This window comes from Streptomyces microflavus, from assembly GCF_014650075.1.
GTDB lineage: Bacteria > Actinomycetota > Actinomycetes > Streptomycetales > Streptomycetaceae > Streptomyces > Streptomyces microflavus.
The window spans coordinates 1-228,322 of sequence record NZ_BMUG01000010.1; the positions used below are offsets into that span (position 1 = coordinate 1).

The window sequence follows — 228,322 nt, forward strand, 5'->3', positions numbered from 1 at the left end:
GCCCGCGAAACCGATCGCGGCGATGACCACCGCACCGGCGACGACGATTCCGATGAGTATCCGGTGCGTGCGTGTCAGCGGTATGGCGGCCACCGGCGCTCCCCTCCCCGACTTCTTCTCTCCCGGACCGGCATCCACGTCCGGCGCTGGCACAGCCTGGCACATGTGTGCGAGTGCCGTTGCGCGGGGAGGGGGGAAGCCCGGCCCTCCGAGGAGGACCGGGCTTCGGAAAAACGGTGCGCGGCCTGGGAGTTCGGCTCTCCGGGCCCGCTCAGGTCACGACTTGGCCGTGGCCTTCGAGGAGGCCTTCTTGTCGTCCTTCTTCCCGTCGTCCTCGGTCTTCCCGGCCGACGGGGTCTTCTTGGCGCCCCCGGCCGGCGGAGTGGCCTCCGCGCTGCCCGAACCGGCGGTGGCGCCGACCGCGGCGACCGCCTCCTTGGCCGCCTTCTGGGCGTCCTTGAGGATGTCCGCCGCGGACGGGGTCTTCGCCCCCGCGTAGCCCGCGCCGTTGTAGGTCAGGGTGACGACGACATTGCCCGTACGGGCCACGATCGTGGCGTTCTCGAAGTCCTCGTCCGTCTTGTTGAGGCTGTACGTGATCGCCGTGGCCTCGTCGCCGATGCCGGGGGCGGCGACCGCGGCGACCTTCTGCGCGCCCTCGCTCGCCTTCTCCTTGGTGATCTGCTTCGTGTAGTCCTCGGTGGCGCGCGCGGCGCCGCTGCCGAGCGACTGGTCCGAGCCGAAGCGGGTGAAGGCGACGTCCAGCCAGCGGTACTGCGAGCCCTTGACGCCCTTGTCGTCCAGGCCGTTCCACGAGCAGCTGCCCCGCACCGAGAGGTCGCTGGAGCGGCCTGCGGTGCCGCCCTTCTTCTTGGCCTCGGGCACCAGTTCCGCGATGGTCTTCTTCGCGATCGAGGTGCACGCGTCGGGCAGGTCGGTGAACTTCGCCGGCTCGACCGCGGGCTTCGTCGGCTTGGTGCTGCCGGTGCCGGACGACGAGGAGCCCGCGTTCTTCTTGCCTTCGGCGCCGGAGCCGGAGCCGGAGTCCGACGAGCAGCCGACGGCTACGAGCATCAGCGGAACGGCGGCGCAGGCGAGTATGCGGGACAGTCGCGGAGCTGATCGGTGCATGGTTCCTTCACTCGGACGGCACGGAGGTCTCGTTCGTGGAGGCTCGGTCGTGCGGTGTGCGGTCGGGCTCGTTGGCGGGCGGGCGGTGCGTCTTCGGACACCGTCCGGCGGATCTCCGGAGGCTTCCGGAGAGCCACGTTACGACGGGTGGCGGCTCCGCGGCGCCCCGGTCACGGACCCGGGCGGCCCGTGGACCGGCCGTCCGGAGGGGCCGGGAGCGGCCCTACTCGCTGATCACCTCGGCCAGCTTCCGGGCCAGTGCCTGGGCCTTGTCCTGCAGTTCCTTGCTGTCGGGCACCTTGGTGACGAGGGCCGGCTGCTCGCCGTACCGGACGGTCACGATCACGTTCGATGTGCGGAATACCACGCTCACCGTGCGGTGCTGTGCGGTGGAACCTGCCCGGGTGAGGAGATCGTCCAGAAATGCGGCATCTCCGAGCCCGTCGAGGACCCGCGGCCGGAGGTCCTCGCTGCCGCCGCCGGGCGCGCCCGGGGTGCCGGACGCGGTGCCGGAGGTGGAGCCGGACGCGGAGGGCGAGGGGCCGGCCGAGCCCTCGCCGCCGCCGGGCTTCCCGGTCCCTGTCTCTTCCCCTGCCGCGCTGCCCGCGGGCTTCTCCGGGGGCCCCGGGGGAGTGGTCACCCCCGACAGATCGGCGGCGGTCTCCTTCTTCGCGTACAGCGTGCGGGCGCGGTCGTCGTCGCTCACGGCGGGGTCGTACGACACGACGCGCTCGAAGTCGATCGAGAGGTTCCGGGTGGAGTCCGGCGCATCGGACTTCCAGCTGCAGCCGACCTTGCGGTCGGTGTCGTACGTGACGGTCGGCGACCCCCGGAACGCCTTCTCCTGCTGCTGCTGGGGAAGCTCCGCGACGCCCGGCAGCAGGTCCTTCAGCGTGGAGCCGGGTACGGCACGGCAGGGCGCGGGCAGGGTCCGGTACTTGCCCGGGGGCGCGGTGGTGACGGTGGGGCCGCCCGGCTTGCTGTCGGCGTCGCTCGCGCTGCCGTCGGAGCCGGCACTGCAGCCCACGGCGAGCGCTGCGAGGAGCGCGACGCCGGGTACGTACGCCATGTGTCGCACCGTCCCAGGCTCCCTTCGGTACGGAAAACATGTTGCCGCTCGGAGGCGGCCGATGGACACAATGTGTATCGCACGCGCCGCTGTGAATGCCGGTCGGCCGACTTGTTTGCCGACCTTGGGCCCGGTTTTGCGCTTTCAGTCTTTTCGGGGGAATCTCGGGGGAATCGAGGAGTTATGTCGTACGTAGAGGTGCCGGGGGCGAAGGTCCCCATCCGGATGTGGACCGATCCGGCGTCGGTCGAGGACGTCGCCATGCAGCAGCTGCGAAACGTGTCCACGCTGCCGTGGATCAAGGGTCTCGCCGTCATGCCGGACGTCCACTTCGGCAAGGGGGCCACGGTCGGTTCGGTGATCGCGATGCAGGGTGCGGTCTGCCCGGCCGCGGTGGGGGTCGACATCGGCTGCGGGATGTCCGCGGTCAGGACGTCCCTGACCGCAAACGATCTTCCCGGCGACCTGTCACGGCTGCGCTCCAAGATCGAACAGGCCATTCCGGTGGGCCGCGGGATGCACGACGGCGCCGTCGACCCGGGGAAGCTGCACGGGTTCCCGACGTCCGGGTGGGACGACTTCTGGGGGCGGTTCGACGGGATCGCGGAAGCGGTCAAGTTCCGTCAGGAACGTGCCACGAAGCAGATGGGAACGCTCGGATCAGGTAATCATTTTATCGAGTTCTGTCTCGATGAGACCGGTTCTGTCTGGTTGATGCTGCACTCCGGCTCGCGGAACATCGGCAAGGAGCTGGCCGACTTCCACATCGGCCAGGCGCAGAAGCTGCCGCACAATCAGGGTCTGATCGACCGGGACCTGGCGGTGTTCGTCGCGGACACCCCGCAGATGGCGGCCTACCGCAACGACCTCTTCTGGGCGCAGGAGTACGCGAAGTTCAACCGCGCGATCATGATGGGGCTCTTCCAGGACGTCGTCCGCAAGGAGTTCAAGAAGGCGCGGGTCACCTTCGAACCGGTCATCTCCTGCCACCACAACTACGTGGCGGAGGAGCGGTACGAGGGCATGGACCTGCTGGTCACCCGCAAGGGGGCGATCCGGGCCGGCTCCGGGGACTACGGGATCATCCCGGGCTCCATGGGCACGGGCTCGTACATCGTCAAGGGTCTCGGCAACGAGAAGTCCTTCAACTCGGCGTCCCACGGAGCGGGCCGGCGGATGAGCCGGAACGCCGCGAAGAAGCGCTTCTCGACCAAGGATCTGGAAGAGCAGACGCAGGGCGTGGAGTGCCGCAAGGACTCCGGGGTGGTGGACGAGATCCCCGGCGCCTACAAGCCGATCGAGCGCGTCATCGACCAGCAGCGGGACCTGGTCGAGGTCGTCGCGAAGCTTAAGCAGGTCGTGTGTGTGAAGGGCTGAGGCCCCATTGCCCCAGCCGCCTCACCACCGCCCGGTCCACCGCATCCGCTACAGGGTGCGGTGGACCTTCGTGTTGGAGGCCTGGGCGCGGGGGCGGACCACCAGGAGGTCGATGTTGACGTGGCTGGGGCGGGAGACGGCCCAGCCGATCGTGTCGGCCACGTCCTCGGCGGTCAGGGGGGCGTCCACGCCCGCGTAGACCTTGGCGGCCTTCTCGGTGTCGCCGCGGAAGCGGGTGGTGGCGAACTCGTCGGTCTTGACCATGCCGGGGGCCACCTCGATGACGCGGACCGGGGTGCCGACGATCTCCAGGCGCAGGGTCTCGGCCAGGACGTGTTCGCCGTGCTTGGCGGCCACGTAGCCGCCGCCGCCCTCGTAGGAGGAGAGAGCGGCGGTGGAGGAGAGGATCACGATCGTGCCGTCGCCGCTCGCGGTGAGGGCGGGGAGCAGGGCCTGGGTGAGGTTGAGGGTGCCGATGACGTTCGTCTCGTACATCTGACGCCAGTCGGCGGGGTCGGCGCTCGCCACCGGGTCGGCGCCCAGGGCGCCGCCCGCGTTGTTGACGAGCAGGGCCAGGGAGCGGAACGCGGTGGCGAACTCGTCCACGGCCGTGCGGTCGGTCACGTCCAGGGCGTAGGCCGTCGCCTCGTGGCCCGCCTCGGTGATCTCGGCGGCGAGCGCCTCGATCCGGTCCTTGCGGCGCGCGGTGAGTACGACCCGGTATCCGGCTGCTGCCAGCGTGCGGGCGGTCGCGGCGCCGATGCCGCTGCTCGCGCCGGTGATGACGGCGATGGGGGTGGCGGTCATGGCGATCTCCTCGGGCAGTTGATCGGTAACGGGGCAAGAATATGCAGCCGTTGCCCGCCCGGTCTGCCCCGCCTCCACGGACCGGACAGGGGGCCTCGGGGAGCCGTTCGGGGTTCCCCGTGGGCTGTGCGGGTGGGTAAGAGCGCGTCGGATCCGTCATTTAATAGGGTTATTCGGTGTGATCGGTATGTTCCAGGCATGGGACTGACGCGTAGAGGACTGCTGATGCCACTGTCCGCCGCCGCGGCGATGGCGGCGGCGATGACCGTACTGGTGGCGGCCGTGGTGCCGGGGGCGGCCGCTTCGGCCGGGACCTCCCCCGAGACGCCGACTTCCGGGGCGCCGACATCCGGCGTGCCGGCGTCCGAGGCGCCTGTGCCCGAGGCGCCTGTTGGTGAGGTGGTCGGGGCTGCTCCCCTGCCCGAGGCTGACCTCTCCCACCACGGGTACGTCTCCTTCTCGGGCGGCCACATCGCGATCCGGATCCGCAGCGAGAACCTGGGGCCCTCCGATGTGACCGCCTCGACCGTACGGCTGCGCTTCTCCGCGCCGCTGGCAGTGACCCAGGAGCTGCCGTACGGCTGCCTCCGGTCCGGAAAGGCCACCGTGCTCTGCGAGACGGGCGGGCTGCGTTCCGGTGGCGGGGCCCGGCAGACCGCGCTCGACCTGGAGCCGGCGGGCGGCCCGGACGAGGTGATCGTGCGGCTCGACACCGTCTGGAACGGCGGGGTGCGGGACACGGACCCCAAGAACAACGTGCATCAGGTGCTCGCACCCGCCACGGGGGATGCGTACGCCTTCTGAACCGGTGATCATGGTGAGGTGATCGTCGAACGCGCGTATGCCCATGTGGACTCCCCCGATCCGGGGGAGTGGCCCTGGTCGGTGCCGTGCGTGCGGCAGTTCCTCGCCGAGGGGCTGCGGTTCCGGGCCCCGGTGACCTTCCTGGTGGGCGAGAACGGGTCGGGGAAGTCCACGCTGGTGGAAGCCCTCGCCGAGGGGTTCGGGCTGGACTCGTACGGCGGGTCGCTCGACTGGAAGTACGCGACCTCGCGGGGCAAGTCCGTGCTCGGTGAGCGCGTCCGCTTCGACGCGGCGCCCCGGGGGCGGCGGATGGTGGGCAGCCGGTCCGCGCGCAAGGGGTTCTTCCTGCGCGCGGAGACCGCCCTGGACGCGTTGGAGCGGGAGAATCTCGGGCCGGACTCCCTCAGCCACGGGGAGGGGTTCCTCGCGGCCTTCCGGGAGAAGTTCGTGGTGCCGGGGCTGTACGTCATGGATGAGCCGGAGGCCGCGCTCTCCTTCGGCTCCTGCCTCGAACTCCTCGGGCACATGGACCAGTTGGTGAAGGCGGGCGGCCAGGTGGTGTGTGCCACGCACTCACCGCTGCTCACCGCGCTGCCGGGCGCCGACATCGTGCAGGTGGGGGAGGACGGCATGGAGCGGGTGCGATGGGCGGACCTGGCCCTCGTCGACCACTGGCGGCGCTACCTCGCCGACCCGCGGGCGTATCTGCGGCACATCACCGGTTGAGGCCGTCGCCCTGCGCCTCCGCTCGATACGCCGCCGCGCCGCCGAACTCCCGTACCGCGTCGGCGACGATCGTCTCCAGATGGCCGTGGTGCGCGCCCCGCCAGTACACCCGGGCGCACGCCGTGCACTGGGCGAACACGTCGTACGCCTGTTGCGTGCCGTGCTCCAGCAGATCGCTCACCGCGTCCTTGTCCGCCTCCGCCAGCGTCCCGTTGCAGGCGGTGCAGCGGGTCCACGGGGCGAGGTGCGGGGCGAAGCGGCCGAGGATGTCGCGGAGCTGCTCCTGGGGGCGGTCGCTGTAGACGTACGCCCCCGCCCAGAGCTCCCGGCGGCGCAGCAGCCCGCGGTCCCGGGAGAGCAGGACGCGCCGCTCCCGCGCGGAGAGGGCGGCGAGCGCGGGGTCGCCGATGTCCTCGCTCTCGTACGCCGCGTCCACGCCCAGGAGCCTCAACCGGCGTGCCAGTGTGCCGAGATGGACGTCGAGGAGGAAGCGCAGGGGCGCGCCGGGGACCTGCTGGGGGCGCTCGATCCCCCGTACGTCGATGTGTTCGCCCGGTCCCGGGACGTGCGAGCGGGCCACCGGTTCGCCGTTCACCAGCAGGGTGCCGGCCTCGGTGAGCGGGACGCCGAGGGACTCGATGACGTGGCCGAGGGTGGAGGCGCCGTCGGTGGTGAGCCGGGTGGGGCCTCCGCGGCGCTCGTGGGGGACGAAGAGTCGCAGCTCAGGGGCTACTTCGAGGGTGATCTCGGGTCCGTTCACCGGGTCAGGATGTCACCGGGGAGGGGCGGGCTGCCAGGGAATTGGCGGGCTTACGGTGGGTCGGGCCGCCAGGAGTTGGCGGGCTTACGGCGGTGGTGGCGTGAAGACCGTCGGTGGCACGCCCACCGTCGCGGTGAAGTCCCGTACGAGGTGGGCCTGGTCGCTGTAGCCGAGGTCGGCCGCCAGCCGTGCCCAGTCCACGGTCGGTTCGGACTCGGCGCGCTCCAGCGCCTCGTGGATGCGGTAGCGGAGGATGACCCACTTGGGCCCGACGCCGACGTACGCGGAGAAGAGCCGCTGCAGCGTACGGGGGGAGAGCCCCGCGCTCCGTGCGAGCTGCCCGACCCGGCGCACCGAGCGGTCCGTGCGTACCCGGTCGACCAGCTCCATCGCCAGCGTGGCCTGCGGGTCGGGCCGGGGTTCCAGGGCGAGCAGGCAGGCGTCGAGTGCGCGGACCCGGGCGTCCTCGTCGGCCGGGTCCAGGACCGCGCCGACGGGCGGGGGCGTACGGAGCACCTCAGCGGCGTCGGTCCGGCGCCCGGTCAGGTCGCTCAGGGCGTGCTCCGGCGCGAACGGGCGGAATCCGCCGGGCCGGAACTGCACCCCGCAGACCCGCCCGCGCCCTGTCAGCTTCTGGGTGAAGAGCCCGAGGCCGATGCCCGCCACCTCGGCGTACCCGGCTCTCTCGCGGGCGCTCTCCCCGGCCTCGTACCGCTGGAGGACGAGGTTGACCGACGGGTGCGGGACGACGTGGGCGGCGTACGGCTGGTCGAGGTCCCAGTCGATGAGCCAGTAGTGCTCCAGGTACGGGCGCAGTGCGGGGGCGGGCTCGCGGCGGCGGAAGCGGACGCGGGTGAACAGGTCCGGGGCGTCCACGATGCCCCGGGTGTCGCGGCGAGGTCCGGCGGCCATGACGTCGATCCTAAGGAGCCCGTGGGGGCCTGTCGCGTTTCTTCAAGACGCGGGCGGTCCGGAAGGGGAGCGTGGGATCCATGACACAGACGATCAGTGCATTGCTGGAAGCCGCCGCGGACCGGGCCCTGCCCGTGGTGCGGGGCATCGACGACGGGCAGCTGGACCGCCGTACGCCGTGCGGGGAGTACGACGTACGGGCGCTGGTGAACCACCTGTTCCAGGTGGTCGTGAACTTCCAGGCCCTCGCGGCCCGTGAGGAGGCGGATTTCGGCCAGGAGCCGGACTTCGTGACGGGTGACTGGCGGGGCAGGTTCGGTGCGGAGACCGCCCGGCTGGTGCAGGCGTGGGGCGTGCCGGGTGCGGAGGAGGGCACGACCGGGCAGATGGGGCTGCCGGCCCGGACGGTGGGTCTGATGGTGCTCGGTGATCTGACCGTGCACGCGTGGGACCTGGCGCGGGCGACGGGCGCGGAGTTCGCTCCGGACCCGGGTGTGGTCGAGGAGGTGGGCCCGGGGCTGGCGGCCCTGGCGCCGCAGGCCCGGGAGATGAAGGTGTTCGGCGAGCCGTTCCCGGTGGGGGCCGGGGCTACGGCTTTCGAGCGGGTGCTGGCCGTGACGGGACGCGATCCGGGGTGGCGTCCGGCCGGGGGCTGAGGGCGGCGGGCCGGCCGGCGGCGGGGGCCTGGGCGGCCGGGCGGTCGTAGAGGGGGCCGAGTGCGGCGTACGCGTCGTCGACGATCTCCTCGGCCAGGAGCAGCATGTCCTGCTCGGCGAGGCGGGCCGCGCGGTGGGTGTACGGGGACGGCGGGGCGGGGTGCCTGCGGCGCCACCAGCAGTCGCAGGCCGCGTAGATACCGCTGGCGAAGACGAGTACGGGGATGGAGAGGGCCAGCAGCACATCGCCCACGGCGGACCTCCTTGAGGGTCGGTGTCCTCTCCATCGGCGTTTCGGGCGGGTGGGCTGAAGACCGGACTTCAGCCATTTATTTGGCGTGAAGGGACCGCGAACGCGAAGGGACCGCCAGCACCTTCGTCAATGCCCGGCGGGCGGAAGCCGCCACAGGTGCGTTGCTGCCCGGGCTCGGTCCGCCGGAGTCTCGCGGACGAGGTGGTACAGGTTCTCGAAGTATTCCTGCCAGCGATTCGGATCCGGCATAGCGTTCTGTGCCCGCTTGTCACGCTCCGCTTGCACCAGCGGTCGCATGCTTTCCCAGACGGAGATCACCGATCCGCCGAGGTATCCGGAGACGGGTTCGATGTCGACCACCCCATGAGCGACCAGAGCCCCGAGATTGTCGTAGAACCAGGCCAGTTCACGGACCAGATCCCGATCCCGTTCCGGCAGCCCGGCCAGCCCGGCTGAAAGATCATGGGCAGGCAGCCGCTCGTGCACGACTTGCCGCGCCTGCGCCAGCCGTTCGCTCCGATGTTCGCGGAAGAGGTCTACAAGGACCGGCAGCGTGTTGGCATGCTCAGTCAGTCGCAATTGCCGAAATGAGACGGCTCCGGTCACAGCCAGTGCTACCAGCGATACCACTAACGCCGCGATCTCCACTGTGCCCCCCAATACCAGCCGTTGCCCTCACAAGCCCTTCCCGTCTCCATGCTGAGGCCGCGCGCAACGGGACGGGACCCTGTCGACAGAGCGGGTGTGGCTGCAGCGCGACAGGTCAACCGGTTGTCGGCGCCCGCCCGTCAGCCGGGCTCCGGTGGGTCAGGGCCAGACCAGGCAGTACGCCTGGTGCCCGGCGTCGTGCAGCCGGTGGGAGAAGTCCTGCCACTCGTGGAGCAGCTGGTAGACGTTGAAGGCGTCGCGCGGGCCGCCGCGGTCGGGGACCGTGGACCAGATGAAGGCCGCCGCGCCGACCGCTTCCTCGCCGACGCCGCGCAGCGGGTCGACGACGGTCATGGGGAGCTTGACCACCGCGTAGTCGGGGTGGAGGACGACCAGTTCCAGCGGGGGGACCTTGTGCAGGGGTATGCCCTGGATGCCGGTCAGGACCATGGCGGCCACCGTCTCCGGCTTGATCTTGGTGAACATGCCGCCCATGCCCAGCTCGTCGCCGCCCAGCTCCTCGGGGCGCATCGAAATGGGCACCCGTGCGGCGGTCGCTCCGTCCGGGGCGCCGAAATACTTGTAGGTCACCCCCATCCCGCCACTGCTCCTGCTCCCGGGGGGCGGTGTGCTCTCCGCGCCCCTGCCCTGTGCGCGCTCGGCCCTTCGCCGGTGCCGCCCTCGCCGGGCAGGCTCGGGCCCCAGGTCGTCGGTCCCTTCGCCCACTCCGCCACCGCGATGCATATCTCATCCACCCGACTACTTCTTAGGAGACACAGCCCCCGCCGCGCAACCCGATCATCGTGTCAGTGACCTCCCCCACGGGCGTGCGGTGAAACACCTGTCCGCAAGACCGTCCGTGCCTCTGACACCATGGCATGTGTGAGCTTTCCCTGTGTCGCCCCAGTTTCGCAGACGTGAGGGGGCCGACGCTCTTCCGTGATACGAGGGGAGCGCGCTCCCTGCTCACCGGTGGCCGGGATTACCTTGGACTTTCCGGCCCGGCCTCCCGATACCCGAATCGCAGATCAGGACCAAAGTGGCGTATTCATACGAAGCCCCAGTTTCGCAGTCGCTGTTCGACCGGGCGTCCGTCGTGACGCCCGGCGGCGTGAACTCACCCGTGCGTGCCTTCCGGGCCGTGGGCGGTACGCCCCGGTTCATGGTGTCCGGCACCGGTCCGTACCTCACCGACGCCGATGGCCGGGAGTATGTCGACCTCGTCTGCTCGTGGGGGCCGATGATTCTCGGACACTCCCACCCCGAGGTCATCGCCGCCGTCCAGGAAGCGGTCTCCCGGGGCACGTCCTTCGGTACGCCGGGTGAGGGCGAGGTCGCGCTGGCCGAGGAGATCGTGGCGCGGATCGAACCGGTGGAGCAGGTCCGCCTGGTCTCCTCCGGCACCGAGGCGACGATGTCCGCGATCCGGCTGGCGCGCGGTTTCACCGGCCGGTCCAAGGTCGTGAAGTTCGCCGGCTGCTACCACGGGCACGTGGACGCCCTGCTGGCCGCCGCGGGCTCCGGCCTCGCCACCTTCGGCCTCCCCGACACGCCCGGTGTCACGGGCGCCACGGCCCGGGACACCGTCGTGCTGCCGTACAACGACCTGGACGCCGTGCGGGCCGCCTTCGCCGCGCACCCCGGCGAGATCGCCTGTGTGATCACCGAGGCCTCGCCCGGCAACATGGGCGTCGTCCCGCCCGCCGACGGCTTCAACGCGGGGCTCAAGGAGCTCTGCGCGGCGGACGGCGCCCTGTACATCTCCGACGAGGTCATGACGGGCTTCCGTACGTCGAAGGCCGGCTGGTACGGCGTCGACGGCGTCAGCCCCGACCTGATGACCTTCGGCAAGGTCATGGGCGGCGGCTTCCCCGCCGCGGCCTTCGGCGGCCGCGCCGACGTGATGGCGCACCTCGCCCCGGTCGGCCCCGTCTACCAGGCGGGCACCCTCTCCGGGAACCCGGTCGCCACCGCCGCCGGCCTCGCCCAGCTGCGGCTGCTCGACGACGCGGCGTACGCGAAGATCGACGCGGTCTCCGCCGAACTGCGCTCCCTTGTAGGTGACGCGTTGACCAAGGAAGGCGTCGCGCACACCGTCTCCTCGGCGAGCAACATGTTCTCGGTCTTCTTCACGGACGAGCCGGTCCGTAACTACGACGACGCCAAGAAGCAGGAGGCCTTCCGCTTCACCGCCTTCTTCCACTCGATGCTGGAGCAGGGCGTCTATCTGCCGCCCTCCGCCTTCGAGTCCTGGTTCGTCTCCACCGCCCACGACGAGCGGGCGGTCGAGCGCATCGCCGCCGCCCTGCCCGCCGCCGCCCGTGCCGCATCGGAGGCCACCGCATGAGCAGCGGGAACGGAAGCCGCAAGGACATCACCGTGGTGCACCTGGTGCGCCACGGCGAGGTGCACAACCCGGACGGTGTGCTGTACGGGCGGCGCACCGGCTACCACCTCTCCGAGCTGGGCCGGCAGATGGCCGACCGGGTCGCCGGCCACCTGGAGAAGCGCGACATCACCCATGTCGTCGCCTCCCCGCTCGAGCGCGCCCAGGAGACGGCCGAGCCCGTCGCCAAGTCGCACGGCCTGGACCTGGCCACCGACGCCCGGCTCATCGAGGCCGCCAACGTCTTCGAGGGCAAGACCTTCGGTGTCGGTGACGGGGCGCTGCGCAAGCCGGACAACTGGAAGCACCTCACCAACCCGTTCCGGCCGTCCTGGGGCGAGCCGTACATCGAGCAGGTCGTCCGCATGATGGGCGCGCTGGACGCGGCCAAGGACGCGGCGCGCGGGCACGAGGCGGTCTGCGTCAGCCACCAGCTGCCGATCTGGATCGTCCGCTCGTTCGTGGAGCGCCGCCGGCTCTGGCACGACCCGCGCAAGCGGCAGTGCACGCTGGCCTCGCTCACCAGCTTCACGTACCAGGGCGACCGCATCGTCTCGGTCGGCTACTCGGAGCCGGCCCGGGACCTGGTGCCCGCGCATCTGCTGGCCGGGGCGAAGCCGGTGAAGGGGAAGTCGAAGGCCTTCGGCGCGTAAGCCCCTCACGCGCCGCGAACATACGGGACCGACCGCCACCGCGCGGCCGGTCCCGTTCTCGTATGCGGTGTGGCGCGGGAGGTGCGGGAAGTGGCGGTGCGGGAGGGGCGGGAAGTGCCGGTGCCGGAGGGGCGGGAAGTGCCGGTGCGTTAGATTAGGTTAGCCTAAGCTAAGTTGGCTCTGACGAGAACGGTGGAGCGATGACGCACCCTGCCCCGACCCCCCTCCCCGACCCGAGACGGGCGCCGCGGTCCAGCCCGGTGAGGCACGCCGATGAGTGACTGTACGGACGTGGACGCCACCCCCCGGCCGGTCACCGGCCCCCGGTTGACCCGGCTCGCCCGGCAGCTCGAAGCCGCCCGGGACCCCGCCGCCCGGGACGCCCTGACCGAGGCCTTCTGGGCCGAGGCCGCCCGCACCGGCACCCCCCTCGTCGAGGAGCTCGACGACGCCCCCGGCCACCGGGCCGTCACCTTCCTGTGGCGCGGCCACCGCGCCACCCGCCGGGTCCTGCTGATGGCCCCGGGCCTCACCGGGCACGACCGGCTCGCCGACTCCCTCCTGCGCCACCTGCCCGGCACCGACATCTGGCACCTCGGCCTCCGGCTGCGCGCCGACCACCGCGGCTCCTACCGGATGGTGGCCGACATCTCCGCCGGGGCCGCCCCCGCCGATCCCGCCCTGCTGCAGCGGCGGCTGCTGGCGCTGCGGGCGCACGGCGGGGCCGACCCGCTCAACCCGGCCCGGATAGCGACCCGTTGGCGTGACGCGCAGGACTCGGTCTTCGCCCTGCCCGAGGCCCCGCCCCAGCCCTGGACCGCCCGGCGGCCCGCTGTCCCGCGCGGCGGCGTCGAGCGCCACGCCGTCGCGGCCGGTGTCCTCGGCGCCGAGCGGGACGTGTGGGTCTACCTGCCGCCCGCCGCCGTCCCGTACCGGCCGGCGCACGGGCCCGGGGAGCAGGGCCGCCTGCCCCTGCTGGTGCTCTGCGACGGCGACATGTGGTTCGACCGGCTCGGCCTCCAGGACACCCTGGACGCGCTGATCGCCGACGGGCTCCTCCCGCCGCTGGCGGTCCTCGCCCCGGACGCCGTCGGCACCGCCACGCGCAGGCTGGAGCTGGGCGGCCGGGAGAGCTATGTCTCCTTCCTCGCCGACGAGGTGGTGCCCTGGGCGAGCGCCCGGTGGCCGCTGACCGCGCGGGCGGACCGGACGGTGGTGGCCGGTCAGGGGCTCGGCGGGATGACCGCGCTGTACGCCGGCCTCACCCGGCCCGAGCGGTTCGGCGGGATCGTCGCGCAGTCCCCGTCGCTGTGGTGGCGGCCGGGCCTGGAGCCCGGGGCCGTGGCGCCGGACGCGATCGGCACCCCCTGGCTGGCCACGCTCGCCGCCGGCCTCCGCGACGGACTCCCGGCCGGACGGGGCCCGGTGCGCGGGGCCGCCGTCCACTTCGATGTCGGCCTGCACGAGGGGGCCATGGCGGAACACACCGAGGCCCTCCAGGCGGTGCTGCGCGCCCGGGGTCACCGGGTCACCCGCAATCTCCACAACGGCGGCCACGACTACGCCTGCTGGCGCGGGTTCCTGGCGGACGCCCTGGTGGAGCTGATGGGGAGCAGCCTTGACGTGGACGCGGCAGAGTCCCAGGGTGGGACGGGCGCTGCCCACCGCTCGGCCGGGCGCCCCTCAGGGCTGCCCGCAGGCCCCGCCACAAGGTAAAGCGTATTGAAAGTCCCCAATTGCACGGAACCGTCGTGTTGTCCAAGGCCTCTCACCCATCAGCAGTTTGTATGGCCTTGAGATAAAACGACCGCAGATGGGGACGACATGCGCGACATCAATCGAAGGGGACTGCTCGGCGCGGGGCTCGGCACCGCCGCCGCGATCGGACTCGCGGGCTGTGGTTTCTCCACTTCCTCCGGCTCGGCGGAGGGCGGCCGGTCCGATGACGGCGGCGGTGGCAAGGGTGACACCGGCAACGCCGGCAAGGGCAGCGGAAACGGTTCGCCGAAGAACAAGGCCCGGCTGATCGGCGACGGCTCCACCGCCGACACCGGAAAGCAGCCCCATCAGCCCGCCGCCCCCGTCCCGCTCGAACCCGGTCAGACGCCGCCGCAGTTCGTGATCTTTTCCTGGGACGGCGCGGGCGAGGTCGGCAACGGGCTGTTCCCGCGCTTTCTCGATCTCGCGAAAGAGCACGACGCCGCGATGACCTTCTTCCTCTCCGGGCTGTATCTGCTGCCCGAGTCGAAGAAATCCCTCTACCGTCCCCCGAACAACCCCCGCGGCGCCTCCGACATCGGCTATCTCACCGACGGCCATGTCAAGGACACGCTGAAGTACGTGCGCCAGGCCTGGCTGGACGGCCATGAGATCGGCACCCACTTCAACGGGCACTTCTGCGGCGGTTCCGGTTCCGTCGAACGCTGGACCTCCGCGCAATGGCGGAGCGAGATCGATCAGGCCATGTCGTTCGTCACGGAATGGCGGACCAACACCGGCTGGGAGAACGAGGACCCGCTGCCGTTCGACTACCGAAAGGAGTTGATCGGCGGGCGCACCCCCTGTCTGCTCGGCCAGGACAATCTTCTGCCGACCGCGAGCAAACTGGGGTGGCGTTACGACGCCAGTTCGCCCGGCGGCCGCCAGATGTGGCCCGTGAAGCGCGGTGGTGTCTGGGATCTGCCGCTGCAGGGGATGCCGTTCCCCGGCCACTCCTTCGAGGTCCTCTCGATGGACTACAACATCCTCGCCAATCAGTCGAAGAATTCGACCAAGGGCATGCCCTCGCGCTATCCCGGCTGGCGCAAGCAGGCCGCAGGCGCGTATCTCGCCGGTTTCGAGCGCGCCTACACGACGAACCGCGCGCCCTTCTTCATCGGCAATCACTTCGAGGAGTGGAACGGCGGCATCTATATGGATGCCGTGGAAGAAGTGATCAAGAAGACGGCCGGCAAGAAGGATGTGCGGCTCGTCTCCTTCCGGCAGTTCGTCGACTGGCTGGACGTGCAGGATCCCGCCGTCCTCGCCAAGCTCCGCACCCTGGAGGTCGGACAGTCGCCCGCAGGCGGCTGGAACTCCTTCTTTAAACAGGCTTGACAAGGGGCTTTACGGGCACCGAGGGGGGTGCGGGAGATCGCCGGAACTGCCATGCGAAACTTTTCACATGAGCTTTGGCCGCGCATCCCGACGCCGCTTCACCCTGCTCGCCGCCACCGCCGTGGCCGGTGCCCTGACGCTGACCGCGTGCGGTGACGGCAACAAGGCCCAGGGCGGCGGCAACACCAACTTCGTCACCGGCAGCGGGGGCATCTCCACCGTCGCGAAGGGGGAGCGCCCCGAGGCTCCGAAGCTCCAGGGCAAGGGCCTGGACGGCAAGCCGCTCGACCTCGCCGACTACAAGGGCAAGGTCGTCGTGCTCAACGTCTGGGGCTCCTGGTGCGGCCCCTGCCGCCTGGAGGCGAAGTACTTCGCGAAGGTCTCCGAGGAGACCGCCGATCAGGGCGTGCAGTTCCTGGGGATAAACACCCGGGACGCGCAGCGGGACCCCGCGGTGAACTTCGAGAAGGACTACGGGATCACCTACCCGAGCTTCTTCGACCCGATCGGCAAGCTCATCCTCCGTTTCCCCAAGGGCACCGTGAACCCGCAGGCCATCCCCTCGACGGTGGTCGTCGACCGGGACGGGAAGATCGCGGCCCGCACGCTCCAGCCGCTGGACGCCGAGCAGCTGCACGAGATGATCGACCCGATCATCGCGGAGAAGTGATCCGGTGATCCCGCTCGCCACCCACCACGGCACCGCCCTGCTCGCCGGGCACGAGTCCACGCTCACGCTCGCCTCGGCCAACGAGACCGTCCTGAGCGGGACCCTGCTGGTCTCCCTGCCCATCGCCCTGCTGGCCGGTCTCATCTCGTTCTTCTCGCCCTGTGTGCTGCCGCTCGTCCCCGGCTATCTGAGTTACGTCACCGGGGTCACCGGCACCGACCTGGCCGAGGCCCGGCGCGGCCGGGTCGTGACGGGCGCGGCGCTCTTCGTCCTCGGCTTCACCGTGGTCTTCGTCTCGGGCGGAGCGCTCTTCGGCTTCTTCGGCCGGGAGCTCCAGATGCACGCCGAGGTGATCAACAAGGTCCTCGGGGTCCTGATGATCCTCATGGGCGTCTTCTTCATGGGGTTCCTGCCGGGCGTCACCCAGCGAGAGTTCCGCATCCACAAGCGGCCGGTGAGCGGCCTGGCCGGGGCACCGCTGCTCGGCGCCCTCTTCGGGATCGGCTGGACGCCGTGCATGGGCCCGACGTTCGCCGCGGTGAGCACGCTCGCGTTCAACGAGGGCACGGCCGGACGCGGCGCGATACTGACGGTCGCGTACTGTCTCGGACTCGGTGTCCCGTTCGTCCTGGCCGCGGTCGCCTTCCGCAGGGCACTCGGAGCGTTCGGCTGGGTCAAGCGCCACTACGCGTGGGTGATGCGGATCGGCGGCGGCATGATGATCGTGACCGGGATCCTGCTGCTGACCGGCGTGTGGGCGACGCTCATGCAGCAGATGCAGACCTGGTCCAACGGCTTCACTGTGGGGATCTGAGTTCATGGGCAAGACGAACACCACGGACACCGGCGCGGGCGCCACCGCGGCCGAGCGCGAGCAGGAGCGCGTCGACAGCGCGGCCGGCGAGCGGCTCTCCACCGCGCCCCGCGAGGAGCGGCCCGAGACCGGGCCCCAGACGGGTACCGGCGTCCCCGCCATGGGGGTGGTCGGCTGGATCCGCTGGTTCTGGCGCCAGCTCACCTCGATGCGGGTCGCGCTGATCCTGCTGTTCCTGCTCTCCCTCGGCGCCATCCCCGGCTCGCTGATCCCGCAGACCAGCGTGGACGACCTGAAGGTCCAGAACTTCAAGGACCAGCACACCACGCTCTCCCCGATCTACGAGAAGTTCCAGCTCTTCGACGTCTACAGCTCGGTGTGGTTCTCCGCGATCTACATCCTGCTGTTCGTCTCCCTCATCGGCTGCATCGTGCCGCGCACCGGCCAGTTCGTCGGCCAGCTCCGCAGCCGCCCGCCGGGCGCCCCGAAGCGGCTGACCCGGCTGCCCGCGTACACCACCTGGCGCACGGAGGCCGGGCCCGAGGAGGTCCGCGAGGCGGCCCTCGGCGTGCTGGGCAAGCGGCGCTTCCGGACCCACACGGTGGGCGACGCGGTCGCCGCCGAGAAGGGCTACCTCCGTGAGGCCGGGAACCTGGTCTTCCACGTCGCACTGATCGTGATGCTGGTGGCCTTCGCCGCCGGGCAGCTCTTCAAGTCCGAGGGCGGCAAGCTGGTCGTGGAGGGCGACGGCTTCGCCAACACGCTGACCCAGTACGACGACTTCAAGTCCGGCTCGCTCTACGACACGGACTCGCTGGCCCCCTTCAGCTTCGTCCTGGACGACTTCGTCGGCACGTACGAGGAGAGCGGCCCGCAGCGCGGCACGCCCCGCACCTTCGAGGCCCGGGTGAAGTACACCGAGGGCGTCGAGGGGCCCGAGCGCAAGGGCGTCATCCGCGTCAACGAGCCGCTCGTCGTGGACGGCACCAAGGTCTATCTCATCGCCCACGGCTACGCCCCGGTCGTCACCGTCCGGGACGGCAAGGGCAAGGTCGTCTCGCGGAACTCCGTACCGCTGCTGCCGATCGACAACAACATCACCTCCACCGGTGCCATCAAGGTGATGGACGGCTACCGGGACAAGAACGGCGTCAAGACGCAGCTCGGCTTCAAGGCCTTCTTCGTGCCCACCTTCGCGGGCGAGGGCAAGGGCCAGATGTTCTCGCAGTTCCCCGGGGCGGAGTACCCGGTGCTGGCGCTGAGCGCCTACAGCGGCTCCCTCGGGGTGGACTCCGGCCTGCCGCAGAACGTCTACCAGCTCGACACGTCCAAGATGAATGAGTTCAAGAACGAGGACGACGAGCTGCTCAAGAAGATGCTGCGCCCCGGTGAGAAGCTGGACCTGCCCGACGGCGGCGGCTCGATCACCTTCGACGGCATCGAGGAGTGGGCGAGCTTCCAGATCTCGCAGCAGCCGGGCAACGGCCTCGCGCTCGGCGGCGCCGTCGCCGCCATCGCCGGACTCGCCGCCTCGCTGTTCATCCAGCGCCGCCGGGTCTGGGTCCGGGCGGTCCGGGGCGCCGACGGGGTGACCGTCGTGGAGATGGCGGGCCTCGGCCGCAGCGAGTCCGCGAAGCTCCCCGAGGAGCTGGGCGACCTCGCGGCCGCCCTGATCACGACGGCGCCGGTCGCGCCGGAGAAACCTGACGCGCCGGAGAATCCTGACACGAACGAGGCCGGGAGCCGGCCCGTACACCCTGCTGAAGCACCTGCCGAAGGGGCTGAGAAGTGAATCTCGCCGCCGCAACCAACGAGAGCCTGGCGCACACCAGCAATGTGCTGATCTATTCGTCGATGGCCGTCTACACCCTGGCCTTCTTCGCGCACATCGCGGAGTGGGTCCTCGGCAGCCGCAGCAAGGTCGGCCGCACGGCCGCCGCGCTGTCCGGCGCGGCAGGCTCCGCCGCCGCCCCGGTGGTCGTCCAGGCCGGCTCCACCGCCGTGCTGGAGCGGCCGAAGGTCGTCACCCGCGCCGCCGCCGGCACCCGTGACGTGCCCGACGGGCCGGGCGCCGCGGGCGGCACGTTCAAGGGTGACCTGTGGGGCCGGATCGCGGTCTCGCTGACCGTGGTGGCCTTCGTCGTGGAGGCGGGCGGTGTCATCACCCGCGCCCTGTCGGTGCAGCGGGCCCCCTGGGCCAACATGTACGAGTTCTCGATCACCTTCTCCACCGTGGCGGTCGGCGCGTACCTGGTGCTGCTCGCGCTGAAGAAGAACGTCCGCTGGATCGGCCTCCCGCTGGTCACCACGGTCCTGCTGGACCTCGGCATCGCGGTCACGACGCTCTACACCGACAGCGACCAGCTGGTGCCCGCACTGCACTCGTACTGGCTGTGGATCCACGTCTCGACCGCGATCATCTGCGGCGCCGTCTTCTACCTCGGTGCGGTCGGCACGGTGCTCTACCTCTTCCGCGACAGCTACGAGAACAAGATCGCCTCCGGGGGTACGCCGGGGAAGTTCGCCGCCTCCGTCATGGAGCGGCTGCCCTCCGCGTCGTCGCTGGACAAGTTCGCGTACCGCATCAACGCGGCCGTCTTCCCGCTCTGGACGTTCACGATCATCGCGGGCGCGATCTGGGCGGGCGACGCCTGGGGCCGGTACTGGGGCTGGGACCCCAAGGAGGTCTGGTCCTTCATCACCTGGGTCGCCTACGCCGCCTACCTGCACGCCCGCGCCACGGCCGGCTGGAAGGGCCGCAAGGCCGCCTACCTTGCGCTCGTCGCCTTCGCCTGCTGGCTGTTCAACTACTACGGCGTGAACATCTTCGTCACCGGTCTGCACTCCTACGCCGGGGTCTGAGACCGCGTACGTGCGAAGGCGCCCCGGACGGCATCCGAAACCGTCCGGGGCGCCTTCGTACGTCGTCAGCGCAGCGGGGTGTCCAGGACCGCCTTGCGGTGGCTGAACGTCTCCAGGGAGTAGCGGCCGTGGTAGCTGCCCATGCCGCTCTCGCCGACCCCGCCGAACGGCAGGTCCGAGACGGTCAGATGGGCCAGCGGCAGCCCGATGCCGACCCCGCCCGACGAGGTCTCGGCCAGCAGCCGCTCCCGTACGGCGGGGGAGTCGGTGAACGCGTACAGCGCCAGCGGCTTGTCCCGGTCGTTGATGAAGCCGATCGCCTCGTCCAGGCCGTCCACCGTGACCAGCGGCAGGATCGGGCCGAAGATCTCCTCGCCCATCACGGGCGCGTCCGGCGCCACATCGGCGAGGACGGTCGGCGCGATGTACTTCGTCTCCCGGTCGTGGGCGCCGCCGGTCACCGCGGTGCCGGAGCCGAGCAGGGCCGTCAGCCGGTCGAAGTGGCGCTCGTTCACGATCCGCCCGTACTCCGGGTGCTCGGCCGGGTCCGCCCCGAACAGCCCCTCCACCGCGGCCGCCAGCGCCTCTGCGAGGGCCGGGGCGGTCTCCGGGTCGGTCAGCACGTAGTCGGGGGCCACACAGGTCTGCCCGGCGTTGAGGAACTTCCCCGAGGCGAGCCGCCCGGCCACGGCCTTCAGGTCCGTACCCCGGTCGACGAAGACCGGGGACTTGCCGCCGAGCTCCAGGGTGACCGGGGTGAGGTGCTTGGCGGCGGCCGTCATGACGATCCGGCCGACCGTGCCGTTGCCGGTGTAGAAGATGTGGTCGAAGTGCTGCTCCAGCAGGGCGGTGGTCTCCTCGACCGCGCCCTCCACGACCCCGACGGCGTCCGTGTCCAGATACCGCGGCAGCAGCCCGGCCACGGCGGCGGAGGTCGCGGGCGCCAGCTCGCTGGGCTTGACCACCACGCAGTTCCCGGACGCCAGGGCGCCCACGACGGGGGCGAGCAGCAGCTGCACCGGGTAGTTCCAGGGCGCGATGACCAGGACGACCCCCAGCGGGTCCAGCACGGTGTGCGCGGTGGCACCGGTGGGGGCGAGGTGCGGCGGTACGGGGGCGGGCTCGGGCCGCAGCCAGTCGGCGAGGTGCTCCAGCGTGTGGTCGATCTCCCGGACCGTGAAGTCGATCTCGGTCCGGTACGCCTCCTTGCGGCTCTTGCCCAGGTCGGCGCGGAGGGCCGCCGCGAGGTCGTCCCCGTGCTCGGTGAGCAGGGCGCGCAGCCGCTCCAGCTGCCCGGTGCGCCAGGCGAGGTCCTTGGTGCGGCCGGTGCGGAAGGTGGCGCGGAGGCGGGCGACGAGCTCGGCAGGGGACTCGGCGGGCGTTTCGGACATGTGGGGGGCTCCTCAGGAGGGTGACGCGTGCGGTGCCTGCGTTACCCCTTCGAGGATGGCCGAAGCCACCCCCGGGACGCGCCCACCGCGCCGGTCGGAAAGATCACCCCTGCCCGGAGGAATAGCCCGTCAGGAAGTGGGCGGGGTCTTGTCGTCGGGGCCCGTACCGCCGTTGCGGCGCTTGAGCTCCTCCTCGGCCTCGGCCTTCCTGGACTCCGCCTCCGCCTCGGCCTTCCTGGCGTCCTTGTCGTCCTTGAGCGACTTCAGGAAGTCGGGGTTGTCGTCCGGGGCCACCCACTGCTGCCGCCTGCCCCGCTGCCACGAGGAGGGGCCGGTGCCGGTGCCGGTGGCCGCGTTGCGGCGGGCCTTGCCGGCGACGAGCCACACAACCGGGCCGACGATCCAGAACAGCAGGATGATGAAGACCCAGGCGATCTTCGGAAGATGCTTGGTGTCCTCCTCCGAGGTGTTCAGGCAGTCGATGAACGCGTAGATCGTCAGAGCCAGCGGGACGATGAACAACAGGGCTCTCATGGTGCGTCCCCCAGTGAGCGGCGGCGGGGCTCGGTGTTTCCCCGGTGTCGCGGCCAGGGTACCGGCTGGCCGCCGCCGATCCGGGGCCCGGCGGCGGGGAGCCCCGGCGGGGCCGGGCGGAGGGGGATGACAAACTGGACCGCATGGCTTACGACGATCTCCGCTCCCTGCTCCGGGCTCTTGAACGCGATGGTGATCTCAAGCGCGTCAAGGCCGAGGTCGATCCCTACCTGGAGGTCGGTGAGATCGTCGACCGGGTGAACAAGGCGGGCGGCCCCGCCCTGCTGTTCGAGAACGTCAAGGGGTCCTCGATGCCCCTGGCCATGAACGTCTTCGGCACCGACCGGCGCCTGCTCAAGGCCCTCGGGCTGAAGTCGTACAGCGACATCAGCGACAAGATCGGCGGGCTGCTCAAGCCGGAACTGCCGCAGGGCTTCGTCGGCGTACGGGAGGCCTTCGGCAAGCTCGGCTCGATGGTCCACGTACCGCCGAAGAAGGTGAAGTCGGACGACGCGCCGGTCCAGGAGGTCGTGCTGACGGGCGACGACGTCGACCTGGACCAGCTGCCCGCGCTCTTCACCTGGCCCGGCGACGGAGGCTCCTTCTTCAACCTGGGCCTCACCCACACCAAGCACCCCGAGACCGGCATCCGGAACCTGGGGCTCTACCGGCTCCAGCGCCACGACAAGCGCACGATCGGGATGCACTGGCAGATCCACAAGGACTCCGCCAACCACTACCAGGTCGCCGCCCGGCGCGGTGAGCGGCTGCCCGTCGCCATCGCCTTCGGGTGCCCGCCCGCCGTGACGTACGCCTCCACCGCGCCGCTGCCCGGGGACATCGACGAGTACCTCTTCGCCGGGTTCGTCCAGGGCAAGCGGATCGAGATGGTCGACTGCAAGACCGTGCCGCTCCAGGTCCCCGCCCAGGCCGAGGTCGTCATCGAGGGGTGGCTGGAGCCGGGCGAGATGCTGCCGGAGGGCCCGTTCGGGGACCACACCGGCTTCTACACCCCGCAGGAACCGTTCCCCGCACTGACCATCGACTGCGTCACCATGCGGAAGCGGCCGCTGCTCCAGTCCATCGTGGTGGGCCGGCCGCCGACCGAGGACGGGCCGCTGGGCCGGGCCACGGAGCGGTTCTTCCTGCCGCTGCTGAAGATCATCGTGCCGGACATCGTGGACTACCACCTCCCCGAGGCGGGCGGTTTCCACAACTGCGCGATCGTCTCGATCGACAAGAAGTACCCGAAGCACGCGCAGAAGGTGATGAGCGCGATCTGGGGCGCGCACATGATGTCGCTGACCAAGCTGATCGTGGTCGTCGACTCCGACTGCGACGTGCACGATCTGCACGAGGTCGCCTGGCGGGCGCTCGGCAACACCGACTACGCCCGGGACCTGACGGTCACCGAGGGCCCGGTCGACCACCTGGACCACGCCTCCTACCAGCAGTTCTGGGGCGGCAAGGCGGGCATCGACGCCACCCGGAAGCTGCCCACGGAGGGCTACACCCGGGACGGGGGCTGGCCGGAGATGGTCGAGTCCGACCCGGAGACGGCGGCGAAGGTCGACCGCCGCTGGAAGGAGTACGGACTGTGAGCAGTGCGGCAGAGGCGGCGGCGTCCGTACCCGGTTCCGCGCCGTCGGACAGCTCGGACAGCTCGAACAGCAAGGTGAAGTCGTTTCTGCGGCTGGTGATGATCGAGCACTCGGTCTTCGCGCTGCCCTTCGCCTACATCGCCGCGCTGACCGCGATGTTCCAGCTCGACGGCACGATCCACTGGGGCGTCCTGCTGCTCGTCACGCTCGCGATGGTGGGGCTGCGGACGTTCGCCATGGCCGCCAACCGGATCATCGACCGGGAGATCGACGCCCGTAACCCGCGCACCGCGGGCCGCGAGCTGGTCACCGGTGCGGTGTCGGTGCGGTCGGCGTGGACGGGGGCGCTCGTCGCGCTCGCGGTCTTCCTGGGAGCCGCCGCCCTGCTCAACCCGCTCTGCCTGGTGCTGGCGCCGCTCGCGGTGGTGCCGATGGTGGTCTATCCGTACGGCAAGCGGTTCACGAACTTCCCGCACGCGATCCTGGGGCTCGCGCAGGCCATCGGGCCGATCGGCGCGTGGCTCGCGGTGACCGGCAGCTGGTCGTGGGACGCGGTGATCCTGGGGCTGGCCGTCGGCATCTGGATCGGTGGCTTCGACCTGATCTTCGCCTGCCAGGACGTCCAGGCGGACCGGGCCCACGGGGTGCTCTCCTTCCCGGCGCGCTTCGGTATCCCGGCGGCGCTCTGGGGCGCGCGGGTCTGTCACGTGATCACGACGGGGCTGCTGGTCTGGTTCGGCCTGGCGACGGACGCCGAGGTCTTCTACTGGATCGGCATGGTGATCGTCGCGGTGGCGTTCGTCTACGAGCACCGGGTGGTGCGGCCGCACGACCTGTCCCGGCTGAACCGCGCCTTCTTCTCCGTCAACGGCTTCATCGGCATGGCGCTCTTCGCCTGCGCCCTGCTCGACCTGCTGCTGCGCGGCCTGACCCCGTAACGGGGCCGCTGCCGGGCGGGTGGCTCAGACGGTGACCAGGTTGTCCGGGCCGCGGCGCGCGGGCGGGCGGCGGAAGAAGAAGGCCGCCGCCACGCCGCCCATCAGCCCGAAGAGGTGGCCCTGCCAGCTGACGCCCGAGTCGGTGGGCAGGACGCCCCAGAGCAGCGAGCCGTAGACCACGGCGACGCCGATGCCTATCAGGACGTCCCAGGGGCGCCGGTCCACGAAGCCGCGGACCAGCAGATAGCCCAGCAGCCCGAAGACCACGCCGGAGGCGCCGAGCGTCACCGTGAACGCGGGGGCGGTCAGCCAGACACCGACGCCGCTGACCAGGATGATCGTCACGACGACGGCGGCGAATCTGCGCAGCCCGCCGAGGGCGGCGATGAAGCCGAGGACCAGCAGCGGGACGCTGTTGGAGGCGACGTGCTCCCAGCCGCTGTGCAGGAACGCGGCGGGCACCACGTCACGCAGCTCCGCCATCTCGCGCGGGCTGATGCCATAGGTGTCGAGTGCGTGTCCGGTCGCCACGTCGATCCCTTCGAGGATCCACAGCAGAGCGACCCAGCCCACCATCAGGATGCCGGCCGTGAGCGCCCGTGCGCCGCCGGTCGTGGTGGAGCCGGTGTTGCGGTCGGTTGTCCAGTAGTCGCCCATGGTCTGCCCCTGCCCCCGGGTTGCCGTCATCTGTGGAACGTCCCGGGCCGCCGCCCGGTTCCGGGTGCGGGGTGCCGGGGTGTGCCGGATAGGCTCGCTGATGTGGAATCCGGGACTTCAGTGACTCATCAGCAGCGGCGGCCTTGGATTGTCGGGGTATCCGGTGCTTCGGGGACCCCGTTCGCGGCGGCCGTCCTGCGCGGGCTGCTGGCGGGCGGTGAGAGTGTGGACCTGGTGGTGAGCCGGGCCTCGCGGCTCACCCTGCTGGACGAGACCGGCATCGCGTTCCGGGACGGGCACTGGCGCGAGGACCTGCGCTGTTGGCTGGAACGTGGCGCCGACGGGAAGCCGGACGCCTTCGCGGTGGGCGATGCGGAGCTGGAGCGCGTACGCCACTGGCCGGCCGGTGATCTGGCCGCCGGGCCGTCCTCCGGGTCGTACCCGGCGAAGGGGATGCTCATCGTGCCGGCCTCGACGGCCTGTGTGGCCGGAGTGGCGCTCGGTCTGTCGAAGGATCTGCTCCAGCGGGCCGCGAGCGTGACGCTCAAGGAGCGCCGCCCGCTCGTCGTCGCGGTGCGTGAGACCCCGCTGAGCGGCCAGACGCTGAAGCAGATGGTGGCCCTGGACGAGGCGGGCGCGGTCGTGCTGCCCGCCTCTCCGGCGTTCTACGCGGGCGCGACGCACATCCAGGACCTGGTGGACTTCGTCGCGGGGCGGGTGCTGGACGCGGCCGGGGTGGAACACCGGCTGTACCGCCGCTGGGAGGGAGAGCTCGGTGGCGGCTCCCGCAGCCCGGGTGTGTGAGCGGACCGAAGGGTCCCGGTCAGCGCTTCTTGGTGGTGCGCGGGGCGCGGGTCCTGTCGACGCGGTGCGCGGCGGCGGGCTGGTGGGCACGCGAGCGGTTGGCCAGGTCCTGCAGCTCGCGCATCCGGGCGTAGGCCATCTCGATCGTGTACACGGTGAAGTTCACTCCTGAAGATTCGAAAGCATTTCTTGGATGTTCTAGAAGATTTGCAGGGTCTGAGCCCTGCATGCCTTAGATTCTACACGTAGACTCGCGGTACTGCTGAACAATGGAAGGTTTCAGTCATATGGACGCGGTGGACAGGCAGCTCATCCAGGCCCTCAGAGAGAACGGCAGGGCCTCGTACGCCGAGCTGGGACGGCTCGTGGGGCTCTCCGGGCCCAGCGTCACCGACCGCATCAACCGGCTGGAAACCGCCGGTGTCATCACCGGCTACCGAGCCACCGTCGACTCGGCCTCGCTCGGCCTCGGCGTCACCGCGCTGATCGGGATCTCGCTCTCGGACGCCGCCGACCACGAGGACGTCGCGCGCCGGCTCAAGGACCTCGCGGAGATCGAGGACTGCTGGTTCATCGCGGGCGACGACTCGTACATGCTCAAGGTCCGGGTCGGTGACGTGGACGGCCTGGAGAAGACGATCCGGCGCCTGAGCGGCACGAAGGGCGTCTCGCGGACCCGCACCACGATCGTGCTCTCCACCAAGTGGGAGAACCGGGTCGGGGAACTGCCCGAGGAGTCCTAGGCGTACGGTTGGTGCGGTCTGTTGTACGGAGGAAATGGGAGGCGGCCAGGTGGACGCGGGACTCAAGCGCGAGCTGGAGCAGAAGGTCCGGGCCGGTGAGCGGCTGACCCGCGAGGACGGGATCGCGCTCTACGCGTCCGACGACCTGGCGTGGCTCGGCGGGCTGGCGCACGAGGTGCGCACCCGTAAGAACGGTGACGTCGTGCACTTCAACGTCAACCGCCACCTCAACATGACCAACGTGTGCACCGCCTCGTGCGCGTACTGCTCGTTCCAGCGCAAGCCGGGCGAGAAGGACGCGTACACGATGCGGATCGAGGAGGCCGTCAGCCTGGCCAAGGCGATGGAGGGCGAGAACCTCACCGAGCTGCACATCGTCAACGGCCTCCACCCCAACCTCCCGTGGCGCTACTACCCGCGCTCGCTCAGCGCGCTGAAGGAAGCGCTGCCGGACGTGGCGCTGAAGGCGTTCACGGCGACGGAGATCCACCACTTCGAGACCATCTCGGGGCTGAGCGCCTCCGAGATCCTCGACGAGCTGATCGACGCCGGTCTGGAGTCGCTGACCGGCGGCGGCGCGGAGATCTTCGACTGGGAGGTCCGCCAGCACATCGTCGACCACCGCACCCACTGGGAGGACTGGTCGCGCATCCACCGCCTGGCGCACGAGAAGGGGCTCAAGACCCCGGCGACGATGCTGTACGGGCACATCGAGGAGCCCCGTCACCGTGTCGACCACGTGCTGCGGCTGCGTGAGATGCAGGACGAGACCGGCGGTTTCCAGGTCTTCATCCCGCTGCGCTACCAGCACGACTTCGTGGACATGAAGGACGGCAAGGTCCGCAACAAGCTCCAGGCGCGCACCACGATGGCGACCGGCGCCGAGGCGCTGAAGACCTTCGCCGTCTCCCGGCTGCTGTTCGACAACGTGCCGCACGTCAAGGTCTTCTGGGTGATGCACGGTGTGCAGACCGCCCAGCTCGCGCTCCAGCACGGCGCGGACGACATGGACGGCTCGGTCGTCGAGTACAAGATCACGCATGACGCCGACGACTTCGGTACGCCGAACAAGCTCGGCCGCGAGGACCTGCTGGACCTGATCCGTGACGCCGGTTTCCGGCCGGTCGAGCGGAACACCCGGTACGAGATCCTGCGCGAGTACCCGGGCCCCGAGGCGGACCGGCGCGAGTCGCCGCAGCCGATGCGGGTCTGACCTCCTGTACGTGTGAAGAAGCCCCGGCCGCCGTCCCCGGCCGGGGCTTTCTCGCGTTCCGGACGGGGTTGAGCCGCCGGTCGGGTAATGGTTAACCTAGCCCTATGCCACTTACCTTCGAGCTGGATCCCGTGTTCTCGCCCGCTTTGCGCGACGGCGTCACCGCCCTGTGGGCCGACGTCAGCAACGCGGGCGGCGCCGTCGGCTTCGTCCCGCCGGTCACGGCCGAGGAGATCCGGCCCGAGCTGCTCAAGCACCTCGTCGCCATCGAGGAGGGCCGCACCCGGCTGCTGGTCGGCCGCGACGAGGGCGGAGAGGTCGCCGCCACCGCCTTCCTCACGCTCAACACCCACCGGCTGATGAAGCACTGGCTCTGGCTCTACACCGTCATGGTCCACCCCCGCCACCAGGGCAAGGGGTACGGCCGCGACCTCATGGCCGCCGCCGCCGACGCGGCCCGCTCCATCGAGGGCATCGAGGCGATCCGCCTCACCTGCCGCGGCGGCACCGGCGCCGACCGCTTCTACGCCGCCTGCGGCTACAAGGAGGTCGGCCGGGTCCCGGGCGGCATCCGGGTCGCCCCGGGCGACGACCGCGACGACATCGTCATGCTGCTCCCGCTGGGCCAGGCGGCCGCCTGAAGCTCCGGCCATCCCCTGAAGCTCCGGTCACCTCCTGAAGCTCCGGTCACCTCCTGAAGGTTCGCCAAGCCTCTTGAAGGTTCGGCCCCGCCTCCTGAACCCTGAGACCCCCGGGAACCCCCTTAACCCTGAGAATTCGGGCCATGCTTCACTGGACGGGCAGGAGTGTGTCGAGAGTTCATGGGAAGAGAGGGCCTGCCGTGTCCGCTGCCAAGCCGAGCGCGATGATCCGGTACACGGCATTGCGCCTGTTGATCTTCTTCGGCTGCTTCTTCGCCGCCGGTGTCGCCGTCCACTTCGGACTGGTGCCCTCCGGACTCGGCGGCTCCAACGTCGTCTGGGTGATCCTCCTCGGCCTCGTCCTCTCCGCCCCGCTCAGCTACGTCCTGCTGCGCAAGCAGCGCGACGAGATGTCCGAGCAGATCATCACCACGGTCGACCGGACCAAGGCCCGCCTCGACGCCAACCGCACCCGCGAGGACGCCGTTCAGTAAGCTTCCTCACACGCACGCCCCCGAGGGTCGTGCCATGTGAACTTCCCGCAGAGCCCCGGACCGGAGCACATCGCTCCCGTACCGGGGCTCTTGGCGTTTCCGGGGCGCCTGGAGGGCCGGCGCCGGGGCCTGTTCCGTGGTCAAAGAAAGGCTTTGAGGTTCCCAAAGTTCAAGTGTTAACGTATTCGACATGAAGACAGCAGTGCGCCTCCGTCATGCCGCGAGCATTCCGCTCGTGGCGCGCCTGCATGTCGATCTCTGCCGCTGTATGTCCGCGGTCTGTTGCCGCGAGGTCTGATTACGGCATCATGCAGCGGCGTCGCCCTTCGACGCGGGCGCCGCGACCCCGTCCCCGTTCCACCGCACGTCCGTACGCCTGTCCTCGTACGTCCCGATGCGTCCCCCACTGGAGTGTGTCCGTGTCCGCGAATTCCGCGTCCGCCGCCCCCGAGGCCGAGCAGCCGTCCACCGGCTCCGGCCCCGGTCCGCGTATACCCAAGGTCCCGTTCTGGGCCCAGATCGTCGCCGGTCTGGTCCTCGGTGTCCTGCTCGGCTGGCTGGCCCGCAGCCAGGACGTCTCCTGGCTCGTCACCACGCTCGACAAGGTCGGCTCGATCTTCGTCCAGCTGCTGAAGCTGGCCGTCGCCCCGCTGGTCTTCTTCGCGATCCTGGTGTCGATCACCAACCTGCGCAAGGTCAACAACGCCGCCCGGCTGGCGACCCGCACCCTGCTCTGGTTCATGATCACGTCGCTGATCGCGGTCGCGATCGGTCTCGCGATCGGCCTGATCACCAACCCGGGCTCCGGCACCGGCCTCACGCCGAAGGACGGCAAGCTCCCCGAGAACCGCGGCAGCTGGATCGACTTCCTGACCGGCATCATCCCGGACAACGTGATCACGCCGTTCACCGAGCTCAACGTGCTCCAGATCGTCTTCATGGCGGCCGTCGCCGGTATCGCGGCCCTCAAGCTCGGCGACAAGGCCCAGCCGATCCTCACGCTCAGCCAGTCGATCCTGGAGCTGCTCCAGAAGGCCCTGTGGTGGGTCATCCGCCTCGCCCCGATCGGCACCGTCGGCCTCATCGGCTACGCCATCGCCGACTACGGCTGGGACCTGATCGGCAAGTACGCGACGTTCACCGCCGACGTCTACATCGGCTGCCTCCTGGTGATGTTCGGCGTCTACCCGCTGCTCCTGGCCACCGTCGCCAAGGTCAGCCCGCTCCAGTTCTTCAAGGGCGCCTGGCCCGCGATCCAGCTGGCCTTCGTCTCCCGCTCCTCGGTCGGCACCATGCCGGTCACCCAGCGGGTCACCGAGCGCCTCGGCGTCCCAAAGGAGTACGCCTCCTTCGCCGTCCCGTTCGGGGCGACCACGAAGATGGACGGCTGCGCCGCGATCTACCCCGCGCTGGCGGCGATCTTCATCGCGCAGATCTTCGACGTCCAGCTGGGCATCGGTGACTACGTGCTCATCGCCTTCGTCTCGGTGATCGGCTCGGCGGCCACCGCAGGTCTCACCGGTGCGACGGTCATGCTGACCCTGACCCTCTCGACGCTGGGCCTCCCGCTGGAGGGCGTCGGCCTGCTGATGGCCATCGACCCGATCCTGGACATGATCCGCACCGCCACCAACGTGGCCGGTCAGGCGCTGGTCCCGGTCATCGTCTCGGCCCGCGAGAAGATCCTCGACCACGACAAGTACGACTCGGCCTCGGCCTCCCCGATCGACGCGTTCGGCCCGTCCGACGACGACGGCCGGGACGAGAACCGCGACCGTACGCCGGAACGGAAGGACGCGGTTCCGGTCACCGCCTAGCGGCAGCCCGGCCCGTACGTCCCGAGCGCCCCTGGTCCACCTCCTGAGGTGGGCCGGGGGCGCTTTCGCGTCGCGGGGGCGGGAGCGGGCGGGCCGCCGGGCGGCTGTGTCGGCGGCCCGCCCCGCCCCGCCGTACCCTTGCCGGGAGCAGGGCTGCGGGCCGGGCTACGGGCTTGGGCTGCGGGGCGGGACCGCGGGGCGGGGAGGAAGTCGGACGTGGGTGCTGTGAAGAGCAAACGGATGCCACGCGCCGTGCGTGAGCGGCAGATGATGGACGCCGCGGTGCAGACCTTCGGGCAGCGCGGGTACCGGGCCGCCTCGATGGACGAGATCGCGGAGCTGGCGGGCGTCTCCAAGCCGTTGGTCTACCTCTACCTGCACTCCAAGGAGGACCTCTTCTCCGCCTGCATCCGGCGCGAGGCGGAAGCCCTGGTGGCGGCGGTGCGGGCCGGGGTGGATCCGGAGCTGCCCGCCGACGGCCAACTCTGGTCGGGGCTGCGGGCGTTCTTCACCCACACCGCCGAGAATCCGGACGGCTGGGCGGTGCTGCACCGCCAGGCGCGGTCGCACGGGGAGCCGTTCATCAGCGAGGTCGTGGTGATGCGCGACGAGATCGTTGCGTTCGTGACGGGCCTGATCGGCGCCGCCGCCCGCGAGGCGCACCGTGACCCCGCCCTCGTGGACCGGGACGTGGCGGGCCTCGCCCAGGCCCTGGTGGGCGCCGCGGAGTCGCTGGCGGGCTGGGCCAACGACACCCCGGGCGTCTCGGCCAAGGAGGCCGCGGCGACCCTGATGAACTTCGCCTGGGCGGGCCTGGAGAACCTGATGCACGCCCGGCCGTGGCAGCCGCCGGCGGACGCGTCGTAGGGGGCCGTACGAGGCCGTCCGGCGTACCGGGCCGTCCAGCGCGTACGGCGCCGGGTCAGAGCGGCTGGAGCCGGGTGCGCAGGAGGCAGAACTCGTTGCCTTCCGGGTCGGCCAGGACGTGCCAGCTCTCGTTGCCGGTCTGGCCGACGTCGGCGGGCCTGGCGCCGAGGGCGAGGAGCCGTTCCAGCTCGGCGTCCTGGTCGCGGTCGGTGGCGTTGACGTCGATGTGCAGCCGGAGCTTCCCGGTCCGGGGCTCGCTGTTGGGGCTCAGGACGATGGTGGGCTGCGGGCCGCCGAAGCCGGCGCCGGGCGGCCCGATCTCGATGGACCCGTCGCTCTCCCGGCCGAGTTCGGCATAGCCGAGCACCTCGCTCCAGAACGCGGCGAGCCGCTCGGCGTCGGCGGCTTCGATGACCAGTTCGCTGATGCGGCATGCCATGGCGGCAGTGTAGGGAGCGGGGGCGCCTCGCGGGGTGCGGTGGCGGGCCTCAGGAGGTTCGTGTCACCGACCCGGTGAGGTGCACCCGCCCACTCCCGGTCCCGCTCCCGCTGCTGCTTTCGCTGCGCAGAGCGAAGGCGTTCCCGGCCGGGTCGGCCGCGTACGTCACGGTGGCGGGCAGCAGGACCGGGGCCCTGAAGTCGGCCCGTACGGAACGGATTTCACCGGGCTGCCCATCGGCCTCGGCCAGGCAGCGGGCCACCGTCCACACGCCGTGCGCGATGGCCCGGGGGAAGCCGAAGAGGCGGGCGGTGAGTGGGTGGAGGTGGATCGGATTACGGTCGCCGGAGACGGCTCCGTACCGCCGCCCGAGATCGCCGGGGAGCTGCCACTCGGCGACGGCGGGGAGCGCGGGGCTTCCGTCGGCCTCGCGGGTACTCCCGGCGGCGTTCGTCGCGTGCCGTGACAGATAGCCGCTGCGGGACTCCCACACCAGCGCCCCGGCCACCCGCGCCTCGGTCACCATCGTGACTTCGGTGCCGCGTCGGTGGGGCGTCAACTTCTCTGCGTACACCGTTAGTTCGAGCGACTCGTCGGACTGCACCGGCCGCCGGGCGACGATCTCGATCCAGGTGTGGACGAGCCCGACGACGGGGAGCGGGAAGCGCCGCGCGGTCATCAGCCGCATGGTGAGAGGAAAGGCCAGGACATGGGGGTACGTGAGCGGGAGCGGCCCGGACGCGGACGCGGACCCGGACCCCGGCCCGGATTCCGGTGCCGGGAAGCCGCAGATCCTGCGGTACGCGGCCAGGGGGCCGGGTGCGGCAGGGGTCGCCGGGAGGGTGAGGCGGTCGGTGGGCAGGGTGGCGCCCGGCCGGCCGGGGTGCTTGAACGGCGAGGTGACGGCCCCGCGGACGAGGGAGGCGCTGAGGGAGGTCACCGCGCTCACGCCCCCAGCAGGCTCTGGCCGCAGACCCGCAGCACCTGGCCGTTGACGGCGGTGGAGTCGGGCTGGGCGAACCAGGCGACGGCTTCGGCCACATCGACCGGAAGGCCGCCCTGGGAGAGGGAGTTCATGCGGCGGCCCGCCTCGCGGATGAAGAGCGGTACGGCGGCCGTCATCTTCGTCTCGATGAAGCCGGGCGCGACCGCGTTGACGGTGACGCCGTGGTCGGCGGCGGCGCGCGGCCCGAGCGAGCGGACGAGCCCGATGATCCCGGCCTTGCTGGCGGCGTAGTTGGTCTGCCCGGTGTTGCCCGCGATGCCCGCGATGGAGGCCGTGGCGACGATCCGGCCGCCGCGCGTGATGACGCCCGCCTTGAGCAGCTCGTCGGTGGTGCGGAGCACGCTGTCCAGGTTGACCTCGATCACCGATGCCCAGCGGTCGGCGGGCATGTTGGCGAGGCGGCGGTCGCGGGTGATGCCCGCGTTGTGGACGAGGACGCCGAGCCCGTCGGGCGCCGCTGCGGCGATGCGGTCGGCGGCGTCGGGTGCGGTGATGTCCAGGGGGAGGGCGGTGGCGCCGAGCCGGTCGGCGGTGCGTTCCAGCTCTTCCCGCGACCCCGGCACGTCCAGGGCGATGACCCGGGCCCCGTCGCGGGCGAGCACCGAGGCGACGGCCGCGCCGATGCCCCGGGCGGCCCCGGTGACCAGGGCGGTGCGGCCGGTGAGCGGGGCGGCCGGGTCGGCGGCGGGGCCGGGGCCGGGGGTGGCGGTGGCGGTGGTGAGCTCGATGACCTGGCCGCTGACGTAGGCGGACCGGGGGGAGAGCAGGAAGCGGAGCGTGGACTCGGCCGCTTGAGCGGCTCCGCCGCCCGGGATCCGTACGAGCTGGACGGTGGAGCCGCGCCCGATCTCCTTGCCCAGCGAGCGGACGAACCCTTCCAACGCCTGCTGGGCGGCGGCCTGATGGTGGTCGTCGGGCGACGGCACCGTACCGAGGACGACGATCCGCCCGCCCGGGGCCAGGGAGCGTACGACGGGGTGCAGGGCGGCGTGGACGTCCCCGAGCCCGGCGGCCGTGGTGACCCCCGTGGCGTCGAGGACGATCGCGGCGGGCCGGTCGGTGTTGCCGACGACCGGGAGCCCGGACCGGGAAAGCGCCTCCGCCACCCCCGTGACCGCCGACGCCCCCGCCGTCAGGTGCAGCAGCGGCCCCTCCAGGTGCGGGGTCTCCAGGGTCCAGCGGCGCAGTGGGGCGGGCTGCGGCAGGCCGAGCCGGCGGGTGAGGAAGCGGCCGGGTGCTGTGCCGGTGAGGTGCAGATAGCGATCGGCCATTGTCCTGGCTCCCTGCTCGGTCGTAGATTTACTCCAGAGTAAGGTTACTGAAGAGTCAGGAGCTGGTCGAGATGAACAATCCCGGACCGACCGAGACGAGATGGTCACCATGACGACGGAGCCTGGGTCCCGGTCGATCCCCCTCGCCCTGCCCCGCCCCCGCCGCGTCGCGGTCATCGGCGGCAGCCGTACTCCCTTTGCCCGCTCGGACGGCCCGTACGCGACCGCCTCCAACCAGGACCTGCTGACGGCCGCGCTCGGCGGACTGGTGGAGCGGTACGGACTGGCCGGGCAGCAGGTGGGGGAGTTCGTGGCGGGCGCGGTCCTCAAGCACAGCCGCGACTTCAACCTGGCCCGCGAGACCGTCCTCGGCTCCGCGCTGGACCCGCGCACGCCGGCGTACGACATCCAACAGGCCTGCGGTACGGGCCTCCAGGCCGTGATCGCCGCCGCCAACAAGATCGCGCTGGGTGCCGTGGACTCGGCCGTCGCGGGCGGCTCCGACACCACGAGCGACGCCCCGCTCGGCGTCAACGACGAGCTGCGCCGCATCCTGCTGGCCGCCCGCCGCGCGAAGTCGACGGGCGCCCGCCTCAAGGCGCTGTCCGCCGTACGCCCCCGTCACCTGGTTCCGGACGTCCCGCGCAACGCCGAACCCCGCACGGGCCTCTCCATGGGCGAGCACGCGGCCCGTACCGCCCGCCGCTGGTCGGTGAGCCGCGAGGACCAGGACCGGCTCGCCGCCACGAGCCACCAGCGCCTGGCGGCGGCGTACGAACGCGGCTTCCTGGACGACCTCGTCGTCCCGTACCAGGGCCTGACCCGCGACCAGAACCTCCGCCCCACCTCCACGCCCGAGCAACTCGCCAAGCTGAAGCCGGTGTTCGGCACATCCGGGGACAACCCCACCATGACAGCCGGCAACTCCACCCCCCTCACGGACGGCGCGGCGACGGTACTGCTGGCGAGCGAGGAGTGGGCGCGGGAGCGCGGCTTCGAGCCCCTGGCCTACCTCACCCTCTACGAGACGGCGGCCGTGGACTACGTGGACGGCGACGACGGCCTCCTCATGGCCCCGGCGTACGCGGTGCCGCGCCTGCTGGAGCGGGCGGGCCTGGGCATCGAGGACTTCGACCTCTACGAGATCCATGAGGCGTTCGCCTCCCAGGTGCTGGCCACCCTCGCCGCCTGGGAGAAGCAGGGCCTGTCCCCGCTGGACCGGACCCGGCTGAACGTGGCCGGCTCCTCGCTGGCCACCGGCCACCCCTTCGCCGCCACGGGCGCGCGGATCGTCGCAACGTTGGCCAAGCTGCTGGCGGAACGGGAGGCCCCGGGACGGGGGCTGATCTCGATCTGCGCGGCGGGCGGCCAGGGCGTGACGGCAATCCTGGAACGCCCCTGACCGCTCTTTCTGCCACCCCTGCCGGACGGACGACCCGGCGACCGGACCCGCCCGACCCCCGCTACCGAGGAGCCGCACGTGTCAACGCCTTCATCCGCCCCCACGCCCGCCCTTGTGGAACCGACGAAGAAGAGAGGCCCGGACGGCCGGGTGCAGGAGGTCTCCGTACCGGCGTTCGCGCCCCCGGTCCTGCGGGGTTCGCTGGCGGAGATCCCGTTCGACAACGCGCGGGAGGCCCCGTCCGATGCGGTGCTGAGCCGGAAGGACGTGGAGGGCGCCTGGTGGGACGTGAGCGCCGAGGAGTTCGCCGCCGAGGTGCTGGCGGTGGCGAAGGGCCTGATGGCGGAGGGGCTGCGGGCGGGCGACCGGGTCGCGATCATGGCCCGTACGACGTACGAGTGGACGCTGCTGGACTTCGCGGCCTGGGCGGCCGGGCTGGTGACGGTCCCCATCTACCCCACCTCCTCCGCCTTCCAGGCCCGCTGGATCCTCCAGGACTCGGGTGCGGTGGCGTGCGCGGTGGAGACGAAGGAGCAGGGCCGCCTGATCAGCCAGGAGCGCAGGCAGCTCGGTGACCTGGCGCACCTGTGGCAGTTCGACACGGGGGCGATCGGCCACCTGAAATCGCTCGGCAAGGACATCCCCGACGCGGCCGTGGCGGCGCGCCGCGCAACGTTGGAACCCGACAGCCCCGCCACCCTCATCTACACCTCGGGCACGACGGGCCGCCCGAAGGGCTGTGTGCTCACCCACGGCAACTTCTTCGCCGAGGTGGACAACGCGATCGAACTCCTCCACCCGGTCTTCAAGTCGGTGTCGAAGGACCCGGCCTCCACGCTCCTCTTCCTCCCCCTCTCGCACGTGTTCGGGCGGATGGTGGCGATCGGCTGCATGCGGGCGAGGGTCCGCCTCGGCCACGCCCCCTCCATCCAGACGGAGGACCTGCTGGCCGACCTGGCGGGCTTCCGCCCCACCTTCCTCCTCGCCATCCCGTACGTACTGGAGAAGGTCTACAACACGGGCCGGGCGACGGCGGAGAAGATGGGCCGGGCGTCGTCGTTCGACCGCGCGGCGCGCATCGCCCAGCGCTACGGCAAGGCCCTTGAGGCCGCCGAACACGGCACGGGCCCGGGGCCGGGCCTGGGCCTGCGTGCGGCCCGAGCCCTCTACGATCCCCTGGTCTACCGCCGTATCCGGGCGGCGCTGGGCGGCAAGGTCCGGTACGTGATCTGCGGCGGCTCCCCGCTGGGCCGCCGGCTCGCCTCGTTCTACGAGGGCGCGGGCATCGGCATCTTCGAGGGGTACGGCCTGACGGAGACGACGGCGGCCCACACGGTGACCCCACCCCTCAAACCCCGCCTGGGCACGGTGGGTTGGCCGCTCCCCGGCACCTCGGTACGCATCGCGGACGACGGCGAGGTGCTGCTGCGGGGCGGCCAGGTGTTCCGGGGCTACTGGGACACGGAACGCGCGGAGCCGGTCCCGTACCTCCTGGACGGCGACTGGTTCCCCACGGGCGACCTGGGCGCGCTGGACGAGGACGGCTACCTGACGATCACGGGCCGCAAGAAGGACATCATCATCACGTCGGGCGGCAAGAACGTCACCCCCGCCCCCCTGGAGGACTGGCTCCGCGCGCACCCCCTGGTCAGCCAGTGCATGGTGGTCGGCGACAACCGCTCGTACATCACGGCCCTGATCACCCTGGAGCCGGACGGCCTGCACCACTGGCGCCAGATGGTGAAGAAGCAGGACGTGCCGCTGAGGGAGCTGGTCCACGACGAGGAGCTGCGCACGTCCTTGCAGAAGGCGGTGGACGAGGCGAACCGCCTGGTCTCGCGGGCGGAGTCGATCCGGAAGTTCGTGGTGCTGCCGGTGGACTTCACGGAGGAGAAGGGGCACCTGACGCCCTCGCTGAAGCTGAAGCGGGACGCGATCGCCCGGGACTTCACGGCGGAGATCGAGGGGCTGTACCGGCGGTGAGCAACGACCTGGGCCGGGCGGATGGAGCACGAGTCCAGTGGCTCCGGTTTCCGAGGCCGGAGCCGTCGCGGATGTAGCGCGTCACCACGCGTCACAGGTCGTCGGGCAGCAGCCTGAACGCCTTGTGCCCTGTCAGGGGCCGGACCGTACGGAAGTGGCGGTCCGAGGTGAAGATGATCTCGGTGCGGTATGCGGCGGCCAGGGCGACGTTCATGGCGTCAGCCATGCCGATGCCTTTGCCTCCGTCCGCGTCCACGTATCCCTCCGCGACGGCGATCGCGGTACTGAGATGCACACCGACGGGCGGGACCTCGAACCGGCGGGTGGCTACGTTGCCTTCGATGAACCGTGCTGCCACCAGGGACTGACGGGCCCCAGCCTTCGTGGTGATCAGGTAGTCCAACTCGGCCAGGACGAAGGGTGAGATGATCAAGTGACTGATCGACGCCAGTCCCTCTTTGTGTGCCTCGTGGCCCGTGAGTCTCGGGTCGAGGAGCCGATAGAGGGCATTGGTGTCGGCAATGGCGACCAGGCTCAGGACCCCATCCCCTTGAGCGCGTCCTCGATCTCGTCGTCGGTGAGGTCGGGCAGGCCGAGATCGGGGAGCGCTATGGCGCCCATGGGATCGGTGGGGTACGGGGGGATGTCGTCGTCGGTGATGGGCACGACACGGGCGACGGCAGTGCCGTTCTTGGTGACGGTGATGGTCTCACCGCGTGCCGCCGCGGCAAGGATCTGTGAGGACTTCTTGTTGAACTCGCGCGCCGTGGTCTCCATGGACTACATGTTGCTACGTGGGGCGGGTCATAGGCGCGCGTAGCGAGGGCGAAGCGAGGAGAGCGCTTCAGAAGAAGGGCCTGGTCGACTCATAGTGCCTGTTCAGGCCCCTTCCGGTGCCGAGGCTGCGCTCGGGCGTCAGATGGCGGGCGCGATGGCAGGATGGGTGGGTGGAGACGAATCGGCCGTGGGCAGGACTGCATGGGGACCTGCAGGCAGCGAAGACCTTGGTGTACGACCCGAAGGGCTTCGTCTGCTCACAGCCGGTGCCCGAACCGGAGAGTGCCGAGTACGCGGCTCACCGGTTCACGATGGACGGGCAGTCGGTCGCGTTCCGTGCGGCCAGGACCACCCCTACCAAGGTGGGCCAGTTCGTCACCGTGTGGCAGCGATCCGCAGAGGGCCCGATCCGGCCCTTCGACGCTGATGACGGGGTCGACCTCTTCGTCATCAGCAGTCGGGACAGCGGCCACTTCGGGCAGTTCGTGTTCCCGCGGGAGGTGCTGTGCGAGCGCGGTGTCGTGTCCCGGGGCGGGGCCGGCGGAAAGCGGGGGTTCCGCGTCTATCCCCCATGGGCGACCACGACCAGTCGTCAGGCCGGCAGCACCCAGGCGTGGCAGGTGAACCACTTCCTGAGCCTCGGGGAGGAAGGGCCGGTCGACCTGGTGCGTGCCCAAGTCCTGTACCACCCGTAGCGCCCCGCAAGGAACGCGGACGACTTCCGTATGGACGACTGCCGCGATGACGTCGGAGAGCTGTCGACTCCCCGTCTGGGTCGGCAACGAGGCTCGGGGCTCAAGCTTCGGCCGCCGAGCTTCGGGGCGGTCGGTTCACTCTTCCGGGGGTACGGGGGTGGGGTCCCGGCCCGAAGCTCGGGTCCCGGGATACGGGGGTCGGGATGCGAGGTTCGGGGTTCGAGCGCCTTCTTTAACCGGTAGGCAGGAGAAGGGGTTTGGGAAAACCTCCCCACCCTCCCTGACCCGTCACGGCTGGGGAAGTATGACTAATCGTGACAGCTTGCGGCGCAGCGTCACGACTGCTTACGGTTCGAGAACCAGACGACCCCGACGCGGTGTGTCACCACCAGGCCGGGGTCTAACCGCAAGATCGATGCCGTGAAAGGCGATCCCTTGGCTACCCAGCACCCTAGCCCTGCCCTGCGTGCCCCCGCACGGTCGACCTCGTACCCGATGGCCAAGCCCGGGTACGGCAAACGCTCCGCGCCCGACCAACGGCCGCGCACACCTCACGACTTCAGCCTTCTCCCTGTGCGTGAGCGGTACGTTGCCGGGTTCGTCGACCATCTCCCCGAGGGTGCGGCGATGAGTGTGAAGCAGCTGGCCAAGCAGCTCCCGCTCTACGGGCAACAGGCCATCAGCAGCGCCCTGACCGCCCTGTCCGTCGCCGGGCACCTGCGGCGCGTCCGCTGCGCCGTCGGCGCGGGCGACGAGACCCGGTGGGTCTTCCGCACCTTCTGGTCCCGCACCGCACACGACAACGAGTGGTGGAACACCCACCTCACCGCCGAGAACACCACCCAGGCCGACAGCTCCGCGCCGGATGCCCCGGCCCCCGACATCGCTCCGCCGCCGCCTTGGGTCCCGGACGAGGAGCCTCCGCCGCCCGTATCCGAGGAACCCGGTACTCAACAGGGCCCCGAGCCCACCCCCGTACCGCATCAACGCACGCCGGACCAGGCGCCGGACACACAACCCGTGCCTCCCGCCCCAGCACCTCACCCTTCCGAAGCCGGCCCTTCCCCCGCCTACCTCGCCCTGGCCCGCCTCGGCCACGAGGACCACCGCCTCCCCCTCTCCGCCGACGACTGCCAAGAACTCGAAGCACAGGCAGCGGAATGGCTCGCAAGGGGCGTCAGCGTCGACTACCTGATCACCGCCCTCACCGCAGGACTCCCCGCCCAGGTCGACACCCCCCTTGGCTTCGTCCGCCGCCGTCTCACCCTCAAAATGCCACCCCACCTCCCCACCACCCCAAGCGCCCCGTCCGACACCCCCGCCCCACCCCACCGCATCCTCATGGAATGCACCGACTGCGGCCGCCCCGGCCAACCAGAAGCCCTCCCCGACGGCCTCTGCCGACCCTGCCGCACCACCCACCGACCCGACACCGATGACGCCCCAATCCACCCCACCGAAGCTGCCGACATCAAGGCGCGCATGACCAACCTCCGCGGCCTCCTCAAATCCGTCTGAGGCCGATGGCTACAGAACGGTCTCCGCGCACGCGGGGGATCATGGCTGCGTACCAGCCGCCGGAGGCACAGTGTTGGGGGAATCTTGGTCGCGTTCCACGCGTCCGCGCTGGACGGAGTCGCTCGCAACCCGGCGCTGCCGACACCGTTGCTGCTGCGCCTGCTTGCCTTCGACGGCGGCGGTGACGGTCCGCCCCGTTACGCCCCGCAGCGGGCTGGACTCCCCGAGTCAGCCGTCGCGGTGATTCTGGCTCACCCGAACCCTGGCGCTCGGGTCGACTTCGCGATGAGCAAGTTGGCCGAGCCTGCGCAGCGGGCCCGGCTCGTGGACGACCCTTCTCCCAAGGTGCGGGCCGCTCTCGCGTACGGATCCGAATGGGGCGACCCGCGTGCGTCGGTCGTGCCGCTGCCGGACGACGTGTGCGCCCGCCTGCTCGACGACCCCGACCCTTCCGTACGGACGGCCCTGCTGGACTCACCCCATCTCGCGCCGTCGTTCGTGGCCTCCTTGGCCACGCACCACGATCCGGCAGCGCGCCAAGTCGCCGCCCGCGTATGGGAGAAGCTGGCGCCGGACGAGCGGTCGGCGCTGCTGGACGACCCCGACCCCGAGGTGCGGCGGGCCGCCGCACTGGGGGAGTGCCGACGGGACGCGCATCTCACCGCCGAACTCCTCCGCGACCCGCAGTCCGTCGCCGAGGCGTTGCGCCGCGGGCTTCTCCACCGCGCCGACGCCGAACGGCATGCCGCCGAGCGGACGCACCTGGCCGCTCTCGCCGAGAACCCGTCGCTGCCCGCCGACCTCGTGGAGCGGCTCGCCGTCGACCCCGACGAGGGCGTACGGCTCGCGGTCTCCCTCAGGCCCGAGCTGGACGAGACGCGGCGCATGGCGATCGACTTCACGGTCGGGGACCTCGACAGGGGCGACGGCGTGCACTGGGTACGGGAGGGGCTCGCCGACCCCGAGGTGCTGCGACGGGCCGCGACCTCCGCCCACCCGCTGCTTCGCCGCAGCGCCGCCCGGAGCCCCCACCTGCCGCCCGACCTGCTGCGCCTGCTCGCACGCGTCGAGGACCCGGTGGTGGAGAACCGCCTCGGCATCCACCACCCCGACACCCCGGAGGAGGTCCTGATGCGTGTGTACGCACGGCTCGGCGGCACCTTCTCCGCCTGGATGGCGGAGACCCACCCCCGCTTTCCCCGCGAGGGCCTCGCCGCGCGCTACGCGGACCACCCGGACGGCAACTACCGACGGCTGGCCGTCCGGGACCCGGCCGCCACCCCCACGCTGATCGAACGGCTCAGCCATGACCCCACGGTCTGGACACGCCAGGCGGCGGCCGGCGACCCGCGCCTCCCCCTCCACCGGCTCCGCGAGGCACTACATGTCCCCGAACTGGCCTCCAGCGCGGGTGCCAACCCGGCGCTCCCCGAGGACGAGATGGCCGCTGTCCTGAACCGGGCCGGCGTTCCCGCCTGAGCGATGTGGCCTTCATGAACGCGGAGCTTCAGCGCGCTCCGTACGATGCGGGCGTGATCTCTCAGATACCCGACGACACCCGTCGCCTTCTCCTCGTCGCCTGCACCGTCACAGCTCTCGCCGCCGGAGCTCTCGGCGCGTTCGCCGCCCAGTCCGTCCGGCCGAGCTGCAGCTACGTCGTGTTCTCCCTGGGGTCGGGGGCGGAGCAGGAGGAGGCCATGGAGCGTGGCTACTGGCAGGCTGTCGGGTCCGGCGAGTGCGCCCCGCCCCACGCCCGCTGGCAGTTCTGGCGCGGCTGACGGGTGAGGGCCGCCGCCGCTCCCTCCCCGTCGGGGGAACGCTCAGCTGGTGAAGTAACCGGCGTCGAGCCCGATCCAGCCGGTGAGGCCGCGCGGGTCGTAGATGTGCAGCGAGCCGTCGGTGAGGACCTCCCAGCGGACGGTGAGGGAGCCGGTGACCCCGGCGCCGGTGGTCTGGCCGACCATGCCCTGGGTGCGGTTGGGGCGGATGTGCGGCGGGAGGGTAAGGATCTTCTCGCCGGTGGTCCACGGGGCCTTGTCGGTACGGGACAGCCGGAGGTGGAGGTCGATGCGGTTGCCGACCTGGCGGTACTGAGGCACGTAGTTGTTGGAGTTGGGGGTGTAGACGGCGGTGTCGTACTCCAGCGTGGTCCACGGGACGTGGTCGCCCGTGCCGTCGGTGGTGCTGGTGATGCCATAGAGGGCCATGCGGCGCGGTCCTGGTTCTTGAGTGGCGAAGCCGAAGACGAGTTGTGGCCCGTCGGGCGTCCGGCGGACGGTGATGGATTCGGTCTCGCGGTGTGACAGGCCGAGAGCCGTGGTGTTGAAGCGTCGCTCGATCATCAGGCCGGTGGTGACGTCGTAGACGTTCCACCAGGAATTGCCGGGTGACGGGTTGGCCGGGCCGTAGGCGCTGCCCTCGTTCTGATGGACGAGATCCCCGTACAGGCACCAGGCCTGGGTGCGGTACAGGGCCGGGAAGCGGTGCAGCGGGGTGAAGTCGCGGCGCTTGAAGGCGGCAAGGTCGTAGACGCGATACTCAGCGGTGCCGCCCGATCCGTGGCGTACCCCGATCCGGCCGTGCTCCATGTCCAGGGACGGGGTGACGCCGGAGGAACCCGGGACGGGGTCGAACACCTCGATCTGCGGGCTCCCCGCGTCCACGATGGCGCTGGGGGTGAACGCGATACGGCCGATGCGCTTGCCGTAGGCGAAGCCGCTGGTGACGGGGGTGGCGTCGGTCTCCAGCCAGAGGTGGGGCCGGCCGTCGGTGTGCTCGACGCCGAGTCCGCCGCCGTGGCCGACGCCCCTCAGGTACATGGCGGCACGGACGGTGCCGTCGGGAGCGACCTCGCTGATGCAGAGATCGCCCCGGCGGTCGCGCTCGGCACCGGGTACGGGGGCGCTCTCGTCGGCGAGTTGGCGGCCGTCACTGATGATCTGGGTGACGTAGGCCAGGCCGGTCACCGGGTCGAAGGCGACCTGCTGATGCACTCTGCTCTGGGTGAGCCGGAGCTCCCTGCCGAACAGATCGACGGGTTCGGCCCGCAGGTCGAACCTGCGCCGCGCGTGCATGCCGCTCGTGAGCCGCTGCCCGGAGACGGGGGCGGTTGGCGGATCGGTCGCCGGAGCGGCAGCGTGGGCGGCTCCCTGGGCGGTTCCGGCGGGGGCGATGACCGGGACGGCGGCTGCGGCGGCTGCTGCGGTCAGGACGGTGCGGCGCGTCAGCGACATGGCCGGAGCACCTCGTTGACCTGCTGCGACGCCGTCACGGAGGCGACTCCTGCCGCCACCGTCACTTCCGACGAGCCGTGGCACGGTATGCGGGCGGAACGAACGGGCATCGGCGTACAAGCCCCCTTCCAAGATCATCTGATGTGCGAAGTCGTAATTTTTGCATACCTAAGGGGAGGGCCCGGGGTGAGTTCCTGGCCTCCGACACACGCCCATGAGGCGGACGGGCGAAAATGAATACCGCACCGGCCGCGTAGGGCGGAGACTCGCCCCATGGCTGACATGGAGGCGTTCCGCGAGGCGGTCACCGCATGGGCGGCCGGCGGGCCTGGCGACCTCGCCCGCGAGCTGGCCGAACAGCTCCCCGTACGGACCGCCGTCCTCCTCGAAGGCCCGAGCGACGCCGCCGCGGTCAACGCGCTGGCCGGGAGCCGCGGCCGGGACCTCGCCGCCGAGGGTGTCTGCGTACTCCCCATGGGCGGTGCGATGAGCGTCGCCCGCTTCGCCGGTCTCCTCGGGCCCTCCGGACTGGGCATCCGCCTCACGGGCCTCTGCGACGAGCGGGAGCGCGGCTTCTACGAGCGGGGGTGGGAGCGGGCCGGTGCGGGGGCGGAGCAGAAGTTCTTCGTCTGCGTGGCGGACCTGGAGGAGGAGCTCATCCGCACCCTGGGCGTGACACGGGTGGAGGCGCTGGTCGAGGCGGAGGGTGACCTGCGCGCGCTCCAGATCTTTCTGCGCCAGCCCGCGCAGCAAGGCCGGTCCCCGCAGCAGCAGTTGCGGCGCTTCCTCGGTACGAAGAAGGGGCGCAAGATCCATTACGGTCGCGCCCTCGTTCAAGCCCTCGGCCCCGACCGGGCCCCCGCCCCGCTCGACGACCTGCTCGCCTGTCTCTGAAGCCGACTCCGAGCCGACTCCGAGCCGACTCCGAAGCTGAGGCATCCAGGGCGCGGGGTCTGTCCGCGCGGCTCGGATTACGGCACTCTGGAGTCCGTTCAACTCGCGTAGATTCCAAGGCACTTCGCGCACCCCGCACCCCACTGCCCGGTTGTCGACCCGGAGGATTCCCCCACCCATGCGCCGCGCTCCCCGAATACGTACCCGCGCTCGTACGCGTACGAGTCTCCTCGCCCTGCTCGCCCTCCTCGGCGGACTGCTCGCCGTCACCGTCACCGCGCCCCCGGCCTCCGCCGCGCCCAACTTCAAGGCGCCCTACGCCTGCGGCCAGCAGTGGACCTACAGCCACCACTCCGCCGAGGTCAGACGGGCTCTCGACTTCGTCCGCACGGACGGCGGCGCCACCGCCGGCTCCCCGGTCCTCGCCTCCGCCCCCGGCACGGCCTACCGCCACTCCCAGCCCAGCGGCGCGGGCAACTACATCTCCATCGACCACGGCGGCGGCTGGCAGACCTACTACTTCCACCTCAACGCGTTCTCCGTCGCCAACGGGGCCCAGGTCGGCCAGGGCCAGCAGATCGGCACCACCGGATCGACCGGCAACAGCTCCGGCGCGCACATCCACTACGAGCAACTGCTCAATGGAGTCGGCCAGAACATCGTCATCAACGGCCAGTCGCTCAGCCCCTACCCGGGTTCCTACTACGCCAAGTACCTGACCAGCGACAACGGTTGTGGTGGCGGTCCCGGCAAGTACTGGGTCGACACCTTCGCCAACGCCACCGGCTACGCCGCCCCCGACACCGGCGACGCGCAGGGGATCCTCAACGCCGGTACGAACTACGTCTATTGCAAGGTGTGGGGCACTCGCGTCGGCACGGCGACCCAGTTCAACCACTGGTGGCTGCGCACCGACCTGGACAGCGTCTACGCGGGCAAGAACGGCCGCAACGCCTACGTCTCCGCGTACTACCTCTCCCGCTGGGGCAACGACGAGGCCCGCGACAACAACGGCACGGTGATCCCGAACTGCTGACCGCACCCCCCATGATCCCGTGCACGGGAGGGCCGCGGCGGCTTCCTTCCCGTGCACGGCCTGCGGCGCACGGGTGCGCCTTTGCGGGCTCAGAACCGCAGCGCGCCGATCAGCCGCCGTGCCGTACGAGCGTCGATGTCCCCCAACTCGACCGCATCCGGGGCGTCCTGCCGTACGGAGACGTCGACAGCCCCGCCGCCCGTGGCAGCCGAGAATGCCTGAGCCAGCAGGTCGCGCACGGCGTGCGCGTCCGGTGTGTCCGGCCCGGGCGAGGACGCGCCCAGCAGTCGTGCCAGTCGTACGGCGTCGGCGAGCCGGCAGGTCCCCAGCGTGATGCGGCCCTGCCGTACGCACAGCTCGGGGAGGTCGATCCGGTACGCCTCGCAGATCTCCCGCAGTGCGCGTGCGGCCTTGAGGGTGCGCTTGGTCCCGGTACGGATGAGCCGCGCCAACTGCCGTGCGTCGGCCGGTTGCAGGGGTCCGAGCTGTACGTGGTCCTCGTCGCCGGTCGCGCCCACGTTCAGCCCGGCCTCGCGGAGGGCGGTACGCACCTCGGCGGCGGCCCCCGACGAGGAAGTGGTCGTGGTCAAGGCGGTCATTCGTAGCTCCTGACGGGGTTCTCGATCGGTAAGTGGTGGTGCGGAGGCGGCAGGAGTACGGAGACGGGGTAGGCGGTCCAGTGCCAGCGGGCGGCGGAGGTGTCCAGCTCGTACGCGTACAGCTGCCCTCGGCGCAGGGTCTGCACGGCCACGTCCGCGCCCCGGTGGTCACCCAGCCAGGCCCACGCCCGGTGAAAGGCGTCACGGTCGAGGCGTGGCGTCAGCCACCGTACGGATTCACGGATCCAGGTCACGGCGGGCCCGGGCGCGGTGGTGAGGAGGTCTGCCGGGATCGGGTCGGGCGTGGTGCCGTCCACATCGGCGTGACACCAATAGGCGCGGGGGAGTGGGGCGTTCATGCCAGTGCGGCCGGGCGTGAGGTGAGGATCTCGGCCCACACGTCCTTGCTGTCCCGCCGGATGACCGTGCCGAAGTGCTCCGCGATCCCGGAGATCAGCGCCAGCCCGCGCCCGCCCTCGGCGTCCTCGTCGGGTTCGCGGGACGTGGGCGGATCGGTGTTGGTGTCCGTGACGGTCACCCGTACGCCGTCGGGTCGGCGGCGCAGGGCGATCGTGCAGTGCGGGGACCCGGTGTGCCGGTCCACGTTGGCCAGCAACTCATGGGCGCAGAGCGTGACGGAGTCGCTCAACTCCCGGAAGCCCCAGAGGTCGACGTGCGCGCTGACGATGCGCCGCATGATCGCCAGGGATTCGGGGTGGGCGACCAGGTCCTGGCGGTAGTCGGGCGGGTCCGGTTCGGCGGTGACGGGCATGGCTCCTCCAGAACGAAGTGAGTGATGCGTCGACTGAGCGGCAGCGTGTGCACGTGTGGACGCTGACGGTCACGGGACGGATAGTGCCGCGCACAGCATCACTTAGGCAAGTATTCCTTCGTGACTTCACTCGGGAGGGTGCAAGTTGCCGAAGTGTGTTGTTCGTAGGTGAACTTGGGCGCCATCATGACGCCATGGCCCAGAGCGACATGCCCACGATGCGGAGCCGCCGACTCGGCGGCGAACTGCGACAGCTCCGACTGAACGCCGGCCTCAAGGTCCAGGACGCGGCGGAGGCCCTGGAGTGCGGGCAGCCGAAGATCAGCCAGATCGAGAACGGGAAGCGAGGGATTCGCCCACTCGACCTGACGACGCTGCTCAACCTGTACGGAGTTGAGGACGAGCGGCACCGAGCGAGCCTGAAGCGGCTGGCGAAGGAGATCCACAAGGTCGACTGGTGGACCGGGCAGGGGCCGTTCCTTCATGACTTCCTGAAGGACTACCTGACGCTGGAGGCGGATTCACAGGCGATCCGTGCCTTCGAACCGATGGTCATTCCTGGGCTGCTCCAAACCGAGGCGTACATGCGTCGCTTGTACGAGCAGGCGGTACCGGCCGACCAGGTGGAGGCGCTTGGCGATACCCGCATGAAGCGCAAGGTGTTGCTCGACAACAAGCTCGGCTTCCGGTTCCGAGCCGTGATCGACGCCCCCGCTCTGCACCGCATCGGCGGTGGAACGGACCTCGTTGCCGGGCAGTTGGCCCACCTGCTGGAAGCGGGCTCGTCGCCGAACGTCACCATCCAGGTGCTGCCGCTGAACTCCGCCCTGCCGATCGAGCAGTACGTGTCGTTCTCGATCCTCGGGCTACAGGCCGATCCGCCGGTGGAAGTGGTGTGGTTGGAGCACATCACCGGTGGTACGTTGCTGGAGCAGAGCCCCGATGTGCAGGCGTACAGCAAGGCATGGGACGAACTGACTGCCGCCGCGCTGTCGCCCACCGCATCCCGGCAGTACGTTCGCGACCTTATCGAGGAAAGCAGATCATGATCGAGGGATCGGCTCGCGTTCCGAAGACCGAGCTTGAATGTGCGCGCTGGCACAAGAGCACATACAGCGGGTCGAACAACAACTGCGTCGAGCACGCCGCCCTCACCTCCGGCCGCCACGCAGTCCGCGACACCAAGGACCGCGCCCTCGGAGCGCACACCTTCGCCCCCACCCCGTGGCAGACCTTCGTCACCGCCGTACGGGACGGCTCGCTCTAGCGGGTCGTCGCCCGTGAGTGCGTCGGCCGTGGGCTGCTGCCCCTGCCCCGCAAGCGTCGGCGCCCAGTGGTCCATGACCCGGCGCAGACGCCGCTGGGGAAGGGGCCGGCGGCTGCGCCATCCGGCGGCGCTCTCTCACACGTGGTGGTGAGCGTGCTCCCCGGCCGGACCAGCGCCGGCTGCGAGCGAGGGCGCGCCGTGCGGTCCGAGCCGAGACTCACGGCCATGAGACATCCTTCCCCTCGGCGCCATGGGCGTCCTCGTGGGCGTATCGGCTCCGCCGGACTCGCCTGCGTGACGGCCTTCGCGGCCGTGCCCCTCCTCGTGCTCGGTCCGGGCGCCGTTCCGGCGTCGGCCGCGCCCTTGCCCGGCGGGCTCGGGCCCTGTGTTCCCGGAGATTGCCCCGACCCGTTCCCGGGCATCAACAACGGCCCCATCGCGGGCCGGGACAACGCGATCAACCTGTTCGTGGGGGATGACTTCCTCGTCCGCGGTTCTGCGGCGGAGGCCGAGGGGCGCGTCGTCGTCCTGGACGACTTCGACATGAACAAGGACGCCCAGGCGGGCCAGGCCTACAACGTCGGAGAGGTGGGCGTCGGATCGCGTGTTCCGCCGCCCGTCGGAGCGGACTGGCTGACCACCGGTGGCGATATCACCGTGGCGACGGGCCAGCGGGTGCTGGCCGAGGCCGGTGTCGTACGGTACGCCGGCACGCTGACCGGCACGGTCGAGGCCACCCTCATCCAGGACGACGCGGCCGTCGCCCCCTATGCCGCCCTCAGGGACGAGCTCACCACTGCGAGCCGCTGCTACGCGCGCGTTGACGGCGCACCGAGGACGCCCACGGGGACGGCCGTCAACCAGGGCACCCAGACGCTGTTCACCGGTGACGGGACCTCCGCGCTCCAGGTCTTCAACGTCGACTTCGACCTGACGGGGCCCTCGGGTGCCCAGCAGGGCATCGTCTTCGCCGGCATCCCCGACGGCGCGACGATTCTCGTCAACATCGTGGGCGCGAACCGGACGCTCAACACCTACAGCGGCGGGATCGACGACGCCACCGACCCGCTCAACGCCTACCGTGAGCGTCTCCTGTGGAACATCCCCGACGCCACCACGGTGAACCTCAACGGAACCGGCCAGTTCCAGGGCAGCTTCCTCGTCGGTGAGCAGAGCTCGTCCACCACGGTCACCCTGCCGGGCGTCAACGGACGCTTCTTCACCACCGGGTCGCTCACCCACACCAGCGCCGCCACGGGTGGCGGCGGTCAGGAGTTCCACGCCTACCCCTTCAACGGCGACCTGCCCGACTGCACCACCCCGCCGCCCGTCACCGGTGCGGTGGAGGTGTTGAAGACGGATTCCGGGACGGGTGCGGCGCTGCCGGGTGCGTCGTTCCAGTTGTGGGAGGAGACCAATGGGACTCCGGGTCTGCAGACCGGTGGTGGCGACCCTGACACGTCGGTCGGTGCTTCGTGCACGACTGATGCGGAGGGTGCGTGTTCCCGGACGGTGGAGACGGGGACGTACTACTGGCAGGAGACGGCGGCTCCGGACGGGTACGACCTGCCTGACCCTGCTGTTTTCGGGCCGCTCGTGCTGACTGACGAGAACGCGAGCGCCGGTGTCTCGGTCACCGCCGCCAACACCCGTACACCGATCGACCCGACGACCGGTGTGGTGAAGGTGTTGAAGACGGATTCCGAGACGGGTGCGGCGCTGCCGGGTGCGTCGTTCCAGTTGTGGGAGGAGACCAATGGGACTGCCGGTCTGCAGACCGGTGGTGGCGACCCTGACACGTCGGTCGGTGCTTCGTGCACGACTGATGCGGAGGGTGCGTGTTCCCGGACGGTGGAGACGGGGACGTACTACTGGCAGGAGACGGCGGCTCCGGACGGGTACGACCTGCCCGACCCTGCTGTTTTCGGGCCGCTCGTGCTGACCGAGGAGAACGCGAGCGCCGGTGTCTCGGTCACCGCCGCCAACACCCGTACACCGGTTCCGCCGGACACCGGCACCGTCAAGCTGCTCAAGACCGATGCCGACAGCGGTCGACCGCTGCCCGGCGCGACGTTCGAGCTGTGGGAAGAGACCAACGGGCGTGAAGGCCTCCAGACAGGCGGCAGCGACCCCGATACCCGTGTCGGGACCTCCTGCACCACGAACGGCGCGGGCCGGTGCTCCTTCGGTGACCTGGACCACGGCACGTACTACCTGCGAGAGACCGGCGTACCGGATGGCTACGTCCTGCCCGGCGACCCGGTCTCGGGACCGTACGTCGTCAGCGGCGACCAGGAGGTCGTGATCGCGCGACTCGCCAACAGCCGCGACGACAAGCCGTGTGAGGACACGGACTACGGCTACGGCTACGGCCACGGAGGCGGAGACGACGCGTACGGTTCGTGTCCCGGCCGTAAGGGGCACGCCGGGGCCGCCTGACCGCCGTCGGTCCCGCAGTTCCGGCTTGAGTCCGGCGCGCCCGGACATGTGCACGTACCCGCGACCGGTGTCACCCCTCCAGGTGGCACCGGTCTCGGCGCGAGCCGGGAGAACCCCCATGCCGCAAGGGCACCGGCTACGGGCATAACCGATCAGGCACCCGCCTTGTACCCGTCATGACCACCGTGACCGCCCATGAGGCAGCGAAGGCCCTGTTCGAGCAGCTTGCGTGACGTGCGGGATCTTGCCGCAGCCGGCACGCTCGCCGGAGACGAGGCGTATTCAGGGGGCCGAGCTGAGTACGAGGCGGCGCTCGGAGGGCTCCGGGATGCCATGCGCTCCGATCTGGGAGCCGATCGGGAGCTGATCGTGGTCAGGTAAGGGCAGCGCCCGCATCGACCCGCGCCGCCGACGTGATGCGCCTCGGCACCGGAAGGGCTTTCGCCCTTCCGGTGTCGGGGCGCTGAATTCTCGCCCCCGCATTCCTCAGAGGGAGAGCCTCCGTACATGTGCCGCAGGAACCCGCCCGGGAACCCGCCCCTGGACCCGCCCGGCGCCGTCATCCGCTCCGTCGCCCTGCGCCTGGTCCGCAGACTGGCTGACCGGCCCCAGGCGGTCAGCGCTCTTACATCGGTCGTTGACATGGTGGAGAACGACGAGACCGAATTGGCTATGGACGACATCGGGTTGCTGATCCAGCACTTCCAGTTCCCCGTTGTCCGATCGGAGTACGAGGACCTCGTCCACGCCGCACGACTGCTCGACTCCCTCGACTCGCTCACCGACACAGGGGTGGAGCGGTTGGTCATCGACGGGTAGTAGTGCGATGGGGAGGCGACTCCGGGGCGGCTCAGCTCACTCGAAGAACTTCAGGCTCCACCCCGTGTCCGTGTTCGGCCCCGGCACGTTGGCCCGCGAGTACGTCGTGTTCCCCCACCACGCGAACGTCCCCGTGTACCAGTGGCGGTTCGCCCAGGTGTACGGCGTGCCCTTCGGGACCGCGTGGAACATCGACGGGAACCTCGGGCCCGCCGGCGGGCTCGTGCCGATGTCCCCGTGCAGCAGCACGAACGTGTGGTGGCCGGGGCCGTTCACGTACAGCGTCGGGTCCCAACCCGCCATCATGGTCGCCTGGTTGGAGCCGAACAGGCAGCCGTTCGACTTGTACCAGTCCCAGACGTGCGTCGGGTCGCCGCCCGCCCGCAGCCGCAGGTCCGCCAGGCAGTACTGCTCGCTCCAGCTCCCGTTGGCGGAGTAGACGATGTGCAGCTGCCCGTTCGGGTCCTTGATGGCCTCCGGGCTCTCGTTGATGAACGGGTTGCCCACCACCCGCTCCCAGCTCTCGCGCGGCTGCGAGATGACGTACCGGGCGCCGGTGGGCTGGGTGGGGCTGCTCATGCGGGCGATGTAGAGGTTCTGCTCCACGTTCGTGTCGCCCGCCCAGCCCGACCAGACGAACCAGCGCTGGCCGTTGAAGGTGAACAGCGTTCCGTCGATCGCCCATTTGTTGTCCGGCAGGGCTAGTTGCGTCTCGGTGCCGTAGCCGCTGTCGGAGGTGGCGGAGCTGATCGCGAACATCCGGTGCGCCGCTCCGGCACCGGCCGTGAAGTAGATGTAGTACCGGCCGCCGTCCATCACGATCTCCGGGGCCCAGACCTCGCCCCGGCCGCGGGTGTCCGACCAGACCTGGCGGGCGGGGGCCGTGGCGAGGCCGTCCGTCGACGACGCCTGCCGTACGGCGATGCCTCCGCCGGTCGACTGGACGGCGATGTACGTGCTGCCCACCCGCAAAACGCTCGGGTCGGCCGCGCGCAGGCTCGTCTGGCCCTGCGGTGCCACCTCGCGGGGCGGAGGAGCGCCTTGCGCGGTGTCGGGGGAGGACAGGAACAGGGTGGCGGTGAGGGCGCCGGCCAGTGCCAGGGCACCGAGGCCGGACGAGCGGCGGAACAGTCTCATGGGCGGCTCGCTCCCGGGTGTGCCTCCGGTGGGTGATGCCCGGTCGGGGTCGGGTGCGCGGGGAGGCTGTGGGGGTGGGTGACCCTGCCCGGTGCGCCCGTCCCGGTGGGGATTTATATCGATGGAAGAGCGCTGTCACAGCATCCTGGTGGGCCCTGGGGCTGTCAACGAGCCGCGCAGGCAGGGTTCGTGGCGCCTCAGTGCGGCCAGATCGGCGGGTCGGTGACGAAGTGGCCGCCCACGCCCGCGTGCGCCGGGTCGGACGGGTCCAGTTCGCCGTGTTCGGCCACCAGCTTCGCCGCGTACGGCTCCGAGTCGTCCTGCGGGTCGTAGCCGAGCGTGCGTGCCGTCGTCAGGTCCCACCACAGGCGGGTGTTGGCGGACGAGCCGTAGACCACCGTGTGGCCCACGGCCTCGGCGGTCAGCGCCGCGTGGAAGAGTCGCGCGCCGTCGGCCGGGCTCATCCAGACCGACAGCATCCGTACGGAGGTGGGCTCCGGGAAGCAGGAGCCGATCCGGACCGAGACCGTCTTCAGGGAGTGCTTGTCCCAGTAGAGCTGGGCCAGGTCCTCACCGAAGGACTTCGACAGGCCGTAGAGGGTGTCCGGGCGGCGCGGGGTGTCGATGGGGATCAGCGGGTCGCCGGGTTCCGGGCGCGGGGTGTAGCCGATCGCGTGGTTCGAGGAGGCGAACACGATGCGGCCCACGCCCTCCTCGCGCGCGGCCTCGTAGAGGTTGTACGTGCCCTCGATGTTCGCGCGCACGATCTTGTCGAAGGTCGACTCCAGCGAGATGCCTGCCAGGTGGATCACCGCGTCCACCCCGCGTACGGCCTCGCGCAGCGCCTTCCGGTCGGACAGGTCGGCGGTGATCGCGTCCGGTTCGCCCTCGACCGGGGCCATGTCGAGGAGGCGGAGCTCGTATCCGTACGCGGGCAGCAGGGCCCGCATCAGGGTGCCGAGGCCGCCTGCGGCGCCGGTCAGCAGGACGGTGCGGGGCGTGGGCATAGGGGATCTCCTCGGTGCGGACGCCGGCGTCGGCGCGGCTGTCGGTGTCGGTGTGGACGCCGACACCGGCGGGGCGCGTTCGGGGGCGTGTACGGGGGCGGCGGACGCGTGCCGCCGGGCGGTCAGGGGGCTCTCCCGGGACGGGAGAGAGCTGCCCGCCGCACCCCGCGCTTCAAACTCGTGGATCGCATTCACATGCGTGGACAAGCTAAGGAGCCGGGGCGGCTACGTCAAGAGCCCTGCACGCACAGCAAGTTCTTCGGTCCGAAGCGTTGACGAAACATTCCGAGCGGCTCTAGCTTCATCGCGTCGTACTTCGTACGTCATATATGAGACGCGATACGCGAGATGTGAGAGCCCGTCACCCATGACCTTCGCCCCTGCCCCGATCCCGTCCCGGACCCAGTACGTGCTGGAGGCAATCAAGCACGCCATCCTCACCGCGCAGCTGAGACCGGGACAGGCGCTGGTGGAGACGGAACTCGCCGCGCAGTTCGGGGTGTCGAAGACTCCCGTGCGCGAGGCGCTCAAGACCCTCGCAGGTACGGGGCTCGTGGTGATGAGCCAGTACAAGGGCGTCACCGTGCGGCTCGTCGACGCGACCATGGCCCGGGAGGTGTACGACGTACGCCTCCTGCTGGAACCGGAGGCGCTGCGCCGTTCCATCAACCGGAAGGCCTCGCTGGAGGCGGCCCAGGAGGCGCTGGAGCGAGCCGACTTGGCGGAGGACACCGCCGATCGTTCGCTGGCCAACCGGGACTTCCACCGGGCCCTGTACCTGCCCTGCGGCAACCCCCTGCTCTCCCGGATGCTCGACGAGGTCCGCGACCAGGCGGCCCTCGTGTCGACCGTGGCCTGGTCGGCGGTCCCCTCCTGGGAGCGCGAGGCGGCCGAGCACCGCGAGATCCTGCGGCTCGCCCTGGCCGACGACGCGGAGGCCGCCGCGGGGGCTCTGCACCACCACATCGCATCGTTCGTACGCCGTGCCTTCCCCGACGACGAAGACGGGGGTGGCACCGCGTGAACCGTCTGCTGGAAACGCACCACCAGCACCTCGACGAAAGGCCGGTCCGCATGGACTTCTCCGAGCCGAAGGCGGCCCTCGCGGACGTCGTGGCGATCCCGGTGACCCCGTTCGCCGAGGACGGCACCATCGACACCGCGACCCACCGCGTCCTGATGCGCAGGCTGCTCGACGGCGGTGTCCGCATCGTCACCCCGAACGGCAACACCGGGGAGTTCTACGCGCTCACCCCCGACGAGCGGCGCCTGGTCACCGAGCTGACCGTGGAGGAGGCCGCCGGGCGCGCCACCGTCCTGGTGGGCGTCGGCCACGACGTGCCGACCGCCGTGGCCGACGCCGAGCACGCCGCCGGAGCCGGAGCGGCGATGGTGATGGTCCACCAGCCGGTCCACCCCTACATCGCGCAGGAGGGGTGGGTCGACTACCACCGGGCGATCGCCGAGGCCGTTCCGGAGCTGGGCGTCGTCCCGTACATCCGCAACCCGCGGCTCGCCGGCGAGCGGCTCGCCGAACTCGCCGACGCCTGCCCCAACGTCATCGGCGTGAAGTACGCCGTCCCCGACACGGCCCGCTTCGGCGCCTTCGCCCGGGACGCCGGACTGGAGCGGTTCGTCTGGGTCGCCGGCCTCGCCGAGCTCTACGCCCCCTCCTACTTCGCCACCGGTGCGACCGGCTTCACCTCCGGACTCGTCAACGTCGCCCCGGCCGTCTCCCTCGACATGCTGGAAGCGCTGCGCGCCGGCGACTACGTGGCGGCGATGAAGGTCTGGGAGCGCATCCGCCGCTTCGAGGAGCTCCGCGCCGAGGAGCAGTCCGCCAACAACGTCACCGTCATCAAGGAGGCCCTCGCCGCCCTGGGCCTCTGCCGCCGCGACGTACGCGCACCGAGCCGGGTCCTGCCCGAGGCCCGGCGCGCGGAGGTCGCCGGGCAGATAGCCGAGTGGTCCCTGTGACGGACGACCGGAAGGCGGCCCGCATCGCGCCCGAGGAGCTGCGCAGCCACCAGTGGTACGGCACCGACGGCCTGCGCTCCTTCAGCCACCGGGCCCGCACCCGCCAGCTCGGCTACCTCCCCGAGGAGCACCTCGGCAAGCCCGTCGTCGCGGTCCTCAACACCTGGTCCGACATCAACCCCTGCCACTCCCACCTGCGCGACCGCGCACAGGCGGTCAAGCGAGGGGTCTGGCAGGCGGGCGGGTTCCCGCTGGAGTTCCCGGTCTCCACGCTCTCGGAGACCTTCCAGAAGCCGACCCCGATGCTCTACCGCAACCTGCTGGCGATGGAGACCGAGGAGCTGCTGCGCTCCTACCCGGTCGACGGGGCCGTGCTGCTGGGCGGCTGCGACAAGTCGACGCCCGCGCTGCTGATGGGCGCGGCCTCCGCCGACCTGCCCACCGTCTTCGTGCCCGCCGGGCCGATGCTGCCGGGGCACTGGCGCAACGAGGTCCTCGGCTCCGGCACGGACATGTGGAAGTACTGGGACGAGCGGCGCGCCGGGCTCATCGGTGACTGCGAGATGGGTGAGCTGGAGAACGGCCTCGCCCGCTCCGCCGGTCACTGCATGACGATGGGCACCGCCTCCACCCTGACGGCCGCCGCCGAGGTGCTGGGTGTCACGCTGCCGGGCGCCTCCTCCATCCCGGCCGTCGACTCCGGGCACGAGCGGATGGCGGCCGCCTCGGGGCTGCGTATCGTCGAACTCGTCTGGCAGCAGCGGATGTTGTCGCAGATACTCACCGCCGAGGCGTACGAGGACGCCGTCGCCACCGTCCTCGCGCTCGGCGGTTCCACCAACGCCGTGATCCACCTGATCGCCATGGCGGGCCGGTCGGGCGTCAAGCTCACGCTCGACGACTTCGACCGGATCGCCCGTACGGTCCCCGTCCTCGCCGATCTCCGCCCGGGCGGGCGGTACTTGATGGATGACTTCCACTTCGCGGGCGGGCTGCCCGGCTTCCTGGGCCGGCTCACCGACGTACTGCATCTGGACCGGCCCACGGTCGCGCACACCACCCTGCGCGAACAGCTCGACGGGGCGGCCGTCCACAACGCCGACGTCATCCGGGAGCGCACGGACCCGCTGGCCGAGGAGGGCGGGGTGGCGGTCCTGCGCGGCAACCTCTGCCCGGACGGCGCGGTCATCAAGCACATCGCGGCCGCGCCGCACCTGCTGCGCCACACCGGGCCCGCCGTCGTCTTCGACGACTACCAGGAGCTCCAGCGCACGATCAACGACCCGGCCCTGGCCATCACCCCCGACCATGTGCTCGTCCTCCGCAACGCCGGGCCCCAGGGCGGCCCCGGCATGCCCGAGTACGGCATGCTGCCGATCCCGGACTACCTGCTGAAGCAGGGTGTACGGGACATGGTGCGGATCTCCGACGCCCGGATGAGCGGAACCAGTTACGGGGCGTGCGTCCTGCACATCGCACCCGAGTCCTTCGTCGGCGGGCCGCTCGCCCTGGTCCGCACCGGCGACCCGATCACGCTGGACGTCGGGGCCCGGCTCCTGCGGCTCGACGTCGACGACGAGGAGCTGGAGCGGCGCAGGGCCTCCTGGGCCCGGCCGCCCGCCCGCTACGGACGCGGGTACGGGGCGCTGTACCAGGAGCAGATCACCCAGGCCGACACCGGATGCGACTTCGCGTTCCTGGCCCGGGAGGGAGAAGTGCCCGACCCGTACGCGGGGTGAGCCGACGCCCGTGTCCTTACGCGGGGGTGAGCCGACTCCCGTGTCCGCAGGCCGGGTGAGCCGAGCCCCGATCCCTTACGCGGGGTGAGCCCGGAGGGAGCCGCTCCGGCCTCCACCCCGTACCCCGTATGCCGTACTCCGCAGTCCCCAGGCCGGCCCAGGACCGTATAGCAAGCGCTTTCACAAATGGCCCCTCGCACCCCCCAGCAGGCACCGCACATCCAGCATCCAGCACCCCGCACTTCCCAGAGATCGGAGACGCGTCATGGCCCAATCCGCAGCCGTGGCCACACCGCCGCCCGAGGCGCCCCGGCGCCGGCCGGTGAGCCCTCGCCGCTTGCCGTATCTGCTGATCGCGCCCGCGGGCCTGCTGATGCTGGGCTTCATCGCCTATCCGGTGATCAGTGTCTTCTACTACAGCCTGCAGAACTACAACGTCACCAAGCCGTGGCGGAACGGCTTCGCCGGGCTCGACAACTTCCGGCGGATCTTCACCGAGGACGACCAGTTCTGGCCGACCCTCGGCTTCAGCGCCCAGTGGGTCTTCACCCAGGTCACGCTGCAACTCGTCCTCGGCCTCGCGCTCGCCCTGATCGTCAACCAGACCTTCATCGGGCGCGGCATCTCCCGGGCCATGGTCTTCTCGCCGTGGGCCGTCTCCGGTGTGCTGACCAGCACGATCTGGATCCTGCTCTACAACTCCTCGACCGGCTTCAGCCGTTACCTCGCGGACGCCGGGATCGGCGAGTACGGCACCTCGGTGCTGTCGGACACCGGGACCGTCTTCTGGGCGGCCACCGTCACCGAACTCTGGCGCGGTGTCCCCTTCTTCGCGATCCTCATCCTCGCCGACCTCCAGTCCGTCTCCAAGGAGCTGTACGAGGCGGCGTCGGTCGACGGGGCGGGCCGGCTGCGGCAGTTCTTCCACATCACGCTGCCGCACCTGCGGGACGCGATCATCCTCGCCACCCTGCTGCGCGGCGTCTGGGAGTTCAACAACGTCGACCTGCTCTACACCCTCACCGGCGGCGGGCCCGCCGGGGAGACCACCACCCTGCCGCTCTACGTCGCCAATACCGGCATCGAGGGCCACGACTTCGGGTACGCCTCCGCGCTCACCACCGTCGCGTTCGTGATCCTCCTCTTCTGTTCGATCGTGTATCTGCGCCTGAGCAAGTTCGGAGGCGATCACAAGTGACCGTTCTACTCACGGAGAAGAGCGGCACCGCCCAGCGGTCCGCCGGCCACAGCACTCCGCCGCCCTCCTCACGCCGCCGCCCCGGACGTGAACGCGCCTTCGACGACGTACCGCGCTGGCAGATCTATCTGCCGCTCGGCCTCTACCTGCTGTTCACGCTCATCCCGTTCTACTGGATGCTGCTCTTCGCCGTACGGCCCGCCGGTTCCACCTCGCTGGTGCCCTGGCCGATGACCGGGCAGCACTTCTCCAAGGTCTGGAACGAGCGGAGCTTCGCCGTCTTCTTCCAGAACAGCATGATCGTCGGCGTCGCCACCCTCGTCGCCACGACGGTGGTCGCCCTCGCGGGCGGCTACGCCCTGGCCCGGTTCGACTTCAGGATCAAGGGCGCGTTCATGCTGGCGCTGCTCTGCTCCCAGTTCATCCCGGGCGCCCTCATGCTCGTGCCGCTCTTCGAGATCTTCCGGAACCTCCAGATGATCAACTCGCTGGGCAGCGTCGTCATCGCGGAGACGGTCTTCCAGCTCCCCCTGTCGATCATCCTGATCAGCGGGTTCATCAAGAACGTCCCGGTCTCCCTGGAGGAGGCCGCCTGGGTCGACGGCTGCTCGCGCTTCACCGCCTTCCGCGCGGTCGTGCTGCCGCTGCTGCGCCCCGGGCTGATCGCGGTCGGCTCCTTCGCCTTCGTGCACAGCTGGAACCATTTCCTGTTCGCCCTGATGTTCCTGAGCGAGCAGGACAAGCAGACGATCCCGGTCGGCCTCAACACCCTGATCGGCGCGGACAGCGTCGACCTGGGCGCGCTGGCGGCGGGCGGTGTCATCGCGGCGGTGCCCGTGGTGATCGTCTTCGCCTTCATCCAGAAGTGGCTCATCACGGGCTTCAGCGCCGGGGCGGTGAAGGGATGACCAGGGACATGGCCACCCCGGCCCAGGACATGACGGCCCCCGGCCCCGTTCCCGTGGTCCTGGCCGGTGCCCGTGGGCACGGCCGGTGGCACCTCGCCAACCTGCGCCGGCTCCAGGACCGGGGCCGGGTCAGGCTGGCCGGCGTCTGCGAACTGGAGCCGCTGAGCGCCGGGGAACTCGCCGGCGCCGGCTTCCACGACGAGGAGCTGCCCGCGCAGTCCGACGACTTCGGGGCGCTCCTCGACTCCACCGGAGCCCGGATCGCCGTCATCTGCACCCCCATCCAGACCCACACCGGCCTGGCCCTCACCGCCGCCGCGCGCGGTGTCCACCTCCTGCTGGAGAAGCCGCCCGCCGCGACCTGGGCCGACCACGCGCGGATGACGGCCGGCGTCGAAGGCGCGGGTGTCGCCTGCCAGGTGGGGTTCCAGTCGTTCGGGTCGCACGCCCTGCCCGCCATCCGCGACCTCGTACGGACCGGAGCCATCGGGAACGTCACCGGCATCGGGGCCGCCGGGGCGTGGGTCCGCGACGACGCCTACTTCCGGCGGGCGCCCTGGGCCGGGCGGCGCAGGCTCGGCTCGACGGACGTGGTCGACGGCGTCCTCACCAACCCGCTGGCGCACGCCGTGGCCACCGCACTCGACCTCGCCTGCCGGGGCCGGGCCGAGGACCTCCGCTCCATCGAGACCGAGCTGTTCCGGGCCCACCACATCGAGGCGGACGACACCAGCAGCGTCCGGATCACCACCACCGGCGGCCTGCCCGTCACCGTCGCCGTCACCCTCTGCGCCGAACAGGCCGGGGAGCCGTACGTCATCGTGCACGGCGAGCGGGGCCGGATCACCTTCTGGTACAAGCAGGACCGCGTCCTGGTCCAGCGCGCCGGGCACGGCCCCGAGGAGACCGTCCACGGGCGGACCGACCTCCTGGAGAACCTCGTCGACCACCTGGAGCGGGGGGCGCCGCTCCTGGCGCCACCCGCGAGCACCGGCGCGTTCATGCGGGTCGTCGAGGCCGTACGTACGGCCCCCGAGCCCGCCCCGCTGCCCGCCGGTGCCTGGGAGACCCGGTACGACGGGCCCGGCGGCGGCGCGCGGCGGGTCGTGCCCGGGATCGACGCCCTGGTCGCCTCCGGGGCCGAGTCCCTCGCCCTCTTCTCCGAGCTGGGCGCCCCCTGGGCCCGGGTGAGTGAGGCGGCCACCCCGTGACCCACCACCCCACCGACCCGTTCCCCGACCTCCCCGCCACCCTGACCTGCGGCACCACCACCGTCGCCCACTACGGCTACGGGCCCGGGGCGGACGACCGCCCCCGCCTCCATCCCGTCACCACCCTGGGCGGGATCACCGTCACCGAGGAGCGCCCCGCCGACCACCTCCACCACCTGGGCGTCTCGGTCGCCGTCCCCGATGTGGCCGGGTACAACTTCTGGGGCGGCCGCACCTTCGTACGGGGCCGGGGCCCCACCGCGCTCGACAACCTCGGTGTCCAGCGCCACCTCGCCCGGCCGCACCGCAGCCCGGACGGCTTCACCCAGGAGCTCGGGTGGGAGGCGGCAGGCGTCGAACTCCTCCGCGAGCACCGCACGGTGACCGCCACCCCGATCGCCTCCACCGCCTGGGAGCTGGACCTCTCCTTCGTGCTCACCAACCACGGGGACAGGGACCTCTCCATCGGCAGCCCCGCCACCAACGGGCGTCCCGGTGCCGGGTACGGCGGGTTCTTCTGGCGCGCTCCCAAGGAGGCCGCGCCGCCCGCCGTGTTCAGCGCCACGGGTGAGGGCGAGAGCGAGGCCCACGGCCGCGCCGCCGACTGGCTGGCCCTCGCCGGGGACGGCTGGACCCTCGTCTTCGTGGGGGCGACCGAGGAGACCCGGCGCGACCCGTGGTTCGTGCGCACCGCCGAGTACCCGGGCGTCGGCTCCTCCCTCGCGGCGCACGAGCGGCTGCCCGTACCCGCCGGGGGATCCGTCGTACGCCGGATCATCACCGTCGTCGCCGACGGCAGGCTGGACCGGGAGACCGCGGCCGGGTACGCGCGCCGGGCGGTGGCCCGGTGAGCGGGCCCACGCCGGGCGGTGGCCCGGTGGGCCGGCCCTGGACCGCCGACCTCGGCGACGGCACCTATCGCAACCCGGTCCTGAACGCCGACTTCGCCTCCCCCCGCCACGACCGCGGGGCCCTCCTCGGTCTCTTCGCCACCGCACCGGCCGGGACGGGCCCCGCCGGAACGGCCCGCTTCACCGCATTCCGCACCACCGACCCATCCCCTCCCGCATCACACGGACAGAGAAGAGCCGACGATGAACATCTCGAAGACACAGCGGGGGCGTGCCGCGGCAGCGGTCTCCCTCACGGCCGTGCTCGCGCTGACGGCCACCGCGTGCGGTGACGACGGCAGCGGTTCCGGCACGGAAGGCAGCGGAAAGGGCGAGATCACCTTCTGGGACAACAACGGCGGTCCCCGTACCGCCGTCTGGACCGAGATCATCAAGGACTTCGAGAAGCAGAACCCGGACATCAAGGTCAAGTACGTCCCGATCCCGATCGCCGACGTCCAGTCCAAGTACGACACCGCGATCGCGGGCGGCGGGCTGCCCGACGTGGGCGGGGTCGGCACGGCCTACCTGGCCAACATCGTGTCGCAGGAAGCCCTGGAACCGGTCAACGAGCGGCTGGAGGGCTCGGCGCTCAAGGGCAAGCTCGTCGAGTCCATGGTCGAGAGCGTCCGCGCGGCGGCCGGCCGGGGCGACGACATCTACTCCGTACCGACCTCCGCGAACAACGGCGTGCTCTGGTACCGCACCGACCTGTTCGACCAGGCAGGTCTGGAGGCGCCCGACACCTGGGCGAAGTTCTACACGGCGGCCGACAAGCTCACCGACGCCAAGAACAACAAGTTCGGCTACACGATCCGCGGCGGCGCCGGCTCCATCGCGCAGGCACTGGACGCCGTCTACGGCCAGTCCGGCATCACCGAGTTCTGGAAGGGCGACAGGACGACGCTCAACGATCCGAAGAACGTCGCCGCTCTGGAGAAGTACGCCGGGCTCTTCAAGAAGACCACGCCGGCGGCCGACGTCAACAACGACTTCACCAAGATGGTGGCCCAGTGGGACACCGGCACGATCGGCATGCTGAGCCACAACCTGGGCTCCTACCAGGACCACTTGAAGGCCCTCGGCGAGGAGAAGTTCGCGGGCATACCCGCCCCCGTCGGGGACGGCGGCACCCGCGTCCAGGTCTCCAACCCCGTCGACGGCCTCGGCCTCTTCCGGTCGAGCCGGAACAAGACCGCGGCCTGGAAGTTCATCGAGTTCGCGGCCTCCCACGAGTCCAACAGCAAGTGGAACGAGTCGGCCGGTGCGATGCCGGCCAACACCGAAGCGGCGAAGGACCCGTGGATCAACGCGACGGAGTCGACCGCGCTGGCTGCCAAGACGCTGACCGACGGCTCCACGAAGATCGTCGACCTGCCGTACTACCTGCCCGACTGGAACAACATCAGCAAGGCGGACAACGAGCCGGAGTTCCAGAAGCTGCTGCTCGGCAAGATCACGGCCAAGGCGTTCCTGGACGACATGGCCGAGCAGCTGAACGCCGCCAACCAGGAGTGGAACGAGATCGGCAACGGCTGATCCGGCCGCCCCTCCTGTCCTGCCCCCGATGACGGGGGGCCGGCGGCGGTCCGGGTCGCGCCCCGCCGCCGGCCCCTCTCCCGACGACACAGAAGGATTCGCCATGCCCGCACGCAAGCGCCACACCCGCGCCATCGCGGTGACCCTGGGCTGCGCCTCCCTGGCCCTCGCCCTCAGCACCCCGGCCCGGGCCACCGCCCACCCGCGCCACCCCGGTCCGGGCGTCGAGCGCGCCGTACTGCCCGCCGGGGACGGCTGGGCCGCCGCCGAGGGCTCCACCACGGGGGGCGCGAACGCCACCCACGACCACGTCTACACGGTGACCGACCGGGCCGAACTCATCGCCGCCTTCGCGGAGGCGGGCGACGCACCGAAGATCATCAGGATCTCCGGGACCGTGCACGGCAACTCCGACGCCGACGGCACGCCGATCGGCTGCGAGGAGTACCGGACGGGCGGCTACACCCTGGAGAAGTACCTCGCCGCCTACGACCCCGAGGTCTGGGGCCGGGACACGGTCCCCTCGGGCCCGCTGGAGGAGGCCCGCGCCGCCTCCGCGAAGCTGCAGGCGGCCGCCGTCAACATCAAGGTGCCCTCCAACACCACCCTGGTCGGCGTCGGGAAGAACCCGAAGATCATCGGCGCCGGGCTCCAGGTGAGAGACGTCTCCAACGTCATCATCCGCAACATCGGCTTCGAGGACACCTACGACTGCTTCCCCCAGTGGGACCCCACGGACGGGGCCGGGGGCGCCTGGAACGCGGAGTACGACAACCTCGTGGTGTACGGCTCCCGCCATGTCTGGGTCGACCACAACACGTTCAGCGACGGCGACCGCCCCGACGCCGACCAGCCCCACTACTTCGGCCAGGTGTACCAGCAGCACGACGGCCTCTTCGACATCGTGCGCGGCGCCGACCTGGTCACCGTCTCGTGGAACGTCCTCAAGGACCACGACAAGACCATGCTCATCGGCAACAGCGACGGCGCCGGGGCCACCGACCGGGGCAAGCTCCGCGTCACGCTCCACCACAACCTCTTCAAGGACGTCAAGGAGCGGGCCCCGCGCGTGCGGTTCGGCCAGGTCGACTCGTACAACAACCACTTCGTGGCGACCAGGGGCAGCGCCTACGGATACACGTACGGCATCGGCGCGGAGTCCCGACTGGTCGCGGAGCACAACGCGTTCACCCTCACGCGGGAGGTCGACCGGGCGACGATCCTGAAGAAGTGGTCGGAGTCCTCGCTCACGGCGGAGAACAACTACGTCAACGGGCGGAAGACCGACCTGGTCGCCGTGCACAACGCGAGTGTGCCGGCCGAGCACCTCACCGAGGGCGCGGGCTGGACGCCCGGCCTGCGGACGTCGGTCCACCACCCGCTCGTCGTGCCCGTAGTTGTGGCGCTCAAGGCGGGAGCGGGCAAGGCGAGCGTGACCGGCCACTGAGAGAGCGCCTTTCGCGCTTGTACGCCCCCGAACCCGTACGCCCCCCGAACCCGTACGCCCCCGAACCCGTACGCCCCCTGAACCTGCACGTCCCTGAACCTGTACGTCCCCGAACCTGCACGTCCCCGAACCGGCCGGAGCGGCACCGCATGCTTTCCACCATCCCGGAGAGCGCCGCTCCGGCCTTTCGCGCTCACTCCGAGGAGACCCATGCCCAGCAGGCGCACCGCTCTCGCCCTGTTCGCCGGAACCACCGCCGCCCTCACCCTCGGCGCGCCCGCCGCCCACGCCGGTCCCGCGCGCCTCCGTCCCTTCGGCCGTTACGGCTCACCCGCCCGACGGCTGGACCACCGCACGCTGTACGTCGACGGGCACGGCCGGGGCGACCACACCGACGTACAGTCCGCCGTCGACGCGGTGACCGGCACCGGGCACACCCTCGTGATCGCCCCCGGCGTGTACCGGGCGACCGTGCTCATCGGCCCCGCCCACGAGGGGCTCACCCTGATCGGCGCGAGCAACGACGCCCGGGACACCGTGCTCGTGTACGACAACGCGGCGGGCACGCCGAAGCCCGATGGCTCCGGGACCCTGGGCACCAGCGGATCGGCCTCCGTCACGGTCCGGGCGGCCGGGTTCACGGCCCGCGACCTGACCTTCGCCAACGACTGGTTGCGCTCGGACAACCCCGCGTACACGGGCACGCAGGCCGTCGCCATCAAGGTCCAGGGCGACCGGTCGGCGTTCTACGGCTGCCGGTTCCTCGGTCACCAGGACACCCTGTACGCCGACTCCCTCGCCGTCACCGCAGCTGCCCGCCAGTACTACCGCGACTGCTTCATGGAGGGGGACGTCGACTTCGTCTTCGGTCGCGCCACCGCCGTCTTCGACCGCTGCCACTTCCGTACGCTCACCCGCACCGACCTGGCCTCGGCCCCGTACGGCTACGTCTTCGCGCCGAGCACGGCCGGGGCCAACCCGTACGGCTTCCTGGTCCTGCGCTCCCGGGTCACGAGCGCCGCCCCCGACGCGTACTACAAGCTCGCCCGCCCCTGGGTGCCCTCGTCGGACCTCACCGCGCGCCCGATGCTGACCGTCCGGGACAGCCGGCTCGGGCCGGGGATCGACGCGGTGACGCCGTACGCCACCATGTCCGCGGGCTTCCCCTGGCAGGACCAGCGCTTCGCCGAGCACCGCAACACCGGCCCCGGCGCCCGTGTCACCGTCCCCGCCGACCGGCCGCAGCTCACCGCCGCCGAGGCCCGCGCCCACACTCCGGCCCGCTGGCTGTCCGACGCCCGCTGACCGGACGCCCGTGACCCGCACCTCCCGGGGACGCGGGGATGCGGGTCGTGGGCGGTGGGCGGGTCCTCCCGGCTAGCCCGCGTAGGTCTCGTACTCGGCGATCTTCGGGGTGCCGGTCGAGCCGGTGATCTCGAAGGTGATCTTCCGCAGGGTGGTCCGGGGGAAGGTGACGGCCCCCGCCCCGGTACCGGAGGTCAGAACGGCGCCGGTGTCACCGTTCAGGAGCCGCCACGTCCTGATGTTGCCCGTCGCGCCGGCCGCCTCGCGGATGTGGACCGAGGAGACGGCGGTGGCGGAGGCCCACTTGACCGAGGCGGAGCCGGTGGCGCCGGCGGGCGACCAGTAGGTGGTCAGGTTGCCGTCGCGGAGGTCGCCGTAGCTGGTACCGGCAGCCTTGCTGGAGCCGTCGGAGCCGGCGCCGAGGCTGAGGTTGGTCCCGGTGGGTGGGGTGGGGTCGGTCGGCCCCGGAGTCGGGTCGGTCGGTCCGGGGGTGGGGTCGGTCGGCCCCGGCGTGGGGGTCTGCGGGGAGCAGTTCCCGTCCGAGACCTTCAGCCCCGTTCCGGCGCCGGCCGTCCGGTTCACGACGTCCGGCACGCAACCGGCCGCGTCGGCGCGGTAGGTGTAGGGGATGTTCACCGTGGTGGTGGACTTCATGTCGGGACCGGCGGGCTGGGTCGTGCCGCCCGGGCTGGACCAGGTCACGTTGTCGAGCGTGTTGCCACTGACCTGCCAGTAGCCGGCCTGGTCGGTGTAGAAGGTGCCGAGGACGTCCTTGGAGTCCTTGAAGTAGTTGTTCTCCACCTTGGCGCGGGCCCCGGCGCGGGAGTTGATGCCGGATTCGTTGAGCCTGACGTAGTGGTTGTTGTAGATGTGGGCGATGCCGCCGCGCAGCAGGGGCGCACGGGAGTCGATGTTCTGGTACAGGTTGTGGTGGTAGGTGACGAAGCCGTTCGAGCGGTCGCTCTCGCTGGACCCCACGAGGCCGCCGCGGCCGGAGTTGCGCAGGATGCTGTACGACAGGGTCACGTACTGGGTGTCGTCCTTCATGTCGAAGAGGCCGTCGTACCCCTCCGACTCGCCGCCCGACGCCTCAAGGGTCGTGTGATCGACCCAGACGTTGCGGACGCCGGACTCCATACCGATGGCGTCACCGCCGTTGGAGGTGGGCGAACCGGACTTCTTGACGTTCCGGACGGTGACGTTCTGGATGATGATGTTGCCGGCTTCGCGCAGGTGGATGCCCAGCTGGTCGAAGACGGCCCCGCTGCCGACGCCGACGATCGTGACGTTGCTGATCTGCTTGAGCTCGATCACGCCCGCGGCGGTGTTGCAGCTGCTGCCGGAGACCTTGGTGGTGTTGCCGTGGTTGATGGTGCCCTCGACCTCGATGACGATCGGGGTGCTGCTGCTGGCCCGCCCGCACAGGGCCGCGTGGATCTGGGTCCCGGTGGTGGCCCGTACCGTCTGGCCGCCGGCCCCGCCGGTGGTCCCGCCGTTCTGGGTGGCGTACCCGGTGGCGCTGCCGGTCGCCGCCGAGGCCGCGGGCGCCGACGTCAGCACCACTCCGGTGGCGGCCGCGAGGGCCAGGGCGGCCACGGCGGCCTGCAGCCGCCGTACGACTGGTCGTCTCATCTTCGTTTCCCCATTCATCTGTCGCGTTCATGACATGTGGGAGCGCTCCCGTACGCGGTCGCGTGCGGGAGGTGGTTCCTGTTCCTGAGGGTGGTGGCTCCTGTTGTCGTGAGGCGTGCGGCATGCCGGAGTTCTGTGTCCGCGCCGCATCGCCGAGGATAGAAAGCGCTTTCCCTCAGGCGAAGATAGAAGGGGGCGGGAGCCTCTGGCAAGGTGCGTGCAGGGTCGGAATCCCTCGGGTTCACCGATGCGCCCTACGGCCCGAAGTCCGGTTGTGCAAGGCCGGGTTGGGGGGCGGGCGGAAGTGCCCCCCCCAGGCGCCTACGCCCCCGCCCGGTCCCCCACCGGCCGCCTGCGCAGCGGGACTTCGGTCAGGGACGGCGGGGTCCAGACACCGTCCGGCGGGTAGACGTCCGTCCCCGGGGCCACGATCGCGTCGATGCGGTCCAGGGTCTCGTCGTCCAAGGTCAGCGAGGCACCCTTCAGCAGGCCCTCCAACTGGCCCATCGTGCGCGGGCCGATGATCACCGAAGTGACGGCGGGGTGGGCGATCGGGAACGCGACGGCCAGCTCGGGCAGTGTGGTGCCGATGCTGTCCGCCACGGCCACGAGCCGCTCCACGACCTCCAGCTTCGCGGCGGTCAGCGGGGCCTCCGGGTCGAAGCGGTGGGGGGTCAGGGCCGCGCGGCCGGACGACAGGTCGATGGCCCCGCCCTTGCGGTACTTGCCGGTCAGGAAGCCGGAGGCCAGCGGGCTCCAGGTGAGGACGCCCATGCCGTAGCGGCGGCAGACCGGGAGGACCGACTTCTCGATGCCCCGGGCGAGGATCGAGTACGGCGGCTGCTCGGTCCTGAACCGGTCCAGCCCCCGCCGCTCGGCCACGACGTGCGACTCGACGATCTCCTCGGCCGGGAACGTCGAGCAGCCGAACGCGCGGATCTTGCCCTGCCGTACGAGGTCGCTCAACGCGGAGAGGGTCTCCTCGATGTCCGTCGTATGGTCGGGACGGTGGACCTGGTAGAGGTCGATCCACTCGGTGCCGAGGCGGCGCAGGCTCTCCTCGACCTCCTTGACGATCCAACGCCGGGAATTACCACCTCGGTTGGGGCCGTCACCCATGGGGAAGTGGACCTTCGTGGCGAGCACCACGTCGTCCCGGCGGCCCTTGAGCGCTTTTCCGACGATGACTTCGGACTCGCCCGCGGAGTACATGTCCGCCGTGTCGACGAAGTTGATGCCCGCGTCGAGGGCGGCATGGATGACCCGTACGGACTCCTCGTGGTCGGGGTTGCCGACCGAGCCGAACATCATGGTCCCGAGGCAGTGCGCGCTCACCTTGATGCCGGTGCCGCCGAGTGTGCGATAGCGCATGTCCGCTCCCCTGTTCCGTGGCCCCCGGCCTGTTCCGCCGGGGTTTCGCGGCACTTTAGGAGTTGGAGTGCGATCTAGGGCAAGGGGCCGGGCGGTCGGCCGTTCGGTTGGCCGTACGGTCGGCCGTACGACGGAGGGGCCCCGCCGCGGTCTGCGGCGGAGCCCCTCCTCGTCACGCGCCTACGCTTCAGGCGTCGTCACGCTCACCCTGCCTCGGGCGTGCCCAGGCGTCGTCACGCTCGCCACGTCTCAGACGTCCGCACCCGTCCTGCGGCGGCGCACGAGGAACATCGCGCCGGCGCCGAGCACCACGGCCGCGCCGCCCGCCAGAGCGATCTGCGCGGTGGCGTCGGACGAGCCGGTCGCCGCGAGGCTGCCGTTCGTCGTGTTCACCGGGACGCTCGAACCCGAGCCCTGCGGGGTGACCCCGGAGCCGGCCGCGGCGGTCTTGGTGGGCTTGGGGTCCGGCTTGGGGGTGGGCTTGCCGGCCGCCGCCTTGATGTCGAACTTGTTCACGGCGGCGTCCGGCGTCAGGCCGCAGCCGTCCTTGTTGAAGTAGTCACCCGCGATGAAGGTGAGGCCCTGCCCGGCCGGGGCCTTGGCGTCGACGTCCAGGCGCAGCTTGATGTCGCCGTGCTCGCCGCGCTTCAGCGCGCCGATGGTGTCGATGTAGAGGTCGCCGTCGACGGTCTTCCACTTCGGGGACGAAGCGGAAGACCACTTCAGCTTCAGGTACTTGGCGATGTCCTTGGCGCCGCTCTTGTCGGTCGCGTGGACGCTCGCGTACGTGAGGACCTTCTCCATGTCCTTGTCGGTGCCGTTGGTCACCCGGACCGAGAAGGTGGTGGCGGTACCGGCGGTGACCTTGGAGGGGAAGCCGGTGACGACCGTGGTGAGGCCGGGCTCGTCCAGGCACTCCCCGCCACCCTGGTTCTCCTCCTCCTTGGCGCGGGCCAGGGCCGCGTCGGCGGCCGTCTTGGCGGCGAGGGTCTGCTTCGTGGCGTCCTGGGCCTTGCCGAGAGCCTTGAAAGCCTCGCGCCTCGCGTCGTCCGACAGCTTGAGGGCGGCCTTGGCGTCGGCCTCGGCGGTCTCCGCTGTCGTCGCCGCAGCCGTGGCAGCCGCCTTGGCTTCGGCGAGCGCCTTCTCGGCGGCTTCCCTCTCCGCGTCGGTGGCCGCCTCGGTCAGGTCGTCGAGCGCGTCCGTGACCGCCTCGTCGGCGGTGGTCTTCGCGGTGGCGGCCTCGTCCGCGGCCTTCCGGGCCTTCTCAGCCGCCACGTTGAGGGGCGCGGTCTCGGAGACCGCGTCCTCCACGGCCTGGTAGGCGGCCTCCTCCGCCGCGACGGCTTCGTCGTACGCCTTCTGCGCCTCGGCCGCCGCCTTTTCGAGCTCCTTGACGGTCGGCTTGGCCTGCGGCTGCGCGGCGGGCTCGGTGTCGGCGAACGCGGGGGTGACGGAGAGCATGACGGCAGGCGTCGTCACGGCAATGGCGACGGCCGTGGCGAGAACGCGGCGAATCTTCACATGGGCCCTTTTGGTCCGGGAAAAAGAATGGGTGTGACCGTCCCGGCGGTTACGGATCACGCGGGTGGCCTGTGGCGATGGTATGGCGGAGATGCCAACGTACGGTGGGAATTTCCCGGCCGCGACGGGCTGACCCGCCTTGTCGCGAGCAGACAGAGAGAGCGAAAAGGGGCAGTTGCTCTCCGGGGCTGTGCTTTTCCTGTGATCAACGCCATGGGAATGGGGCGGGGCGCGGGCGGCGGCGTTACGCCCGCATTCTTTCCGCGTTCATCCGGAGCCGCGCATTCCCGTATGCGTGAGTTCCTGGACCCCCTCTTCCCTCCCCCTGCCCCTTGTCTGATGGGGCGTCAGGTATGACGATGGCGGCCGTCACCCGGGGCGGGGAACGCCCCGGGGCCGAAGGGGAAGGAGGCCGCCGTGCCGCTACCGCTCCCGTCGCCCGACGGGCCGCTGTCGTACGGGATACAGCTCCCGGTCCAGTCGCAGAGCGCCATCTACGCCGAACCCTGGGAGGCGGTGGCGGTCCCCGCCGACCTCGTCCGCATCGCCCGGGCCGCCGACCGCAGCGGCTTCGCCTACATCGCGAGCTGCGACCACATCGCCATCCCGCGCCGGCTCGCCGAAGGGATGAGCACGGTCTGGTACGACCCCGTCGCCACGCTCGCGTTCCTGGCCGGGGTCACCGAGCGCGTGCGTCTGATGAGCCATGTCGCCGTCGTCGGGCTGCGCCACCCGCTCGTCACCGCCAAGCAGTACGCCACCCTCGACCACCTCAGCGGCGGCCGGCTGATCCTGGGCGTCGGGGCCGGGCACGTACGGGAGGAGTTCGAGGCGGTCGGGGCGGACTTCGACGGCCGCGGGGGCGTGCTCGACGAGACGATCGACGCGCTGCGGGCGGCGCTCGGGCCGCAGGAGTACCCGGAGTTCGCGGGGGAGCGGTTCTCCTTCGGCGGGCTCGGACAGCTGCCGCGCCCCGCGCAGGAACGGGTGCCCCTCTGGGTGGGCGGCTCCTCGCCCGCCGCCGTGCGCCGGGCGGCGGTGAAGGGCGACGGCTGGCTCCCGCAGGGCGACCCCCGGGACCGGCTGCCCGCGCAGATCGCCCGGGTGCACGCCCTGCGGGAGGAGGCGGGGGTCGAGGAGCCGATCGTCATCGGTGCGATCACCGAACCGCTGTACGTGGGTGAGCCCGGGTGGTCCGTGGGGCGGCGGATCCTCGCCGGGAAGCCCGAGGCGCTCGCGGAGTCGTTGCGGGCGTACGCGGCGATCGGCGTGCACCAGATCCAGGTGCGGTTCCGGAGCCGGAGCGTGGACGAACTGACCGATCAGATGGCGGCGTTCGGTGCGGACGTGGCCCCTCATCTCGGCAGCTAGGGAGAGCGGTATGGGCAAGCTGGACGGGCGGGTCGTCCTGGTCACCGGGGCGGCACGCGGGCAGGGCGAGCAGGAGGCGCGGCTCTTCGCGGCGGAGGGGGCGCGGGTCGTCATCGCCGATGTGCTGGTCGAGCAAGGGGAGGCGCTGGCGAAGGAGTTGGGGGAGGGCGTCGCCCGGTTCGTGCGGCTGGACGTGGGGAGCGAGGAGGGGTGGGCCGAGGCCGTCACCGTGGCCAAGGATGCCTTCGGGAAGATCGACGGGCTCGTCAACAACGCGGGCATCCTGCGCTTCAACGAGCTGGTCAACACCCCGCTGGCCGAGTTCGAGCAGGTGGTGCGGGTCAATATGACGGGTGCGTTCCTCGGGATACGCGCCGTGGCGCCGGAGATCGAGTCCGCGGGCGGCGGGACGATCGTCAACACGTCCTCGTACACCGGCCTGACGGGCATGGCGCTGGTGGGCGCGTACGCCGCGACCAAGCACGCGGTGCTGGGGCTCACGAAGGTGGCCGCCGTGGAGTTGGCGGGCAAGGGGGTCCGGGTCAACGCCATCTGCCCGGGGGCGATCGACACGGCGATGAGCAACCCGGCCCTGCTGGACCCGGACGCCGACCTGAGCCGGTCGGACGCCGCGCTCGACGCGTACTACCGCAAGCTCGTGCCGATGGGGCGGATCGGGCGGCCCGAGGAGGTGGCCGCGCTGGCCCTCTTCCTGACCTCCGGGGACTCCTCGTACATCACCGGGCAGCCGTTCGTCATCGACGGGGGGTGGCTGGCGGGGGTCAGCCTGTTCTGACCGCACTATCTGACGACTCGTCAGCTATTGACGGGTCGCGGTGGTGGTGGAACAGTCGGTCGCATCACAATCTGACGGTGCGTCAGAAGAGCCGTCAGGAAGACTCAGGAAAACTTGAGGACGGTGAACCTCCGTGGAATTCGGGCTCTTTGTTCAGGGGTACGTGCCCGCCGCGCGCGCCAAGGTGGACCCCGAGGCAGAGCACAAGGCACTGATCGAGGAGACCGAGTACGTCATCCAGGCGGACAAGTCCGGCTTCAAGTACGCCTGGGCCTCCGAGCACCACTTCCTGGAGGAGTACTCGCACCTCTCCGCCAACGACGTGTACCTCGGCTACCTCGCGCACGCCACCGACCGCATCCACCTCGGCTCGGGCATCTTCAACCCGCTCGCGCCCGTCAACCACCCGGTGAAGGTCGCGGAGAAGGTCGCCATGCTCGACCATCTCTCCGAGGGGCGCTTCGAGTTCGGCACCGGGCGGGGGGCGGGCAGCCACGAGATCCTCGGGTTCATGCCGGGCATCACCGACATGAACCACACGAAGGAGCTGTGGGAGGAGACGATCGCCGAGTTCCCCAAGATGTGGCTCCAGGACGAGTACGTCGGCTTCCAGGGCAAGCACTGGTCGCTGCCGCCGCGCAAGATCCTGCCGAAGCCGTACGGGAAGTCCCACCCGGCCATGTGGTACGCGGCCGGGTCGCCGTCCTCGTACGCCATGGCGGGGAAGAAGGGGCTCGGGGTGCTGGGCTTCAGCGTGCAGAAGGTCTCCGACATGGAGTGGGTCGTCGAGTCCTACAAGAACGCGGTCAAGGACGCCGAGCCGGTGGGGGCGTTCGTCAACGACAACGTGATGGTGACGTCGACGGCGATCTGTGCCGAGACGCATGCCAAGGCGGTGGAGATCGCGGTGGGCGGCGGGCTCAACTACCTCCAGTCGCTGCTGTTCCGCTACCACGACACGTTTCCGCGGCCTGCGGGGATTCCGGAGTGGCCGCAGCTGCTTCCGGAGTACACCGAGGAGATCGTGGAGCTGCTCATCGCGGAGGAGCTGATGATCTGCGGGGATCCCGACGAGGTGCTGAAGCAGTGCCGGCGGTGGGATCGGGCCGGGGCGGATCAGCTGAGCTTCGGGTTGCCGATCGGGATCAGTCCGGAGGACACGATGACCACGATTCGGTTGATCGGGGAGCACGTGATTCCGCAGATCGATACGGATCCGGTGCACCGGACCTCGCGGTTCCGGGCCGCCACGGACTGAACCCTCGGGCCCACGTCGGGGCTCCGCCCCGAACCCCGCGCCTCAAACGCCGGCGGGGCTGGAATGGCCGCCCCAGTCTGGAAGTGGGCCGGACAGATCAAGCCCCTCCGGCGATTGAGGAGCGGGGGTGTGGGGGCGGAGCCCCCACCGAGAACCGGGCGGCGTCTTCCCGGACCGTCGCCCTGTGAGCCGGGGTACGTACCGCGGCCAAGCGTGCGTACCCCGGCTGTCCCACCCGAGCCGGAGCACCCGAGCCGGAGCACCCCAGCCGGAGCACCCGAGCCGGAGCACCCGAGCCGAAGAAGGAACCCACCGGAAGGGAACCGTCATGCTCGACCACCTCATCCGCCGCGCGACCGTCGTGGACGGCACCGGCGGCCCCGCCTACACCGCCGACGTCGGCCTCCGCGGCGGCAGGATCGCCGTCATCGCCGTGCCGGGGACCATCGCCGAGGAAGCCGTCACCAGTGAGGACGCCGACGGGCTCGTCCTCGCCCCCGGCTTCGTCGACCCGCACACCCACTACGACGCCCAGCTCTTCTGGGACCCCTACGCCACCCCCTCCATGAACCACGGCGTCACCACCGTCGCCGGCGGCAACTGCGGGTTCACCCTCGCCCCGCTCCACCCCGACCGGCCCGAGGACGCCGACTACACCCGCCGGATGATGTCCCGGGTCGAGGGCATGGCCCTCGCGGCCCTGGAGGAGGGCGTCGACTGGACCTGGTCCACCTTCCGGGAGTACCTCGACGCCCTCGAAGGCCGCATCGCCGTCAACGCCGGGTTCATGGTCGGGCACTGTGCCCTGCGGCGGCATGTGATGGGTGCCGATGCGGTCGGCGGGCAGCCGACCCCCGCGCAGATGGACGCCATGCTCGCCCTCTTCCACGACGCCATGGACGCCGGGGCCTGGGGCCTCTCCACCACCCAGTCCTCCACCCACGCCGACGGCGACGGCGAGCCCGTCGCCTCCCGGCACGCCCTCCCCGAGGAGCTGCTCGCGCTCTCCCGCGCGGTCGGCGAGCACGAGGGGACCCAGCTCGAAGCGATCGTCGCCGGGTGCCTGGACCAGTTCTCCGACGAGGAGATCGACCTCTTCGTCGACATGACCGCCGCCGCCGGGCGCCCGCTCAACTGGAACGTGCTCACCATCGACGCCGCCGTCCCCGAACGCGTACCGCGCCAGTTGATACCGAGTGAGCGAGCCCGCCGCGCCGGCGGGCGGATCGTCGCCCTCACCATGCCGATCCTCACGCCCATGAACATGTCGCTCGGCACCTTCTGCGCCCTCAACCTCATCCCCGGCTGGGGCGAGATCCTCGCGCTCCCCGTCCCCGAGCGCATCGAACGCCTCCGGGACGCCGCCACCCGCACCGAGATGCTGAGCCGCGCCGACAGCAAGGAGGCCGGGGTCTTCCGGCGCCTCGCCGACTTCGGCCGGTACGTCATCGGGGACACGTACAGCGCCGCCAACGAAGGGCTCGGCGGACGCGTCGTCAACGACATCGCCGCCGAACGCGGCCAGGACCCCTTCCACTGCCTGGTCGAGATCTGCGCCGCCGACGACCTGCGTACGGTCCTGTGGCCGATGCCCACCGACAACGACCCGGACTCCTGGGCCCTGCGGCAGCGCACCTGGGAGCACGAGGACGTCATGCTCGGCGGCTCCGACGCGGGCGCGCACCTGGACCGGATGTGCGGGGCCCCGTACACCACCCGCTTCCTCGGCGACTGCCTGCGCGGGCGGAAACTCGTGCCCCTCACCGCAGCCGTCAAGATGCTCACCGACGACCCGGCCCGCCTCTTCGGGCTGCGCGAACGCGGCCGGATCGAGGAGGGCTTCCACGCCGACCTCGTCCTCTTCGACCCCGAGCGGATCGACGCCGGACCGGCCACCCTCGTCCACGACCTGCCCGGGGACAGCCCGCGCCTGGACTCCAAGGCCATCGGGATCGTCTCCGTACGCGTCAACGGGGTCGAGACCCTGCGCGACGACAAGGTGACGGGGGCGGTGCCGGGGACGGTGCTGCGCTCGGGCCGCGACACCCGGACGGTGAGTACGGCGTGAACCCCACCGGACCGCAGAAGCTCTTCATCGGCGGGGAGTGGACCGAGCCCGCCGACGGCCACTACGAGGTCGTCGACCCCGCCACCGAGGAGGTCGTCGGCCTCGCCCCCGAGGCGAGCCGCGCCCAGGTGTACGAGGCCGCGGCGGCGGCCAAGGAGGCGTTCTCGAACTGGTCCCGCACCCGGTCCGAGGAGCGCGCCGCGATCCTGGACCGGGCCGCCGACCTCGTCCAGCGCGACTTCCTCGCCCACGCCGAGGTCGCCCGCGCGGAGAGCGGAGCCACCGCCTCCACCGCCCGGGGGATGCAGGTGGGGGTCGGCGTCGCCCGCTTCCGGCGGTACGCGAAAGGTGCGCTGGAGCCCGTCGAGGAGGCCATCGCGCCGCAGATCAACGAGGCCGGGCCGATGGGCCGGGCCGGGGTGTTCGGGGCGCTGGCCGTGCGCCGGCCGGTAGGCGTGGTCACCTGCATCACCTCGTACAACAACCCCTGGGCCAACCCGGCCGGCAAGATCGCGCCCGCTCTCGCGATGGGCAACACGGTCCTCGTGAAGCCCGCCCCGCAGGACCCGCTCTCCGTCTACCGGATGGCCGCCGCCCTCGCGGAGGCGGGCGTTCCGCCGGGTGTGGTGAACGTGGTCACCGGGTCGGGTGCGGAGGCGGGGGAGGCCGCCGTGGACTCCCCGGACGTCGACATGGTCAGCTTCACCGGCTCCACCGCCGTCGGGCAGCGCATCGCGGAGGTGTGCGGGCGCGGGATGAAGCGGCAGCTGATGGAGCTGGGCGGGAAGGGCGCCGCGCTGGTCATGGAGGACGCGGACCTGAACTCCGCCGTCGCGGGCATCGGCACCACGTTCTCCTTCTACAGCGGACAGATCTGTACGGCTCCGACCCGGGTCCTGGTCCACCGGTCCCGCCAGGGCGAGTTGATCGCCATGCTGGCCGCGTACGCCGAAGCGCTCACCGTCGGGGACCCCTCCGACCGGGCCACCGTCGTCGGCCCGGTCATCTCCGCCGCCCACCGCGACCGTGTGGAGGCGTACGTGGAGCTGGGCCGGAAGGAGGGCGCGCGGGTGGTCACGGGCGGCGCCCGCCCCGCCCACCTGGACCGGGGGTTCTACGTGGCCCCCACCCTCCTCGCCGACTGCACCCCCGACATGCGGGTCGTCCGCGAGGAGATCTTCGGCCCGGTCGTCGTGGTCGTCCCCTTCGACGACGAGGAGGAGGGCGTCGCGCTCGCCAACGACAGCGACTACGGCCTGATCGACTACGTCTGGTCCGGCGATGTGGCCCGCGCCTTCCGCCTGGCCGGGCGACTGCGCGCGGGCGGGGTCGGCGTCAACACGGTCGGGAGGAACATGGAGGCCCCGTTCGGGGGGTTCAAGAAGAGCGGTGTGGGACGGGACGTGGGCTCGTACGCGCTGCACGCCTACAGCGAGACGCAGGCGATCGTCTGGCCCGGCTGACACCGCTCCCACGGGGCGCGGGAAAATTTTGAATCGGCACAAAACGGACAGTGCTGCGATTACCGTACGTGGTCGGTGTCGTGCGACCGGCATGCATTGCAAGGCTTCACGCATATGTGGCCTTGAATTGATGAGGTGTTCATGGAGGATCGGCCGATGTAAGCAAGGGTGAGACGTTGGAGTCTCACCCTCCGAATGTGGATATCGCAGCGCATAGCGTCCTCCTCATGACTCAGCTGGACGCGCGGCCACGGGCCGGAGACACGGTACGGGGAAGCGCCCCGGCCGACGGCGGTGTACGCGGCAAGGGCCTCGGCGGGAACTCCGTCGGCCTGATGGGCAGCGCCGTCATCGGTGTCTCCACCGTCGCCCCCGTCTACTGCCTGACCTCCACCCTCGGCTCCACCGCCGGCGAGGTCGGCGTGCAGATGCCCGCCGTCTTCCTGGCCGGGTTCCTGCCGATGCTGCTGGTCGCCTTCGCCTACCGCGAGCTCAACAAGGTCATGCCGGACTGCGGCACCTCCTTCACCTGGACGGTGAAGGCGTTCGGCCCGCGCGTCGGCTGGATGTGCGGCTGGGGCCTCGTCATCGCGACGATCATCGTCCTGTCCAACCTGGCGGGCGTCGCCACCTCGTACTTCTGGCTCCTGGCGGGCGAGGTCACCAACAGCGCCTCGGTCGCCGCCCTGGACGACAACAAGCTCGTCCACATCACCACCTGCCTCGCCCTCATCGCCGCCGCCACCGCGATCAGCTACCGGGGGATGACCGCCACCAAGGGCATCCAGTACGCCCTGGTCGGCCTCCAACTCGCCGTCCTCGCGCTCTTCGTGACGATGGCGCTGTCCAAGGCGGGCAGCGGTGACGCGTCCTTCGCCACCTCGCTCGACTTCTCCTGGTCCTGGCTGAACCCGTTCGCCGTCCAGTCCTTCGCGGCCTTCACGGCCGGCCTCTCCCTCTCCATCTTCATGTTCTGGGGCTGGGACGCCTGCCTGACCGCCAACGAGGAGACCACCGGCAGCGAGAAGACCCCCGGCCGGGCCGCCCTCATCGCGATGGTCGTCCTGGTCGGCTCCTACCTGGCCACCGGCATAGCCGCCCAGATGGCCGTCGGCTCCGGCACCTCCGGGCTCGGCCTCGCCAACCCGGAGACCTCCGACAACGTCTTCGCCGCCCTCGCCGGACCGGTGATGGGCCCCGGCCTCGGCGTGCTGCTCTTCGTCGCCGTCCTCGCCTCGGCCGCCGCCAGCCTCCAGACCACGTTCATCCCGGTGGCCCGAACGGTCCTGGCGATGTCCGCGTACGAGGCGATGCCGGCCTCGTACGCCAAGGTCCACCCCCGCTTCAAGACACCCGGCCGGGCGACGATCACGGCGGGCATCGGGACCGGCGTCTTCTACACCGTGATGACCCTGGTCAGCGAGCACGTCCTGGTCGACACCATCTACGCGCTCGGCCTCATGATCTGCTTCTACTACGCGCTGACCGCCTTCGCCTGCGCCTGGTACTTCCGCGCCGAACTGACCCGCTCCGCCCGGGACCTGGTCTTCAAGGGGCTCTTCCCGGTCGTCGGCGGTCTGCTGCTCGCCGCCGTCTTCGTCAAGACCCTCTACGACATGTGGGACCCGGCGTACGGCTCCGGCTCCTCGGTCCTCGGCGTCGGCTCGGTCTTCGTCATCGGGGTGGGGCTGCTGCTCCTCGGCGTGGTGCTGATGGTCGCGATGGAGCGCCGCAGCCCGGCGTTCTTCCGGGGCGAGGTACTGACGAAGGAGACCCCGGCCCTCGTGGTCGAGGACTGAGGTCTCCGGTAGCGCACCTCTGGCTGCTACGGCCGCCAGTAACCCAGTGCGTTCACCCGGTCCTTGGGCAGGCCCAGCTCCTTGCGGAGGTACGCCGACAGGGCCCGGGTGGTCGCCGTGTCGCAGGCGACCCAGACGTACGCGTCCGAGTGGTCATCGCCCAGCAGCGCCGGCAGGGCCGCCTTCACCTCGGCGACCAGGTGCGCACCGCTCTCGCGGCGCTCCACGTGGTGCAGGGTGTGGTGGGCCTCGTCGAGGCGGAAGGGCAGTTTCCGGTCGGCCTCGTCCGAGGACTCGAACCAGATGGTCGCCGGGGTCTCCGGGATCGCGTCCAGCAGCGAGTTGATCGCGGGGAGCGCGGCCGGGTCACCGATCACGAAGAGCCGCGAGGGCGCCGGGTCGGGCAGGTCGAAGCCGGTGCCCTGGAGCGTCGCGTCGATCGTGTCACCGGCCTCGGCTCCCTTCGCCCAGTCGCAGGCGGGGCCCTCGTGGAGGGCGAATTCCAGACTGAAGGTCCCGGCCTCGGGGTCCGGGTCGACCAGCGTGTAGGCCCGCTGATGCGGTTTGCCGTCCTTCTCGAACCAGAGCCGCACCCACATCGTGGGGTGTGCGCCGCCGGTCGCGGCGAGGAGTCCGCCATCGGTCACATGCACCCGGCGGAACCGGTCGGTGACTTGCTCGGCGCCGGTCACGGTGAACGTGAAATCCCGCCCCCGGAACAGTTTGAGAACGACGCCTTCCCAGCCATGACCCACGGTGTCTCCCACCTTCCCCTGGTGCCCCGGCCCACTGCCCAAAGGGTCACTTTAGGTTAGGCTAACCTAAATTCCGGGGGCAGGGGAGTGGCTGAAAACCACCGGAAGCAGGGGATGGCAGAACGATGACCGCTGACATCGACAGCGAGAGACCGAACAGCGAAGGACCGGACACGGGGGCCACCGGCGGCTTCGAGGTCTTCCGGGACGACCGGGGGATACCCCACCTGAGGGCGGGCAGCGCCCTCGGCCTGGCCCGCGCGCAGGGCCACAACGCCGCCCGGGATCGGGCCTGGCAGCTGGAGACCGAGCGCCACCGGGTGCTCGGGACGACCGCCGCGTACCTCGGTGCGGAGGCCGTCGACTGGGACCGGTTCGCCCGTCGGGCCCGGCTCGCCGACACCGCCCGCCGCTGTTTCGACCGCCTCGCGCCGGAGACCGCAGCCTGGGTGGGCGCGTACGTCGACGGGGTCAACGAGGGCCTGGCCGAAGGGGCCGCCCAGGCACCGGAGTTCGCCGCCGCCGGGCTCGCCCCCGGCCGCTGGGAGCCCTGGACCCCGCTCGGCGTCTGGCTCTCCACCCACATCCTCTTCGCCGGGTTCCCCACCAAACTCTGGCGCGAAGAGGTCGCCCGCAGGCTCGGCGACGACCGCGCGGCCCTCTTCGCCACCGACGGCCCCGGCACCTCCGGCTCCAACGGCTGGCTCCTCACCGGCGCCCGCACCACCACCGGCGCCCCGGTCGTCGCGGGCGACCCGCACCGCTTCATCGAGGACCCCGGCGTCTACCAGCAGATCCGGCTCGCCTGCCCCGAGTTCGACGTGGTGGGCCTCGCCGTCCCCGGCGTCCCGGGCATCGCCCACTTCGGGCACGCGGGAGGCGTCGCCTGGGCGATCACCAACGCGATGGCCGACTACCAGGACCTCTACCGGGAGCAGGTGCGCCGCACGGCGGACGGCGGGGCGGAGGCACTCGGGCCGGACGGCTGGTACCGGGTCCACGCCCACACCGAGACCGTCGAGGTCGCCGGGGGAGAGCCGGAGACGGTCGAGATCGTGGAGACGGACCGGGGGCCGGTGATCATCGGGGACGTACCCGGGGACCCGGACACCGACGCGGCCCCCGACGCGCCCGTCATCAGCCTCCGCTACCCGCCCCGCGTCACCGGCGACCTCGGCTTCGACGTGCTGCCCGCGCTGCTCAGGGCCCGTACGGTCGCCGACCTCGACACCGCCCTCGACGGCTGGGTCGAACCCGTCAACGTGGTCCTGGCCGCCGACACCACCGGGGCCACCCTGCACCGGGTCGCCGGGCACGTCCCCGTGCGCCCCTACGAGAACCGGCTGCGGGTCGTCCCCGCGCACGACCCCGCGTACGCCTGGCGCGAGGGCGGCGAGCCCCTGCCCCGTACCGAGGTCGACACCGCCACCGGTACCGCCGTGATGGCCAACGAGCGCGGCCTCGCCGCCCCCCTCGGCATCGAGTTCGCGCCCCCGCACCGCGCCGACCGCATACGGGAGTTGCTCGGCACGGCCCCGGGCGCGGCAGCGACCAGCGCCACCGGCGTGCGGAAGGTCACCGGCCCGCCCTGGTCGGCCGCGGACATGGCCGCCGTCCACACCGACACCCACCTCGCCTCCTCCCGCCGGCTCCTCTCCCTGCTCGCCTGGGCACCGGACCTCGGCCCGGACGCCGAACGCCTGCGGGACCGGCTGCTGAGCTGGGACCGCCACATGGACGCGGACAGCACCGACGCGACCCTCTACGCCCGGCTGCGCGCGGACGTCGTCCACCGGCTGGCCGGCCACCCGGCCCTGCGCCCCGTCACGGGCGACGCCGACCCCTGGCGCTCGACCGCGTACCCGCCGCTCTTCCGCCCCTGGCTCGCCGCCGTACCCCGGATCGGCTACGCCCTGGAGTCCCTGCTCACCGTCGGACTCCTCCCGTACGAGGACCGGCTGGCGATGGTCGCGGCCTCGGCCGAAGCGGTCGCCGCCACGCACGCGGAGGGCCCCGGCCCGAGCGCCTGGGGCGAGGTCCACCGGGTCTCCCCCTGGCAGGCGCTGCCGGACGCGACCCCCGAGGAGGTCCGGCCGGGGCTCGCGGGCGACCACGACTGCGTGCTCTCCACCTCCAGCGTCCCCGGGATCACCGACCTCTTCGCCCGGGGGCCCGCCGCCAGGTACGTCTGGGACCTGGCCCGCCGCGACGACAGCCTCTGGGTGGTGCCGTTCGGCGCTTCCGGGGTGCCGGGCTCCGCCCACCACCGCGACCAGACGGAGCTGTGGGCGAGCGGCCGGCTAGCCCCGGTGGTCACCGACTGGAACCTGCTGCACCGCACGGAACGCGTCACGGAACGCGTCACGGAACACCGCACCGAGCACCGATTCGAGGAGAGCACGACCATGACCGCCGCCACGCCCCCCGACCCCGACGCCTCCACCGTCCCCGCCCTGCGCCCGGCCGTCCACGAGCAGAAGGTCGAGGGCTTCGGGGTCGTCCGCCTGGTCCCGGTCGTCCCGGCGGCCGACGCCGGTCTGCTGCACGCCTGGGTCACCGAGGAGCGCGCCCGCTTCTGGGGCATGGCCGACCACACCCGCGAACAGGTCCAGGAGATCTACGAGTTCGTCGACTCGCTCCCCACCCACCACGCCTACCTGGCGCTCCGCGACGGCGTCCCGGCCGCGCTCTTCCAGACGTACCAGCCGGACGCCGACCCGGTGGGCGAGCACTACGACGTGCGGCCCGGGGACCTCGGCATCCACCTGCTGATCGCGCCCGCCGAGGGACCGGTGAAGGGGTACACGGACGCGCTCCTCACCGCGTTCATCGGCTATGTCTTCAGCGACCCGGCCCACCTGCGGGTCGTCGTCGAGCCGGATGCCCGCAACGAGAAGGCGCTCGCCCGGATGGTCCGGGTCGGGTTCGAGCTGGGCCCGGAGATCGAGAAGCCGGAGAAGACGGCTCGGCTGGCGTTCCTGCCCCGGGCGGCGCTGGGCCTGGCCTGAGACGTACGGCGGCGGGCTGCTGAGGCGTACGGCGGAGGCCTGCCGAGGCGTGCGGCGGCGGGCTACAGCGGGCTGGACCCGTCCCGGTTCAGCTCGCCGCCCGCCCGGAACAGCCGCCTGGCGACGGTGTGACCGCGCCCGGCGGCCATCCGGAACCACGGCTCCGCCGTCGCCAGGCCCTCCCGCTCCTGGAGCAGCCGCCCCAGCTCCCACATCGACTCCACGTCCCCGGCCTTCGCCGCCTGCCGCAGCATCCGCTCCGCCGCCTCCGGCCGCCCCTGGCTCCGCGCGTCCAGGGCGAGCGTGCGCAGCCCCCGTACCGCACGGGCGTCCCCGGCGGCAGCGGCGGCGGCCAGCACCTGCGGGTCCGGAGGGCGGCGGTAGCGCTGGGCGATCAGCAGCAGGATGCCGGCCAGCCACATGATCCAGCTCAGGCTGATCAGCGTGCCGCTGCCCAGGAACACCCCGGTCAGGCTCAGCGCACCGCCTGCGGGCAACAGGAAGAACCCCAGCCCCATCCCCATCACATGTCCCTTTCGGTCGCAGCCCTGCCGGATCGCCGGATCGCCGGACTGTCGGATCGCCGGCCCATCGTGCCCCGATGCCTTCCCCCTTCCGCGTCCGCCCTACCGGGCAGGACCGGTGAGGAAGACCGGATCGGTGAGGGCGGCGAGGGCGCCGGGCAGCCCCGGCACGGTCGCCGGGTGGGCGAAGCTCACCCCGGCCAGCGTCAGGCCGGTGGTGGCGGTGGAGGCGGGCAGGCTGCGCCGGGCGATCGGTTCCGTCATGTGAGGGCTCCCTCGATCGGGTGCGGCTGATGGCTGCCACGGTCTCGGATTTCACCGACGTACGGCTTACGTTGGCGATTCGTACGGACGACGTCCGGAAGGACGACGCGCGGGCCGGCTCCGGCTCCCACTCCGTACGCACTGCCACTGACCACGTACCCACCGACCACGACCACGACGGAGGTGCTCTCGATGCGGATCGCCACAACGATCTTCCTCACCGATGAGACGGTGACACCCGTGAGACTGGCGCGCGAGCTGGAGCAGCGCGGATTCGCCGGGCTCTACCTGCCCGAGCACACGCACATCCCGGTGAGCCGCCGCACCCCGTACCCGGCGGGCGGCGACCTGCCCCGTGAGTACGGCCGCACCCTGGACCCCTTCGTGGCCCTCGGCCAGGCGGCGGCCGTCACCGAACGGCTCACGCTCGGCACCGGCATCACGCTGGTCACCCAGCACGACCCGGTCGACCTGGCCAAGCAGGTGGCGACCCTCGACCACCTCTCCGGCGGCCGGTTCACGCTCGGTATCGGCTACGGCTGGAACGTGGAGGAGGCGGCCGACCACGGGGTCGAGTGGGCCACGCGCCGGGAGCTGTCGCGCGACCGGATGGCGCTGATGCGGGCCCTGTGGTCGGCCGAACCGACGGCGTACGAGGGCGAGTTCGGTTCGGTCCAGGCGAGCTTCGCGTACCCCAAGCCGGTGCAGGCGCCGCGCGGACCGGTCGTCGGCCCCCGCACACTGATCGGCGGCGGGGCGGGCCCGAAGCTGTTCGCGGCGATCGCGGAGCACGCGGACGGCTGGCTGCCCATCGGCGGCCGGGGCCTCACGGAGTCCGTGCCGAAGCTGCGGGCGGCCTGGGAGGAGGCCGGCCGCGACCCGAAGGACCTCCAGGTGGTCCCGTACGCCGTCCTCCCGGACCCCGGCAAGCTCGCCCACTACGCGGACCTGGGCATCGAGGAGGTCGTGCTCCAGCTGCCCCCGGCCGGTGAGCCGGAGGTGCTGCGGGTGCTGGACGGGTACGCGGCGTTCCTCTGAGGCCCGGCCGCGCGGGGTCGGTGCAACCGGGGGCGCCGACAAGGCATCCTTACCACCGGGGGATCGCATACGTGGGCACGGCCCGCACGCCTTTTCGGGTGTGCGGGCCGCGGGCCCGCCTGGGTGGGGAGTGGAATGAACAGGCCGTTGCGGCACATAGCCATCTTCTGCGGGCTGCTGGTGCTGGCGCTGCTGCTGCGGGCGAACTGGCTGCAGCAGGTCGACCGCGTGGAGCTGTCCCAGCACGAGAAGAACGCCCGGGTGCGGTTCGAGCGGTTCGCCACCCCGCGCGGCGACATCATCGTCGGCGGCAAGGCGGTCACCGGCTCGAAGGAGACCGACAGCCGGGACTACACGTTCCGGCGGACCTTCAAGGACGGGCCGATGTACGCGCCCGTCACCGGTTACGCCTCCCAGGCCCAGGGCACCTCGCTGCTGGAGCGGACGTACGACAGCGTCCTCAGCGGCCAGGACGACCGCTTCGCCTTCCGGCACGCCAAGGACGTCCTCACCGGGCAGCCGAGGCGCGGCGGCAGCGTGATCACCACGATCGACCCGAAGGCGCAGAAGGCGGGCTACAAGGGGCTGACCGACCTGGGCGCCCGGGGCGCGGTCGTCGCCCTGGACCCGCGCACCGGCAAGGTGCTGGCCCTGGTCTCGACGCCCTCGTACGACCCCGAGGTCTTCGCCGGGATCTCGTTCAAGGAGAGCGACCGCTTCAAGGCCCTCCTCGACGACAAGAGCAAGCCGCTGGCCAACCGCCCGCTGCGCGAGACGTTCCCGCCCGGCTCGACCTTCAAGATCCTCACGGCCGCGGCGGCGCTGGAGCACGGCGTGGTCTCGGACGTGGACGCCCCGACGAAGGCGGTGTCGCCGTATCCGCTGCCGCTCTCCAGGAACAAGATCGGCAGCGAGGCGGGGGACGCCGTCTGCAACAAGGCGTCGATGAAGACCGCCATGCAGTACTCCTGCAACAACGTCTTCCTCGACGCGGCCGCCGAGCTGGGCGAGGACCGGATGCGGGAGACGGCGGAGAAGTTCGGCTTCAACGAGGACGTGTACGCGGAGGAGTTCGGCGACCTGCTCGCCACGAAGAGCCTCTACCCGCCGAAGCTCGACAAGCCCGGCACGGCCCTCACCGGCATGGGCCAGGGCAGCCTGACGAGCACCCCGATGCAGATGGCGATGGTGACGGCGGCTCTCGCCAACGACGGCAAGCTGATGCAGCCGCACATCGTCGAGGAGCTGCGCGGCCCGGACCTGTCGACGCTGGAGACGAACGAACCGGCGGAGATGAGCCAGGCCGTCTCCCCCGAGACGGCGAAGAAGGTCCAGGAGATGATGGAGCACACCGCGAAGGAGGGCAGCGCGAAGCGCGCCCTGATCGACGGTGTGACGGTCGGCGGCAAGACGGGTACCGCCCAGCGCGGTGTGAACGTGCGCGACGAGGTCCCGTACGGCTGGTTCGTCAGCTACGGCAAGAAGGACGACGGACGTTCGGTCGCCGTCGCCGTCTTCATCGACCCGACGGACATGGACATCTCCCGCTCGGACATCTCGGGCGGCCGCCTCGGTGCCCCGATCGCCAAGAAGGTGATGGAGGCGGTGCTGGGGAAGTAGGAGGGCCGGCGCAGCGGGGATTCATCGGTGCATTGGCCTAGGCCAATGCACTCCCGTCCCCGTACCCTCATCCGTAGCCAGTGGCACACGCCCCCCCACCCCGGTTGCATGCTGGCGCGGGCACCCCCACCGAACTCTGCCCCGAGCAGCCAGGGTGAACTCCCCCACTCGCCGCCTCCAGGAGGCCACGGTGAAAGTTCGTACCAGAAGCTCGGCGATCATCGGCGCTCTTTTCCTCGCAGCATCCCTGACCCTGACGGCGACGCTGACCACGGCGTCGGCGGACGAGGCCCAGGCACAGGTCGTGCTCACGGAAGTGGCCCGCGCACAGGGCCCGTCGGCGGGCGCGGCCGGACCGGACGGCAAGGTCTGGATAGCCGAACGGGCCGGAACGGTAAGGGTCCTGGGCGACTACGGCCTCGGTGAACCGGTCCTCGACATCTCCGCCGAGACCACGACCGACGGCGAACGCGGCCTGCTGGGCGTGGCGTTCGACCCGGAGTTCGCGCACTTCTACATCTCGTACACGGACCTCGAAGGCACCAGCACCATCGACGAGTTCGCGGTCCAGGACGGCGAACTCCAGCCGGACTCCCGGCGGACGGTCCTCACCCAGGAGCAGCCGTACCCGAACCACAACGGCGGCGACATCAAGTTCGGCCCCGACGGCTACCTCTACATCGCGTTCGGCGACGGCGGCTCGGGCGGCGACCCGCACGGCAACGGCCAGAACCTCGACACGCTGCTCGGCAAGATCCTCCGTATCGACCCGACCGGCGGGGAGCCGTACGCCATCCCGTCCGACAACCCGTTCGTGGCCGAGGAAGGCGCGAAGGACGAGATCTGGGCGTACGGACTCCGCAACCCGTGGCGGTTCTCGTTCGACGCGGGCACGGGCGACCTGCTCATCGGGGACGTCGGCCAGAGCGAGTGGGAGGAGATCGACTGGGCCCCCGCGAGCAGCAAGGGCGGCGAGAACTACGGCTGGTCCTCGATGGAGGGCAACCACCCCTTCCGCGGCGGCACGGAGCCGGCGAACCATGTGCCCCCGGTCCACGAGTACGACCGCAGCGGCCTGGGCTGCTCGGTGACGGGCGGCTTCGTCTACCGGGGCGAGGCGATCGCGGACCTGGCAGGGAGCTACGTCTACAGCGACTACTGCGACGGCACGCTCCGCACCCTGAACATCGAGAACGGCGAGGTGACGGGCGAGGGCGACCTGGGCGTCCAGGGCGGCGAGGTGATCTCGTTCGTGGAGGCGGGTGACGGGGAGCTGTACGTGTTGGCGATAGGCGGCGCGGTCTCGCGGATCGACCCGGCGTAAGGGGCCCGGGCCCACCCCAGCTCGTCCTCGGTCCGCCGGGCACCTTCTCTGCTGGGCGGGCCCACCCCAGCCCGTCCGGCGTTTGAGGACGGAACCCTTGCTGGGGTGGGCCCGGCGCTCAGAGGCCCCTCAGGTACGAGACCTTCGCAGGGCGCGCGACCCCCACCGCCCCGGTTCCGTCCTCGAACGCCGGACGGGATGAATGCGGCTCGACTCCCGGACGGGCCGGGTGCGGCTCCGAGGCCGGACGGGCCGGGGATCCACCCACCACCCCCACAAGCTCCGTCAACGCGTTGACCCGGAAGTCCGCCGTCCCCACCACATCCGGATGCTCCGCCCACCAGTGCCCGTACGGCCCCCGCCGCAGATGCGCCGTCCGCAGCCCCGCCGCCGCGGCGGGGAACAGGTCGTCCGCCGGGTGATCGCCCACGTACAGCGTCGCCCCCGGCTCCGCCCCCGACGCCTCCACCACCCGAGCGAAGAAGGCCGGATCCGGCTTCCGTACGCCCCACTCGTCCGAGGTCACCACCAGATCCGCGGGCAGGTCCAGCGCCCGCAGCCGCTCCCCGGCCCGTACCGTCCCGTTCCCCGCCACGACGACCCGGATCCCCGCCGCCCGCAGCTCCGCCAGCGCCGGCCGCACGTCCGGGTAGAGGTCCGACTCGTCGAGGTGCTCCCCGCGCCCGGCGGCCGCCCGGGCCAGGTACGCCTCGTCGACGTCCATGCCGGGCCGCAGCACCCGCAGCGCGTCCGTGGCGTCGCGGCCCTGGGCGACGGCCGCGCCCACCAGGGCGCTGAGCGTGTGCGCGGGCACTCCGAGCCAGTTGGCCCAGGACGCCCAGTGGCGGTCGTCGCGTACGAGTGTTTCGCCGATGCCGAGGACGATCGTTTCCATCACCGTGCCGACACTAGGCGTGAGGATGCCGTGGCAGGGCTCTCATTCGGTGAGTCGGCCCGCACGAGTGAAGGGGGGCCGTGGGCACCCGCCCCACCGGCGACCGGTCCGGCACCCGTTCCGGCACCCCGGTCCCGCGATCCGACCCCCGAGGCCCTGGTCCGGCGCGCGCGCCTCGCTCGTATGCTCGGTTCATGACCGATCCTCAGAGCGGACGCCCCACCTCCAACGCCATGCGGCGCGCACTCAAACGTGCCCGTGACGGTGTCGCCCTCGATGTCACCGAGGCCGCTGTCCTGCTCCAGGCGCGCGGCGACGACCTGACGGATCTGGCGGCCTCCGCCGCCCGCGTCCGGGACGCGGGCCTGGAGGCGGCGGGCCGGCCGGGCGTGATCACGTACTCGCGCAAGGTCTTCATCCCGCTCACCCGACTCTGCCGTGACAAGTGCCACTACTGCACCTTCGTCACCGTCCCCGGCAAGCTCCGCCGGGCGGGCCACGGGATGTTCCTCTCGCCCGACGAGGTGCTGGCCATCGCGCGTGAGGGCGCGGCGATGGGCTGCAAGGAAGCGCTGTTCACCCTCGGCGACCGCCCCGAGGACCGCTGGCCCGAGGCGCGGGAGTGGCTGGAGGCGGAGGGGTACGACGACACCCTCGCGTACGTACGCGCGATGGCGATCCGGGTCCTGGAGGAGACGGGCCTGCTGCCCCACCTCAACCCGGGCGTGATGACCTGGACCGATCTCCAGCGCCTGAAGCCCGTGGCCCCCTCGATGGGGATGATGCTGGAGACGACGGCGACCCGCCTGTGGTCCGAGCCGGGCGGCCCGCACCACGGCTCCCCGGACAAGGAACCGGCGGTGCGGCTGCGTGTCCTCGAAGACGCGGGGCGCTCCAATGTCCCCTTCACCACCGGCATCCTGATCGGGATCGGCGAGTCGTACGAGGAGCGCGCCGACTCCCTCTTCGAGCTGCGCAAGACGGCCCGCGCCTACCACGGCATCCAGGAAGTCATCGTGCAGAACTTCCGCGCCAAGCCGGACACGGCGATGCGCGGGATGCCCGACGCGGAGCTGGAGGAGCTGGCCGCCGCCATCGCGGTGGCCCGGCACATCCTCGGCCCGTCCGCCCGCATCCAGGCCCCGCCGAACCTGGTGGACGCCGAGTACGCGCTGCTCATCGGCGCGGGCATCGACGACTGGGGCGGGGTCTCGCCGCTCACCCCCGACCACGTCAACCCCGAACGCCCCTGGCCGCACATCGACGAACTGGCCGCAAAGACCGCCGACTCGGGCTTCACGCTCCGCGAACGCCTCACCATCTACCCGGAGTTCATCCAGCGCGGGGAGCCGTGGCTCGACCCCCGCCTCCTCCCGCACGTCCGCGCCCTGGCCGACCCGGAGACGGGCCTCGCCCGCGAGGACGTGCTTCCTGTCGGGCTGCCCTGGCAGGAGCCGGACGAGGGGTTCACCTCCTCCGGCCGCACCGACCTCCACACCACCATCGACACCGAGGGCCGCACCGGTGACCGCCGTGACGACTTCGACGAGGTGTACGGGGACTGGGAGGCGCTCCGTGAGGCGGCGGCCCCCGGCATGGTCCCGTCCCGCATCGACGCCGACGTACGCCAGGCCCTGAGCCAGGCCGCCGACGACCCGACGAAGCTCACCGACGACCAGGCCCTCGCCCTGCTCCACGCGGACGGCCCGGCGCTGGACGAGCTGTGCCGGATCGCGGACACCCTGCGCCGGGACGTGGTCGGCGACGACGTCACGTACATCGTCACGCGGAACATCAACTTCACCAACGTCTGCTACACCGGCTGCCGCTTCTGCGCCTTCGCCCAGCGCCGCACGGACGCCGACGCGTACACCCTCTCCCTGGACCAGGTCGCGGACCGGGCGGCGCAGGCGTGGGACGTCGGCGCGGTCGAGGTCTGCATGCAGGGCGGCATCCACCCGGACCTGCCCGGGACGGCGTACTTCGACATCGCGAGGGCGGTGAAGGAACGCGTCCCCGGCATGCACGTGCACGCCTTCTCGCCCATGGAGGTCGTCAACGGGGCGACCCGCACCGGCATGTCGATCCGCGACTGGCTGACGGCCGCCAAGGAGGCCGGGCTCGACTCGATCCCCGGTACGGCGGCGGAGATCCTGGACGACGAGGTCCGCTGGGTCCTCACCAAGGGCAAACTGCCCACGGCCACCTGGCTGGAGGTCATCAAGACGGCACACGAGGTGGGCCTGCGCTCGTCCTCGACGATGATGTACGGCCACGTGGACCAGCCCCGCCACTGGCTGGGCCACTTCCGTACGCTCTCCCGACTCCAGCAGGAGACAGGCGGGTTGACGGAGTTCGTCACCCTCCCCTTCATCCACACCAACGCCCCGGTCTATCTGGCCGGCATCGCCCGCCCGGGCCCGACGGACCGCGACAACAGGGCCGTCACCGCCATGGCGCGGCTCCTGCTCCACCCGCACATCACCAACATCCAGACGAGCTGGGTGAAGCTCGGCACGGAGGGTGCGGCGGAGATGCTCCGCTCGGGCGCGAACGACCTGGGCGGCACGCTGATGGAGGAGACCATCTCCCGTATGGCGGGGTCGAGTTACGGCTCGTACCGCTCGATCCAGGACCTGAAGGCCATCGCCGAGCTTGCCGGCCGCCCCTCCCGCCCGCGCACCACGCTGTACGGGGAGGTCCCGGCCGAACGCGTCGCGGCGGCCACGGCCTCGGACGGCCACCTGCCGGAACTGCTGCCGGTGCTGCCGAGCTGAGGGGGAGGGGCGCGGTCGCCGCGCCGGTCAGGGGTTGCCGTAACGGCCAGGGGTTGCCGTGCCGGTCAGGGGGAGTCGCCGCCGGGTCACACGGTCGCGGCTTCCTCCTGCGGGGCCGGGCCGGGGGCGGCGGTGGGCAGGTCGTTCCCGGACCGGTTCTTCACGAGCTCGACGTTCTCGACGAAGAGCTGGAAGAGCAGCTGGCTCGCGCTGACCTCCCGGCCGTTCTTGCCGTTGGCGCCCTGGGCGATGCCCAGGCTGTAGGGCTCCTTGTCCTCGGCCTTCACGCCGATGTACCCGCCCAGCGTGCCCTCGTTCTGGGTCGCGTTCTGGAACTCTCCGCCGTCTGCGTTCGCCTTGCGGATCAGGTCGTTCTTGTAGCCAGGCCCGAGGGCCATGTGGTCCTGGTTGTAGAGGAGTTCATGGGCGCCGGGCTTCAGCGTGAACTTCAGCTGGACCGCGTAGGAGGCACTGTCGGTGTTGTAGTACCCGTCGGCCTGGCCCTGGTCGCCGAGGTGGGCTCCGATCGTCAGGCCCTTGTGGTTCTCCCTGAACCCCGCCGCTGAACGGCCCTCGGTGGTCAGGTACTCCGTCAGGGCCTGCCGGGCGGCTCCGTCGCCCCAGTAGGTCAGGGCGCTGTGGGCCTCCTCGAAGCTCATGGACCTGTACAGCTCCATCCTGCCCGCGTCCGGCCCCTTGTCCGCCAGGGCGCGCAGAAGGTTCGGGCCGACGGACGCGATGACCTCGTCCATCCGGCGCGGAGGCTTGCTGGCCTTGAACTTCTTCGCGTTCGCCTTGGACGTCGTCATCTGCGTGGCCCTCGCCTTCGCGGCGCCCTTGCTGGCGCCGCTCAAGCCCGCCTGCTCCTCCCAGTAGTCGACCGTCAGCCGGTCCTGGGGGCCCGCGACGCGCTGCACGGAGGGGCTGGGGCCGTGGCCGGGGGAGGGCGCCGCCAGGCGCTGCACGTCCGTGGCGGCGGTCTGCGGGCGGGCCGCCATGGCCCGGCCGGCGTTCGCCTCCGCTTCGCGCTCGAACCGGTCCGACGGGTCGGAGACCCTGAGCCCCGTTCCGTTGTCGGTGCCGGCGACGGGCCCCTGGCGTTGCTGGATGACGTGGGTGAGCTCGTGGGCGAGGGTGTGCCTGTCGTTGCCGCCGTCACCGATGACGACGTGGCTGCCGGAGGTGTAGGCGCGGGCGCCGACTTCGGCGGCGGAGGCCTTGGCGGCGCTGTCGCTGTGGATGCGGACGTCGGAGAAGTCAGCGCCGAGCCTGGCTTCCATGTCGGTGCGGGTGGCGTCGTCCAGGGGGCGTCCGGGGGCGCGCAGGACGTCGTGGACCGCGGACCGCTGCACCGCGGACCCTTGCGCTCCGGACCGCTGCACCGAGGCCTGCCCGCCCGGCTGGTGCCCGCATCCGTCGGTGTGCCGGTGCTGCTCCTGGGAGTGACCGGATTCGCGGAGCATCTGCACGACCGCGGCGTTGCCCAGAGTGGACTGCAACGCCATCAGCCCCGCCGGTGCCGCCGTCGACTGCTGAGGAGTCGCGGCATGCCGGGAGGACCGCGGCAGCTGTTCGTCGGTCTTCAGCGCCGGGCGGGGGTGCTTGGTGCTCACGCGATCGCCTTTCCGATTCATCGGGGCAGCCGCCTCGCGCGGCTGCCCGGCCCCACCCCCTGGGGGCGGTCACCCGTCGTGACCAGGGCCTCTGCAGTAGTATCAGCTACTTTTCCGGTGCGAAGCCAATGATCGTCCGCAGCGGCGAGCCGCGTCCCGCTGCGAACTCGGCGTCCTGTGCGCCCTGGTGACGGGATGCTGAATGTCTCCGAATATCTCCGCGATGTCGCCACCCCGTCATGGAAACTTGTGTCCGTGTACGGACAAGCGCGCCCGGGGTCCTGCAGACTGCGACAGGTGCCCCCACGCCGAGGCGGCCGGTAGTCGCTTCGGCCACGCCTCCACGAGGAGAGAAGCAGTATGCGCAAACCGCCCTCCCCGTCCCCCGCCTCCACCGGCCCCAGGCCGCCCGCCTCCGTCAGGGGCCGGGCCTCGCGCGTCGGCACGGTCCTCGCCGCCGCGGCCCTGTTCGTACTGATCCCCGCGTCCACGGCCCACGCCGACCCGCCGCGCAACCTCCCCCAGAACGCGGGCGGTTACGAGCAGACGTTCTCGCCCGCCTTCGACTACGACGGTGACGGCTGCTACGCCACCCCCGCCATCGGCCCGGACGGAACCCTCGCGCCCGGCCTGAAGACGACCGGCGCGATCAACGGGAGCTGCCGGGACCGGTCGGACCTGGACAACTCCCAGACGTACGCCCGCTCCCTGTGCAACAACGGCTGGTGCGGCATCGTCTACGCGGGCTACTTCGAGAAGGACCAGGCCGTCCACGGCAGCGGCCTCGGCGGGCACCGCCACGACTTCGAGCACGTCGTCTCCTGGGTCAACCAGGGCTCCAACCAGGTGGATTACGTCTCCACCACCCAGCACAGCACGGTCAAGACCTACCCCCGCTCCCAGGTGCGCTTCGACGGCTCGCACCCCAAGATCGTCTACCACAAGGACGGCGCGAGCACGCACTTCTTCCGCCTCGCCAACGGCAACGACGAGCCGCCCGAGAACCACTACGGCAACTGGCGCTACCCCCCGATCGTCGACTGGAACGGCTTCCCCAGCACGGAGTTGCGCGACCGCCTGATGAACGCGGACTTCGGCGCCGCCACCATCAAGGTCACCGACAAGGACAACCGCTTCCGCAATCTCCTCAACAACTCCAAGCCCGGCGGCATCCCCTTCGACCCCTGGGCCTGACGGCCGGCGGCCAGGGCGTACGAGCCCTACGCCCTGGCCCACGTGATCGCGCGACCCTCGCCGTCGCCTGCGTGCAGGCCGCCCCGGGCGCTATCCGGATGCTGCTCCCGATGGTCGAACACGACGCCATCCGCCCACCGCCGCCCGCAACGGTGAACCCGGCAGCCGACAGGACGGGGCCGGCCGGATTCGAACCGGCGTCCTCCCACATGAGGTGAAGGCGCGACAACCGCTGCGCTACGAGCCCCGTCCCGCTCGCGAGCATACGGTCGCACTGCCCACCTCGGTACGCGATTTTCTCAGGAAGCCGCACGTGGACGGGCGCACGAGGGCCCGCGCCCTCGCCCGGTGAGGACGAAGACGCGGGCCCTGGGGGCGTACGCCGCCGGGTTCAGGCCCCGGCCGCGAACTCCACGAAGGCCGCCCAGGCGGGGGCGGTGACGAGGAGGGCGGGGCCGGTGGGGGTCTTGCTGTCGCGTACGGGGATGAGGCCGGGGTAGCCGTCGGCGACCTCGATGCAGTTGTTCGCGCCCCCGTCGCTGTAACTGGACTTGCGCCAGGTTGCGGTGGAGAGGTCGGGGGTGGTGGATGCGGTCACAGGTTCCCCTTCCGTACGTCGCCGATGAAGGCGGTCCAGGCGGGCGCGGCGATCACGAGGGCGGGGCCTGCGGGGACCTTGCTGTCGCGCACGGGGACGAGGCCGGAGTAGCCGTCTGCCACCTCGATGCAGTTGTTGTCGCCCCCGTCGCTGTAGCTGGACTTGCGCCAGGTCGCGGTTGAGAGGTCGGGCGTGCGCTTCATGATCCTCTGAACTCCTTCAGGACGCCCCTGATGAACGCGATGGAGTCGGGCGGGGGCAACGCCCGATCCCGTGCCCGATCGTAGGACAGCCGGGCGCGCGTGACGTCTTCCGGATCCTCCAGCAATTCGGAGCACTGGTTGCCTTCCATATAGGCAACGGCACTCCCGTCGTCCTGCCACATCAGCGTGAGGGAGCCGTCCATCAAATGGTGGGCCCCGGCCGAGAGTGGCAACACCTGAAGCGTGACCATCGGCAGCTCCGCGATCGCGATCAGGTGCTCCAGCTGGGCTTCCCACACCTCCGCACTGCCCACCTGACGCCGTAGCCCGTACTCGTCGATGATGATGCGGACGGTGGGGGCCGGGTTGCGGTAGAGCAGTTGTTGACGGCCGAGTCGCGCTATGACCTGTTCTTCGACCGACTCGGCTTCGCTCTCCGTTTCCTGGTCGCCCGACAACAGGGCGCGGGCCACATCCTCGGTCTGGAGCAGTCCGGGAATGCCGAGCGTGAACAGGTGCATGATGCGCGCCCCGAACTCCAGCCGCATGAACTCCTTGTACTTGTCCTTGAAGACCTCCCGCCGCGCCACCTTCCACAGCTCGACCAGCAGCCCGCCCGTCTCGTAGAACCGGTCCAGGTCCTCCATCACCGCGAGCTTCGAGAGCCGTTTGCCTGTCTCCAGGCGGTACAGATAGCTCTTGTCGTACCGGGTCTTCACCGCGAGCTGGCCGAGTGACAGACCCGCCTTCTCCCGTAGGAACTTCAGGGCGCGCCCCAGCGCCGCGCGCCCCGACTCCGCTTCCACGTCCACTTCCGCGACTTCGGTCATCCCCGATTCCCCGACCCCTTGCCGTTGTCCTGTGCACAGGCAATCGCGTGCCTCTGTCGAGCGTAGGGCGGCGGCCGTGACGATGGGGGCACGAACGGTAATCGCCACCCGTCAGGGTCACACGAGCCCCCACGCGCTAAGGACACCGACATGATCGACACCTCGCAGCTCCGCCTCCTCCCCTGGAGGTCCCCCGAAGGCAAGCCCTGCTATCTGAGCACCAGCGACCCCAACAGCCGGATCTCCCGCCTCGCCGACGAGACGGAGGAGGAGCAGATCGAGTGCGGGAACGTCGTGCTGGAGGGAGCGCAGGAGGTGCTGGCGGACCAGGTGGCCGGGGAGGTCGCCCTGCGGTTCGCGTTGACGCAGGCCGTGCTGTCCTTGCGGGACGTGCTGCTCATCGCGCACAGCCGGGGGCAGCGGCTGCCGGATCCCGAGGTCCACTGACAGACTGGGGCCATGCCCGCGACCCCGCCCCGCCGCCTCTCGCTCCAGCAGATCATCGAGGGGCAGCGGCGCGCCGCGTTCGTCGGCCGGGAAGCCGAACTCGACCTCTTCCGGGGGAACTTCACCACTCCGCCCGAGGACCCGGGCCACCGGTTCGTCTTCCATGTACGGGGCAACGCGGGGGTCGGCAAGACCTCGCTCGTACGGGAATGGCAGCAGACAGCCGAGGAGTTCGGGGCGCTCACCGCATCGGTCGACGAGAGCGCCGACTCCGTACCGGAGGTACTCGCCGCCGTCGCCGCGCAGTTCGCCGGGCAGGGGCACCCGCTCAAGGCGCTGGACCGGCTGCTGACCACGTACCGGCGCGCCCTCCATGACACGGCCGACCGGCTCGCGACGGAGGACGAACCTTCGCCCGGGGCGCTGGCCGCCGCGCAGGCCGGGCTGATCGCGGCCGGGGCGATACCCGTCGTCGGGGCGCTGGCCGGGGGCATCGACCCGGCGGTCGTGGCGCGCGGCGCGGGCGGGCTGCGGGCGGTGTTCGGGGGGCGGGCCCGGCAGCAGGAGGAGGCGCGGCTGCTGGCGGAGCCGGTACGGGTCCTCACGCCGGTGTTCGTCGCCGAGCTCGACCGGGTCGCGGACGCCGTGCCCTGGGTCGCCCTGTTCCTGGACACCTACGAACGCACCGCGCCCCTGCTGGACCGGTGGCTCGCGGACCTGCTGATCCGCGGCCGGTACGGGGAGCTGCCCGCCAACCTCGTCCTGACCCTGGCCGGTCAGCGCCGCCTCGATCCGGCGCACTGGGGCGACCGGGGCCGCCTGGTGGCCGACGTACCGCTGGGGCCGTTCACCGAGGCGGAGGCGCGCCGACTCCTCACCGGACGCGGGGTGGTGGAGGAACCCGTCGTACGGGAGGTGCTGCGGCTCTCCGGCGGGCTGCCGGTCCTGGTGTCGACGCTCGCGGCGAACCCCGGGGCGGCCGGTGAGGCGAACGCGACCGCCGTCGAACGCTTCCTGGCCGGCGAGGGCGACCCGGACCGCCGGGCTGCGGCTCTGGCGTGCGCGCTGCCGAGGCGGTTCGACGAGGACCTGGTGGCCGTCGCCGTACCGTCCTCGCTCCCCGGGCTCTACGACTGGCTGCACGAGCTGCCGTTCGTGGTGGAGCCGCACTCGGGCCGCTCCCGCTACCACGGCGTCGTACGGGCCCCGATGCTCCGGCTCCAGCGCACCGGCTCCCCGCAGCGGTGGAGGGAGACGCACGACCGGCTGGCCGACGCCTTCGCTGAGCGGAGGGACGCGGCGGCCCCCGGTGTCGACCCGGAACGCCTCTGGGCCGAGGAGCCGTGGCGCCGGGCGGCCCTGGACGTGCTCTACCACCGGCTCTGCGCCCGCCCCCGCACCGCGCTGCCCGACGCCCTGCGCGCCGGGATCGAGGTGTGCGGCCAACAGCCGTCCGCCGCCCGCCACTGGGCCCGGACCCTGGTGGAGGCGGGCGAGGACGCCGACAGCGCCGTACTCCGCGACTGGGGCCGCGACCTCCTCACCGCCTGCACCGACCACGGCCCCCGCCCCACGGCCGTACTCGGACTCCTCCTGACCCGCGCCGAGTTGACGGACACGGACAGGGTGGCCGCCCTGGTGGCGCGGGCCTGGGACCGTTACCGGGCCCGGGAGTTCGAGGCAGCCCTGTCCGACCACGGCCGGGCGATCGCGGTGGACCCGCGCAGCGAACGCGCCCACCAGGGCAGGGCGGTGGTGCTGCGGTCGCTGGGCCGCCACGAGGAGGCCCTAGCGGACCTGGACCGGGCGGAGGAGATCGCGCCCGCCTGGGCCTGGGCGGTGTACGAGCGGGGTGAGACGTACCGGCGGATGGGCCGGCTGGAGGAGGCCCTGACCGTCCTGGACCGGGCCCACGCCCTGGACCCGTCCGCCGCCGTACCTCTGGGCAGCCGGGGCCTGGTCCGCCACCGCCTGGGCCGCCACGAGGAGGCGCTGGACGACTTCGACCGGGCGGTCGCGCTGTGGCCGGAGTACGCCTGGGCCCTGGTCCGCCGGGCCCGGGTCCGCACCGCCCTGGGCGACCCCGTGGGCGCCCTCGCCGACCTGGACCGGGCCGATGAGCTGACCCCCGGGCTTGCGGGCACGGAGGGGGAGCGGGGCGAGGTGTACCGCGCGACGGCCCGCCACGAGGAGGCCGTCGCCTGCTACGGGCGCGCCCTGGCCCTGGACCCCGACTACGCCTGGGCCCACGGCAGCAGGGCCCTGGCGCTGGAGGCCCTGGGGAGGCTCACGGAGGCCCGCGCGGACCTGGACCGGGCGCTGGAGCTGGACCCGGAGTACGGGTGGGCACGGACGCAGCGGGAGCGGATGGGGGCGGCGGGGGACCGTAGGGCCGGGGAGGGGTCGTAGGGCCGACGCCCCTTCCGACCGGCCCAAAAACGACCTCAAGGACGTCCGTCGACATACCCGTACGTACCCCGGTCGCCCCCTCTACCGCCCGTTCCCGTTCGATTACAGTGCTTGCGCGGTCGCCCGCAAAGGCCCGCACAGGCGCACGCGGTGTCGGGAAGGGGGCGGGGTGAGCACAGGGACCACGGCGGTCTGGGGACGGGCCGAGCAGCAGGACTTCCGCAGCCGGGTCCGCGGGGCGCTGCTCGGCGGGGCCATCGGGGACGCGCTCGGGGCCGGGGTCACCGGGCTCACGCTGGAAGGGATCCGTGAGGCCCATGGGGCCGAAGGGGTCACCGACTACGTTCCCGCGCACGGCAGACGCGGGGCCGTCACCGCGCTCACCCAGCTCACCCTGTTCACCGTGGACGGGCTGATCCGCGCCCAGGTCCGCCGCGACACCGGTGCCTGGCACCCGCCCACCGATGTGCACCGGGCCCATCTGCGCTGGGCCGCCACCCAGCACGACTGGGGGCCCGACGAGCGGCGCAAGGACAACGGGTGGCTGGCCGCCGAGGAGTGGCTCTACGCCCGCCGCGGGCCCACCCGGGAGTGCCTGGGCGGGTTCGGCGACAAGGTCATGGGCACGCTGGAGCGGCCGAAGAACCCCTCCGCCCGGGACGCGGGCGCGGTCACCCGGTCCGCGCCGTTCGGGCTGCTCGTGGGGTGGGAGCCGCAGCTCGTGCTCCAGCTGGCCGTCGAGTGCGCGGCCCAGTCCCACGGCCATCCCGCCGCCCAGCTGGCCGCCGGAGCCTTCGCCGTACTCGTGCACGGGCTGGCGCGCGGGGAGACCCTGGACGGTTCCGTTCAGCACGCCCTGGCCCTCCTGGCCGGGCGGCCCGGCCACGAGCCGGTGACCGAGGCCCTCCAGCAGGCCCTCGGGTCCGTGCGGCAGGGCATCCCGGGCCCGGCGCTCATCGAGGCGCTGGGTGCGAGCGACGCCGCCGAGGAGGTGCTCGCCGTCGCCGTGTACTGCGCCCTGGTCAGCGAGGACGTACGGCACGGGCTACGGCTCGCGGTGAACCACGGCGGGCCGTCCCGTGCCACCGGGTCCCTCTGCGGGGCGCTGCTGGGTGCGCTGCACGGCGAGACCGCGCTGCCGCCGGCCTGGCTCGCGGAGCTGGAGGGGCGCCCCACGCTCCTCGAACTGGCCGACGACTTCGCGATGGAGATGACCCAGGGCCCGGCCCTGCACAGCCCGACCGCCGCCGCCCCGGGCTGGCTGGCCCGCTACCCGCGCGGCTGAGTGGCCGGGCCGCCCGCCCGGGCGGCTGCTTACGGGCGTGGCTGAGTGGCTGGGCTCCCGCCTCCGTCCTGTGCGGGGATCGTGGCGGCCGCCGCCGCCGTACCACCGCCGCCGACACCGTCCCCGTCGCCCGCGTTGATCTGTGCCAGCACCGCGTCGCGCTCCGGGGTGTCCTCCGGCTTCACGAAGCCGATCAGGACGTACAGCACGAGCGAGACGGCGAGCGGCACTGAGACCTGGTACTGGAGCGGGACCCCGCCCTCGACGGCCCAGTCGATCGGGTAGTTGACCAGCCAGAACGCCAGCAGGCCCATCCCCCAGCTGACCAGCGCCGCCGTCGGTCCCGACTTACGGAACGGGCGCAGCAGGCCCAGCATGAACGGGATCGCGATCGGCCCCATCAGACCGGCGACCCACTTGATCACGACGGTGATGATGTCCTTGAACGTGGGGGAGTTGACCTGCGTCGCGATCGCCATCGACAGCGCGAGGAACGTCACCGTGGTCCAGCGCGCCGCGATCAGCCCGGCACGGTCGCCCCAGCCGCGCGCCGCCTTCGAGAGCGTCGGGGCGATGTCCCGGGTGAAGACGGCGGCGATGGCGTTGGCGTCCGAGGAGCACATGGCCATCGTGTGGGAGAAGAACCCCACGACGACCAGCCCCAACAGGCCGTGCGGCAGGAGCTGTTCGGTCATCAGGGCGTAGCTGTCGGAGGCGTCCGGCTTCTGGGCGTCGACGAGCAGCGGGGCGCACCACATCGGGAAGAACAGCACCAGCGGCCAGACGAACCACAGGATCGCCGACAGCCGCGCCGAACGGGTCGCGGAGGCGGCGGAGTCGGTCGCCATGTACCGCTGGGCCTGGTTCCACATGCCGCCGTTGTACTCGAAGGTCTTGATGAAGAGGAACGCCAGCAGGAACGTCACCGTGTAGGGCCCGGCGGTCGGATCCGCGTGCCCGTCGGGCAGCTTGTCCCAGACCGTCCACAGGGTGGAGAAGCCGTCCAGCTTGCTCATCACGGCGAGCAGCATCGCCAGCCCGGCGAACAACTGGATGATGAACTGGCCCAGTTCGGTGAGTGCGTCCGCCCACAGCCCGCCGACCGTGCAGTAGATCCCCGTGACCACACCGGTGATGAGGATGCCCTGGGAGATCGACAGGCCGGTGAAGACCGACAACAGGGTGGCGATCGCGGCCCACTTGGCGCCGACGTCCACGATCTTCAGCAGCAGCCCCGACCAGGCGAGCGCCTGCTGGGTCTGGATGTTGTAGCGGTTCTTGAGGTACTCCAGCGGCGAGGCGACATGGAGCCGCGAGCGCAGCCGGTTCAGCCGCGGCGCGAAGAGCTTCGCCCCGATGAAGATGCCGATGGCGATCGGCAGTGACCAGGTCACGAAGGACGTGACCCCGTACTGGTACGCGATCCCGGCGTAGCCGGTGAACATCACCGCGCTGTAGCCGGACATGTGGTGCGAGATCCCGGACAGCCACCACGGCATCTTGCCGCCGGCCGTGAAGAAGTCGCTGACGTTGTCCACGCGTTTGTGCGACCAGAGTCCGATCGCGACCATCACGCCGAAGTAGCCGATGAGTACAGCCCAGTCGAGACTGTTCATGTCCCCCTCCAGGGGTCCGCCTTGTGAACGGGTGCGCACTTCGTCGGTACGGCCGTTCAGCGGCGTCCCCGTGCGGGAGTCGTGCGGGAGCGGGGACTGCGGGGATTGAACCCTCTGTTCGGCCTCGCGGTCAAGAAGGCCGTGAGGTCATATATATGAACACCAATCACCAAGGCGAACGATTTTGCTTGTTCTTGACCTTGTGGGGCGTTGTCGCGCACATGACGGCGGCCACACGATGGGCGGGCACTTCGTCAGGCCACACGTGCGAAGGCCGCACGGGATGCGGGTCCCGTGCGGCCGAGAGTCGAGAGGAGGGGGTGCGTCAGTACGTCAGCGCGTCAGCACGTCAGCGCATCAGCTCACCGGCGTTGACCAGCAGCGACTGGCCGGTGATCGCTCGCGCCCGGTCGGAGGCCAGGAACGCGACGGCCTCCGCCACATCCCCGTCCGTGGCCAGCTCCGGCAGCGCCATCCGCTCGGTGAGCCGGGCCAGCACCTCGGACTCCGGTACGCCCTCGGAGCCCGCGGTGAACTGGACGTACGCCTGCACCGGCGGCCCCCACATCCAGCCCGGCAGCACGGTGTTGACCCGGATCCGGTGCGGCCCCAACTCCCGTGCCAGGGAGTACATCGCGGAGGTCAGCGCCCCCTTCGACGCCGCGTACGCCGCCTGCCACACCTGGGAGGGCGCGGCCACCGCGGACTGCGTGCCGATCACCACCACCGAGCCGCCGCGCTCCTTGAGGGCGGGCAGGCAGGCCCGGGTCATCCGCAGGGTCCCCAGGAGGTTCACATCGATGACCGACTGCCAGGTGGTGAAGTCCGCGTCCTCCAGTCCGCCGAAGTAGCTGTCCCAGGCGGCCACATGCACCACCGCGTCGACCCCGCCGAACCGCTCGACCGCCAGCGCGGCCAGCGCCTCGCACTGCGCCTCGTCGGTGATGTCGGTCGGCAGATGGGCGGTGCGGCTGCCCTCGGGGTCGATCTCCGCCGCACTCTTCGCCAGGTTCGCCGCCGTGCGCGCGCCGAGCACCGCGCGCCCTCCGTCCCGTACGACGGTCTCCGCGACCCGGTGCCCCAGCCCCGCGCCGACGCCCGACACGATGACGGTCTTCCCCGCGAGCAACATCGGCGCCTCCCGGCCCTGGAAGTTCGTCTGACGGAGCGTCAGAGTAGGTGGCCGCGGGGCTCGATGGAAGGGAACGGAAGGGAAAGGGGAGAGGAGACATGGTGGACGACGATCACGGGACGCGGAGTGCGAGCTATGCCGAGCTGGCGGCGACAGGGCCGTACGGGGTGCGCCCCGGGCATGCCTTGATCACCATGGTCGAGCCGCATCCGGGCCATGAGCACGCGTACAACCGCTGGTACGAGGACGACCACTACTACGCCGGCGCGACGGCCATGCCGTGGATGTTCGCCGGGCGGCGCTGGGTGGCCACCAAGGACCTCCAGGAGCTGCGCTACCCGGAGAAGTCGGCGGTCGCCCAGCCCGTCGGCGCGGGGTGCTACCTGTCGACGTACTGGGTCACCGAGGGGCGCTACGACGAGCACATGAAGTGGACCGTCGCCATCAACAAGCGGCTCAACCGGGACGGCCGGGTCTACCAGGACCGGACCCATGTCTTCACGGCCTTCCAGGACCACGAAGCGACCGTCTACCGCGACGGGGCCGCCGGGCCGCGGGACTTCCACGCGCTCGACCACCCGTACGCCGGCCTCGTCCTCCAGGTCGTCGACGCCGAGGGGCCCGGGCAGCGGGCGGAGCTGCTGGAGTGGCTGCGCTCCCGGCACCTGCCGAAGCGGCTGAGCGGATCGCCCGCCGCCATGGTGACCGTCTTCCGGCCGACGCCCCTGCCCGGCGACCGGATGACGTACGTGAAGCAGGTCGAGGGGGTGGATACCCGGCTGACGCTGCTGTGGTTCCTCCAGGAGGACCCCCGTACCTGCTGGACGAAGCACTTCGCCGGGCTTGACGCGGCGGTCGCGGAGACGGGGCTGGGGCGGGTCGAGCTGGTCGCCCCGTTCATCCCGACCGTGCCGGGGACCGATCGGTACGTCGACCGGCTGAGGTGACGGCCGCCGGCTGAGGTGACGGCTGCCGGGTGCGGTGGCCATGCCGAGCCCCCTCGGCCAGGACGGCGAAACCGGTCGAGAGGGCTCCATCAGGTGGTGCTGTGGTGCGGCCTGCGGTGCGGGCAGACGGTTTTCGGTCAGGCGTCGACCGGGCCCGTGGCGACGTCGCGCACGAACGCGTTCCACGCACCGGGGACGAAGGTGAGCGAGGGGCCCTCGGGGGCCTTCGAGTCACGCACGGCGATGGAGAGAGCGACCGGGGACTTGACCTCGACGCACGCGCCGTTGCCCCCGGAGTACGACGACTTCGTCCACATTTCCGTAGCACCCTGAAGAATAGCCATGTTCACTCCGGTTCAGAGAGTTGGGTGAGTCGCACCAACCAGATTCCGGTTGGCGTGATCGACGCTACTCGCCAAGCCCCGTCCATGAGATGGCCGTTCACTCGACCGGGTGTCATTTCGTTGGGAACTCTTACGCTGTGAGTCGGCGGCGGTGTATTGTGCCGCCGCCGACTCGCTGGGTGCTCTTCGGCGCCCCTCAGTACCCGCCTCCATCCGTCGGTGTCCACCCGCCGGACGGTGCGGTGTCCTGATTCAGCCGGTGCACGGCATTCAGCTGGTGTACGACTTGGCGATCTTGCTGATGAACTCCCGCGTCTGCTCCACGTTCAGAGCCTGCGCCCTCAGGTGCTCGTACATCACGCTGTAGCGCTGCACGTCGTGCGCCTTCTCCAGGTAGAGATCGCTCGTGACGCCCTCGATGTAGACGACGCTGGAGTCCGCGGCGTCCGGGAACTCCAGGATCGCGTACTGCCCGTTGATCCCGGGGTGCGCTCCCATCTCGAACGGCAGCACCTGCACGGTCACATGCGGCAGATGCGACTGCTCGACGAGGTGTTCCAACTGGTCGATCATCACCTGGTTGTCACCGACCCGCCGGCGCAGCGCCGACTCGTCGATCACGGCCCACAGCCGCAGCGGGTTCTCCGGCGCGTTGACCCGGTCCTGGCGCCGGGACCGTACGTTGACGCGCTTCTCGATGTCCGACGGCGGGGCCTCGGGCAGCGCGCCGCTGATCAGCGCCTCGGCGTACGCCCGGGTCTGGAGCAGGCCCGGAACCATCTGGGGCTCGTACACCCGCAGGGACTCCGCGTCCGTCTCCAGACCGATGTAGACGCTGTACGGGATGTCGCCGAAGGCGTGCCACCAGCCCTGCTGGCGCGAGTCCTTGGCCATCTGCATGAGCGAGTCGACGATGCGGACGTCCTCGACCTCGTACACCCCGCAGAGGTCCCGCACGTCGCGCTGGCTGATGGAGCGGCGGCCGTTCTCCAGGCGGCTGATCTTCGACTGCGAGACCAGCAGGCGCTCCGCCACCTCCTCGGCCGTCATGCCTTTGAGTTCGCGCAGGCGGCGCAGTTCCTGGCCCAACCTGCGTCGCCTGACTGTGGGATTGACGTTGGACGGCACGGAAAGTGCACCTCCGGCTATGTAGCTGTGCGTATCTACTGCTCAGCAGATTGCCACCCCTTGCCCCGGCCGCGCTGGGAAACGGCCACACGCAGGTGCGTGCGGTATAAGCCCCCGACCGCGCACCGGAGCACGTACCGGCGCGCGAGAGGGCGTGCGATACGGCGCGCAAGCGCGCGGGGCAGCCGGTCGAAACCGGCTGCCCCGCGCGTGGTGCGGCTCCCGAACCGGGTCCGATGACGACGGTACGGCGGTGTGCGATTGTCCGCGCGGTGCTCTGCGCGGGTCCTGCTCGGGCCTGCCGGGTCAGCTCGCGGCGGTGTGCGCCATGCTGTCGCGGCGTGCCTGTGCTTGCGGCTGCAACGGAACGCCCGCTGCCTGCTGCGTACGGCGTGGCTGGACGGCCACTCCGTTCTGGACGTCCATCACGGCATGCGCCACGAGGCCGCCCATGGGGTCGTGCCTGATCAGGTCCCGGAGCCGGGAGCGCGATGAACGCCCCTCGTTCCCGGGGTACAGGTGCTTGCCGAGTCCGACCGCGTGGGCCAGTGCGGCGAGCGCCGCGGTCCGCGGGTCCGGCGGTACGCCGGTGCGGATCGCACTGTCCAGCCGGGCCCTGATGTCCCGGCTGATGGCCGTCTCCGTCGCTTGGTAGCGAGTCGTCGGCAGCACTCCGCACATCTGGCCCGCCACGGCATGAACCATGCCGCACCGCTCCAGATGAGCGAGATAGATCTGGCGCAGCCCCAGCCGGGGTCCGCCGATCCAGTGGACCGCCCGGACCGGGCTGCCACGACGGCGCAGCAGCTCCAGTGCGGAGTCCAGTGTCGGATCTCCTGTCGGCCGTGGCATCACCACGGCGATACGATCCCCGTCAGGGGCTATCCGTCCTGCCAGAGCCAGCTCCACTAGCTGTGCCCCGGCCAGGCCGAGGTCGAGCGACTGCGGCTGCGCTGTGGTACCCGTGGTCGGGTCCAGAGCGAGCAACAGAAGCTCCTCCGGGATTGTTCTGCGGCTCCTGCCCATCCATGCCTCCCCGCGTGGATGTCTGACAGGGTGACCCCTCTCACATTCATCTGTCGAGAGCGCCTGACTGCTTTGTATGGGAACCAGTAGGTATGTCGTTCTCGTCTAGCAGCTCGGCCAGGGGTTCACACAGGACACTGGTAGATGGTTCGGACAGCGCGGGGTTGCCCCGCAGCGCATGAGGAGGCATCGGTGGCGGGCGAGTCCCCCGACAAAACGGAGCAGCGGAAGTCGTCGGGGACGGCTGCGGAGGAACGCGACCCGCGCTTTGCGGTGTTCCGCGAACCCGGTGCGGAGGCTGACGTGGACGCGACTGCGACTGCGACTGCGGGCGCGGGTGCCGATGCGGATGAGGCTGTGGACGCGGCGACGACGGACACGGCCACTGCCGTCTTCCGGCCGCGCCTTCCGGAGGACGAGGCCGTGCGTGCGCCGGAGGCGTCTGCCGAGCCCGCCGACTCCGACCGGGCCGCCGAGCCCGCCGAGTCTGCCGAGCCCGCCGAGTCTGCCGAGGAGGAGCCTGCGGAGGCCGCTGAGGGCGTTGTAACGCCCCAGAAGCCCGTAGGGGACTCCGAGGGTTCCGAGGGCCCTGATGCGGCCGCAGAGCCTTCTGAGGGTGACGTGGAGGACACGGCTGCCGCTGCCGACGCGGCGGAGAGTGAGCCGGAGCCCGGGGACGTACGGCTGCGCGCCGCGGTGGCGGCGTGGGTCGATGCGGCGGCCGAGGGCGACGACAAGGGCGAGGGGCAGCCGGAGGGCAAGGCGGCCGCTGACGCGGATGCGGACGCTGGCGTGGACGCGGACGTGGACGAGGACGCGGATGTCGAGCCTGGCACTGAGTCCAAAGCTGAAGCCGAGGCCGCGCCCAAGCCTGTTGAGGAGGCCGAGCCCGCCGAGGAGCCCGAGGCCGGGGCGGAGCGCGCAGCTGCAGCCGCAGTCGACGGTGCGGAAGCCGCGTCCGACTCCGATTCGGACTCCGACCCGGACGACGACACCTCAGGTCCCGACGCCGACACCGGCTCCGACCTGCGAGGAATCGATCAGCCCACGGCCGTCTTCAAGGCGGTCGTGCCCGCCGGGCGGGTCGACCAGCCGACGACCGCGCTGAAGCTCTCGCCGCAGGAACTCCAGGAGCTCAAGGCCGCGGGCGACAAGGCCCGGGGCGCGTCCGGGAGCGCCTCGCCGACGAAGCAGGCCGAGCCGGAACAGAAGAAGCCCGAGCAGAGGAAGCCCGAGCAGAAGAAGCCCGAGCAGGAGTCGCCCGAGCAGGGCAAGCCCGAGAGTGCCGTCGAGCGTACGAGCACCTTCGTGCCCCTGCGCTCCGACGACGCACGGCCGACCCCCGCGCCCCGCGCGCCGGAGACCCCGGAGACCGGGACTCCCACGCCCGCGGGCACACCGGCCGCCGCCCCGGAGACCGCCTCCGCGACCCCGTCCGCCCCCTCCTGGGCGGCCGCCGAGCGGACCCGGCAGCAGCCGCTGCCGCCCAAGCCCCCGCTCGACCTGCTCGCCGAGCTGACGAACACCCCGCCGCCGGCCGAGACCCCGGTCCGCACGGCGGTGCGACGGGTCAAGATCTGGACCCCGCTGGTCCTCCTCCTGCTGATCGTCTTTGCGATCGTGCAGGTGATGCGCCCGCTTCCGGAGCCCGTCCTGGAGCTCACGGCGAAGCCGACGTACACCTTCGAGGGCGGCGGGACGAAGCTGTCCTGGCCGGGCCAGGGGCAGTCCGCCGTGATGGTGGACGGCGTCGGGTCGCTCGGTTCCGAGGGAGCGCAGAAGCCGGCGCCCATCGCGAGCGTCGCGAAGGTCATGACGGCCTACGTGATCCTCCAGGAGCACCCCCTCAAGGGCGACGAGGAGGGCGAGACGATCACCGCCGACCAGAAGGCGGAGGACGAGTCCAAGAACGCGGACGAGTCGACGGCACCCCTGACCAAGGGCCAGCAGCTCACCCAGCGCCAGATGCTCCAGCTGCTGATGATCCCCTCGGGGAACAACGCGGCGCGGCTGCTCGCCCGCTGGGACGCGGGGAGCGAGGACAAGTTCATCGACAAGATGAACGACGCGGCCAAGGACCTCGGGATGACCGACTCGACGTACACGGACCCGAGCGGCCTGAAGAAGACCACCGTCTCCACCGCGACCGACCAGCTGAAGCTGGCGCAGGCGGTCATGCGGAACGATGTGTTCCGGAAGATCGTGGACATGCCCGAGATCGAGATCAAGGGCATAGACGGCAAGATCTACAACAACAACACGCTGCTCCTGGAGCCGGGCGTGAGCGGAATCAAGACCGGGTCCTCCACCCCGGCGGGCGGCAACCTGCTCTGGTCCGCGAACACCGTGGTCGACGGCAAGACGCTGTGGATCTACGGAGCGGTCATGGGGCAGCAGGCCGGTACCGGCAGGGTCTACGACAGCCTGACGCTGTCGCTGACCAACAGCCTGAAGCTGATCAAGGGCGCGCAGGAGGCCCCCACCTCCACCACGGTGGTGAAGAAGGGTGACGTGGTCGGGTACGTGGACAACGGATTCGGCGCACAGACCCCGGTGATAGCGACGAAGAACCTCAAGGCGGTCGGCTGGGCCGGCCTGGAGGTCGAGCTCAAGGTCACCGACAGCGGCAAGGGCATCGCGCACGCCGCGAAGGCCGGCAGCGAGGTCGGCATGGTCACCGTGGGCACGGGCACCGGAAAGGTCACGGCACCGGTGGTGCTCCAGGACGACCTGACCGAGCCGGCCTTCGGCGACAAGCTGACCAGGATCGGCTGAGCAGGCAGCGGTACGAGGACGGGCGCGGGACGGGGTGAGCGGCATCGCTCACCCCGCTCCATGTCAGGGGTATGTGTCGGAGGTACGTGTTAGCGTCCCCGGACAACTGAAGGACGCCGGGACGCGTCCTGAAAGGCGTACGGGGCCGCCGGAGGACGGGGAGAGCCGTAGTGACCACCGCGGAGCCGAGACCCGGCCGCGAGGCGGACAGCACCACCGGGAAGAGCGACAGCGCCGCCCCGCGCGTCCTGCTGCCTTCCCCTCGTACGCCGGAATCCGAAACACCGGAATCCGAAACGGCAGGGTCCGGAACGGCAGGGTCCGGAACGACGGAGTCCGAGGCGCAGGAATCCACCTCACCGAAACCTCCCGCGCGCCCCGCCGCCCCCGAGCCGGCCACGCCCCTGGCCCGGCGGCTGCTGCGCCACCCCGTCACCATCGCCACGGCGGCCGCGGCCGTCACCCACGTCCTGTGGTTCCTCTTCTTCGCCAACAGCGGCGGTGACATCGCCGCGCAGGACGCCTGGGCCGAGTTCGTGGGCCGGCACCCGGGCACCGCGTACAACCTCGCCTGGTACGGGGGCATGCACCCCGTCTCGTACAGCGTGGTCTCCCCGTATCTGATGTCGTTGCTCGGCGTCCGCTCGACGATGATGATCGTCGGTACGGTCTCGGCGGGGCTGACCGCGCTGATCCTGGTCCGGGTCCGGGCCGTGCGCAATCCGCTGGCCTGCTCGCTCGCCGGGGTCTTCGCCTACCTGTGCAACGCGCTGTCGGGACGGGTGACGTTCGGGCTCGGCATGATGTTCGCCGTCGGAGCCGTCGCCGCCGTCTTCTGCTGGCCCCACCGCTGGCGGTACAAGCGGTGGGCCAAGGCGGCCGTCGCCGCCCCGCTCGCCGCACTGGCCACCGCGTCCAGCCCGGTCGCCGGGCTCTTCCTCGGGGTCGTCGCCGCCGCGCTCTTCCTCCACAAGCGGCGCCCCGGCGCGTACGCGATCGGGCTCGCGCCCGTAGCCGTGGTGGCGCTGTCCTCCCTGCTCTTCCCGTTCTCCGGTACGCAGCCGATGTCGCTGGGGACGGTGTCGCTGCCCTTCATCTTCTCGGTCCTCGTCTTCGTCCTCGTACCGCGCGACTGGAGCACGGTCCGCACCGCGGCCGCCGTCTACGGCTTCGGCACCGTGCTCACCTACTTCATCGACTCGCAGATCGGGTCGAACGTGACCCGCATGGCGATGCTGTTCGCAGGGATCGTGCTGCTCGCCGCCCTGCCGTACACGGTGCCGCGCAGCCGCCGGTGGTACGCGCTGGTCCTCGCGTTCGCCGGGCTCAACTTCTGGATCGGCTTCAAGGGCGTCGACGACATCGTCCGCACCACCCCCACCGCCTCCTGGGCCCGTTCGCTGGCCCCCCTGGTCAACCAGCTCCAGCAGGTGGGGGCGGAGAGGGGCAGGGTCGAGGTGATCCCCGCGAGCAGTCACCGGGAGGCTTCGGCGCTGGCCACGTACAACCTGGCCCGCGGCTGGAACCGGCAGGCCGACATGAAGCGCAACCCGCTCTTCTACGACGACACCCTGAACGCGGTCAACTACCGCCAGTGGCTGGACCGCTGGGCGGTCCACTATGTGGTGCTGCCCACCGGCAGGCCGGACGGCGGGGCCGAGCGGGAGACGGAACTCGTCGGGAAGGGGCTCTCCTACCTCCGTGAGATATGGGGCGACGAGAACTGGAAGCTCTACCGGGTCCTGGAGCCGACCCCGCTCGCCGATCCGCCCGCGACGGTGGAGAAGGCGGGCGCGAACGAGATGACGATCCGGGTCGAGTCGGCGGGCCGGGTGCTGATCCGGGTCCCGTACTCGCGCTGGCTCGGGCTCGTCGACGAGCAGGGCAAGAGCCTGGAGCGGCCGCAGGAGACCGAGGAGTCCAAGCTGCGGACGCAGGAGGACGAGACCGCTCCGAAGACCTACGACAACATCCACGGCTGCCTGAACAAGATCGAGGAGGGCCCGTACGGCGACGAGTGGGTCGAACTCCTCGCGCCGAAGCCGGGGGTCTACCGGCTCGCGGCTCCCTACCAGCTGCAGCCGGGGACGCCGTGCCCGGAGGAGCTCAGCTGAGCCGAACGGTCCTTTTGTGCAAGGACGTTGCGAAACTGACGGCTGTACGGGCCGCTGTACCGGGTTTTAAACCGATCGCTGTACGGGCCATCGTTTGTGGGCCCTCCCTCTGGGGCCGCCGCCCTGGCAAGGTGTCCTGGCATGAGGTGCCAACACTGCGGCGGTCAACGCGGCGCGCTGCCGGGGATGGTCTGCCCCGGCTGCGGAGCGGCCCGTTCCCGGACGGCGGCCGGCGACGGCTCCTGGGTCGCGCAAGAGACCCTGACGGGCCGCGTCTCCACCCTGCCCCGACGACGTAAAGCCCTGCTCGCGACGGGAGTTGTGGTCGCGGCCGGAGGCCTGGCGACGGTGGCCGCACTGCTTCTGTCGGGCGGCGGGAGCGTGGGCGGCGGACCGAGCCGTACGGACGCGGCGGGCCGGGCGGGCGCCCTGCCGGACCGGATCGGGGGCGGAGCCCCCACCCGTATCGCCCCGGGCGAGGACGCCCCGGGCGCGCCACCGGCCGAGGAACCCACGAGTCCGGAGTTGCCGGATCTCCCGGACCCCACAGCTCCCTCGGCTCCCTCGGCCCCCTCGGGGGAGGGCCGCCGCTTCACGGCATGGACCGGCCCGGGCTGCATGGCAGGGGAGTACCGGGAGAACGGCCGCTTCGAGAGGGGCGAGGCAGGCTGGTACGCGGTCACCTCCGGCGGCTTCACCGGCGGCGGCTGCGACGGCCGGTTCAGCGCCGTCCCGATGTCGGGCAGCCCCACCGAGGACCGCGGCTCCACCGCCACCTGGTCCTGGCACCTCGGCGAGGGCTTCCGCGAGTGCGCGCTGACGGTGTTCGTGCCGGAAGGGCGTCCCCGCGATGTGGCGGGTGACCCGACCATGTACCGGGTGCTCTCGAATCCGGCCGACGCGGACTCGGCGTACACCGGGTTCGCGGTACGCCAGACACAGCACCGGGGGAGCCCGGTGGAGGTGGGCAACTACCCGGTCAAGGGCGACACGTTCGCGGTGCTGCTCATCGACCGGGGCCGGGACTGGGGCGCGGCGGACCGGGTCGGAGCGCACCATGCGGCGGCGCAGATGATGGTGGAGTGCCGCTGACGTGCTCATCAGGAGCCCCTGATGAGCACCTGGGGAGCCCCTGAGGAGCGCCTGGGGATCCGGTGAGCCGCTGGGGACCCGCTTGTCACGGCTGAGGGCGGTCGTGCCGGAGCGGTCTCCGGACGAAGTCACGGTCGTACGCGGAGAGTTCGGTGACGGGCCCGGCGGCGCGCAGCACGGTGTCCAGGGCCCGATCCGGATCGGCCTCGTAACACCCGCTGCCCCAGGCCGCGTTGGCCTCGACGACCGCCCACCGCCCTTCCTCGTCCACCCCGACATCGACGACGATCGCGGACGGCAGGGTCTGCCGCGCGGCCGCGAGCAGGTCCCGGCCGAACGCGAGGGCGCCGGGGGCGGGCGGCCCCAGCCGGAGCCGCCCTTCGGCGGCGTACTGACTGCCGGTGTGGACGGTCCCGTCGAGCAGATGGAGCCGGTACTCGGCCGCGAACGTCATCACGTCGCTCACCAGCACCACGGTCTGCGGATTCACGGCATCCGGCCCGGGAAGCCGCGACCCGTCCGCGTAGACGAGGGCCGAAATGCTCTTGTCGTTGGGCGACTTGATGAAGGCGGGCCGCCGCAGCAGGTACGCCTCGCCGATGGGCAGCGCCCGTATCTCCCGCCGGGTGAACGCGTACGGGAGCCGAGCGAGCCAGTCCGCGGGGGCCTCCAGCGGCGCGATCCCGAGTGCGGGCGCAACGGCATCCGCGAAGGTCGGCCCGGCATGCAGATGTACGGCCCCGTCGTGCAGATGTACGGCCCTGCCTCGCGGTGTCCGCGACAGCTCGGGCACGGAGAATCCGGCCGACTCGACGACGTGAAGGCCGCGCCGAACGGCCGCATCGCGCAACTTGCGGGCTGATGCCGTGAGTCGGGGCGGCAGGACGAGCGAGCGCGGAACATCGGGTACGTCGGTCATGGAGGCCGATTCTCCGCTGCGGGAGGGCTACGGCCCACCGATTTTCGCAGGTCCGGGGTATGGGGCGGCAGACGGGGCACGGGACCCGAATGACATTGTGCCGCCGCGGACCCGCCTGGTTCACTCACCGGATGCCCTTCGAATCCGCCGCTCCCGATCTCGCCACCTCCGCTTCCGCGGCTGCCCTCGCTTCCCCGACCCTTGTACGTACGCTGATCGCCGCCCAGTTCCCGCACTGGGCGGACCTCCCGGTGCGGGCGGTCGACGCGAGCGGGACGGCGAACGCGGTCTACCGCCTGGGCGACGACAAGGCGGTACGGCTGCCGCGTACGGAGGGCAGCGCGGCGGACGTGGCGACGGAGCACCGCTGGCTGCCCCGGCTGGCCCCGCAGCTGCCGGTACCCGTCCCGGCACCGCTGGCTCAGGGCGTTCCGGCCGATGACTTCCCCCGGCCATGGTCGGTGTGCACGTGGCTGGAGGGCACGAACCCCGTTCCTGGAACGGGCACTTGGGCACCGGAGCTCTTCGCCGTGGACCTGGCGGAGTTCGTGCTCGCGCTGCGCCGCATCGACCCCACGGACGGCCCGCCCGCGTACCGCAGTGAGCCCCTGGCCGACCGGGACGCCGTGACGCGCAAGGTGATAGCCGAGCTGGACGGCGTCCTCGACGCGGAGGCGGTCACCGCCGCCTGGGACGAGGCGCTGACCGCCCCGGCCTTCACGGGCGCACCGGTGTGGGTGCACGGGGACCTCCAGCCGGGCAACGTCCTGGTCGAGGACGGCCGACTCACGGGGGTGATCGACTTCGCCTGCATGGGCCTGGCGGACCCCGCCGTAGACCTGATCGCCGCCTGGTACCTCCTGCCCGCCGGGGCCGGGGAGACGTTCCGTACGGCGGTCGAGGCCGACGAGGCGACCTGGGAGCGGGGGCGCGGCTGGGCCCTGTCGATCGCGGTGATGGAGCTCGCCGCCTACCGGGAGTCGAACCCGGTGATGGCACGGAACGCATGGTGGGTGATCGAAGGGATCCTTGCTCGGGGGACGGGCCGGGATGGTGGTAGTCCCATGAACGGGGGAGAGCTGACCCCCTCGTGAACTGGGGTGCCAGCCGTAGTGAGTGCGAACGCCCGGACTTCTAGCGTCTGATGGGTGAGATACGCAGAGAAGATCACCCACAGCCCGGCGGCCCGCACCACCGCAGCCGCACTCCTCGCACTCGCCTTGGGCCTCACGGCGTCACCAGCCCTGGCGGCACCGCCCACGGGCGTGGCGACGAAAACACCCGGAACGCACCCCACCGCTACGAACGCCACCACAACGCACCCCACCGCAACGAACACCGCCGGAACGCAGGCCGGCGGGCCACTGGACCGCTACTACAACCAACGCCTCGCCTGGGGCAGTTGTAGGGAGTCCCCCGACGACACGATGGGCGGCGACCTGGACAAGGCGGGCGTGCAGTGCGCGGACGTCACGGTCCCGCTGGACTACGCGGCTCCCCGGGGCCGCACGATCACGGTCGCGATATCCCGCCTCAAGGCCACCGACACCCGTCACCGCATCGGCGCGATCCTCCTCAACAACGGCGGCCCCGGCGGTACGGCGCTGGAGTCCCCGCCGTACGCCCGCGAGGCGATGAAGGAGGTCGGCTCCCGCTACGACATCATCGGCTTCGACCCGCGCTTCGTCGGCCGCAGCACCCCGCTGGACTGCGGCTGGCCCGTCAGCTTCACCTGGTTCTCGGCCGGCGCGGGCCGGGCGGGCTTCGACCGTCAGGTGGCCCTGAGCAAGGGCCTGGCCGAGAAGTGCCGCGCCACCAATGCCTCGGTCCTCCCGCACGTCACCACGCGCAACACCGCCCGCGACATGGACGTGATCAGGGGTGCGCTGGGCGAGCGGAAGATCTCCTACCTGGGCTACTCGTACGGCACTTACCTGGGCACTGTCTACACGCAGATGTTCCCCGGACGGTACGACCGCATGGTCCTGGACGGGGCGGTGGCCCCGGGCGACTACGGCCCCCGGCTGCTGAAGGGCACGGTAGGGGAGAACGACCGGGCGCTGGCCGCCTGGGCCGCCTGGGCGGCCGACCACCACGCGGCCTACGGCCTCGGCCGGACCCGCGCGGCCGTGCTCGCCACCATCGACCGCGTGATGGCGAGGGCGGCGCGCGCGCCCCTGACCATCGGCACCGCACCGGAGGTCTTCCGGGTCGACGACACCCACATACCGATGTTCCTCTTCATGGGCATAGCCGACGACACCGACCGGGCACGGGCGTCCCTGGCCGAGCAGGTCTCCGTACTGGCCGAGGCCGCGAAGGGCCGACCCGCGCCCCTGTCACCGGAGTTCAAGGAGATGCTCCGCTTCGCGCTGAGCGGCGCGGACTCACCCTCCGGTAGCGCCCAGATGGCGATCATCTGCGGAGACGTGCCGGCCCAGCGCGACCCCGAGCTCTACTGGCGCGACATCGAACGCATCCGCGCCGCCCACCCCGTGTTCGGCCCCCTCACCGAGAACATCGGCCCGTGCGCGTTCTGGAACGCCCCGCGCGAGAACCCCACGCGCGTACGCCACGACGCCCCGGCCCTGATCGTCGCCGCCACCGGCGACCCGCGCACCACCTACCGGAGCAGCGTCACCCTGCACGACCAGCTGCCCAGCTCCAGGCTCCTCACCCTCAAGGGCGCCAACCGCCATGCGGTGTACGGGGAGTACGGGAACGCGTGCGTGGACACCAAGGTCAACCGGTACCTGGCGACGGGCAGGCTGCCCGGGAAGGACGAGGTCTGCGTGAAGTGAAGTAGGGGCGGCGGAGCCTATTCCACCTCGATGCCGTAGTCCTGGACCAGCTCCTCCAGGCCGCCCCGGTATCCCCGGCCGCCGGTGACGAACTCCCAGTCGCCGTTGGCGCGGCGACGGAAGGACCCCAGTACGAGGGCGGTCTCGTCGTCCCGGCCGTCGGAGACGTCCAGCCGGTCGAGCGGTGTCCCTTCGGCGTCGAGCAGCCGGATACCGGCGTCGGTGAACCCGGAGAGGTCGGCCGCGGGGTTGGCGACGGGATCGATCGCGGCGATGACGACCAGGCGGTCCGCGCGCTCGGGCAGAGCGTCGAAGGAGACCTGGATGGCGGCCTTGTCCGGCGCCAGGGGAACGAGCGCGCGGACCGTGCCGTCGGGCGTCCGGGGGTTGTTGTAGAAGACGAAGTGGTCGTCGTCCAGGACCCGGTTGCCGTGGCAGACGAGGGCGCAGACGTCCAGGGCGACGTTGCCCGACCAGTACATGCCCAGCACGTTGTGGTCGTCGTCATCCGCCTCGCGCACGCTGTCCGGAGCCGTCCGCTGGGCGGGCACCGGAGCCTGGCCGCCGCCCTCGCTGCCCAGCCGCCCGCGCAGCCCGTGCCGGTGCAGCAGGTCGACCAGCTCGGAGCCCGCGACCAGCTCCAGGGGTTTGCCGTTGGCGAAGGTGTGGGCGCCGGGGCCGAAGTGGGACGTCGTGACGAGCACGCCCTTGTTGGCCCCGGCGTCCTGGACCGTGCCGTACAGGTCGCGGACGGCTGTGGGCGGCACGGTGCTGCGGTAACGCTTGACCTGAACGACGATCTTGCCGCCCCGGATCGGGGTCGGGTCCAGCGCGTCGACGTCCACCCCGCCGTCGTTCGAGCGCTGGGTGGTCACGGCCTGCATGCCCATGGCCCGGAACAGGTCGGCGACCAGCCCTTCGAAGGCGATGGGGTCCATCTCGTACAGATCCGGCTCTTCGCCGCCTCCGTGGGTGACGACCCCGTTCCCGACGTCTTCGGGAACCCGTCCGGGGCGTACGGCCGCGTACTGGTCCGGCCGCGTCGACAGCTGTCCCCTGAGCCCGTCCACCAGGCAGGTCACGGCGTTCACCTGCTCCAGGTGCAGGGCGGCGAAGGTCGAGCGCGAGGCCATGACCGTACCGAGGAACATGGGTGCCCGCCGGCCGGTCGTCGGGTCGTGATCGTCCACGAACCCGTTCAGCGCGACCGATTCCAGCGCCCCGAACTCATCGGCGGCGAAGAGATCACGCAACACCAGCAGGAGACACTGCGCGAGGACGTCCCGGTACAGGGTGCGGCGCTGCGTGACGGGGCGGGGCGAGTCCTTCACCTGATCGGCGTTGATCATGTAGCGCGCCGACTTCGCCTCGGGGACGACGTCGTACCGGGGCAGCTCCCAGTTCAGCACCAACTGCCGCGCCCCGGCGTCGTACGCCGCCGATACCTGACGGGGCAGCCCCTCCGGCCACCCGGTCGAGGCGTAGAGGGCGGCGGAGAAGTACTCCACGGCGGCCTCGGGATCCCCGTTGCGCAAGCCTGTCGTCATCGCCGTGATAGCGGCGTTGTGCCGGCGGATCTCGCCCAACTGCCCCTCGGCCCACTGCTCGTACTGCTGCCGATAGGCGGCCAACTGCTGCAGGCGCTGCGTCTCCGCAGCTTGGGCGGCCTGCCGGTCCCGCTCGAAGGAGGCCTGCTTCCGCCTGTGCCTGGGCTCGCCGGGCGGCGGTCCAGCCTCCCTGCGACTGGTACTGATGCTGTTCCGGCATGCGGACGGGCTGCGCGAGCTGCCCCGGGGCGAACGCCGCGACCTGCTCGGCCCGCGCCAGGGCGCCCACCCTGAACGCAGGGGCCCGGCACCCCTCCGCCAGCAGCCGCTGCAACGACTCGACCTGCGCGCCGAGTTCCTCCGTACGCCGACGCGCCTCCGCCTCGCGCTGCTCCCGGTACGCCCTCCGCTGCTCGCGATAGCTGGAGGCGATCTCTCGCTGATGGGCGCGCTGCTGCCTGTCCAGATCCCGCTGGTACCCGGCGTGCGCCTCTTGTTGACGTTGCTGTTGGCGCTGCGCTTCAGCCCAGACACCGACCAACCCATTGGAGCGACGGCTCATGCTCTACAGGCCCTCCCCACCAGCGGCTCGGCGTGTGTCCACCCAGCCCTGGCCCCATAACCAGCAGTGATGGAGTGACTCTAGTCGGCAACCTGCCGCACGCCCATGCTCTTGCCGCATATGCCCGTACGGCACGGGAGTTGTGGGGCCGCACGGTGCCACGTCGCCGCGTTCTCGCGAAAGCGAGCCGCCGGGAGCATCGCCAACTCATAGGCTGCGAAGCCTGCTTGTCATTGCCTCGAAGGGAACCCGTTGGAAGAGCTACGAAGGCTCGTCGACGCCCACGCCCCGCGCAGCCAGGGCCCGGTGCGCTTTCGCCCTGACACCTGGCGCCCCTGGCTGGAGCCGCTCGGAGCTGGGCACGTTCTCGAAACGGGTACGGCATGCACGACCGGCCGGCGGGGAGACCGCGGGATCAGCCGGGACGACGTGACGGCGCTGCGGTCGCGCGTCGGGGACGACCCCGACGGGCTCCGCGACCTGTTCGTGGCCGTCATGATCTGGGGCTCGGGCACGACCAACGGCCGCGGCCCGCGCCACACGTCCGCTGCCCTCTCGGACGCCCGCCTGAAGGACGTCCTGCTAACCACCCGCGCGTCGATACGGAGCGGGGACCTGAAGTCGGCCTATGCCCGGTTCGCCCTCAACGGTGTCGGGCGTTCCTTCTTCACCAAGTGGTTCGCGGCCGTGGACGACCGGGGACCCGATGCCGACCGGGCCCTGATCCTCGACGTTCGGGTCTTCCGCTCACTGAACGCGCTGGGCTGGTCGAGCAGAGAGGCAGCGGGAGTCGGCCATTGGCCGACCGGATACGCCGTGTACGTGAGCACCATGCACGGCTGGGCGAGGGAGCTCGGGGTCACGGCCGAGTGGCTGGAGTGGCTGCTGTTCGACCGGAACGGCAGGGTGCACGGCGACGAGCGCTGAGGGAGTGCCTTGCGGACCGGCACGGAGCGCCCTACTCCTGCGGTTGCACGAGGGTCCCCTCTCTCCGGTGGGGCAAGCCGCGATAGACCACCCAGAGACTGACGAGCACCAGGACGGCTCCGCCAATCGGCCAGGCTATGGACGCGCCTTCGCGGTAGTCCCTGATGCCGAGCGCAAAGAGCATCGAGGACGGGATGAGCCCTGCCCAGTCGAGTACTCTGCTGATTTTCGAAGAGGTCGAAGTCTCGTTCACAGCCGGATCCTGACAGGTGCTGGTGCCTTCCGCCAGAACACGGGAGGACTGCCGAAGGGCCGGTCCAAGAAGATCGCGCCTCTTCCATCACGGTGTGGTTCCGCCGGGCGGTGTGAGCTGTTCTTGGATCCAGCTGGTTGGCGCTTCCTCGATCCAGTAGTCGCTGTGGACACGCAGAAGGCCGGGATCCTTGGGAGCGGCATCTTGCGCTCGATTTTCGGAGTGCCCGCGCCAAGGATCAGCGGCCCGTAGCCCTCGTACTCCGGCTTCATGGCGACCCGCATCAGCAACGCCCGTCGCTCGACCGGTTTCCCCTGCAGACGCTGGGCCGGTTCATCCGCACGAGGGCGTGTGCTGAATGTGTGCCGCACGCAGGGAGCCCTCCCGCCCTTACGGGCAGAAGGGCTCCTGACCTGCTGCTTTTCTGTGCCCCCGGCAGGATTCGAACCTGCGACACCCGCTTTAGGAGAGCGGTGCTCTATCCCCTGAGCTACGAAGGCCAGCTGACCGCTGACAGCCTAGCGGATAGGACTCGCTGGGGGCGCCCCCATAGGTGCTGCAGTCGCCGGGTGTGCACGAAAGGTCCTCTGACCTGGGTATTTCCGGTGGGTCGGAGGACGGTGTCAGTGCCGTAGGCGAGCATGGTGCCCGGCCGGCCGCTGAAGTGTCGACGTGCCGCGCTCGCGGCTGTTCCGATGGAGCCGGTCCAGACATCTCGCAGGGGTCCGCTGCACATTGCACCGCGTTTTCGTCTTCGCTGACGCCAATGGTTACGCAATCCACCGCAGGCCCAGCGGCACTGCCCACCGGAACGTGGCAGCCGGTCACCGGTTAACGTCACTCCCACCCAGCCAGCGCAAGAGAGGCCGCCGCCGTGCCGCACACCGACCCGCCCCCGAGCGGGCAGCCGGACCCCGAGCGCGCCGAGCGCATCCACGCCCAGCTCACGGCCCCCGGTGCCCCCTTCGCCGTGGTCCGGGGCGAGCGGGGGACGCTGGAGTACGCCGACGGGCCGCGTACGCTGCGGGAGTTCGTGGAGACCACCTGGGCCTTCGGCGACACGCCGTTCCTGATCGCCGGTGAACGCCGTTATTCGTACGGGGAGTTCTTCGCCGCCGCCTCCGCCCTGGCCGTCCGGCTGAACGAGCGGTACGGGCTGCGCCCCGGCGACCGGGCCGTCGTCGCGATGCGGAACCTCCCCGAGTGGCAGATCGCCTTCTGGGCCGCCCAGTTGGCCGGGCTCATCGCCGTACCGCTCAACGCCTGGTGGACCGAGGACGAGTTCACGTACGCCCTCGACGACTGCGAGCCCGGCGTGCTGCTCGTCGACGGGGAGCGGATGAACCGGGTCGCGGGGTGGGCCCGGCGGGCCGGGGCGCGCGTGGTCGTCTTCCAGAGGGAGGGCCAACTGTCGGACGGCGTAAGCATCGAGAGGTACGAGGACTTCCCCGCGCCCGACCCGCTGGCCGCGCCCCCCGACGTGGAGCCCCGGCCCGAGGACGACGCCACGATCCTCTACACCGCCGGTACCACCGGCCGGCCCAGGGGGGCGGTGGCCACCCACCTCGCTCAGGCCGGGGCCGCACTCGACGCCCGTTACCGGGCCGCCGCCTCCGCGCTGGAGCGAGGGGGCATCCCGGGGATGGGGGCCGCCCCGGTCATTCCGGTGACGCTCCCGTTCTCCCGCCTCGCCGCGTTCGCCGACTTCTACGGTGCGATGGCGGCGGGCGGCACCCTCGTCCTGACGGAAGCGGGTATGGGCACGGGCACGGACACGGAGGGTGCCGGGGACACAGAGGGCGCCGAGGGTATGGCGTACAGCATCGACGCCACCCCCGTGACCGAGCTCAGGATTGTTGCTCTCTCCGGCTCCGGCGATCCCCTCCCCGACGGGGCGACCGGCGAGCTCTGGCTGCGCGGGCAGCCGCTCCTCCGCGGCTACTGGCGTGACCCGGACGCCACCGCCGAGGCGTTCAGCGGCGGCTGGTTCCGTACGGGCGACCTCGCCGTGCGGCGCGAGGGGCGGGTCACCGTCGTCGGCCGGGCCCAGGCGTCGGGCCGGCCCTAGGCGGCGGACCGGCCCCATGCGGCGGGCCGGGTCACGGCCGTCCGTGCCGGGCCGAGGTAGCCGGACCGAGGCAGCCGGGCCGGGTCACGGGCGGCTGATCCGGACCCGGTAGTTCCCCGATCCGTCCTCGTCGAGCACGGATATCCGTACGCCGTTGGCCCGGTCCGTGAACGTCTGGCCGGGCCGGAACGGCGCGTCCGACAGTTCCGCGTGCACGTTGGGCCGCCGGGTGCAGCCGCCGCTGTCCTGGGTGGCGTCGGCGACGGAGACCGGACCCTGGCCGGTGTCCACGTCGGAGCTGACCTTGTAGATCAGCACGCCGGGACGGCAGACCGCCTCGTCGTTGCCCGCCGGTGTGCGGACCTCCACGGCGTAGCCGGACTGGGCGCTCAGCGGGACGAAGGCGAGCTTGGTGCCGCCCGCGGTGGCCAGCGGGCCGAGCGTGTGTTCGCTGACGCCGGGCCGGGAGGCACAGCTGATCTGTTCGTTGTCGAGCCAGCCGAGCTTCCACTTGTGCCAGCCGAGGACGTCGTTGTTGGCGCCCCAGTCCTCGGACATGATGTCCCAGTGCCCCACCGAGCCGCCGCCCTCCATCGTGTAGAGGTCGGGCAGGCCGAAGACATGGCCGTTCTCGTGCGGCAGGACGCGGTAGCCCGTCTGCGCGTACGACCCCGAGCCGTCGTCCTGGCGGCTGTAGACGAAGGACGTGTTGGAGAGCGGGACGCCGTCCGCGTGCGGGGCGTCGCTGTTGCCGGAGAAGGTCACCGAGAGCACGGTGTCCAGGGCGGAGGGGCCCGCGTTCGGGGTGACCAGGACGTTGACCAGGTCGTACGCCGAGAAGTCCACCTCCGGGTCGGCTGCGGCCACGAGGTCCTCGACCAGCTGCCGGTAACCCGGTTCGAACGGCGAGCCGCGCTCTATCCCGTACTCCGTGAACGGCATCGGCATCCGCAGCCACTCCTCGACGGGGGCCTCGGGGCGGTAGTCGAGCCGGCCGTAGGAGCTGGTCGCGAACCAGTCGGAGGTCTGCGGGAAGAACTCCGCGAACCGGTCCGCCGCCGGTTCCGTGGCCTCCGCGTCCGGGAAGTCGATCATCAGGTTCAGGGCCCTGATCTCGCCGGTGGAGCGGGCGTAGCCGGGCGGGGTCGGCATGCCCTCCGACATCTGGACGCCCATGGCAGCCGAGATCCGGCAGGGGGCGAGCGCCGAGTCCTGGGCGGTGGCCGCCGGGCCCGCCGTGGCCCTTCCGGCCCCCGGAAGCGTGGTGCTCGCCGACGCCATGGCGGCTATGACCAGGGCCGTCGCTCCGGCCAGAGCGATGGGGCGGCGGTGACTGCGTATCCGGTGGCGGGGCTGCTGCATAGAGGCGCCTTCGGGGTCCGCGGCAGTCGGCCGACCCGGACTGCGCTCTGGCGATCAGCCTGTGCCGGGCGGTCCGGGGGCGCTCGCTGGGTGCGCCGATCGGAGGTTTTTCGCCGTCGGGATGTGTGACTCAGGTCACATGGCGGAGTGGAAATAAGCGGGGATCCTCTCCCCGTTTGCAACGGTGTCCCCAGGAAGCGGGGAGTTGCTCCCCGGTTACGCGTGGGGGTCGTCCAGCTACACATCGTTCGATCAGGGAGAGGGAGGTCCGCCGCCGTGGACACCGTCGCCGACACCACCGCACCGGCAGCTCAGCGCCGTACGCCCCGACCGCGGGCCGACGCGCTCCGCAACCGCGAGCGGATCGTCACGGCCGCCCGTGAGATGTTCGTCGAGTTCGGGCCTGACGTGCCGCTCGACGACGTCGCGCGGCGGGCGGGCGTCGGCAACGCCACGCTCTACCGGAACTTCCCCGACCGCGCCGCCCTCACCCATGAGGTCGTCCTCGCGGTCACCTCCCGCACCACCCTGAGGGCCGAAGAGGCCGTCGCCGCGGAGGCCGACCCGTTCGCCGCGCTCAGCCGCTTCGTGCACGCGGCCGCCGACGAACGGATCGGCGCCCTGTGCCCGATGCTCTCCGGCGTCTTCGACAAGGACCACCCCGACCTGCTCGCCGCGCGCGGACGCCTCGAAGAGGCCGTCGAGGGGCTCGTGTCGCGCGCCATGTCCGCGGGGCGGCTGCGTACCGACATCGCCGTCGGTGACGTACTCGTCGCCCTCTCCCAGCTCACCCGGCCGCTGCCCGGCATCGCCTGCCTGGACATCGACCGCTTCACCCACCGCCACCTCCAGCTGTTCCTGGACGGGCTGGAAGCCCCGGCCCGCTCCGTGCTGCCCGGATCGGCGGCGACCCTGGAGAACCTGAGGCGCCGCGACTGACAGCGCCCGCCCCGACCTCGTAAAGCACCGACCTCGTAAAGCGCCGATCTCGCAACGCAGCGACCTCGTGACGCAGCCCGACACCCTCATATATACGCCCACACCCTCACGTACTCCCATCACACGTACGCCCTGACGTACCGGCGACTCTCCTCGCGACGTCCTCGGCGCCCTCCCATGTCCCTAGGTGGCTACTCCCATGTCAAAAACGGCTGACACCCGGCTGTCCGAAACGGCCGGCTCCCGGATTCCCGATCCCAGTCGCTGGAAAGCGCTGGCCTTCATCGCGCTCGCCCAGCTGATGGTCGTCCTCGACGCGACCATCGTGAACATCGCCCTGCCCTCCGCCCAGACCGACCTCGGGATCTCCGAGGGCAACAAGCAGTGGGTCATCACCGCCTACGCGCTCGCCTTCGGTGGACTCCTCCTCTTCGGAGGCCGTATCGCCGACCTCTGGGGACGCAAGCGCACCTTCGTCGTCGGTCTGATCGGCTTCGCGCTGGCCTCCGCGCTCGGCGGAGCCGCCCAGAACGAGGCGATGATGTTCGGCTCCCGCGCCCTGCAAGGTGTCTTCGGCGCCCTGCTCGCGCCGGCTGCCCTCTCGCTGCTCGCCGTGATGTTCACCGACGCCAAGGAGCGCGCCAAGGCCTTCGGTATCTACGGGGCCATCGCCGGTGGCGGTGGCGCGGTCGGGTTGATCCTCGGCGGCTTCCTCACCGAGTACCTGAACTGGCGCTGGACGTTCTTCGTCAACATCCCGTTCGCCATCGTGGCCGCCGCGGGCGCCTACTTCGTGATCCGTGAGCCCTCCGGTGCCCGCAACCGCGCACCGCTGGACATCCCCGGCGTCGTTCTCTCCACGCTCGGCCTGGTCGCCCTGGTGTACGGCTTCACCCGCGCCGAGTCGGCCGGCTGGTCGGACGCGCTGACCGTCTCGATGTTCGTCGCCGCCGCCGTACTGCTGCTCGCCTTCGTCGTGACCGAGTCGCGCGTGAAGTCGCCGCTGCTGCCGCTGCGCGTCCTCACCGAGCGCAACCGCGGTGGGGTCTACCTCTCGCTGGGTCTCGCCATCATCGCGATGTTCGGGCTGTTCCTCTTCCTGACCTACTACCTCCAGGTCGTGAAGGGCTACTCCCCGGTCAAGACCGGCTTCGCCTTCATGCCGATGATCGTGGGCATGATCACCGGCTCCACCCAGATCGGCACCCGGCTGATGACCAGGGTCCCGCCGCGGCTGCTGATGGGCCCCGGATTCCTGGTCGCCGCCATCGGCATGCTGTTCCTGACCCAGCTGGACCTGAACACCAGCTACGCGGCCGTCATCCTGCCCGGCATGCTGCTGCTCGGCCTCGGTATGGGTACGGCGTTCATGCCGGCCATGTCCCTGGCCACGCACGGCATCGAGCCGCGTGACGCGGGAGTCGCCTCCGCGATGGTCAACACCTCGCAGCAGGTCGGCGGCGCCATCGGCACCGCCCTGCTGAACACCATCGCGGCCGGTGCGACCACCGCGTACATCGCCGACAACGCGGCCCGCGCCACGGACCCCAAGCTCTTGGAGCTCCAGGCCATGGTCAGCGGCTTCGCCAGCGCGATCTGGTGGGCGGTCGGCATTCTCGTCGTCGCCTCCGCCATCGCGGTCGGGCTGATCAACACCGGCCGTCCGGGGACGGGCACCGGCGCGACGGGCGGGCCGTCCGACGGGTCCGGAGCGGACGCCGAGGACGAGTTCCGGATCCCGGTCGTCGCCCACTGACGCAACCGCCTCACAGGTCTGCCCTGGCTCCGCATCACAGCGAAGCCAGGGCAGACCTGTGTCCCCGTGTTCAGCGGAGCCAGAGCAGACCGGTGTTCCTATGTTCAGCGGAGCCAGAGCAGACCGGTGTCCCTACGTTCAGCGGAGCCAGAGCAGACCGGTGTCCCTACGTTCAGCGGAGCCAGGGCAGGTCCGCGTCCGTGCCCTCCGGTTCGAGACCGCCGGCGATCACCCGCATGATGTCGCCGAGGCTGCGCACCTGTTCGGGCGTGAGCCGGTCGAACATCGCCTGCCGTACGGCGTCGACATGGCCCGGCGCCGAGCGGCTGAGCATCGCGTACCCGTCGTCGGTGAGCACCGCGTTCTGGCCGCGCTTGTCGGAGGGGCACTCCTCGCGCCGCACCCAGCCGTTCTTCTCCAGCCGGGCGATGGCGTGCGAGAGCCGGGAACGGGTGATCTTCACGTTCCTGGCGAGCTCGGTCATCCGCATCCGGCGCCGGGGGGCCTGGGAGAGCTGGACGAGCAGCCCGTAATAGATGTGGGGCATGCCCGCATCCCGCTGCAACTGGCGGTCGAGGTGATCCTCCAGCAGCGTGGTGGCATGCAGATAGGCGCGCCAGACGTGCTGCTCCTCGTCGGTGAGCCAGCGTGTCGCGCTGGTGGATGCCGTGGTCATGTACTCCACTGTACGACCTTTTCTTGAAAGTTTAACTAGATAGGGCTAAGGTCTCCGGAGGTAGGAACTTGAAGATTCAAGAACCTTGCCGGTGGGATTCCGCAGGCTCCCTGGAGAAACATCCCCGGGGCCGGGAACCCATGATCGGTGTCTGATCAGTGTCCAGTGGATGGGGAGTGCCATGACTGTCACCGCGGAGCGCATGCCCGCCCTCTATCTCTCGCACGGCGCCCCGCCGCTCGCCGACGACCCCGTCTGGCCCGGCCAGCTCGCCGCCTGGTCCGCCACGCTGCCCCGCCCCCGCGCGATCCTGATGGTCTCCGCCCATTGGGAGGAGGCCCCGCTCGCGCTCGGTGCCGTCGAACCGGTCCCTCTTGTCTACGACTTCTGGGGATTTCCCGAGCACTACTACCAGGTGCGGTACGGCGCCCCCGGCGCTCCGCAGCTCGCCGACAGTGTCCGCAAGCTGCTGCGCGGTGCCGGTACGCCGGTCCAGGACATCCCGGACCGAGGGCTCGACCACGGGGCCTACGTGCCGCTGGTGGAGATGTTCCCGGACGCCGACATCCCCGTACTCCAGATCTCCATGCCGACGCTCGACCCGCAGAAGCTGATGGCCATCGGGCGCAAGCTCGCCCCGCTGCGCGACGAGGGCGTGCTGATCGTCGGCAGCGGCTTCTTCACTCATAACCTGGCCGCCCTGCGGCACCAGGGCGGCGGGGTCCCCGGCTGGTCGACGGAGTTCGACGACTGGGGCGACCGCGCGCTGCGGGCCCAGGACATCGACGCCCTGCTCGACTTCGAGCACACGTCCCCCGCCGGAAAGCTGGCCCACCCGCGCACCGAGCACTTCGCCCCGCTGTTCGTGACGCTGGGGGCCGCCGAGGAGGAGCTGGACCGGGGGCGGAGCGTCATCGACGGCTTCTGGATGGGGCTGGCCAAGCGGTCGGTGCAGTTCGGCTGAGGGTGAGGGGGGTCCGTCGGGCCTGCGCGCTTCGGACCGAAGCGTTCCTTCGGTCCGAAGCGTTCCGCCGTGCCTCGCGCCGGCCGGCCGGGAGCGTTTCACCAGGCCGGCGTGTTCAGCTCGATCGCGCGCCCGGCGGCGGTGAGCGCCGCCGCGTCACCCACGTCCAGTGCGGTGTCGGTGAACTTGATCGTGTGGTCGTCACCGTGCGCTGCCGCCCGCACGAACAGCTCCTCCGCCTCCTGTGGGGCCGTGAGGTGTTCCGCGACCGGCAGTGCCTCGCGGGGCCCGTAGGCGGAGGTCACCGCGGCGCTCGCCGCCCAGGCCGCGTGGAGGCTCGGCACCCACAGGGTGTCGGGGAGTGCGGGCAGGGTGCGCAGCACCGCGTTGGGCGCGGTCGCCGCGTGGACCAGCATGATCGGTGAGCCGTGGCCATGGGTCGCGTAACGGTGGGTCGCGGCCCGTACGAGCTCCCCGAGTGCGGCGCGGGCCGCCTCCGGTCCCGCGGGGGCCTGCCCGGGCCAGTCGGGGAATCCGGTGAGCCGGTCGAGCCGCTCCAGCATGCCGCCGTCCTGGTCGGCGATGCGGGGCACCCGGTCCAGGGCGGCCGCCGCGTCGGGGGCCGGGGCGAGGCGCTCCAGGGTGGGCAGAGGCTGGTACCTGGCGGCCCAGTAGCCGAGGGCGTGGGCCAGCTCCCGTACGCGCGGGGCGGTCTCCTCGCCCTCCAGCAGTGTGTGGACGGAGTGGCCGACCCGGATCACCCCGTGCGTGGCGCCGCCCGCGATGCCGGGCAGGAGCCGGGGCCACCACTCGGCGAGGACGGTGGGCCAGGGGTGGTCGGCGGTCTCCCGCTCGAAGAACAGCGTCCAGTCGGCGACGCGGCTGAGGTCGCCGAGGGCCTCGGGCCAGTTCTGCCCGGTCACCGGTGCGGTGGAGGCGGGCATGTCCTCCAGCCTGTCGCGGTAGTTGTCGAGCCAGCGGTGCGCGGTCCGTGCCTGCCCGCGCCGCACCAGGGCCTCGACCGCCATCGGGGCGTGGTTGCTGAGCCAGCCGTCGCGCTCCGGACCCGACAGGTGGATGCGCTCCAAGGCCTCGTCGAGGGTGCCCGTCGTGTCCGTGCGGTTGCGCGCAGTGTCCGTCATGGACCTCACGGTAGGGGCGCGGGCGGCTCCGGCGGATCGGGCTGAGGTCCCGGTCCGCCGGAGTTGGGGCCTCCTCCTGTGGACCTAGGGCCCGGCGGCCCAGCGCCCGCTCTCCTGGCGACAATGCGGACATCGCGAGCAACCCCGAGGCAATACGGATCGTCTTCCGGGGTAGACGCGGGGTAGACCGCGGGCTGGACGTGGGGTCGGAACGTTCGGGGCCACGGGAGACGTTCACAGCGGTGAGAAGTGTTCGAGGGGATCGAAGTGTCCGAGGTGCTCGCAGCTGTGGGCGGCGTGGCCCATGGGTGTGGCCCCCTGTGAGTGCCGCCTCACCGCAGCGGTGTCGGTGGCTCCCCGTCGGGGCTGCCGTTATTCCTGCGGAACCGGCCCTGACCTGCGCTTACGTGGGTACCCGCACCAGGTTTCCCCCGGCCGGCGGCGGACAGGGTACTGCATGATCGCGAAAATGAATGGGCGGCATGGGAATTCTGTCCGGATTCCAGTCGTTGTTTCCATCGGATGCAGGGCACCCGAAAAAGGTGTCGCGACCTACTCAGCAAGGGAGCACGCATGGCAACCCGTGCCGTCGCCCGTCGTTCGTCCACCACTTCCGGTGGGACCGACCGGGCACGCAGTGTTCGCGCCGTGGGCGGGGAAATCGCCGATCGCGACCTGGTCGGCATGTACCTGGACGAGATCGCTCGCACACCGCTGCTCGACGCCGCCAAGGAAGTCGACCTCTCCCAGTCCATCGAGGCGGGCGTCTTCGCCCAGCAGATCCTCGACGGCGAGGTGGAGGGCGGCGCCCGCGGTGCGACGCGTGAAGAGCTGGAGGCGCTGGTCGCCGAGGGCGAGCGCGCCAAGGACATATTCATCCGTTCCAACCTCCGCCTCGTCGTTGCCGTGGCCCGCCGCTACCCGCGCGCCGGGCTGCCCCTGCTCGACCTGATCCAGGAGGGCAACGCGGGCCTGGTGCGCGCGGTCGAGAAGTTCGACTACGCGAAGGGCTTCAAGTTCTCCACGTACGCGACGTGGTGGATCCGGCAGGCCATCACCCGGTCCATAGCCGACCAGTCCCGCACGATCCGGCTCCCCGTCCACCTGGTGGAGGAGCTCGGCCGGATCCGCCGGGTCCAGCGCGAGTTCAACCGGGAGAACGGGCGCGATCCCGAGCACGCGGAGATCGCCGCCGAGCTCGACTCCAACGCCGAGCGCGTGGGCAACGTCCTGGACTGGGCCCGCGATCCGGTCAGCCTCAACATGTCGGTGGACGACAACGGCGACACCCAGTTCGGCGACCTGCTGGAGGACACCTCCGCCGTCTCGCCCGAGCAGTCGGTGATGACCCTCCTGCGCAGCGAGGAGCTGGAGGACCTGATCGGCAAGCTCGACAACAGGACCGCCTCCATCATCAAGATGAGGTACGGAATCGAGGACGGGCGCGAGCGGACGCTGACCGAGGTGGGCAAGCAGCACGGCCTGACGCGGGAGCGGATCCGCCAGATAGAGAAGCACGCGCTGCTCGAATTGAAGCGAATGGCTCACGACACGGGCTTTGACGCTGCGGCGTGAGCCAATAACCCGTAACCTCCCCATCAAGCCGGTTCGCACCGGCTGACCGACCGGATCATGCCGGTCACCCGACCGGTTCTTTCCCACCGGTCCCCGGAACTGAGTCCCGGCGCCCACCCCCCCCGGCGCCGGGGCTCATCCATGTCCGGGTCCTTGCCCCGTCCTTGCCCAGGCCCATCTCCGGGTCATCCATGTCCGGGGCCGTGTCCGAGTGCGGCCGCGCGGGTCAGCCGGGCCCCCAGGGTCTCCAGGTGGGCCACCAGCTGCGGTGGCCCCTGCACGGTGAACTCGCAGTCCACCAGCGCCAGTCGCAGCGCCACCCACTCCAGCGAGTCCATGGACGAGGACCGCAGCCGGCAGGCGTTCTCCCCGTCCGGCTCCGGTACCCCGAGCGTCGGCGGCAGCCGTGCCACCACGAACTCGGCGGGCGCCGCGAACCGCACGTCGAGCCGGAGCTCCGGCTGCATGCCCGCCATCGAACGGGCGAAGTAGCGCGCCGCGTCCCCCGGATCCCCGACCTGCCCGTTCCGGCCGCCCTCCCCGCCGCCCTCCCCGCCTTCCACCGGGAGCGGCCGGGGCGTGAACCGGGCGCCCGTAGCGAACGGCTCGGAGACCCGGTCCACCCGGAACGTCCGCCAGTCCGCCCGCAGCAGGTCGTAGGCCACCAGATACCAGCGCCGCCCCGTGCTCAGCAGCCGGTACGGCTCGACCTGCCGCTTCGTCTCCGTACCGTCGCCGCTGCGGTACGAGAACCTCAGCCGCTCCTGCCCGGTGGCCGCCGAGGCCAGCGTCGTCAGGGTCTGCGGATCGATGGTGGCCCCGTCGCCCCGGACCAGCGGCACCGTGGCGTTCTGCAGCGCCGAGACCCGGTGCCGCAACCGTGACGGCAGCACCTGCTCCAGCTTCGCAAGCGCCCGTACGGAGGCCTCGTCGACGCCCTCGATGGCATGCCCGGCGCCGGCCCGCAGCCCCACCGCGATGGCGACCGCCTCCTCGTCGTCCAGCACCAGAGGCGGCATGGCGGCCCCCGCGACCAGGCGGTAGCCGCCCAGCGAACCGCGCGAGGCCTCGACGGGGTAGCCCAGTTCCCGCAGCCGGTCGATGTCGCGGCGGACCGTGCGCGGGCTGACATCGAGCCGTTCGGCCAGCTCCCCGCCCGGCCACTCGCGCGGGGTCTGGAGGAGCGACAGCAGCTTCAGCAGTCGTGCCGGGGTGTCGGTCATGGAATCCAGGATGCGCGCCCATCAGGTCACGACCAGTCCTAATGAAGGCATAGCTTCTTCTCATGTCTTCCTCCGCATCGCTGCCGGACCCGGCGCCGAACTCCGCCTCGCCCACCGCACCGCCCTCGCCCGACCCCGCCGACCGGCGCCGCTGGTTCGCCCTTGCCATCGTGATGACCGCGGCCTTCATGGACCTGGTCGACGTCACGATCGTCAACATCGCGATCCCGAGCATCTCCAACGACCTGGACGCCTCCGTCTCCGCGATCCAGTGGATCACCGCCGGGTACGCGCTCGCGTTCGCGGCCGGACTGATCACGGGTGGCCGGCTCGGCGACATCTACGGGCGCAAGCGGCTCTTCCTCATCGGCATCGCCGGGTTCACGGTCGCCTCGGCCCTCTGCGGCCTCGCGCCCAGCCCCGAGATACTCGTCGCCGCCCGCATCCTCCAGGGTGCGACGGCGGCGCTGATGGTGCCCCAGGTGCTCTCGATCGTGCACGCCACCTTCCCGGCGCACGAGCGCGGCAAGGTCTTCGGCCTCTTCGGCGCGATCGTCGGCCTCGGCGCGGTCTCCGGCCCGCTGCTGGGTGCGCTGCTCACCGAGTGGAACCTCTTCGGCCTCGAATGGCGGCCGATCTTCCTGATCAACCTGCCCGTCGGTATCGCGGGCCTGATCCTCGGCGCCAAGTTCATCACCGAGTCCAAGGCCCCCAAGGCCATGCGGCTGGACCTGGTGGGCGTCGGTCTGGTCACCCTCGCCATGCTGATGCTCATCTACCCGCTCACCCGCGGGCACGAGCTGGACTGGCCGCTCTGGGGCTACGTCTCGATGGTGGGCAGCCTCTTCGTCTTCGCGCTCCTGGTCCTGCATCAGCGGCAGAAGGCGATCATCGACGGCTCGCCGCTGATCGAGCTGTCCCTGTTCCGGGTCAAGAGCTTCGCCGCGGGCATCGCCGTGCAGCTCACCTTCGGTGTCGCCCTCGGCATCTTCTTCCTGGTCTGGACCCTGTACATGCAGATGGGCCTCGGCTGGAGCGCCCTGCGGGCCGGTACGACGGGCATCCCGTTCTCCGTCGCCGTCTCGGTGGCCGCCGGGATCTCCGTACAGAAGCTGGTGCCCCGCTTCGGCCGCAAGGTCCTCCAGGCGGGCGCGCTCCTGATGGTCGCCGGGCTGCTGACCTACCTCTGGGAGGCCGAGCACTACGGCATGGCCATCACCTCCCTGCAGATGGCGGTGCCGCTGGTCGTCATGGGCGTCGGGATGGGCCTGATAGTGGCGCCGCTGACCGACGCGGTCCTCTCCGAGGTCCCCAAGGAGCACGCGGGCTCGGCGTCCGGGCTGATCAACACCGTGCAGCAGATGGGCACCGCGCTCGGCCTCGGGCTGGTCTCGGTGGTCTTCTTCGGCGCGATCGGCGACCGGCTGGCGCCGCAGCAGCTCGGCCCGGCCTTCGTGGACGCGTTCCAGCAGTCGCTGTGGTGGGTGGCCGGAGTGCTCGCGGTGATCTTCCTGCTGATGTTCGCGCTGCCGGCCCGGCCGCGGGTGCACGTCGAGGGCGAGGCGGCCGACGACGAGGGCCCGCTCGCCAAGGAACCGGCCCTGAACGGCTGACCGGACCACCGTTTCTCAGCTCGTACGGATGCCCGTCCGCCCCGGTGAGGGGCGGGCGGGCATCCGCGTACGGGCATCCGCTCAAAGGGGGTTCAGCAGATTCTGGTGCGGCTCTCCATCGCGGTGCGGGCGGTGTGCTCGTCCTCGTACACCTCGCACATGTGGCGGCCGTCGGGGGTCGCCGTGTGCTCGACCTCCCACAGGCTCGTCTCGCTGCCGTCCAGCAGCAGGAAGGCGTGCTCGTAGAGCGTGAACCCGGCCTCCTGGCCGTCCACCTGGCACTGGCGCCCGAAGATCTGGGTGATGTGGTGGGCGAAGGCGGACCGGAGCAGCCGTGCCTTCGCCGCGTCCGGCCGGTCGCTGTTCTCCGCGCGGCGCAGGACCCGCCGGGCGTGGTCCGCGGAGTTGTCGGGGGCGTAGGTCCGGGGCATCGGGGCCGGGGGAGCGGACATCAGGACCGTCAGGATCTCCAGGTCCCGGCCTCCCTCGTCGCCGAAGGCCGGGGCGTCCGAGAAGCTCCCGGCGAGCCGGGCCGCAGCGATGTGGGCGTCGCCCTCGTCGGCGTAGAGCTCGTGGCGGCGGGGGACCTGCTCGTCCCGGCCGCCGCTGTGCACCAGCTCCCACAGAGTCAGGTCGGAGCCGTCGGTGAGGAGGTAGGTGTGGCGGTAGGTCTCCCGGTGCAGGACGGGGCTGTGGTGCGAGGAGTGCAGTGAACTGCTGTGCGCCAGCGCCGAACCGAGCAGGTCGACCGTGCTGTCGGGAAGGTCGAAAGAGTTGAGGGCGCGTCGCAGGAGTCGGTCGAGGTGTTGCTCGGTTGTCTCGTACGGATCGCTCAAGGTGCTGTCTCCAGGCCGTCGCCGCGTGTTACTTGGTGCGTGCTTAACGTAGTCCCTGGGTCTGACATCGTGACCGGGGTTCGTAAAAACGTAAGGCGCACGAGATAAGTTCCCCGTCTGTTCCCGGCGCATTTCGGGCGGTTGGGGGTGAACTCCCTTGCCTCGGTTGCGAGTCGGGAGCCCGCGCGCCCCCGCTCGGGCGCCGCGCGCCCCGGCGGTCCTACGCTTCGGCGCCGCCGTCCGGGCCGTCCCCGTACAGGTCCGTGTAGGCGAGGAACGTGCCGCCCGGCCCCTGGACGGTCCGGGCCGCGCGTACCGCCTTCACGATCGCGCGGGCCAGCACATCGGCGCTCGCCGCGAGGATCTCGTTGACCGCGACCGGGTTCTCCGGGGGCACCCGCACCCGGCCCGTGGCCAGCGCGAACACGGTGTCCCCGTCGGTCAGCAGATGGACCGGGCGCACCGCGCGGGCCATGCCGTCGTGCGCGGTGCCCGCCAGTTTCTGCGCCTGGGCCCTGACGAGATCCGCGTCCGTCGCGACGACCGCGATCGTGGTGTTGAACGGCGGCACCCCGCCCCCGGCCGCCTCCGCCGCCTCCCGCTCCCGCGCCAGCCGCCCCACCGCCGCCGCGTGCGTCCCGGCCGAGGGGTGGGCGGGCGGCTCCCCGACCCCGTACTCCCCGAACAGCACCCCGGTACGGGGATCGAGCACCGAGCCCGCCGCGTTCACCGCGACCAGGGCGGCGACGGTGACCCCGGAGGTGAGCCGGACGCTCGCCGTGCCGATGCCGCCCTTGAGCTGCCCGGCCACCGCGCCGCTACCCGCGCCCACGCTTCCCTCGGCTACCGGGGCTCCCGGGCCGGAAGCGGCCGCCGCCTCCACCGCGGCGCGGCCGGTCGACGCGTCGGGGCGGGCCCGCCAGTCGCCGCCCCGGCCGAGGTCGAACAGGGCCGCGGCCGGAACGACCGGGACCACCTGGGCGGGTCCGGCGCCGACCCGGACGCCCCGGCCCTGCTCCTCCAGCCAGGCCATCACGCCTGACGCGGCGTCGAGCCCGTACGCGCTGCCGCCCGTGAGGACGACCGCGTCGACCCGCTGCACCAGGTTGCGCGGATCCAGGGCGTCCGTCTCCCGGGTGCCCGGCCCGCCACCCCGTACATCCACGGCGGCCACCGCCCCGCCCTCCGGCGCCAGCACCACCGTCGTACCGCTCAACGCCCCGGCCCCGGCCACCCGGGCATGACCGACCCGGATCCCGGCCACATCGGTCAGCGCGTCCAGCAGTGGGGCGCCCTCCGGCGACGGGACGCCCTCCGGTGATGCGGCGTCCGGCAGCGACACGGCGTCCGGCAGCGGCGAGTGCGGGTCCTCGGCGGTCATCGGGCACTCCTCGGGTCGGCGCCCGCGAGCAGGCGCAGGCTCGTGTACGTAGGCTCCGAACGTACCGGCGGTCGCTGGGCCTGTCCCCTGCGCCTGTCCGGGCGACCCGCTCACCCCCATACCGCCCAAAACGGGTCCAAATGCCGTAGGCGGTCCTACGGTGGCCGAGTGACCGAGCCGCCAGAAGACCCCGCAGCCCCCGCCACAGCCGAGCCTCACCCACCCAGCGGTTCCGCGGGCGCTCTCCCCGACGGTTTTGCGGGTGCGGTTTCCGACGGTTCTGCGGGGCCGATCCCCGGCGGGTCAGAGCGGGCGATCCCCGGCGACTCCACCGCCGCATCCCCCGCCACCACCGGCCCCCGGTCGGTCACCACCCGGGCAACCCTGGTCGGCGTGGTGGTCTCCGCCCTGCTGATCCTCGCGATCGTGCTCGGCAGCCGCATGCTGCGCAACTTCGACTCGGCGCTCCTTCCCTACGCCGTGGCCACTGTCTTCCTCGCCTTCGGCGTCGCCTACCGCTACACGGTCTGGATCTCCGCCCCCGGCGCCCGACGCCTCTTCCGACAGGGCTGGCGCAGCCTCTTCTCGTACGAGAACTTCCGTCAGGCCCCCACCGCGCTGCCGAAGATGATCGCCACCTACCTCGGCTTCCAGAAGTTCCTCGGCGCCCGGTCCCACGCCCGCTGGGCCGCTCACCAGTTGATCTTCTGGGGCTGCATCCTCGCCGCGCTGATCACCTTCCCGCTCACCTGGGGCTGGTTCACCTTCACCTCAGGCAGCGGCTCGGGGCCCGGCTACGAGATGCGGATCTGGGGCATCAAGATCCTCGGCTTCGACTCCCTCTCTGTCCTCGGCTGGCTGATGTTCCACGGCCTCGACATCGCAGCCGTCCTCGTCATCCCCGGCGCCTCGTACTTCCTGTGGCGCCGGATGAAGGACCGCGGCGCCTCGACCGGCCAGCGTTTCGCCTACGACCTGGTACCGCTGATCGCACTGATCGTCATCTCCGTGACCGGGCTGCTGCTCACCTTCTCCTCGATCTTCCTGCACGGCGGCGGCTACCAGTTCCTGGCGATCCTCCACATGGTCTCGGTGGTCTTCACCCTCATCTACATCCCGTTCGGCAAGTTCTTCCACATCGTCCAGCGCCCGGCCGCGGTCGGCATGCAGCTGTTCAAGTACACCGGCCGCCAGGACGACAAGGTCTTCGCCTGCCGCCGCTGCGAGGAACCCATCGACACCGGCCCCTACGTCGAGAACCTGCGGGGCACCATGCGTGACCTCCGGCTCGGCTTCGACGCCTGGGCCGAGTACTGCCCGCGCTGCAAGCGGGTGCTGCGCGGCAGCGCCTACCTCTCCCAGGTGAAGAAGGGCTTCAAGTGACCGCGGATCCGCAAGCTGCCGCCGACCGCCGCACGTTCATCCCGCTCGACCCCTCCCTCGCACCGCCCGGCACCCGCGCCTTCCGGGACGCGGGCTCCATCCCGGCCGACAAGTGGCACGCCGATCAGAACGGCGAGACGCTGGTGCCCACCCACTGCTGCTTCTGCGGTGTCCAGTGCGGGATGTATCTGCGGGTGGACCGCGGCGGCAAGGTCTTCGGCGTCGAACCCCGCAACCACGACATCAACCGGATGCGGCTCTGCCCCAAGGGCATCAACGCCTACCAGCAGGTCAACCACCCCGACCGGCTCACCGCCCCGCTGATGCGCCGGTCCCGCGACGAGGAGTTCCGGGAGGCCTCCTGGGAGGAGGCGCTCGACTTCACCGTCTCCGAGATCCAGCGCATCCAGCAGACCTACGGCAACGACGCCTTCGGGCTGCTCGGCGGCGCCAGCCTCTTCTCCGAGAAGACGTATCTGGTGGGCAAGTTCGCCCGGGTCGCCCTCAAGTCCCGGCACGTCGACTACAACGGCCGTCTCTGCATGGTCAGCGCGGCGGGCGCCAACAAGCTCGCCTTCGGCATCGACCGGGCCGGCAACCCCTTCTCCGACATCCTCCTCACCGACTGCCTCCTCATCGCCGGCTCCAACGTCGGCGAGTGCTTCCCCGTGATGACCCAGTACGTCTGGGGAGCCCGGGACCGCGGGGCGAGCCTCATCGTCATCGACCCGCGCGAGACCGCCATCGCCCGGACCGCCGACATCCACGTCGCCCTCAAACCCGGCACCGACTCGGCCTTCTTCACCTCCGTACTGAACGTCGTCATCGAGGAAGGGCTCACCGACGAGAACTACCTCGCCGCCCACGCCACCGGCTGGGAGGAGGTCAAGGCCAAGGCGGCCGAGTACCCGCCGTCCCGTGCCGCCGCGATCTGCGGCATCCCCGCCGAACAGATCGTGCAGGTCGCCCGCACCTTCGCCCGCGCCCCCAAGGCCATGGCCTGGCACGCCCGGGGCATCGAGCACCACTCGCAGGGCGTCGAGAACTGCCTCTCCGTGATCAGCCTCTGCACCGCCACCGGCCACATCGGCAAGCCCGGCGCCGGCTACGGCACCATCACCGGCCAGGGCAACGGGCAGGGCGGCCGCGAGCACGGCCAGAAGTCCGACCTCCTGCCGGGCGGGCGCTCCATCACCAATCCGGAGCACCGCCGTCAGATCTGCGAGATCTGGGGCATCGAGGAGTCCGAACTCCCGCCCGCAGGCACCTCCATGATGGAGATGGTCTGGCAGATGCAGCGCCACGAGATCCGCGGCCTGATCGGCATCTGCAACAACCCGTTCGTCTCCCTGCCCAACTACCGGGTGGTCAAGGAGGGGTACGACGCCACCGAGTTCCACGCCCAATTCGACTTCTTCCTCTCCGAGACCGCCGCCAACGCGCATGTCGTCTTCCCCGTCACCACCTGGGCCGAGGACGAAGGGGTGATGGCCAACGCCGAGGCCCGCGTGGTCAAGCACAACAAGGCCCAGGACCCGCCGCCCGGCGTCCGCACCGACACCTGGGTGATGTGCGAACTCGCCCGTCGGCTCGGCGCCGGGGACAAATTCGACTTCCCCGACTCCCGGGCGGTCTTCGACGAGCTGCGCATCGCCTCCGCCGGCACCGTCAACGACTACTACGGCATCACCTACGAACGGCTGGAGGAGACCGGCGGCATCGCCTGGCCCTGCCCCTCCACCGACCACCCCGGCACCCCGCGCCTCTTCGAGGACGGGAAGACCTACCATCCCGACGGCAAGATCCACCTCCAGGCCGTCGAGTGGCACCCGCCGATGGACCCGTACGACGACGAGCACCCCATGTCGCTCACCACCGGCCGGACCGTGGCCCACTTCCTCTCCGGCAACCAGACCCGCAGGCTCGGAGCCCTCGTGGAGCAGACCCCGCGCCCCTGGGCCGAGATCCACCCCTCCCACGGCTTCCGCAACGGCGAGCCCGTCCGGGTCGTCACCCGGCGCGGCAGCGAGGTCTTCCCCGCCCTGGTCACCGAGGCGATCCGCCCCGACACCGTCTTCATCCCCTACCACTGGCCGGTCCCCACCGCCGCCAACGCCCTCACCATCGACGCCCTCGACCCCCGCTCCAAGATCCCCGAGTACAAGGTGTGCGCCTGCCGTATCGAGCACGCCGACCGGATCGACGAGGTCCCCGCACCCCCGGTCGCCCCCGGCCATGTCGCCTACCCGGAAACCCAGGTCTCCCGAACCGACCCGCTGCCTCCCACGTCCCCCCAGGGCCGTGGCACCTCGGAGAGGAGCTGATCCCCCATGATGGGCAGAACGATCTTCATCGACCCGGGGCGCTGCATCGGCTGCCAGGCCTGTGTCTCCGCCTGCCGCGAATGCGACTCGCACCGCGGGAAATCGATGATCCACCTCGACTACACCGACGAGGGCCACTCCGTCGCCTCCCTTCCCACCGTCTGCATGCACTGCGAGGACCCGGTCGCCCCCTGCGCCGAGGTCTGCCCCGCCGACGCGATCCTGGTGACCGCCGACGGTGTGGTGCAGCAGGCCGACACCACCCGCTGCATCGGCTGCGCCAACTGCGTCAACGCCTGCCCCTTCGGCGTCCCGAAGATCGACCTCGGCGCGAAGCTCCAGCTGAAGTGCAACCTCTGCTACGACCGCACCGCCTACGGCCTCGCCCCCATGTGCGCCACCGTCTGCCCGACCGGAGCGCTCTTCTACGGGACCGTCGAGGAGCTCCAGGCCGAGCGCCCCGGTGTCCAGGTCGCCGACACCTTCGTCTTCGGCGAGACCGAGGTCCGCACCGGCGTGGCCATGGTCGTCCCCGCCGAGAAGGTGCAGTGGCCGGTCCCCGGCGGTCTGCCCGTCGTCGAGATCAACGGGAAGGACGTCCGCCGGTGAGCGTCACCGAACAGCAGCAGGGCGGCGAGCACCCCTCCGGTGGAGACCCGCGCGAGGCGCTCCAGGACCGGATCGCCGCCGACTCCCTCACCTCCCGGCGCGACTACCTCCGGATCGTCACCACCGTCTCCGGCGGTCTCGCCGTCGGCGGCATCGGCGTGGCCGCGGGCATCCTGCACCGCCACGGCGACGGTGAGGAGGGCAAGGCACCCGAGCCGAAACGCATCGCCCAGCGGCTCCCGCCCGGCCAGTCCATCGCCTTCCGCTACCCGGGCGAGGAGGACCGGGCCGTCGCCGTCCGGCTCGACGACGGCACCCTCGTCGGCTACTCCGCCGTCTGCACCCACCTCGCCTGCGCCGTGCTCTGGCGCAAGGACCGGGGCCGGGAGGGCGAGCTGTACTGCCCCTGCCACGAGGGCGTCTTCGACGCCCGCTCCGGCGAGGTGACCGCCGGGCCGCCCCCGCGCGGACTGCCGAAGGTCGTGGTCATCGAGGAGGCCGACGGCAGTATCTGGGCCGTCGGGACCACCCGCTCCGGCGAGAGCGTCGAGGCGGGCCTCTGCCGCCAGCTCGGCGGCGAACGCCCCGACCTCGCGGCCCGTATCGGCTGCCCCGACATCGGCAGCGGCGCCGAATCCCCGCCCCGGGCCGCGGGAGCCGCCTCCCGGGGCGGCGGTGCGGCGGCGCCGGGCCGAGCCGGGGCTTCCCCCGTCTCCGGCCGCACCGAGACCCCCGGCAGGCGGGCATGACCGACGCCCCGCACCCCGAGCAGCCGCTGCCGCCCCCGGGCAGCCACTACCCCACGTACCGCCCCGGCAGTGCCGACCCCGCGCTGAACCGGCCCGTCCACGAGCGCTATCCGCAGATCCGCCCCACCAGCGGCTACGGAGACCCGCGCGTCCACCACACCGGGCCCGGCCCCGGCGCGGGCACCGACCAGGATCCCGAGCGCTCCTCGAAACTGACCGCCCGCCTCGCCCTGGCGATGACCGTGGTCATCGGCCAGCTCTGGGGCCTGACGGTGCTGATCGACGAGTGGATGGAAGGCAACACCGGCACGGCCTGGTGGGGGGCCGGCTTCCTCTGTCTGTCGTTCCTCGTAGTGCTCGGCCTGTGGCTGATCGACCCGAAGGACCGCTGACGGCCACCGGGCCTGGAAGCGGGACGCGGCCCGCCGGGGGATCCGCCCGGTCCGGCGGCGGCCCGCACCCCACCGCCGGCCGCCGTACCCTGAAGACATGAGTGCCGCCCCCGCCCCCGGCCCGCGAGATGCGAAGCAGCAGCAGCCGCAGGCACAGCCGCCCGAGGAACCGAAGCCCAAGCCGGTTCTGATCTTCGACGATCCGCTGGACCAGCAGTCCGCGGACGACACGGACCGGGGATGGGGTGAGCGGCCCTCCGCCGGCTCCGGCGCCGCCGACCTCGCGCGCTTCCTCGACGAGAAGCCGCCCCACCACATCTGAACCGCTGAACGGCCGGCTACCGCTCCCCGTCCCGGCCCGGCAGCGCCCCGCCGCCGTCCTCGCCCGGCCCAACGGTGCCGAACCCGCCGGTCCCAGCCCCACTGACACCGCTCGCGCCACCATCGCGCTGCGCGACCAGGGCGTCGCGGATCTCCTTGAGCACCTCCAGTTCGCTCACCTCCAGCGTCTCCTGCACGCCCTCCTTGGCGGCCTGCATCGCCGCCCGCCGGGCCAGGTACTTGGCCATCGGCAGCACCATCAGGAAGTACACGACGGCGGCGGTGATCAGGAAGCTGAGGGCGGCGCTGAGCACCGAGCCCCACAGGATCTCGATCCCGTCCATCTCGCCGGTGGCCGGGTCCTTGGCGCAGGGGCCCTGGAGGCAGGAGCTGTAGTTGTCCAGGTCCTGCGTCCCGAACGCACCGACCAGGGGGTTGATGACGCCCTTGACGACGGCGTTCACGATGTTCGTGAACGCGGCGCCGATGACGACAGCCACCGCGAGGTCGATCACATTGCCGCGCGTCAGGAAGGCCTTGAAGCCCTCCAGCAGACTGACCTTCTTCTCGCTCACAGGTGAGCCTTCTTTCGCATGTGCGGTGACGGGAGCAAACTGCTCCGCCACCTAAGGCGGCAGAAGGCGGCACTGTCCAATCCGGTAATGCCCACGGGTGACTTGAGAGAGCGTCAGTTCCCATCGGACACCGCCACCGCCAGCCGCCCCGAAGCACCCGCGCCCAGCAGCGCCGTGGCGGTGGACCGCTCCACGGAGAGCATCACCAGGGCCCCTTCCCCCGCCGCGCCCGCGCTGACCACGCCCACACCGTCGCTCCGGTGACCACCGTCGTCGGCGCCCGCGCTCGGCACCTGAGCCACGCGCACGCCCCGCGCCACCAGACGGGCGTCGTCGCCCGCCTCGCCGACCGCGATCACATCGACGCGGTCTCCCGGGCGCAGCAGCCGCACCGTCGCCGCGTCCGCGATCCGCACCGGCGCGGAGACGAGGTGCACCGACGGCCGGCCGGTCTTCGCCGCCGTGTCCGGAGCAGCGCTGCCGTCTGCGGCGCTGCCCGGCCCCGTCGTGGCCAGAGCCGCACCCACCAGCGCGATCCCGGCGGCGATGGCGCGGCGCTGCCTGCGCAGCATCCGCCGCAGCCGGTACGTCCCGCCGCCCCGCACCCGCAGCGGCGCGAACGGCCCCACCCCGCACGGGGCAGGAGGCGGCGCCGGGGGCCGGGGAAACGCCTTCACCTGGTCGGCGGCGCGCGGGGGAGCGGCTGGGGTGTGACGTGCGGAGAGGGCGGAAGGGACGGAGAGAGCGGAGGGGACGGAGAGGACGGAGGGGACGGACAGGACGGAGTGAGATGACCGGGCGGGGAAGGGGGACTTGGGCATGGCGCCACCTGCAATCGGACGAGGGGAGCCCGGCCGGAGGTCCCGGCCGAACTCCCCTCACGATCCACCGTCCGCGCGGATCCCGCCGGGGCCTGTGGACAACCCCGGGATTGTGGACAACTCCGTCACCCGATCCGGTGCCCCGGCCGCCGCGAGGCGGCCCTACGGCAGCGTGCTCCCGTCCCGCGACCGGCCGCTACGGCAGCGCGACCCCCGTGTCGATCCCGTCCAGCGCGTGGGCGCAGGCGCAGTTGCGGGCCCCTGTCGCAGGCAGCCCGCCCACCGCGTCGAACAGCACCGACCGGAGCCGGTCGACGTTGGCCGCGAACACCTGGAGCACCTCCTCGTGCGAGACGCCCTCACCGGCCTCGGCGCCCGCGTCCAGGTCGGTCACGAGGGTCATCGTTGTGTAGCAGAGCCCCAGTTCCCGGGCGAGCACGGCTTCCGGATGCCCGGTCATCCCGACCACCGACCAGCCCATCGCCGCGTGCCAGCGGGATTCCGCGCGGGTGGAGAAGCGGGGCCCCTCGACCACCACCAGGGTGCCGCCGTCCACCGACTCCCAGCCGCGCCCGCGCGCGGCGGCGAGCGCCGCCTTCCGCCCCTCGGGGCAGTACGGATCGGCGAAGCCCAGATGCACGACGTTGGGTACGGTCCCGTCGGCCCGCGTCTCACCGTCGTAATAGGTCTGCACACGTGCCTTGGTGCGGTCCACCAGCTGGTCCGGGACGAGCAGGGTGCCCGGGCCGAACTCCGGGCGCAGCCCGCCGACGGCACAGGGGCCCAGCACCTGGCGGACGCCGACGGAGCGCAGGGCCCAGAGGTTGGCCCGGTAGTTGATGCGGTGGGGCGGCAGATGGTGACCGCGGCCGTGCCGGGGCAGGAAGGCCACCCGGCGGCCGCCGATCTCGCCGAGGAAGACCGAGTCGCTGGGCTTCCCGTAAGGGGTGTCCACGGAGACCTCGGTGACGTCCTCCAGGAAGGAGTAGAAGCCCGAGCCGCCGATGACGCCGATCTCCGCCCCCGGCGCCGTACCCGCGATGTCTGTGCCGGAACTCGTGTCCGTATGTGCGTTCACCATGCGGTCACCGTATCCGGGGGAGCATTCCGTGTTGCGCCGGGGAAACGCACGTACTCCGTCCCGGGGAAACGCACGGACCTTGCCCCGGAAACGCACGGACCCCGCCGAGTGGATATCGGCGGGGTCCGGTGAAGCGTGTGGGGTGTACGCGGGCTCAGGCGGCCGACGTACCGCTCGACGACGAGGCCGGCGCGGAGGCCGACGACGAGGAGGAAGCGGAGGACGAGGACGACGACGAAGCACTCGACTTCGCGTCCGAACCCGTCGACGAGGACGATCCGGAGTCGGACGACTTCGAGGACGACGTCGCCGGCGTGCTGCTCGACGAGGAGCCGCGGCTGTCGTTCCGGTAGAAACCGGAACCCTTGAAGACGATGCCGACCGCAGAGAACACCTTCTTCAGGCGTCCGTCACAGCTCGGGCAGACGGTCAGGGCGTCATCGGTGAACTTCTGCACCGCCTCGAGGCCCTCGCCACACTCGGTGCACTGGTACTGATAGGTCGGCACTTGCTCCTCCTGGCACTCTCACTCAATGAGTGCTAACGACGGTCCATACTGACGTATTCCGCGGGATCAGTCCACCGTGACCGGCTCGCGGTGACCGATCCCACGTGCCACGGTCCGGCCCACGGACTTCGGCGCGAGCCGTGAACGCAGGGCCAGCAGGGTCGCCAGCGCCAGTACGGTACCGGCCAGCGGGACCAGGAATCCGGTGCTCGCGCCGTGGGCGTCGGCGAGTTGGCCCGCCACCGTCACGGCGGCCGCCTGGCCCAGGGCCACGGCGCCCGTCAGCCAGGTGAAGGCCTCGGTGCGGGCGGTGGCCGGGACCAGCGACTCGACCAGCGTGTAGCCGCTGATCAGCGCCGGGGCGATGCAGAGGCCGACCAGCAGGCCGAGTCCGGCCAGCAACGGTACGGAGTGCACGGCCCAGAGGCCGGACGCCATGAGGGTCAGGGCCACATAGCCGACGACGAGGCGGCGCTGCGGGCTGCTCTTCCAGGCGATGGCACCGCAGACGACGCCGGCCAGCATGTTGCCCGCCGCGAAGATCCCGTACAGCAGACCGTTCACGCCGGGGTGGCCGATCTCCTGGGAGAACGCCGTCAGCGAGACCTGCATCCCGCCGAAGACCGCGCCGATGCCCAGGAAGGCGACGACCAGCACCCGGACGCCGGGTACGGAGAGCGCCGAGGTGTGCGGCCGGTCCGCCGTGGCGGCGGGGCGGGGTGCGGGCTGGGTGGCGCGCTGCGCGGCGAAGAGCAGACCGCCGATCAGGGTGAGCGCGGCCTCGGTGATCAGCCCGGCCGCCGGGTGCACGCCGGTGCACAGCGCGGTCGCGATCACCGGTCCGAGGACGAAGGTGAACTCGTCCGTCACCGACTCGAAGGCGGCGGCGGTGGACATCAGCGGGGAGGCGGGCCGGTCCGGGGTGGCCCCCAGCATCGCGGCCCAGCGGGCGCGCACCATCGGGCCGATCTGCGGGACCGAGGCGCCGGTGGGCACCGCGGCGGCGAACAGGGCCCACAGGGGCGCGTCCGCCAAGGCCAGCGCGGTCAGGGCGCTGACGGAGACGGTGTGCAGGAGTACGCCGGGCAGCAGGACGGCCCGCTGGCCGAACCGGTCGGCGAGTTTGCCGCCCTGCGGGGCCACCAGCGCCATCGAGACGCCCGCGACCGCAGCGACGGCACCGGCTGTCCCGTAGGAGCCGGTGGTGTGCTGGACGAGCAGCACGATGCCGATGGTCAGCATCGCGAAGGGCTGCCGGGCGGCGAAGCCCGGAAGGAGGAAGGTCCACGCACCAGGGGTGCGGAGGAGTTGCCCGTAACCGGGGCGGTCGGAGACCGTGGTTGCCACGGTCCTTGCCTTTCTGCCGCCTGGTGGCGCTGCTTCCCGACGCCTTTGTGGGGCGGGCCGGACGGAAGCGGCCGAGAGCTGTCCTCTTCGCGCGGAACTGCGGTAGATGCCGGGCGACTCGCTGCCATCGGCGAAGAAACGCCGGGCGAAGAGACACCACGACCGCCATACGGTCGCGCCAGCTCTGCATCAGACAGAGTTGGTCGATCAGTGTGCCTTTATCGTACAGGCAGGAAGTCCTGTGCGCCTGTGAATGTGCACAGGGCTTCCCGGACGGCCTGTGATCAGTGTCCTATGAGCGACGCGCGTTCGTAGTAGGGGCGTCGTCGGCCGGACCGAGCTTCTTGACGGGCCTGACCGGTTTCACGGCCTGGCGGACGGCGGATCCGCCCGTTCCCGAGGCTTTCGGAAGCCCTGGAGGCCCGGGGTTGCCCGGCGTACCGGACGATCCGCTTCCGCCGCTCGTGCCCAGCCAGCCGGCCAGCTTGCCGCCCTCGCCGACCGCGCGCAGCCGGGCCTCCGCCTTGTCGCGCACCGGGTCGGTCGCCACCACCAGGAGCTCGTCGCCGCGCCGCAGGACCGTGGTGGGGGAGGGCACGAAGCTCTCCTCCTCGCGGACCACCAGCGTGACCGCGGCCCCGGCCGGGAGCCGGAGCTCACCGACCTCGACGCCGTGCATCTTGGACTTGGCGGGGATGCCGACCGACAGCAGGTGGCCGCGCAGCCGCTCCAGCGGTGCGGACTCGATGCCCAGGTCGTCGGGCTCCGGCTCCTCGGCGATCTTCAGCTTGTCCGCGACCCACGGCAGGGTCGGGCCCTGGATCAGGGTGTAGACGATCACGAGGACGAAGACGATGTTGAAGATCCTGGTGCTGCCCTCCACCCCGGAGACCATCGGAATGGTCGCCAGGACGATGGGCACCGCCCCGCGCAGCCCGGCCCACGACATCAGGACCTTCTCGCGGGCCGGCAGCCGGAACGGCGCCAGGCTCAGGAAGACCGAGAGCGGCCGGGCCACCATGGTCAGCACCAGGCCCACCACGATCGCGGGCCAGAAGTCGTCGACCAGGTCGTGCGGGGTGACCAGCAGGCCGAGCAGCACGAACATGCCGATCTGGGCCAGCCAGCCCAGGCCGTCGGCGAACCCGCGAGTGGCGGGCCAGTGCGGCAGCTTGGAGTTGCCGAGGATCATGGCGGCCAGATAGACCGCGAGGAACCCGCTGCCGTGGGCCATCGCGCCCGCCGCGTACGCCATGACGGCGATGGCCATCACGGCGATCGGGTAGAGGCCGGAGGCGGGCAGGGCCACGTGCCGCAGCCCCAGGGAGCCCAGCCAGCCCACCGTGATGCCGATGGCGGCGCCGATGGCCAGCTCCAGGGCGATCTCGCCGATCAGGAGATACCAGTGCTCGACCGGGCCGACGGCGGAGAACGCGACGACGAGGATGACCACGGGGGCGTCGTTGAAGCCGGACTCGGCCTCCAGCACACCGGTGATCCGGGACGGCAGGGGCACTCTGCGCAGTACGGAGAAGACGGCTGCGGCGTCGGTGGAGGAGACGACCGCGCCGATGATGAGGGCCTGGCGCCAGTCCAGGCCGACGAGGTAGTGCGCGGCCGCGGCCGTGATGCCCACGCTGATGCCGACGCCGACGGTCGAGATCACCGCGGCCGCGGGCAGGACGGGACGGACCTCTTTCCACTTCGCCCCGAGTCCGCCCTCGGCCAGGATGACCACCAGGGCGGCGTAGCCGATCACCTGGGTCAGCTCGGCGTTGTCGAACTTGACGTCGAAGATGCCGTCCTGCCCCAGGGCGATCCCGATGCCGAGATACAGGAGCAGGCTGGGGAGCCCGCTGCGCGAGGAGATCCGTACCGCCGCCACGGCGACGAGCAGGACGAGCGAGCAGACGAGCAGGAGTTCGTTGAGCGCGTGGACAGTCAGGGTCCGTTCCTTCCCTGCGTGCGCCTGCCGGATCGTCCTCCGGCAGCCAGTTACTTCGTTACCTTACCTAATCTTTAACGTTTCCTTGACGGCTTCGGCGATCGCATTACGGCTTCCCGTGTCCGTACAAGGGATACGCGCAAATGGATGCATCCCTATACCGCGTCCGAGTGGCTTCTCGGCTGCGCCTATGGTTGCTCCTGCACTCCCAGGACCACCCTGCCCCTCGAAGGACAGCGATGCCCGCCAATACAACCGACTCTTCCGGCCCTTCCGACGACGCGAAGAAGCCCGGCAGGAAGAAGAAGGGGCGCCGCGTCCGCCTCCTTCTGCTCGTCCTGGTGCTGGCGCTCGTCGCGGGTGTCGGGTTCGGCGCCTACTGGTCCGTCTCCACCGTGCGGGCCTCGTACCCCCAGACCACCGGAACGATCACCCTCGACGGCCTTACCGGTGACGTCGAGGTCAAACGGGACTCCTACGGCATTCCGCAGATCTACGCGGACTCCGACGCCGACCTCTTCCGCGCCCAGGGCTTCGTCCAGGCCCAGGACCGCTTCTGGGAGATGGACGTCCGGCGCCATATGACGGCGGGCCGGCTCTCCGAGATGTTCGGTTCCGGTCAGGTCGAGACCGACTCCTTCCTGCGCACGCTCGGCTGGCGGAAGGTCGCGCAGCAGGAGTACGACGAGGTCCTGGACGAGGACACCAAGAAGAACCTCCAGTCGTACGCGGAGGGCGTCAACGCGTACCTGAAGGGCAAGGAAGGCCGGGACATCTCGGTCGAGTACGCCGCGCTGGGGCTGACCAACGACTACAAGCCGACCGAGTGGACCCCGGTGGACTCGGTCGCCTGGCTCAAGGCCATGGCCTGGGACCTGCGCGGCAACATGCAGGACGAGATCGACCGCTCGCTGCTGACCAGCCGGCTCGACAAGGACCAGATCGACGACCTGTACCCGGACTACCCGTACGACACCCACAAGCCGATCGTCGACCGGGGCGCGGTCTCCCCGGCCACCGGGAAGTACGACCTCGACGCCACGCCGTCGGACGACATCGGCTCCGGAACCGCGCAGGGCGCCACCGAGGGCCTGAACACCCAGCTCTCCGCGCTCTCCGACACCCTGGACGAGATCCCCGCCCTGCTCGGCCCGAACGGCAACGGCATCGGATCGAACTCCTGGGTCGTCAGGGGCGACCACACGACGACCGGCAAGGCGCTGCTCGCCAACGACCCGCACCTGGCGCCGATGCTGCCCTCGCTCTGGTACCAGATGGGCCTGCACTGCCGGGAGCTCTCCAAGAGCTGCCAGTACGACACTGCGGGCTACACCTTCTCCGGCATGCCCGGTGTGATCATCGGCCACAACCAGGACATCGCCTGGGGCCTCACCAACCTGGGCGCGGACGTCACCGACCTCTTCCTGGAGAAGGTCTCCGGTGACGGCTATCTGTACGGCGACAAGGTGAAGCCGTTCACCACCCGCGAGGAGACCATCAAGGTCGCGGGCGGCAAGGACCGGAAGATCACCGTCCGTGAGACGAACAACGGACCTCTCGTCTCCGACCGCAGCAAGGAACTGGACAAGGTCGGCCAGAAGGCCCCCGTGCCCAACGCCGCTCCCGACCGTGCCGACGGTTACGCGGTCGCCCTGAGGTGGACCGCCCTCAAGGCGGGCAAGTCCATGGACGCGGTCTTCGCCATCAACCGGGCCAAGGACTTCACCACCTTCCGGGCGGCCGCCAAGAACTTCGAGGTCCCCTCGCAGAACCTCATCTACGCCGACACCGAGGGCAACATCGGCTACCAGGCGCCGGGCACCATCCCGGTCCGCCTCAAGGGCGACGGCACGCTGCCCAGCCCCGGCTGGGACCCGGCGTACGGCTGGGCGAAGGAGCCGATCCCCTTCGACGAGCTGCCCTTCGAGTACAACCCCGAGCGCGGCTACATCGTCACCGCCAACCAGGCCGTGATCGACGAGAGCAAGTATCCCCACCTGCTGACGAAGGACTGGGGTTACGGCACCCGCAGCCAGCGGATCAACGACCTCATCGCCCAGAAGATCAAGGGCGGTGAGAAGGTCTCGACCGACGACATGCAGAAGATGCAGATGGACAACACCAGCGAGATCGCCGCGCTGCTGGTGCCCGAGCTGCTGAAGATCAACATCTCCGACCCGAGCGTGCGTGAGGCGCAGAAGCTGCTGGAGGGCTGGGACTACACCCAGGAGCCCGACTCGGCCGCCGCCGCGTACTTCAACGGCGTCTGGCGCAACATCCTCAAGCTCGCCTTCGGCAACAAGCTGCCCAAGGAGCTGCGGGTCGAGGGCGACTGCCTGAACGTGCCGCCGGCCAAGAACAGCGGCCCGGCCGACCAGCAGAAGAAGCTCGTGCGCGAGTGCGGCCAGCGGGACGGCGACAGCGCGCAGCCGGACGGCGGGGACCGCTGGTTCCAGGTGGTCCGCGACATCGTCGAGGACCAGGACAACGAGTGGTGGAAGGCGCCCGCCAGGGGCCGCGAGGCCGCCCTGGAGAGCCGGGACGACCTCTTCGCCCGGGCGATGGAGGACGCGCGCTGGGAGCTGACCGCCAAGCTCGGCAAGAACATCTCCACCTGGAGCTGGGGCCGACTGCACCGGCTGATGCTGAAGAACCAGACCCTCGGTACCGAAGGGCCCGATCTGCTCCAGCGGGCGCTCAACCGCGGCCCCTGGAACCTCGGCGGCGGCGAGGCGGCGGTCAACGCCACCGGCTGGAACGCGGCGAGCGGCTACGAGGTCGTCTGGGTGCCGTCGATGCGGATGGTCGTCAACGTGGGGGACTGGGACAAGTCCCGCTGGATCAACCTCACCGGCGCCTCCGGGCACGCGTTCAACGCGCACTACACCGACCAGACCGACAAGTGGGCCGACGGTGAACTGCTCGACTGGTCCTTCGGTACGGACGCGGTCGGCGAGTCCACCGTCGACACGCTGACACTGAAGCCCTAGCGGTCTGTCGGCCGTCAGGCGGTGAAGCGCCGCGCTCCGGCCGGGGTGACCACGGCGTCCACGGGGTGGTCGTGCGGTTCCGAGGGGACCCGCGCGACCACCTCGTTCTCGTACAGCAGGACGATGAGCGCCGGGTCCGCCCCGGCCGCCGAGAGCCGGGCCAGCACCCGGTCGTAGCTGCCGCCGCCGCGCCCGAGGCGCATCCCCGCGCCGTCCACGGCCAGTCCGGGCAGCAGGACCGCGTCGGCCTCCAGGACGGCGGCGGGGCCGAGCCGGGGGCCGTCCGGCTCAAGGAGGCCGCGCCCGGCCGGCAGAAGGTGCTCCGCGCCCGCGTACACCGCCCAGTCCAGGTCGTTGTCCTCCAGGAGCACCGGAAGCAGCACCCGTACGCCCCGCTCGCGCAGCGCGTCCAGGAGGGCCCGGGTCCCCGGTTCACGTCCGACGGAGACATAGGCGGCGACCGTTCGGGCGTCGGCCAGTTCGGGTAGTGCCAGTGCGCCGGTGGCGAGAACCGCGGCGGCACCTGCGGCGTCCTCCTTGGTCAGGAGGGCGCGTGCGGCGAGGAGTTCGCGCCTGAACGAGGCTTTTGCCGGCACCTTCACAGATACCTTTCCGGACTTGTCGGTGTTCAATAGAGACTCGCACGGTTCTCGTATGGGCATATTTAAGGGCAAAGTTAACCGGAAGCTCATCTTCCGGGTGTGTGCACCCGTTAAGGTTCTGCGCATGACTCAGTCGTCGCCCTCCAGGATCAGCAAGGCCGTCATCCCGGCAGCAGGTCTCGGCACCCGTTTCCTGCCCGCCACGAAGGCCACTCCCAAAGAGATGCTGCCTGTCGTCGACAAGCCGGCCATCCAGTATGTCGTCGAGGAAGCCGTCGCGGCGGGCCTCTCCGACGTCCTGATGATCACCGGTCGGAACAAGCGTCCCCTGGAGGACCATTTCGACCGCAACTACGAACTGGAGTCCGCGCTCACCCGTAAGGGAGACGCCGAACGGCTGGCCAAGGTCCAGGAGTCCAGCGACCTGGCCACCATGCACTACGTGCGCCAGGGCGACCCGCGCGGCCTCGGCCACGCCGTGCTGTGCGCGGCCCCGCACGTGGGCGACCAGCCCTTCGCGGTGCTGCTGGGCGACGACCTGATCGACCCGCGCGACGCCCTGCTGGCCCGCATGGTGGAGATCCAGGAGCGTGAGGGCGGCAGCGTCGTCGCGCTGATGGAGGTCGACCCCTCCCAGGTCCACCTCTACGGCTGTGCGGCCGCGGACGCCACCGTCGACAGCGACGTCGTCCGGGTCACCGGCCTGGTCGAGAAGCCGGAGCCGGCCGACGCGCCCAGCAATCTCGCCGTCATCGGCCGGTACGTCCTGGACCCCGCCGTCTTCGACATACTGCGACACACCGAGCCGGGCCGCGGCGGCGAGATCCAGCTCACCGACGCCCTCCAGCTGCTCGCCGCGGACGAGAAGATCGGCGGCCCCGTGCACGGCGTCGTCTTCAAGGGCCGCCGCTATGACACCGGTGACCGGAGCGACTATCTGCGTGCCATTGTCAGACTGGCGTGCGAACGTGAAGACCTGGGACCGGACTTCCGGACCTGGCTCCGCAAGTACGTCACCGAGGAGATGTAACCCCGTGAGCAGCACGATCTGGTCGGTGGACGAGCACCTGGACGACATCCTCGCCACGGTGAGGCCGCTCGAACCCATCGAGCTGCAGCTGCCCGACGCACAGGGCTGCGTCCTGGTGAAGGACGTCGTCGTGGAGGTGGCCCTGCCGCCCTTCGACAACAGCTCGATGGACGGCTACGCGGTGCGGATCGCCGATGTCGAGGGGGCGAGCGAGGAGTTCCCCGCCGTCCTCACGGTCATCGGTGACGTCGCCGCGGGCAGCGCCGGGCTCGCCGACGGCCAGGTCGTGGGGCCGGGACAGGCCGCCCGCATCATGACGGGCGCCCCGCTGCCCGCCGGTGCGGAAGCCGTGGTCCCGGTCGAATGGACGGACGGCGGTACGGGAGAGGGCCCGGCCGCCACGATGCGCGCCCACTCCGACGCCCCGGAGGGCGCCACGGGTGAGGTCCGCGTCCACCGGTCGGTCGAGGCCGGCGCCCATGTCCGCGAGCGCGGGAGCGACGTCAAGCCCGGCGATCTGGCCCTGCGCGCGGGGTCGATCGTCGGCCCGCCGCAGATCGGGCTGCTCGCCGCGATCGGCTGCGCGACCGTGGTCGTACGGCCCCGCCCGCGCGTCGTCGTCCTCTCCACCGGCAGCGAACTGGTCCAGCCCGGCGAGGAGCTGACGGGCGGGCAGATCTACGACTCCAACAGCTTCGCGCTCACGGCCGCCGCCCGGGACGCCGGAGCCATCGCCTACCGGGTCGGCGCGGTGACCGACGACGCCGAGACGCTGCGGGCCACGATCGAGGACCAGCTGATCCGCGCGGACGTCATCGTCACCACGGGCGGCGTCAGCGTCGGCGCGTACGACGTGGTCAAGGAGGCGCTCTCGTCCGTCGGCGACGAGGACGAGCCGGGCAGCGGGATCGACTTCCGCAAGCTCGCCATGCAGCCGGGCAAGCCGCAGGGCTTCGGCTCGATCGGCCCCGATCACACCCCGCTGCTGGCCCTGCCGGGCAACCCGGTCTCCAGTTACGTCTCCTTCGAGCTGTTCGTCCGCCCCGCCATCCGCGCCCTGATGGGCCTGCCGGACCTCCACCGCCCCACGGTCCGTGCCGTGCTGAGCGTCGACAAGGCGCTCACCTCGCCCGCCGGCCGCCGCCAGTTCCTGCGCGGTACGTACGACGAGGAGACGGGCACCGTCACCCCGGTCGGGGGCTCCGGATCGCACCTGATCGCCGCGCTCGCCCAGGCGGACGCGCTGATCGTGCTGCCCGAGGACACCACCTCCGCAGAGCCCGGCACGGAGACGGACGTGATCCTGCTCCGCTGACCGCCGCCCGGTGGCGGTACGGTATCTGCCGCCGTGCCTTCCGGAGGAACCCCTCCGGGCCCGGGCCGATCGGCACCCCTACCGCTGGGTGGAGTGAGTTGAGTACGCAGAACAGGCTGACGCACATCGACGAGGCGGGCGCGGCACGCATGGTCGACGTGTCCGAGAAGGACGTCACCACGCGCGTCGCCCGCGCCAGCGGCCGGGTCCTCGTCTCGCCGCGCGTCATCGAGCTGCTCCGGGGCGAGGGAGTCCCCAAGGGCGACGCCCTCGCCACCGCGAGGATCGCCGGGATCATGGGGGCCAAGCGCACCCCGGACCTCATCCCGCTCTGCCATCCGCTGGCCGTCTCCGGGGTGAAGGTCGACCTGAGCGTGGCCGACGACGCGGTGGAGATCACGGCCACGGTGAAGACGACGGACCGCACGGGCGTCGAGATGGAGGCCCTGACCGCCGTGTCGGTGGCCGCGCTGACGGTGATCGACATGGTCAAGGCCGTCGACAAGAGCGCGGTCATCACCGACGTACGGGTCGAGGCGAAGTCGGGCGGCAAGTCCGGCGACTACCGGCGCACCGCGCCGGAGGGGCCGGACGCGTGACGCCGCCCGGGCCCGGAGCCCCCGGCCACGAACAGCCCGCGCAGGCGCCGGAGCCCGCAGGTGCCGCGCCCCTCCCGCCGTACCGCGCCCTCGTCGTCACCGCCTCCAACCGGGCCTCCGCCGGGGTGTACGCGGACAAGGGCGGCCCCCTGATCGCCGAAGGGCTCACCGCCCTCGGCTTCACGGTCGACGGACCGCAGGTCGTCCCCGACGGCGACCCGGTCGAGGCGGCCCTGCGCGCCGGAGTGGCCGCCGGGTACGACGTGATCGTCACCACCGGCGGTACGGGCATCTCGCCCACCGACGCCACCCCCGAGGCCACCCGCCGCGTCCTGGACCACGAGATCCCCGGCATCCCCGAGGCGATCCGGGCCGAGGGCCTTGCCAAGGTCCCGACCGCCGCGCTCTCCCGGGGCCTCGCGGGCATCGCCTCCCGCACCCTGATCGTCAATCTGCCCGGCTCCACCGGCGGGGTCCGTGACGGCCTCGCGGTCCTCGGCCGGCTCCTGGTGCACGCCGTCGACCAGCTCCGCGGCGGCGACCACCCCCGACCGGGGAGCCCGAGCTGAACATCGCGACCTGGCCGGTGACGCTGACCGACGGCGAGATCGTCCTGCGCCCGATAAAGATGCGCGACCAGCGGGTGTGGCGCGAGGTCAACCGGCGCAACCGTGACTGGCTGCGCCCCTGGGAGGCCACCGTCCCGCCGCCCGCGCCCGGCGGCCCGGTCGCACAGCGGCCCACGTACCGGCAGATGGTCCGCCACCTGCGCGCCGAGGCGCACGCCGGGCGGATGCTGCCGTTCGCCATCGAGTACGAGGGCCGGCTCGTCGGCCAGCTCACCGTCGCGGGGATCACCTGGGGCTCGATGTGCTCCGGCCATATCGGCTACTGGGTCGACCAGGGCGTCGCCGGGCGCGGAGTGATGCCGACGGCCGTGGCGCTCGCCGTCGACCACTGCTTCCGCTCGGTGGGGCTGCACCGCATCGAGGTCTGCATCCGCCCGGAGAACGCGCCGAGCCGCCGGGTGGTGGAGAAGCTCGGCTTCCGCTCCGAGGGCGTGCGCCCGCGCTATCTCCACATCGACGGGGCCTGGCGGGACCACCTGATCTTCGCGCTCACGGCCGAGGAGGTGCCCGAGGGGATGCTCAGGCGCTGGCGCCGTACGCGACCGGTGACGCCGCCGGGCGGGGCGGGGCTGTCCGGCTAAATAAAATAAGTGTTCGAATTTGATCGACAGATGACAGCAATGGGTCGCACTATCGGTGACTGTTGATCCGATCAATCACAAAAAAAGTCCGTGATATCAGCCGGATCGTGCGACACACCGGGCCAATTGGCGGATGCCTCCGCGTAAACCCCTCTACGGTGTGAGCGTGAGCAGCAGCGGCCTCATCTACGCAGTCATCGTCGGGGCCTGGGCCGCCTACTTGGTGCCGATGTGGCTCCGCAGGCAGGACGAGCTCAACGAAGCCCGTCCGACGGAACGCTTCAGCACCGCCATCCGGCTGCTGTCCGGACGGGCGGCGATGGAGCGCCGGTACGCCAGGGAGCTGCAGGAGCGCACCGCCGAGGAGGCGGGGCCCGACGTCGACCCGGACGCCGAAACGGACCGTATGGATTCCGTGGACGTCCGGGCCTTCGCCGCGCCTCCGTCGCATACCGAAGCCAGGGTGCAGGACCCGGCGCACGCCCCGGCCCCCCAGGCCCCCGAACGCCAGGCGCACGACCGGCGACCGGCGCATCAACCACCGGCGCATCAGCAACCGGACCGCCAGCCGTCGGACCGTCAGGCGCACGACCGTCAGGCGCATGACCGCCGGTCCGGTGAGCGTCCCGCGCATCCGGGGCCTCCGTCCCAGCGCCGCCCGCGCTCCGGCGCGGCCGATGCCGAGCGGGCCCGGCGCGCCCAGCGCTCTCAGGTCCTGGCGCGGCGCAGACGGACGACGGTCGTCCTCTTCCTGGCCTTCACCCTCGGCGCGATCGTGGCCGCGGTCGGCGGTCTCGGCTTCCTCTGGGCGCCGGCCGTTCCCGCCGTGCTGCTGAGCACGTACATCGTGCATCTGCGCGCCCAGGAGCGGCGCCGGTTCGCGTTCACCATGGACCGCCGGCGGGCCGAGGTCGCGGCACAGCGGCTGCGCGAGAACCGGCCCCGCAGGCACCAGCCCGCGGCCTCCGCCCCCGCCGAGCAGGACGACGACTCCGAAGCCCACCACCCGGAGCCGGAACCCACCCCCACGGTCTCCCCGCAGGAGGCCGGCCGCCGCGCCCTCGTCGAGCAGACGGACCACGCGGAGTGGGTGGACCAGCAGCGCGAACGCGGCCGGGTCCAGGGCGACAGCTGGGAGCCGGTCCCCGTACCGCTCCCCACCTATGTCACCGCCCCCGTCGCCCCCCGGGCCACCGGCGGCGTCGAGGTGGGCGACCCGGAGACCTGGAGCGCGGCCCGCTCCAGCACCGCCGAGCCCACCCAGACCGGCACGTCGCACCCCACCGCCCCCGCGGTGGACCCGGCGCCGCGCCAGCGCACCAACCAGTCCCGCCGCACCCGCGACCGGGGCCGTACTCCCCTCTTCGACCAGTACGACGACGAGGACCGGCCGCGCGCGGCCAACGAGTGAGAGCTGCGGAACCCCGGCACCGCTGACCAGCGGAGGAACGGATTTCCAAGCACCCCGGTGAGGGTGCTAGAGTTTCACTCGTTGCAAGGGCCTGTGGCGCAGTCTGGTAGCGCACCTCGTTCGCATCGAGGGGGTCTGGGGTTCAAATCCCCACAGGTCCACAACAACAATCCGTCAGGGATTCAGTTCTCAGACGGTTGACGGAATCCCGTCCGATCACTTCGATCGGGCGGGATTTCTGCTTCCCGGGGCCCTCTGGGCCCTTCCCGGCCCTTCCCCGGTCTGCTTCCCGTCCTGTTTCCCCGGGCGGTACCGATCCTCCTCCGCCGCCACCTCGCATGCGGCTCCCCGCGCCGGCCCGTGGCCCCGCGCGTTCTGTTTCCGCCGTGTTTCTCTACAGTTCTCGGCCAGTTCTGTAGAAAAGAGCCCCATCTCCGGTGCTTGTCGCGGCAGTTCCGCTTACGCGAGAGTTCGAGGCGCGGCGACAGGAACATGTCATCGCCGCCGGGCAGTGTCCACGGAACACATCGCGCGTCCCCAAGCGTGGTGTGGCCACCCCCCCCATTGTCTGGACGCTCGCCCGTGTAGCGGAAGGAATCGCGTGAAGCACGGAAAGAAGAACGCGCGCAGATACATCGTGGCGGCCTCCATCGGCGCCCTCCTGTCGGCCGGAGTCGCCACAGGGGCTTACGCCGGGACGGCGGAATCCGCGCCGCTGCGGTACCAGCCGGAGATGGTCCAGGCTCTCGCCACCACCCTGGGCGTGAGTGAGCAGGAGGCCGTCGAGCGGCTCGACAAGGAAGCAGAGCAGCAGGACCGGTTCGCGAGGCTGCGGGCCGAGAAGGTCTCCACCCTCGGGGCCTTCTTCGCCGGTGACGGGCGGCTCGTCGTCAACGCCGCCGATGACGAGGCGGCGAAGGAGGTCAGGGAGGCGGGACTCGCAGCACGGGTCCCGGAACGCGGTGAGGGTGAGCTGAACCTGATCAAGGCCAAGCTCGACGCCAAGGCGCTCAAGAGCGCCCCGGCCGGGGTGTCGGCGTGGTCCGTGGACCTCGCATCCGACACCGTGACCGTCGAGGTGAACGGGGCGTCGGACAGCGCCACCCGTGACTTCCTCAAGGCGGCGAGGAGCAACGGCGACGCGGTACGGGTCGTCGCGGGCCAGGAGAAGCTGGAGACCCAGGCCGTCGTGCCGCCCGGCAGCCGCATGACGTTCAACGGCTACCTCTGCTCCGTCGGTTACGGGGCGAAGGACCGCAACGGCAAGCAGGTGCTGGTGACCGCCGGGCACTGCATCGAGGACCTGCCCGCCCTCGCCTACAACGGGACCCGGTTCGCCAAGGGCACCCACACCCGGTTCGCGCTCGGCACCCGCAGCGTGGACATGGGCATAGCCTCCGTGGACTCCGGCAACTCCATCGGCCTGGACATCACCACGTACGGCAAGGCGGGCACCGTCGCCGTCCGGGGCAGCCAGCGGGCCCCGCAGGGCTCGGCGCTCTGCAAGGCCGGCCAGACCACCGGCTGGACCTGCGGCAAGGTGGGCTCGTACAACGTCAGCGTCACCTACACCGACCAGAACGGCGGGCCGGACACCGTGGTGACCGGTCTTGCCAGCTCCTCCGTCTGCACCCAGGGCGGCGACAGCGGAGGCGCCTACGTCTCCGGCAACCAGGCCCAGGGGATGACCTCCGGCGGCCCGACCAACCAGCGGTGCAACGGCCAGGTGAACTCGCCCGGTTCGTCGTACTTCCAGCCGCTCGACGACGCCCTCAAGTACTACGGGCTGACGCTCAACACCAAGTAGCCCCGACCGGGTGAAAGGTGCCCCATACGCGGGAGACCGTCCACTGACCCTGGGCGGTCTCCCGTCTCCAATTGCCGTGTCATTCCGTCGTGCCGAAATCCCAGGCCACTCCGTGCACTCCGGGTTTGCAGCGGGAGGCGAGCACATGGGTGCTGTGGGAATCGTTCATCGAAATGCGCCGCTGCGAGCGGGGCGGGGAGCCCACCTGGTCCCGGAAGTACCGCCGGCAGCCGGAGGGAAGCGCGTCCGGATGGAAGAAGACCTGCTGAAGATATTCGTGCAGATTGGCTCTCGACCAGCGTTCGTAGTGCGTGGCCGGTTCCCGGGACGGGCTCACGTCGACCGAGTAACTCACCACCGTCGTATCGAGTTTGGCGAGTTCGCGGCCGAAATGGATTTCCAGCACCAGGGATTTGAGTCCCTTGAGGTAGGTCGCCTCGCCGAGCCGTCCGCTGGTGACGCGGATGTCGACCGGCTCCGCCTGTTCGTCGTCGAAGCTGAGCACGAACAGCGCGCGATCGGCTCCGGCGCGGCTGGCCCGCAGCACATTGGTCGTGGTGATGTTGCTCAGCGTCCCGGTTCCGCCCAGCGTCACCACGTCGTGGATCAGCAGCGAGCCGGTCTCCTGGTTGAAGTGGCGGAACCGCTCGCCCAGCGCCTTCTCCACCACCGAGTCCTCGCCCAGCACCTGGAGGGCCGCCCCCTCGCCCCGGGCCGGTGCGACCCGGCCGCGCGGGCGGCGCGGGCCGAGCAGCGAGCGCAGGGCCCCGCCCGGCAGGTCCAGGATCTCCTCCAGCACCTCCACGGCCCGCAGCGACCGGGCCCGTTCCGGCTGGCTGCGGCCCCGCTGCCAGCTGCTCAACGTCGCCTGGCTGACCCCGATGCCGCGCGCCCTGAGCCGTTCGCTCACCCGCTCCAGGGAGAGGCCGCGGCGCCCCAGTGCATCCCGCAGGGCCGTCGGGAAGGCGTCGGCCTCCGTGGCGCCCCCGTCGATCTCCATCACCGTACGAGAGCCTGCGGCCCGTTTCGTGTCCCCGTCCGGCAGTCCGACGCCTTTCGTGTCCCCGGTGTCCGGCAGCCCGACGCCGGCTTCCGCTCTGCTCGACATGTCCCTCCCCCATCCCGGCACTCCCGCCGCGGAGCATCGTCAAGGTCCCCGCATACTGGTTGACCACCGGACAGGGACCGGATAACAAAACCCCCAGGAGTGAGCTGTCCCACACTCCGGGGACGCGCTGCCCGGTGTCCTCCGCACGGCCCGAGGAAGTGAGCACGTGGTGAACAGCGTGAACGGTGTGGACGTCACCGCTCTGGTCGTCGCGGCCAGGGACGGGGACCAGGCGGCCGGGGAGCGGCTCGCCGCCCTCTACCTGCCGCTGGTCTACAACGTCGTGGGCCGTGCCCTCAACGGCCACCCGGACGTGGACGACGTGGTGCAGGAGACCATGCTCCGGGCGCTCTCCGGCCTCTCCTCGCTGCGCGATCCCACCCGGTTCCGGTCCTGGCTGGTGGCCATCGCCATGAACCAGGTCCGCACCCGCTGGTCCGTCCTCGGCCACCGCCCCGCCGCGCTGGAGGAGACCGACGAGCCCGCCGACCCGGCGGCCGACTTCGTCGACCTGACGATCCTGCGCCTCGAACTCTCCGGCCAGCGGCGCGAGACCGCCGAGGCGACCCGCTGGCTGGACGACGCGGAGCGCGATGTGCTCTCCCTGTGGTGGCTGGAAACGACCGGGGAACTCACCAGGGCCGAGCTGGCGGACGCCCTCGGGCTCTCGCCCCAGCACGCCGCCGTACGCGTCCAGCGGGTCAAGAACCAGCTCGACATCGGGCGCGCGGTCGTCCGGGCGCTGGCCGCCGAACCCCCCTGCCCCTACCTGGACGGGCTGCTGGCGGACTGGGACGGGGTGCCCACGCCCCTGTGGCGCAAGCGCATAGCCCGCCACATACGCGGCTGCGCCTCCTGCTCCGCCGGCAGCTCGGGGCTCGTGCCGCCGGAGGGGCTGCTCTCCGGTCTCGCCCTGGTGGTGCCGTTGTACGAAGGCGGGCAGCACGCCGCCGCCGCTGTCGCCCCGGCCGTGGCTCCGGCCGCGTTCTCGGCGGGGAAGGCGGCGGGGCTCGTGGCCGCCGCGGCCGCCGTGACCTCGATCGCCGTACTCCTGTGGCCCTCGGCGCCCGCCCCGCCCGCACCGCGCGCCGAGGGGGGTACGACGCAGCTCCCGGCGCCCGCGCCGGCACCGGTCACCGCCTCGGCCACCCCGTCCGCGTCCCCGACGCCCACCCCCACGCCGTCACCCACGCCGAGCCCGGCCGCCCCGAGCGCCACGCCGTCCACCGTGGCCCCGCCGCCGTCCCCGCGGACCGCGCCCCGGGCCCAGCCCCGTCCGGAGACCCGCCTCGTCGCCGAGGTCAACACGCTGCGCGCCCACAACGACTGCCCGCAGCTGACCACCGATCCCCGGCTCACCGAGGTCGCCCAGAGCCACTCCGAGGACATGGCGGCCCAGGGTTATTTCGGCCACACCGATTCGACGGGCCGGGGGATGGGTGACCGGGTGACCGATTCCGGCTACCTCTGGTCCGCCGTCGGCGAGACCATCGCCACCGGGAACGCCGACCCCGCCGCCGTCGCCGACGAGTGGCGCCGCAGCCCCGGCCGCGACGACGACATCCTCAACTGCAACTTCACGCATGTCGGGGTGGGCATCGCCGACTCGCCGAGCGGGCCCTACTGGACGCAGGTGCTGGCCACACCCCAGTGAGGCGTCAGGGCTGCTGGAGCGGCTTGGCCATGCAGATGCTGCTCTCGTACTCCCGGTAGTGGCCGAACTTCGTGCAGACCGTGTAGCCGCTGGAGGTGTACAGCGCTATCGCCTCGGGCTGCTGGTCGCCGGTCTCCAGGACCATCCGGACCCGGCCCGCGGCCCGGGCGTCGTCCTCCAGGGCGGCGAGCATCCGGCGGGCCAGGCCCCGGCCGCGGCCCTCGGGGATCACGAACATCCGCTTGATCTCGGCGTCGCCGTCCGCGTACCCCTCGGGGTTACGGTCCTGCGTCCGCCAGCCGCCGGTCGCCACCGGGCGCTCCTGCTCGTCGTAGGCGAGCAGATACAGACCGTGCGGCGGGTCGAACATCGTCGGATCGAGGTACGTGAGATCGCCCCCGTCGCCGTAGCGCTCGGCGTATTCGAGCTGGACCTGGTCGTTGAGTTTGACGGCGTCGGGGTGGTCGAAGCGGCGCGGACGGATATTCATGCTGAGTATCGTATATCTATGGGTAGGGGTGGGGTAGGTACTGTTTCTGGATGCTGACCGTTACAAGCGTGAATGTTAATGGGCTCCGCGCCGCCGCGAAAAAGGGATTCGTGGAATGGCTGGCGGGCACCGAGGCCGATGTCGTCTGCCTCCAGGAGGTCCGTGCCGAGCCGGACCAGCTGGCCGAGGGGGTGCGTACTCCCGAGGGCTGGCACACCGTGCACGCCCCCGCCGCCGCCAAGGGGCGCGCCGGGGTCTCCCTCTACTCCCGGCAGGCGCCGGAGCGGGTCCAGATCGGCTTCGGCGGGTTCGGGGTCCCGGGGGCCGAGGAGTTCGACGCGAGCGGCCGGTACGTCGAGATCGACCTGCCCGGGGTGACCGTTGCGAGCCTGTACCTGCCCTCCGGCGAGGTCGGCACGGAGCGGCAGGACGAGAAGGAGCGCTTCATGGCGGCCTTCCTGCCCTACCTCCAGGGGTTGAAGGTGCGGGCGGCGGCGGACGGGCGTGAGGTCGTGGTCTGCGGTGACTGGAACATCGCCCACCAGGAGGCCGACCTGAAGAACTGGAAGGCCAACCAGAAGAGTTCGGGCTTCCTCCCCGAGGAGCGGGCCTGGCTGACACGGGTCTTCGAGGAGGCCGCGTACGTGGATGTGGTGCGGCAGCTGCACCCGGACGTCGCGGGGCCGTACAGCTGGTGGTCCTACCGGGGGCGCGCCTTCGACAACGACTCCGGCTGGCGCATCGACTACCAGATCGCCACCCCGGGTCTCGCCGGGCGCGCGGTCAAGGCGTGGGTCGAGCGGGCCGCCACGCACGGGGAGCGGTGGAGCGACCACGCGCCCGTGACGGTCGTCTACGAGCGGTAGGTCCGGTCAGCCGGCTTTCGGGGGTTGCGTGCCGTCCTCGCGGCGCAGCCTCCGGTCCAGGGCCATCGACAGCTCCGCGTCCACCACCGCGCGGGCCAGCGGTCGCAGTTGGGCCGGTTCGGTCTCCGAGGCGTGGGCATGCAGTACGCGTACGAAGATTTCGGCGAGAGCGTCCGCGTGCTCGCGGACGCGGCGGCCCGAGGAGAGCACCGTGGCCAGCGGCACCCCTTCCCGTACGAGCTCCGCCGAGACCTCCAGGAGGCGCCGGCTGATGTGGACGATCTCGTCGCCGTCGGTGGCGAGATAGCCGAGGTCCAGCGCGGTGGCCAGGTTCTCCGGGGTGACCTCGCCCTCGAAGTAGTCGGCGAGCTGTTCCGGGGTGAGCCGGACCGGGGTCTCCTCGGTCGGCTCGCCGAGCCCCAGCACCTCGGCGACATCGCGGCCGCTCTCGAAGGTGGCGGCCAGGTCCGCGATGCCGTTGAGGGTGTGGCCGCGCTCCAGCAGGCCCGTGATCGTGCGCAGCCGGGCCAGGTGGTGGTCGTCGTACCAGGCGATCCGGCCCTCGCGGCGGGGTGGCGGGATCAGACCGCGCTCCCGGTAGAAGCGCAGGGTCCGCACGGTGATGCCGGCCTCCTCGGCCAGCTCCTCCATGCGGTATTCGCGGTGCTCGCGTCCTTCAGCCACAGGGGCACCCTATGTTGTACCGCCAGTAACTTTCCTCGGTCCGCCCCCTACCCATCAGTACGGGCCTGCTCTACTCTCCGAACCATGCCAGTGATTGCTGGCAGGGTGGCGTGACGTACCGCGGGGAGGCGGCAGCATGGCCCAGCACGAGCACGTACGTGTGGCGGTGATCGGAACCGGATTCGGGGGCCTGGGGGCCGCCGTCCGGCTGCGCCGCGAAGGCATAACCGATTTCGTCGTCCTGGAGCGGGCCGACTCGGTGGGCGGCACCTGGCGCGACAACAGCTATCCGGGCTGCGCCTGCGACGTACCGTCCCACCTCTACTCCTTCTCCTTCGCGCCCAACCCCGACTGGCCGCGCACCTTCTCCGGCCAGGAGCACATCCGGGCCTACCTGGAGCGGGTCGCGGACACCTTCGGGCTCCGCCCGCACATCCGGCTGAACCACGAGGTGAAGCTGATGAGCTGGGACCGGGAGAACCTGTACTGGGTGATCGAGTCCGCCAACGGCACCACGCTCCGCGCGGACGTCGTCATCTCCGCGACCGGGCCGCTCTCCGACCCCAAGATGCCGGACATACCCGGGCTCGACTCCTTCCCCGGGAAGGTCTTCCACTCCGCGCGCTGGGACCACGACTACGACCTCGCGGGCAAGCGGGTCGCGATGGTCGGAACGGGCGCCTCCGCCATCCAGATAGTCCCGGCGATCCAGCCGAAGACCGCCAAGCTCACGCTCTTCCAGCGCACCCCGCCGTGGGTCATGCCCCGCGTGGACCGCACCATCAGCAAGGCCGAGCGCGCACTGCACCGGGCCGTCCCCGTCACCGGCACCGCACGCCGCGGACTGCTGTGGGGCATACGGGAGTTGCAGGTCAGCGCCTTCACCAAGCACCCCGACCAGCTGGGCCTGGTGGAGAAGATAGCCAAGTCCAACATGGCGCGGGCCATCAAGGACCCGGCCCTGCGGGCCAAGCTGACCCCCGACTACCGCATCGGCTGCAAGCGGATCCTGCTCTCCAGCACCTACTACCCGGCCCTCGCCCAGCCCAATGTCGACGTCGTGGCCTCCGGGCTCAGCGAGATACGCGGCTCCACCGTCGTCGCCGCCGACGGCAGCGAGGCGGAGGTCGACGCGATCATCTTCGGCACCGGCTTCCATGTGACGGACATGCCGATCGCGGAACGGGTCGTCGGCGAGGAGGGCATCACGCTCGCCGAGTCCTGGAAGGACGGGATGAACTCGCTGCGCGGCGCGACCGCCGCCGGGTTCCCCAACTGGATGACGATCATCGGCCCCAACACCGGGCTCGGCAACTCCTCCATGATCCTGATGATCGAGTCCCAGCTGAACTACATGGCCGACTATCTGCGCCAGTTGAACGTGCTCGGCGGCCGCGCCGCACTCGGCGCCCGCTCCACCGCCGTCACCGCCTGGAACCACCGGGTCCAGGAACGGATGAAGCGCACGGTGTGGAACACCGGCGGCTGCACCAGCTGGTACCTGGACGAGTCGGGCCGCAACACCACGGTCTGGCCCGGCACCACCGGCGAGTTCCGGCGGCAGACACGGTCGGTGGACCTCGCGGAGTACGACGTCATCCGGGCCGGGAAGCCGGGCGCCGGGGGCGTACGCGAGGGCGGGTTCGTACCCGAGCAGCCGGGCCGCACCGACCGGGAGACCGTGACCGCCGGGGAGTCCGTCGCCGAGGAGGCCTCACGATGAGCCGGCTCCTGCACCGCGACGACGCCCCTCCCGTCCCCGCGAACGAACTCTTCGTCACGTCCGCCGACGGCTCCCGCATCCACGTCGAGCTGCACGGCCCCGAGGACGCCCCCGCGGTGGTCCTCGCCCACGGCTGGACCTGCAACACCCGCTTCTGGGCCGCGCAGATCCGGGACCTCGCCGCCGACCACCGCGTCATCGCCTACGACCAGCGCGGCCACGGCCTCACCCCCGAACCCGGCCCCGGCGGCTACAGCGTCAACGCGCTCGCCGACGACCTCGAAGCGGTGCTCGCCGCCACCCTCGCCCCCGGGCGGAAAGCGGTGCTGGCCGGGCACTCCATGGGCGGGATGACGCTGATGGCCGCCGCCCGCCGCCCCGGCCTGCGCGAGCACGCCGCCGCCGTACTGCTCTGCTCCACCGGCAGCGGGCGGCTGACCGCCGAGGCCCTCGTCCTGCCGCTGCGCGCGAGCGCCTTCCGGACCCGGCTCACCGCCGGGGTCCTGGGGGCGAAGGCGCCGCTCGGCCCGGTCAACCCGGTCTCGAAGAAGCTCCTCAAGTACGCGACCATGGGCGCCGGTTCGGCCCCGGAGCGGGTCGACGCCTGCGCCCGCATCGTGCACGCGTGCCCGCGCCGCGCGAGAGTGGGATGGGGCCAGGTGCTCGCCGACCTGGACGTGACGGCGGACGTGCGGGAGCTGCGGGTGCCGACGGCGGTGATCGCCGGCAGTGGCGACCGGCTGACCCCGCCGGTCCACGCGCGGGCCATCGCGGCGGCGCTGCCGGTCGGCCTCGGGCTGACCGAGCTGGCGGGCGTGGGGCACATGACGCCGATGGAGGCCCCGGAGGCCGTCACGGCGAAGCTCAGGGAACTCACCACCCGGTACGTCGCGGCCCCGACGGCCGCCACGGCCGCCACGTCCGAGAAGGAGGATGTCGCATGAGCAGCAGGCGGAGTCTGGAGGGCCAGGTCGTCGTCGTCACCGGCGCGGCCCGTGGCGTGGGCGAACTGCTGGCCCGCAAGCTGTCGGCGCGCGGGGCGACGCTGGCGCTGGTCGGCCTGGAGCCCGACGAGCTGAAGAAGGTCTCCGAGCGGCTGCACGGCGAGAGCGACCACTGGTTCGCCGATGTCACCGACCACACGGCGATGGCCCAGGTGGCCCGCGAGGTCAAGGAGCGGTTCGGCAAGGTCGACGTGGTCGTCGCCAACGCGGGCGTCGCCTCGGGCGGCCCGTTCGCCGACTCCGACCCGGACGCGTGGCGGCGGGTCATCGAGGTGAACCTGATCGGCGGCGCGGTCACCGGGCGGGCGTTCCTGCCGGTGCTGATGGAGAGCCGCGGCTACTTCCTCCAGATAGCGTCGCTGGCCGCGATCACCCCGGCCCCGATGATGACGGCGTACTGCGCGTCCAAGTCGGGTGTGGAGGCGTTCGCGCACAGCCTGCGCGCCGAGGTCGGCTACAAGGGCGTGAAGGTCGGGGTCGGTTACCTCTCCTGGACCGACACCGACATGGTGCGCGGTGCCGACCAGGACGACGTGATGCGGGAGTTGCGCCAGCGGCTGCCGTGGCCGATGAACCGTACGTATCCGCTCGGCCCGGCCGTCGAGCGGATCGTGGACGGGATCGCGCGGCGCTCCCCCCATGTGTACGCCCAGTGGTGGCTGCGCGGGATGCAGTCGGTCCGCGGCTATCTGCCCTCCGTCATCGCGATCGGCGGACAGCGCGAGATGAGGCGCTTCGAACCGCGCCTCCACACGGTGTCCAAGGGGCTCGTGGGGGCCGGGGGAGCGGCGGACCAGGACGCGCGCGCCGAGCGCGCTGACCGTGCGTAACGGTCCGTAGCAGTCCGAAATGCGCGGGATGTCGGGGCGTGCAACGCTGAGGACGGCCCCGCTGGGGGCCACCCCACACGTACCCTCACGCATCCCACAGGAGTGAACAGCATGGGTATCGCAGACCAGTTCAAGGACAAGGCGCAGGAGCTCGCCGACCAGGCCAAGCAGAAGGCCGGCCAGGGCAAGGACCAGGCTCAGGACCGGGCGTCGGACGCCCGGAACCGGGACCAGGAGCACGGCTCCGACGCGTCGACGGGCCTGCGGGACCGGGCCCAGGACGCGAAGGACCAGGCGCGCGAGCGTTTTGACCGTTGACGGTCACTGAGGTGTGACGCGTGCGCGCTGCGCTGTGCGCGTGCGTGCGCGTCGCTTCAGGAGGCGTACCCGGGACACCGGGTGCGCCTCCTTTTCGGTGCGGTCCCACCCGGTGACCGGATCGGTCCGCTGCTGGACCCGATGCGGCCTGTCGCCGCCCCACCCGCGCGGCCCAGGCTTGGGGCATGACCCGAGCACTGATCGTCATCGACGTCCAGGAATCCTTCCGCGCCCGTCCCCTGTGGGAGACCACCTCCGACCTGAAGATCGCCGACCGGGTGAACCGGCTGGTCCGGCTCGCCCGCCGGTCCGGGGACCTGGTGGTGTGGGTGCTGCACTCCGAACCCGGCTCCGGCGATGTCTTCGACCCGGCCCTCGGCCATGTCCGGCTGATGGAGGAGCTGGAGCGGGCGGACGGGGAGCCGCTGATCCACAAGACCTCGCACAACGCCTTCACCACCACCAACCTGCGGCAACTCCTCACCGAGCGAGGCATCCACGAGCTCACCGTCTGCGGTATCCGGACCGAGCAGTGCGTGGAGACCACCGCGCGCCTGGCAGGTGACTTCGGCTACCGGGTCACCGTGGCCATCGACGCGACCGCGACCAATCCCATCCCGCACCCCGACGCCCCCGCCGGCCTGAGCGTCGCCGAGCTGCTGGCCGACCCCCGCACCCTGTCCGCCGAAGAGGTCATCAGGCGCACCGAGTACGCCCTCGCCGGACGCTTCGCCACCATCGCGACGGTCGACCGGCTGGAGGCCGCGGCGGAGCTTCAGGCATGATGACCGGATCGTGAGCCACGTCGTCTTCCTCCTGGTCCCCGGGGTCCACCTGCTGGACCTGGCGGGCCCCGCGCAGGTCTTCTCCACCGCCGCCGGCTTCGGCCACCCCTACACGCTCTCCTACGTCGCCGAGCAGCCCCAGGTCACCACCGCCCAGGGGCTGCCGCTGGTGGCCGGGCTCGACTGGCCCGAGCTCGGACCCGGGGACCTCATCGTGGTGCCCGGCTGGCGGGCGGTCACCCTGGCCGACGCCCCCGCCCTCGGCAGCGCCACCCTGAAGGTCCTCCGGGACCACCACGCCGGGGGCGGGACGGTGGCCAGCGTCTGCGCCGGGGCCGAGGCGCTCGGCCAGGCCGGTCTGCTCGACGGCCGCCGCTGCACCACCCACCACGACGTGCAGGACGAACTGGCCCTGCGCCACCCCGGGGCGGTGGTCGTCCGGGACGTCCTGTTCACCGCCGACGACCGGGTGATCACCTCGGCCGGTATCGCCAGCGGCATCGACCTGGCCCTGCACCTGGTCGCGACGGACCACGGACCGGCCGCCGCCGCGCAGGCGGCCCGGGAGATGGTCGTCTACGCCCGGCGCAACGGCCACGAGCCGCAGTCCAGCGCGATGCTCCGGCACCGCTCCCACCTCGACGACACCGTGCACCGCGCCCAGAACCTGATCGACGCCCGCTTCGACCGGCCGCTCCCGCTGCCCGCCCTGGCCGCCGCCGTCGGCGTCAGTGAACGCACCCTCACCCGCCTCTTCGGCCGCGCCACCGGGCTCACCCCGCTGCGCTACCAGCAGACCCTCCGCCTCGAACGAGCCCAGCACCTCATCAGCCACGGCGCGACGATCGACGCCGCGGCCCGCTCGGTCGGCTTCGAGGACCCGCGCATGCTGCGCCGCCTGCGGGCCCGCACGGTCTGACCGCGGTGCGCCTCGCCCCCCTACCTCGGCGGCAGCGGCGGCCGCCGCAGGTTCGGGGCCGTGTCGTACGAGGGTGGCGTCGCCGCCGGGTGGGCGGCCAGCAGGTCCAGCGCCACCCGGACCGCGTCGTCCAGCACCGCGTGCCGGCCCTCCGCCCAGTCCAGCGGGGTGCGCAGGGCCTCCAGGTCCGGTTCCACGCCGTGGTTCTCCACCGACCAGCCGTACGTGTCGAACCAGGCGGCGTTCATCGGGACCGTGATCACCGTGCCGTCCCCCAGGCGGTGGCGGCCGGTCATGCCGACCACGCCGCCCCACGTCCGCTGCCCCACCACCGGCCCCAGCTTCAGCAGCCGGAACGCGGCGGTGATCATGTCGCCGTCGGAGGAGGTCGCCTCGTCGGCCAGGGCTACCACCGGGCCCCTCGGCGCGTTGGAGGCGTAGCTCACCGCCTGCGCGTTGCGCGTCAGGTCCCAGCCGAGGATCTTGCGGGTGAGCTTCTCCACGACCAGCTCGCTGATGTGGCCGCCCGCGTTGCCCCGTACGTCCACGATCAGCGCCGGGCGGGACACTTCGAGGCGCAGGTCCCGGTTGAACTGGGCCCAGCCGGAGCCGCCCATGTCCGGGATGTGCAGGTAGCCGCACTTGCCGCCGCTCAACTCCCGTACGACGTCGCGCCGTTTGGCCACCCAGTCCTGGTAGCGCAGCGGGCGCTCGTCCACCAGGGGCATGATCGCCACCCGGCGGGAGGGGCCGCCGCCCGCCGGGGAGAACGTCAGCTCCACCGTCGTACCGCCTGCCGCCGTCAGCAGCGGGAACGGGCCCGTCACCGGGTCCACCGGGCGGCCGTCCACGTGGGTGAGGACCGCGCCTTCCCGGATCCCCGTACCGGCCAGCGGTGAACGGGCCTTGGAGTCCGAGGAGTCGCCCGGCAGGACGCGCTGGAGGGTCCAAGCCCCGTCCCGGCAGACCAGGTTGGCGCCCAGCAGCCCGATCGCCCGCTGGTAGTGCGGCGGGCCCTCGTTGCGGCGGGCGGGGGAGACGTACGCGTGCGAGGTGCCCAGCTCGCCCAGGACCTCGCGCAGCAGATCCGCGAACTCGTCGGGGGAGGCGACCCGTTCGACCAGCGGGCGGTACTGGTCGAGCACCCCGTCCCAGTCGATGCCGCACATGTCGGGCTCCCAGAAGTAGGAGCGGATGATCCGGCCCGCCTCCCCGTAGGCCTGCCGCCACTCCGCCCCCGGGTCGACCTCGTGCAGGATGCGGCGCAGGTCCAGATAGACCGTGGAGTCGGTGTCGCCCGGCTCGGCCGCCGGTACGGCACGCAGCTCGCCGTCGTCCATCACGACGAGCCGGGACGCGTCGCCGCTGACCGCGAACCAGTCGAGGTGGTCGACCAGTTCGGTCTTGCGCGCCTTCGCGATGTTGAAGTGTTCCAGGGTGGGCCGCCCCGACATGTCGGCCGGATTGGCGAACGTCTCGCCCAGCGCCCCGGAGATCGGCCAGCGCAGCCAGACAAGACCGCCGCCGCTGACCGGGGCCAGCGCGGAGTACTTGGAGGCGGAGACCGGGAACGGCGTCACCCGGCTCTCCAGGCCCTCGAACTCGACCATGACCGTGGACCCTTCGCCCGTCCCCCCGCCTTCCGGAACGTCTATCGGGTCGAGACCGCCCGCCGCCGGGCGCCCGTCCGGGGAGAGCGCGAAGGGGGAGGGGGTCGCCGAGGAGAGCGGGACCAGGTAGGGGCGGCAGCCCAGCGGGAAGGAGAGGTCGCCGGTGTGGACGTCGTACACCGGGTCGAAGCCCCGCCAGGACAGGAACGCGAGGTAGCGGCCATCCTCCGTGAAGACCGGGTTCTCGTCCTCGAAGCGGCCGTTGGTGACGTCCACGATCACCGGGGCGCCCGGTCCGGAGATCCGGGCCAGCTTGATCTGTCGCAGCGAGCGGCCGATGCCCGGGTGGGACCAGGTCAGCCAGTCGCCGTCGGGGGAGAAGGCCAGGTCGCGGACGGGCCCGTTGACCGAGCGGATCAGCTCGGTGAGCCCGGGGTGCTCGTCGACCGGCGCCGCACTGTCCAGGGTCGCCGCACCCGTGGCCGCGTACAGGTCGGCGCGGGTCGACCCGCTGGGAGCCCTCTCGTCCGGCAGGGGCTCCGGTTCCGGCTCCCCCGTGTCCAGGAGCAGCAGCCGCCCGTCGTTCGACGCGATGGCGAGGCGCTCGCCGTCCGGGTCGGAGATCATCTCCTGCACCCGGCCCAGCTGCCCCGAGGCGAGCCGGCGCGGGGCCCGGTCGCCGCTGGCGCGCGGCAGGTAGGCGATCTCCACCGCGTCCTCGCCGTCCGCGTCGGTGACGTACGCGACCTGGCCCCCGCTGCCGAGCATCTCCGGCAGCCGCACCCGCACCCCCGGGGTGTCGCTGATGGTGCGGGCGGGGCCGTCGCGGTGGGTGAGCCAGTAGAGGCTGCCGCGTACGGTGACGGCGCTGGCCCGGCCCGTCTCGTCGACCGAGAGCGAGTCGACGTTGCTGGCGGCGGGCACCTGGTAGCTCCGCCGGCCGGTGCGCGGGCCTCCCAGGCGTACCTCGAGCTTGCGCGGGGTGGCGTCCGGCGACTCCAGGTCCTCGACCAGCCAGAGGTCACCGGCGCACTGGTAGACGACGCGGTGGCCGTCGCTGGAGGCGTTGCGGGCGTAGAAGGCGTCGTGGTCGGTGTGGCGGCGCAGATCGGTGCCGTCGGTCCGGCAGGAGTAGAGGTTGCCGACGCCCTCGTGGTCGGAGAGGAACGCGATGCGGCGGCCGACGAACATCGGTGAGGCGAGGTGGCCGTCGATGTCCGGGAGCAGGCGTTCGCCGTGCAGCCAGAGGCGGCCCATGGCCCCGCCGCGGTAGCGCTTCCAGGCGGCCGGTTCGTGCGGGGGCGTGCCGGTGAGCAGCAGGGTGCGGCGCTCTCCGTCGAGGTCGGCGACGGCGATGTCGGAGACCGGGCCCCAGGGGAGCCGCCCGCCGGGGCTGCCGTCGGTGGGGAGGCTGTAGGCCCAGGAGAAGTACGAGAACGGCTGGTTGTGGGAGGAGACGGCGAGGATCTGGGAGGCGTCGGCGGGGTCGGGGGTCCAGCCGCAGACCCGGGCGTCGGTCGAGCCCCAGTAGGTGAGCCGGCGGGCCGGGCCGCCGTCGACCGGGGCGAGGTGGATCTCGGGGTCCAGGGTGCGCCAGGTCGTGTAGGCGATGGAGGTGCCGTCGGGCGAGAAGCGGGGATGGCTGACCCGGGTCCGGTCGACGGTCACCCGCCAGGCCCGGCCCGGTCGGTGGCCCGCCGGGACGAGGGGGGCGACCCACAGGTCGTCCTCGGCCGCGAAGCAGAGCATGTCCTGGTGGAGGTGCGGGAACCGGAGATACGCGACGTCGTCACTCACCCCCCAATGCTTCCCGCGCGAAGGGCCCGGGGCAACTTGTGGTGCAGCCCACAAGCGAAACGATTTCGTTTCGCTGGGCGACGGGGGTACGGTTCAGGTGTACGAAACAGTTTCGTTCGATGCTGAGCGGAACTGCTGAGCGGAACTGCTGAGCGGAACTGCTGAGCGGGACCGCTGAACGGAACACCAGCAGGTGGACCGGCAGGTAGAAGCGAGCGCGAAGGAGGTCGGCACATGGCACGCACCAGGCTGACCCCCGAGCGTGAGGGCGAGCTCTACGATTCCGTCCTCGACCTGCTCCGCGAGGTCGGCTACGACGCCCTGACCATGGACGCCATCGCCGCCCGCACCCGGTCCAGCAAGGCCACTCTCTACCGCCAGTGGGGCTCCAAGCCCGAGCTGGTCGCCAAGGCGCTGCGGCACAACAAGCCGGGGAGCCTCGCCGACATCGACACCGGTTCGCTGCGTGGGGACTTCCACGCCGCACTGAGCCGGACCGACGACTGCCAGATGGAGAAGGACGCCGCGCTGATGCGGGGTCTGAGCCATGCCGTCCATGAGTACCCCGAGCTGCTCCAGGCCCTGCGCGAGCTGCTGATCGAGCCGGAGATGACCGGCCTCGACCAGCTGCTGCAACGGGCGGTGGACCGGGGTGAGCTGCGTCCGGACAATCCGGCGCTGAAGTACATCCCGCACATGCTGGTCGGCGCGCTGGCCGCCCGGCAGCTGATCGAGGACCGCCCGCTCGACCAGGCGTTCCTCATCGACTACCTGGACTCCGTGATTCTCCCCGCTCTCGGCGTCTGACGACTTCACCCCGACGTCCCCACCCCGACGTCCCCCCGTCCCACCCGCACGGCCCTCTCCCCGACGCTCCACCTGACACGCCGCTCTCGTCGTCGGGCTGGTTCCTCACGCCCAATTCCACTCACACGACCTGACCGGGAGTACGCCCCCGTGGCCACTTTCCTCTACAAGCTCGGACGGCTCGCCTTCCGGCGCCGCCGCTATGTCGCCCTCGTCTGGGTGGCACTGCTGGCGCTCGCCGGATTCGGCGCGGCCTCCGCGTCCACCGCCACCTCCAGTTCCTTCTCCATCCCCGGTACGGAGGCGCAGCGCGCCTTCGACCTGCTGGAACAGCGCTTCCCCGGCACCAGTGCCGACGGGGCCACCGCCCGGGTCGTCTTCAAGGCGCCCGAGGGTGAGAAGGTCACCGACTCGGCCAACAAGGGCGAGATCCAGGGCATCGTCAAGGAGCTGGCCTCCGGCTCGGACCAGATCGCCAAGGTCGACGACCCGTTCGAGGTCCAGGCCGTGAGCCAGGACGGTTCGACGGCGTACGTCTCGGTCTCCTACAAGGTCAACTCCATGGAGCTGACCGACAAGACCACCGACGCACTGAAGGACGCGGGCAAGGACGCGCAGAACAACGGCATGAAGGTGGAGATCGGCGGTGACGCGCTCCAGGTCATGCCGCACACCGGGGCCGCCGAGATCATCGGTGTCGCCATCGCCGCCGTCGTCCTGGTCATCACCTTCGGCTCGCTGATCGCCGCCGGGCTGCCGCTGCTGACCGCCCTGATCGGGGTCGGTATCGGGGTCTCGCTGATCACGGCGCTGGCCAACGTCCTGGACCTCGGCTCCACGACCTCGACGCTCGCCATGATGATCGGCCTCGCGGTCGGCATCGACTACGCCCTCTTCATCGTCTCCCGCTACCGCGCCGAACTGGCCGAGGGCCGGGAGCGCGAGGAGGCCGCCGGGCGGGCCGTCGGCACCGCCGGATCAGCAGTCGTCTTCGCGGGCCTGACCGTGGTCATCGCCCTGGTGGGCCTGGCCGTCGTCAACATCCCGATGCTGACCAAGATGGGCTTCGCCGCCGCCGGTACGGTCGCGATCGCCGTGGTCATCGCCCTCACCCTCGTCCCGGCCCTCCTGGGCTTCGCGGGCAAGCGGGTCATGGGCCGCAAGGCGCGCAAGGCCGCCGAGGCGGAGAACCGCCCCGAGGCCAAGCCGAACATGGGCACCCGCTGGGCGCGGTTCGTGCTGCGCAGGCCGGTCTGGGTGCTGCTGGTCGGCGTCCTCGGCCTCGGCATCATCGCCGTACCCGCCGCGTCCCTGGAGATGGGTCTGCCCGACGACGGCGCCCAGCCGAAGTCGACCACGCAGCGCCAGGCGTACGACACCCTCTCCGAGGGCTTCGGCCCCGGGTTCAACGGTCCGCTGATGATCGTCATGGACGGCAAGGGCAGCTCCGACCCGAAGGCCGCGGCCGAGCGGGTTCGTGAGGAGATCGAGGGGATCGGCGTCGTCACCGTCACCCCGGCCACGTTCAACAAGGCCGGCGACACCGCGATGATCACGGTCATCCCGAAGGACCGGCCGTCCTCCCACGCCACGGAGGAGGTCGTCCACGGCATCCGTGACGCGGGCAAGGACATCAAGGCGGACACCGGCGGCGAGGTCCTGGTCACCGGCGCCACCGCGATGAACATCGACTTCTCGCAGAAGATGAACGACGCGCTGCTGCCCTACCTGGCGCTCGTCGTCGGCCTCGCGTTCCTCCTGCTGATGCTGGTCTTCCGCTCGGTCCTCGTCCCGCTGAAGGCGGCCCTCGGCTTCCTGCTCTCGGTGGTCGCGGCCCTCGGTGCGGTCGTCGCGGTCTTCCAGTGGGGCTGGCTCGGCTCGCTCTTCGGGGTCGAGCAGACCGGTCCGATCATGAGCATGATGCCGATCTTCATGGTCGGTGTGGTCTTCGGTCTCGCGATGGACTACGAGGTCTTCCTCGTCACCCGGATGCGTGAGGCGTACGTCCACGGCGAGAGCCCCGGCCAGGCCATCGTGACCGGCTTCAAGCACGGCGCACGGGTGGTCACGGCAGCGGCGGTGATCATGATGGCCGTCTTCGCGGGCTTCATCGGCTCCAGCGAGCAGATGATCAAGATGATCGGCTTCTCGCTCGCCATCGCCGTCCTCTTCGACGCGTTCGTGGTCCGCATGGCGATCGTGCCGGCCGTCCTGGCCCTGCTGGGCAAGAAGGCCTGGTGGCTGCCGCGCTGGCTGGACCGGGCGCTGCCCAATGTGGACGTGGAGGGCGAGAAGCTGCAGAAGCAGCTGACCGAGGAGCCGTCGGTCCCCGAGGGCGGTGACGGCGGCGAGCGCGAGCTCGTACGCGTCTGACCCCGCCCGAGCCGGCTGTACGGGCCCACTCGCCCGCCGCAGCTGTACGAGGACTCCGTCGAGCCGTTCGAGTCCTCCCTGAACCCCGGGGCCGTGTCTGAGCGGAGCGCGGCCCCGGAAGCGCCGGTTACCTGTGGGGACGGGGGACCGGGGCACAGAGAAGGCCCCCGTGCGATGAGCGCGGGGGCCTTCTCTGCGTGCGGGTGCCGTCCTCAGCCGTGGGCCGGCTGCGCGCCCCGGTCCGTGCGGGGGGTGGTGCGGGACGGGGGCTTCTCCGCGGTCCCCTCCGGCGGTGCGGCCGTGGCCGGGGCCTGCGCGCGGGTGCGGGCGAGGAAGCGGATCAGCGTCCTGATCTCGAACTGGAACACCTCGACGCCGTCCGTCGAGTGCAGTTCCACGATCAGCTGCGTACGGCCGCAGGGCCAGACGCGGACGGCTCCGCGCTCGATCGGGGTGCGCAGACCGCGTTCCAGGAGGTCGCGGCCGAAGGCCCAGTCGGTACCGTCGGGCAGCGTGATGTGGACGGTGCGCGGATCGTCGGCCGCGTCGTAGCGCAGGTCGACGGGGACCGGGCGGGTCAGAGGGCCATCGGTGATGAGCCGGGCGCGAGCATGTACTTCGATCACAGGGGACATGGGCCGGCTCCTCCTATATGTATCGCTCTGCCCTCTAATGTCGCATATTTCACAGGACTGGCACGGTGAGCGTCCGCTCACGTGACAGCGGGTGAGACCCGCAGGTGCATCGACGGGCACATCGGCGGCAGATGCCCAGCTCCTGCTCTTGCGTATGGTTCGCAGGAAAGCACTATTATTGATGGGTTCATGACCCCGCCCGCAGAACCGCGTCCACGCGGACGCGGACACCGTGCGGAACCGCAGGAAGCGGAGCCTTTCCATGCATGTACCCGATGGTTTCATCGATGCACCTGTCTCCGTCGCCGCCGGCGTCCTCGCGGCCGGCGCGGTCGCCGTCAGCCTGCGCGGCGCGCGCCGCGAACTGGACGAGCGCACCGCCCCGCTCGCCGGTCTGGTGGCCGCCTTCATCTTCGCCGTGCAGATGCTGAACTTCCCGGTGGCCGCCGGCACCAGCGGCCACCTGATGGGAGGGGCGCTGGCCGCGATCCTTGTCGGGCCGTACACCGCGGTCCTCTGTCTGTCGGTGGTGCTGCTGATGCAGGGCATCTTCTTCGCGGACGGCGGCCTCACCGCGCTCGGCGTGAACATCACCGTCATGGGCGTGGTCACCGTCGTCGTCGCGTACGGACTGTTCCGCCTGCTCACCGGCCTCCTGCCGCGCACCCGCCGGTCCGCGACGGCGTCGGCGTTCGTCGCCGCCCTGGTCTCCGTGCCCGCGTCGGCCGCCGTGTTCACGCTGCTCTACTGGATCGGCGGCACCACCGACATCCCGATCGGCAAGGTCTTCACGGCCATGGTCGGCGTCCACGTCCTGATCGGTATCGGCGAGGCGGTCATCACCGCGCTGACCGTCGGCGCGGTCCTCGCCGTCCGCCCCGACCTCGTCCACGGCGTCCAGGGCCTGGCCGCCCCCCTCAAGCTCAGGGTCGACGGCGAACTGGTCGACGCCCCGGCCGCGACGCGCGAACCGGAGCCCGCCGCCGCCCCCGCCCGGTCCACCCGCGGGTTCTGGATCACCGGCCTGGTCTCGGCCTTCCTCCTGGCCGGGTTCGTCTCCTTCTACGCCTCCGCCAACCCCGACGGCCTGGAGCGGGTCGCCGCCGACCAGGGCATCGACGAGAAGGTGGAGGAGCACGGCGCCGCCGACTCCCCGCTCGCCGACTACGGTGTCGGCGACATCGCGAACGCCCGGCTCTCCGGCGGCCTCGCCGGGGTGATCGGCGTCAGCGGCACCGTCGTCGTGGGCACCGGCATCTTCTGGGCGGTCCGCCGCCGCAAGGAGGAGTCCACCGAGGCCTCCCGCGACCACGAGAACGTCTGACGGGGGGAGCGGGCCGACAGGGCAGCGGACCGACGACAGGGCAGCGGCCCGACGACATGGAAGCGGGCTGACGACATGGGAGCGGGCCACGCCCACAAGCTCTACCGGCACGGGCACTCGCCGGTGCACCGGCTGCCGCCGCACTGCAAACTGGCCGCCGTCTTCGGCTTCGTACTCGTGGTGGTCTCCACCCCGCGCGAGGCGGTCTGGGCCTTCGGGCTGTACGCGGCCCTCCTCGCCGCCGTCGCTGCCGCGGCCCGCATCCCCGTCGGCTTCCTGCTGAAGCGGCTGGTCATCGAGGTGCCGTTCGTCGCGTTCGCACTGCTCATGCCGTTCGTGGTGCCGGGCGAGCAGACGACCCTGCTCGGCGTCTCCGTCAGCGTCCCCGGCCTCTGGGGCGCCTGGAACGTGCTGGCCAAGGCCACCCTCGGGGTCGCCGCCTCGGTGCTCCTGGCCTCCACCACCGAGCTGCGGGCCGTGCTGCTCGGCCTCCAGCGGCTGAAGCTGCCCCCGCTGCTCGTCCAGATCGCCTCGTTCATGATCCGGTACGGGGACGTCATCACCGACGAGATGCGGCGGATGTCGATCGCCCGCCGCTCCCGGGGGTTCGAGGCGCGCGGCGTACGGCAGTGGGGCGTGCTGGCCACCTCGATGGGCGCCCTGTTCATCCGTTCCTACGAGCGCGGCGAGCGCGTCCACCTCGCCATGGTCAGCCGCGGCTACGCGGGCACGATGCCGGTGATCGACGAGGCGACGGCGGACCGGACCCAATGGGCGTACGCGGCGACGCTCCCCGTACTCGCGCTCGCGATCTGTCTGCTGGGATGGACCCTGTGACTCTCTCTCCGAAGGATGCCGGGCCGAAGGATGCCGGGCCTGCCCCGTCGCTCGAAGTCAGCGGCCTCGCCTACGCCTACCCCGACGGCCACCAGGCCCTCTTCGGGGTGAACCTGGCCGTGGCGCGCGGCGAACGCGTCGCGGTCCTCGGCCCCAACGGCGCGGGCAAGACCACGCTCGTCCTGCACCTCAACGGCATCCTGGAGGCGGGCTCCGGCACGGTCCGGGTCGCCGGGCTCCCGGTGGCCAAGCGGCACCTCGCGGAGATCCGCCGCCGGGTGGGCATCGTCTTCCAGGACCCGGACGACCAGCTCTTCATGCCCACGGTCCGCGAGGACGTCGCGTTCGGCCCCGCCTCGGCGGGCCTGCGCGGCCCCGAGCTGGAGGAGCGCGTCCTGCGGGCGCTGAAGCAGGTCGGGATGGAGGAGTACGTGGGCCGCCCGCCGCACCACCTCTCCTTCGGGCAGCGCCGCCGCGTCGCGGTGGCCACCGTCCTCGCGATGGAGCCGGAGATCCTCGTCCTGGACGAGCCCTCCTCCAACCTGGACCCGGCCTCCCGCCGCGAACTGGCGGACATCCTGCGCTCCTTGGACGTCACGGTGCTGATGGTCACCCATGACCTCCCGTACGCCCTGGAGCTCTGCCCGCGCGCGGTGATCCTCAGCGACGGGGTGATCGCCGCCGACGGACGTACGCAGGACCTCCTCTGCGACGAGGAGTTGATGCGGTCGCACCGGCTGGAGCTGCCGTTCGGCTTCGACCCGCGTTCGGTCACGGTTCCGTCGCCGTAAACAGATCGTGACAGCGTGAAGGCGTCGGCGCCCCGGCGACCACACACCCCACCCGGCCGTGCACCATGGGGGGATGAGTGGGAGCGCGGGCGCGGGCACATCGGCGGGTACGGGAACAGGCGTGGACGTGAGCGTGGACGTGGACGTACGGGGCACGGTGACCTCCGGGTTCGAACCGGTCCGGGACGCCTTCGTCCGTAACTTCGAGCAGCGGGGCGAGCGCGGCGCGGCCGTCGCCGTCTACCGGGACGGCCGCAAGGTCGTCGACCTCTGGGCCGGTACGAGGGACGTCGACGGCACCGAACCGTGGGCCGTCGACACCGTCCAGATCGTGCGCTCGGCGGGCAAGGGCATCGCCGCCGCCGTCCCCCTCCTGCTCCACCAGCGCGGGCAGGTCGACCTGGACGCGCCGGTCTCCACGTACTGGCCGGAGTTCAAGGCGAACGGCAAGGAACGCGTCCTGGTCCGCGACCTCCTGGCCCACCGCGCCGGGATCCCCGCCCTGGACCGCACCCTCACCCCCGCCGAGGCCGCGGACGGGGTCTCCGGGCCCGCGGCCGTCGCCGCGCAGCGCCCGGAGTGGGAGCCGGGCACGGACCACGGCTACCACGCCCAGACCTACAGCTGGCTCATCGGTGAACTGGTCCGCCGTGCCACCGGCCGCACCATCGGCCGCTGGATCGCGGAGGAGATCGCGCGCCCGCTCGGCCTGGACTTCTGGTTCGGGCTCCCGGCGGACGAGGCCCACCGCATCGGCCGCATCGGCCCCGTGGAGCCCCCGGCTCCCACCGCTGCCTCCGGCGCCCTGCGGGTCCGCCCCAAACGCTCGGTGGTCGAGGCCTACCGCGACCCGGACTCCCTCACCCGGCGGGCGTTCGGCGCGATCGACCCGTTCCCCGACGAGAACGACGACGCCTACCGTACGGCGGAACTCCCCGCCTCCAACGGCATCGCGACCGCCCGGGGCCTGGCCCACTGCTACGCCGCGATGATCGGCCCGGTCGACGGCCACCGCCGCCTCTTCGCTCCCGCGACCCTCACCCTGGCCCGCACCGAGGAGTCGGCGGGCCCCGACCGGGTCCTGGTCGTCAACACCCGCTTCGGCCTGGGCTACATGCTGCACGGCCCGGCGGCGCCGCTGCTGGGCCCCGGCTCGTTCGGCCACCCGGGCAGGGGCGGCTCGCTCGGCTTCGCGGACCCGGAGTCGGGCATCGCGCTGGGCTATGTCACCAACGGCCTCCAGAAGGGAGTCACCGCCGACCCCCGTGCCCAGGCGCTGGTCAGAGCAGTACGGTCGGCGCTATGACACCTGTGACACGTGCCCGCTTCGACGGCTACAGCATCCTGATCACCGCCGCCGGCCAGGGAATCGGCGCGGCAACGGCCCACCGCCTGGCGGCGGAAGGCGCCTCGGTCCTCGTCACCGACCTGGACGCCAAGCGCGCATCCGACACGGCGGCGGCGATACGCGAGGCGGGCGGCACGGCCGACTCCCTGCCCTGCGACGTGGCCGACCGGACGGCGGTGGAGGCGGCGGTGGCGTACGCGGTCGAGACCTTCGGCGGCCTGGACGTCCTGGTCAACAACGCGTACGCGGCGGGCCAGGACGAGCCGCTCTTCGAGGACGAGACGGACGCGACCTGGGAACGCGACCTGAACATCACCCTCTCGGGCCCGTTCCGTTGCGCCCGCGCCGCGCTGCCGCACCTGGTGGCCTCGGGCCGGGGCGCGATCGTCACCATCGGCTCGGTCAACGGCGAGCAGGACTTCGGCGGCCACGCGTACAGCGCCGCGAAGGCGGGCCTGACGAGCCTGACCCGTACGCTGGCGGGCCACGCGGGCCCGCGCGGCGTACGGGTCAACCTGGTGGCCCCCGGCACGATTCGTACGGCGGCCTGGTCGGGCCGAGACGCGGAACTGGAACGAGCAGCCGCGCTCTACCCACTCGGCCGGGTCGGCACCCCCGAGGACATCGCGTCGGCCGTCGCCTTCCTGGCCTCCTCCGACGCGTCGTGGATCACGGGGACGACGCTGCGGGTGGACGGCGGGATCCTCGCGGTGAACACGGGCTTCCGGCAGGCGATGGCGGCGACCGGGGAGTAATTCCCTGGCAGGGCGACGCGGACCGCCCCTACCCTCCCCGCATGATCATCACGTACGAACACACCGACAGGGCGGGCCGCCCCGTCACCCTCCACGAGGTCGACGCGGACAACTGGCGGGCGGTCGCCGACTGCGCCCCGCGCGACGACCAGCGCGACTGGGTCCCGGCGCTGGCCGCCCGCTACCTCGTCCTGACGGCCCGCGAGGACACCTGGAACTCCCTGGCGGTCCTGGCCGGTGAGGAGGTGACCGGTCACATCATGTGGGCGAGGGACGAGGACGGTTCGTACTGGATCGGCGGCATGCTGATCGACGCCGCCCACCAGGCCCGGGGCATCGGCGCAGCCGCCGTACGCACGCTGGCGACGTGGCTGTCCGCCCGCCCCGGCTGCACGGCGGTCCGCCTCTCCTACGCCCCGTCCAACGAGGCCGCCGCACACCTGTACACGTCCCTCGGCTTCCGCCCGACGGAGGTCGAGGAGGACGGGGAGGTGGTGGCGGAGTGGGGTGGCGCCGTGGTGGGCGAGTGATCCAACTTGCGCGGAAACACCGCGACATGGGCGTCAGAGGGTCCCGTCGGAACCTGTGTCCGACGGTCTATCGTGGGCGCCATGTCCGTCGATCTGATCCGCATCGTCTCCCGTGACTCGCCCATGGCACTCGCCCAGGTGGAGCGTGTCCGCGCCGAACTGGCCGAGCTCCACCCCGGCACCCGTACAGAGGTGGTCCCCGTCAAGACGACGGGCGACAAGTGGATGGGTGACCTCAGCGCGGTGGAGGGCAAGGGGGCGTTCACCAAGGAGGTGGACGCCGCTCTGCTGGCCGGGGAGGCCGATCTGGCAGTGCACTGCGTCAAGGACATCCCCGCGGACAGGCCCCTGCCCGCGGGCACGGTCTTCGCGGCCTTCCTCCGGCGCGACGACATCCGTGACGCGCTGATCCACCCCGGAGGCCTTCGCCTCGATGAGCTTCCCCCCGGAACGCGCATCGGGACGTCGTCCGTCCGCCGCAGCGCCCAGCTCGCCGCGTCGCACCCGCACCTCCTCTGCGTACCGATGCGCGGCAACGCCAACCGGCGGCTGGAGAAGCTCGCCGCAGGTGAGGCCGACGCGCTGCTCCTGGCCGCCTCGGGGCTGGAGCGCATCGGCCGCCCCGACGTCATCACCGAGATCCTGTCGCCCGAGGTGATGTGCCCGCCGATCGGTGCGGGGGTCCTCGCCCTGCAGTGCCGCGAGGGCGACAGCGACCTCATCGACGCCGTGAGCGGGCTCGGCGACCCGGCGGCACACCGCGAGACGACCGCCGAGCGGATGTTCCTGCACGTGCTGCAGGGGCACTGCAACAGCCCCATCGCCGGGTACGCCCAGGTGGAGCGGAACGGCGACATGTCGCTCCGGGCCAAGGTCTTCACCCCCGACGGCAAGACCGTCCTCAACGCCCACGAATGGGCGGGCGCGCTCGACCCGGCCACCCTGGGCACGTCCGTCGCGGTCGCCCTGCTGCGCCAGGGGGCCAGGGAGCTGATCGACGGCATCGCCCACTGACGGCATGCTCGCCACCAGAGGCCTACTGCTCGTGGCTCAGGATCATTAGCCTCTCCGGATCCGGTACGGGGGTGAACCCGACCTTCGCGTACAGCTCGTGAGCGTCCAGCGTGGCGAGCATCGTCCGCTTAAGTTCGTACGGGGCGAGGTGGTCGCGGACGGCGGTCGCCAGTCGGCCTCCGAGCCCCCGGCCGCGGTGTTCGGGCGCCACGTAGACATCGCAGAGCCAGGCGAAGGTCGCCCGGTCCGTGACGACGCGGGCGTAGGCGACCTGGGCCCCGTCGGGGCCGTAGACGCCGAAGTTGAGCGACCCGCGTATGGACCGCTCGACGGTGTCGCGGCTGCGGCCGAGCGCCCAGAAGGCGTCCGTGGAGAGCCAGTGGTGCACGAGGTCGATGTCGAGACGGTCCGGATCGGTGTCGATCGCGTACGCCTCGCTGCTCGCGCCGTCCTGGTGCCTGTTTCGGTCTTCGCCGCCGTGGGTGATGGTCATGGCTCGGGAGCGTAGTCGGGGACGGGAGCGCCTGGCCTGGAGTCCGAACGCGGACCGGCGACGAACGACCGGCTCAGGCGGCGGCCTGTGCGTACGCGACCTCGTTGCGGCAGTCGCGGCAGTGGCCTGGAGTGGGGGCACGGAAGGCGCGTTCGCAGCCGTCGCAGGTCTGGAAGGGCGTGACGGGGTTGCGGCGGGCCGGTGGTGGCGTGAGGTCGTGGGCGCCGGGGAGGGGTGGTGGGAGGAGGACGGTGAGGCGGTGTTTGACGAATTGGTAGGGGTAGTTGACGGGCTCCGGCGCGTTGATGGTGAGGGTGTGGCGGATGGTGTCGGGGTGGGCGTCACGTTCGAGCCAGGCCGCGACTCCGGGGACGAGCTCCCGGACGTGTTCCTCGGAGAGGGTGAATTGGGGCGCGTGGTGGCGTAGGCCGCTGAGGAGTGCGGTGGAGATGCGCTCCAGTTCGGGGGTGAGCTCGCGGGGCCGGGGGAGGGGCGGGCGCGGAGGCTTGGGCGCGGTCGGGGGCGGCACGAGGCGTACGAAGGGTAGGGCGGCGGCTTGCGGTGGGGCGGCCAGGGGCGCGGGCGGGTCGGGCGTCGGCTCCGGCTGGGGATCGGGCTCGGGTGATGCCTCAGGCTTGACGGTCGGCTCCGATGCCTGAGCGTGTGTGGTGATCGGCCTTGCGGCGGGCGGCAGTTGGGGCGGGGCCGCCGCAGCTCGGGGCCGTAGCAGCGCCGTCGGCTGGTTGCAGAACACCGTACGGGTCACGATCCGGCCGTTCGGCAGCCGTGTACGGGCCCGTTGCAGGTAGCCATGCGCCTCCAGCTCCCGCAGGGCGGCGGCGATGAGCTTCTCGCCCTCCGGGAAGCGGGCGGCGAGTGCCTTGATGCCGACCTCGGTGCCCTGGGGCAGGGACTGGATGCGTACGGCGAAGCCCACGGCGGCCGTGCTCAGGCCGGGGTGCTGGGCGAGGTCGTTGCCGACGACGGTGAACCGGTCGGTGTGCCGGATGGCGATGTGGATCACGCCACGGGCCGGGAGGGGGCCGGGAAGCTCTGTCAGGGCGCGCGTGAGCGCAGTATTCTGCGGGGTATCCATCGGGAAGGGACTACTTCCTTGGTGGTCAGGCCCTCGATCGGGATTGCAGTCCCGGCCGGGGGCCGACGTATGTGCTGGTCTGGTGGCGTGAGCATATGCCTGCCAACCGGTGCGAAATCCAGCTCAGTTGGCAAATCTCACCCGTGTGGGTGACGAGCCCCCGGGATGCGTCAGGTGAGGGCCGGGCTGGGTTTGGTTGGGTTATTTCTCTTGGTTCTTTAAGTAGTTGATGTCCCGGGTCACCGCGTCGCGGTGGAGCGCGATCCGGTGGGCGCTCTTCGCGGGGTACCGGGTCGCACCCGCGCACGACCCGGTGGCGGGACCGTCACCGTACGAGGTCGATCTCTGCCCATACGGTCTTGCGCGGTACGGGTCCGGGGGCGATGCCCCAGTGGTCCGCCAGGGCCTCCACGATGAGCAGCCCGCGCCCGTGTTCGGAGTCGTCCTCGGGCGCTTTGACGGCACCCGGTCCGGGCGGGGCGCTGTCGCCCCGGGTGTCGGTGACCTCGATCCGCAGCGTCCGCCCGCTGACGGCGAGGGTGAGTTGGAAGTCCCGGCCCTGTACGCGGCCGTGGACCGAGGCGTTCGCCGCGAGTTCGGCGACGATGTGCGCCGCCGACTCCGAGGGGAGCCCCCAGGCGCCGAGATGGGCCACGGTGAGCAGCCGGGCGAGCCGGGCGCCTCGGCGGGTGGGGGAGAGCAGGACGGTGAATGCCCGGTCGGTGGAGGGGGGTTGGGTGCGGAGGATTTCTTGGTTCATGTCACTCAGCGTGGCCATCTCTGCGTACCGTGAACAGTGACGGAGCCCTTGCGTACCGTCAGTGTCTGAGGCTTGTCCCGTGTTGTCTTGGCTGTCTGGCGTGACGTGCCGGGAACGGTCGCTGTTGAGGGAAGAACGGCACGCACGTCGGAAGTGGGGCTCGCATGAGCGTGGTTGGCGACGGTACGGAGCGCGGGGACGGCGGGGTGGACGAGCCCGGCTGGGAGGTCGACCCGGACGACGAGCCGGGTGCAGCGGTGGTTGCCGCCGTGGGCCGCCAGATCAAGGCGTGGCGCGAGGCGGCGGGGATGCGGGCGGCGGAGTTCGGGACGGCGATGGGGTACAGCGAGGACCTCATCTACAAGGTGGAGGGCGGCCGGCGCATCCCTCGCCCGGAGTTCATGGACGGTGCGGACGGGGTGCTGGGGGCGGGCGGGAAGCTCGCGGCGATGAAGGCGGACATCGCGGAGGTGCGGTATCCGAAGAAGATCCGGGAGCTGGCCAAAATGGAGGCCGCGGCGGTGGAGCTTTCGGCGTACGGCAGTCACAACATCCACGGGCTCTTGCAGACCGAAGAGTACGCGCGGGCGCTGTTCGGGATGCGGAGGCCCGCGTACTCGCAGGACGAGGTGGAGAGGCTGGTGGCCGCTCGCATGGCCCGGCAGTCCATCTTCAGCCGCTCGCCGGCTCCGGAGCTCAGCTTTGTCCAGGAAGAGGTGACCCTGCGACGCCACCTCGGGGGCAGAATGGTGTGGCGTCGACAGCTCGAACGTCTCCTGGAGGTGAGCGAGCTGCGCCATGTCGAGATTCAGGTGATGCCGACCAGTCGCGACGAGCATGCCGGAATGGGCGGTGAGATGCAGGTGCTGAAGTTCAAGGACGGCTCGGCGGTGGGACGCTCCGAGGGTGACTTCGGCAGCCGGCCGGTCTCCGACCCGAAGTACCTTCGGATCATTGAGCTGCGGTGTGGCATCATCCGGGCGCAGGCTCTCAACCCTGGGGAGTCGCGGGCCTTCATCGAGCAAGTGCTGGGAGAGACATGAGCAGCGAGACCTCTGCCGAGGATGCTTCCGAGCTGGCGTGGTTCAAGAGCAGCTACAGCGACAGCAGCAACAGCAACGAATGCGTCGAGGTCGCGACCGCCCCGGGTGCCGTGCATGTCCGCGACTCCAAGAACGCCCAGGGCCCCCGGCTCGCTCTCACCCCCACCGCATGGGCCGGCTTCGTCCCGTACGCCGCAGGGCGCTGATCCTTCGCCCGCCACTATGATGCGGGCAACGCGTCGCGATGCGCGCTGGTGTGCCGGGAAGTCTGGTCGGCGTCGGGGGGACAGCCGTCTCTCCGCCTGCCGCGACCCCGGAGGGTTGTCCGCCGTGGACCAATGCCTGCACCAGCGCGCGAAGAGCCCGGATCCACCGCCACCTCCTTCTGAGAGACCTCGGGCCTGCGGCCGCCGGTGAAGCCGCCCCAGGACGAGCGGCGGGCCGCCTCGCCCGTACCGGGTGAACCCGGAAGCACGCCGCAGCCCTGCGCGCAGACCTACCCCGGCTACGAAGCCCTGCTGACCACGGTCGCGGCAACGGGCCAGGAACCGGACGCAGCCGAGGTGGAGAGCCTCCGTGACTTCGGAGAGCGGGCCGCGGCCGATGGCACCACACTGCGGAGCCTGGTCGTACGCCACCTCGCCGCGGCCCGGGCCGCCTGGCCGGGCGGGGCCACCGGTGCCGGCGGGGTACTGGCCGCCGTGCAACTTGCCGTCGAAGCGCTCTGCGAGGGGTACGAGCGGGCCCAGCAACTCGCCGTCCGGGAACAGGAGGCGGCGCGGAGGGAGTTCATCGACGACTTGCTGTACGGGCGCGGCGAACCGGGGTTCCTGGCCGAACGCGCGGAACAGTTCGGGCTGCGGTTCTCCCACGCTCATGCCGTGGCTGTCGCCGAAGGTCCCGGTCCCTACATCGAGGGGGACCTGGTGCCCCGCCGTGTGGAGCGAGCGGTCACCGGTCGTTTCGGTGAACGCAACATCCTCCTCACCACGAAGAACGGCCGACTGATCTGCATCGCGCCCGGGGACCAGCAGGATGTCCTCACGTACTTCGCCAAACAGGCCTATGCCGCCACGGACGGCGGACGAGCCGCGATCGGACGGCCGCACCCCGGTGCGGGCGGCGTCGTCCACTCGTACGAGGAAGCCCTCCGGGCCCTGGAACTGGCGGGTCGCCTCGATCTGGAGGACCCGGTGCTGCACGCGGCGGATCTTCTCGTCTATCCGGTGTTGACCCGGGACCGCCAAGCCATGGCGGACCTAGTCCGGGCCACCCTGGGGCCGCTGCTCAAGGCCCGCGGCGGCCCGGGGCCGTATCTGGAGACCCTCGCCGCCTACTTCGGCGTCGGCTGTGTCACCACGCAGGCCGCCCGGCACCTCTCCTTGAGCGTCCGCGCGCTCACGTACCGCCTCGAACGCATCCATCAGCTCACCGGATACGACCCGGCCGACCCCCGGCACCGCTACTCCCTGCAGACCGCTGTCATCGGCGCCCGAATTCTCAACTGGCCCGAGAAGAAGGTTTAGACCAATGGCAACTCGGCGTCGATCGTTCGATAGGTGTCCGATAAACGCATCTCGCGATCCGCATAACGATGACGTCACTCCTCCAGCATCTTCACCTCAGCCCTCCCGGAATGTGAAACACATCACTAAAGAATCGGTAAACACCGTGGTACAAATGCCCAACTTCGTTGACGGAACCACCGCGGCGAGGTGCCGGGCCCCACCCGGCAGCAGGCCAGAGCGATTGCCGTCGTAGTCCGCCTCATGGACATGCCGGGTCGCCGACCGGACAACGACGTTCGCTCATCCCCCCATCGCACATCGACCGGCGAAGCCCCCCACTCAACCCGCCGCTCCCGCGTCTTCGAGGTAGCCAACGTGTCACTCGACTCCATCACGCAGAACATCGACGAATCCGTCAGCGGGTTCTTCGAGCCCATAGCCGACTGGCTGGGCGACATCGTCTTCTACTCCGTCAATATCGGCGGGGCGGACGTGCCGCTCATCGTCACCTGGCTTGCCGTGGCCGGCCTCGTCTTCACCGGCTGGTTCGGCTTCGTCCAGGTGCGCAAGTTCCGGCTCGCCCTCGACGTGGTCCGTGGCAAGTACGACGACAAGAACTCCGCCGGCGAGGTCAACCACTTCCAGGCGCTGACCGCCGCCGTTTCCGGCACCGTCGGCCTCGGGAACATCGCGGGTGTGGCCGTCGCCGTGTCCATCGGTGGCGCCGGAGCCACGTTCTGGATGATCGTCTGCGGTCTGCTCGGCATGGCCACCAAGTTCGTCGAGGTCACCCTCGGTGTGAAGTACCGCGAGGTCCACGCCGACGGAACCGTCTCCGGCGGGCCGATGCACTACCTGCCCAAGGGCCTGGCCGAACGCTTCGGCAAGAACGGCAAGACCCTCGGCAAGGTGCTCGCCGTCCTCGCCTCGATCATGATCCTGTTCTTCGGGCTCTTCGGCGGCAACCTCTTCCAGGTCAACCAGTCCTACGCCCAGCTCGTCTCCGTCACCGGCGGCGAGAGCGGTGCGATGGGCTCCTCCGGCGGAGCGCTCTTCTTCGGCGTCCTCGTCGCCGCCCTCGTCGGCATCGTCCTGCTCGGCGGCATCCGCTCGATCGCCTCGGTCACCAGCCGGCTCGTGCCCGCGATGGCCGGCATCTACGTCGTCGCCTGCCTCGTCGTCATCCTCGTCAACGTCACCGCCGTGCCCGCCGCGATCGGCGCGATCATCGAGGGCGCGTTCAACCCCGAGGGCGTCGCGGGCGGTGTGCTCGGCGCACTGATCATCGGCTTCCAGCGCGCCGCGTTCTCCAACGAGGCGGGCATCGGCTCCGCGCCGATCGCCCACTCCGCGGTCAAGACCAAGCACCCTGCGAGTGAGGGCCTGGTCGCGCTGCTGGAGCCGTTCATCGACACCGTCATCATCTGCACCATGACCGCGCTGACCATCGTCATCGCCAACCCGGCCAGCTGGGGCGAGGCCCGGGACGGAGAGTCCATCGGCGGCGTGACGATCACCTCGGACGCCTTCGAGACCGTGCTGCCCTGGTTCCCGTACATCCTGACCGTCGCGGTCATGCTCTTCGCGATCTCCACCGTGCTCACCTGGGGTTACTACGGCCTCAAGTCCTGGACGTACCTCTTCGGCCGCAGCCGCACCAGCGAGACCGTCTACAAGAGCCTCTACACGCTCTTCGCCGTCGCCGGGTCCCTGCTGACGCTGGAGACCCTCATCAGCCTGGCCGACGCGGTGCTCTTCACCCTCGCCGTCGTCAACATCATCGGCCTGTACCTCCTCGCCCCCGTGGTCAAGCGCGAGCTCAACAGCTTCCTTGAGTACGTGCGGGTCCGGAAGGCCGGCGGAACGGACGGGGACGACGGGAACGACGGGGACAAGGACGACGAGCCGACGAAGGTGACTGTCTGAGCCCGAAGCCTTCCGATGCCCCTCGCCCCTGCCGTGTCCGGAGGGGCGGGGGGCATCAGCCCGTCGTGTGCAGCATCAGCCCGATGCCCACCACCATCAGCCCCGCCGCCGCGATCCTCGGCGCCCCGAAGCGCTCCTTGAAGAACAGCGTGCCGATCGCCGCGCCCACGATGATCGACGACTCCCGCAGCGCCGCGATCGGGGCGAGCGGGGCCCTGGTCTGGGCCCAGAGGACCAGTCCGTACGCGACCACCGAGAGGGCCGCGCCGAGCAGGCCCCGTACCGCGAACGGACGGAGCTGGGCGGCCAGTTCGGAGCGGCGGCGGTAGTACGCGTACGCCGGGATCGCCATGCCCTCCAGGATCATCAGCCAGGCGACGTAACCGAGGGGGGTGCCGGAGGCCCGGACCCCGACGCCGTCCACCGTCGTGTAACCGGCGATGGCCAGGCCCGTGCCCAGGGCCGCCACGATCGCGGGCCAGTGCGGGCGTTTGCCGGAGCCCCGGATGCCCCAGAGCGCCAGCCCGACCAGTCCGGCCGAGGCGACCGCGACGCCCGCCGTCGCCCACGCGTCCGGGCGTTCGCCGACGAAGACCGCCGCGAGGACCGTCACCACCAGCGGGGCCGTGCCCCGGGCGATCGGGTACATCTGGCCGAAGTCGCCGAGGGTGAACGACCGCATCAGCAGCATCATGTACGCCACGTGCAGCGCGGCCGAGACCAGCAGGTAGGGCCAGGCCCCGGCCGCCGGGAGCGGGGCGAAGAGGGCCAGTACGGCACCGATCAGCAGGCCGCCGCCGGAGATCAGCGTGAAGGAGAGGAGCTGGTCCTTGATGGCGTGGGCGATGGCGTTCCAACTGGCGTGCGTTATCGCCGCTATGAGGACCGCGAGTGCGACCAGCGGGGTCACTTGGGAAGCTCGCGCACATCCGCAACCGTCGCGCCCGCGTGGGCGATCAGCGTCTTCGGGTCGAGCGGGAACACCGTGTGCGGGGTGCCCGCCGCCGCCCACACCACGGCGTGGTCCAGCAGGCGCCGGTCCGCCAGGACCCGGGTCCGGGTCGCGTGGCCGAAGGGCGGTACGCCCCCGATCGCGTACCCGGTCGTCTCCCGGACCAGATCCGCGTTCGCCCGCGCCACCTTCTGTGCGCCCAGCTCACGCCGTACCAGCTCGACATCCACCCGCGAGGCGCCGTCCATCAGGACCAGCACCGGGACGCCGTCCGCTGTGAAGACCAGGGACTTGACGATCTCGCTCAGCGCACAGCCGACCGCCGCCGCGGCCTCGGCCGCCGTACGGGTCGCGTCGGGGAAGCGGCGCACCTCGACCTGGAGGCCCAGCCCGGCCAGCGCCTCGGCGAACCGGGGGTGGGCGTGGGAGACGGGGGCGGTGGCCGAGGACGGCTCGGGGGTGTCGCTAGTGCTCATGGCTGCACGCTAGCGGTCGGTGCATGGTGCATGCGAGGGGGTTCCGGGTGGTGGTCCCGCGACCCCTCCCGTGCGCCCCCGCGCCCTTTCACCAGGTCATCCGGCCAATCCGGGGACGGTCCCTGGCTGGAAGAGGTGAGTGCTGATCGCGGCTTCCCCCCTTCGCGCGACAGTGATGGGGCGATATGTGCAGGAAAGTGCGACAAGGGGGAAATAATGTTGCGCATCCACTTCACCGCCAGAGACCTGGAGCACGTCCGCATCGCCCGGGGCCCCGACCCGCTCTGGGAGATCGTGTGCAGCGTCTGCCGGCTCCAGACCGATGAGGGCCGGATCGCGTTCGGGCCGTGGCGGCGCGCGGTGACACCCCTACTGCGAGGCGGCGGGGGAGGTGGGGGCGGGGGAGGTGCGGGCGGCGCTGACCGCGCGGTCGCGCTCGCGCTGCGCAGCCTGATGCCGTGCGGCCCGTACATCCCCGACTTCCTGACGCCGGCCGTGGACGGCGGCAACGCCGACCTGCGGCAGGGCGTGGACCGGGTGCTGTCGACGCCCCGGAGCCGGCTGCGCCGGGAGTTCACGCTGCTCGCGGAGTCGGAGGCGCGGACCCTGCCCCTCAGGGGGCCGGGACCGGAGACGCGGGTTCGGCCCTTCGCGGCGGAGCAGCTCGCGCGGGGCGACGCGGCGGCGCTCCGGGCGCTCGGGGGCCTGCTCACGGCGTACGACGCGGCGTTCGTCGCCCCGTACCGGCCCTGGATCGACGCGGCTGTGGCCTCGGACGTCGCCTGGCGCTCGCGCGAACTCGCGGCGGGCGGGGTCCGGGCGCTGCTGGAGACGTTCCGGCCCATGGCCCGGTGGAGCCCGCCCGTACTGGAGGTGACGTACCCGGTCGAGCGGGATCTGCACCTGGCCGGGCGCGGCCTGCTCCTGGTGCCGTCGTACTTCTGCTGGCGCAAGCCCATCACGCTCTTCGACGGGGCGCTGCTGCCGGTGCTGGTCTACCCGGTCGAGAAGCCGGTCCAGCCGCCCGCAGCCGCCTCGGACGCCTCGCTCGCCCGGCTGCTGGGGCCGACACGCGCCGCGCTCCTGTACGAGGTCGCCCTGCGCGGCTGCGCCACGACATCCGAACTGGCCCTCGCGGTGGGCTGCTCGCTCCCCAACACCTGCCAGCAACTGGCGATCCTGCGCGAGGCGGGCCTCGCCGCCTGCCGCAAGGAGGGCCGGTGCGTGCTCCACCACCCCACGCCGCTGGGGTGCCGACTGCTGGAGACGGCCGGGGACGGCCCGGCGGAGGGACCGCTGCCGATGCCCCGGCCCGCGACGGTTTCCCCCTGATGAGGGCCCGCGACGGTTTCACCCTGATGAAAGGGTGCGGCGCGAGTGGCCGGTCCGCTGCCACGCTTCTGTCATCCGGGCGACCGGCCTGCGGGAGGGAACGCCGCAGGGCGGCCGCCCGGACCGACCGGAATCACCCGTCCCACAGGGGAGCGCCGGGTCCAGGGGCCCGGGGCAGGGAGGAACGACATGCGCAGTTTCGTACGAGCGGCAGTGACGGTCATGTTCACGGCGGGGGCCGTGCTGGCGACGGGAGCGGGGGCGCAGGCCGGCGCGTCCGACACCCGGGACGCCCAGGACACCTACGCGGGATGCCAGTCCGGGTACGTCTGTATCTACCCGGGCGCGTCCTGGAACGGCAACCGGCCGGAGGCCACGTACTTCCGTTACGGCGTCTACAACCTCAACAACCAGACCGGCACCCACCGGGTGTTCAACAACCAGACCGGCGGGGCGACCGTGCAGCTGTGCACGGGGTACGACGGGGTGGGCTGCGGCGAGAAGATGCCCACGTGGACGTACTGGGACGTGAACCTGACCCCGATCAACTCGATCAAGCTCGCGCCCTAGCCGTCCTGCGGCTTTTACTCGGGTGACCTGGGGCGGGGGTACTTCTACCCTCGCCCCATGGACGCGGACTTGGGCATGGGCTTGGGCTTGGGCTCGGGCGAGCGGTTGCTGAACGTGGTCGATGTCGAAGCGACCTGCTGGGAGGGGCAGCCCCCGCCCGGCCAGGTGCACGAGATCATCGAGATCGGCCTCACCGTCGTCGACCTGCGCGCGGGCGAGCGGGTGGCGAAGCACCGCCTGCTGGTGCGCCCCGCCCGCTCGGAGGTCAGCCCGTTCTGCACGGAGCTGACCGGCCTGACGCAGGCGGAGGTGGACGGCGGCCTGACCTTCGCCGAGGCCTGCCGGGTGCTGGCCGCCGAACACCGTACGGGCCTGCTCCCGTGGGCCAGTTGGGGTGACTACGACCGCAAGCAGTTCACGCTCCAGTGCCAACGGTCGGGCGCGGAGTACCCGTTCGGCCACCGCCACACCAACGCGAAGGCCGTCTTCACCACGTCGTACGGGCTCCGCCGCCGCCCCGGCATGGCCCAGGCGCTGGAGCTGGCCGGTCTGCCGCTGGAGGGCCGCCACCACCGGGGCGACGACGACGCGTGGAACATCGCCGCCCTGGCGCTGGACGTGGCGGGGCGGGGGGACTGGAACCCCGAACCGTAGCAGCGTGATCATTCGGTTGCGCAAAGTGACAGATTGATAACCGGCTGGGTGATCGGACCCCTTACGCGGTCCTGTCCGGCCTACTCTCGCAAGGACGGGAACCGGCCAGGGGGAGACGGCCCGGGCCCGCGACTCAGGGGGTGGGTCATGAGCGATACCGGCCATGAGCAGGGCACCGGTGACGAGTTCGACGTGCTGGTCCAAGTGGCTTCCTTGGACGGCAATCGACAGATCAGTTCCGGTGCGGCGCTGCCCGAAGCGCTCGCGAGCAGGCTGGACGACATCCGGGCGGCCATGCGCGTCGGCGGACAGTCCGTCCTCGCGGGGGCCGACGCCCTTCCGCCGGACGAGAAGTGGCGGCTGAGTGAGCTGAGCGCCACGTTCGGCATCACCTTGACGGCCGAGGCCGGGGTGATCGTCTCGAAGGCGACAGCCGGCTGCACCTTCGAGGTGACCCTCACCTTCCAGCGCGCGGAACCGGCCGCCGATGGCTCCTGACAGCCCCCTCGGGCGCGTCCTCGTCACGCGGGGGAGACAGCCCGCGAGCACGGGCGGCGCCGTACTGGTCGCACCCCGGTCGGTGCTCACGGCCCTGCACGTGATCAAGGGTGCGCCGCCCGACCACATCCGGTTCCGCTCCGGCGGACGGGAGCTGGCGGTGACGGCCGTCCGGGAAGCCGCCGGCCACGACATCGCCCTGCTGACCCTCGGCGAGGACTGCGGACCGGTCGCGGTTCTGTCCACCGCGACCCAGGGGGAGCGGTGGTCGGTGCCCGTGCCCAACCAGGCGGCGGGCGCCCACCTCTCCGGCGGGATCAGCGCGGTGGGCCGCACCGACTTCACCGACTCCTACGGGAACACCGGCCGCGTCCACCAACTGCGGGTCGACGAGGAGCTCAAGGGGTTCGGCGGGTACTCCGGCAGCGGGGTGATGGTCCCCGGCCGGGGCGACGCCGTGGTCGGGATCCTGATCGAGCAGCAGCCCGAAGTCCTGGACCGGCGTGAGGCGGGCGGGCGGGTCGCGAGCAACGTCCTGTACGCCGTTCCCGTCGAGGACGCCCTGGCCGCCGTGGGGCTGGCCGACGTCGTGGTCCGCCAGAACCCGCAGGGCGGCACGCCGGACACGGCCTTCGCCATGGCCCACCAGGAGTACCGGCTGCTGACGGCCGCCGCGGACGTGGACGGCCGTCTTCCGGCGGGGGCCGCCCTGCCTCCGTTCGACCGTTTCACCGAAGCGGCGGGCCAGTTGGCCGAGACGCTGGAGGCGATGTACGGGTACGGCTGGCAGCCCACCGTGGTGCTGACGCCGACGCTCACCCTGGGCGAGTGGAGCAACCTCCTGCTGCGGTACAAGGCGTCCGGTCCCGGCCCCGGCTTCGGCGGAGTCGGGGTGGCCCGCAGGATGTCCTTCGACCTGCCCGCCGGAGTCGTTCCGCTCCAGGACGCCGAACCTGGCGCGACGGCGGCCGACGTCCCCCGCAGGGCGTGGGGCCTCACCGTGGTCAACGACTCGGTCACCCCCGCACTGCCGGGCGTCCTGGCCCCGCGGACCGAGATCCGCGGGACCCGCCTCCGTGCCACGGCAGGGGCGCTGGCGGCGCTCCCCGGACTCCACAACCGGCACCTGGACGCGGGGAGAGGCCGTCCGGGCGGCGAGCCCGACGATGGGCGTCTACCTGTCCCTCCAGTGGCGCCGGCTCCACCATGCCGCCGGGCCCGCCGACGAGTTCAGCCGGACGCTGCTGCGCGACATCATCCCGTTCCGCTTCGTCGGACGCAGCAGCGGTTACGCGTACTGGGACGACGGGGTCCGCCACTCGGAGACGAACATGATGAACGACCGGTACTACGTGCACAGTTGTGTAGCACTCGGGCGGGGCGACCGGAAACTCTCCCGGCGGGGCGTCAGACCCGCGGTGTCCAGGACCGTCACCTGGTGAGCGACGTGCCGCGCAGGCTCGGGGCACAGGTCCCCGGAGGGTCCGCTCCGGCCTCAGCCGCCCGCGCGCAGCACCTCCGCCACCACCGGGCCCGCCGCGTCGCCGCCGTGGCCGCCGGTCTGGACGACCGCCGCCGCGGCGAGGTCGTTGCTGAAGCCGGTGAACCAGCTGTTCGAGGTCTCCTGCCCGTCGACCTCGGCCGACCCGGTCTTGGCGCCCTTGTCGCCGCCCACCGTGGCCATGGCCTTGGCGCCGGTGCCCCAGGCCGCAGTGGCTCGCATCATCGTCTTCAGCTGCTGCGTGACGGAGGGGGACAGCGAGCGCGAGGCCTGGGCCAACTGCCGGTTGTCCAGGGACTTGGGGACGATGATCGGCTGGTGGAAGGTGCCGGTCATGGCGGTGGCGGTGATGGACGCCATGTTGAGGGCGTTCATCTGGACGGTGCCCTGCCCGATGTACTGGGCCGCGGCCTCGCCCTCCACTTCCTCCGGCACGCTGCCGTCGGTCGTGACGACGCCCGTCTTCCAGTCCAGGCCGATTCCGAAGACGTCCCGGGCCTCCTTGGCGAGCGCCGAGTCGTCATCGACATCGTCGATCAGCTTGATGAAGGCGGTGTTGCAGGACCGGGCGAAGCTCTGGGTGAAGGTGGAGCCGTCGGGCAGCGAGAACTTGTCCAGGTTGTGGATGGTCCGGGTGTAGTACCTGGCCTCCTTGGGGCATTCCGCCGCCCCGTTCGCTGTGACGAGCCCCTTCTCCAGCAGCATCGCCGCCGTCATGATCTTCAGCGTGGAGCCGGGCGCCTGCTTGCCCTGCAGCGCCGCGTTGAACCCGGTCGCCGGGTTGTTGGCCACCGCGCGGATCGCCCCGGTGGAGGGCTTCACCGCGACCACCGAGGCTTGCGCGTACTTCTTCACCGCCCGCTCGGCCGCCGCCTGCGCGCCCGCGTCGAGCGTCGTCTGGACCTTGCCGGGCTTGCCCTTGGCGAGGGTCAGCAGGTTGATGTCGGGCTGGGCCTCGTCGGCGGGCTCGATCCAGGTCTCGATGCCGGCCGAACCGCCCGCGCTCTCCCCGTACTTTTCGCGCAGCGTGTCCAGGATCGGCCCGAGCGAGGGGTACTTCTCCTTCGTCAGCACCGCGCCGTTGCGGTCGACGGCCTCGATCGTCGGTGTCGACGACTCGCCGGTCCTCAGCGTCGCGCCCTCGGTCAGCTGGGGGTGCACGACGCTGGGGGCCCAGTCGACCAGGGCCTTGCCCGTCGTCAGCCCCCGCACCACGGTCAGCTCCGAGGCGTACGACAGGGGCTTCGACTTCCCGTCGTACGAGACGGTGGCCTTGACCGTGTACGGCACCTTCGTGCCGACCGCCGGGCCCGGGGTGATGTTCACCCTGCCGATGTGGGCGTCCTCGCCGTACGAGGCGAGTACGGGCTCCGCGCCGGTCTCGTTGTTGGTGAGCAGGGCCGCGCCCGCCGCGTCCCCGGCCGCCCAGGCGTCGAAGAAGCCCTTGGACGCCTGGGCTATCTCCTCGGCGCTCGGCGGCCCCGTCTTCACCTCGGGTGTGGCGTTCCGGGACGCCACGCTGGCGTCCCCGCCCCCGTCGCTCCCGAGCACGCTGTATGCCCCGTAGCCGATGCCGCCGGCCACCAGGACGAACACTCCGCCGACCACGGCGACCTTCGCTCCACTGCGCATCTGTGCAGTCCCCCTCCCCAGGAGTGCCCCCTGAACACGTTCAAGGGGCAACTGTGAGGAACCCTAAGGGGTTGTCGTGAACAGTGAGGGCGTTGTTACCGGACCGGAATGCTTGGCTGGAAAGCGCTCTCCGGATGTGTCCGTGGAGCGAGCCCCCCTCACCGAGGGCCTGGGCGGCGGGACGGGCGCAGGCCCCCTCCAGCCCCCCGGGGCGGCCTGGGAACAAATTTTCGTTGTGGTGAGTGAACCGGGTTTTGCCGGGCACATGAATCAACGCAACGAGGTCCTGGCGACCATTCGGAGCCGGGACTTACCGGTGGGGTGCATTGAGGGCCGTTGTGAAGCGCAGGCGCATCCGCGTCTGAATCCGACTTGACGATGGGAAAAAGAAAATGATCGTCCTTGGACTTATTCTGCTGATTATCGGCCTGCTTGTCGGTATGGGGCTGCTGACGACGATCGGCGGCATCCTCATCCTGGTGGGTGCGATCCTGTGGATCCTGGGTGCGACCGGCCGCGCGGTCGGTGGGCGCAAGCACTTCTTCTAGCCTGCGGAGTTCAGGAATTCTGCCGATCGAGCAGACTCCTGTACATGCGGATTTCCATGCGGAGGGGCCGCGACGATTCTTCGTCGCGGCCCCTCCGCATGATGCTGCATTTACCCCTACACCCACGTGTCCAGCCACATGCGGTCCCGCCACAAGTCCTCCGGGATCGACGTCCCGGTGTACAGGGGCCAGAAATAGATGAAGTTCCAGACGATCAGGAGCACCAGCACGCCCGCCGCGATCGCGCCCAGCGTGCGGCGGCGTTCGCCCGTCGGGTCGCCCGATGTGAGGCCCAGTTCGGCCCGGGCGCCCTGGCCCGCCGCCGGGCCCACGATCGCGCCCAGCAGCATCGTCACGGCCAGGCAGAGGAACGGGACGAACACCACCGCGTAGAAGAGGAAGATCGTGCGCTCCTGGTAGAAGAACCAGGGCACCCAGCCCGCCGCCACCCCGCAGGCGATCGCGCCGGCCCGCCAGTCGCGGCGGAAGAGCCAGCGCCACACCACGTACGCGAGGGCGAAGCAGGCCAGCCACCACAGCAGCGGGGTGCCGATGGCGAGGACCTCGCTGGCGCACTTGCCGGTGGTCGACTCCTTGCAGCCCGCCTGCTCCTCGTAGAAGTACGAGACGGGCCGGCCCAGCACCAGCCAGCTCCAGGGGTTCGACTCGTAGGTGTGGCCCGAGGTCAGGCCCACGTGGAAGTCGTACACCTGGTTCTCGTAGTGCCACAGGCTCCGCAGCCAGTCCGGGAGCCAGTTCCAGGAGGAGTTCTTGCCCTCGGTGGCCGCCCAATTGCGGTAGTAGCCCTTGTCCGTGACGATCCAGCCGGTCCACGAGACGACGTACGTGACGATCGCCACCGGCACCGTGGACACGAACGCGGGCACCAAGTCCCGGCGCAGCACCGCCATGTACGGCTTCACCGCGCCCGCCGTGCGCCGCGCGCCCACGTCCCACAACACCGTCATCAGGCCGAACGCGGCCAGTACGTAAAGGCCGTTCCACTTCGTGGCGAAGGCCAGGCCCAGCATCACGCCCGCCGCCAGCCGCCACGGCCGCCACCCCAGCCGCAGGGTCTCCGCGATCCGGGCGTCCGGGCGCAGCACCCCCTCCTCGTCCACCGGCAGTGCGTCGGCCAGCCTGCGGCGGGCGCGGTCCCGGTCCACCACCAGGCAGCCGAACGCGGCCAGCACGAAGAACATCACGATCAGGTCGAGCAATGCGGTCCGGCTCATCACGAAGTGCAGCCCGTCCACCGCGAGCAGCAGCCCCGCCAGACAGCCCAGGAACGTCGAGCGGAACAGCCGCCGGCCGATCCGGCAGAGCAGGAGGACCGAGACCGTGCCGAGCACCGCCACCATGAAGCGCCAGCCGAACGGCGTGAAGCCGAAAAGCTGCTCGCCGAACCCGATGATCCACTTGCCGACCGGCGGGTGCACCACATAGCCCGGGTCGGTCGGGATCGGGACGGAGGACGGGTCCTTCAGGATCAGCTTGTCGACGTCCTTGGGCCAGGAACCCTCGTACCCCTGGTTGACCAGCGCCCACGCGTCCTTCGCGTAGTACGTCTCGTCGAATATCACCGCGTGCGGCCGGTCCAGCTTCCAGAAGCGGAGCAGCCCCGCGACCAGGGTGATCAGGAGCGGGCCGCCCCAGCCGGACCACCGCACCAAGCGGTCGGCGACGTGCGGCGGGATCGCGAGCACCGACCACACCTGCCGCCCCGGCCGGGTGTACGGCGGGTCCAGCCGGTCGCGGAGAGGGGTCTCCGGGCGGGGAACATGGCCGAAGCGGCGCAGCCGCCGTTGCCAGGAGGTCGGCTGTTCGCCGAGCGGGTCCCCGGCGTCTTGGCCCCGCTGGGTCTCGGGCGCGGTACTCGTCACCGCGCCATCGTAGGGAACGCATCTGTGCGAAGGGTGCTGCCCGTGCTGCGAGGATGGCTGATGTGACTGGAACGACTGGAACGCTCGTGCTCGCAGGGACCCCCATCGGTGACGTGGCGGACGCCCCGCCACGCCTGGCCGCCGAACTGGAGCGGGCCGACGTCGTCGCCGCCGAGGACACCCGGCGGCTGCGCCGGCTCACCCAGGCGCTCGGCATCCACACCTCGGGGCGTGTCGTCTCCTACTTCGAGGGGAACGAGTCCGCCCGTACGCCGGAGCTGGTGGAAGCCCTGGTCGGTGGCGCCCGGGTGCTGCTCGTCACGGACGCGGGCATGCCGTCCGTCTCCGACCCCGGCTACCGGCTCGTCGCCGCCGCCGTCGAGAAGGACATCCGTGTCACCGCCGTCCCGGGGCCCAGCGCCGTCCTCACCGCGCTCGCCCTCTCCGGACTGCCCGTGGACCGCTTCTGCTTCGAGGGGTTCCTGCCCCGCAAGGCCGGTGAGCGGCTCTCCAAGCTCCGCGAGGTCGGGGACGAGCGGCGCACCATGGTCTTCTTCGAAGCCCCCCACCGGCTCGACGACACCCTCGCCGCCATGGCCGAGGTCTTCGGCGCCGACCGCCGCGCCGCCGTGTGCCGGGAGCTGACCAAGACGTACGAGGAGGTCAAGCGCGGTCCGCTCGGTGAGCTGGCCGTGTGGGCCGCCGACGGGGTGCGGGGGGAGATCACCGTCGTCGTGGAGGGCGCCACCGACTCCGGTGACGAGGGGCTGGACGCCGAGGAGCTCGTACGGCGCGTGCGGGTGCGCGAGGAGGCGGGGGAGCGGCGCAAGGAGGCGATCGCCGCGGTCGCCGCCGCCGCTGGGGTGCCGAAGCGCGAGGTGTTCGACGCGGTGGTGGCCGCCAAGAACGCGGAGAAGGCCCCGCAGAAGTCTCAGTAAGCCTTAGTAGTTACGGCGTCTCCGTCAGCAGTCCGTACGCCGTCGCCACGAACGTGTCCCCCCGGTGCACCCGCCGCGTCGCCGTCGCCGCCACCACCAGACCCGTCTGGGGGCGGAAGCCCAGGAACGCCTGCTGGCCGAGGGTCGCCCCGGCGTGGAAGAGCACCGGACCGTACGGGGTCGGGTGCTGGAACCACGTCAGCGTGTGGGTGTGCGTGTGGTGCAGGCCCCGCCGGAGCACCGGGCGGGTCACCTCGGTGAGCGCGGCGCCCAGTGCCGGCTCCCGGGGCCCGGCCCCGCCGCCCACATGCGCCTCCAGGAACGTCAGCAGGTCCAGCGGCGTCGACCGCACCGCCCCCGCTGCCGTGAAGCCCCCCGTGTCCAGCGCGGGCAGCGGGGTTCCGTCGCGGCGGTGGCCGGTCGCGTCGGTGGAGTCCGGGCCCGGGCGCAGGAGCGTGGACTCCAGGCCCAGCGGGGCCAGCATCTGCTGGTGCAGCAGCACCTCCCACGGGGTTCCGGTGGCGGCCGCCAGAGTGTGGCCGAGGACGGAGACCGCGAAGTTCGAGTAGTGCCAGCGGGTCCCGGGGCGGTGGCGCGGGCGGGCACGCAGGAAGGCCCGCACCACCCGGTCCGCCGGATAGTTGCCGTACGGGTCCGTCGACCACCGCGGCACCGCCTGCGGGTAGAAGTCGGCGGGCAGGCCCGGCAGCCCCGAGGTGTGGGTGAGCAGATGGCGCAGGGTGATCCGGCGGACCGAAGGGTGCACCGGCAGGCCCGGGGCCAGCAGGTCCGCCGCCCGGTCCTCGTACCGCAACCTCCCCTGCGCCACCAGCCGGGCCAGCAGCAGCCCCGCGAACGGCTTCGACGCCGAACCCAGCTCGTAGTGCAGGTGCTCGCGCGCGACCGGGCCCGGCTCCGCACTGCCGCCCGTGTGGACCGTGCGCACCCCGCCCCGGCTGATCGCGAGCACCACGTCCGGGGCGTCGATCCGCCCGGCCGCCTCGGCCAGGAGCCGGGCCGTGGTGGCCGAGGAACCGGGGGCCGTCACCGGGGCCGCCGTCACGTCCGTCATGCCGGAGCCGGTTCGGAGCTGAGGTCGGACAGCGCCCGGCTCATCGCCAGCGCCGAGGCGAACGCGGCCACCAGCGTCGGGTGGTAGACGAGGTCGAAGACCGACTCCTCGTCGCCCTCCGGCATGTCCCCCACCACCGGCATCGCCCCGTCCGGCTGCTGCGCCTGCGCGAACCCCTGCCAGGCCGCCGCGTCCAGCGTCGGTTCCGGGAGGCACGCGTCCACGACCAGCAGTTCGCCCAGCAGGTCCCAGCGCTTCAGGTCGAGCCAGTCGTCCAGCCAGGTGGGCAGCCAGAGTTCCAGGTATTCCGCGATGTCGGCGGGGAGCCCGGCCGGCTTCTCGCCCCAGTCGGTGAGGTGGAAGACCGTGTGCGTGATGTCGTAGCCGATGTGGCCCTCGACCGTCCACGGCTCGGGCCGTCGCGCCAGCCAGGTGTGCGCCAGCGCAGCCGTCTCCGGAACGCTCGGCTCCACGCCGAACCGCCGCTCGATCGCGCTCAGTCCCAGCCGCCGCACCGGCAGCACCTCCAGCGCCGCCCAGCTGGCCAGGCGGTGGTTGAGCCGGATCGCGGACTCCAGGTCCGGCTGCCGGTAGCCCAGCTCCCGGAACGGTACGTAGACCTCCAGCGGCACCGGCGAGAGCGGTTCGCGCCGCTGGCCCTCCAGCAGCCGCGCCCCGGACCCCAGAAGCTCGTGCCAGGCGTGGTCCAGCAGCTTGTGCGCGAGCGCGGACTGCTGAGACCCGGCCACGCCCTCGCGGAAGATGACCTTCCCGATCAGCGCCAGCTCGCCCAGCGGCTTGAACCGGTCGAGCATCCCCGCCTCCGGTGCCGGGTCGGCCTCCAGCCGGAACCCTTCGCGGTGCTCGTACAGCCAGCCCAGGGCCTTCGCCCCGACGTCGTGGATCTGCTGGATGCCGGTGTTTCCGCTGGTCATGGGGTGTGCCTTTCCCGGGAGGGCCCGGAGCCGTCCGTCAGCGACCTGAGGGACAGGGCCGCCGCGAAGGCCGTGACGAGCGTGGAGTGGTAGCAGTCGATGAAGGGGTACGGGTCCGGCGCGTCCTCGTGAACCGGTACGCCGGTCTCCGGGACGCAGCCCGTCGCGTGCTGGACGTCGGCGAGCACCGGCCAGACCGCGTCCAGCAGCTCCAGGGGCGCCGGACCCGGCAGCGAGGCGGCCACCGCGAGCAGCTCGCCCGTGAGGTCCCACTGGCCGCTCTCCAGACAGCCGTCGGCCCACGCGGGCAGCCAGGTCCGCAGGTACGCGTCCGTCTTCTCCGGCACCCGGTCGGGCATCCGGCCCCAGTCGGTGAGGTGGAAGACGGTGTGGGTCAGCGCGTAGCCGGAGGGGCCCTCGAACGTCCAGGGCTCCGAGAGCCCGCCCAGCCAGGTCCGGGACAGCACCCCGCCGGCGTCCGTGTGGGTCACCACCCCCACCCGCCGCTCCGAGTTGATCAGCCCGAGCTGGCGGTTGGCGTGCTGCTCGGTGTGGGCCCACGCGCGGGTCGCGGTGAGCGGGCGGGCCAGCGCCTCGAACCCCTCGTGGCGCAGCCCGTACCCGGCGAAGGCGGCGTAGATCTCGTACGGGTAGGCCGCGAAGGGCTCCGCGCGGAGCAGCTCCAGGAGCAGCCCGCCCCGGGACACCTGCTCCCAGGCGTACGTGACGAGGTCCCCGGCCACCTCGTGTTCCGGGGTGCCGGGGGCGGTGGCGGCGCGGACCGTGGAGCAGAGCTGGGCCAGTTCGCCGAGGGGTTTGAGCGTGGCGTTGACCTGGGTGTGGGGCTCCAGGACGTCTTCGGGGAGCGCGAACTCCGCCCGGTGAGCGTCGGTCCAGGTGAGGGCCCCGCGCAGGACGTGCGGGAGGACGGCGAGCGCGGCGCCGGGGGAGGCCGGGCCCCGGGGGGCCGGGCGCCCCCGGGGGTCCTGCGTCGCGGTCGTCGTCATCGTGCCCTCGCCTCGGCCATCAGCCGGGCCGCCCGCACGTGCAGGGTGACACGGGGGTCGTGGCCGCCCATCAGCTCGACGAAGTCGAGGCCGCGCTCCAGGCCCAGGGTCGCCGGTTCACCGCCGATCGCCGCGAGCCAGCGGCCCGCGCCCGCCGCCTGGAGCCAGTCGCGCCGCCGCACCGCGCGGACGAAGCCGCGTGCGAGGTCGACCGCCCGGTCCGCCGCGGCCCGCTGCACGGCCGAGGGGGCGGCCGGTACGGCGAGGGGGGCGAGGACCGAGAGCTGGTGGGTGAAGGACTGCCAGGGCGCGTTCTCCAGCCAGGCGGCGTCGGGCTCCGCGTACGTTCCGGTCGTGCCGGTGCCGACGGTCGTGCCGGTGCCGACGGTCGTGCCAGTGCCGACGGCCGTGCCGGGACCGGTCGCGCCCTGGGGCGGCGGCGCGAACCGCTGGAGCGTGGAGATCATGTGCCAGTGGCTCCAGGCCGTCGCGGCCGGAGCGTCGGGCTTGGGCGGGAATTCCCGTACCGCCCGGTCGAGCACGGCGACATCCCCGGGGTGCGGATGACGGCCGTACAGAACACTCGGCAGCAGCAGGTCGGCGCCGATGACCCGCGCGGCCGCAATTCCGGTCCGGTTCTCCTCGTCGATTCCTGCCGCGCCGCAAACCGTGGCGAGGTGGTCCCCGCTCCGAAGAGCGAGGACCACCTCTGTTGCCAGGTCATGCACGGCACCCGCCAGCGGGGACGAAGCATGTGTCTGGTCCATGTTCCGACGTTCAGCCCTTCTTCGGCCGCGGGGTCGGAGGCGAAAGCAGCAGGGCGCCGCCGCCGGCGAGAAGCGCGAGGTAGGCGCACTCGCGGGAGTCGCGGTACACGCCGTCGATCTCGCCCGGGTTGAGCGCGGTGTCGAGGTCGAGCTCGATGTCGGTGGCAGTGGTGTCCGTGGTGTACATGGGTGCTCCCCATCCTGTGGGAAATCGGGTGGATGTACGTACCAAGTCGTGCTTGACGTACGTTCCGAGTGAAAGGGAGGAAGGAGGGTGCCGCAAATGGAGATCGGGCATCCGTGGCATTTTTCCCTTCAATTGAATGGTGAATTCATGGGACGGTCGGGTGATGAAAGGCCGGGGTTTCGGGGAATCCAGGGGGGTCTCGCGGGGGTGGTGCGCGGGCGCATTCACGCCCCGGGGGTGGGCGCGCACGGGGCGCTCGTCGGTCTTCCGGTCACCGGCTGTCTGCTCCACCGGTCACGGGCTGCCCTGTCGCGGGCCATGCGGCGGCAAAGGGCGGCAAAAGGAGGCCAAGAACGCATCAATATCGCCTCTGAGCTGGTGCGTCGGCCCCTGCCCGGGTGTCCACTTGAAGGGACGGGCCGCCTGCCCGAATCCCTCGGGCGGGCCGGCCGTCCCCGGAGTGCCTGACCGGCGGACAAGAGGAGCGGGTATGAGCGAGATCGCAGCGACCACCGTCCACGAGGCGTACGCCTTCGCCTGCATGAGGTGCGGGTACGGCTGGGAGCAGTCCTACGAGATAGAGCACCACATGGACATCCACGGTCACGAGTTCGTCGTCTACACGGCGGACGGTGAGCGGGTGCCGTCCCCGCTCTCGACGCCCACCTGCACCAACTGCGGCGGGCACGTGGTCCGGATCATGCGCGCCGGGCGGGTGGCCGGTGCCCAGCAGCTGCTGCACGCCCCGCGGAGCGCGAAGAAGGACGCCGGGAAGGTCCCGGCCGCCGCCGCCTCCGACCGCCACTGGCGGCTGTCGGACCTGCTCCACCCCTTCCACCGCAGGTGATGCGCCTCCACCGCAGGTGACGCACGTGTGAGCCGGGCCCGGCGCCACCGGTGACCGCCTCCCCGCGTGAGGGCCCCGGGGTCCTCGTACGCCGGTGGACCGGGCCCTCGTAGAGTCGTCCGCATGAGCCGTACCGAAGCCCCGCCGCTGCCCGAACCCCTCCGGGTCCCGGTCGCCGACTCCCACACCCACCTGGACATGCAGGACGCCACCGTCGAGGAGGCCCTCGCCCGGGCCGCCGCGGTGAACGTGACGACGGTGGTCCAGGTGGGCTGCGACGTGGCCGGCTCCCGCTGGGCCGCCGAGACCGCGGCCGCCCACCCGGCCGTCCACGCCTCGGTCGCCCTCCACCCCAACGAGGCCCCGCGCATCGTCCACGGCGATCCGGACGGCACCGCGCGGCAGGGGGCCCGGGAGCCCGGCGGCAAGGCCGCGCTGGAGGAGGCGCTGGCGGAGATCGACGCGCTGGCCGCCCTCGACCACGTACGCGGGGTCGGCGAGACGGGCCTCGACTTCTTCCGTACGGGCCCCGAGGGGATCGCCGCCCAGGAGGAGTCGTTCCGGGCCCACATCGAGATCGCCAAGCGGCACGGCAAGGCCCTGGTGATCCACGACCGGGACGCGCACGCGGACGTCCTGCGGGTCCTGCTCGACGCGGGCGCGCCCGAGCGGACCGTGTTCCACTGCTACTCCGGCGACGCCGAGATGGCCGAGGTCTGCGCACGGGCCGGGTACTTCATGTCCTTCGCGGGCAACGTGACCTTCAAGAACGCCCAGCCGCTGCGCGACGCGCTCGCCGTCGCCCCCACGGAGCTGGTCCTCGTCGAGACGGACGCGCCTTTCCTCACCCCCGCCCCGTACCGCGGACGGCCCAACGCCCCCTACCTCATTCCGGTCACGCTCCGCGCGATGGCCGAGGTGAAGGGCGTGGACGAGGACACGCTGGCCGCCGCGATCTACGACAACACGGCACGCGCGTTCGACTTCTGACCCCCGGTCACACCTTCCCGGCAACGCTCTGTAGCCGTGTCGCTTTGGAGAGTCACCGGAGCTCCGCTATCGTCCCCGCGCACGACGGGGTGGTGGCGGGCGGATCTTCGGGAGCGGCGTGAGTACTTCGCAGGGCAGTCACCGGGCGGCGCGCGGCGGACGGCGTACGGCACTGGCGCCGCCGCCCCCAGCCCCGGTGCCGATGGCCCCTCCCGGCGCGTTCCACCAGCAGCTGACCGTGGCCGACGGGGTCCTCGTCGAGAGCGGTGGAGCCCACGCCCCGACGGTGGTCGACATCCCGCTCCCGGTGCCCCGGCAGGGACCCACCCGCGCCGCCGCCCGGCGGGCCGCCAAGCGCCGCCGCCGTACGTTCGCCGGGAACCCCGACACCCTGCGGCGGTTCGTCCCCAAGGCTCTCGTCGTCGCCTTCCTGGCCGGCGGCACCACCGCGTTCGTCGCCGACGACAAGGCGGTACGGCTCGACGTCGACGGCACGCCCCGCACCCTGCACACCTTCGCCGACGACGTCACCGAGCTCCTGGCGGACGAGGGCGTCAGCGTCGGCCCCCACGACGTCGTCGCCCCGGCCCCCGGCGCCGGGCTCGACCACGGCGACGAGGTCGTCGTCCGCTACGGCCGCCCCCTCGACCTCACGCTCGACGGTCACCACCGCCGGGTGTGGACGACCGCCGACACCGTGGACGGGGCCCTCCGCGCGTTCGGGATCCGCGCCGAAGGGGCGTACCTCTCCGTCTCCCGCTCCGCCCGGATCGCCCGCACCGGCCTCACCCTGGACGTCCGCACGGAACGCACCGTGACCTTCATGGCCGACGGCCAGGAACGCACCCTGCGCACCAACAGCGCCACCGTCGGCGAGGCCCTCGCCGAGGCGGGCATCACCCTGCACGGCCACGACACCACCTCCGTCGACCCCGCGAGCTTCCCGCGCGACGGCCAGACGATCTCCGTCATGCGGATCACCGACACCCGCGAGGTGCGTGAGGAGAGCGTCCCGTACGCCGTCGAACGGAGTGAGGACCCCGAGCTGTTCCGGGGCACCGAGGTCGTGGAGCGGGCGGGCCGCAACGGCGTGCGCCGGGTCACGTACGCCGTGCGGACCGTCAACGGCGTCCGGCAGAAGCCCCGCAGGACCGCCGAGGAACTGGTCCACCGGCCGGTCAGCCGCATCGTGCGCACCGGCACCCGGCAGCGGCCCGCATCGGTGGCCGGGGCGGACGGGCTGAACTGGGGAGCGCTCGCCGCCTGCGAGTCCGGCGGGCGGGCGGGGGCGGTGGACCCGAGCGGGACGTACGGCGGGCTGTACCAGTTCGACACCCGGACCTGGCAGTCCCTCGGCGGCAGCGGGCGGCCCCAGGAGGCCCCGGCCGCCGAGCAGACGTACCGGGCGAAGAAGCTCTACGTACAGCGGGGGGCGAGTCCGTGGCCGCACTGCGGCCGTAGGCTTACCGGGTGAGCAGCACAGAGCCCGACGCCCTCCTGGGCCCCGCAGACATCCGCGACCTGGCCGCGAAGCTGGGCGTACGCCCGACCAAGCAGCGCGGTCAGAACTTCGTCATCGACGCCAACACCGTCCGCAGGATCGTGCGCACGGCCGAGGTCCGCCCGGACGACACCGTCGTCGAGGTCGGCCCCGGGCTCGGCTCGCTGACCCTGGCGCTGCTGGAGGCGGCGGACCGGGTGGTCGCGGTCGAGATCGACGACGTGCTCGCGGGTGCCCTGCCCGCCACGGTCCAGGCGCGGATGCCGGAGCGGGCCGACCGCTTCACCCTCGTCCACTCCGACGCGATGCTGGTCACCGAGCTGCCGGGCCCCGCGCCCACCGCGCTCGTCGCCAACCTCCCGTACAACGTGGCCGTGCCCGTCCTGCTCACCATGCTGGAGCGCTTCCCCAGCATCGAGCGGACCCTCGTCATGGTCCAGGCCGAGGTCGCCGACCGGCTGGCCGCCCGGCCGGGCAACAAGGTCTACGGCGTGCCGTCGGTGAAGGCCAACTGGTACGCGGAGGTCAAGCGCGCCGGGTCCATCGGCCGTACGGTCTTCTGGCCCGCCCCGAACGTCGACTCCGGGCTCGTCTCGCTCGTCCGGCGCACCGAGCCCATCGCCACCACCGCGACCCGCACCGAGGTCTTCGCGGTCGTGGACGCGGCCTTCGCCCAGCGCCGCAAGACGCTGCGCGCGGCCCTGGCCGGCTGGGCCGGCTCCGCGCCCGCCGCCGAGGCCGCGCTGGTCGCCGCCGGGGTCTCGCCGCAGGCGCGCGGGGAGGCGCTGACGGTGGAGGAGTTCGCGGCGATCGCGGAGAACAAGCCGGAGGTGTCGTCCCTGTGAGCGCTGTCCGTACGGGCGTCACCGTCCGCGTCCCGGCCAAGGTCAACGTCCAGCTCGCCGTGGGCGCCGCCCGCCCCGACGGCTTCCACGACCTGGCCAACGTCTTCCTCGCGGTCGGCCTGTACGACGAGGTCACCGCGGCCCCCGCCGACGAGCTGCGCATCACCTGCTCAGGACCGGACGCCGCCCAGGTCCCCCTGGACGCCACCAACCTCGCCGCCCGCGCCGCCGTGGCCCTGGCCGAGCGGTACGGCATCACGCCCGCCGTCCACCTCCACATCGCCAAGGACATCCCGGTCGCGGGCGGCATGGCGGGCGGCAGCGCCGACGGGGCCGCCGCCCTGGTCGCCTGCGACGCCCTGTGGGGGACCGGCGCGAGCCGTGACGAACTCCTGGCCATCTGCGCCGAGTTGGGCAGCGATGTGCCGTTCAGCCTGGTCGGCGGGGCCGCGCTCGGCACCGGACGCGGCGAGAAGCTGACCCCGATCGAGGTCGGCGGGGCCTTCCACTGGGTCTTCGCGGTGGCGGACGGGGGGCTGTCCACGCCCGCGGTGTACGGGGAGTTCGACCGGCTCACGGCAGGGGTGGAGGTCCCCGAACCGGCCGCGTCACCCGCGCTGCTGGCCGCCCTGCGCTCCGGCGACTCCGGCGCACTCGCGGCCGCCCTGAGCAACGACCTCCAGCCCGCCGCGCTCTCCCTGCGCCCCTCCCTCGCGGACACCCTGGCCGCGGGCACGGAGGCGGGGGCCCTGGCCGCCCTGGTCTCCGGATCCGGACCGACGACGGCGTTCCTGGTGGAGGACGGGCCGACGGCCCTCAAGGTCGCCGACGCGCTGCTGGCGTCGGGGACCTGCCGCAACGCACGGGTGGCACCGGCTCCGGCGCGGGGCGCGCACGTGGTGACGGCCTGAGCCTGCCGAGCCGCTGAGTCGGTTCGCGGAGGATGTCCGCGTGACCGCCACCGGTCAGGCGGTGCGGCGGACGACGAGGACGTGGTCGGTGACTTCGGCGGTGGTGCCGTCCGGGCCGGTCGCGGTCCGTCGCGGTGACGCGGCCCGCTCGACCGTCCAGACGGCCGGGTCCAGCGCGATCCCGTCGGCGACCTCCTGCGGCCCCGGGTAGTGGGCGTCCGGGTCCTGGTTCCACGACCAGGGCGCGGTCGAGCCGTGGTCGACGACCAGCAGCCGCCCGCCCGGGCGCAGAGCGTGTGCCGCCCGGCGCAGGACGGCCGCCCGGTCCAGTTCGTGCGGGGTGTGCAGATAGTGGGCGGTGACCAGGTCGAACCCGCCGTCGGGGCCCTTCGGGAAGGACGCGTCCAGGTCGTGCTGCTCGGCGGTCACCCGGTCGCCCAGGCCGAGCGAGCGGGCCAGGGTGGTGAGCCGCTCGACCGCCACGGCCGAGAGGTCGACGGCGGTGACGCGCCACCCCCGGCGCGCGAGCCACAGCGTGTCGCCGCCCTCGCCGCAGCCCAGCTCCAGCGCGTCGCCGGGCGGCAGGTCGGAGACCGTCTCGGTGAGCCGGACGTTCGGGCGGGGGTCGGTGGCGGCGGTCCGGGCCGCGTAGATGCCGTCCCAGGACGTGCGGGCGTCGATCGCGTCGGGGGTGTTCATCGGGGCTCCTCCGGTCGGGATGTGTGCTGCCGTGGCACGCGTCCAGTCTTGCCAGGGCCGCCGCGATCCGCACGGGATCTTGCCGTTCTGGCAAGATGACCGCATGGGCGGAGACGTGGACGGCGGCAGGGAAGTGGACGGCGTGCTCGACGCGGTGGGCCCCCGGCTGCGTGCGCTGCGCCGCGAGCGTGGCATCACCCTCGCCGGCCTCGCGGCGACGACCGGGGTGTCGGAGAGCACCCTGTCCCGGCTGGAGAGCGGCCGGCGCCGGGCGACCCTGGAGCTGCTGCTGCCGCTGGCCCGTACGTACGACGTTCCGCTGGACGATCTCGTCGGCGCCCCGCGCACGGGCGACCCCCGGATCCATCTGAAGCCGATCCGGCGGTTCGGCATGGTCTTCGTCCCGCTGTCCCGGCGGCCGGGCGGAACGCACGCGTTCAAGATGATCATCCCGGCCCGCCCGGAACCGCTCGAACCGACCCCGCAGACCCACGAGGGCTACGAGTGGGTGTACGTGCTCAGCGGCCGCCTCCGGCTGGTCATCGGGGAGCGGGACCTGACGCTGCCGCCCGGTGAGGCCGCCGAGTTCGACACGTCCTTGCCGCACTGGCTGGGCAGCGCCGACGGCGGCGCGGTCGAACTCCTCATCCTGTTCGGCCCGCACGGGATGCGGGCGCACGTACGCGCCGACCTGTGACGGCCGTGACGGCCGCGGGTCACCGACCGGCGCGCGTACCCGTCACTGCCAGCGGTACGGAGTGATGCTGGGGTCGTAGGAGCAGGTGACCATCGTCCGGTTGGTGGCCTTCAGGGTGCGTCCGCGGTCGGCCTTCGCGCAGAACTGGCCGTCGACGACGGGGTGGCCGTTGGACGTGCAGGCGTATCCCTGCTTGCCGTCGGAGCAGGTGATCATCGACCCGCCGGCGGGCTTCGGCGCGGTCTTCTTGGGGGCCGGGGCGGGAGCCTGGGGCTCGGCCGTCCGCGGCGCGGCCGTCGGCTTCGGCTTCGGCTTGGGGGCGGGCGGCGTGTAGGCCGGGTCGTTCTTCTGGTGCAGATAGCCGTTGAAGCTGGTCGTGCAGTCGCTGAAGTCCTCCGCGAGCTTCACGGTGACCGTGGTGGCGGCCGTGAGCCGTGTGCCGTGCCCGGGGCTGGCGTCGCAGATGTACCAGGCGTCGTGGTCCCGGGGGAGGACGACGTCCTTGTGCTGGGCGGCGGCTGTCAGGCGTGCGGGGGATATGTCCTGGCGGGTGAACTCCGCCCGCGCCTCCTCGTAGGTCTTGCTGTGCAGGACGGGCATGGCCGGATCGGGCGTGGGGGACGGGGTGGGGGCGACCGTGGGGGTGGCCGAAGCGGTGGCCGAGGCCGAGGCGGTGGACGCGGCCGCAGGCGCGCTGTCGTCGGTCTGTGTGCCACCCCCGCATCCGGCCAGGGCGAGCACGCCGAGGAGGGCGAACGGGGCGAGGTGGCGAGGGATCCGCACGGTGCTGGTACTCCGGTTCTCGGAAACGGCGGGCGCCGCGGCAGATCGCCGTGGGCCGGCCGATGGGGCCTGCCCCGCGAGCCGCGACGACAGGCCGCGCGGAGGTGCGGACACCCCTGCCGGCATGCGCCGTCTCCCCCGAAGAGCAGCTTTTGTGCTTGTTTTACTCGGCACGCACCGGCCTGTCCAGGTCTACTCCGCAGTACGGCAAATCGGCCCCGCCCGCGCCCCGGGCCGGCCGCCGACTCCGGTACTCAGGCGGCGAATTGAGTACCCGTACCCTGACGCCCCGGCCATGCCCGACGCGAACGTATGGACATGGGATCACCAGTTCGCGTACTCGCCGAAGCCACCCCCGCCACCCGGGACCGCTACGTCGACCTGCTGCGCGTCGCCTCGCTCGCCGCGGTCGTCCTCGGCCACTGGCTGATGGCGGCCGTCACCCCGGACGGGGTCGGCAACCTGCTCGCCGTCGTCCCGGCGCTCCAGCCGCTGACCTGGCTGCTCCAGGTCATGCCGGTGTTCTTCTTCGTCGGCGGGTTCGCGCACGCGCTGTCCTACCGCTCCCTGCTCCGCAAACGCCCCGAGGGCTCCACGGACTCCGTCTACGCCGCCTTCCTGCGGGCCCGGCTGCAGCGGCTGCTCCGCCCCACGATGGTCTTCGTGCTGGTCTGGGGCGCGGCGGCGCTCCTCATCCAGCTGCTCGGCGGGGGCGGCGGGCTGACCGGTGTCACCCTGCGGCTGGTGACCCAGCCGCTCTGGTTCATCGGGATCTACCTGGCGATGGTGGCCTTCACCCCGCCGCTGCTGAGGCTGCACGAGCGGTACGGCTGGGGCGCCTTCGCCGGTCTTGCGGGTGCGGCGGCCGCCGTGGACGTGCTGCGGTTCGCGGCCGGAGTCCCGTACGTCGAGTTCCTGAACTTCGCCTTCGTCTGGCTCGCGGTCCACCAGCTCGGCTTCCTCCGCGCCGACGGCCGCCTCGGCGTCGGGCCCGCCCTTCCGGCCCTCCGTCGCCCCGCCCTGCTCGCCGGGGGCGGGCTGGTCGGCGCCGTGGCCCTGGTGGCGTTCGGCCCCTACCCGCTGTCCATGGTCGGGATGCCCGGCGAGAAGGTCAGCAACATGGCCCCGCCCACCCTGGCCCTGCTCTGCCACGGCCTCTGGCTGGTCGGCGCGGTCGAGCTGCTCCGCGCCCCCGCCGCCCGCCTGCTGGCCCGCCCCCGCGCCTGGCGCACGGTGGTCGCCGCCAACGGGGTGGCGATGACCGCGTTCCTCTGGCACCTCACGGCGATGCTCGGGGTGTACGGGGCGATGCTCGCCCTGGACGTCCCGCTCCCCGAACCCGCCACCGCCGCCTGGTGGGCCCAGACCCCGTTGCGGCTGGCGGTCGCCGCCGCGCTCACCGCCGTACTCGTCGCTGCCTTCCGCACCTTCGAACGCCCGACGGCTCCCGCCACCCCTCCCGCAACCGCAACCGCAACCGCCCCCGGTACGGGCTCCGCCCCGCTGGCCGCCCTCGGCGCGACCCTCTGCCTGCTCGGCGTGCTCGGCCTCTCCATGGTCGGCTTCGCGGGCCTGCTGGAGGGCCGCACGGCCCTGCTGATCGCCATCCCGGTCACCGCCCCGGCGGCCGTCGCGACGACCCTGTGCGGCTGGCTCCTGGTGGAGCGGGCGGGGAGGGCACGGGGCGCGCGGTGACCGGCGTACGCGTCGGGCTCTACCCGGCCGCCGGCCGCCTGCCGTCGGCATCTCGTGCGGCGTCGCCGTCACTCTCCAGCCGGTTGATCGAAGCCAACAGTCGGCGCGCGTTCCGAGGACTGCGCAGAAGGTGAACGGTCTCCTTCAGAGACGCGTACTCGGCCAGGGGCACGATCACCACGGACTCGTGTCCCGGACGGGTCACGACGACCCCTTCCCCGTCCTCACCCACCGTGTCCAACGTCCCGGCGCAATCCGCCAGGAATTCCTCGCAGCTCACTGTGCGCATGGCCACCTCCCAGTTCACCGGCATCCTCCCGCACGATGCGCCGCGGCCCCGGCGGCAAGGGCGCGCCACCGACCCCCCTCCGCCGCGCCGTACCCTGGGAAGGTCGATCAACCCCCTAGGCAGGAGTGAAATGGCCGTCAATCTGGTCAATGTCGAGCAGGTCAGCAAGGTGTACGGCACCCGTGCCCTGCTCGACGGTGTATCCCTCGGGGTCTCCGAGGGCGACCGGATCGGTGTCGTCGGCCGCAACGGCGACGGCAAGACGACCCTCATCCGGATGCTCGCCAAGCTGGAGGACGCGGACACCGGCCGCGTCACCCACAACGGCGGGCTGCGGCTCGGCGTCCTCACCCAGCACGACTCCCTGGACCCGGCGAAGACCATCCGCCAGGAGGTCATCGGCGACCTCGCCGACCACGAGTGGGCGGGCAGCGCCAAGATCCGTGACGTGCTCACCGGGCTCTTCGGCGGTCTCGCCCTCCCCGGCTTCGAGCACGGGCTCGACACCGTCATCGCCCCGCTCTCCGGCGGTGAGCGCCGCCGTATCGCGCTGGCGAAGCTCCTCATCGACGAGCAGGACCTGATCGTCCTGGACGAGCCCACCAACCACCTCGACGTCGAGGGCATCTCCTGGCTCGCCGGTCATCTGCGGACCCGGCGCTCGGCCCTCGTCTGCGTCACCCACGACCGGTGGTTCCTGGACCAGGTCTGCACCCGCATGTGGGACGTCCAGCGCGGCACGGTCCACGAGTACGAGGGCGGCTACAGCGACTACGTCTTCGCCCGCGCCGAGCGCGAGCGGATCGCCGCCACCGAGGAGTCCAAGCGGCAGAACCTCATGCGCAAGGAGCTGGCCTGGCTGCGCCGCGGCGCCCCCGCCCGTACCTCCAAGCCGCGCTACCGCATCGAGGCCGCCAACGAGCTCATCGCCGATGTGCCGCCCCCGCGCGACACCAGCGAGCTGATGAAGTTCGCCAACGCCCGCCTCGGCAAGACCGTCTTCGACCTGGAGGACGTGACCGTCCAGGCCGGGCCGAAGACCCTGCTCACCCACCTCACCTGGCAGCTCGGCCCCGGCGACCGGATCGGCCTGGTCGGTGTCAACGGCGCGGGCAAGACCTCGCTGCTGCGCGCCCTCGCCGAGGCCGCCCGCACGCAGGGCGACGTACAGCCCGCCGCCGGGAAGGTCGTCGTCGGCAAGACCGTCAAGCTCGCCTACCTCTCCCAGGAGGTCACCGAGCTCAACCCGAACCTCCGGGTCCTGGAGGCGGTCCAGCAGGTCCGCGACCGGGTCGACCTCGGCAGGGGCCGCGAGATGACGGCGGGCCAGCTCTGCGAGCAGTTCGGCTTCACCAAGGAGAAGCAGTGGACGCCCGTCGGCGACCTCTCCGGCGGTGAGCGCCGCCGCCTCCAGATCCTGCGGCTGCTGATGGACGAGCCCAACGTCCTCTTCCTCGACGAGCCCACCAACGACCTGGACATCGAGACCCTCACCCAGCTGGAGGACCTCCTCGACAGCTGGCCCGGGTCGATGATCGTGATCTCCCACGACCGGTTCTTCATCGAGCGGACCACGGACAAGGTCATGGCCCTCCTCGGCGACCGCGCCCTGCGGATGCTGCCGCGCGGCATCGACGAGTACCTGGAGCGCAGGCAGCGGATGGAGGAGGAGGCCACCCCCTCCGCCGCCCCCGCGCCCCGTTCGTCCGGAGCCCCGGCCGCCGCACCCGCCGTCTCCGCCCAGGAGGCCCGCGCCGCGAAGAAGGAGCTCCAGAAGGTGGAGCGGCAGCTCGACAAGCTCTCGACCCGGGAGACCACGCTGCACAAGCAGATCGCGGAGAACGCCACCGACTTCGAGAAGGTCGCGGGGCTCGACGCCGAGCTCCGCGAACTCGTCACCGAGCGCGACGAGCTGGAGATGCGCTGGCTGGAACTGGCCGAGGACGCCTGAGAGCCGGCTTGAGGACGTAGGACCGTACGAGGGGGAGACGTACCGATGTCGCAGTTGCCCGGCCCGCCCGGTCAGCCACCACAGGGAGAGGGCCGGGCGGACCCGGGTGTCTTCGGCGCCCCGTTCGAGCCGCAGCCCGGCGTGTACGGGCAGCCGCCCGCCGCCTTCCACGGGCAGCCGGACTCCGCGTACGGCTACGGCCACCCCGGGCCCGGTGGTCCGGCGGCCCCGGGTGGTGGCCGGAAGAAGCGGGGCCGTACCTCCGTCGTCGTCGCCGCCGTGCTCGCCGCGGTCCTCGTCGTCGGCGCCGGGGTCTGGTACGCCACCGGGGACGGCGGCGACGATGCCAGGAGGCCCGTCGCGGAGGGGAGCGGAAGCGCTGCCTCCGGGCAGCCCGACACCCCGCCCGGGCGGACCTACACCCCCGCCCCGAAGCCCGCCGACCTCAACGCCGCACGCAAGGACGGCGAGAGCAAGGTCCTCTGGGTCCAGGAGAACACCGTGGACCTGCCCGGCCGAGGGGGCTCCCAGTTCGGGCCCTGGTTCGCCGGGGACATCGTGGCCAAGGCCCTGCACCGCACGGTGTCGGGCTACTCGGCCGCCGACGGGACGCAGAAGTGGAGCGTCGACCTCCGGGCGCGGGTCTGCGCGGCACCCACCCTGCCCAGCACGGACGGGAAGATCGTCGTCGCACTGGAGAGCGGCTCGGCGGACTCGGCGCAGTGCGACCGGCTCCTGATGATCGACCTGCGGACCGGCGCGGAGGGATGGAACGCCACGTTCAAGCGGGTGGGCGTCTGGGACGGGCTCTCCGACATCACCATGGCCATCAACGGTGACGTGGTGACCGTCGGCCGGACCAGCCGCGCCGACGCCTACCGGATCAGCGACGGCAAGCACCTGTGGGACGGAGTGCCGGGCAACTGCCAGCCGTACGGCTTCGCCAGCGGCGCCGTACCCCTCGCCGCCACCAGCTGCCAGACCGCGGCCGACGACCACGCGATCCAGCACGTACGGCGCATCGACCCGGCCACCGGCAAGGAGGTGTGGTCCTACCCGGTCAAGAAGGGCTTCAAGGTCGACCAGTTCTACTCGACCGACCCGCCGGTCATCTCGCTGCGCCAGGGCCAGGAGAAGTGGGCGATCGTGATCCTCAACGCCGACGGCACCTACCGCTCCCAGCTGGTCGCCAACGACGGTGAGAACTACGCGCCCCGCTGCGGCAAGGATCTGCGCGCCCAGAACCCGAACCTCGACAACTGCCTGGGCGTCGTGGCCGACACGAGCACGGTCTACCTGGCGACCCAGCCCGTCAGCGCGGGCAAGACCCTGCCCACCAACGCCGTCGTCGCCTTCGACGCCGCCACCGGCAGGTCCCGGTGGCGGACCGACGCCCCCGCCGAGCAGAACCTGATGCCGCTGCGGGTCGAGGGCGGCAGGGTGCTGATGTATCTGGACGCGATGCGGGGTTACGGCCGGAGCAAGGGCGGCGGCATCTACGCACTCCCGCCCACCGGCGGCGCCCTGCAGCCCGTCCTGCGCCACCCGGAATCGGCGACCGGGTTGGAGGCCTCCTTCTCCACCGCCCACATCGCCTACTCCGGCGGACGCGCGGTGCTCACGCAGCCGTACATCAGCGGGGGCGACGACAAGCAGGAGAAGGCCATCGTGGCGATGCTCGCCTTCGGTGACTGACCATCACCTTCCGGCGGTCGTAACGAGGGCATCACAACGCGGTTCTCCCTTGGGAACAGGGGGTGGACCGAGCAGGGGAGAGGTGGTGCGCGGGTGGTACAAAGAAGCCCCGCCCGACTGTCGTAACACCGCGGAAGCCATGCCCGATTCGCTCCTTTCCGAGGGGAATTGAACCCTCCCGGAATCGCGGGGGAGACCGGATCGGGCACCGGACCGCACGAAGGGGGACGTGCTGATGAGCCAGCCGCCCAGCCAGCAACCGCCGCAGGGGGGCTTCGGGGCTCCGCAGGAGCCGCCGCCGGGAACTCCTCAGCCGCCCCAGGACCAGCCGCAGGCCCCGGCCCAGCCGCCGCAGGCCCCGGCCCAGCCGCCGCAGGCGCCTGCCGGTCAGCCCGCGCAGCCGCCGCAGCCGCCCGCCGGTGCGCCGCAGACGCCGCCCCCGGGCGGCCCGGCGTACGGCTACCCGCAGACGCCCCCGGCCCAGCCCGGCTACGGCTACCCCCAGGCGCCGGGACAGGCCCCGGGCCAGGCGCCCGGCCAGGCCCCCGACCCGTACGGCCAGGCCCCCGGCCCCTACGGCCAGCAGCCCTCGGGCCCGTACGGACAGCAGCCCGGCCCCTACGGTCAGCAGGCCCCCGGCGGCTACGGCCAGCCGGCTCCCGGGCCCTACGGCCAGCCCACGCAGCCCGGTTACGGCTATCCGCAGCAGCAGTACCCCGGCGCCCCCGCCCCGAACGGGAACGGCGGAACCGGCGGCCCCTTCAAGGGCAGGACCGGCATCCTCGCCGCGGCGGCCGTCGCCGTCGTCCTGCTCGTCGGCGCGGGCGCCTGGTACGTGGTCAGCGACAGCGGCGACGACCCGAAGAAGCCGGTCGCCGGCCCCAGCAACGACCCCAAGGCGCCCGAGGAGCCCAGCGAGTCCCCGTCCGTCGATGAGGGCGACGGCACCGGCGGCGGCCGCGAGGGGAACGACGACCTCAACGCCGGACGCAAGGCGGGCGAGGCCAAGGTCGCCTGGCTCCAGAAGAACGACGTCGACCTTCCGCGCAACGGCGCCGAGATCCGCGGCCCCTGGTTCGTCGGCGACACGATCGTCCGGGCCATGTACCGGGGAATCTCCGGCTACTCGGTCGCCGACGGCAAGAAGAAGTGGACCGTCGCGCTCCCCGCCGACATCTGCGCCACCCCCAACACGGTCTCCCCCGACGGCAAGATCGTCATCGGCATCGAGAACGGCACCACGGACCGCTCCACCTGCTCCGTGATGCAGATGGTCGACCTCAACACCGGCAAGGCCGGCTGGAAGTCCGAGGTCAAGAAGAGCGGCGCCTTCGACCTGATCTCCGACATCGGCCTCGCGATCAGCGGGGACACGGTCACCGCCGGCCGGACCAGCTACTCCAACGCGTACCGGGTCAGCGACGGCAAGGAACTGTTCGGCACCCCCACGGGCAACTGCAAGACCTTCGCCTTCGCCGGCGGCCCGAAGCTGATCGCCGCCGCCAACTGCCGCAACGGCGACGCCGACAACCCGCAGCACCAGCTGCAGGAGCTGGACCCGGTCACCGGCAAGGCCAAGTGGACCTACCAGCCGCCGCGCGGCTGGGAGATCAAGAAGACCTACTCGGTGAGCCCGCTCGTGGTCTCGCTGGAGAACAAGAAGAAGAAGCAGTGGTCGGTCGCCGCGTTCACCGACAACGGCAAGCTCCGTTCCCAGCTGAGCCCCGCCAAGGGTGACCTGGTCGTCGCCGACTGCGGCGGCACGTTCGCCATCTTCGGCCAGAAGCTCGAAGGCTGCACCGGTGTCGCCGCCGACGCCAACACCTTCTACATGGCCACCAAGCCCGACACCACCGGCTCCACCGGGACGAACAAGGTCGTCGCCTTCGACCTGAACACCGGCAAGCCCAAGTGGACCGCGCCCGCCCCGGCCGAGCGCACCGTGCGCCCGATCGGGATGGACGCCGGCAAGGTGGTGCTCTACCTGGAGCCGCGGTACGACAAGGCCGGCGCCATCCTCACGCTCCCGCCGACCGGCGGCGCCACCAGCGTCCTGCTCCAGCACCCGGAGGGGACCAACCGGATCGAGAACGGCTTCTTCGGGGACCTGACCCTGTACCAGGGCGGCCGCTCCTACGTCCTCACCACGCGCGTCAGCGGCCGCGACGAGGGCGAGATGGAGCAGGCGACGGCGCTGGTGTTCAGCAAGTGACCGCCCACGACGGCATCCGAAGCCGGCCGGCCCCTCCCGGCCGGACGCGACTCCACCCCCACACGTCTCCCGAGGTACGTACGCGATGACCCAGCCGCCGAACCAGCCCCCCAACGAGCCGCCGAACCAGCCTCCGGCCGGTCCGCCCGCCGGTCCGCCTTCCGGGGGATTCGGTGCCCCGCAGGACCCGCCGCCCGGCGGTTTCGGTGAGCCGACCCCGCCGCCCGCGGACCCCTTCGCCAAGCAGCCCCCGCCCGCCGGTCCGGCCACGGGCGGATACGGCTCCCCGCCCACCCCGCCCGCCGGTGGTTACGGCTCCCCGCCGCCCCCGCCGCCGGGCAGCTACCCGACCCCGCCGGCCCCGCAGCCCAACGGGTACGGCTACCCGCAGGCCCCCCAGCCCGGCTACGGCTACCCGCAGGGAGCCCCCGGTCAGCCCGGCCAGCCCGGCCAGCCCGGTCAGCCCGGCTACCCGGGTCAGCCCGGCATGCCGCAGCAGGGCTACGGCTACCCCACCCAGCCGATGTACGGCGCTCCGCAGCCCGGTCCGGCCGGCAGCGGCGGCGGCGGCAAGAAGTTCAGCACCCAGATGCAGATCATCGTCGCCGCGGCCGTCGCCGTGGTGCTGATCATCGGCGCGGCCGTCGTCTACACCTCCACCCGGGGCGACGACGACAAGGGCGACCAGGCCTCCACCTCCGGTTCCACCGGCGGCAGCGAGGGCAAGGACGGCGAGGGCAAGGGCAGCGAGGGCGACGGCCTGGCCGGCGGCAGCGAGAAGGCGCCCGGCAGCACCAAGTCCAAGGTCGCCTTCCAGCTCCCGCAGCCGGAGGTCGCATCGGTCACCTCGGTCAAGGGCTCCTGGCTCACCGACAAGGCTTACGTGAAGTCCGGCGTCAACGAGGTCGTCGCCCACGACCGGGACAAGGGCACCAAGCTCTGGTCCGTGCCGGTCCCCGGCGAGGTCTGCGGCGCCTCCCGCCACATGACCAAGGACTACAAGTCGGCGATCCTCTTCAAGGAGGGCAAGCCGACCAAGGAGAAGAAGTACCCCGCGTGCAACCAGGTCGGCGTCGTCGACCTGGCAGTCGGGAAGCTGCTCTGGAGCAAGTCCGTCACCGCCGCCACCGGCGGCGACCGGCCGGTCCAGTTCAACGAGGTCACGCTCAGCGGGACCACCGTCGCCGCGGGCGGCACCTCGGGCGGCGCGGCCTTCAACCTGACGAGCGGCGCCGAGCTCTGGAAGCCGAAGGTCGGCGCCGACCGCTGCTACGACATGGGGTACGGCGGTGGCGAGGCCCTCGCCGTGGTGCGCAAGTGCGGTTCGTACGACAGCCCGCAGCTCACGATCCAGGCGCTGAACCCGGCGACCGGAGCACCGCTCTCCTCGTACCAGATGCCCGCGGGTGTCGAGTACGCGTCCATCGTCTCCACCAAGCCGCTGGTGGTCGCGGCCAACGTCGGCGACACCGCCGGTGACGGCAGCGCCATCTCCGACTTCTTCTCGATCGACGCGGCGACCGGCAAGCTGACCGTGCGGATCTCCGCCGACGCGGAGAAGTACGCGGCGCGCTGCGGCTCCACCGATGTCGAGAACTGCCGGGCGGCGGTCGTCGGCAACAACCGGCTCTACCTGCCGACCGAGGACCACGACGGTACGAGCGAGTACGGCGACACCAACGAGGTCGTCGCCTTCGACCTCACCACCGGCAAGCTGCTGGGCGGCCGGGCGGACGCGGGCGACCGCTACAGCCTGGTCCCGCTCCGGATGGACGGCACCAACGTCATCGCGTACAAGAAGCCCCCGTACGACAAGGGCGGCCAGATCGTCTCCATCGACGGCGAGACCTTCAAGCAGACGCTGCTGATGGAGAACCCGGGCGACGAGGCGGTACGGGACGCGGAGACCCTGTTCTCCATCGACCACTCCGAACTCCTCTACGGCGAGGGCCGCTTCTACCTCTCGAAGCAGCTGATCAGCGAGCGCCGCGACAGCCAGGCGGACGAGAAGCTCTACCTCGTGGTGGGCTTTCGCACCGACTGATCAGAGCTGATCGTTTTCTGTCGCTCAAGCCCCCCTGAATGACGCCGAATTCGGCATTCAGGGGGGCTTCTCCCTGGAAGGGGCACACGGCGTCGAACAAGCGTGTACCTTGCCGGGGCAGGAGTCCGGGGGGCCAGGAGCCGGGCCGTACAGGGGCACTGGGGGCTTGTTCGATGAGCGTGCGGCTCATGGTGGTCGATGACCACCGCCTGCTCGCCGAGGCACTCGCCTCGGCGCTGAAACTGCGCGGGCACCGGGTGCTCGCGGCGGCCGCCCCGACGTCCGGGTCGGCGGAGCTGGTGGTCAGCAGGGCCCCGGAGGTCTGCCTCTTCGGTACGGCGTCGCCCGCCGCCCCGGGGGTCTTCGACCCGATCGTGCGCATCGGCCAGGAGCGCCCGCAGGTGGCGGTGGTGGTGCTGGGCCCGGTGCCGAGCCCGCGCGGGATCGCCGCTGCCTTCGCGGCCGGGGCGGCGGGGTACGTCCGCCACGACGAGCGCATCGAGGGCGTCGAGCGGGCGATGCTGAAGGCGCGGGCGGGGGAGAGCGCCGTCGCCCCGCAGCTCCTGCGCGGCGCCTTCGCGGAGCTGCTCAACCCGGCGGCCCAGCCCGACGACGAGGGCCGCCGCCTGCTCCAGATGCTGACCCCGCGCGAGGCCGAGGTCCTGGTCCGGGTCGCCGAGGGCGAGGACACCCGGCTGATCGCGGCGGGCATGCGGATCGCGCCGAGCACCGCCCGTACGCACGTCCAGCGGGTCCTGATGAAGCTGGGCGTCGGCTCCCGGCTGGAGGCGGCCGCCCTCGCGGCCCGTACGGGGCTGCTGGACCGGGCGGCGGCGAACGGCGGGACGCGACAGGGGCCGTACGTTCCCGGACAGCGCGGGTGACGTACGGCCCCCGAGGGCGTCAGGGCGGGCGGCGGGTCAGGCCGTGTCGGATCCCGGCTCCCGCTCCGCTTCCGGAGCTGCCGGGGCCTCGGCCGGGCGCAGCTTCATCCAGACCAGGAAGAACAGGCCGAGCGCCAGCATGGCGAGGCCGGTCCACAGATTGATGTGGACGCCCTCGGCCTTCTTCAGGTCGGCGTCGGACGGGCTGATCCCGGCGATGGTGACGATCACCCCGTAGACCACGAACAGGCCGCCGATGATCCGCCGGATGTCGAAGAGACGGGCCGCGGTCGCGGACTTGCGCTCCAGTTCGGAGACTTCCTTGTGCAGGTCGGACATGGTGGGTTCCTCCGATCGGAAGTATCAGAACGAGTACGGGATGTAGCACGCGGCGGCGAGCACGATCGCGCCCCAGCCGAGCAGCGCGGGCTTGCGGTACCAGGCCTTGTCGGCCTCCTCCAGCGCCTCGTCGGGGTCCGGGGACTCGGTCCCGTAGACCAGACCGGCCAGCTCCGCCTCGGGCTTCGGCGCGGTGAAGAGCGTGACGACGACCATGACGACGGCACCCGCGACGAAGCCGACGATCGCGGAGACGAAGTTGGCGCCCTGGTCGGACGGGATGTCGATGACCCCGCCCTTGTAGATCCAGAAGTAGTTGACCATCGCGGCGCCGGTGCCCGCGATCAGCCCCCAGACACCGGACTTCACGGAAGCCCGCTTCCAGAACATCCCGAGTATGAAAACGACGAACATCGGCACGTTGAAGAACGAGAACAGCGTCTGCAGGTAGCTCATGATGTTCGAGAAGCTCGCGGCGATGAACGCGGTGCCGATCGAGGCCAGCACACCGACCGCCGTGATCAGCCGGCCGAACTTCAGGTAGTACGTGTCCGGCTTGCCCTTCACCACGTACCGCTGCCAGATGTCCGTCGTGAACACCGTGTTGAACGAGGACACGTTGGCCGCCATGCCTGCCATGAACGCGGCGAGCAGACCGGTCACCGCGATGCCGAGCACCCCGTTGGGCAGCAGCTCCTGCATCAGCAGCGGGATCGCGTCGTTGTACGTGAGGTCCGAGTCCGGGGTGCCGATCTGCGGGACGATCACGGCGGCGACCAGGCCCGGGATCATCACGGCGAAGACGATGAAGATCTTCGGGAAGGCGGCGATCAGCGGGGTGCGCTTGGCGGCGGACAGGTTCTTCGCGGAGAGCGCGCGCTGCACCTCGGCGAAGTTCGTCGTCCAGTAGCCGAAGGAGAGCACGAAGCCGAGGCCGAGGATGATCGTCAGCCAGTTGGCGCCCAGCGGGTTGGCGTCACCGATGCCGGTGCCGCCCCAGGCCGTCATGAAGTCGCCGCCGTGCTGCTCGGTCAGCGAGTCGCTCATGGCGTCCCAGCCGCCGACCCGCTTGAGGCCGAGCACGGTGATCGGGATCAGCGCGGCGAGGATGACGAAGAACTGGAGCACCTCGTTGTAGATCGCCGAGGAGAGCCCGCCGATGGTGATGTAGACCAGCACGAACAGGCCCGCGACGACGATCGCGACCCATTGCGGCCAGCCGAGGAGCGCCTCCACGACGATCGACAGGGCGTAGAGGTTGACGCCCGCGATCAGGATCGCCGCGAAGGCGAAGAGTATGGAGCTCAGCAGGTGCGCGGATTTGTCGAACCGCTGGAGCAGGAACTCCGGTACGGAGCGCACCTTGGAGCGGTAGTAGAACGGCATCATCACCAGGCCGAGGAAGACCATGGCCGGGATGGCGCCGATCCAGTACCAGTGGACCACCGCCACGCCGTACTGCGCGCCGGTCGCCGCCATGCCGAGGATCTCGGTGGCACCGAGATTCGCCGCGACGAAGGCGAGACCGGTCACCCAGGCGGGCAGTGACCGTCCGGAGAGGAAGAAGTCGAGGCTCGTCCTCACACTGGCACGGGCCGCGAAGCCGATGCCGAGGACGACGACGAAGTAGATCGCCAGGATGGCGTAGTCGAGCCCGTTCGTGGGGAGACGGAGCCCTTCGGCCAGTGTCTGCATGGGGGGTACCCGCTTCGTTGCGCGAACTGAACCCGACGGAACTTACGCCTCTGTGTTCGTTAAATGAACAGTTTGGTTGGGGTTCTTTGTTCGATCGTGATCGGGTGTGGGTGAATGTCCGGGTATGCGGCCCCTGGGGTGCACTGCGGTCCGGCTGAGGCAGGGTCATTGACGGGGGTGTTCGCTTGTGATTTGTTATGTGCGATTATGTTGGGAGGATCTGGTGGAGGACCCTGGTGAAGAAAACGGTTACGACCCTCGCCGACGGCCGTGAGCTGATCTATTACGACTCCGCGGACGACACCGTCCGCGATGCCGTCGACCACCGGCCCCTGGACCCCGTCTCGACCTCGTCGGAGATCCGTCGGGACCCGCTGCTCGGCGACGCAGTCGCCATCGCCTCGCACCGCCAGGCCCGCACGTACCACCCGCCGGCCGACGCCTGCCCGCTCTGCCCCACCCGGGAGGGGTGCCTCAGCGAGATCCCCGACGACCACTACGACGTCGCCGTCTTCGAGAACCGCTTCCCCTCCCTCGCCGGGGACTCCGGTCGCTGCGAGGTGGTCTGCTTCACCTCCGACCACGACGCGTCCTTCGCCGACCTCACCGAGGAACAGGCCGCGCTCGTCCTCGCCGCCTGGACCGACCGCACCGCCGCACTCTCCGCACTCGACCAGGTCACCCAGGTCTTCTGCTTCGAGAACCGGGGCGCCGAGATCGGCGTCACCCTCGGCCACCCGCACGGCCAGATCTACGGCTACCCCTTCGTCACCCCGCGCACCGAGCTGATGCTCCGCTCGGCCGCCCGTCACCGCGAGGAGACCGGGGGCAACCTCTTCGACGACGTGATCGCCCGCGAGGAGAAGGACGGCACCCGGACCGTCCTCACCACCGACCACTGGATCGCCTACGTCCCGTACGCGGCGCACTGGCCCTACGAGGTCCACCTGCACCCCCGCCGCCGCGTCCCCGACCTGACCGCACTGGACGAGGCGGCGCGTACAGAGTTCCCACAGGTCTATCTGGAACTCTTGAGGCGATTCGACCGGATCTTCGGCCCCGGCGAGCCGCCGACCCCGTACATCTCCGCCTGGCACCAGGCACCGTTCGGGGTTCCCGGACGGGAGGACTTCGCCCTGCATCTGGAGCTTTTCACCATTCGCCGTACCTCCGGCAAGCTGAAGTTCCTCGCGGGTTCCGAATCCGGCATGAGTGTGTTCATCAACGACGTGCCGCCGGAAGCCGCGGCCCAGCGACTGCGAGAGGTAGCGAGCGAATGAGCGAGCCGAAGAAGTACCTGGTCACCGGCGGTGCCGGATACGTCGGCAGTGTCGTGGCCCAGCACCTGCTGGAGGCCGGGCACACGGTGACCGTCCTGGACGACCTCTCCACCGGCTTCCGCGCGGGCGTCCCCGACGGTGCCACGTTCGTCGAGGGCCGCATCCAGGACGCCGCCCGCCACCTCGACCCCTCCTACGACGGCGTCCTCCACTTCGCCGCGTTCTCCCAGGTCGGCGAGTCCGTCGTGGACCCGGAGAAGTACTGGGTCAACAACGTCGGCGGCACCACCGCCCTCCTCGCCGCCATGCGCGAGCACGGCGTGCGCACCCTCGTCTTCTCCTCCACCGCCGCCACCTACGGCGAACCGGTCTCCAGCCCCATCACCGAGACCGACCCCACCGCCCCCACCAGCCCCTACGGCGCCTCCAAGCTCGCCGTCGACCACATGATCAGCGGCGAGGCCACCGCCCACGGCCTGGCCGCCGTCTCGCTGCGCTACTTCAACGTGGCCGGCGCCTACGGCAGTTGCGGCGAACGTCACACCCCGGAGTCCCACCTCATCCCGCTGGTCCTCCAAGTGGCCCTGGGCAAGCGGGAGTCGATCTCCGTCTACGGCGACGACTACCCCACCCCCGACGGCACCTGCGTCCGCGACTACATCCACGTCGCCGACCTCGCCGAGGCCCACCTCCTCGCCCTGGAGGCCGCCGCACCCGGCGAGCACCTCATCTGCAACCTCGGCAACGGCAACGGTTTCTCGGTCCGCGAGGTCATCGAGACCGTCCGCAAGGTCACCGGCCACCCGGTCCCCGAGACCCCCGCCCCGCGCCGCGGCGGCGACCCGGCCGTCCTCGTCGCTTCCGCCGCCACCGCCATCGAACGCCTCGGCTGGCGACCCTCCCGCGCCGACCTGGCCGGAATCGTCGCCGACGCCTGGGAGTTCGCCCGCCGAGAGGAGTCCACCACCCCATGACCGAGACCACCGAGCGGACCGGCCCCGACCCCGCCGCCACCTTCACCGAGCTGTACGGGGGTGAACCCCACGGCGTATGGGCGGCACCCGGACGAGTGAACCTCATCGGCGAGTACACCGACTTCAACGACGGCTTCGTCATGCCGCTCGCCCTCCCGCACACCGCCCGCGCCGCCGTCGCCCCCCGCATCGACGGCGTCCTGCGCCTGCACTCCTCCGACGTGCCCGGCGGAGTCGTCTCCCTGCGCGTCGACGAGCTCGCCCCGCACTCCGGCCATGGCTGGGCCGCCTACCCGGCCGGAGTCGTCTGGGCGCTGCGCGAGGCCGGTCACCCCGTCACCGGCGCCGACATCGCCCTGACCTCCACCGTCCCCACCGGCGCGGGGCTCTCCTCCTCCGCCGCCCTGGAGATCGTCACCGCGCTCGCCCTGAACGACCTGTTCCAACTCGGCCTGGACGCAGCCGAACTGGCCGTCATCGGCCGCCGCGCCGAGAACGACTTCGTCGGCGTGCCCTGCGGGATCATGGACCAGATGGCCTCGGCCTGCTGCACCGAGGGCCACGCACTCCACCTGGACACCCGCGACCTCACCCTGCGCCAGGTCCCCTTCGACCTGGCGGCCCAGGGCCTCACGCTCCTGGTCGTCGACACCCGGGTCAAGCACGCGCTCGGCGACGGGGCCTACGCAGAGCGGCGGGCCGGCTGCGAGGAGGGTGCCCGGCTCCTCGGGATACCCACCCTGCGCGACCTCCCGTACGACGGTCTCGACGCGGCCCTCACCGCCCTCGCGGACGCCGGGGCGGACGAGTCCGTCATCCGCTATGTACGCCATGTCGTCGGCGACAACCGCCGGGTCGAGCAGGTCATCACCCTGCTCGACGCGGGGGAGGTGCGGGCCGCGGGCCCGGTCCTGAACGAGGGCCACCGCTCGCTCCGCGACGATCTGCGGGTCTCCTGCGCCGAGTTGGACCTGGCGGTCTCGGCGGCCCAGGAGGCCGGGGCGCTCGGGGCGCGGATGACCGGCGGCGGCTTCGGCGGCTCGGCGATCGTCCTGGTGGAGGCGGCGGAGGCCGACGCGGTGGCCGGGGCCGTCACGAAGGCGTTCGCCGGGGCGGGGCACGCGGCACCGGGGATCTTCGGGGCGGTTCCGTCTGCCGGAGCGCGCCGGCTGAGCTGAACCGGCCTTACGGACAAGGGCTGAACCGGCCTTACGGACAAGGGCTGTTCAGAGCCGCTTGGTGAGGATGAACTCGGTGACGCCGGGCGGGTAGTCCTCGACCCGGCCGATCTCCTCGTACCCCTGCTTCCGGTAGAAGTCCGGGGCCTGGAAGTCCCAGGTCTCCAGCCGGGAGCGGGTACAGGCCCGCTCCGTGCGGGCCACCCGCTCGGCCTCGGCGAGCAGCCGGGAGCCGAGGCCGGCGGAGCGGTGGCGGGCGTCGACCCAGAGCAGGTCGACATGGAGCCAGTACGCCCAGGTCCGCCCGGTCAGCCCGCCGGCGACCGCACCCTGGCCGTCCAACGCCCACACCTCCAGCGGGACTTCGTGCTCGGCGGAGGTGGAGAGCAGGGCGCGCAGTCCGGCCGAGGCCGCGACGTTGTCCTCCTGGAGGCGCTTGCTCAGCAGGCGGTGCCGTTCTTTGTCCACTTCTGTCTCAAGACGGAACATGAACCACACCCTAAACACCCCGGGATCCACCCCGGGCCATCAGTTCCGCGAATCGCCTTCCCCCTCCGGCCCCCGCCCGTACGCTGATCCCAGCACCGGTGGGGGCCGGTGCCGAATCAGGGGGCGAGAGAGTCGGGTACGGCGCCCGGAGCGGGGTGGCAGGCGGTGCATACGACGGCGGTCGGTCCACCACGGTCCACCCGGAAGGCAGGCCACGGGCCCGCCGGAGGTTCCGGACGCCGTACCCGCAGCTGTCCGCCCCCGCTGATGGGGGTCTCTCTGTGGCTCGAATCCGGGTTCTGGTGGTCGATGACCACCGCATCTTCGCCGAATCGCTCGCTGCGGCCCTCGCGGCCGAACCGGACGTGGACGTGGCGGCGGCGGGCAGCGGCCCGGCCGCGCTGCGCGCACTGGAGCGCGGGGCCGCCGAGGCACGCCCGTACGACGTGATCCTGGTCGACGCCGAGCTCGGCGCCCTGGCCACCGGCGGCGCCCCGGCGCTCCCCGCGCCCCGGCCGGAGGACCCGGCCCTCGTCGACGGGATCTCGCTGGTCGCCGGGGTCCGCGCGACCCGCCCCGCCGTCCGCTCGGTGGTCCTGGCGGAGAAGGACGACCCGCGGTGTGCCGCCCGGGCGCTCCAGGCGGGTGCCTCGGGCTGGGTGGCGAAGGACTGCTCGCTGCAGCGGCTGCTCACGGTGATCCGGGGGGTGCT

Annotated in this window: 204 protein-coding genes, 3 tRNA genes and 2 pseudogenes (1 of these 209 cut by a window edge); 130 read left to right on the forward strand and 79 right to left on the reverse strand. The window is 71.3% G+C overall.

What is annotated here, in order from left to right; all coding sequences use genetic code 11:
- Window positions 1–276 precede the first annotated feature (276 nt).
- Both IE264_RS26935 and IE264_RS26940 read right to left on the reverse strand, forming a co-directional pair.
- Window positions 277–1,131 carry a hypothetical protein gene (locus tag IE264_RS26935; protein ID WP_032760648.1) on the reverse strand — a complete coding sequence of 285 codons (855 nt, stop codon included), beginning with the start codon at window positions 1,129–1,131 and terminating at the stop codon, window positions 277–279.
- A 223-nt stretch (window positions 1,132–1,354) separates the two neighbouring features.
- Window positions 1,355–2,200 (reverse strand): hypothetical protein, encoded by an 846-nt coding sequence (locus IE264_RS26940; protein ID WP_032760650.1) that lies wholly within the window; start codon window positions 2,198–2,200, stop codon window positions 1,355–1,357.
- A gap of 183 nt (window positions 2,201–2,383) precedes the next feature.
- On the opposite strand from IE264_RS26940, the gene IE264_RS26945 reads away from it, so the two are divergent.
- The gene (locus IE264_RS26945; protein WP_032760652.1) at window positions 2,384–3,577 is read left to right on the forward strand and encodes an RtcB family protein; all 1,194 of its coding nucleotides are present in this window, start codon (window positions 2,384–2,386) and stop codon (window positions 3,575–3,577) included.
- A 48-nt stretch (window positions 3,578–3,625) separates the two neighbouring features.
- Here IE264_RS26945 and IE264_RS26950 read toward each other — a convergent pair whose 3' ends face one another.
- Window positions 3,626–4,384, reverse strand: a complete 759-nt coding sequence (locus IE264_RS26950) for an SDR family NAD(P)-dependent oxidoreductase (protein ID WP_032760654.1) — start codon at window positions 4,382–4,384, stop codon at window positions 3,626–3,628.
- 198 nt (window positions 4,385–4,582) lie between these two features.
- On the opposite strand from IE264_RS26950, the gene IE264_RS26955 reads away from it, so the two are divergent.
- Window positions 4,583–5,188 carry a hypothetical protein gene (locus tag IE264_RS26955; protein ID WP_229887799.1) on the forward strand — a complete coding sequence of 202 codons (606 nt, stop codon included), beginning with the start codon at window positions 4,583–4,585 and terminating at the stop codon, window positions 5,186–5,188.
- A gap of 18 nt (window positions 5,189–5,206) precedes the next feature.
- The gene (locus IE264_RS26960; protein WP_032760658.1) at window positions 5,207–5,914 is read left to right on the forward strand and encodes an AAA family ATPase; all 708 of its coding nucleotides are present in this window, start codon (window positions 5,207–5,209) and stop codon (window positions 5,912–5,914) included.
- Here IE264_RS26960 and IE264_RS26965 read toward each other — a convergent pair.
- A complete protein-coding gene (locus IE264_RS26965) occupies window positions 5,904–6,674 on the reverse strand; it encodes a Mut7-C RNAse domain-containing protein (RefSeq protein ID WP_032760660.1) in 771 nt (256 codons plus the stop codon). The two genes, IE264_RS26960 and IE264_RS26965, sit on opposite strands and share 11 nt — an antisense overlap.
- An 84-nt stretch (window positions 6,675–6,758) precedes the next feature.
- Window positions 6,759–7,586, reverse strand: coding sequence for a helix-turn-helix domain-containing protein (locus IE264_RS26970; RefSeq protein ID WP_032760663.1), 828 nt, complete (start codon window positions 7,584–7,586; stop codon window positions 6,759–6,761).
- Between the two features lie 80 nt (window positions 7,587–7,666).
- On the opposite strand from IE264_RS26970, the gene IE264_RS26975 reads away from it, so the two are divergent.
- Window positions 7,667–8,242 (forward strand): TIGR03086 family metal-binding protein, encoded by a 576-nt coding sequence (locus IE264_RS26975; protein WP_032760666.1) that lies wholly within the window; start codon window positions 7,667–7,669, stop codon window positions 8,240–8,242.
- Here IE264_RS26975 and IE264_RS26980 read toward each other — a convergent pair.
- The 3 genes from IE264_RS26980 to IE264_RS26990 all read right to left on the reverse strand — a co-directional run bounded on the left by IE264_RS26980 (window position 8,175) and on the right by IE264_RS26990 (window position 9,740).
- Window positions 8,175–8,495 (reverse strand): hypothetical protein, encoded by a 321-nt coding sequence (locus IE264_RS26980; RefSeq protein ID WP_032760668.1) that lies wholly within the window; start codon window positions 8,493–8,495, stop codon window positions 8,175–8,177. The genes IE264_RS26975 and IE264_RS26980 overlap by 68 nt on opposite strands.
- A gap of 126 nt (window positions 8,496–8,621) precedes the next feature.
- Entirely contained in the window at window positions 8,622–9,143 is a 522-nt protein-coding gene (locus tag IE264_RS26985; RefSeq protein WP_143675023.1) for a DUF4760 domain-containing protein, read from the reverse strand.
- 159 nt (window positions 9,144–9,302) lie between these two features.
- Window positions 9,303–9,740 carry a hypothetical protein gene (locus IE264_RS26990; protein WP_015609266.1) on the reverse strand — a complete coding sequence of 146 codons (438 nt, stop codon included), beginning with the start codon at window positions 9,738–9,740 and terminating at the stop codon, window positions 9,303–9,305.
- Window positions 9,741–10,218: 478 nt separating this feature from the next.
- Between IE264_RS26990 and hemL the strand changes: the two genes are divergently transcribed.
- The 8 genes from hemL (at window position 10,219) to ccsB (ending at window position 19,624) form a co-directional block, all read left to right on the forward strand.
- Window positions 10,219–11,490, forward strand: a complete 1,272-nt coding sequence (gene hemL / locus IE264_RS26995; protein ID WP_078657667.1) for a glutamate-1-semialdehyde 2,1-aminomutase — start codon at window positions 10,219–10,221, stop codon at window positions 11,488–11,490.
- Complete coding sequence (locus tag IE264_RS27000; protein WP_015609264.1) at window positions 11,487–12,182, forward strand: histidine phosphatase family protein; 696 nt, start codon at window positions 11,487–11,489, stop codon at window positions 12,180–12,182. Before hemL ends, IE264_RS27000 begins: the two co-directional genes overlap by 4 nt.
- A 273-nt stretch (window positions 12,183–12,455) precedes the next feature.
- Window positions 12,456–13,898: an enterochelin esterase gene (fes, locus tag IE264_RS27005; RefSeq protein ID WP_032760674.1), complete on the forward strand. Its 1,443-nt coding sequence runs from the start codon at window positions 12,456–12,458 to the stop codon at window positions 13,896–13,898.
- A 108-nt stretch (window positions 13,899–14,006) separates the two neighbouring features.
- Window positions 14,007–15,278 (forward strand): polysaccharide deacetylase family protein, encoded by a 1,272-nt coding sequence (locus IE264_RS27010; RefSeq protein ID WP_032760676.1) that lies wholly within the window; start codon window positions 14,007–14,009, stop codon window positions 15,276–15,278.
- A 67-nt stretch (window positions 15,279–15,345) separates the two neighbouring features.
- On the forward strand, window positions 15,346–15,948 hold the full coding sequence (locus IE264_RS27015) for a TlpA family protein disulfide reductase (RefSeq protein ID WP_015609261.1): 603 nt from the start codon (window positions 15,346–15,348) through the stop codon (window positions 15,946–15,948).
- Between the two features lie 4 nt (window positions 15,949–15,952).
- Window positions 15,953–16,762, forward strand: a complete 810-nt coding sequence (locus IE264_RS27020) for a cytochrome c biogenesis CcdA family protein (protein ID WP_015609260.1) — start codon at window positions 15,953–15,955, stop codon at window positions 16,760–16,762.
- 4 nt (window positions 16,763–16,766) lie between these two features.
- The gene (gene resB, locus IE264_RS27025) at window positions 16,767–18,554 is read left to right on the forward strand and encodes a cytochrome c biogenesis protein ResB (protein ID WP_032760678.1); all 1,788 of its coding nucleotides are present in this window, start codon (window positions 16,767–16,769) and stop codon (window positions 18,552–18,554) included.
- A complete protein-coding gene (gene ccsB, locus IE264_RS27030) occupies window positions 18,551–19,624 on the forward strand; it encodes a c-type cytochrome biogenesis protein CcsB (RefSeq protein ID WP_032760680.1) in 1,074 nt (357 codons plus the stop codon). The genes resB and ccsB overlap by 4 nt, the downstream gene beginning before the upstream one ends.
- 65 nt (window positions 19,625–19,689) lie before the next feature.
- Here ccsB and IE264_RS27035 read toward each other — a convergent pair whose 3' ends face one another.
- Both IE264_RS27035 and IE264_RS27040 read right to left on the reverse strand, forming a co-directional pair.
- Window positions 19,690–21,015, reverse strand: a complete 1,326-nt coding sequence (locus tag IE264_RS27035; protein ID WP_032760681.1) for an aldehyde dehydrogenase family protein — start codon at window positions 21,013–21,015, stop codon at window positions 19,690–19,692.
- Window positions 21,016–21,144: 129 nt separating this feature from the next.
- Entirely contained in the window at window positions 21,145–21,549 is a 405-nt protein-coding gene (locus IE264_RS27040; protein ID WP_032760683.1) for a PLD nuclease N-terminal domain-containing protein, read from the reverse strand.
- 143 nt (window positions 21,550–21,692) lie between these two features.
- Between IE264_RS27040 and IE264_RS27045 the strand changes: the two genes are divergently transcribed.
- Window positions 21,693–23,150: a menaquinone biosynthesis decarboxylase gene (locus IE264_RS27045; protein ID WP_032760684.1), complete on the forward strand. Its 1,458-nt coding sequence runs from the start codon at window positions 21,693–21,695 to the stop codon at window positions 23,148–23,150.
- Window positions 23,147–24,088, forward strand: coding sequence for a menaquinone biosynthesis prenyltransferase MqnP (gene mqnP / locus IE264_RS27050; protein ID WP_032760685.1), 942 nt, complete (start codon window positions 23,147–23,149; stop codon window positions 24,086–24,088). Before IE264_RS27045 ends, mqnP begins: the two co-directional genes overlap by 4 nt.
- A 24-nt stretch (window positions 24,089–24,112) precedes the next feature.
- Here the strand turns inward: mqnP and IE264_RS27055 are convergent, their stop codons facing one another.
- Window positions 24,113–24,745 carry a rhomboid family intramembrane serine protease gene (locus tag IE264_RS27055; protein ID WP_032760687.1) on the reverse strand — a complete coding sequence of 211 codons (633 nt, stop codon included), beginning with the start codon at window positions 24,743–24,745 and terminating at the stop codon, window positions 24,113–24,115.
- Between the two features lie 120 nt (window positions 24,746–24,865).
- Here IE264_RS27055 and IE264_RS27060 point away from each other — a divergent pair, with 120 nt between their 5' ends.
- Window positions 24,866–25,549: a UbiX family flavin prenyltransferase gene (locus tag IE264_RS27060; RefSeq protein ID WP_032760688.1), complete on the forward strand. Its 684-nt coding sequence runs from the start codon at window positions 24,866–24,868 to the stop codon at window positions 25,547–25,549.
- A 19-nt stretch (window positions 25,550–25,568) separates the two neighbouring features.
- Here the strand turns inward: IE264_RS27060 and IE264_RS27065 are convergent, their stop codons facing one another.
- Window positions 25,569–25,715, reverse strand: coding sequence for a hypothetical protein (locus IE264_RS27065; RefSeq protein ID WP_158706600.1), 147 nt, complete (start codon window positions 25,713–25,715; stop codon window positions 25,569–25,571).
- A gap of 121 nt (window positions 25,716–25,836) precedes the next feature.
- Between IE264_RS27065 and IE264_RS27070 the strand changes: the two genes are divergently transcribed.
- From IE264_RS27070 to IE264_RS27095, 6 genes are all read left to right on the forward strand, one after another.
- The gene (locus IE264_RS27070; RefSeq protein ID WP_010063935.1) at window positions 25,837–26,292 is read left to right on the forward strand and encodes an Lrp/AsnC family transcriptional regulator; all 456 of its coding nucleotides are present in this window, start codon (window positions 25,837–25,839) and stop codon (window positions 26,290–26,292) included.
- Between the two features lie 49 nt (window positions 26,293–26,341).
- The gene (mqnE, locus tag IE264_RS27075; protein WP_031126089.1) at window positions 26,342–27,505 is read left to right on the forward strand and encodes an aminofutalosine synthase MqnE; all 1,164 of its coding nucleotides are present in this window, start codon (window positions 26,342–26,344) and stop codon (window positions 27,503–27,505) included.
- 104 nt (window positions 27,506–27,609) lie between these two features.
- Window positions 27,610–28,146 (forward strand): GNAT family N-acetyltransferase, encoded by a 537-nt coding sequence (locus IE264_RS27080; protein ID WP_015609249.1) that lies wholly within the window; start codon window positions 27,610–27,612, stop codon window positions 28,144–28,146.
- A 200-nt stretch (window positions 28,147–28,346) separates the two neighbouring features.
- Window positions 28,347–28,640 carry a DUF4229 domain-containing protein gene (locus tag IE264_RS27085; RefSeq protein WP_032760690.1) on the forward strand — a complete coding sequence of 98 codons (294 nt, stop codon included), beginning with the start codon at window positions 28,347–28,349 and terminating at the stop codon, window positions 28,638–28,640.
- A 419-nt stretch (window positions 28,641–29,059) separates the two neighbouring features.
- Window positions 29,060–30,457 carry a dicarboxylate/amino acid:cation symporter gene (locus tag IE264_RS27090; RefSeq protein ID WP_032760691.1) on the forward strand — a complete coding sequence of 466 codons (1,398 nt, stop codon included), beginning with the start codon at window positions 29,060–29,062 and terminating at the stop codon, window positions 30,455–30,457.
- Window positions 30,458–30,673: 216 nt separating this feature from the next.
- A complete protein-coding gene (locus tag IE264_RS27095; protein ID WP_015609238.1) occupies window positions 30,674–31,324 on the forward strand; it encodes a TetR/AcrR family transcriptional regulator in 651 nt (216 codons plus the stop codon).
- A gap of 55 nt (window positions 31,325–31,379) precedes the next feature.
- Here the strand turns inward: IE264_RS27095 and IE264_RS27100 are convergent, their stop codons facing one another.
- From IE264_RS27100 to IE264_RS27110, 3 genes are read right to left on the reverse strand one after another with little or no spacing between them, the layout of a single operon-like run.
- The gene (locus tag IE264_RS27100; RefSeq protein ID WP_015609237.1) at window positions 31,380–31,763 is read right to left on the reverse strand and encodes a VOC family protein; all 384 of its coding nucleotides are present in this window, start codon (window positions 31,761–31,763) and stop codon (window positions 31,380–31,382) included.
- A 49-nt stretch (window positions 31,764–31,812) separates the two neighbouring features.
- Window positions 31,813–32,703 (reverse strand): MaoC/PaaZ C-terminal domain-containing protein, encoded by an 891-nt coding sequence (locus tag IE264_RS27105; RefSeq protein WP_032760701.1) that lies wholly within the window; start codon window positions 32,701–32,703, stop codon window positions 31,813–31,815.
- Window positions 32,704–32,708: 5 nt separating this feature from the next.
- On the reverse strand, window positions 32,709–34,040 hold the full coding sequence (locus IE264_RS27110; protein ID WP_032760692.1) for a 3-oxoacyl-ACP reductase: 1,332 nt from the start codon (window positions 34,038–34,040) through the stop codon (window positions 32,709–32,711).
- Between the two features lie 100 nt (window positions 34,041–34,140).
- On the opposite strand from IE264_RS27110, the gene IE264_RS27115 reads away from it, so the two are divergent.
- Window positions 34,141–35,442 carry an acetyl-CoA C-acetyltransferase gene (locus tag IE264_RS27115; protein ID WP_051822083.1) on the forward strand — a complete coding sequence of 434 codons (1,302 nt, stop codon included), beginning with the start codon at window positions 34,141–34,143 and terminating at the stop codon, window positions 35,440–35,442.
- 78 nt (window positions 35,443–35,520) lie between these two features.
- Window positions 35,521–37,425, forward strand: a complete 1,905-nt coding sequence (locus tag IE264_RS27120; RefSeq protein WP_032760693.1) for an AMP-dependent synthetase/ligase — start codon at window positions 35,521–35,523, stop codon at window positions 37,423–37,425.
- Between the two features lie 91 nt (window positions 37,426–37,516).
- On the opposite strand, the gene IE264_RS27125 is transcribed toward IE264_RS27120, so the two are convergent.
- Window positions 37,517–37,963, reverse strand: a complete 447-nt coding sequence (locus IE264_RS27125; RefSeq protein ID WP_032760694.1) for a PIN domain-containing protein — start codon at window positions 37,961–37,963, stop codon at window positions 37,517–37,519.
- Window positions 37,960–38,202 carry a type II toxin-antitoxin system Phd/YefM family antitoxin gene (locus IE264_RS27130; RefSeq protein WP_032760696.1) on the reverse strand — a complete coding sequence of 81 codons (243 nt, stop codon included), beginning with the start codon at window positions 38,200–38,202 and terminating at the stop codon, window positions 37,960–37,962. The genes IE264_RS27125 and IE264_RS27130 overlap by 4 nt, the downstream gene beginning before the upstream one ends.
- A gap of 170 nt (window positions 38,203–38,372) precedes the next feature.
- On the opposite strand from IE264_RS27130, the gene IE264_RS27135 reads away from it, so the two are divergent.
- From IE264_RS27135 to IE264_RS27150, 4 genes are all read left to right on the forward strand, one after another.
- Window positions 38,373–38,897, forward strand: a complete 525-nt coding sequence (locus tag IE264_RS27135; protein WP_032760698.1) for a MepB family protein — start codon at window positions 38,373–38,375, stop codon at window positions 38,895–38,897.
- A gap of 495 nt (window positions 38,898–39,392) precedes the next feature.
- Window positions 39,393–40,415: a MarR family transcriptional regulator gene (locus IE264_RS27140; RefSeq protein WP_190167715.1), complete on the forward strand. Its 1,023-nt coding sequence runs from the start codon at window positions 39,393–39,395 to the stop codon at window positions 40,413–40,415.
- An 84-nt stretch (window positions 40,416–40,499) separates the two neighbouring features.
- Entirely contained in the window at window positions 40,500–41,894 is a 1,395-nt protein-coding gene (locus tag IE264_RS27145) for a Mucin-2 (RefSeq protein WP_032758180.1), read from the forward strand.
- Window positions 41,895–41,947: 53 nt separating this feature from the next.
- Window positions 41,948–42,193 (forward strand): hypothetical protein, encoded by a 246-nt coding sequence (locus IE264_RS27150; protein WP_106960221.1) that lies wholly within the window; start codon window positions 41,948–41,950, stop codon window positions 42,191–42,193.
- Between the two features lie 42 nt (window positions 42,194–42,235).
- Here IE264_RS27150 and IE264_RS27155 read toward each other — a convergent pair whose 3' ends face one another.
- Window positions 42,236–43,648, reverse strand: coding sequence for a signaling protein (locus tag IE264_RS27155; RefSeq protein ID WP_229887800.1), 1,413 nt, complete (start codon window positions 43,646–43,648; stop codon window positions 42,236–42,238).
- A 273-nt stretch (window positions 43,649–43,921) separates the two neighbouring features.
- Between IE264_RS27155 and IE264_RS27160 the strand changes: the two genes are divergently transcribed.
- Together IE264_RS27160 and IE264_RS27165 are read left to right on the forward strand one after the other, a co-directional pair.
- The gene (locus IE264_RS27160) at window positions 43,922–44,542 is read left to right on the forward strand and encodes a TOPRIM nucleotidyl transferase/hydrolase domain-containing protein (RefSeq protein WP_032758179.1); all 621 of its coding nucleotides are present in this window, start codon (window positions 43,922–43,924) and stop codon (window positions 44,540–44,542) included.
- A gap of 178 nt (window positions 44,543–44,720) precedes the next feature.
- Complete coding sequence (locus IE264_RS27165; RefSeq protein WP_032758176.1) at window positions 44,721–45,578, forward strand: M23 family metallopeptidase; 858 nt, start codon at window positions 44,721–44,723, stop codon at window positions 45,576–45,578.
- Window positions 45,579–45,667: 89 nt separating this feature from the next.
- Here the strand turns inward: IE264_RS27165 and IE264_RS27170 are convergent, their stop codons facing one another.
- The 3 genes from IE264_RS27170 to IE264_RS27180 are packed head-to-tail and all read right to left on the reverse strand — an operon-like array spanning window position 45,668 to window position 46,949.
- A complete protein-coding gene (locus IE264_RS27170) occupies window positions 45,668–46,177 on the reverse strand; it encodes a hypothetical protein (RefSeq protein WP_032758174.1) in 510 nt (169 codons plus the stop codon).
- Complete coding sequence (locus tag IE264_RS38130; protein ID WP_229887802.1) at window positions 46,174–46,536, reverse strand: hypothetical protein; 363 nt, start codon at window positions 46,534–46,536, stop codon at window positions 46,174–46,176. Before IE264_RS38130 ends, IE264_RS27170 begins: the two co-directional genes overlap by 4 nt.
- Window positions 46,533–46,949, reverse strand: a complete 417-nt coding sequence (locus IE264_RS27180; protein ID WP_032758173.1) for an ATP-binding protein — start codon at window positions 46,947–46,949, stop codon at window positions 46,533–46,535. The genes IE264_RS38130 and IE264_RS27180 overlap by 4 nt, the downstream gene beginning before the upstream one ends.
- Window positions 46,950–47,143: 194 nt before the next feature.
- Here IE264_RS27180 and IE264_RS27185 point away from each other — a divergent pair, with 194 nt between their 5' ends.
- From IE264_RS27185 to IE264_RS27200, 4 genes are all read left to right on the forward strand, one after another.
- Window positions 47,144–47,998, forward strand: coding sequence for a helix-turn-helix domain-containing protein (locus tag IE264_RS27185; protein ID WP_190167716.1), 855 nt, complete (start codon window positions 47,144–47,146; stop codon window positions 47,996–47,998).
- Window positions 47,995–48,216 (forward strand): DUF397 domain-containing protein, encoded by a 222-nt coding sequence (locus tag IE264_RS27190; protein WP_032758170.1) that lies wholly within the window; start codon window positions 47,995–47,997, stop codon window positions 48,214–48,216. The genes IE264_RS27185 and IE264_RS27190 overlap by 4 nt, the downstream gene beginning before the upstream one ends.
- Before the next feature lie 225 nt (window positions 48,217–48,441).
- Entirely contained in the window at window positions 48,442–50,655 is a 2,214-nt protein-coding gene (locus IE264_RS27195; protein ID WP_190167717.1) for a choice-of-anchor A family protein, read from the forward strand.
- A 507-nt stretch (window positions 50,656–51,162) separates the two neighbouring features.
- Entirely contained in the window at window positions 51,163–51,474 is a 312-nt protein-coding gene (locus IE264_RS27200; protein WP_032758167.1) for a hypothetical protein, read from the forward strand.
- A 36-nt stretch (window positions 51,475–51,510) separates the two neighbouring features.
- Here the strand turns inward: IE264_RS27200 and IE264_RS27205 are convergent, their stop codons facing one another.
- Both IE264_RS27205 and IE264_RS27210 read right to left on the reverse strand, forming a co-directional pair.
- Window positions 51,511–52,611 carry a glycoside hydrolase family 43 protein gene (locus IE264_RS27205; protein WP_032758165.1) on the reverse strand — a complete coding sequence of 367 codons (1,101 nt, stop codon included), beginning with the start codon at window positions 52,609–52,611 and terminating at the stop codon, window positions 51,511–51,513.
- 197 nt (window positions 52,612–52,808) lie between these two features.
- A complete protein-coding gene (locus IE264_RS27210) occupies window positions 52,809–53,618 on the reverse strand; it encodes an NAD-dependent epimerase/dehydratase family protein (RefSeq protein ID WP_032758164.1) in 810 nt (269 codons plus the stop codon).
- A gap of 367 nt (window positions 53,619–53,985) precedes the next feature.
- On the opposite strand from IE264_RS27210, the gene IE264_RS27215 reads away from it, so the two are divergent.
- The 10 genes from IE264_RS27215 to IE264_RS27260 all read left to right on the forward strand — a co-directional run bounded on the left by IE264_RS27215 (window position 53,986) and on the right by IE264_RS27260 (window position 65,832).
- Complete coding sequence (locus tag IE264_RS27215; protein WP_015609218.1) at window positions 53,986–54,642, forward strand: GntR family transcriptional regulator; 657 nt, start codon at window positions 53,986–53,988, stop codon at window positions 54,640–54,642.
- Between the two features lie 50 nt (window positions 54,643–54,692).
- Window positions 54,693–55,595 carry a dihydrodipicolinate synthase family protein gene (locus tag IE264_RS27220; RefSeq protein ID WP_032758219.1) on the forward strand — a complete coding sequence of 301 codons (903 nt, stop codon included), beginning with the start codon at window positions 54,693–54,695 and terminating at the stop codon, window positions 55,593–55,595.
- Window positions 55,592–57,334 carry an L-arabinonate dehydratase gene (gene araD, locus IE264_RS27225; RefSeq protein WP_032758163.1) on the forward strand — a complete coding sequence of 581 codons (1,743 nt, stop codon included), beginning with the start codon at window positions 55,592–55,594 and terminating at the stop codon, window positions 57,332–57,334. The genes IE264_RS27220 and araD overlap by 4 nt, the downstream gene beginning before the upstream one ends.
- Window positions 57,335–57,599: 265 nt before the next feature.
- Window positions 57,600–58,532, forward strand: coding sequence for a carbohydrate ABC transporter permease (locus tag IE264_RS27230; RefSeq protein WP_032758162.1), 933 nt, complete (start codon window positions 57,600–57,602; stop codon window positions 58,530–58,532).
- Window positions 58,529–59,440 (forward strand): carbohydrate ABC transporter permease, encoded by a 912-nt coding sequence (locus IE264_RS27235; protein ID WP_032758161.1) that lies wholly within the window; start codon window positions 58,529–58,531, stop codon window positions 59,438–59,440. The genes IE264_RS27230 and IE264_RS27235 overlap by 4 nt, the downstream gene beginning before the upstream one ends.
- The gene (locus tag IE264_RS27240; protein ID WP_190167718.1) at window positions 59,437–60,651 is read left to right on the forward strand and encodes a Gfo/Idh/MocA family protein; all 1,215 of its coding nucleotides are present in this window, start codon (window positions 59,437–59,439) and stop codon (window positions 60,649–60,651) included. Before IE264_RS27235 ends, IE264_RS27240 begins: the two co-directional genes overlap by 4 nt.
- A gap of 41 nt (window positions 60,652–60,692) precedes the next feature.
- Entirely contained in the window at window positions 60,693–61,502 is an 810-nt protein-coding gene (locus IE264_RS27245) for a DUF6807 domain-containing protein (protein ID WP_032758217.1), read from the forward strand.
- A 243-nt stretch (window positions 61,503–61,745) separates the two neighbouring features.
- On the forward strand, window positions 61,746–63,080 hold the full coding sequence (locus IE264_RS27250) for an ABC transporter substrate-binding protein (RefSeq protein WP_032758160.1): 1,335 nt from the start codon (window positions 61,746–61,748) through the stop codon (window positions 63,078–63,080).
- A 103-nt stretch (window positions 63,081–63,183) separates the two neighbouring features.
- A complete protein-coding gene (locus tag IE264_RS27255; RefSeq protein ID WP_032758159.1) occupies window positions 63,184–64,527 on the forward strand; it encodes a pectate lyase family protein in 1,344 nt (447 codons plus the stop codon).
- Between the two features lie 210 nt (window positions 64,528–64,737).
- Complete coding sequence (locus IE264_RS27260; RefSeq protein WP_032758158.1) at window positions 64,738–65,832, forward strand: pectinesterase family protein; 1,095 nt, start codon at window positions 64,738–64,740, stop codon at window positions 65,830–65,832.
- A gap of 72 nt (window positions 65,833–65,904) precedes the next feature.
- Here IE264_RS27260 and IE264_RS27265 read toward each other — a convergent pair whose 3' ends face one another.
- From IE264_RS27265 to IE264_RS27275, 3 genes are all read right to left on the reverse strand, one after another.
- Complete coding sequence (locus IE264_RS27265; RefSeq protein WP_032758156.1) at window positions 65,905–67,464, reverse strand: pectate lyase family protein; 1,560 nt, start codon at window positions 67,462–67,464, stop codon at window positions 65,905–65,907.
- Window positions 67,465–67,785: 321 nt separating this feature from the next.
- A complete protein-coding gene (locus IE264_RS27270; RefSeq protein WP_032758155.1) occupies window positions 67,786–68,835 on the reverse strand; it encodes an aldo/keto reductase in 1,050 nt (349 codons plus the stop codon).
- A 249-nt stretch (window positions 68,836–69,084) separates the two neighbouring features.
- Complete coding sequence (locus IE264_RS27275; protein WP_032758153.1) at window positions 69,085–70,356, reverse strand: LAETG motif-containing sortase-dependent surface protein; 1,272 nt, start codon at window positions 70,354–70,356, stop codon at window positions 69,085–69,087.
- Between the two features lie 417 nt (window positions 70,357–70,773).
- On the opposite strand from IE264_RS27275, the gene IE264_RS27280 reads away from it, so the two are divergent.
- From IE264_RS27280 to IE264_RS27305, 6 genes are all read left to right on the forward strand, one after another.
- Complete coding sequence (locus IE264_RS27280) at window positions 70,774–71,727, forward strand: LLM class F420-dependent oxidoreductase (protein WP_015609204.1); 954 nt, start codon at window positions 70,774–70,776, stop codon at window positions 71,725–71,727.
- 10 nt (window positions 71,728–71,737) lie between these two features.
- Complete coding sequence (locus tag IE264_RS27285; protein WP_032758152.1) at window positions 71,738–72,523, forward strand: SDR family NAD(P)-dependent oxidoreductase; 786 nt, start codon at window positions 71,738–71,740, stop codon at window positions 72,521–72,523.
- Window positions 72,524–72,656: 133 nt separating this feature from the next.
- A complete protein-coding gene (locus tag IE264_RS27290; RefSeq protein WP_032758151.1) occupies window positions 72,657–73,781 on the forward strand; it encodes an LLM class flavin-dependent oxidoreductase in 1,125 nt (374 codons plus the stop codon).
- Between the two features lie 328 nt (window positions 73,782–74,109).
- On the forward strand, window positions 74,110–75,849 hold the full coding sequence (locus IE264_RS27295) for an N-acyl-D-amino-acid deacylase family protein (protein WP_032758150.1): 1,740 nt from the start codon (window positions 74,110–74,112) through the stop codon (window positions 75,847–75,849).
- On the forward strand, window positions 75,846–77,312 hold the full coding sequence (locus IE264_RS27300; RefSeq protein ID WP_032758148.1) for an aldehyde dehydrogenase family protein: 1,467 nt from the start codon (window positions 75,846–75,848) through the stop codon (window positions 77,310–77,312). Before IE264_RS27295 ends, IE264_RS27300 begins: the two co-directional genes overlap by 4 nt.
- A 227-nt stretch (window positions 77,313–77,539) precedes the next feature.
- Window positions 77,540–79,111: an APC family permease gene (locus IE264_RS27305; RefSeq protein WP_031124073.1), complete on the forward strand. Its 1,572-nt coding sequence runs from the start codon at window positions 77,540–77,542 to the stop codon at window positions 79,109–79,111.
- 26 nt (window positions 79,112–79,137) lie between these two features.
- Here the strand turns inward: IE264_RS27305 and IE264_RS27310 are convergent, their stop codons facing one another.
- Window positions 79,138–79,866, reverse strand: a complete 729-nt coding sequence (locus IE264_RS27310) for a siderophore-interacting protein (protein WP_032758147.1) — start codon at window positions 79,864–79,866, stop codon at window positions 79,138–79,140.
- Window positions 79,867–79,991: 125 nt separating this feature from the next.
- On the opposite strand from IE264_RS27310, the gene IE264_RS27315 reads away from it, so the two are divergent.
- Entirely contained in the window at window positions 79,992–82,874 is a 2,883-nt protein-coding gene (locus tag IE264_RS27315; protein ID WP_078657512.1) for a GNAT family N-acetyltransferase, read from the forward strand.
- 62 nt (window positions 82,875–82,936) lie between these two features.
- Here the strand turns inward: IE264_RS27315 and IE264_RS27320 are convergent, their stop codons facing one another.
- On the reverse strand, window positions 82,937–83,392 hold the full coding sequence (locus IE264_RS27320) for an SEL1-like repeat protein (protein ID WP_032758215.1): 456 nt from the start codon (window positions 83,390–83,392) through the stop codon (window positions 82,937–82,939).
- 108 nt (window positions 83,393–83,500) lie between these two features.
- Window positions 83,501–83,662: a hypothetical protein gene (locus IE264_RS27325; protein ID WP_158706546.1), complete on the reverse strand. Its 162-nt coding sequence runs from the start codon at window positions 83,660–83,662 to the stop codon at window positions 83,501–83,503.
- A 192-nt stretch (window positions 83,663–83,854) separates the two neighbouring features.
- Here IE264_RS27325 and IE264_RS27330 point away from each other — a divergent pair, with 192 nt between their 5' ends.
- From IE264_RS27330 to IE264_RS27340, 3 genes are all read left to right on the forward strand, one after another.
- Window positions 83,855–84,700, forward strand: a complete 846-nt coding sequence (locus IE264_RS27330) for an LLM class F420-dependent oxidoreductase (RefSeq protein WP_032758146.1) — start codon at window positions 83,855–83,857, stop codon at window positions 84,698–84,700.
- Window positions 84,701–84,835: 135 nt separating this feature from the next.
- Window positions 84,836–86,320 carry a peptidoglycan D,D-transpeptidase FtsI family protein gene (locus IE264_RS27335; protein ID WP_015609190.1) on the forward strand — a complete coding sequence of 495 codons (1,485 nt, stop codon included), beginning with the start codon at window positions 84,836–84,838 and terminating at the stop codon, window positions 86,318–86,320.
- Window positions 86,321–86,510: 190 nt separating this feature from the next.
- Window positions 86,511–87,644, forward strand: a complete 1,134-nt coding sequence (locus IE264_RS27340; protein ID WP_032758145.1) for a PQQ-dependent sugar dehydrogenase — start codon at window positions 86,511–86,513, stop codon at window positions 87,642–87,644.
- A gap of 118 nt (window positions 87,645–87,762) precedes the next feature.
- Here IE264_RS27340 and IE264_RS27345 read toward each other — a convergent pair whose 3' ends face one another.
- A complete protein-coding gene (locus IE264_RS27345; protein WP_032758144.1) occupies window positions 87,763–88,539 on the reverse strand; it encodes an HAD family hydrolase in 777 nt (258 codons plus the stop codon).
- 194 nt (window positions 88,540–88,733) lie between these two features.
- Between IE264_RS27345 and IE264_RS27350 the strand changes: the two genes are divergently transcribed.
- Entirely contained in the window at window positions 88,734–91,316 is a 2,583-nt protein-coding gene (locus IE264_RS27350; protein ID WP_078657511.1) for a bifunctional FO biosynthesis protein CofGH, read from the forward strand.
- Window positions 91,317–91,402: 86 nt separating this feature from the next.
- Here the strand turns inward: IE264_RS27350 and IE264_RS38140 are convergent, their stop codons facing one another.
- On the reverse strand, window positions 91,403–92,950 hold the full coding sequence (locus IE264_RS38140) for an eCIS core domain-containing protein (protein ID WP_078657510.1): 1,548 nt from the start codon (window positions 92,948–92,950) through the stop codon (window positions 91,403–91,405).
- Window positions 92,951–93,289: 339 nt separating this feature from the next.
- On the opposite strand from IE264_RS38140, the gene IE264_RS27360 reads away from it, so the two are divergent.
- Window positions 93,290–94,123, forward strand: coding sequence for an NPP1 family protein (locus IE264_RS27360; RefSeq protein ID WP_031124083.1), 834 nt, complete (start codon window positions 93,290–93,292; stop codon window positions 94,121–94,123).
- Between the two features lie 174 nt (window positions 94,124–94,297).
- On the opposite strand, the gene IE264_RS27365 is transcribed toward IE264_RS27360, so the two are convergent.
- The 4 genes from IE264_RS27365 to IE264_RS27380 form a co-directional block, all read right to left on the reverse strand.
- A tRNA-Ile gene (locus tag IE264_RS27365) sits at window positions 94,298–94,371 on the reverse strand.
- Between the two features lie 143 nt (window positions 94,372–94,514).
- Window positions 94,515–94,721: a DUF397 domain-containing protein gene (locus IE264_RS27370; protein WP_032758142.1), complete on the reverse strand. Its 207-nt coding sequence runs from the start codon at window positions 94,719–94,721 to the stop codon at window positions 94,515–94,517.
- Window positions 94,718–94,924 (reverse strand): DUF397 domain-containing protein, encoded by a 207-nt coding sequence (locus IE264_RS27375; RefSeq protein ID WP_032758140.1) that lies wholly within the window; start codon window positions 94,922–94,924, stop codon window positions 94,718–94,720. Before IE264_RS27375 ends, IE264_RS27370 begins: the two co-directional genes overlap by 4 nt.
- Window positions 94,921–95,754: a helix-turn-helix domain-containing protein gene (locus IE264_RS27380; protein WP_032758138.1), complete on the reverse strand. Its 834-nt coding sequence runs from the start codon at window positions 95,752–95,754 to the stop codon at window positions 94,921–94,923. The genes IE264_RS27375 and IE264_RS27380 overlap by 4 nt, the downstream gene beginning before the upstream one ends.
- 150 nt (window positions 95,755–95,904) lie before the next feature.
- Between IE264_RS27380 and IE264_RS27385 the strand changes: the two genes are divergently transcribed.
- The 3 genes from IE264_RS27385 to IE264_RS27395 all read left to right on the forward strand — a co-directional run bounded on the left by IE264_RS27385 (window position 95,905) and on the right by IE264_RS27395 (window position 99,895).
- The gene (locus IE264_RS27385) at window positions 95,905–96,201 is read left to right on the forward strand and encodes a hypothetical protein (protein WP_015609182.1); all 297 of its coding nucleotides are present in this window, start codon (window positions 95,905–95,907) and stop codon (window positions 96,199–96,201) included.
- A 12-nt stretch (window positions 96,202–96,213) separates the two neighbouring features.
- Window positions 96,214–98,610: a tetratricopeptide repeat protein gene (locus IE264_RS27390; protein ID WP_032758136.1), complete on the forward strand. Its 2,397-nt coding sequence runs from the start codon at window positions 96,214–96,216 to the stop codon at window positions 98,608–98,610.
- A 169-nt stretch (window positions 98,611–98,779) separates the two neighbouring features.
- Window positions 98,780–99,895, forward strand: coding sequence for an ADP-ribosylglycohydrolase family protein (locus IE264_RS27395; RefSeq protein WP_032758134.1), 1,116 nt, complete (start codon window positions 98,780–98,782; stop codon window positions 99,893–99,895).
- A gap of 29 nt (window positions 99,896–99,924) precedes the next feature.
- Here the strand turns inward: IE264_RS27395 and IE264_RS27400 are convergent, their stop codons facing one another.
- Both IE264_RS27400 and IE264_RS27405 read right to left on the reverse strand, forming a co-directional pair.
- On the reverse strand, window positions 99,925–101,511 hold the full coding sequence (locus IE264_RS27400; RefSeq protein WP_032758132.1) for a sodium:solute symporter family protein: 1,587 nt from the start codon (window positions 101,509–101,511) through the stop codon (window positions 99,925–99,927).
- Window positions 101,512–101,860: 349 nt separating this feature from the next.
- Window positions 101,861–102,643, reverse strand: a complete 783-nt coding sequence (locus IE264_RS27405) for an SDR family oxidoreductase (protein WP_032758130.1) — start codon at window positions 102,641–102,643, stop codon at window positions 101,861–101,863.
- 98 nt (window positions 102,644–102,741) lie between these two features.
- Between IE264_RS27405 and IE264_RS27410 the strand changes: the two genes are divergently transcribed.
- The gene (locus tag IE264_RS27410) at window positions 102,742–103,590 is read left to right on the forward strand and encodes a hypothetical protein (RefSeq protein ID WP_032758128.1); all 849 of its coding nucleotides are present in this window, start codon (window positions 102,742–102,744) and stop codon (window positions 103,588–103,590) included.
- Between the two features lie 137 nt (window positions 103,591–103,727).
- Here IE264_RS27410 and IE264_RS27415 read toward each other — a convergent pair whose 3' ends face one another.
- The 3 genes from IE264_RS27415 to IE264_RS27425 form a co-directional block, all read right to left on the reverse strand.
- A complete protein-coding gene (locus IE264_RS27415; RefSeq protein WP_015609176.1) occupies window positions 103,728–103,934 on the reverse strand; it encodes a DUF397 domain-containing protein in 207 nt (68 codons plus the stop codon).
- A gap of 270 nt (window positions 103,935–104,204) precedes the next feature.
- Window positions 104,205–105,062, reverse strand: coding sequence for a helix-turn-helix domain-containing protein (locus tag IE264_RS27420; protein ID WP_015609175.1), 858 nt, complete (start codon window positions 105,060–105,062; stop codon window positions 104,205–104,207).
- Between the two features lie 306 nt (window positions 105,063–105,368).
- Window positions 105,369–106,088, reverse strand: coding sequence for a GOLPH3/VPS74 family protein (locus IE264_RS27425; protein ID WP_015609174.1), 720 nt, complete (start codon window positions 106,086–106,088; stop codon window positions 105,369–105,371).
- A 192-nt stretch (window positions 106,089–106,280) separates the two neighbouring features.
- Between IE264_RS27425 and IE264_RS27430 the strand changes: the two genes are divergently transcribed.
- From IE264_RS27430 to IE264_RS27440, 3 genes are all read left to right on the forward strand, one after another.
- Complete coding sequence (locus IE264_RS27430) at window positions 106,281–108,863, forward strand: D-alanyl-D-alanine carboxypeptidase family protein (RefSeq protein WP_032758126.1); 2,583 nt, start codon at window positions 106,281–106,283, stop codon at window positions 108,861–108,863.
- A gap of 170 nt (window positions 108,864–109,033) precedes the next feature.
- Window positions 109,034–110,977 carry a DUF8823 domain-containing protein gene (locus IE264_RS27435; protein ID WP_032758124.1) on the forward strand — a complete coding sequence of 648 codons (1,944 nt, stop codon included), beginning with the start codon at window positions 109,034–109,036 and terminating at the stop codon, window positions 110,975–110,977.
- A gap of 141 nt (window positions 110,978–111,118) precedes the next feature.
- Window positions 111,119–112,069 (forward strand): hypothetical protein, encoded by a 951-nt coding sequence (locus IE264_RS27440; RefSeq protein WP_032758123.1) that lies wholly within the window; start codon window positions 111,119–111,121, stop codon window positions 112,067–112,069.
- An 85-nt stretch (window positions 112,070–112,154) separates the two neighbouring features.
- Here the strand turns inward: IE264_RS27440 and IE264_RS27445 are convergent, their stop codons facing one another.
- Window positions 112,155–112,988: an ATP-grasp domain-containing protein gene (locus IE264_RS27445; RefSeq protein ID WP_032758122.1), complete on the reverse strand. Its 834-nt coding sequence runs from the start codon at window positions 112,986–112,988 to the stop codon at window positions 112,155–112,157.
- Window positions 112,989–113,119: 131 nt separating this feature from the next.
- Between IE264_RS27445 and IE264_RS27450 the strand changes: the two genes are divergently transcribed.
- Entirely contained in the window at window positions 113,120–114,082 is a 963-nt protein-coding gene (locus IE264_RS27450) for an aminoglycoside phosphotransferase family protein (RefSeq protein WP_051821881.1), read from the forward strand.
- A 54-nt stretch (window positions 114,083–114,136) separates the two neighbouring features.
- Complete coding sequence (locus IE264_RS27455; RefSeq protein WP_051821880.1) at window positions 114,137–115,789, forward strand: alpha/beta hydrolase; 1,653 nt, start codon at window positions 114,137–114,139, stop codon at window positions 115,787–115,789.
- A 17-nt stretch (window positions 115,790–115,806) separates the two neighbouring features.
- Here IE264_RS27455 and IE264_RS27460 read toward each other — a convergent pair.
- Window positions 115,807–117,898 (reverse strand): annotated as a pseudogene (locus IE264_RS27460) (restriction endonuclease).
- Window positions 117,899–118,150: 252 nt separating this feature from the next.
- On the opposite strand from IE264_RS27460, the gene IE264_RS27465 reads away from it, so the two are divergent.
- Window positions 118,151–118,825 carry an 8-oxoguanine DNA glycosylase OGG fold protein gene (locus IE264_RS27465; protein WP_032758120.1) on the forward strand — a complete coding sequence of 225 codons (675 nt, stop codon included), beginning with the start codon at window positions 118,151–118,153 and terminating at the stop codon, window positions 118,823–118,825.
- Between the two features lie 680 nt (window positions 118,826–119,505).
- Here IE264_RS27465 and IE264_RS27470 read toward each other — a convergent pair.
- Window positions 119,506–119,578: transfer RNA gene (locus IE264_RS27470), tRNA-Arg, on the reverse strand.
- 374 nt (window positions 119,579–119,952) lie between these two features.
- Here IE264_RS27470 and IE264_RS27475 point away from each other — a divergent pair.
- Window positions 119,953–121,122 (forward strand): annotated as a pseudogene (locus IE264_RS27475) (AMP-binding protein); the annotation flags it as partial.
- Window positions 121,123–121,230: 108 nt separating this feature from the next.
- Here IE264_RS27475 and IE264_RS27480 read toward each other — a convergent pair.
- Window positions 121,231–122,508: a M6 family metalloprotease domain-containing protein gene (locus IE264_RS27480; RefSeq protein WP_032758061.1), complete on the reverse strand. Its 1,278-nt coding sequence runs from the start codon at window positions 122,506–122,508 to the stop codon at window positions 121,231–121,233.
- Between the two features lie 276 nt (window positions 122,509–122,784).
- Between IE264_RS27480 and IE264_RS27485 the strand changes: the two genes are divergently transcribed.
- Together IE264_RS27485 and IE264_RS27490 are read left to right on the forward strand one after the other, a co-directional pair.
- Window positions 122,785–123,447: a TetR/AcrR family transcriptional regulator gene (locus tag IE264_RS27485; protein ID WP_015609162.1), complete on the forward strand. Its 663-nt coding sequence runs from the start codon at window positions 122,785–122,787 to the stop codon at window positions 123,445–123,447.
- A 199-nt stretch (window positions 123,448–123,646) separates the two neighbouring features.
- Entirely contained in the window at window positions 123,647–125,203 is a 1,557-nt protein-coding gene (locus IE264_RS27490; RefSeq protein WP_015609161.1) for an MFS transporter, read from the forward strand.
- A gap of 172 nt (window positions 125,204–125,375) precedes the next feature.
- On the opposite strand, the gene IE264_RS27495 is transcribed toward IE264_RS27490, so the two are convergent.
- Complete coding sequence (locus tag IE264_RS27495) at window positions 125,376–125,888, reverse strand: MarR family winged helix-turn-helix transcriptional regulator (RefSeq protein WP_078657504.1); 513 nt, start codon at window positions 125,886–125,888, stop codon at window positions 125,376–125,378.
- 172 nt (window positions 125,889–126,060) lie between these two features.
- On the opposite strand from IE264_RS27495, the gene IE264_RS27500 reads away from it, so the two are divergent.
- On the forward strand, window positions 126,061–126,843 hold the full coding sequence (locus IE264_RS27500) for a dioxygenase family protein (RefSeq protein ID WP_032758060.1): 783 nt from the start codon (window positions 126,061–126,063) through the stop codon (window positions 126,841–126,843).
- Between the two features lie 98 nt (window positions 126,844–126,941).
- Here the strand turns inward: IE264_RS27500 and IE264_RS27505 are convergent, their stop codons facing one another.
- On the reverse strand, window positions 126,942–127,985 hold the full coding sequence (locus IE264_RS27505) for a questin oxidase family protein (RefSeq protein ID WP_032758059.1): 1,044 nt from the start codon (window positions 127,983–127,985) through the stop codon (window positions 126,942–126,944).
- Between the two features lie 573 nt (window positions 127,986–128,558).
- Between IE264_RS27505 and IE264_RS27510 the strand changes: the two genes are divergently transcribed.
- Entirely contained in the window at window positions 128,559–129,560 is a 1,002-nt protein-coding gene (locus IE264_RS27510; protein WP_015609157.1) for a sigma-70 family RNA polymerase sigma factor, read from the forward strand.
- Between the two features lie 185 nt (window positions 129,561–129,745).
- Here the strand turns inward: IE264_RS27510 and IE264_RS27515 are convergent, their stop codons facing one another.
- A complete protein-coding gene (locus IE264_RS27515; RefSeq protein WP_032758058.1) occupies window positions 129,746–130,783 on the reverse strand; it encodes a helix-turn-helix transcriptional regulator in 1,038 nt (345 codons plus the stop codon).
- A 62-nt stretch (window positions 130,784–130,845) separates the two neighbouring features.
- On the opposite strand from IE264_RS27515, the gene IE264_RS27520 reads away from it, so the two are divergent.
- A complete protein-coding gene (locus IE264_RS27520; RefSeq protein WP_032758057.1) occupies window positions 130,846–132,396 on the forward strand; it encodes an MFS transporter in 1,551 nt (516 codons plus the stop codon).
- A 92-nt stretch (window positions 132,397–132,488) separates the two neighbouring features.
- Here the strand turns inward: IE264_RS27520 and IE264_RS27525 are convergent, their stop codons facing one another.
- The gene (locus tag IE264_RS27525; protein WP_015609154.1) at window positions 132,489–133,232 is read right to left on the reverse strand and encodes a DUF6227 family protein; all 744 of its coding nucleotides are present in this window, start codon (window positions 133,230–133,232) and stop codon (window positions 132,489–132,491) included.
- A 220-nt stretch (window positions 133,233–133,452) separates the two neighbouring features.
- A complete protein-coding gene (locus tag IE264_RS27530) occupies window positions 133,453–134,613 on the reverse strand; it encodes a P1 family peptidase (protein ID WP_229887805.1) in 1,161 nt (386 codons plus the stop codon).
- A 168-nt stretch (window positions 134,614–134,781) separates the two neighbouring features.
- Here IE264_RS27530 and IE264_RS27535 point away from each other — a divergent pair, with 168 nt between their 5' ends.
- The 6 genes from IE264_RS27535 (at window position 134,782) to IE264_RS27560 (ending at window position 140,392) form a co-directional block, all read left to right on the forward strand.
- On the forward strand, window positions 134,782–135,996 hold the full coding sequence (locus tag IE264_RS27535; protein ID WP_032758056.1) for an MFS transporter: 1,215 nt from the start codon (window positions 134,782–134,784) through the stop codon (window positions 135,994–135,996).
- Window positions 135,993–138,320: a molybdopterin oxidoreductase family protein gene (locus IE264_RS27540; RefSeq protein WP_032758055.1), complete on the forward strand. Its 2,328-nt coding sequence runs from the start codon at window positions 135,993–135,995 to the stop codon at window positions 138,318–138,320. Before IE264_RS27535 ends, IE264_RS27540 begins: the two co-directional genes overlap by 4 nt.
- A gap of 6 nt (window positions 138,321–138,326) precedes the next feature.
- On the forward strand, window positions 138,327–138,929 hold the full coding sequence (locus IE264_RS27545; protein WP_015609150.1) for a 4Fe-4S dicluster domain-containing protein: 603 nt from the start codon (window positions 138,327–138,329) through the stop codon (window positions 138,927–138,929).
- Entirely contained in the window at window positions 138,926–139,678 is a 753-nt protein-coding gene (locus tag IE264_RS27550) for a QcrA and Rieske domain-containing protein (protein ID WP_032758054.1), read from the forward strand. Before IE264_RS27545 ends, IE264_RS27550 begins: the two co-directional genes overlap by 4 nt.
- The gene (locus IE264_RS27555; protein ID WP_031124115.1) at window positions 139,675–140,070 is read left to right on the forward strand and encodes a hypothetical protein; all 396 of its coding nucleotides are present in this window, start codon (window positions 139,675–139,677) and stop codon (window positions 140,068–140,070) included. Before IE264_RS27550 ends, IE264_RS27555 begins: the two co-directional genes overlap by 4 nt.
- A gap of 97 nt (window positions 140,071–140,167) precedes the next feature.
- Window positions 140,168–140,392, forward strand: coding sequence for a hypothetical protein (locus tag IE264_RS27560; protein WP_015609147.1), 225 nt, complete (start codon window positions 140,168–140,170; stop codon window positions 140,390–140,392).
- 16 nt (window positions 140,393–140,408) lie between these two features.
- Here IE264_RS27560 and IE264_RS27565 read toward each other — a convergent pair whose 3' ends face one another.
- The 6 genes from IE264_RS27565 to IE264_RS27590 all read right to left on the reverse strand — a co-directional run bounded on the left by IE264_RS27565 (window position 140,409) and on the right by IE264_RS27590 (window position 146,608).
- Window positions 140,409–140,966: an MscL family protein gene (locus IE264_RS27565; RefSeq protein WP_032758053.1), complete on the reverse strand. Its 558-nt coding sequence runs from the start codon at window positions 140,964–140,966 to the stop codon at window positions 140,409–140,411.
- A 113-nt stretch (window positions 140,967–141,079) separates the two neighbouring features.
- A complete protein-coding gene (locus IE264_RS27570; RefSeq protein ID WP_032758188.1) occupies window positions 141,080–141,571 on the reverse strand; it encodes a hypothetical protein in 492 nt (163 codons plus the stop codon).
- 412 nt (window positions 141,572–141,983) lie between these two features.
- Complete coding sequence (locus tag IE264_RS27575; RefSeq protein ID WP_032758052.1) at window positions 141,984–142,868, reverse strand: S-methyl-5'-thioadenosine phosphorylase; 885 nt, start codon at window positions 142,866–142,868, stop codon at window positions 141,984–141,986.
- 154 nt (window positions 142,869–143,022) lie between these two features.
- Window positions 143,023–143,376, reverse strand: a complete 354-nt coding sequence (locus tag IE264_RS27580) for an FmdB family zinc ribbon protein (protein WP_031124120.1) — start codon at window positions 143,374–143,376, stop codon at window positions 143,023–143,025.
- Window positions 143,377–143,442: 66 nt separating this feature from the next.
- Window positions 143,443–144,723 (reverse strand): MFS transporter, encoded by a 1,281-nt coding sequence (locus tag IE264_RS27585; protein ID WP_015609142.1) that lies wholly within the window; start codon window positions 144,721–144,723, stop codon window positions 143,443–143,445.
- A gap of 292 nt (window positions 144,724–145,015) precedes the next feature.
- Window positions 145,016–146,608, reverse strand: a complete 1,593-nt coding sequence (locus IE264_RS27590; protein WP_015609141.1) for a potassium/proton antiporter — start codon at window positions 146,606–146,608, stop codon at window positions 145,016–145,018.
- Window positions 146,609–146,907: 299 nt separating this feature from the next.
- Here IE264_RS27590 and IE264_RS27595 point away from each other — a divergent pair, with 299 nt between their 5' ends.
- Window positions 146,908–149,658: a penicillin acylase family protein gene (locus tag IE264_RS27595; RefSeq protein ID WP_032758050.1), complete on the forward strand. Its 2,751-nt coding sequence runs from the start codon at window positions 146,908–146,910 to the stop codon at window positions 149,656–149,658.
- 14 nt (window positions 149,659–149,672) lie between these two features.
- Here IE264_RS27595 and IE264_RS27600 read toward each other — a convergent pair whose 3' ends face one another.
- Window positions 149,673–150,290: a 5-formyltetrahydrofolate cyclo-ligase gene (locus IE264_RS27600; RefSeq protein WP_051821865.1), complete on the reverse strand. Its 618-nt coding sequence runs from the start codon at window positions 150,288–150,290 to the stop codon at window positions 149,673–149,675.
- 94 nt (window positions 150,291–150,384) lie between these two features.
- Here IE264_RS27600 and galU point away from each other — a divergent pair, with 94 nt between their 5' ends.
- The 8 genes from galU to IE264_RS27640 all read left to right on the forward strand — a co-directional run bounded on the left by galU (window position 150,385) and on the right by IE264_RS27640 (window position 157,632).
- Window positions 150,385–151,290, forward strand: coding sequence for a UTP--glucose-1-phosphate uridylyltransferase GalU (galU, locus tag IE264_RS27605; RefSeq protein WP_032758047.1), 906 nt, complete (start codon window positions 150,385–150,387; stop codon window positions 151,288–151,290).
- A 4-nt stretch (window positions 151,291–151,294) separates the two neighbouring features.
- Window positions 151,295–152,605 (forward strand): molybdotransferase-like divisome protein Glp, encoded by a 1,311-nt coding sequence (gene glp / locus IE264_RS27610; protein ID WP_032758046.1) that lies wholly within the window; start codon window positions 151,295–151,297, stop codon window positions 152,603–152,605.
- 98 nt (window positions 152,606–152,703) lie between these two features.
- Complete coding sequence (gene moaC, locus IE264_RS27615) at window positions 152,704–153,204, forward strand: cyclic pyranopterin monophosphate synthase MoaC (RefSeq protein ID WP_032758045.1); 501 nt, start codon at window positions 152,704–152,706, stop codon at window positions 153,202–153,204.
- 125 nt (window positions 153,205–153,329) lie between these two features.
- Window positions 153,330–153,773 carry a MogA/MoaB family molybdenum cofactor biosynthesis protein gene (locus IE264_RS27620; RefSeq protein WP_051821887.1) on the forward strand — a complete coding sequence of 148 codons (444 nt, stop codon included), beginning with the start codon at window positions 153,330–153,332 and terminating at the stop codon, window positions 153,771–153,773.
- 17 nt (window positions 153,774–153,790) lie between these two features.
- Window positions 153,791–154,414: a GNAT family N-acetyltransferase gene (locus IE264_RS27625; protein WP_032758044.1), complete on the forward strand. Its 624-nt coding sequence runs from the start codon at window positions 153,791–153,793 to the stop codon at window positions 154,412–154,414.
- Window positions 154,415–154,580: 166 nt separating this feature from the next.
- Window positions 154,581–155,825: a divisome protein SepX/GlpR gene (sepX, locus tag IE264_RS27630; RefSeq protein ID WP_032758043.1), complete on the forward strand. Its 1,245-nt coding sequence runs from the start codon at window positions 154,581–154,583 to the stop codon at window positions 155,823–155,825.
- Window positions 155,826–155,912: 87 nt separating this feature from the next.
- Window positions 155,913–155,986: transfer RNA gene (locus IE264_RS27635), tRNA-Ala, on the forward strand.
- 440 nt (window positions 155,987–156,426) lie between these two features.
- On the forward strand, window positions 156,427–157,632 hold the full coding sequence (locus tag IE264_RS27640; protein WP_032758042.1) for a S1 family peptidase: 1,206 nt from the start codon (window positions 156,427–156,429) through the stop codon (window positions 157,630–157,632).
- Window positions 157,633–157,711: 79 nt separating this feature from the next.
- Here IE264_RS27640 and IE264_RS27645 read toward each other — a convergent pair whose 3' ends face one another.
- Window positions 157,712–158,740, reverse strand: a complete 1,029-nt coding sequence (locus IE264_RS27645; protein WP_106973114.1) for a helix-turn-helix domain-containing protein — start codon at window positions 158,738–158,740, stop codon at window positions 157,712–157,714.
- Window positions 158,741–158,906: 166 nt separating this feature from the next.
- On the opposite strand from IE264_RS27645, the gene IE264_RS27650 reads away from it, so the two are divergent.
- On the forward strand, window positions 158,907–160,394 hold the full coding sequence (locus tag IE264_RS27650; protein WP_032758041.1) for a sigma-70 family RNA polymerase sigma factor: 1,488 nt from the start codon (window positions 158,907–158,909) through the stop codon (window positions 160,392–160,394).
- 4 nt (window positions 160,395–160,398) lie between these two features.
- Here the strand turns inward: IE264_RS27650 and IE264_RS27655 are convergent, their stop codons facing one another.
- Window positions 160,399–160,884 carry a GNAT family N-acetyltransferase gene (locus tag IE264_RS27655; protein WP_032758040.1) on the reverse strand — a complete coding sequence of 162 codons (486 nt, stop codon included), beginning with the start codon at window positions 160,882–160,884 and terminating at the stop codon, window positions 160,399–160,401.
- Window positions 160,885–160,934: 50 nt separating this feature from the next.
- Here IE264_RS27655 and IE264_RS27660 point away from each other — a divergent pair, with 50 nt between their 5' ends.
- On the forward strand, window positions 160,935–161,750 hold the full coding sequence (locus IE264_RS27660) for an exodeoxyribonuclease III (protein WP_032758039.1): 816 nt from the start codon (window positions 160,935–160,937) through the stop codon (window positions 161,748–161,750).
- Between the two features lie 6 nt (window positions 161,751–161,756).
- Here the strand turns inward: IE264_RS27660 and IE264_RS27665 are convergent, their stop codons facing one another.
- A complete protein-coding gene (locus IE264_RS27665; RefSeq protein WP_031124145.1) occupies window positions 161,757–162,401 on the reverse strand; it encodes a MerR family transcriptional regulator in 645 nt (214 codons plus the stop codon).
- 169 nt (window positions 162,402–162,570) lie between these two features.
- On the opposite strand from IE264_RS27665, the gene IE264_RS27670 reads away from it, so the two are divergent.
- The 6 genes from IE264_RS27670 (at window position 162,571) to IE264_RS27695 (ending at window position 168,013) form a co-directional block, all read left to right on the forward strand.
- On the forward strand, window positions 162,571–164,157 hold the full coding sequence (locus IE264_RS27670) for a flavin-containing monooxygenase (protein ID WP_032758038.1): 1,587 nt from the start codon (window positions 162,571–162,573) through the stop codon (window positions 164,155–164,157).
- Window positions 164,154–165,101 (forward strand): alpha/beta fold hydrolase, encoded by a 948-nt coding sequence (locus tag IE264_RS27675; RefSeq protein ID WP_032758036.1) that lies wholly within the window; start codon window positions 164,154–164,156, stop codon window positions 165,099–165,101. Before IE264_RS27670 ends, IE264_RS27675 begins: the two co-directional genes overlap by 4 nt.
- Entirely contained in the window at window positions 165,098–165,991 is an 894-nt protein-coding gene (locus IE264_RS27680) for an SDR family oxidoreductase (RefSeq protein WP_015609124.1), read from the forward strand. Before IE264_RS27675 ends, IE264_RS27680 begins: the two co-directional genes overlap by 4 nt.
- A gap of 111 nt (window positions 165,992–166,102) precedes the next feature.
- Entirely contained in the window at window positions 166,103–166,309 is a 207-nt protein-coding gene (locus tag IE264_RS27685; RefSeq protein ID WP_015609123.1) for a hypothetical protein, read from the forward strand.
- A gap of 185 nt (window positions 166,310–166,494) precedes the next feature.
- Entirely contained in the window at window positions 166,495–167,094 is a 600-nt protein-coding gene (locus tag IE264_RS27690) for an isochorismatase family protein (protein WP_032758034.1), read from the forward strand.
- Between the two features lie 10 nt (window positions 167,095–167,104).
- Complete coding sequence (locus tag IE264_RS27695; protein WP_032758032.1) at window positions 167,105–168,013, forward strand: GlxA family transcriptional regulator; 909 nt, start codon at window positions 167,105–167,107, stop codon at window positions 168,011–168,013.
- Window positions 168,014–168,033: 20 nt separating this feature from the next.
- On the opposite strand, the gene IE264_RS27700 is transcribed toward IE264_RS27695, so the two are convergent.
- The gene (locus IE264_RS27700; RefSeq protein WP_032758031.1) at window positions 168,034–171,420 is read right to left on the reverse strand and encodes a S41 family peptidase; all 3,387 of its coding nucleotides are present in this window, start codon (window positions 171,418–171,420) and stop codon (window positions 168,034–168,036) included.
- Window positions 171,421–171,654: 234 nt separating this feature from the next.
- Between IE264_RS27700 and IE264_RS27705 the strand changes: the two genes are divergently transcribed.
- Both IE264_RS27705 and IE264_RS27710 read left to right on the forward strand, forming a co-directional pair.
- Complete coding sequence (locus IE264_RS27705; protein ID WP_015609119.1) at window positions 171,655–172,227, forward strand: TetR/AcrR family transcriptional regulator; 573 nt, start codon at window positions 171,655–171,657, stop codon at window positions 172,225–172,227.
- 150 nt (window positions 172,228–172,377) lie between these two features.
- Window positions 172,378–174,600 (forward strand): MMPL family transporter, encoded by a 2,223-nt coding sequence (locus IE264_RS27710; RefSeq protein ID WP_032758030.1) that lies wholly within the window; start codon window positions 172,378–172,380, stop codon window positions 174,598–174,600.
- A 212-nt stretch (window positions 174,601–174,812) separates the two neighbouring features.
- On the opposite strand, the gene IE264_RS27715 is transcribed toward IE264_RS27710, so the two are convergent.
- The gene (locus tag IE264_RS27715) at window positions 174,813–175,235 is read right to left on the reverse strand and encodes an SsgA family sporulation/cell division regulator (RefSeq protein ID WP_032758028.1); all 423 of its coding nucleotides are present in this window, start codon (window positions 175,233–175,235) and stop codon (window positions 174,813–174,815) included.
- Between the two features lie 262 nt (window positions 175,236–175,497).
- Here IE264_RS27715 and IE264_RS27720 point away from each other — a divergent pair, with 262 nt between their 5' ends.
- From IE264_RS27720 to hemC, 7 genes are all read left to right on the forward strand, one after another.
- Entirely contained in the window at window positions 175,498–176,559 is a 1,062-nt protein-coding gene (locus IE264_RS27720) for an energy-coupling factor ABC transporter permease (RefSeq protein ID WP_032758026.1), read from the forward strand.
- 75 nt (window positions 176,560–176,634) lie between these two features.
- Window positions 176,635–177,396: a cobalt ECF transporter T component CbiQ gene (gene cbiQ / locus IE264_RS27725; RefSeq protein WP_015609115.1), complete on the forward strand. Its 762-nt coding sequence runs from the start codon at window positions 176,635–176,637 to the stop codon at window positions 177,394–177,396.
- The gene (locus IE264_RS27730; protein WP_015609114.1) at window positions 177,384–178,187 is read left to right on the forward strand and encodes an energy-coupling factor ABC transporter ATP-binding protein; all 804 of its coding nucleotides are present in this window, start codon (window positions 177,384–177,386) and stop codon (window positions 178,185–178,187) included. Before cbiQ ends, IE264_RS27730 begins: the two co-directional genes overlap by 13 nt.
- A 139-nt stretch (window positions 178,188–178,326) precedes the next feature.
- The gene (locus IE264_RS27735) at window positions 178,327–179,493 is read left to right on the forward strand and encodes a serine hydrolase domain-containing protein (RefSeq protein WP_032758185.1); all 1,167 of its coding nucleotides are present in this window, start codon (window positions 178,327–178,329) and stop codon (window positions 179,491–179,493) included.
- Window positions 179,490–180,290: an SDR family NAD(P)-dependent oxidoreductase gene (locus IE264_RS27740; protein WP_032758022.1), complete on the forward strand. Its 801-nt coding sequence runs from the start codon at window positions 179,490–179,492 to the stop codon at window positions 180,288–180,290. The genes IE264_RS27735 and IE264_RS27740 overlap by 4 nt, the downstream gene beginning before the upstream one ends.
- A 41-nt stretch (window positions 180,291–180,331) precedes the next feature.
- On the forward strand, window positions 180,332–180,820 hold the full coding sequence (locus IE264_RS27745) for a GNAT family N-acetyltransferase (protein ID WP_078657501.1): 489 nt from the start codon (window positions 180,332–180,334) through the stop codon (window positions 180,818–180,820).
- An 81-nt stretch (window positions 180,821–180,901) separates the two neighbouring features.
- Window positions 180,902–181,834: a hydroxymethylbilane synthase gene (gene hemC, locus IE264_RS27750; RefSeq protein ID WP_099127652.1), complete on the forward strand. Its 933-nt coding sequence runs from the start codon at window positions 180,902–180,904 to the stop codon at window positions 181,832–181,834.
- Between the two features lie 22 nt (window positions 181,835–181,856).
- Here the strand turns inward: hemC and IE264_RS27755 are convergent, their stop codons facing one another.
- From IE264_RS27755 to IE264_RS27765, 3 genes are all read right to left on the reverse strand, one after another.
- The gene (locus IE264_RS27755) at window positions 181,857–182,327 is read right to left on the reverse strand and encodes a GNAT family N-acetyltransferase (RefSeq protein WP_032758019.1); all 471 of its coding nucleotides are present in this window, start codon (window positions 182,325–182,327) and stop codon (window positions 181,857–181,859) included.
- Between the two features lie 73 nt (window positions 182,328–182,400).
- Window positions 182,401–183,423, reverse strand: coding sequence for a hypothetical protein (locus tag IE264_RS27760; protein ID WP_032758017.1), 1,023 nt, complete (start codon window positions 183,421–183,423; stop codon window positions 182,401–182,403).
- 325 nt (window positions 183,424–183,748) lie between these two features.
- Window positions 183,749–184,183, reverse strand: coding sequence for an ATP-binding protein (locus tag IE264_RS27765; protein WP_032758183.1), 435 nt, complete (start codon window positions 184,181–184,183; stop codon window positions 183,749–183,751).
- Between the two features lie 164 nt (window positions 184,184–184,347).
- Between IE264_RS27765 and IE264_RS27770 the strand changes: the two genes are divergently transcribed.
- From IE264_RS27770 to IE264_RS27785, 4 genes are all read left to right on the forward strand, one after another.
- A complete protein-coding gene (locus IE264_RS27770; RefSeq protein WP_032758015.1) occupies window positions 184,348–185,226 on the forward strand; it encodes a helix-turn-helix domain-containing protein in 879 nt (292 codons plus the stop codon).
- Entirely contained in the window at window positions 185,223–185,432 is a 210-nt protein-coding gene (locus tag IE264_RS27775) for a DUF397 domain-containing protein (protein WP_032758014.1), read from the forward strand. The genes IE264_RS27770 and IE264_RS27775 overlap by 4 nt, the downstream gene beginning before the upstream one ends.
- Before the next feature lie 309 nt (window positions 185,433–185,741).
- Window positions 185,742–186,752 (forward strand): PucR family transcriptional regulator, encoded by a 1,011-nt coding sequence (locus IE264_RS27780; protein ID WP_051821886.1) that lies wholly within the window; start codon window positions 185,742–185,744, stop codon window positions 186,750–186,752.
- Between the two features lie 357 nt (window positions 186,753–187,109).
- Window positions 187,110–188,660, forward strand: a complete 1,551-nt coding sequence (locus tag IE264_RS27785) for an alanine/glycine:cation symporter family protein (RefSeq protein ID WP_190167720.1) — start codon at window positions 187,110–187,112, stop codon at window positions 188,658–188,660.
- Window positions 188,661–188,715: 55 nt separating this feature from the next.
- Here IE264_RS27785 and IE264_RS27790 read toward each other — a convergent pair whose 3' ends face one another.
- Window positions 188,716–189,570, reverse strand: a complete 855-nt coding sequence (locus IE264_RS27790; protein WP_032757188.1) for an EamA family transporter — start codon at window positions 189,568–189,570, stop codon at window positions 188,716–188,718.
- Window positions 189,567–190,088, reverse strand: coding sequence for a YbaK/EbsC family protein (locus tag IE264_RS27795; RefSeq protein ID WP_015609100.1), 522 nt, complete (start codon window positions 190,086–190,088; stop codon window positions 189,567–189,569). Before IE264_RS27795 ends, IE264_RS27790 begins: the two co-directional genes overlap by 4 nt.
- A gap of 216 nt (window positions 190,089–190,304) precedes the next feature.
- Between IE264_RS27795 and IE264_RS27800 the strand changes: the two genes are divergently transcribed.
- The 5 genes from IE264_RS27800 to IE264_RS27820 all read left to right on the forward strand — a co-directional run bounded on the left by IE264_RS27800 (window position 190,305) and on the right by IE264_RS27820 (window position 194,584).
- Window positions 190,305–191,420, forward strand: coding sequence for an ArsR/SmtB family transcription factor (locus tag IE264_RS27800; protein WP_032757190.1), 1,116 nt, complete (start codon window positions 190,305–190,307; stop codon window positions 191,418–191,420).
- Window positions 191,421–191,609: 189 nt separating this feature from the next.
- On the forward strand, window positions 191,610–191,990 hold the full coding sequence (locus tag IE264_RS27805) for a hypothetical protein (RefSeq protein WP_015609098.1): 381 nt from the start codon (window positions 191,610–191,612) through the stop codon (window positions 191,988–191,990).
- A 57-nt stretch (window positions 191,991–192,047) separates the two neighbouring features.
- Window positions 192,048–192,644 (forward strand): 3'-5' exonuclease, encoded by a 597-nt coding sequence (locus IE264_RS27810; protein WP_099127661.1) that lies wholly within the window; start codon window positions 192,048–192,050, stop codon window positions 192,642–192,644.
- Window positions 192,645–192,791: 147 nt separating this feature from the next.
- The gene (locus IE264_RS27815) at window positions 192,792–193,142 is read left to right on the forward strand and encodes a CU044_2847 family protein (protein WP_032757192.1); all 351 of its coding nucleotides are present in this window, start codon (window positions 192,792–192,794) and stop codon (window positions 193,140–193,142) included.
- Between the two features lie 1,076 nt (window positions 193,143–194,218).
- Window positions 194,219–194,584 (forward strand): hypothetical protein, encoded by a 366-nt coding sequence (locus tag IE264_RS27820; RefSeq protein ID WP_158706527.1) that lies wholly within the window; start codon window positions 194,219–194,221, stop codon window positions 194,582–194,584.
- A gap of 53 nt (window positions 194,585–194,637) precedes the next feature.
- Here the strand turns inward: IE264_RS27820 and IE264_RS27825 are convergent, their stop codons facing one another.
- Window positions 194,638–196,275: a penicillin-binding transpeptidase domain-containing protein gene (locus tag IE264_RS27825; protein ID WP_032757196.1), complete on the reverse strand. Its 1,638-nt coding sequence runs from the start codon at window positions 196,273–196,275 to the stop codon at window positions 194,638–194,640.
- 392 nt (window positions 196,276–196,667) lie between these two features.
- On the opposite strand from IE264_RS27825, the gene IE264_RS27830 reads away from it, so the two are divergent.
- Entirely contained in the window at window positions 196,668–196,823 is a 156-nt protein-coding gene (locus IE264_RS27830) for a hypothetical protein (RefSeq protein ID WP_003968543.1), read from the forward strand.
- Between the two features lie 116 nt (window positions 196,824–196,939).
- Here the strand turns inward: IE264_RS27830 and IE264_RS27835 are convergent, their stop codons facing one another.
- Window positions 196,940–198,706 carry a dolichyl-phosphate-mannose--protein mannosyltransferase gene (locus IE264_RS27835; protein ID WP_032757197.1) on the reverse strand — a complete coding sequence of 589 codons (1,767 nt, stop codon included), beginning with the start codon at window positions 198,704–198,706 and terminating at the stop codon, window positions 196,940–196,942.
- Between the two features lie 53 nt (window positions 198,707–198,759).
- Here IE264_RS27835 and rsmI point away from each other — a divergent pair, with 53 nt between their 5' ends.
- Complete coding sequence (gene rsmI / locus IE264_RS27840; RefSeq protein WP_015609092.1) at window positions 198,760–199,644, forward strand: 16S rRNA (cytidine(1402)-2'-O)-methyltransferase; 885 nt, start codon at window positions 198,760–198,762, stop codon at window positions 199,642–199,644.
- Between the two features lie 10 nt (window positions 199,645–199,654).
- On the opposite strand, the gene IE264_RS27845 is transcribed toward rsmI, so the two are convergent.
- Genes IE264_RS27845 through IE264_RS27865 form a run of 5 tightly spaced genes read right to left on the reverse strand, consistent with a single transcriptional unit; the run spans window position 199,655 to window position 203,612 of the window.
- A complete protein-coding gene (locus IE264_RS27845) occupies window positions 199,655–200,716 on the reverse strand; it encodes a serine hydrolase domain-containing protein (protein ID WP_032757200.1) in 1,062 nt (353 codons plus the stop codon).
- Window positions 200,713–201,651 (reverse strand): DUF6895 family protein, encoded by a 939-nt coding sequence (locus IE264_RS27850; protein ID WP_032757201.1) that lies wholly within the window; start codon window positions 201,649–201,651, stop codon window positions 200,713–200,715. The genes IE264_RS27845 and IE264_RS27850 overlap by 4 nt, the downstream gene beginning before the upstream one ends.
- Window positions 201,648–202,658 (reverse strand): DUF6895 family protein, encoded by a 1,011-nt coding sequence (locus tag IE264_RS27855; RefSeq protein WP_032757202.1) that lies wholly within the window; start codon window positions 202,656–202,658, stop codon window positions 201,648–201,650. Before IE264_RS27855 ends, IE264_RS27850 begins: the two co-directional genes overlap by 4 nt.
- On the reverse strand, window positions 202,655–203,425 hold the full coding sequence (locus tag IE264_RS27860) for a hypothetical protein (protein ID WP_032757204.1): 771 nt from the start codon (window positions 203,423–203,425) through the stop codon (window positions 202,655–202,657). Before IE264_RS27860 ends, IE264_RS27855 begins: the two co-directional genes overlap by 4 nt.
- A 10-nt stretch (window positions 203,426–203,435) precedes the next feature.
- Window positions 203,436–203,612, reverse strand: coding sequence for a hypothetical protein (locus IE264_RS27865; RefSeq protein ID WP_015609087.1), 177 nt, complete (start codon window positions 203,610–203,612; stop codon window positions 203,436–203,438).
- A gap of 490 nt (window positions 203,613–204,102) precedes the next feature.
- On the opposite strand from IE264_RS27865, the gene IE264_RS27870 reads away from it, so the two are divergent.
- The 5 genes from IE264_RS27870 to IE264_RS27890 all read left to right on the forward strand — a co-directional run bounded on the left by IE264_RS27870 (window position 204,103) and on the right by IE264_RS27890 (window position 208,706).
- On the forward strand, window positions 204,103–204,459 hold the full coding sequence (locus IE264_RS27870; protein ID WP_015609086.1) for a hypothetical protein: 357 nt from the start codon (window positions 204,103–204,105) through the stop codon (window positions 204,457–204,459).
- Between the two features lie 123 nt (window positions 204,460–204,582).
- Entirely contained in the window at window positions 204,583–205,449 is an 867-nt protein-coding gene (locus IE264_RS27875) for a TatD family hydrolase (protein WP_032757206.1), read from the forward strand.
- Window positions 205,450–205,651: 202 nt separating this feature from the next.
- Entirely contained in the window at window positions 205,652–206,923 is a 1,272-nt protein-coding gene (locus tag IE264_RS27880; RefSeq protein ID WP_015609084.1) for a resuscitation-promoting factor, read from the forward strand.
- The gene (gene rsmA / locus IE264_RS27885) at window positions 206,920–207,795 is read left to right on the forward strand and encodes a 16S rRNA (adenine(1518)-N(6)/adenine(1519)-N(6))-dimethyltransferase RsmA (RefSeq protein WP_032757208.1); all 876 of its coding nucleotides are present in this window, start codon (window positions 206,920–206,922) and stop codon (window positions 207,793–207,795) included. Before IE264_RS27880 ends, rsmA begins: the two co-directional genes overlap by 4 nt.
- A complete protein-coding gene (locus IE264_RS27890) occupies window positions 207,792–208,706 on the forward strand; it encodes a 4-(cytidine 5'-diphospho)-2-C-methyl-D-erythritol kinase (RefSeq protein WP_032757209.1) in 915 nt (304 codons plus the stop codon). The genes rsmA and IE264_RS27890 overlap by 4 nt, the downstream gene beginning before the upstream one ends.
- A gap of 54 nt (window positions 208,707–208,760) precedes the next feature.
- On the opposite strand, the gene IE264_RS27895 is transcribed toward IE264_RS27890, so the two are convergent.
- The gene (locus IE264_RS27895) at window positions 208,761–209,405 is read right to left on the reverse strand and encodes a class I SAM-dependent methyltransferase (RefSeq protein WP_032757211.1); all 645 of its coding nucleotides are present in this window, start codon (window positions 209,403–209,405) and stop codon (window positions 208,761–208,763) included.
- A 103-nt stretch (window positions 209,406–209,508) separates the two neighbouring features.
- Here IE264_RS27895 and IE264_RS27900 point away from each other — a divergent pair, with 103 nt between their 5' ends.
- Window positions 209,509–210,102 (forward strand): helix-turn-helix domain-containing protein, encoded by a 594-nt coding sequence (locus IE264_RS27900; RefSeq protein WP_015609080.1) that lies wholly within the window; start codon window positions 209,509–209,511, stop codon window positions 210,100–210,102.
- Window positions 210,103–210,144: 42 nt separating this feature from the next.
- On the opposite strand, the gene IE264_RS27905 is transcribed toward IE264_RS27900, so the two are convergent.
- Window positions 210,145–210,885, reverse strand: a complete 741-nt coding sequence (locus IE264_RS27905) for a hypothetical protein (protein WP_032757213.1) — start codon at window positions 210,883–210,885, stop codon at window positions 210,145–210,147.
- A 318-nt stretch (window positions 210,886–211,203) separates the two neighbouring features.
- On the opposite strand from IE264_RS27905, the gene IE264_RS27910 reads away from it, so the two are divergent.
- On the forward strand, window positions 211,204–212,580 hold the full coding sequence (locus tag IE264_RS27910; protein ID WP_032757332.1) for an acyltransferase family protein: 1,377 nt from the start codon (window positions 211,204–211,206) through the stop codon (window positions 212,578–212,580).
- Window positions 212,581–212,599: 19 nt separating this feature from the next.
- Here the strand turns inward: IE264_RS27910 and IE264_RS27915 are convergent, their stop codons facing one another.
- Window positions 212,600–212,887, reverse strand: a complete 288-nt coding sequence (locus IE264_RS27915; RefSeq protein ID WP_308428529.1) for a type II toxin-antitoxin system Phd/YefM family antitoxin — start codon at window positions 212,885–212,887, stop codon at window positions 212,600–212,602.
- 112 nt (window positions 212,888–212,999) lie between these two features.
- On the opposite strand from IE264_RS27915, the gene IE264_RS27920 reads away from it, so the two are divergent.
- The 5 genes from IE264_RS27920 (at window position 213,000) to IE264_RS27940 (ending at window position 221,655) form a co-directional block, all read left to right on the forward strand.
- Window positions 213,000–214,820 (forward strand): ABC-F family ATP-binding cassette domain-containing protein, encoded by a 1,821-nt coding sequence (locus tag IE264_RS27920; protein WP_032757214.1) that lies wholly within the window; start codon window positions 213,000–213,002, stop codon window positions 214,818–214,820.
- Window positions 214,821–214,865: 45 nt separating this feature from the next.
- Window positions 214,866–216,515: an outer membrane protein assembly factor BamB family protein gene (locus IE264_RS27925; protein ID WP_032757216.1), complete on the forward strand. Its 1,650-nt coding sequence runs from the start codon at window positions 214,866–214,868 to the stop codon at window positions 216,513–216,515.
- Window positions 216,516–216,750: 235 nt separating this feature from the next.
- Complete coding sequence (locus tag IE264_RS27930; RefSeq protein WP_032757336.1) at window positions 216,751–218,727, forward strand: outer membrane protein assembly factor BamB family protein; 1,977 nt, start codon at window positions 216,751–216,753, stop codon at window positions 218,725–218,727.
- An 85-nt stretch (window positions 218,728–218,812) separates the two neighbouring features.
- Window positions 218,813–220,771 (forward strand): outer membrane protein assembly factor BamB family protein, encoded by a 1,959-nt coding sequence (locus IE264_RS27935; protein ID WP_032757218.1) that lies wholly within the window; start codon window positions 218,813–218,815, stop codon window positions 220,769–220,771.
- Between the two features lie 173 nt (window positions 220,772–220,944).
- Window positions 220,945–221,655, forward strand: coding sequence for a response regulator transcription factor (locus IE264_RS27940; RefSeq protein WP_015609071.1), 711 nt, complete (start codon window positions 220,945–220,947; stop codon window positions 221,653–221,655).
- Window positions 221,656–221,691: 36 nt separating this feature from the next.
- On the opposite strand, the gene IE264_RS27945 is transcribed toward IE264_RS27940, so the two are convergent.
- Together IE264_RS27945 and IE264_RS27950 are read right to left on the reverse strand one after the other, a co-directional pair.
- Complete coding sequence (locus tag IE264_RS27945) at window positions 221,692–221,994, reverse strand: hypothetical protein (RefSeq protein WP_015609070.1); 303 nt, start codon at window positions 221,992–221,994, stop codon at window positions 221,692–221,694.
- A 24-nt stretch (window positions 221,995–222,018) separates the two neighbouring features.
- Entirely contained in the window at window positions 222,019–223,689 is a 1,671-nt protein-coding gene (locus tag IE264_RS27950; protein WP_032757220.1) for a sodium:solute symporter family protein, read from the reverse strand.
- A gap of 236 nt (window positions 223,690–223,925) precedes the next feature.
- On the opposite strand from IE264_RS27950, the gene galT reads away from it, so the two are divergent.
- The 3 genes from galT to galK are packed head-to-tail and all read left to right on the forward strand — an operon-like array spanning window position 223,926 to window position 227,121.
- The gene (gene galT / locus IE264_RS27955) at window positions 223,926–224,969 is read left to right on the forward strand and encodes a galactose-1-phosphate uridylyltransferase (protein ID WP_032757222.1); all 1,044 of its coding nucleotides are present in this window, start codon (window positions 223,926–223,928) and stop codon (window positions 224,967–224,969) included.
- A complete protein-coding gene (gene galE, locus IE264_RS27960) occupies window positions 224,966–225,943 on the forward strand; it encodes a UDP-glucose 4-epimerase GalE (protein ID WP_015609067.1) in 978 nt (325 codons plus the stop codon). Before galT ends, galE begins: the two co-directional genes overlap by 4 nt.
- Entirely contained in the window at window positions 225,940–227,121 is a 1,182-nt protein-coding gene (gene galK, locus IE264_RS27965) for a galactokinase (protein WP_032757223.1), read from the forward strand. Before galE ends, galK begins: the two co-directional genes overlap by 4 nt.
- 48 nt (window positions 227,122–227,169) lie before the next feature.
- On the opposite strand, the gene IE264_RS27970 is transcribed toward galK, so the two are convergent.
- Entirely contained in the window at window positions 227,170–227,610 is a 441-nt protein-coding gene (locus IE264_RS27970; RefSeq protein WP_032757337.1) for a GNAT family N-acetyltransferase, read from the reverse strand.
- A gap of 281 nt (window positions 227,611–227,891) precedes the next feature.
- Here IE264_RS27970 and IE264_RS27975 point away from each other — a divergent pair, with 281 nt between their 5' ends.
- Window positions 227,892–228,322: the 5' portion of a LuxR C-terminal-related transcriptional regulator gene (locus IE264_RS27975; protein ID WP_015609064.1), read on the forward strand. The gene runs 352 nt beyond the window's last position; 431 of the gene's 783 nt are visible here — the first part of the coding sequence; the start codon lies at window positions 227,892–227,894; the stop codon falls past the right edge of the window.

Excerpts from the sequence above, each read along its gene's own strand:
- IE264_RS27675 (WP_032758036.1), top strand. The coding sequence starts at position 164,154 with ATGAGCCGGCTCCTGCACCGCGACGACGCCCCTCCCGTCCCCGCGAAC.
- hemC (WP_099127652.1), top strand. The coding sequence starts at position 180,902 with ATGTCCGTCGATCTGATCCGCATCGTCTCCCGTGACTCGCCCATGGCA.
- IE264_RS27815 (WP_032757192.1), top strand. The coding sequence starts at position 192,792 with ATGAGCGATACCGGCCATGAGCAGGGCACCGGTGACGAGTTCGACGTG.
- IE264_RS27680 (WP_015609124.1), top strand. The coding sequence starts at position 165,098 with ATGAGCAGCAGGCGGAGTCTGGAGGGCCAGGTCGTCGTCGTCACCGGC.
- IE264_RS27645 (WP_106973114.1), bottom strand. The coding sequence starts at position 158,740 with ATGTCGAGCAGAGCGGAAGCCGGCGTCGGGCTGCCGGACACCGGGGAC.
- IE264_RS27390 (WP_032758136.1), top strand. The coding sequence starts at position 96,214 with ATGCCCGCGACCCCGCCCCGCCGCCTCTCGCTCCAGCAGATCATCGAG.
- IE264_RS27285 (WP_032758152.1), top strand. The coding sequence starts at position 71,738 with ATGGGCAAGCTGGACGGGCGGGTCGTCCTGGTCACCGGGGCGGCACGC.
- IE264_RS27165 (WP_032758176.1), top strand. The coding sequence starts at position 44,721 with ATGCGCCGCGCTCCCCGAATACGTACCCGCGCTCGTACGCGTACGAGT.
- galE (WP_015609067.1), top strand. The coding sequence starts at position 224,966 with ATGAGCGAGCCGAAGAAGTACCTGGTCACCGGCGGTGCCGGATACGTC.
- IE264_RS27160 (WP_032758179.1), top strand. The coding sequence starts at position 43,922 with ATGGCTGACATGGAGGCGTTCCGCGAGGCGGTCACCGCATGGGCGGCC.
- IE264_RS27445 (WP_032758122.1), bottom strand. The coding sequence starts at position 112,988 with ATGACCGACGTACCCGATGTTCCGCGCTCGCTCGTCCTGCCGCCCCGA.
- IE264_RS27255 (WP_032758159.1), top strand. The coding sequence starts at position 63,184 with ATGCCCGCACGCAAGCGCCACACCCGCGCCATCGCGGTGACCCTGGGC.
- IE264_RS27810 (WP_099127661.1), top strand. The coding sequence starts at position 192,048 with ATGGACGCGGACTTGGGCATGGGCTTGGGCTTGGGCTCGGGCGAGCGG.
- IE264_RS27850 (WP_032757201.1), bottom strand. The coding sequence starts at position 201,651 with ATGACCAGCGGAAACACCGGCATCCAGCAGATCCACGACGTCGGGGCG.
- IE264_RS27830 (WP_003968543.1), top strand. The coding sequence starts at position 196,668 with ATGATCGTCCTTGGACTTATTCTGCTGATTATCGGCCTGCTTGTCGGT.
- IE264_RS27480 (WP_032758061.1), bottom strand. The coding sequence starts at position 122,508 with ATGCAGCAGCCCCGCCACCGGATACGCAGTCACCGCCGCCCCATCGCT.
- IE264_RS27900 (WP_015609080.1), top strand. The coding sequence starts at position 209,509 with ATGGGCGGAGACGTGGACGGCGGCAGGGAAGTGGACGGCGTGCTCGAC.
- IE264_RS27115 (WP_051822083.1), top strand. The coding sequence starts at position 34,141 with ATGGTCACCATGACGACGGAGCCTGGGTCCCGGTCGATCCCCCTCGCC.
- cbiQ (WP_015609115.1), top strand. The coding sequence starts at position 176,635 with ATGGGAGCGGGCCACGCCCACAAGCTCTACCGGCACGGGCACTCGCCG.
- IE264_RS26935 (WP_032760648.1), bottom strand. The coding sequence starts at position 1,131 with ATGCACCGATCAGCTCCGCGACTGTCCCGCATACTCGCCTGCGCCGCC.
- IE264_RS27080 (WP_015609249.1), top strand. The coding sequence starts at position 27,610 with ATGCCACTTACCTTCGAGCTGGATCCCGTGTTCTCGCCCGCTTTGCGC.
- IE264_RS27070 (WP_010063935.1), top strand. The coding sequence starts at position 25,837 with ATGGACGCGGTGGACAGGCAGCTCATCCAGGCCCTCAGAGAGAACGGC.
- IE264_RS27500 (WP_032758060.1), top strand. The coding sequence starts at position 126,061 with ATGACTGTCACCGCGGAGCGCATGCCCGCCCTCTATCTCTCGCACGGC.
- IE264_RS27895 (WP_032757211.1), bottom strand. The coding sequence starts at position 209,405 with ATGAACACCCCCGACGCGATCGACGCCCGCACGTCCTGGGACGGCATC.
- IE264_RS27035 (WP_032760681.1), bottom strand. The coding sequence starts at position 21,015 with ATGTCCGAAACGCCCGCCGAGTCCCCTGCCGAGCTCGTCGCCCGCCTC.
- IE264_RS27760 (WP_032758017.1), bottom strand. The coding sequence starts at position 183,423 with ATGGATACCCCGCAGAATACTGCGCTCACGCGCGCCCTGACAGAGCTT.
- IE264_RS27505 (WP_032758059.1), bottom strand. The coding sequence starts at position 127,985 with ATGACGGACACTGCGCGCAACCGCACGGACACGACGGGCACCCTCGAC.
- IE264_RS27220 (WP_032758219.1), top strand. The coding sequence starts at position 54,693 with ATGGACTTCTCCGAGCCGAAGGCGGCCCTCGCGGACGTCGTGGCGATC.
- IE264_RS27825 (WP_032757196.1), bottom strand. The coding sequence starts at position 196,275 with ATGCGCAGTGGAGCGAAGGTCGCCGTGGTCGGCGGAGTGTTCGTCCTG.
- IE264_RS27930 (WP_032757336.1), top strand. The coding sequence starts at position 216,751 with ATGAGCCAGCCGCCCAGCCAGCAACCGCCGCAGGGGGGCTTCGGGGCT.
- IE264_RS27945 (WP_015609070.1), bottom strand. The coding sequence starts at position 221,994 with ATGTCCGACCTGCACAAGGAAGTCTCCGAACTGGAGCGCAAGTCCGCG.
- IE264_RS27375 (WP_032758140.1), bottom strand. The coding sequence starts at position 94,924 with ATGAAGCGCACGCCCGACCTCTCAACCGCGACCTGGCGCAAGTCCAGC.
- IE264_RS27755 (WP_032758019.1), bottom strand. The coding sequence starts at position 182,327 with ATGACCATCACCCACGGCGGCGAAGACCGAAACAGGCACCAGGACGGC.
- IE264_RS27450 (WP_051821881.1), top strand. The coding sequence starts at position 113,120 with ATGCCCTTCGAATCCGCCGCTCCCGATCTCGCCACCTCCGCTTCCGCG.
- IE264_RS27380 (WP_032758138.1), bottom strand. The coding sequence starts at position 95,754 with ATGACCGAAGTCGCGGAAGTGGACGTGGAAGCGGAGTCGGGGCGCGCG.
- IE264_RS27130 (WP_032760696.1), bottom strand. The coding sequence starts at position 38,202 with ATGGAGACCACGGCGCGCGAGTTCAACAAGAAGTCCTCACAGATCCTT.
- IE264_RS27440 (WP_032758123.1), top strand. The coding sequence starts at position 111,119 with ATGAGGTGCCAACACTGCGGCGGTCAACGCGGCGCGCTGCCGGGGATG.
- IE264_RS27325 (WP_158706546.1), bottom strand. The coding sequence starts at position 83,662 with ATGACGGAACCGATCGCCCGGCGCAGCCTGCCCGCCTCCACCGCCACC.
- IE264_RS26955 (WP_229887799.1), top strand. The coding sequence starts at position 4,583 with ATGGGACTGACGCGTAGAGGACTGCTGATGCCACTGTCCGCCGCCGCG.
- IE264_RS27000 (WP_015609264.1), top strand. The coding sequence starts at position 11,487 with ATGAGCAGCGGGAACGGAAGCCGCAAGGACATCACCGTGGTGCACCTG.
- IE264_RS27110 (WP_032760692.1), bottom strand. The coding sequence starts at position 34,040 with ATGGCCGATCGCTATCTGCACCTCACCGGCACAGCACCCGGCCGCTTC.
- IE264_RS27705 (WP_015609119.1), top strand. The coding sequence starts at position 171,655 with ATGGCACGCACCAGGCTGACCCCCGAGCGTGAGGGCGAGCTCTACGAT.
- IE264_RS27360 (WP_031124083.1), top strand. The coding sequence starts at position 93,290 with ATGCGCAAACCGCCCTCCCCGTCCCCCGCCTCCACCGGCCCCAGGCCG.
- IE264_RS27055 (WP_032760687.1), bottom strand. The coding sequence starts at position 24,745 with ATGGGCGACTACTGGACAACCGACCGCAACACCGGCTCCACCACGACC.
- IE264_RS27170 (WP_032758174.1), bottom strand. The coding sequence starts at position 46,177 with ATGACCGCCTTGACCACGACCACTTCCTCGTCGGGGGCCGCCGCCGAG.
- IE264_RS27185 (WP_190167716.1), top strand. The coding sequence starts at position 47,144 with ATGGCCCAGAGCGACATGCCCACGATGCGGAGCCGCCGACTCGGCGGC.
- IE264_RS27270 (WP_032758155.1), bottom strand. The coding sequence starts at position 68,835 with ATGCGCTATCGCACACTCGGCGGCACCGGCATCAAGGTGAGCGCGCAC.
- IE264_RS26950 (WP_032760654.1), bottom strand. The coding sequence starts at position 4,384 with ATGACCGCCACCCCCATCGCCGTCATCACCGGCGCGAGCAGCGGCATC.
- IE264_RS27555 (WP_031124115.1), top strand. The coding sequence starts at position 139,675 with ATGACCGACGCCCCGCACCCCGAGCAGCCGCTGCCGCCCCCGGGCAGC.
- IE264_RS27655 (WP_032758040.1), bottom strand. The coding sequence starts at position 160,884 with ATGAATATCCGTCCGCGCCGCTTCGACCACCCCGACGCCGTCAAACTC.
- IE264_RS27940 (WP_015609071.1), top strand. The coding sequence starts at position 220,945 with ATGAGCGTGCGGCTCATGGTGGTCGATGACCACCGCCTGCTCGCCGAG.
- IE264_RS26990 (WP_015609266.1), bottom strand. The coding sequence starts at position 9,740 with ATGGGGGTGACCTACAAGTATTTCGGCGCCCCGGACGGAGCGACCGCC.
- IE264_RS27100 (WP_015609237.1), bottom strand. The coding sequence starts at position 31,763 with ATGGCATGCCGCATCAGCGAACTGGTCATCGAAGCCGCCGACGCCGAG.
- IE264_RS27515 (WP_032758058.1), bottom strand. The coding sequence starts at position 130,783 with ATGACCGACACCCCGGCACGACTGCTGAAGCTGCTGTCGCTCCTCCAG.
- IE264_RS27805 (WP_015609098.1), top strand. The coding sequence starts at position 191,610 with ATGCGCAGTTTCGTACGAGCGGCAGTGACGGTCATGTTCACGGCGGGG.
- IE264_RS27140 (WP_190167715.1), top strand. The coding sequence starts at position 39,393 with ATGGCCAAGCCCGGGTACGGCAAACGCTCCGCGCCCGACCAACGGCCG.
- IE264_RS27560 (WP_015609147.1), top strand. The coding sequence starts at position 140,168 with ATGAGTGCCGCCCCCGCCCCCGGCCCGCGAGATGCGAAGCAGCAGCAG.
- IE264_RS27740 (WP_032758022.1), top strand. The coding sequence starts at position 179,490 with ATGACACCTGTGACACGTGCCCGCTTCGACGGCTACAGCATCCTGATC.
- IE264_RS27200 (WP_032758167.1), top strand. The coding sequence starts at position 51,163 with ATGTGCCGCAGGAACCCGCCCGGGAACCCGCCCCTGGACCCGCCCGGC.
- IE264_RS27685 (WP_015609123.1), top strand. The coding sequence starts at position 166,103 with ATGGGTATCGCAGACCAGTTCAAGGACAAGGCGCAGGAGCTCGCCGAC.
- IE264_RS27860 (WP_032757204.1), bottom strand. The coding sequence starts at position 203,425 with ATGGACCAGACACATGCTTCGTCCCCGCTGGCGGGTGCCGTGCATGAC.
- IE264_RS27490 (WP_015609161.1), top strand. The coding sequence starts at position 123,647 with ATGTCAAAAACGGCTGACACCCGGCTGTCCGAAACGGCCGGCTCCCGG.
- resB (WP_032760678.1), top strand. The coding sequence starts at position 16,767 with ATGGGCAAGACGAACACCACGGACACCGGCGCGGGCGCCACCGCGGCC.
- IE264_RS27855 (WP_032757202.1), bottom strand. The coding sequence starts at position 202,658 with ATGACGACGACCGCGACGCAGGACCCCCGGGGGCGCCCGGCCCCCCGG.
- IE264_RS26940 (WP_032760650.1), bottom strand. The coding sequence starts at position 2,200 with ATGGCGTACGTACCCGGCGTCGCGCTCCTCGCAGCGCTCGCCGTGGGC.
- IE264_RS27410 (WP_032758128.1), top strand. The coding sequence starts at position 102,742 with ATGGTGGACGACGATCACGGGACGCGGAGTGCGAGCTATGCCGAGCTG.
- IE264_RS27195 (WP_190167717.1), top strand. The coding sequence starts at position 48,442 with ATGAGACATCCTTCCCCTCGGCGCCATGGGCGTCCTCGTGGGCGTATC.
- IE264_RS27715 (WP_032758028.1), bottom strand. The coding sequence starts at position 175,235 with ATGTCCCCTGTGATCGAAGTACATGCTCGCGCCCGGCTCATCACCGAT.
- IE264_RS27510 (WP_015609157.1), top strand. The coding sequence starts at position 128,559 with ATGGCAACCCGTGCCGTCGCCCGTCGTTCGTCCACCACTTCCGGTGGG.
- IE264_RS27795 (WP_015609100.1), bottom strand. The coding sequence starts at position 190,088 with ATGAGCACTAGCGACACCCCCGAGCCGTCCTCGGCCACCGCCCCCGTC.
- IE264_RS27745 (WP_078657501.1), top strand. The coding sequence starts at position 180,332 with ATGATCATCACGTACGAACACACCGACAGGGCGGGCCGCCCCGTCACC.
- IE264_RS27180 (WP_032758173.1), bottom strand. The coding sequence starts at position 46,949 with ATGCCCGTCACCGCCGAACCGGACCCGCCCGACTACCGCCAGGACCTG.
- IE264_RS27015 (WP_015609261.1), top strand. The coding sequence starts at position 15,346 with ATGAGCTTTGGCCGCGCATCCCGACGCCGCTTCACCCTGCTCGCCGCC.
- IE264_RS26970 (WP_032760663.1), bottom strand. The coding sequence starts at position 7,586 with ATGGCCGCCGGACCTCGCCGCGACACCCGGGGCATCGTGGACGCCCCG.
- IE264_RS27775 (WP_032758014.1), top strand. The coding sequence starts at position 185,223 with ATGAGCAGCGAGACCTCTGCCGAGGATGCTTCCGAGCTGGCGTGGTTC.
- IE264_RS27305 (WP_031124073.1), top strand. The coding sequence starts at position 77,540 with ATGACTCAGCTGGACGCGCGGCCACGGGCCGGAGACACGGTACGGGGA.
- IE264_RS27425 (WP_015609174.1), bottom strand. The coding sequence starts at position 106,088 with ATGGGCAGGAGCCGCAGAACAATCCCGGAGGAGCTTCTGTTGCTCGCT.
- IE264_RS27530 (WP_229887805.1), bottom strand. The coding sequence starts at position 134,613 with ATGACCGCCGAGGACCCGCACTCGCCGCTGCCGGACGCCGTGTCGCTG.
- galK (WP_032757223.1), top strand. The coding sequence starts at position 225,940 with ATGACCGAGACCACCGAGCGGACCGGCCCCGACCCCGCCGCCACCTTC.
- IE264_RS27770 (WP_032758015.1), top strand. The coding sequence starts at position 184,348 with ATGAGCGTGGTTGGCGACGGTACGGAGCGCGGGGACGGCGGGGTGGAC.
- IE264_RS27595 (WP_032758050.1), top strand. The coding sequence starts at position 146,908 with ATGCCCGCCAATACAACCGACTCTTCCGGCCCTTCCGACGACGCGAAG.
- IE264_RS27730 (WP_015609114.1), top strand. The coding sequence starts at position 177,384 with ATGGACCCTGTGACTCTCTCTCCGAAGGATGCCGGGCCGAAGGATGCC.
- IE264_RS27690 (WP_032758034.1), top strand. The coding sequence starts at position 166,495 with ATGACCCGAGCACTGATCGTCATCGACGTCCAGGAATCCTTCCGCGCC.
- IE264_RS27925 (WP_032757216.1), top strand. The coding sequence starts at position 214,866 with ATGTCGCAGTTGCCCGGCCCGCCCGGTCAGCCACCACAGGGAGAGGGC.
- IE264_RS27950 (WP_032757220.1), bottom strand. The coding sequence starts at position 223,689 with ATGCAGACACTGGCCGAAGGGCTCCGTCTCCCCACGAACGGGCTCGAC.
- IE264_RS27345 (WP_032758144.1), bottom strand. The coding sequence starts at position 88,539 with ATGGAAACGATCGTCCTCGGCATCGGCGAAACACTCGTACGCGACGAC.
- IE264_RS27155 (WP_229887800.1), bottom strand. The coding sequence starts at position 43,648 with ATGTCGCTGACGCGCCGCACCGTCCTGACCGCAGCAGCCGCCGCAGCC.
- IE264_RS27520 (WP_032758057.1), top strand. The coding sequence starts at position 130,846 with ATGTCTTCCTCCGCATCGCTGCCGGACCCGGCGCCGAACTCCGCCTCG.
- IE264_RS27250 (WP_032758160.1), top strand. The coding sequence starts at position 61,746 with ATGAACATCTCGAAGACACAGCGGGGGCGTGCCGCGGCAGCGGTCTCC.
- IE264_RS27045 (WP_032760684.1), top strand. The coding sequence starts at position 21,693 with ATGGCTTACGACGATCTCCGCTCCCTGCTCCGGGCTCTTGAACGCGAT.
- IE264_RS27665 (WP_031124145.1), bottom strand. The coding sequence starts at position 162,401 with ATGGAGGAGCTGGCCGAGGAGGCCGGCATCACCGTGCGGACCCTGCGC.
- IE264_RS27400 (WP_032758132.1), bottom strand. The coding sequence starts at position 101,511 with ATGAACAGTCTCGACTGGGCTGTACTCATCGGCTACTTCGGCGTGATG.
- IE264_RS27575 (WP_032758052.1), bottom strand. The coding sequence starts at position 142,868 with ATGGTGAACGCACATACGGACACGAGTTCCGGCACAGACATCGCGGGT.
- IE264_RS26945 (WP_032760652.1), top strand. The coding sequence starts at position 2,384 with ATGTCGTACGTAGAGGTGCCGGGGGCGAAGGTCCCCATCCGGATGTGG.
- IE264_RS27670 (WP_032758038.1), top strand. The coding sequence starts at position 162,571 with ATGGCCCAGCACGAGCACGTACGTGTGGCGGTGATCGGAACCGGATTC.
- IE264_RS27265 (WP_032758156.1), bottom strand. The coding sequence starts at position 67,464 with ATGAGACGACCAGTCGTACGGCGGCTGCAGGCCGCCGTGGCCGCCCTG.
- IE264_RS26975 (WP_032760666.1), top strand. The coding sequence starts at position 7,667 with ATGACACAGACGATCAGTGCATTGCTGGAAGCCGCCGCGGACCGGGCC.
- IE264_RS27215 (WP_015609218.1), top strand. The coding sequence starts at position 53,986 with ATGACCTTCGCCCCTGCCCCGATCCCGTCCCGGACCCAGTACGTGCTG.
- IE264_RS27405 (WP_032758130.1), bottom strand. The coding sequence starts at position 102,643 with ATGTTGCTCGCGGGGAAGACCGTCATCGTGTCGGGCGTCGGCGCGGGG.
- IE264_RS27350 (WP_078657511.1), top strand. The coding sequence starts at position 88,734 with ATGACCGATCCTCAGAGCGGACGCCCCACCTCCAACGCCATGCGGCGC.
- IE264_RS27545 (WP_015609150.1), top strand. The coding sequence starts at position 138,327 with ATGATGGGCAGAACGATCTTCATCGACCCGGGGCGCTGCATCGGCTGC.
- IE264_RS27240 (WP_190167718.1), top strand. The coding sequence starts at position 59,437 with ATGACCAGGGACATGGCCACCCCGGCCCAGGACATGACGGCCCCCGGC.
- IE264_RS27800 (WP_032757190.1), top strand. The coding sequence starts at position 190,305 with ATGTTGCGCATCCACTTCACCGCCAGAGACCTGGAGCACGTCCGCATC.
- IE264_RS27040 (WP_032760683.1), bottom strand. The coding sequence starts at position 21,549 with ATGAGAGCCCTGTTGTTCATCGTCCCGCTGGCTCTGACGATCTACGCG.
- IE264_RS27320 (WP_032758215.1), bottom strand. The coding sequence starts at position 83,392 with ATGGGGCTGGGGTTCTTCCTGTTGCCCGCAGGCGGTGCGCTGAGCCTG.
- IE264_RS27910 (WP_032757332.1), top strand. The coding sequence starts at position 211,204 with ATGGGATCACCAGTTCGCGTACTCGCCGAAGCCACCCCCGCCACCCGG.
- IE264_RS38130 (WP_229887802.1), bottom strand. The coding sequence starts at position 46,536 with ATGAACGCCCCACTCCCCCGCGCCTATTGGTGTCACGCCGATGTGGAC.
- IE264_RS27330 (WP_032758146.1), top strand. The coding sequence starts at position 83,855 with ATGCGGATCGCCACAACGATCTTCCTCACCGATGAGACGGTGACACCC.
- IE264_RS27660 (WP_032758039.1), top strand. The coding sequence starts at position 160,935 with ATGCTGACCGTTACAAGCGTGAATGTTAATGGGCTCCGCGCCGCCGCG.
- IE264_RS38140 (WP_078657510.1), bottom strand. The coding sequence starts at position 92,950 with ATGAATCGGAAAGGCGATCGCGTGAGCACCAAGCACCCCCGCCCGGCG.
- IE264_RS27920 (WP_032757214.1), top strand. The coding sequence starts at position 213,000 with ATGGCCGTCAATCTGGTCAATGTCGAGCAGGTCAGCAAGGTGTACGGC.
- IE264_RS27010 (WP_032760676.1), top strand. The coding sequence starts at position 14,007 with ATGCGCGACATCAATCGAAGGGGACTGCTCGGCGCGGGGCTCGGCACC.
- IE264_RS27870 (WP_015609086.1), top strand. The coding sequence starts at position 204,103 with ATGAGCGAGATCGCAGCGACCACCGTCCACGAGGCGTACGCCTTCGCC.
- IE264_RS27765 (WP_032758183.1), bottom strand. The coding sequence starts at position 184,183 with ATGAACCAAGAAATCCTCCGCACCCAACCCCCCTCCACCGACCGGGCA.
- galU (WP_032758047.1), top strand. The coding sequence starts at position 150,385 with ATGACTCAGTCGTCGCCCTCCAGGATCAGCAAGGCCGTCATCCCGGCA.
- IE264_RS27880 (WP_015609084.1), top strand. The coding sequence starts at position 205,652 with ATGGCCCCTCCCGGCGCGTTCCACCAGCAGCTGACCGTGGCCGACGGG.
- fes (WP_032760674.1), top strand. The coding sequence starts at position 12,456 with ATGAGTGACTGTACGGACGTGGACGCCACCCCCCGGCCGGTCACCGGC.
- IE264_RS27335 (WP_015609190.1), top strand. The coding sequence starts at position 84,836 with ATGAACAGGCCGTTGCGGCACATAGCCATCTTCTGCGGGCTGCTGGTG.
- IE264_RS27935 (WP_032757218.1), top strand. The coding sequence starts at position 218,813 with ATGACCCAGCCGCCGAACCAGCCCCCCAACGAGCCGCCGAACCAGCCT.
- IE264_RS27295 (WP_032758150.1), top strand. The coding sequence starts at position 74,110 with ATGCTCGACCACCTCATCCGCCGCGCGACCGTCGTGGACGGCACCGGC.
- IE264_RS27315 (WP_078657512.1), top strand. The coding sequence starts at position 79,992 with ATGACCGCTGACATCGACAGCGAGAGACCGAACAGCGAAGGACCGGAC.
- IE264_RS27875 (WP_032757206.1), top strand. The coding sequence starts at position 204,583 with ATGAGCCGTACCGAAGCCCCGCCGCTGCCCGAACCCCTCCGGGTCCCG.
- IE264_RS27865 (WP_015609087.1), bottom strand. The coding sequence starts at position 203,612 with ATGTACACCACGGACACCACTGCCACCGACATCGAGCTCGACCTCGAC.
- IE264_RS27260 (WP_032758158.1), top strand. The coding sequence starts at position 64,738 with ATGCCCAGCAGGCGCACCGCTCTCGCCCTGTTCGCCGGAACCACCGCC.
- IE264_RS27970 (WP_032757337.1), bottom strand. The coding sequence starts at position 227,610 with ATGTTCCGTCTTGAGACAGAAGTGGACAAAGAACGGCACCGCCTGCTG.
- rsmI (WP_015609092.1), top strand. The coding sequence starts at position 198,760 with ATGGCTGATGTGACTGGAACGACTGGAACGCTCGTGCTCGCAGGGACC.
- IE264_RS27210 (WP_032758164.1), bottom strand. The coding sequence starts at position 53,618 with ATGCCCACGCCCCGCACCGTCCTGCTGACCGGCGCCGCAGGCGGCCTC.
- IE264_RS27385 (WP_015609182.1), top strand. The coding sequence starts at position 95,905 with ATGATCGACACCTCGCAGCTCCGCCTCCTCCCCTGGAGGTCCCCCGAA.
- IE264_RS27415 (WP_015609176.1), bottom strand. The coding sequence starts at position 103,934 with ATGGCTATTCTTCAGGGTGCTACGGAAATGTGGACGAAGTCGTCGTAC.
- IE264_RS27205 (WP_032758165.1), bottom strand. The coding sequence starts at position 52,611 with ATGAGACTGTTCCGCCGCTCGTCCGGCCTCGGTGCCCTGGCACTGGCC.
- IE264_RS27230 (WP_032758162.1), top strand. The coding sequence starts at position 57,600 with ATGGCCCAATCCGCAGCCGTGGCCACACCGCCGCCCGAGGCGCCCCGG.
- IE264_RS27720 (WP_032758026.1), top strand. The coding sequence starts at position 175,498 with ATGCATGTACCCGATGGTTTCATCGATGCACCTGTCTCCGTCGCCGCC.
- IE264_RS27190 (WP_032758170.1), top strand. The coding sequence starts at position 47,995 with ATGATCGAGGGATCGGCTCGCGTTCCGAAGACCGAGCTTGAATGTGCG.
- IE264_RS27845 (WP_032757200.1), bottom strand. The coding sequence starts at position 200,716 with ATGACGGACGTGACGGCGGCCCCGGTGACGGCCCCCGGTTCCTCGGCC.